The sequence below is a fragment of the Dermatophilus congolensis genome, from assembly GCF_900187045.1.
Lineage (GTDB): Bacteria > Actinomycetota > Actinomycetes > Actinomycetales > Dermatophilaceae > Dermatophilus > Dermatophilus congolensis.
In genome coordinates this window covers 1152051-1382736 of record NZ_LT906453.1, presented here as the reverse complement: position 1 = coordinate 1382736, position 230686 = coordinate 1152051, and the positions used below count along the sequence as shown (strand labels likewise).

Sequence of the window (230686 nt, the reverse complement as noted above, 5' to 3'; positions counted from 1 at the left end):
GGGTGATTTTGCTTCGGAGCATCAGGCGATTCGTGAGATCGCTGAGGAGATGGGCGCGCATGTTGCTGTCTCTACGCATGTGGCTGATGGTGGCCGTGGTGCTGAGGAGCTGGCTGAGGCTGTGCACGCTGCTGCGAACAGTGAAACCACTTTCACGCCGAGCTATGAGATGTCGGATTCGTTGGAGGACAAGCTCCACAAGGTGACGACGAAGGTGTACGGCGGCGATGGTGTGGATCTGTCTCCGGTGGCCCGTAAGGAGCTTGCTCGGTTCACGGATCTTGGTTTCGGTAATTTGCCGGTCGTTATCGCTAAGACGCATTTGTCTATCTCGCATGACCCGAAGTTGAAGGGTGCGCCGACTGGTTGGCGGTTGCCTGTGCGTGAGGTGCGTTTGGCTGCTGGCGCGGGGTATGTGTACGCGATCGCTGGTGAGATGCGTACGATGCCGGGCTTGGGTAAGCATCCTGCGGCAGAGCGTATGGATATTGATGAGAACGGTGAGATTGTCGGTTTGTTCTGACGTTCGCTGTGTTGAGTGTTTGGTGGGGCTGGTCATTGTGGATGGCCGGCCCCACCGGCCTGTGTTAATCGAGGATGTCACCGTCGACGTAGACCCAGGCGCCGTTGAGTCGTTGGAATCTGCTGTGTTCGGTGAGGGTGGTTGTGTGTCCGTCGCGGGCGCGGGCGTGGGCGCGATAGGTGACGGTTCCGGTGGTGTCGGTGGTGTTTCCGTGGTGGGTGTCGAGGATGTCGAGTGCGGTCCAGGTGTGTTCTGGGTCTAGGCGCAGGTGTTCGGGGCGGGTGTTGGGGTGCCAGGTGTCGAGGAGATATTTGCCGTTGTAGAGGGCGAATGCGCTGTAGCGGGAGCGCATGAGTGCTTCGGCGGTGCCTGCTCGGCGTAGTCCGTGGTGGAGGGCTCCGCAGCATCCGATGTAGGTGCGGCCTGACCCGCAGGGGCAGGGGGCGTTGTCGGGTAGTTGTTGTCCTTCGATGGGGGTGTGGTGTTTTCGGGGTGCGCCGAAGCTGGCACCGGTGCCGAATGCCGAACTTGCCATGGCTGTCTCCTGTCGGTGTTTCTGTTTTCGTGTCTCATCCTGCCTTGGCGCACGGTGATGCCCCGGTCACCGGTTGTGGTGATCGGGGCATCGGTGGTGTTTTTGTGGGGTTTATGTGATCGAGGATTCGATTTCGTAGATTCGTCGGAAGTCGACGTACCTTTCGTAGTGGTCGAGGATGTCGTGTCTTAGTTCGTCTGTGCTGTAGCCGAATACGTCGTAGGGTTCGTCGGAGATCCCGTTGACTTCGAGTCGTGTGGTGACGTCTTCGACGTCGAGGGCTCGCCCGTATGAGGGTGCGGCTACGGTTCGGATTGAGACGCGGTATCGGAAGGTTTCTTCTTCTCCGCATTGGGCCACGAGTGCGACGTATCTGGTGGGTTCGTCGCCTGCGTCGATGAGGCTCATGTCTTCGTCTTCGCCGGAGACGACTTCGGCTGTGGTGCCTTCGTCGCGGAATGCGGTGGCTACGTCTTCCAGGGCGGGGATGACGACCCGGTTGAGGTATTCCTCCGCTCGGCGGCGGGAGACGGTGTTGAACGCCTTGGACATCCGGGATCGCCAGGAGGGGCGTTGGCGAACCATGGTGGAGGAGCCGAGGATGGATGGCTCGACCACGCGGTGTCTGGATTCGATGCGGCGCCCTTCGTCGGCGAGTGCTTTCCATAGGCCGACCATGACGAGCAGTACCACGATGGCGAAGGGTAGGCCCATGATGATGGTGGCGTTTTGGAGGGCGGGGATTCCGCCGACCATGAGGATGCCGATGGTGAGCAGCGCGGTGACGGCGGCCCAGAAGATGCGTAGCCAGGGCTGTGCATCGGTGCGGGGTGTCACGCGGGTGGAGCTGAGGTTGGCCATGACGAGTGCTCCGGAGTCAGCGGATGTGACGTAGAAGAGCAGTCCGACGATGGTGGCGAGCCCCACGATGAAGAACGCTGCTGGGTATTGCTGCAGCAGGGCGTAGAACCCGTATTCGGGGACTTTGAGTGCTTGTTGTCCGAAGGCGCTGTCTCCGCTGCGGATTCTGTCGATGGCTGCGTTGCCGAAGATGGATACCCACATGAGGATGTAGGCGAAGGGCAGGGTGAGTGTGCCGATGACGAATTCGCGGATGGTTCGTCCGCGGGAGATGCGGGCGAGGAACATGCCGACGAAGCTGGCCCAGGCGATCCACCAGGCCCAGAAGAACAGTGTCCAGGCGTTCATCCATTCTCTGGCGTCGTTGTAGGCGAGGGTGCCCATTGCCATGCCGGGGAACATGGAGACGAAGTCGCCGATATTCATGACTAGAGAGTTGAGGAGGAAGTCTGTCTTGCCTGCTGCCAGGACGTAGAAGGCAAGGAAGAGTGCGAGGAGCACGTTGAGTTGGGACAGGATTCGGATGCCTTTGTCGACGCCGGAGGTGGCCGAGATGGTGGCTACTCCGACGGCGATGACAACGAGGACGATTTGTGCGGGCAGTCCTTGGCGGATGCCGAACATGATTTCGAGTCCGACGTTGAGTTGGACGACTCCGATTCCCAGGGTGGTGGCTACGCCGAAGATGGTGCCGACGATGGCGGCGGTGTCGACTGCGTGGCCGGGGGCGCCGGCGAGGCGTTTGCCGAACATGGGGTGTAGGGCTGATCGCACAGCTAGGGGTAGTCCTTTGCGGTGTGCGAAGTAGCCCAGTGCCATGCCCATGAGGGCGTACATTCCCCATCCGATAATTCCGTAGTGGAACAGGGTCCATACGGTGGCTTCTTTCGCTGCTTGCACGGTTTGTGGCTGGGTTGCCGGTGGTGCGAGGTATTGGGCGACGGGTTCGGCGACCGAGAAAAACATGAGGTCGGTACCGATTCCTGCTGCGAAGAGCATGGAGGCCCAGGCGAAGAAGGTGTATTCGGGTTTGGAGGTGTCGGGGCCGAGTTTGATGCGGCCGGTTTTTCCGGATGTCGCGAGGATCAACACGAATAGGAGGCTGAATGCGGCTAGTCCTACGTAGAACCAGCCGAACCATTTCCCTGTCCAGGCCACGACGGTGCCGAGGATGGCCCCGGCACGCGTCGTGTCAAGGATGGCCCAGAGTGCAATGACGAGGATCACCACGCTGGAGGCGATGAATACGGGCCATTGGACTCCGGCGTTTTTGATCTTGCTGGTGAGTGTGTTCCCCGGTGTGAGGGGAACGGTCACTGGTTTTCTCCCTGCTGTTTGGCTGCTAGTTCTGCGGCGGAGGGGAGGTCGCGGCGGGCGTCCCATCCGTTGTTGCGTGCATCGCCGTCGGGGTAGATGGGCATGTCGTGTTTGGCGAGGTAGACGGGTGCGTGTTCGGGGGGTAGTGGGGTGTTTCCGGCGATGAGGTCGGCTGCTTTTTCGGCGATCATCATGGTGGGTGCGTAGATGTTGCCGTTGGTGATGGTGGGCATGACGGATGCGTCGACGACGCGTAGGCCTTCGACTCCGTGGACTTGCATGGTGTCGGGGTTGACGACGCTCATCTCGCCTTTACCCATGGCTGCGGTACAGGAGGGGTGTAGGGCTGTTTCTGCGTCGTTTTTGACCCATTCGAGGATGGCTTCGTCGGACTGGACGTCGGGTCCGGGTGAGGTTTCGCCGGCGTCGAAGGGGCGCATGGCGGGTTGGTCGAGGATGTAGCGTGCGGCGCGGACAACTTCGACCCATTCGCGGCGGTCTTTTTCGGTGGAGAGGTAGTTGAACCGTAGTTCGGGGTGTTCGAAGGGGTTGGTGGAGCGGATTTTGAGGGTTCCCATGACGTCGGAGTTCATGGGGCCGATGTGGACTTGGTAGCCGTGGGAGCCTTTTTCGCCGGAGCCGTCGTAGCGCACGGCGATGGGGAGGAAGTGGAACATGAGGTTGGGGTATTCCACGTCGTTGTTGGTGCGGATGAAGCCGCCGCCTTCGAAGTGGTTGGAGGTGCCAACGCCTTTTCCGAGGAGCCAGGAGGCGCCGATGAAGGGGGCTTTCCAGTAGTTGAGCCAGGGGCCGATGGAGACGGGTTCGGCGCATTTGTGTTGGAGGTAAACCTCGAGGTGGTCTTGCATGTTGGCGCCGACGCCAGGGAGGTTGATGCGGGGGGTTACGCCAGCTGCGGTGAGGGTTTCGGGGTCTCCGATTCCGGCGAGTTGGAGTAGTTGTGGGGAGTTGAAGGCGCCTCCGCAGAGGATGACGTCTCCGGCGGTGACGGTTTCGTTTTTGCGTCCGCGTTTGTATTCGACTCCGGTGACGCGGTTTCCGTCGAATTTGAGCCCGGTGACCATCGAGAGGGTGTGGATGGTGAGGTTTTTGCGGTTGCGGATGGGCCAGAGGTAGGAGCGGGATGCGCTTTGGCGGTGTCCGTCGATGAGGTTGCGGTCGAAGGGTGCGAAGCCTTCTTGGCGGTATCCGTTGACGTCGTCGGTCATGGGGTAGCCGGCTTGGCGGGCTGCTTCGAAGAAGGCTTGGAAGAGTGGGGAGGAGGCGGGGCCTTTAGACATTTTTAGGGGGCCGGAGGCTCCTCGCCATGCGTTGGCTCCGTCTGCTGCGGTTTCCATGCGTTTGAAGTAGGGCAGGCAGTGGGCGTAGTCCCAGTGTTCCATGCCTTCGTTTTCGCGGGCCCAGCGGTCGTAGTCGGTGGGGTTTCCGCGTTGGAAGATCATGCCGTTGATGGAGGAGGATCCGCCGAGGACTTTGCCGCGTGCGTGGGCGATGCGGCGGCCGTTCATGTGGGGTTCTGGTTCGGAGGCGTAGGCCCAGTCGTAGAGGGGGTTGCCGCTGGGGAACATGAGTGCGGCGGGCATGTGGATCAGTGGGTCGAATTTGAAGTCTGAGCGTCCTGCTTCGAGGACGAGGACGGTGGTGGAGGGGTCGGCGCTGAGCCTGTGTGCGAGGACGGATCCTGCTGATCCGCCGCCGACGATGACGTAGTCGTAGGTTGCCATGTGTTTTTCTCCTTCGTCTTTTCTTCGTCCTCGTGTGCCCGTGTGGGCAGGGGTGTGGGGGCGCGCAGGGGTATGCGCGCCTCCTTGGGGGTGGTTCAGGCTTGGCTGTCGTTGAACCAGCCGGCGCGGGCGGGGCTGGTGTTGTGCCAGATGTGTTTGGTTTCTTGGTATTCGCCTAGGCCGTGGTGGCCGAGTTCGCGGCCGATTCCGGAGCGTTTGTAGCCGCCCCATTCGGCTTGTGCGACGTAGGGGTGGTAGTCGTTGATCCAGATGGTTCCGTGGCGTAGTCTGCGGGCGACGCGTTCTGCGCGGCCTGCGTTTTCGCTCCAGACGGCTCCGGCTAGGCCGTAGATGGTGTCGTTGGCGATGGTGAGTGCGTTGCGTTCTTTTTCTTCGTCTGTTTGGCCGGTGAAGGTTTCGACGGTGAGCACGGGGCCGAAGGATTCTTCTTGGACGCAGCGCATGGAGGTGTGGCAGTTGTCGAGGATGGTGGGTGGGTAGTAGTAGCCCTTTTCGAGATCGCCGCCGGGGCGTTGGCCGCCGACGCGGAGGGTGGCGCCTTCTTCGAGGGCGTTGGCTACGTATTTTTCGACTTTGTCGCGGTGGGCGGCGGAGATGAGGGGGCCGGTTTCGGCGTCGGGGTCGAAGGGGCCGCCCATGCGGATTTCGCTGGCGCGGCGGACGAGTTCGTCGACGACGCGGTCGTGGATGGATTCTTCGACGATGAGGCGTGCGCCGGCGGAGCAGACTTGGCCGGAGTCGAGGAATACTGCGGTGAGGGCGTTGTCGATGGCGGCGTCGATGTTGGCGTCGGCGAAGATGACGTTGGGGTTTTTGCCGCCGAGTTCGAGGGCGATGTTTTTCACGGTGTCTGCGGCGGTGCGCATGATGTTGGTGCCGGTGGCTAGCCCGCCGGTGAAGGAGACGAGGTCGACGTCTGGGGATTCGGTGAGGGCTTGGCCGACGGTTGCTCCGGGGCCCAGGACGAGGTTGGCCACGCCGGCGGGTAGTCCGGCGCGTTCGAGGGCGTCCATGAGCCAGATGCTGGTGGAGGGGGTGAGTTCGCTGGGTTTGAGAATGAAGGTGTTTCCAGCGGCCAGGGCGGGGGCTACTTTCCAGGAGGTTTGGAGCAGGGGGTAGTTCCAGGGGGTGATGAGTGCGCAGACGCCGATGGGTTCGTGGACGATGCGGCTGGAGACGTTAGGGGTGCCGGGGTTGACGATGCGGCCTGCGTTTTCTTGGGCGAGGCTGGCGAAGTGGCGGAAGACGTTGATGATGTCGGTGACGTCGATTTGGCATTCGACGAAGCGTTTTCCGGTGTCGAGGGCTTCGAGGCGGGCGACGTCGTCTGCTTCGGTGGTGAGCAGGTCGGCGACTGTGCGTAGGAGGGCGGCGCGTTCTGGTGTTGGGGTTGTGGGCCAGGGGCCGTTGTCGAATGCTTTGCGTGCGGCGCGGATTGCGTCGTGGGCGTCGGCTGTGTTGCCTTCTGCGACGGTGGTGACGTGGGTGTTGTCTGCAGGGCAGGTGATGTCTCGGGTGGCGCCGTCGTGGGCGTCACGCCATTGTCCGTCGATGTACATCTTCGTCATGCGCGCCTCCAGGGTTGTCATGTCGATACATCGCGCGGAGTCGCTGTAGGCGATTGTGCACCAGGTACTGCGGTGGATCTACGCGCCCCATTGGTGCTGCTGCGCGAGGATCATTGCGTGGACTCGTGGTGCGAGTCGTTCGTTCCACACTAGTGGCAGGTGTGGGCAGTACCACATTGGTTGTGGGTTATTTGGGGTGTTATAAGTCGCGGTGTGCGGGGTGGAGCGGGAAGGGTGTGTCTGCGGGTTGCAAGGTTTTCCAGTCTCGTTCGCGGGCGGCGTGGGCGGTGAGGACCCCGATGATGAGTGGGGCGTTTGCGAGTTGTCCGGCGATGACTGCTTCGTAGAGTGTGTCCAGGTCGACCCAGGCGGTGCGGATGTCTGCTTCTTCGCCGCATCGTTCGTAGCGTTGGTCGCTGGGCACTTCGGTGAAGTCGCGGGCGAGGTAGATGCGGATGGTTTCGGTGCTTGCCCCTGCGCTGGGTGCGAATTGGGTCAGGGTGTGCCAGGTTGCAGCTGAGATGTCTGCTTCTTCTTCGAGTTCGCGGGCTGCTGCTTCGGCGGGAGGTTCGTCGTCGTTGTCCAGTAGGCCTGCGGGTAGTTCCCATTCGTGAATGCCGACGGCGTGTCGGTATTGCTTGATGAGGAGTACTTGGTCGTTGCCGGCGCAGGTGGTGCGTAGGGCGAGGACGGCGACTGCTCCTGGGTGGGTGAGGTATTCGCGGGTGACGAGGCCACCGGCGGGGCCTAGGTCGACGCGGGCTCGGTCGAATCCGAAGACGGCTCCGTCGGCGATGGTCATGAGGCTGTCGACGTCTTTTTGTCCGTATTCGTCAAAGAGTTGGTCGGTCGAGAGGAGGGGTGCCTCGAGCGACATGTGGCTGCTCCGTTTCATGCTGGGGGTGTTTTGTTGTGTCGGCAGGGTTCACGGTAGCGGCCTGTGGGGGCGTGGTGGGGGCGAAACCCCGTGCTGTTTGGCGCTTTTAAATCTGGTGGTGTCTGTGTTTTTTGTTGCTTTGTTTAACGGTATGTGGGGTGTTGGTTGGCGGCTATTGCTTTTGCGCGGCTTCGGGCGCCACTGACCCATAGCACTGCCCCGCTGAGAGCGATCATTGTGAATACGAGGATTCCTACGACTGAAACAGCAGCGATGGTTCCGGCGGTTTTGAGGGATTCCATTGCTGCTTCTGGGAGTATGACGACTCCTTTGTTTGGGGTGCAGGTGATGTCGTAGCTGCCTGCGGGGGCTTCGAAGGCTCCGATTCCGAAGTGGCTTTTTCCGTCTCCTTTGACGTGGGATTTGCCTGGGTTGACGGGGATGGGTGAGCCGGATGAGGAGTGGACTGTGCAGGTGGTTTCGTGTTTTTCGGCGAGGATAATCTGTCGCCCGCCATGTGTTATCTCTGCATGCCCTTGGGTGATGTGGGCGCTTTTTTCGTTGACCAGTTCGTTGATGTGATCGTCGTTGATCTGTAGGAGGGCGTATCCGATTCCCAGTCCTGATGTCAGCAGTAGTAGGAGGGCGGTGAGGGTGATGGCTCGTCCTGCTCGGCGTAGTCGCTCGCCGGGTAGGGGGGTGTGCAGCTGGTGCTGTTGGGCTGGTTTTTGTGGGGTCACAGCACCGCACGCTAGCAGTGTCTTCTGTTGGGGCTTAATGCTTCTGGTCGCTGTTGTGACTGTTTTGGGGGTGTTTTGGGCGGCGGGTGGTTGGGTACCACCCGCCGCCGGGGTGTTTATTTTTCGCGGGTGTCGGCGGGTGCGGCTTGGTTTTGGTGGTTAAGTGCTGCTGCGACGAGTCCGCTGAAGAGGGGGTGTGCGCGGTTGGGTCGGGAGAGGAATTCGGGATGGGCTTGGGTGGAAATGTAGTAGGGGTGTTGGTCGGTGGGTAGTTCGACGAATTCGACGAGGTTTCCGTCGGGTGAGAGTCCGGAGAAGCGCAGTCCGGCTTCTTCGAGTTGGGCTCGGTAAGCGTTGTTTACTTCGTAGCGGTGGCGGTGGCGTTCGGTGACGTGTTGGGTTTTGTAGGTGGTGGCGGCGAGGCTATCGGCTTCGAGGGTGGCGGGGTATGCGCCTAGGCGCATAGTGCCGCCCATGTCTCCGGTGCCGTCGATGAATTGTTTTTGTTCAGCCATGGTGGCGATGACGGGTTCGCTGGTTTGGGGGTCGAATTCGCTGCTGCTGGCGTTGTCGATCCCGGCGACGTTGCGGGCGTATTCGATGACCATGGCTTGGAGGCCTAGGCAGATCCCGAGTGTGGGGATGTGGTTTTCGCGTGCCCAGCGCAGTGCGCCGAGTTTTCCTTCGATTCCTCGGATGCCGAAGCCTCCGGGGACGAGAATGGCGTCGCTTCCTTCGAGGGCTTCTTGTGCGCCTTCTGGGGTTTCGCATGTGTCGGAGGCGACCCAGCGGATTTTGACGCGGGTGTCGTTGGCGAAACCGCCGGCGCGGAGTGCTTCGGTGACGGAGAGGTAGGCGTCGGGTAGGTCGATGTATTTGCCGACGAGTGCGATTTCGACGCGGTGTGCTGGTCGGTGGACGCGTTCGAGGAGGCGGTCCCATCCGGTCCAGTCGACGTCTCGGAAGGGTAGTCCGAGGCGTCGGATCATGTAGGCGTCGAGTCCTTCGCTGTGGAGGACTTTGGGGATGTCGTAGATGGATGGGGCGTCTTTGCAGGAGATGGTGCCTTCGAGGTCGATGTCGGTGGCGGCTGCGATTTTGCGCTTCATCTCGGTGGGGATGTCGCGGTCGGCGCGCAGGACGATGGCGTCGGGTTGGATACCTGCGGCGCGTAGGGCGGCGACGGAGTGTTGGGTGGGTTTGGTTTTGAGCTCTCCGCTGGGTGCCAGGTAGGGCACGAGGGAGACGTGGAGGAAGAAGACGTTGTCGCGGCCGAGTTGTTGGCGGACTTGGCGTGCTGCTTCGAGGAAGGGTTGTGATTCGATGTCGCCGACGGTGCCGCCGATTTCAGTGATGATGATGTCTGGTGCGGGGGTGGTGTGGGCTTGTTCCCGCATACGGGCGGCAATTTCGTTGGTGATGTGCGGGATGACTTGCACGGTGTCGCCGAGGTATTCGCCGCGGCGTTCTTTGGCGATGACGCTGCTGTAGACCTGCCCGGTGGTGACGTTGGCTTGGGCGGATAGGGGGGTATCCAGGAAGCGTTCGTAGTGGCCGATGTCGAGGTCGGTTTCGGCTCCGTCCTCGGTGACGAATACCTCTCCGTGTTGGAAGGGGTTCATGGTGCCGGGGTCTACGTTGAGGTAGGGGTCGAGCTTTTGCATTGTCACTGCGAGGCCGCGGCCGCGTAGGAGTAGTCCGAGGCTGGATGCGGTGAGGCCTTTGCCGAGTGAGGAGGCGACTCCTCCGGTGACGAAGATGTGTTTTGTATTGACCACGGACTTCGAGCTTATCGCATGGTTGGGGGTGTGCTGTTTCGTTGGTGTTTGTGCTGGGGTGGGGTTGGGTGTGGTTGTAGGGGTTTTGTTTTTTCGGGTGGGGTTGTTGTGTGGGGTTGCGTTGGGTGTGTCGCATTAGGGTTGGCGTGGTTGTTTTGTTGGTTTTCTTGTTGTGGTTGAGGAGTTTTTTTATGGGTGAGTACGAGGTTCGGAAGAATTTGCTTGGGCCGGAGCCGACTTTGTTGCCGGTGGATTCTTCGGTTGAGCGTTTGGTTGCTGGTGAGGATGCGCAGGTGGTGGCGGCTACGGATCCGTTGTGTTTAGCTGCGTGGGCTGCATTGGCGGAGCAGTCGTTGGCGTGTGGTGAGTTTGTGCAGGCGTATGCGTTTGCGCGGGTGGGGTATCACCGTGGGTTGGATGCGTTGCGTCGGGCTGGGTGGCGTGGGGCTGGTCCGGTGCCGTGGTCGCATGAGCCGAATCGGGGTTTTTTGCGTTCGTTGGCGGCGTTGGCGTTGGCTGCTTCGGCTCTTGGTGAGGGGGATGAGGAGCAGCGGTGTCGTGTGTTTTTGCGTGATAGTTCGGCTGAGGCTGCGCAGGTGTTGGGTGTGTGATGTTGCTGGGGTGGGGCTAGGCGCTGTGTTGTTGGCGGATGTTTTCGGTTTGGGTTCGTAGTTCGGCGGCGTGTTGGAGGGCGGTGGGTGAGTCGGTGCCGGCCATCATTCGGGCGAGTTCACGTAGCTGATTGTCTCCGGTGACGATTTCTACTCCGGAGCTGGTGATGGCGCCGTCGTCGGATTTACGGACGACGAGGTGTCGGTCGGCGAAGGCTGCGACTTGGGCGAGGTGGGTGACGACGATGACTTGTGCGTGTTCGGCCAGGGCGGCGAGTCTGGCACCAACGTCGAGGGCGGCGCGGCCGCCGATGCCTGCGTCGACTTCGTCGAAGACGAATGTGGCGATGGCGGTGTTGTCTTCTGCTGCGCGTCGTCCGGTGACGACTTCGAGTGCGAGCATGACGCGGGAGAGTTCTCCGCCGGAGGCTGCTTTGGCGACGGATCGTGCGGGGGCTCCGGGGTTGGGTGCGAGTTTGATTTCGACGGTGTCTACGCCGTGGAGTGTGTAGGCCAGTGGGGTGGGGTGTTCTTCGCCTAGGTCGAGTCCGTGGGGGTCTGGGGTGGTGTGGATGTCGACGGTGAGGGTGGCTTTGCCCATGGAGAGGTGGGCGAGTTCGTTGGTGGCTTCGGTGCTGAGGGTAGCGGCGGTGGCGAGGCGGATTTCGTGGAGGGTGCGTGCGGCTTGGGCTGCTTGTGCGCGGGCGTGGGTGGTTTCGGTTTCTATTTCGCTCAGACGTGCTTGGGCACCTTCGAGCTCGGCTAGGCGGGCGGCTGCGTTTTTTGCCCATGTGAGCACGTCGTCGATGGTTTGGCCGTAGGTGCGGGTGAGTCGGTTGAGTTCGGCTCGGCGTTGTTGTACGTGTTCGAGTCGGGCTGGGTCGATGTCTAGGTCGGTGAGGTATGCGGATAGGTCGGTGGCGAGTTCGGCGGCGAGGTATCCGAGTTCGGCTGTTCTGTTTTCGAATTCGCGTAGGGCTGGGTCGTGGATGGCTGCGGTGGCGAGTTCGTTGCGGGCGTGGGCGAGGGTGGTTTCGATGCTGCCGGTGTCGTTGATGTCGTCTCCGGCCAGTGCTGCGTGTGCGGTGGCGGCGCTGCGTCGTAGTTCTTCTGCGTGGGTGAGTCGTTCGTCTTCTTCGCGGAGTTTTTCGTCTTCGCCGGGTTGGGGGTCTGTGTGTTCGATTTCTTCGAGCCCGGTGAGGAGCATTTGTGTTTCGAGGTGGCGGTTGCGTTCTAGTTCTCGGACGCGTTCGAGTTCTGTGTGTAGTTCGGTGAGTCGTTGGTACCAGTGGGTGTATTCGGCGTGTGCGGCGGCGAGTTTGGGGCCGCCGATGGCGTCGAGCATTTCGCGGTGTTGGTCGGTTTTTTTGAGTCGCCATTGGTCGGTTTGTCCGTGGACGGCGACGAGTTTGTGTCCGATTTCGGCGAGCATGCCCACGGGGACGGAGCGGCCGCCGGCGTGGGCGCGGGAGCGTCCTGCGTTGGTGATGGCGCGGGCGATGATGATGTCATCGTCGGCGTCACCGCCAGCGTCGCGGATGCGGTCGCGGATGGGGTGGGTGGCATCGATGTTGATGATGCCTTCGATCCAGGCTGTGGTGGCGTTGGTGCGTACGACTGCGGCGTCTCCGCGGGCTCCTAGGAGGAGGTTGAGTCCACTGACCACCATGGTTTTTCCTGCGCCGGTTTCGCCGGTGAGGACGTTGAGGCCTGGTGCGAGGTCGACTTCTGCGTCGTCGATGACTCCGAGGTCGCGGATGCGGATGCGGTCGAGCATGTGTTCACCCTAGGTTGCGGTGGTGACAGGGTTGGGTTTCAGCGTTCTTCGGTGGGTCCTGCGCCGCGCCATCCGCGTACGGGCAGGTGGAATTTGTGGACGATGCGGTCTGTGAAGGGTTCGTTGTCGAGTTTGGCGAGGCGGACGGGTTTTTCGCCTCGGCGGATGACGATGCGGGAGTTGGGGGGCAGGTCGGTTGAGCGGCAGCCGTCGCTGACGAGGATGGCTGCTCCCATGTCGTGTCCGGATAGTTCGACGGCGACGACGGAGGTGGGTGAGACGACCATGGGACGGGCGAAGAGTGCGTGGGCTGCGATGGGGACGATGAGGATGGAGTCGGCGTCGGGCCAGACGACGGGGCCTCCGCTGGAGAATGCGTAGGCGGTTGATCCGGTGGGGGTGGCGAGGATGACGCCGTCGCATCCCCAGGTGGATAGGGGGCGGTCGTCGATTTCGATGATGGTTTGGATCATGCGGGCACGGGAGGCTTTTTCGACGGTGACTTCGTTGAGTGCCCAGTCGGTGGCGATGAGTTGGTTGCCGTTCCATACCTCGATAGCGAGGGTCATACGGGGGTGGATGTGGTAGTTGCCGGTGGCGATTCGGTCGATGGTGGTGGCGAGGTTGTTGGGTTCTGCTTCGGCGAGGAATCCGACGTGGCCGTAGTTGATGCCGATGAGGGGGATGTCTGCGGTGTGTGCCCAGTGTGCTGCGCGCAGGATGGTTCCGTCGCCGCCGAGGACGAGGACGAGTTCGCAGCCGTTGGCGGGGTTGGTTTGGTCGGCGGGGGTGAGGTTGGGTTTGTCGTCGTGTCGTTGGTAGGTATCGGGTGACATGACGCACTCGATGTCGTGGGCGGCTAGTTGTGTTGCGATGACGCCCACGAGTTGGTGCATGTCCGTGCGTCGGCCGTGAGGGGCGAGCAGGATGCGTCGGGTCATGTCGGTCCTTCGCGCGGGGTCAGGTGTGGTGGGTGTTGGTGATGAGGTTGTCGATGTTGGGTTGGGGTGAGTTGTTATGGGTTCTCTCCCATAAGACTAGGTACTCGATGTTGCCGTTGGTGCCTTGAATAGGTGAGGTGGTGGTGTCGAGTGGGGTGAGGCCGGCGTTGATGCCGTGGTGGAGTACTTCGCGCAGGGCGTGTTGACGTAGGTGCGGGTCGCGGACGAGGCCTTTTTTACCGAGTCGTTCGCGGCCTACTTCGAATTGGGGTTTGACGAGGAGGATGGCTAGGCCGGTGGGGGTGAGGTGGTTGGTGATGGTGGGCAAGACGTGACGTAGTGAGATGAAGCTGAGATCGCCGACGATGATGTCGTAGGGGTCGCCGAGTTGTGTGGGGGTGAGGTGGCGGACGTTGAGTCCTTCGATGTTGTGGACGCGGGGGTCGTTGCGTAGGCAGGTGGCGAGTTGGTTATGGCCGACGTCGATGGCGGTGACGTGGGTTGCGCCGTGGGTGAGGAGGACTTGGGTGAATCCGCCGGTGCAGGCGCCAAGGTCGAGGCATCGGGTTCCGGGGATAGTGGTGGAGAGTGGTTGTTGGGTGGGGGTGGTGAAGTGGTTGAGTGCGCCGAGGAGTTTGTGTGCTGCTCGGCTGACCCAGGTGTCGGTTGTGGTGACTTTGATGTTGTCGGTTGGTGTTACGGGGTGTGAGGGGCGGCTGATGGTGGTGCCGTCGATGGTGACGGCACCGGCGTTGATGAGTTCGCGGGCATGGCCGCGTGATCGGGCGAGTTTGTGGGTGACGAGGTGGGCGTCGAGTCTCATGTGTGGGTGTCTAGTGCGTTTTCTAGTTGTTCGGCGAGGTGGTGGCCGTGTTGGAGGGTGGTGGTGAGGTCGGTGGGGTCGGAGTTGGCGAAGGTGGTGGCTGTTTCGCGGATGGTGGCGGCAGTGTGCTCGGGGGCGTTTCCGGGGGTGGGGGTGCTCATTTGGCGCGTTCGATCCAGTCGAGGGCTGGGGTGAGGTCGCTGGGGGTGATGTGTTCGCCGGCGTCGATGGCTGACCATATGGTGGCGATGAATGCACGGAGGCGTTCGTTGGCGTTGCCTGCTTCTTCTAGGTGGAGGCTGTTGTCCCAGGTGGCGGTGGCTTGGCCGCATCGGGCGCGGTGGAAGGTGGTGGCTGTGCCGGTGTTGGATGGGCCGGTTTCTGTGGTGGGGTGAGTGTATTTTTCGCTGAGTGCGCGGAGGTCGATGGCTAGGTGTGTGGGGCGTTCGGTTGTGCTGGCGAGGGCGACGTCGATGGGGTTGCTTACGCCGGTGGTGACGTAGAGGCAGTCGATGCCGGTGTTTGTTGCTCCGGCGATGTCGGTGTTGAGGCGGTCTCCGAGGGCTAGGACGTTGGACAGGGGCATGTTGAGTGCTTGGGCGGAGTATTCGTAGAGGGGGGTGTTGGGTTTGCCGACGGCGATGGGGTCGGTGTCGACGGCGTTGCGTACTGCGCCAACGAGTGATCCGTTTCCGGGGGCGAGTCCTTGTGCCAGGGGGAGGGTGGAGTCGGTGTTGGTGGCTACCCAGATGGCGCCGGCTTGGATAGCGAAGGCTGCTTGGGCGAGGTCGTGCCAGGAGACGTCGGGGCCATAGCCTTGGAGGACGGCCGCGGGGGGTTCGTGTGTTGTTGTGTTTTTTTGGGCGTTTTCGAGTTCTGGGGTGTAGACGGGGGTGAGTCCGTTTTCGAGGAGGGCTTCGGTGACCCCTGGGCCGCCGATGGCTAGGACGCGGGATCCGGGTGGCACGAGTTCGGCGACGCGGCGGGCTCCTGCTTGGGAGGAGTTGATGACGTCGTGGGGGGTGAGGTTGATGCCGAGTTCGGTGAGGTGTTCGGCGATGTGCGTCGGGGTTCGGGCAGCGTTGTTGGTGGCGTAGACGATGCGTTTTCCTGCGTCGTGGGCTGCGTTGAGTGCTGCGACGGCGTGGGGTACGGCTTGGGCTCCGCGGTAGACAACACCGTCGAGGTCAGAGATTAAACCGGTGTAGTTGTCGATGAGGGTATTCATCTGTGCTGGTCCTTCCTCGTGGTTGTTGCTGCCGTTAGTTCTCCGGGTGTGGGGTGTTTTTGGTGGGGGTGTCGTTTTCTTTGAGTGGGGCTGTGTCGCTGTTGGTGTTTTCGGTGGCGGATTCGGTGTGGCTTGGTGTTGGTTCTTGGGTGGTGGTTTCGTCTGTTTCGTCGTCGATGGTTTCGTCAGCTGCGTCGATGAAGATTGTGCCGTCGAGGTCGTCAACGCGTTCGGCTGCGTCGGTGCCTAGCTGTGCGTCTGCGTCGATTGCTGCCGCGAACCATTCGCGTGCTTCGTCGCTGCGCCCGAGTGCTTGGAGGCTGTCGGCGTAGGCGTAGAAGAGTCGCCCTGACCAAGGGTGACGTTTGGTGGGGTCTAGCTCGGGGCCGCGTAGGTGTACGAGTGCGGCTTTGAGGTCTCCCAGGTCGCGGCGGATTCCGGCCACGATGATGGCTAGTTCTATTTTTTCTGCTTGGTCGAGTTTTTGGGCTTCGGGGCTGCGGGCGATGTCGAGTGCGCGTTCGAGTCGTCCGGTGCCGCGTTCGCAGTCGACGATGTAGGGCAGGAGGTGGTTGCTGCCGGAGAGTCGTTGGGCGGTGCGGAATTCTTTGAGGGCGGTTTTCCAGTCGCCTTCTTGGTAGGCGACGAGGCCGCGGGCTTCACGGACGCTGGGGACGCGGCCGGCACGGCCGACGATGTGTTCGGCGTGGGCGCGGGCTTGTTCAGGGTTGGTTTCGAGGAGGCGTTCGATCATGACGAGGTGTTGGGCGACGCCTGCTGCGTTGTCTTTGCTGAGGGTGCGGAGTTCTCGGCGAACTGCCGGGGCGATTTCTTTGCCGGTGACGTCATCGTCGATGCGAGGCTCGGGTGCGACTTTTTGGGGTCGGTCGTATGGCCTGTTACGGCGTTCGTTATCGAATGCGCGGTTGTCTCGACGGTCTTGTCGCGGTCCTCGTTCGGGTTTTCCGTTGTGGCGGAAGTTTTCGCGGTTTTCTTCGCGGGGTTTGAAGCCGTTCTGGCGTTCGTTACGGCGGCTGGACCAGCGTGATTCAGATTGGCCGTCAGTACGGCGGTAGCTGCGTGGGTTTTCGTCCCTGTTTCGTGTGGTGTTGTTTTCGCTGGAACGGTACTTGCCGCGTGCAGCATTTCCTCGGTCCCGGGACGTATAGGAGCGGTATTCGCCGTGTTCTTGGCGATTTACTGAATTGTCGCGGTTATCGCGGTGTGCTTTTTCGCGTGGAGAGTAGTCGGAGCGGTTTTCGTTACCGCGGCTGCGGTCGCTGCGGTAGTCCTCGCGGTAGCTGTGACGTGTTTGACTGTTGCGATCAGATTGCTTTTCGTAGCGTCGACTGCTCTGTTCTTTGTCGCTTTGGTAGCGAGTGTCGTTCTCGTTGGAGTAGCTGCGTCGAGGACGGTCGTCGTAACGGTTCCGGTAGGAGCGGCGTTCGTTATCGGATGCACTGTTCTGCTTGTTGTGGCCACGGTTGTTGTGCCGAGGTTTTTTCCACCGCGATGACCCGGATGTTTCCGCCATGTTCCTGCTCCTCTGTTCATAAATTCGCAGCGTCGACGCTACCAGTGATGAGGATAGGCCTAGCTGGTTGTGGTGTTTTTGGGTATGCGGAAAGGGCCTGGAACAATGTTCCAGGCCCTTTCCTTTCACGTATATTCCGGCGGTGACCTACTCTCCCACACCGTCCCCAGTGCAGTACCATCGGCGCTGAAGGGCTTAGCTACCGGGTTCGGAATGTAACCGGGCGTTTCCCCAACGCTATAACCACCGAAAAACCAACAGAACCAATCAGAAACATATCTGTCATGATCCTGTAGGGCTGATGCCCCAAGAACCGCACAGTCGACGCGAACAAAACTCTTAAAAGTGTGTATCAAGCCATCGGCCAATTAGTACCAGTCAGCTCCACACATCACTGCGCTTCCACACCTGGCCTATCAACCCACTCGTCTAGTGGGAGCCTCACACCTCGCAAGGAGGCATCGAGATCTCATCTTGAAGCACGCTTCCCGCTTAGATGCTTTCAGCGGTTATCGCTCCCGAACGTAGCCAATCAGCCATGCCCTTGGCAGGACAACTGACACACCAGAGGTTCGTCCATCCCGGTCCTCTCGTACTAGGGACAGCCCTTCTCAAATCTCACACGCGCGCAGAGGATAGGGACCGAACTGTCTCACGACGTTCTAAACCCAGCTCGCGTACCGCTTTAATGGGCGAACAGCCCAACCCTTGGGACCAACTCCAGCCCCAGGATGCGACGAGCCGACATCGAGGTGCCAAACCATGCCGTCGATATGGACTCTTGGGCAAGATCAGCCTGTTATCCCCGGGGTACCTTTTATCCGTTGAGCGACCGCGTATCCACTAACCACGGCCGGATCACTAGTCCCGACTTTCGTCCCTGCTCGACACGTCCGTCTCACAGTCAAGCTCCCTTGTGCACTTACACTCAACACCTGATTACCAACCAGGCTGAGGGAACCTTTGGGCGCCTCCGTTACCTTTTAGGAGGCAACCGCCCCAGTTAAACTACCCACCAGGCACTGTCCCTGAACCAGATCATGGTTCGAAGTTAGACATCCAATACGACCAGAGTGGTATTTCAACAACGACTCCACACACACTAGCGTGCATGCTTCACAGTCTCCCACCTATCCTACACAAGCCGCACCGAACACCAATACCAAGCTATAGTAAAGGTCCCGGGGTCTTTCCGTCCTTCTGCGCGAAACGAGCATCTTTACTCGTATTGCAATTTCGCCGAGCTCATGGTCGAGACAGTAGAGAAGTCGTTACGCCATTCGTGCAGGTCGGAACTTACCCGACAAGGAATTTCGCTACCTTAGGATGGTTATAGTTACCACCGCCGTTTACTGGCGCTTAAGTTCTCAGCTTCACCCCGAAGGGCTAACCGGTCCCCTTAACGTTCCAGCACCGGGCAGGCGTCAGTCCGTATACATCCACTTACATGTTCGCACGGACCTGTGTTTTTAGTAAACAGTCGCTTCTCCCTGGTCTCTGCGGCCATCACCCCTAGACAGAAAAGTCTTCAGGGCTCCGGCCCCCCTTCTCCCAAAGTTACGGGGGCATTTTGCCGAATTCCTTAACCATGATTCACTCGATCGCCTCGGTATACTCTACCAAACCACCTGAGTCGGTTTAGGGTACGGGCGGCTCACACCTCGCTAGAAGTTTTTCTAGGCAGCATAGGATCACCCTACTTCCCCCAAAAGGGGTCATCATCACACCTCAGGACACACCGGGCGGATTTACCTACCCGGCACCTCACATGCTTGAACGTGGACAACCATCGCCACGCGGAGGCTACCTTCCTGCGTCACTCCATCGCTTACCTACTACCAAATCGGATCACGCACTCAACCCGCAAACAACCCCGAAGGGCCATAAACAAGCATCACACGCTTAGCATCAAAGGCCTCAGTATTGGCGGTGTTTCGCCGGTACGGGAATATCAACCCGTTATCCATCGACTACGCCTGTCGGCCTCGCCTTAGGCCCCGACTTACCCAGGGCAGATTAGCTTGACCCTGGAACCCTTGGTTATTCGGCGGACGGGTTTCTCACCCGTCATTCGCTACTCATGCCTGCATTCTCACTCGTGTAGCATCCACCACTGGATCACTCCGCAGCTTCACACGCTACACGACGCTCCCCTACCCAACTTTCGTTGCCACAGCTTCGGTGGTGTACTTGAGCCCCGCTACATTGTCGGCGCGGAATCACTTGACCAGTGAGCTATTACGCACTCTTTCAAGGATGGCTGCTTCTAAGCCAACCTCCTGGTTGTCACTGCAACTCCACATCCTTTTCCACTTAGCACACGCTTAGGGACCTTAGCTGATGATCTGGGCTGTTTCCCTCTCGACTACGAAGCTTATCCCCCGCAGTCTCACTGCCACGCTTCACTTACCGGCATTCGGAGTTTGGCTAACGTCAGTAACCTGGTAAGGCCCATTAGCTATCCAGTAGCTCTACCTCCGGCAAGAAACACGTGACGCTGCACCTAAATGCATTTCGGGGAGAACCAGCTATCACGGAGTTTGATTGGCCTTTCACCCCTACCCACAGCTCATCCCCTCAGTTTTCAACCTAAGTGGGTTCGGTCCTCCACGACGTCTTACCGTCGCTTCAACCTGGCCATGGGTAGATCACTCCGCTTCGGGTCTAGACCCCGCGACTCAAACGCCCTATTCAGACTCGCTTTCGCTACGGCTACCCCACACGGGTTAACCTCGCCACGAAGCACTAACTCGCAGGCTCATTCTTCAAAAGGCACGCTGTCACCCCACAAAGAGGCTCCAACGGATTGTAGGCACACGGTTTCAGGTACTATTTCACTCCCCTCCCGGGGTACTTTTCACCTTTCCCTCACGGTACTAGTCCGCTATCGGTCACCAGGTAATATTTAGGCTTATCGGGTGGTCCCGACAGATTCACACAGGATTTCACGGGCCCCGTGCTACTCGGGAAACGCACACGGAGTACACGCCATTTCGTCTACGGGGGTCGCACCCTCTACGCCACGCCATTCAAGACGTTTCGACTATGACACGTATTTATCACTCCGCCGCACCATGTCAGTGGTGCACGCACGATCCCACAACCCCGATCACACAACGCCTGACAGCTATCACATGCAATCGGTTTAGCCTCATCCGCTTTCGCTCGCCACTACTCACGGAATCACTGTTGTTTTCTCTTCCTGCAGGTACTGAGATGTTTCACTTCCCCGCGTTCCCTCCACACACCCTATGTGTTCAGGTGTAGGTGACTGGACATGACTCCAGCCGGGTTTCCCCATTCGGAAATCCTCGGATCACAGCCTGTTTATCGACTACCCGAGGCTTATCGCAGATTACTACGTCCTTCATCGGTTCCTGGTACCAAGGCATCCACCGTGCGCCCTTAAAAACTTGACACACAAAGAATCAGATGCTCGCGTCCACTGTGCAGTTCTCAAAACACCAGCCCACACCCGAATCCAAGTAGGAAACCTACTCGTTTTCGAGAGAGGCACATTCGTAGAGTTACCAGCCATACGGCCGATACCTCAAAACCCAACAACGCGCCAAACGTGACCTAACCGAAAACTGTTTTTGTTTCCACGCTTATACGTCTCAATAAAGAGACAGAAGCAGTACTCCAAACCAGAAACCAGATAAGCCACATAATCGATGTTCCACCCATGAGCAACACCCCAGTTCGCACACTCGACGAACATAAAGGGTGCCTCTATTAAGAGGGGCTCCTTAGAAAGGAGGTGATCCAGCCGCACCTTCCGGTACGGCTACCTTGTTACGACTTAGTCCCAATCGCCAGTCCCACCTTCGACGGCTCCCCCCACAAGGGTTAGGCCACCGGCTTCGGGTGTTACCAACTTTCGTGACTTGACGGGCGGTGTGTACAAGGCCCGGGAACGTATTCACCGCAGCGTTGCTGATCTGCGATTACTAGCGACTCCGACTTCATGGGGTCGAGTTGCAGACCCCAATCCGAACTGAGACCGGCTTTAAGTGATTCGCTCCACCTCACGGTATCGCAGCACTCTGTACCGGCCATTGTAGCATGCGTGAAGCCCAAGACATAAGGGGCATGATGATTTGACGTCATCCCCACCTTCCTCCGAGTTGACCCCGGCAGTCTCACATGAGTCCCCACCATTACGTGCTGGCAACATGCGACGAGGGTTGCGCTCGTTGCGGGACTTAACCCAACATCTCACGACACGAGCTGACGACAACCATGCACCACCTGTACACCGACCAAAAAGGGGAGTACATCTCTGCACTTTTCCGGTGTATGTCAAGCCTTGGTAAGGTTCTTCGCGTTGCATCGAATTAATCCGCATGCTCCGCCGCTTGTGCGGGCCCCCGTCAATTCCTTTGAGTTTTAGCCTTGCGGCCGTACTCCCCAGGCGGGGCGCTTAATGCGTTAGCTACGGCGCAGAATCCGTGGAATGGACCCCACACCCAGCGCCCAACGTTTACGGCATGGACTACCAGGGTATCTAATCCTGTTCGCTACCCATGCTTTCGCTTCTCAGCGTCAGTAATGGCCCAGAGACCTGCCTTCGCCATCGGTGTTCCTCCTGATATCTGCGCATTTCACCGCTACACCAGGAATTCCAGTCTCCCCTACCACACTCTAGCCTGCCCGTACCCACTGCACGTCCAGGGTTAAGCCCTGGATTTTCACAGCAGACGCGACAAACCGCCTACAAGCTCTTTACGCCCAATAATTCCGGACAACGCTCGCACCCTACGTATTACCGCGGCTGCTGGCACGTAGTTAGCCGGTGCTTCTTCTGCAGGTACCGTCACTTTCGCTTCTCCCCTGCTGAAAGAGGTTTACAACCCGAAGGCCTTCATCCCTCACGCGGCGTCGCTGCATCAGGCTTTCGCCCATTGTGCAATATTCCCCACTGCTGCCTCCCGTAGGAGTCTGGGCCGTGTCTCAGTCCCAGTGTGGCCGTTCACCCTCTCAGGCCGGCTACCCGTCGTCGCCTTGGTGAGCCGTTACCTCACCAACAAGCTGATAGGCCGCGAGCACATCCCCCACCGAAAAAACTTTCCACCAAACCTCATGCGAGGAAAGGTCATATTCAGTATTAGACCCCGTTTCCGGGGCTTATCCCAAAGTGAGGGGTAGATTACTCACGTGTTACTCACCCGTTCGCCACTAATCCACCCAGCAAGCTGGGCTTCATCGTTCGACTTGCATGTGTTAAGCACGCCGCCAGCGTTCGTCCTGAGCCAGGATCAAACTCTCCAAAAAGAAATCACACCCACGTACACGTAACTAGAAACCTAGTCACCACGAACGCGGGAAAATCCTGGCCGAAACAACACTGACAATTAATGTCACTACATTATTTATAGCGACTATTGTCCGAATTGACTTCAACCAACAAACAATTGGCATCGATTATTCATGGCACGCTGTTGAGTTCTCAAGCATCGGACGCACACGACTAAGAAACCCTAGTAGAAGAATTTCCTCATCAGAGGCGATCGACTATCCTCGACCCGCGCTACTTAAGCGCTTGAGCCGAGAAGCAATCTTACCAGGCCATTCAGCCCGGTGCAACTCCTCGTTTTCCTCGAAGTTACCTCACCCAACGAGACCGGCCACAGCTAAGAAGCCGTGTCCGTTCCTCCCTGCCGGGCGAACAAGAAGAACATTACTCATGCGGCGCTTTAACTGACAAATCTGCTGGTCAGAGTCTCTAAAGAGGAGCGCCGCATGAGTAATGCAAGAGGACGCTCCCCTCTAACTCTCGCGATACACCGCGGCCATGTTTTTCCGACCCCGTTTAAGCACCGCAACCTTGCCACCTAGGAAGTCCTCTTCTCGCAACACAGCGGCAGGATCTAGCACCTTGACGTTATTGATCGACACGCCCCCCTCTCCGATAGTGCGACGTGCTGACTTACGCGATTCAGAAAGCTTCGTCGCCACAAGAAGATCAACTACCTCTGCGCCGGCGACCACAGTCGCACTGGGCAACTCAGACGTAGCATCCACAAGAGTCTGTGCATCCAGGTCAGCCAAGGAAGCTCCACCAAAAAGCGCAGCTGACGCAGCCTCCACGTCGCTCACCGCTTTTTCCCCGTGAACCAAAAGAGTGACATCGTGCGCCAAGGCTTTCTGCGCAGCCCTACGGAAAGGCTCCTCAGCAACCGCGCGCTCCAGAGCCTCAACCTGAGCAGCATCACGGCTACCGAAAACCTTCAACAGCTTGATCACCGATGCATCCTCAACGTTCAGCCAGTACTGGTAGAACGCATAAGGACTCGTCATAGCAGGATCCAGCCAGACAGCATTACCTGCAGATTTACCGAACTTCTCACCTGAACTATCCGTCAGGATCGGGGTCACTACAGCGTGCACCTGACCGCCATCCATGCGGCTCACCAAGTCCGCTCCAGCTGTGAGATTTCCCCACTGATCACTTCCGCCCGTCTGGACCGTGCACCTGTACTCTTTATAGAGGAACCGGAAGTCCATCGCCTGAAGGATCTGGTAACTGAACTCAGTGTAGGAAATACCCTCCTGAGAGTTCAGGCGCGCAGCAACTGCATCTTTCTTCACCATGTGATTCACGCGAAAGTGCTTGCCAAAATCACGCAAAAAATCGAGAGCAGATAATCCCTCAGTCCAATCTAGGTTATTAACCATTCGGGCTGGATTGTCACCCTCAAAGTCCAAGAAAGGACGCATCTGAGCTTTTAAGCGCTCCACCCATTCAGCGGTCTGCTCTTTCGTTTTCAAAATCCGCTCGCTCGTCGGACGCGGGTCTCCAATCAAACCAGTCGAGCCACCCACCAAAGCAATCACATGGTGACCGTGCCGCTGAAAAATCCGCAACACCACCAACTGAACGAGATTACCAAAATGCAAAGACGGCGCCGTCGGATCAAAACCGCAATAGACCGTCGTAGGCGTCGAAAGCTCCTCCCGAAGCTTCTCTACATCGGTAGTCGCGTGAATCAAGCCACGCCATTCCAGCTCATCGAGCACATGCGTCACGCTCGTTCGACCTCTCTCGTCATAGTGCACCGATAACGCCCATCATCTTGCGCAGGAAACGCCATGCGACACCTCCCCACACAAGATCAGTCAACCACGCCAGGCAGGAACTTTGCCCACCCATCCCCACTGCCAGGCACTTACCTGCCGAGCTTTCAGCAACTGTTCCCTCACCCTCACAGGAGCCGTGCCACCCTTACCATCCCGTGACTCCACAGAACCAGTGACGGTCAGGACATCCCGCACTCCCCCATGCAAATGCTCCGAGATGCTCGCAAAGTCCTCATCCGAAAGCTCATCCAGCTCAATGCCCCGCTTCTCACACTCCTGCACGCAGGCCCCAGCGACCTCATGAGCCACACGGAACGGAACACCTTGCCGCACCAACCACTCCGCAATATCCGTCGCCAGCGAGAACCCCTGCGGAGCCAAATCACCCATACGGTCACCACAGAAAGTCAACGTCGAAACCATCCCCGAAAATGCTGGCAACAACATCTCTAAGGTATCTACTGCATCAAAAACTGGCTCTTTATCTTCTTGCAAGTCCCGGTTATATGCCAACGGGAGCCCCTTCAAAGTGCTCAACAAACCTGTTAAATCACCAATCAGCCTCCCCGCTTTACCTCTGGCAAGTTCAGCAACATCTGGATTCTTTTTTTGAGGCATGATGCTGGACCCTGTCGAGAAAGAGTCATCCAGCACAATGAAACCGAACTCTTTCGTAGCCCAAAGAATAATTTCTTCAGCAATACGTGAAATATCGACACCTGTCTGGGCAGAAACAAAAGAGAACTCTGCCACAAAATCACGAGAAGCTGTTCCATCAATCGAGTTCTCGACAGCACCAGAAAAACCCAAATCATAAGCAACTTGATCTGGATCCAAACCTAAAGTACTTCCAGCCAGCGCCCCTGAACCATACGGCGAAACGGCAGTCCTCTCATCCCAATCCCTCCACCTCTCCACATCACGCAAAAGCGCCCACGCATGCGCAGCAAGATGGTGCGCCAACAAAACAGGCTGCGCATGCTGCAAATGCGTACGACCAGGCATGATCACATCAAAATTCGCCTCCGCCTGATCTAGCAACGCATCGACCACATCCAAAACCAGCCCAGCAACCACCCGAGAACTATCCCGCAAATACATACGAAACAGCGTTGCCACCTGATCATTTCGCGACCGCCCCGCCCGCAAACGGCCACCCAACTCAGCCCCAACCCGCTCAATCAAGCCACGCTCTAATGCCGTATGTACATCTTCATCACCTTCTAAAGCAACAAACTCTCCTGACTCAACATCGTCAGCAAGTTGCCCAAGCCCCTCAAGCATCGCCTCGACCTCTTCATCAGACAGCAAACCTGCCCGATGCAATGCCCGCGCATGCGCCTGCGAGCCAGCCAAGTCATACCGAGCCAACCGCCAATCAAAATGCGTGGATTTCGACAAAGCTGCCAAGGCATCTGCAGGCCCACCTGAAAACCTCCCACCCCACAAGGCCAAACCTTCAACTGCATTCGCATCACTCACAACACCCACATCCTTCCCACACACCAACAAACCGTCTCGATGCCAGACGCTACCCGCCCGTAACCGATCTTCCCTCTCCCGACGCCATCGATGACAAACGCTTCAATAACGCATCACCACCAGAAGCATCAGCCGCCACAATCAACACCGTGTCATCCCCCGCCACAGTGCCGATTGCGGAACCTTCACCAGAAACCAAAGCTTTATCTATCGCCGCTGCGAGGTAATTCGCAGCTCCCGGAGGAGTACGTAAAACAACCATTGGCCCAGACGCATCCGCAGAAATCATCAATTCCGCACATAAACGACGCAGCCGAGCATTTACTTCCTCACGAGGAACCCCACCAGAACCGGCATCATCACCAGGGATCGAATAGACCAATTGAGTGCCACGCCGAACCTTCACTGCCCCCAACTCGAGCAGATCACGCGACAAAGTCGCTTGCGTAACCGAATACCCATCCGCATTCAACGCATCCGACAGCTCCGCCTGTGAACCAACATCACAGCTCTCTAAAATTTCCGCGATACGAGCCAACCGGGCGCTACGCGACTGAACTGCCCCCATCGCTCACACCCGCCCCGACAAGGTAATCCCGCAGTTTTCACATCTCAGAGGCATCCCCGACAACCAGTCACGCCGCAGCCCAGAGACATATCTAGCTACAGACGCATATCGCAGCAAAAAATACATGACCCCAATCTACATACTGATACAGGGATATACATGAGTATGTAGATTGGGTGCACTCTCACTGCCCTAAAGGATCGCCTTCACCAAAACTGAGCAACCCCACAGTTCGTGAACCAGGAGTCAAACCACGATCGGCCACAGCCTTCAAAGACTCGACTGTGTCAACCCCCGCCCGAACCATACGCCCGGACCATGCATCTAGACACCCCGAAGCCAACCCCAGTGCCAAATCAGTAACCGCAGCCGGATCAGTCCACTCAACACGCCCCGCATGCACTCCCATACCCGCAGTCATATCGGTCTGCACAACACCAGGTGCCAAATCAAAAGCACGCAAACCACGAACAAACCCGGCAACATGCAATCCACCAGTTATCCGGCTCAAAGCCGTTTTCGCCACATAATAAGCAGTCGATATATCGCTCGCGCGAGTACCAGCGCCAGAATTAATATTAATGACACGGCCACCACCGGCCATCAACATATACGGAACAGCAAAACGCGCTAATAAAAACGGTCCACGCACATCCACCTCAACTGTGCGCCACCATTGATCCGGATCTGCCTCCCACAACACCACTTCGTTGTCAATAACACCAGCGTTATTGACAAGAACATCAAGGCGACCACAGCGTTCAACAACCTCATCCACATACGCCTTCACCGCAGCCGGATCCGACACATCCAGAACCCGGACGTTCTCTCCCTCACCACTACGAGAAGACTTTTCCACCACATAACCAGCCGCAGCAAATGCTGCAGACAGGTGCGCCCCGATACCTCGAGACGCACCTGTCACAACAGCGACCGGCGCGCTACACACACCGCTCACACTCACATCAACCACGCAACTCCGCTCCAGTAGCCTTCTTAGCTGCTGCAACCGCATCATCACGCAGTGCACTAACCTGCGTCGTCTTAAGCGTTTTCTCCCGAGGGCGGAACGTCAACCGATACGCCAACGACTTCTTACCCTCACCGACCTGCTCCCCGCGGAACACATCAAACAGAGTCAACTCTTCCAACAATGGCCCAGCCCCCTCACGCAAGGCCAACTCCACCTCTGCTGCCGAAACCACCTCATCCACGACCAAGGCGACATCCGTATTCGCTACAGGCAACGTTGACAACTTCGCAGCCTGAGCGCGACAAGCAGCGAACGCATCGATCAAAACATCAACGTTAAGCTCTGCTGCGCACGTGCGTGCAGGCAAATCAACTGCCTTGCAAACACGCGGAGCCAACTCACCCGCATAACCGACACACTCACCAGAATCTGTAGAAACCTTGGCGCAACGTCCCGGATGCCACGGCGCGCACTCAGCAGCTTCAACCACCAAGTTCAGCCCCAATGCGCGACCGACTTCAAGCACAGCACCAATGACATCAGCTGCATCAAACGCACGCGCCTCAACACCAGGCGAAGCAGGAACCGCAGCTCCAGCAGCCACGAACGCCACATGATGCGGTTGCTCAGGCAGCGCCTGAGCAACCTGCGCCAAAACCTCCGCTTCAGGCTTGGCACCCACAGCAGGAACTGGCGCTGCTACCGGCTCCTCAACACCGTGCACAACACGGCCCACCTCGAAAACAGCAACATCCCGAATCCCTCGAGCCACGTTACGCGCCGCAGCATCAACCAACGTCGACAAAACCGTCGTACGCAACAACGGCTGCTCAGCGCGAAGCGGATTCACCAGACGACGCGCAACACGACGCTCATCATCCTCGCCATACTGCAACTCATCGAAACGCTCAGAAGCCACAAAGGGATACGTCAGCACCTCAACGAATCCTGCATTCGCCAAAGTGTCCGATACACGACGCACAACACGCTGAGCAACCGTTAGACCTCGACCGCCAGGAGCCGCAGGCAGAACAGACCCAATCTGCTCATACCCCCGTAAACGAGTCAACTCTTCAACAACATCGGCTCCTGTCCGCAAATCTGGACGCCACGAGGGCGCCACAATGCTCAACGTTCCATCACCATTGCCCGTGGCTGACACTCCCAGCCGCGATAATTCCTCACCAATCTGCGCCGGCGTCCACTTCAGACCCACTAGCCGCTCCGGCTCATGCATAGACATGGTGAACGGTGTGGTAATACGCGCCAGCGCAGCACGCTCCCCCACATCCGTAACACCTTCATCCGCAGTACCACCGGCATAACGAACCAACAAATCTGCCACCATCTCCGCAGCAGCCGGAGCAAGAGCAGGATCGACACCTCGCTCAAAACGCTTCGACGACTCGCTACTCAACCGATGACGCCGCGAAGAACGAGCAACACTCACCGGATCAAAACAAGCAGCTTCAATCAAAACATCTGTCGTCTTATCGGTGACCTCAACCCCCATTCCTCCCATAACACCCGCCAACACCAGCGGTTTCTCCCCTGAGTCAGTAATAACGAGATCCTCGCAATGAAGCTCCCGCTCCACCCCATCTAGCGTCGTCAACTTCTCATCAGGCCTAGCCCGACGAACCACAATCGGTCCTTCAAGGTGAGAAAGATCAAACGCATGCAACGGATTGCCAAGCAGCAACATGACGTAATTCGTCACATCAACCACAAATGAAATCGGACGCATCCCCGACTGCACCAGCCGCTGAACCATCCATTCAGGCGTAGGCGTATCAGGATTCACACCACGCACAACACGCGCAACGTAACGATCACACCCCTCATTACCACGAATAGGGCTTTCGTCTTCCAGGCGAACCTCATAACCAGATTCATTGCCCTCCGGTGCCCGCGAAGCCGCATCCACCGCAGGGTCCACCACCGGAGCACCTACCGACAAAGCAAAATCACGAGCCACCCCGCGCATCGAGAAAGCGTAACCACGATCAGGCGTGACGTTGATTTCAACAACTTTCTCGTCCAGACCGAGCAACTCAATAGCATCTGCACCAGGCACGCAACGAGCAAGCTTGTCCGGATTGTTCTTGAAGTACTCCGTCAGAACGATGATTCCCTCGTGATCTTCACCTAGACCGAGCTCATCTTCTGCACAAATCATGCCGTTACTCATATGCCCATACGTCTTACGGGCACTGATCTCGAACCCACCAGGAAGCACGGCACCAGGAAGTACAACAACAACAAGATCACCAACATCAAAGTTGTGTGCCCCGCACACAATCTCCTGATATTTTTGTTCAGAAAGACGCTGCCCGTTCTCACCAACATCTACCGTGCACCAGTTGATGACTTTGCCGTTTTTCTGAGGCTCTTCAACACGCGTCAGCACGCGGCCAACCACCAACGGCCCAGAGACTTCACCGCCAAGAATTGCCTCTTCTTCAAGGCCTACGCGCACCAATGCTGCTGCCACTTGCTCAGCAGTCATCTCATCAGGCAAGGAGTTCTTGCCCACGATGTCCCTCAACCACGAAATCGGTACCCGCATCAGATCTCCAAGCCAAACTGGGTGCTGAAACGCACGTCACCCTCAACGATGTCAAACATGTCTTTCACCCCGTGCCGCAACATCAAGGCACGCTCAATACCCAACCCAAACGCAAAACCGGTATAAACCTCCGGATCAATTCCAGCAGCCAGCAACACGTTCCGATTAACCATGCCGCAGCCACCAAGCTCGATCCAACCAGTACCTCCGCACACCCGACACGATGCCTCACCACCGGCACACGCCCAGCACTGCACATCCATCTCAGCACTCGGCTCAGTGAACGGGAAGAACGACGGCCGCAGCCTCGTCACCACCTCTGCCTGAACCAACTCAGACAAGAATCGGTCCAAGGTGCCCCGCAGGTGAGCCATCGTCAGGCCCTTATCAACCGCCAAACCTTCAATCTGGTGGAAGACAGGTGTATGCGTGGCATCCAAATCATCCGTGCGGAAAACCTTGCCCGGAACCGCCACGTATACCGGCAAATCCCGCTCGTGCAACACTCGCATCTGAACTGGCGAAGTATGCGTCCGCAGCACCAACCCACCATCGGCAGGCTCCACGAAAAAGGTGTCCTGCATCGCCCGCGCCGGATGGTCAGGCGCGAAGTTCAAAGAGTCAAAGTTGAACCACTCCGCCTCGACTTCCGGGCCATCAGCGATTTCCCATCCCATACCGACAAAAATGTCGGCAATCCGCTCTGACATCAGTGAGATCGGGTGCCGAGCACCAATACGGCGACGTTCAGGAACGACCGTTACATCGATAGTCTCCTCGGCCAGCATCTTCTCTTCATGCTCAGCCTCCAAGATCTCCTGCCGTGCAGCCAAAGCACGACCAATCTGCCCACGTGCAGCACCGACACGTTTGCCGGCTTCAGCCTTAGCACTTGGCGGCAACGCTCCAATTTCACGATTCGCCAAAGCCAACGGGCTCTTCTCACCAGCATGCGCAACACGCGCAGCTTTCAACTCATCCAGATCCCCCGCAGCCTCCACAGCAGCAAGGGCATCCGCAAGCGCAACCTCGACCGACTCGGCCGACAAAGCGCTCACCTCTACAGGGTCGTAATTCGTATTGGGTCCGGACACGTACCTGATCCTAAGGGCGAGAGCGCATGAGTGCCGCACCCATACGGACGCTTCTGCACAATCACACAGCACTACCCTTGTAAAAATGCAGCGCATCGCCACCTTCAACATCAATGGCATTCGTGCCGCACACCGCCGCGGATTCACTCGCTGGCTTCAAGAACGCAACTGCGACGTGATCGCACTCCAAGAAGTACGAGCCTCACTCGAAGTACTCCCCACCAATGCCTTCGGCCCCTACTACACCGCCTACAACCCCGGCACACTCCCCGGGCGAAACGGCGTCGCCATCCTCACAAAACAACCACCCGAAGATGTACGCACCTGGACCCTTACTCACCCCGCAACCATCTTCACCCCCAACAATGACAAAACCGATTCCTACCCAACACCACAGCAAGAGACCTCTCCCACGCCCCTAGCACGCGAACTCAAAAAATTCATACACGAAGGCCGCTGGATCGAAGTAGACCTGGCAGAAGCACCAATCACAGTCATCTCTTTATACGTACCCAAAGGAGGCCTACCAGCAGAACTGCAACGCCCCGGAAACTCTCGCGAACCTATGGACGGCGGTGCAAAACACCTCCGGAAAATGGATTTCCTCACCGGACTAGATAGACAACTCACCCGCGCACGAAGGCAAGCAAAAGCACGCGGCCGCGAACTACTCGTCATGGGAGACCTCAATATCGCCCACGAAAACTGGGATGTCACCAACTGGCGAGCAAATCGCCGTTCTGAAGGCTTCCTACCCATCGAACGAGAGTGGCTCAGCAAAATCCTCTCGCCCCGAAAATTCATTGATGTCATCCGGCACCGTCACGGGCCCACCCCCGGACCGTACAGCTGGTGGAGCTGGCGCGGACAATCTTTTGCCAAAGACGTCGGATGGCGTATCGACTACCACTTAGCCACACCAAAACTCGCCGAAACCGCCGTTAATGACACCACAGACAAAGACAGCTCTCCAGACTCCCGTATCTCCGATCACTGTCCCGTCATCATCGACTACGCCATTTAAAAGACCAGCACCATCAACCACGCGCTTGAGACGAAGCGAACATACAAATCGTGGCTGCCATTGCAAGGTTTAGCGACTCTGCCCGATGAAGAGGAATTGAGACAACCTGATCACAAGCAGCACTCATCTCTTCCGTGAGCCCCCAAGCTTCATTTCCCATCACCCACACATGAGAACGCGTCAAATCTGCCTCAGTAATAGGTGTATCGCCCTCACCGTCTGCGGCATAAGCAACCACCCCAGCCTCTTCACGAAGCCGCATCAATGTGCTCTGCACATCGACTCCCGTAACAACAGGCAGATGGAACAACGATCCCACGGTTGAGCGAACTACCTTCGGGTTGTACAAATCCACACTTGAAGAACCAACCAAAACCGCATCGGCACCCATCGCGTCCGCGCCCCGCAAAACGGTTCCTGCATTACCTGGATCACGCACCGCAGCCAGCATGACAAGCATCCGAGGACGATCAGATCCCTCCTCAAGGATCTTCTCTAATGGCACATCTACTTTCTCAACTACGGCCAAAACGCCTTGCGGGCTCTCCGTATCGGCCATCACAGCCAACACTTCAGCAGTCACATCATGAACGAAAACTCCCGCAGCCAACGCCGCATCGACAATGTCCTTATGCCGCTCGCGACCATGCGGATCAACATAAACATCAATAATTGATTGTGGACACCAAGCCACTGCCTCCCGAACTGCTTGTGGCCCCTCTGCGAGAAACCTTCCCTCTTTTTGCCGCACACTCCGGCGAAGCAATGCACGAACACGACGAACCCGCTCCGCTCTCGGATTATCGAGAATGGAACGGGTTCGTCGATTGCTATGAATACTCACGCAGCGATCGTAGCTGCGCTGAGGATCAGGCGTCCTGCTCACCCTTCGACTGAGCCGGGACGGTCGCCTTGGCGATTTCCACCAGCGCAGTAAACGCAGCAGGGTCAGAAACAGCCAATTCAGCCAGCATACGGCGGTCGACATCAACCTCAGCAGCTTTCAGCCCCTGAATGAAACGGTTGTACGTCATGCCGTTCGCACGAGCTGCAGCGTTGATGCGCTGAATCCAGAGACGACGGAAGTCACCCTTACGCGCACGACGGTCGCGGTAGCTGTAAACGAATGAGTGAGTGACCTGCTCCTTCGCCTTGCGGTACAGGCGAGAACGCTGACCGCGGTAACCGCTGGCGCGCTCGAGGGTCGTACGACGCTTCTTGTGGGCGTTAACCGCCCGCTTCACGCGTGCCACGTGATTCTCCTTGCTAATCGGATCCGCACCCGCACCTCACGGCCTTTACAGGCCGGGCACCGGAAGACTTAAAGCCTTACAGCGGAAAATATGTTCGGTGTGCGAGTGGCTTACTTGCCGAGAAGCTTCTTGACCTTCTTGGCGTCCTGCGGCGCAAGAACCTGGTCATCCTGCATACGACGAATCTGCTTGCTCGACTTGCGCTCGAGAAGGTGACGCTGGCCCGCCTGCTCGCGCATAACCTTGCCGGTACCGGTAAGGCGGAAGCGCTTCTTCGCACCACTGTGAGTCTTGTTCTTCGGCATGGGCCGATCTCCTTGTCGCTGTCGGGCCATCACACGCGAAACACGCGGATGGGCGCCGGTTGGCGCTATTACTGCCGGTAAACCGGCGATACGGACGAAGCATGAAACAACATCCGCCAAAAGGATCAGCGAGCCGATCCTGTGAAGCAGAGCTTCAGGCCTGCTCGACTGGCTCTTCAGCTGCAGTCTCAGCCGCTGCTGCCGGCGCCTGCTTCTCAGCTTTAGCCTGCGCAGCCGCTCGAGCAGACTCGTCACGCTTACGACGCTGCTCAGCCTTAGCTTCTGACTTCTTCTTCGTTGGAGCGACCACCATCACCATGTTCCGGCCATCCTGCTTTGGTTGGCTTTCCACCGTTCCTAGTTCGGCGACATCGTCAGCCAAACGCTGGAGCAGACGGAACCCCAACTCCGGGCGGGACTGCTCCCGACCACGGAACATGATCGTCACCTTGACCTTGTCACCACCAGAGAGGAATCGGACAACGTGGCCCTTCTTCGTCTCGTAGTCGTGCGCATCGATCTTCGGTCGGAGCTTGATCTCCTTGATGACCGTATTGACCTGGTTCTTGCGGGACTCACGGGCTTTCAAAGCGGCTTCGTACTTGTACTTGCCATAATCCATGAGCTTGGCCACCGGCGGATTGGCATTAGGGGCAACCTCGACCAAGTCGAGGTCAACCTCCGCAGCCAGACGCAAGGCCTCATCAATATTGACGATCCCGGCCTGCTCGCCGTTCGGTCCAACCAATCGAACCTTGGGCACTCGAATGCGGTCATTAATACGGGCTTCGCTGATGTCGCGCTCCTTTAAACTCGTGGATCCCTAACGAGGCGGTCCTCTTTGAACACCTCGCCCAGCCAGGCTGCCCACAGGGGCCATGCCTCGAGAAGCTAGCGGAGAAAACCTCCACAAACTTCTCGAACCACGGACACCAGGGACACAAAAAATGCCTCTCGCAGACATCACGAAAGGCATTACCCAGCACGAGACTCGGGTCCCCAAAAGACCCGACACACGACAAATCAATGTCGAAGACCCGTGACCCGAACGCAAAAAGCGATAAACAGGTGGAAGCAGGTAGCGCCTCACTTGATGTCTACCTACACCGCTAAACCACAACATCTTTCACAGATGAATGACTTCGCATGCGCAGGCTGACCGGTCGACTCACCACCCTATCAAGAATCCCCACAGAAAACCAGATAGCCCCACCGACCTACCACCTTCAACAGCCTTTGCCACGTGACCCCCAGCACCGCCCTGATAATCCCCTCACATCCAGCTAATACACCCCCAAACAAGCCCCGGCCACATCACCAAAAGAGCATCCTTAAACCAAGAGACCGCACCATCAACAACAGAACCCCAGACACCAAACCAAGGAGACACACATGAGCACCACACGCACCGAAACCGACCTACTCGGAAGCAAAGACGTCCCCGCCAACGCCTACTACGGCATCCACGCCACCAGAGCCATCGAAAACTTCCCCATCTCCGGACACACCATCAATGACACCCCCGCCATGATCCGCGGCATGGTCATGGTCAAAAAAGCCGCAGCAATGACCAACAAAACCCTCGGGGCACTCAAACCCGAAATCGCCGACGCAATCATCTGGGCCTGCGACCAAATGCTCGACAACAACCGCTGCATGGACCAATTCCCCATCGACGTATTCCAAGGCGGCGCCGGCACATCCCTCAACATGAACACCAACGAAGTCATCGCCAACCTCGCCCTCGAACACCTCGGCGAGCCCAAAGGAAACTACAAAATCGTCAACCCCAACGACGACGTCAACCGCAGCCAATCCACCAACGATGCATACCCCTGCGGATTCCGCCTCGCCGTCGACACCATGCTCGGCGAACTAGCAGACACACTCGGCGAGCTCAACGCCACCTTTGCCAACAAAGGCGACGAATTCACCGAAATCCTCAAAATGGGACGCACCCAACTCCAAGACGCCGTCCCCATGACCCTCGGCCAAGAATTCACCGCCTTCGCCGTCACCCTCGGAGAAGAACTCCGCCACCTCGACAATGCCCGCACCCTCCTACTCGAAATGAACCTCGGCGCCACAGCTATCGGAACCGGACTCAACACGCCCCCCGAATACGCCAATCTCGCCCTCGTCAACCTCGCTCGAGTCAGCGGCCGCCCCTGCATCCCCGCCCCCAACCTCATCGAAGCCACCAGCGACTGCGGGGCCTACGTCATGGCCCACGCAGCACTCAAACGCCTTGCCGTCAAACTCTCCAAAATCTGCAACGACCTACGCCTCCTATCCTCCGGACCCCGCGCAGGACTCAACGAAATCAACCTGCCCGAAATGCAAGCAGGTTCATCGATCATGCCCGCCAAAGTGAACCCCGTCATACCTGAAGTCGTTAACCAGGTCTGCTTCAAAGTCATGGGCAACGACCTCACCGTCTCCCTCGCCGCAGAAGCCGGACAACTCCAACTCAACGTCATGGAACCCGTCATCGCCCAAGCGCTCTTCGAGTCCATCTCACTGCTCAAAAACGCCTGCACCACCCTGCGCACCAAATGCATTCAAGGCATCACCGCCAACCCCGACGTATGCCACGAATACGTCACAAACTCCATCGGCGTGGTTACCTACCTCAACGACTACATCGGCCACACAGCCGGTGACGCCGTCGGCAAAGAAGCCGCCGCAACAGGTAGAAGCGTCCGCGAAATCGTCCTCGAACGAGAACTCATGGACGCAGACCTACTCGACCGCGTACTTTCACGCGAAAACCTCATGCGCCCCCGCGATCTGCGCGAACTCGCAGAAAACGGGACTCCCTCCGACCCACAGGCTGCTCGATGATCTGGATTCACCTTTTAATCGTCCTCACCGCAATCCTCCTCGGCGCGAGACTCGGCGGCATCGCCATCGGTTTCGTCGGCGGCCTAGGAGTACTCGCACTAGCCCTCCTAGGCGTATCCCCCGGCGACATGCCACTCGACGTGATATCCATCATCATGTCCGTCATCTGCGCCATCGCAGCAATGCAAGTAGCAGGCGGAATGGACTACCTCGTCAACCTCGCCGAAAAACTCCTCCGAAAAAACCCCAAACACCTCACCATCCTCGCCCCCGTCGTGACCTACCTCATGACCCTCATGGCTGGCACCGGACACACAGCTTTCTCGACCATGCCTGTCATCACCGAAGTAGCTAAAGAAAACGACATCCGCCCCTCACGCCCACTCTCAGTAGCCGTAGTCGCCTCCCAAATCGCCATCACCGCCTCCCCCATCTCAGCGGCAGTGGTGTTCTTTTCAAGCACCCTCGAAAAACAAGGAATCGGCTACCTACAAGTACTCGGCGTAGCCATACCATCCACATTCATCGCATGCATGCTCACGGCATTCACGATGATGCTCATCGACAAATTCAACCCCAACAGTCCCCTGCACAAAGACCCGATCTATCAAGAACGACTTGCAGCAGGCACCGTTGAATCACGCAAACACCAAAACCAAGAACTAGCCCCCAATGCCCGCACATCAGTCCTCATTTTCCTCATCGGACTTGTCGCCGTCATGGGCTACGCAACCGCGATCTCTGACAAAGTCGGCCTCATCGAAAACCCACCGATGACCCGTGACCAAGCCATCATCGCTTTTATGCTGACAATCGCTGCGGCCATCGTACTCATCAGCAAAGTCCCCGCCAGCGATGTCCTCAACGCATCAACCTTTAAATCAGGTATGAGCGCCTCCATCTGCGTGCTCGGCGTTGCATGGCTGGGAACAACTTTCGTCCACGCACACACCGCCGCAATCAAAGGAGCTGCAGGAACCCTACTCACCCAATACCCCTGGCTACTTGCAGTAGTTCTCTTCTTCGCCGCATCCCTTCTCTACTCACAAGCCGCCACAGCCAAAGCACTCATGCCCTCAGCTCTAGCCCTAGGCGTAGCCCCCGGCGCAGCACTGGCAGCATTCCCTGCCGTATCCGCTCTCTTCGTTCTACCGACTTACCCGACCCTGCTCGCAGCAGTCGAAATGGACGACACCGGAAGCACCCGCATCGGCAAAGCAGTCTTCAACCATCCATTCCTCATCCCCGGCGTACTGGCAATCACCTATGCAGTAACCATCGGATTCGCCCTCGCTCACATCATCATCTGACCAAACGCCGACATTGCAGTGGGGCGGGCAAAACCCAGATGGGTTTTGCCCGCCCCACTGCAATGTCGGCGCCTCACAACGGCCAGCACACCCCATCTACCGTTTTAAAGTTCCAACCCAATTCCGCAACACCACCTCACCTGCCAAACCCGAACTCTCGGGGTAAAACTGCGTAGCCACCAACGGGCCGTTCTCCACCGCAGCAACAAAACGACAACCATAATCCGACCACGACACCAACGGCCTCACAACCTCAAACGAGCCCGTCGGCCACAGCGACCACGAATGCGCCGCATACTCGTGCTCAAAATAAAAACGCTCCCCATCCACGCCAACAAACAGCTTCGACCCCTCAGCCGCATCAACCACACCCCACCCAACATGCGGCACAACCTCTCCTTTCACCGGCTCCACAACCTCAGGCCACTCCCCCAAACCAGCAACCTCATCCCCTAACGCATCCACCACACCTTCAAACATCACCTGCATCCCTACACCAATCCCCAGAACTGGCCGCCCACCACACAACCGAGTCTCAATCACCTGTGGTCCAAAAACCGCAGACAACTTCTCCATGCACACACGGAAATCACCAAAACCGGACACCACAAGCCCATCAGCATCCTGACACTCACCCCGATCCGAAGTCACAACTACCCGTGCCCCCACACGCTCAAGCACAGAAGCAACCGGTCGAACATCGCCAACTCCGTACTCCAGCACCGCAACAACAGGACTCATTCCTTAGCCCCCTCCTCAACACCACGCTCTCGAACCAGCTCATCCACAACTTTCTCGAACTCTCGCGCATATTTCTCACGCGGAGCAACCACCCGCACTCCAGGCAACGTCCTCACATCACCGTGCTCAGCAAACAACTCCACCCCCGGCAACGCCAACGTCTCAAACACAGCACCCACAACCTCCGCGGCGACACCACCACCATCCACCAAAACCCGGTGCAAAACAGCTGACGCATGCGCCTGACGAGACTGAGGCAAACCAGAAGAGGCAACCACATCCGCAATATCCGCCTCCAACAACCCCGCAGGCGGCACCATCCCCTCACCCGGCGTCCAAATAATCCACCTCACCTCACGACGAAAACCACGAGGATGCAGGGTCACCGCCGCTTGCTGACCCACACGAAAAATCCCGATAGCCGGCCGCATACCCATACTCACTGGACGCCCCGCCAACGCCCGTACTGGGTCGTCATACGGAAAACGAACCCGGCTAGGCCCCGCAGGAGAAAGCAACGTCCACCCCTCAACTGAAGCTACGCCAGCCTCAGCAATCCCCCTCTGCGCCCACGCCACCGCCGCCGAAGAACGCCCCGTAGACAACAAAACCCCCTGATCCGCCATCGCAATGCGCCCACCCGCGGCGCCCAGATCAGTGAGCACCTTTGGCATTAGAGATCTCCCCCACCCGCGGGTTCATCTGAACCACACGCACAACAGCAGACAACATCTCCAACGACAGCATCATGACCCCTGCAACATCACATATAAGGCCAAACGCAGCACTATTCACTAACCGGCTCTTACCGAAATCGGCTGCACAGGGACCGGAAGATGCCCCCACGAACTGCGCGGTGGTCTCAAACATCCCGATCTCCCTTACTCTCGACCGTCTCCACATTCTCGCAGGCAAAACACACAGCAACGCCACAGAAACCCTCACTACATGCAATGCCCAACAAACCCAAAGCGCACGATGCGTCAATTCACACCTGCGACACAGTTATTCCCCCCCCGACAAAACACGAAGACAGATTTCGGAGCCATCCACGAGACTCCCTGGCATCAACATTCACGAATGAACATCAAACCCAGGAAATGACAGCAATCAGTCTAAAAGGGCTCTCTGACAATCAAAGCGAGAAAAATGCAGCCACCGACCAACCTCACATCTGCTTTCTCGGACGACCGCGCTTACGCATAGGAGCAGCATCTTTCGGTGCTCGCCCCTGCTCACGCAGCGCCCGCCTGAGCACAAACTCAATATGAGCATTAACGCTGCGAAGCTCATCATTCGCCCACTTCGCCAAGGCCTCATGCACCGCCGGGTCAAGACGCAACAAAATCTGCTTACGCTCACCCCGCCGACGACCACCAGAGGGCGCGGAATCCTCACCTACCGCACCCTCCTCGACTCCTTTTTCCACAGCCATCTCAGCTGTACAACGATCCCGAATTAACTACAGGTGTCACAGACTTCTCACCACACAACACCACAAGCAAATTACTGACCATCGCAGCTTTACGTTCATCATCTAGCTCCACAATGGACTCCTCCTCCAACTTCGCAAGCGCCATCTCCACCATCCCCACAGCTCCTTCAACAATCTGCGCACGCGCAGCAACTACAGCCCCCGCTTGCTGACGCTGCAACATCGCTTGAGCGATCTCCGGCGCATACGCCAAGTGCGAAATACGAACCTCAATGATTTCAATACCAGCCAGAGAAACTCGCTCTGCTACTTCGTAAGCCAACTGTTCGGAAATTACATCTGTCGAACCACGAAGCGATGTTCCAGAACCGTCATAATCGTCATAGGGGTGACTACCCGTTACGTGACGCAACGCAGACTCGGCCTGCGTGCGTACGAACGACTCATAGTCCTCCACAGCAAATGTCGCCCGCGCGGTATCAGCAACCTGCCACACCACAATCGCCCCGACCTCAACAGGGTTGCCACCTGCATCATTGACCTTAATGAGATTCGTCTCAAAGTTATGCACTCGCACGGATATCAGCCGCTTCGAGGTCAGCGGCAATGCCATCAAAAGACCGGGAGTGCGCAACGTACCTACATAACGACCAAAAAATTGCACAACCCTCGTCTGACCCGGTGACACGATACTCAAAGACGACAGCGCCAGCGCTCCCAATGCGAACAAAAGCGGTGACAGCAGCCCTGCTAGCGCAGAGGGCTCCCCCGAATCAGCAGAAGTCACAAAAACTACAGCCATCGCAGCTCCACCGACAATAAGCGCCAAGCTGACGAAGAGAGCAACAAATCCATCAATAGACCAAGCTCTGCGCTCCGCAACATCAACGCGAGCTCCGTCATGCCCTACCGGTTTTGTAGCTATTGGAGCCCTACCTTCACTCCGAATATCTTCGAGGTGCACTTCGGTGGGCTTCTTGCTGTCGCTGCTCACGACTTCACCTGCTTTCGGTAGCGGGCGCTCTCGGCACCCGAAAAGTGATAAATAAAAGATATCACTTTTCGGGTGCCGAGAAAGGAACTACCTACACACGCTCTACGCGCTCAATGGCCCCCAACTGCGCCAAAACAAAAGACTCCTCACGCGCATACTGCTCCCACGCCTTATACCGACCACTGCGCCCCCCATGACCTGCCACCATCTCAGTCACAAGAAGAATCGGGCGATCCTGTCCATTCGTCGTCACCTCACGCAACCGGGCCACCCACTTCGCCGGCTCAGCAAACGAAACCCTCGTGTCATTCAAACTCGTCGTCGCCAACACCGCCGGATAACGCACAGGCCGCACATTTTCATAAGGGGTGTACGCCTTCATGTAGGAATACACATCCGCATCATGCAGAGGATTCCCCCACTCTTCCCACTCCGTCACCGTCAACGGCAACGACGGATCAAGAATCGTATTAAGCGCATCCACAAACGGAACCGCCGCATGCACCACAGCAAACTTCTCCGGAGCCAAATTCACCGCAGCCCCCACCGTCAAACCACCTGCAGAGCCACCTTCCAAAGCCAAACGCCCCGGGGCAACAAACCCACCCTCAACCAAAGCATCTGCACACGCCACTACATCAGAGAACGTATTCGCCTTGCTACAAAGCCGTCCCTGCTCATACCAAGAACGCCCCAACTCACCACCACCACGCACGTGAGCAACAGCCCACACCACCCCACGATCCAACAACGACAAACGCGGCACAGAAAACCACGGATCCAAACTCACTTCATACGCACCGTAGGCATACAAAACCCCCGGAGCCGTACCATCCAACGGAGTATCCGCTCGCGCAACCAACGACATCGGCACCTGCGTACCATCAGCCGCCACAGCCATCACCGAACGACTCACATAATCCGCCTGATCAAAACCACCAAGAACAGGCCTAGTCTTCAACGTCACCCGCTGACGCGACCCAAAATCCAACGAAACAACACTCGGCGGCGTAACAAGCGTTTCATAGGAGTACAACAACTCAGATGTTTCGTAATCCGGGTTAGACCACAACCCAATCGTGTGCGAAACCTCGTCCGTAGGAATCTGCCACGGATCACTCCGCCACGCTCCAGGCAACCACGACCCCTGCCCAGCCGGAGCCTCTGCACCATCGAGAACACCCAACCGGCGCACCACCCTCAACTGCGTAAATCCACCTGAGCGCACCGCCACCACCACATCACGCGCAAACGCACTCACCCCAACAACCCGCTCATCCTTGGCAGGCTCCAACCACCTCACCCAATCCTCCCGCGAAGACGACTCCACCGGAGCAAACGCCACCTCAAAGTCAGCGTTGTTCGCATTATGCGTAACAAACATGACGTCCCCCGCAGGCTCCACGTCATATTCCACACCTTCAATACGTGGAGCAACGCACCTCAAATCACCACACGGATCACCCAACTCCAGCAAATGCGTCTCACTCGTATTCTTCGACCCCGAAGAAATCACAAGAAAACGCTCATCCGACGAATCGCTAATCCCCACCCAAAAACGCTCATCTTCTTCCACAAAAACACGTACATCATTCTCAGCAGAAGACCCCACCTCATGACGCCACACCTCACACGGACGCCACGCGTCATCCACCCGCGTGTAAAACACAAACCGGTCATCACTAGACCACACCAGCCCGTACCCCACCCCACGGACCACATCATCAACCACCTGGCCATCACAAATACGACGAATCCGCAGATCAAAACGCTCATCGCCCGTCAAATCCACCAAATACGCGTACAACTCACCCGAAGAGCTCACAACCTGCGAACCAACAGTGAAAAACTCCGCATCCCCGGCCTCAACATTGCCATCAAGCAACACCTGCTCTTCAGGCAATGTCTCTACCCCTACCTCAGGGCGCTCACCATCAACATCCGGAACACGACAAGCAATTCCATATTGGCCACCCTCAACCGTCCGTGAGAAATACCACCAACCCCGATAACTCACAGGAACCGACATGTCAGTCTCCTGCGTACGCGAACGAATTTCCGAAACAATCGATTCACGCAACGGACCCAAATCAGCCATAACCGATTCTGCGTACGCATTCTCAGCCTCTACATGCTCAATAACACGAGCATCCTCCACATCGGCCAACCATGCATACGGATCAGCAACAGCATCCCCGTGCACCACACGAACACGATCGCCACGAACAGGGCAAGGGGGCATCAATGCAGACATGCCCCTAACTCTACAAACCCGCCATCACCTTCCACGACCCCTCCCCAACACCCGCATGAACACGCCCACCATCACCCGATAAGATCAACTCTGGGGGAAGAACACAGCAACAACACCCGGGGGCAACAAGCCACCGCAACTCGTCACGCCCGCCAACCACATGCGCATCACACAACAGGTTCAGCGAAGCACCACACGTGACGACTGGAAGTCTGCCCCCCACGCACCGAACACCACCACGCACGAGAGAGGCCACCGTGACCAACGGTCCAGCACGTCCCACACACGTGCTCATCACCGGCGCCACAGGACTTCTAGGCACCGCCCTACTCGAATCCTGGCTCCGCACAAGCGACGCACATATCTCAGTCCTAGTACGCGACGCCGACTTGCCCGCCGCTGAACGCCTCCTTGCCACCCTGCGAACCTCCGCCTTTGACGCTCTACGCACAGCCCGTACACCTCTACGTGAGCGCATCACCCTTCTACCAGGCAGCCTGCGCGACATCGACCCCCGTACACCTCGTTACCTACCCCTTCCAACAAACATCGACCTCGTTATCCACGCAGCCGCTGACACACACCTCGAACACCCTCTTGGCCCACTCATCGAAGCTAACGTCGCAAGCACCGAATCTCTCTATCGAGCGCTCGCAGCAACCGGGTCAACCCCGCACGTCATCCACATCTCATCCGCGTACACCCAGGCAGGACGTACAGCCCTCGCCTACGAAGGCCCCATCCGTCACGACCTGCGTTGGCGCGAAGAAATTACCCACATTGCTGGCAAACCTGATCTTGCCTGCGACCCACAAGCAGGACGTGCCTACGCTCGCCGCGAAGGCTGGGTAGACGCCTACACCTACACAAAAGCGCTCGGAGAACGCGTAGCCGAAGATCTCTGGGCAGGAGCAGGGCACCAACTCACCATCGTCCGCCCAAGCATGCTTGCCAGCGCTGCCGCACACCCCCACCCCGGGTGGTTCCGCGGCACCACCGCCCTCGAGCCACTTATCAAGGCATACATACACGGCGACATAGAAGAGAAACCAGCGCCAGCAACAGCCACCTTCGACATCGTCCCTGTCGACGCTGTCGTTGACATCATCCGAGCAGCTGCCTCTCTACCAGGACGCCCAGGAAGAGCCCGCTATCTTCACCAATCCACTAGCACAACAGCACCACTACGTTTAGACGCACTTCTCACACACCTGGACGCTGCTCTGCAAGCCCACGGTCGACCAAAAGAACACACTGAACCCTCCGACCCTGCCCCCACCACACGTCGCCAACAATTCACAGAGCAACTTAGAAAAACTGGCAACGAACTGCGCAACCGTCTTTTCGGCGCACCCAAACCAACACGGGCTGGCCTGGCCACCAAGCTTCGGCATCACGAAACCTTCGGCCCCTACCTCGATAGTTCCACTGCGTTCAACGCGGCCGTCACCAGCGTTTTACTCGCTGAATACCGCACTAACGGAGGAACAGCAGTCGATCTCCACGGATTCGACTGGCGGACCTACTTCACCACCATCCTCGTACCCGCGCTAGGACGGGCACGAGGATGGTGGAAAACCTCAACAAATACTGCACCCTGGCCTGCTCAGCCCAATACAAATATCCGGCAAGCAGTCACTCAACAAGGGCAATTGGCACGCAGCGTGGCCACTGTCTTGGATGACACAAACCCAGAAGTAAGCAGAGGCGAAGCAGCTTCTTAACTACCCAAGGCAAGAAGGCCCAAGCAAAGCCTTCAAATCACCAAACAACGCAGGAGTAGCCTCCACACGTAATGTGTCATCGAGACGCATCACCACCGAACGACCTGGCTGCGTCAAACGAACATGAACTTCCGTGCCTCCAGGATGCTCACTCAAAACAGATTTCAGCTTGTTTGCCATTTCCACAGTTGCACGCGCAAGGGGAATCGAAACCATCACCGGACCGCGAGCACCACCATCCGTTAAATCCGGAATAATCAAATCCTGCGCATAAATCGAAACTTGATCATCACGGCGATTTACCCGACCACGAACAGCACAAACAACGTCAGTTGCCAACATAGTTGACACTGTTTGATAAGTCTTCGGGAAGAAAAGGCAGTCTATCCCACCGTCGAGGTCTTCTAGTTGAACAATTGCCCACAAGTCGCCATTTTTTGTACGCTTAAGCGAAAGATTCGTGATGAGACCAGCAATTGTGACCGTTGCCCCATCACCCCTCCCGCCTTCTTCAACCAAAAGAGAAGCAATCGACGTATCAGCATGTTTTGCGAGAATATGCTCAAGCCCATATAGTGGATGATCTGAAACATACAGACCGAGCATTTCCCGCTCGAAAGACAAAAGTGTTTTTTTATCCCACTCTTTATCGGGTATAGCAGGCAGTGCGCTCATCATGCCCACTGACTCATCGGCCTCATCCCCGAAGGCACCGAACAAGGAATCCTGCCCCACTGCTTCCTTACGCTTGACATCAACTAACGCATCTACATACTGCTCATGGACAGACACAAGGCCAGAGCGAGCATTTCCCATCGAATCAAAAGCACCAGATTTAATCAGCGATTCAACCGTACGCTTATTGCAAACAACTGAGGGCACTTTTCCTAAGAAGTCACTAAAAGACGTAAACTCCCCTTTCTCTTCTCTGGACTTAATAATCCCCTCCACCACAGGCCCACCGACGTTGCGAATCGCAGATAACCCGAACCTAATATCTTCACCGACAGCAGCAAATTTCTCAACAGAAGCATTCACATCTGGAGGGAGAACTTTAATTCCCATATGTCGGCATTCATTCAAATAAAGAGCCGACTTGTCTTTATTTTCACGAACACTCGTCAACAAAGCTGCCATATACTCGGCAGGATAGTGGGCTTTCAAGTAAGCGGTCCAATAAGATACTACGCCATATGCCGCAGAGTGCGCCTTATTGAAGGCATAGTTCGAGAAAGGAACTAGAACATCCCACAAAGTCTGAATAGATTTCTTTGAAAACCCAGACTCCAACATCCCTTTCTCAAAAGCAGGGAACTCCGCATCAAGGACTTCTTTTTTCTTTTTACCCATAGCCCGACGGAGCAGATCAGCGCTACCAAGCGTGTATCCGGCAAGACGCTGAGCAATTGCCATAACCTGTTCCTGATAGATGATCAAGCCATACGTATCGCCAAGGATCGGCTCTAAAGCCTCAGCAAGCTCTGGGTGAGGATACTCAACTTCCTGCTGTTTATTTTTACGCAGGGCATAGTTAGTATGCGCGTTTGCGCCCATGGGGCCAGGGCGATAAAGAGCACCCAAAGCTGAAATATCTTCAAAGTTATCCGGACGCATTAGACGCAACAAAGACCGATATCCAGTCGAGTCAAACTGGAAAACTCCCAGCGTATCGCCACGAGTCAACAAATCATAAGTAGCCTTATCTGTTGGGTCACGCCGCAAAGCATCCAAATCAACTTCTTCGCCGCGGTTCATTTTCACGTTCTCAAGTGCATCATCAAGAATCGTAAGGTTGCGCAGCCCGAGGAAGTCCATCTTTACCAGCCCCAACGTTTCACACGTCGGGTAATCAAACTGAGTAATGATTTGACCGTCCTGCTCCCGCTTCATGATCGGGATCACGTCGATAAGGGGCTCAGAGGACATAATGACGCCAGCGGCGTGCACTCCCCATTGACGCTTAAGCCCTTCAATGCCTCTAGCTGTCTCTACAACTTCTTGCGCATTAGGGTCCGCTTCTACTACCTCACGGAAATCCTGACCTTCTGCATACCTCTTATGTTCGGGGTCATACAACCCAGACAGAGGTACACCCTTTCCCATAATGTCAGGTGGCATAGCCTTCGTAAGCTTTTCCCCTAATGCAAAGGGAAATCCCATAACGCGACCAGCATCTTTAACTGCCTGCTTGGCTTTGATCGTTCCATACGTCACGATCATTGCCACTCGTTCTGTCCCATACTTCTCGGTTACATACTTAATAACCTCAGGGCGACGGCGGTCATCGAAGTCAACATCGAAGTCAGGCATCGACTTGCGCTCAGGATTCAAAAAACGCTCGAAGATAAGCCCATGCTCATACGGGTCCAGATCCGTGATTTTCATCGCATACGCGCACATAGATCCTGCGCCAGAACCGCGCCCAGGCCCTACGCGAATCCCGTTATTCTTTGCCCACTTAATATAGTCAGCTACGACAAGAAAATATCCAGCGTAACCTTTTCCGATAATGACTTCCTCTTCATATTCTGCTTGCTTGCGCGCATACTCAGGAACACCATCTGGGAAGCGCTCTCGCAGCCCCGTTTCCACCTCTTTAATAAACCAACTAGTCTCGTCTTCACCTGGAGGACAGGGATACTTGGGCATAAAACGCCCTTCCCCCTCCGTGAAAGAAACCTCGCACCTTTCCGCAATAGCCAAAGTGTTATCACAAGCTTCTGGAAATTCACGCCACAAGTGCCTCATCTGTGCTGGAGACTTTAGATAAAATTCATCAGCATCAAACTTAAAGCGATTTGGATCCATAAGCGTAGATCCAGATTGAACGCACAAAAGAGCAGCATGCGCTTTTGCATCTTCAGCATGCGTGTAGTGCAGATCATTTGTGGCAACTAACGGCAACTTCAGTTCTCTTGCCAGTCGCAGAAGATCACGCTGAACACGTCGCTCAATGTCTAGACCATGGTCCATTAACTCACAAAAATAGTTTTCCGGACCAAAAATATCTCGAAAGTCACTAGCAGCCTGTTTTGCTTCCTCGTACTGCCCTAGACGCAACCTCGTCTGAACTTCCCCAGAAGGACAGCCGGTAGTTGCAATAATCCCCTTGCCGTACTGTTCCAGAAGATCCCGGTCCATACGCGGCTTGAAATAGTGCCCCTCGATGGAGGCAATTGAGCACATGCGAAACAAATTAAGCAAAGAATCGTTCGTAGGCGCCCACATAGTCATATGGGTGTAGGCACCTGAACCTGAAACATCGTCACGACCGCCCGGACCAAACTTCACACGTGTTTTATCAGCGCGCTTAGTTCCCGGCGTTACATATGCTTCGATCCCAATAACGGGACGCACATCATGTTTTTTTGCTTTTTTCCAAAACTCATAAGCACCGAAAATATACCCATGGTCTGTTGTAGCAACAGCAGGCATACCCATCTTTTTAGCTGCCGCAAACAGATCATCAATCTTTGCAGCACCATCAAGCATTGAATACTCGGTGTGATTGTGCAGATGCACGAAAGAATCATTATGTTTCGTCAACTTCAATTCAGTTGACGGCGCTGAACTAACGCTAGAAGTTTCTGACGGTGACTGGGGCTCAGCATCCTGCACAACAGGCGCGGCGGCGGTTTCGGGTGCGTGCATCGACATGGTGATCCCACTCTAGAACGCCTTACCCTCATGGTCGACGGACCACTGCGTGCGTCTTCGCGCATACAGGCCTTGCTGCACAGTTCCACAGCAAAATAGCTATACAACGCAGAAGGGCTGTGCCAGAAACCTCCTGACACAGCCCTACAACTAGCGCGTTAAACCTTCAAACTCATGCACCAGCTGGTTCAGTCATCACCTGAGCAACAGCCACGATCAGCTCATCGCCGACCTTGACCTCACCACTGGCAACGCCCTCCACGAGCGAGAACTCGTTGCGGTTAGAAACAACCACTGGCGAAAGCAGCGGGTGCCCCGCCTCACGGATGACAGCGGGATCGAAGGTAACTAGTTTATGACCAGCAGAGACCTTGTCTCCACGCTTCACGTGGGCCTCGAAGCCTCGACCGCCAAGAGAGGCAGTCCCTGTTCCGATGTGCACGAGAAGCTCAACACCATTCTCGAGCTGAACTCCCACAGCCTGCCCGCCCTGAGCAATGAAGCTCACTGTGCCATCAGCAGGCGCAAAGACCTCTGTGCCAGTTACTTCGATTGCCACACCAGGGCCAACAGCGCCGATAGCGAAAGCATCATCAGAAACAGAAGAGAGCGGCTTAACAACGCCCTGAAGCGGAGAAGGAATGTTCTTCCGGTCACCAACAATCACCTCGGCAACGGCTGGCTTCTCCTCCTCCGTAGCGACGACTCCATCTTCAGCAGTAGCAAGTGCCGCGCGCTGAGCTGCACGCTCTTCAGGAGTCATGTAGTCCGCGACAATGACCAAAATCATTGCTGTGAAGAAAGCGACAGCAATGGCAATGGTGTACAGAAGCACATTGTCAAACGCAGGGATAGTGAGCAGTGAGGTGAAGACGAATGCCTTCGTTTGCAAACCACCACCAAGGCCGACGACCAAACCGCCTAGACCACACCCGATGAGCATTCGAGGATAGATGCGCTTGTAACGCAAGTGAATTCCATAAAGGCTCGGCTCAGAAATACCACCTAGCAGACCCGCAGCCAAAGCCCCCGTAGCGGTCTGGCGCATCTGAACCTCTTTGTTCTTAACCGCCAAGAACAAAACACCAGCCGTTGCACCAAAGCAGGCGAAGTTCCATGCACCCATTGGACCTTGGATGAAGTCATACCCAAGGGTCTGAATGTTGAGCAGCATGATTGCATTGATAGGCCAGTGCAGACCCAACGGCACCATGAACGGGTAGGCCAAAGGAATGACAATCGCAAAAATCAGTGCGTTGAAGTCATTAATGGACTTAAGGACCTGCCCAATAGCCGCGCCTGCATAAACCCCGATAGGACCAATCAGGAACGCAGTAAGCGGGATCATAATGAGCATGGCTATGAATGGGACGAAGATCAGATGCAAGCTCGTCGGAATGATCTTCTTCAACCCCTTGTACAAGGGGCCAAGAACCGCAGCCATAAGAAGAGGTGGGAACACTGAGCTGCCGTAGTTAAAGATCGTCAACGGCAAACCAAAGACAGAGAAGATCTTCACCTCAGACCCGAACACAGTTGCGGTGCCGGCCATCTTGCCGAGGCCTTCAGAGAAGGCTGGCAACATCAACACAGCCATGATGCCGAATCCGACCCACGGATCCGCACCCAGCTTTTTAGAAGCGTTGTAGGCGATCATCAAGGGCAAGAAGGTGAAGACACCCTGCCACATCAAGTTAATGAACGGCCATCCACCGTCAAGTTGCACCCGCGGATCAGCCCAGTTGCCAATAACTTGCAAAGTCGCCATCAACGACATGAACGTGATGAACAACGAAGCACCGAGCAACGCGCCAATAATCGGCCTGAAGCTGTCAGAGAGGAACTCGAAGAAGGAGTCAATTGCTGCGGACTTCCCCCGAATTCCCCCAGCCCGAGCTGCAGCCTTGGTCGCTGCCATCTCGTCCTCGAAAGATTTCTTTCCGCTACCACCCTCAGCCATGCCTGGCAAGGCCATGATGTGGTTATAGACGCTATCGACGTGACCGCCAATAACTACCTGGTACCGATCACCGGATTGCGGCACGGCCCCCATAACCACGGGGAGTTGTTCCAAGGCAGCCGCGTCTACCTTGGAGCTGTCCACCAGCTGAAACCGCAAGCGGGTGGCACAGTGTGTGAGGCTTACGACATTGTTTGCCCCACCAACGCCAGCGAGAATCTCGCTCGCTTCATTATTTGCCATTTTGACTTCCTGATTTTTCCGGGTCAGGCCGACGTGGACTGACCATCAAGGGGATTGAGGGCTCTCACCTCAGTCGCAGTGCTAGCTTCAAGGGCTTTGTCGGCCAGCACACGACAGTCTTCAAATGAAACCGCACGTACTGCGGCTTTAATCTCCGGGATGGCAGGAATAGAGCACGAAAGCTCATCCACGCCAAGCCCAATAAGGAAAGGAACGGCTTGAGGATCAGAAGCTATTCCGCCGCAAACTCCCAGCCACTTTCCTTCAGAATGTGCAGCTTTCGCTGCTCGACCAATCAGTTGTAGAACCGCCGGATTGCACGGATCCACCTGACTGGCCAGCTTAGGGTGCCCGCGATCCATCGCAAGCGTGTAACTCGTCAAATCATTGGTGCCGACACTAAAGAAATCGACTTCTTTTGCGAATTGTGAAGCCATCACAGCCACAGAAGGAACCTCAACCATGATTCCCAACGGCACACGCGCTACACCAAGGGAAGCAGCCTCAGCATCAAAGATCGCTTTCGCGGCACGGAATTCTTCAAGAGTAGCGATCATCGGGAACATGACCTGCAAATTCGTGCCACCATCTGCGGCGCGAAGAATCGCCCTGGCCTGGGTGCGCAACACCTCCGGGCGCTCCAATCCCACACGCACTCCCCGAACACCGAGGAAGGGGTTTTCTTCACGCTCAATAGGTAGATAGGGCAATGGCTTATCCCCACCCACATCAAGCGTGCGAATCACCAACGGTTGCCCTGGATGCAGCGAACGTGAGATCTCGCGATAAATACTCGTCTGCTCATCTTCACTTGGAGCAGACGAACGCCCCAAGAAGATAAACTCACTCCGCAACAAGCCAACACCCTCGGCGCCATATTTCATCGCCGAACGTGCATCCTCAACGTTGCCAATGTTGGCTACAACCTCGATGGAGTATCCATCCGTCGTCACCGCACTCTCATGCGCGTGAGATAGGTCTGCCTCGTGCTTAGCAGCTAATGCTGCCTGACGTTCTTCAATACGCGCGATCTCGGCATCATCGGCTCCCATACGCAAGGTGCCAGCTGCACCATCGAGAATAACCCGCGTTCCATCAGGCACTTCCAACGCTGCGCGCTCAATACCAGCCACCGCAGGGATCCCCATGCTGCGGGCAATAATCGCTACGTGGCTCGAGGCTCCACCAGCGGTAGTAGCAAACCCAACAACCTTGCTGCGATCAAGGGCTGCAGTGTCAGAGGGAGTGAGATCCTCAGCAACAAGGATGGTTCCCTCCTCGAACTCCATCACCTCGCCGGCATTGCCTGTCAGCTCAGCAAGCACTCGCCGACCAACATCACGAATATCTGTCGCCCGCCCAGACAAAACCTCATCACGTAGCGCAGCCAACTGTGCCGCCTGCGCCATAAACGACTGCTGCCAAGCAAATGGTGCACTTCTACCGGCATTAATCTGTGCAACAGCGCCCGTCCGCAACTCGGGGTCAGCGATGATCTCACTATGCGCAGCGAAAATCGCTGCTTTCTCATCGTCGCTAGCAACGCGCTCGCTCAATGCCACAATCTGCTGACGCGCCCGCTCAATGGCCGCATCTAGCACTCGCAACTCTTCAGCAGGATCAGATGCATCTTCGGCAAAGTCAGCAATATCAACATGCAACTGCCGAACATGCCCAATCGCCAATCCTGTTGAGGCCGCAACACCAAGAAGCAGGTTCGGATCCCCTGACCGTGGCCCCGACCAAGAGTCGACAGAAGAGTCACTTACAGCCACAGCGGCACTAGAACCTATATCCGGGCCAATTTCGTCGCCAAGACCGCTGAGAATTGCCGCAGCCAAACGCTCCACCGTCTTCTGCGCGTTATCGCCGCGCGCAGCCACCTGCACAGCAGAACCCCGAGTCAATCCAAGCGCTAGCACACTAGTGATACTCGTCGCATTTGCAGATTTTCCTGCATAGCGCAGCTCAGACTCGCCACCAAGCTCTTTAGCCAACGTCACCAAAGTGGCAGCCGGACGCGCGTGCATACCCGTTGGATTCGGAATGATCAGCTCTTCGGAAACAACAAAATCACCCTCAAAGGCAGATTCCACCTGAGCAGAGAGCTGCGCCCCAGGCACAAGCGTGACTCGAGCGACAGCATCCTCCCCGACAGTCACCAATCCACCAACGACCTCAACACCACTGACCAACTCGCCATTGGTGATAACCACCTCGGTCAAGGTGCTAGTTGCTTTCTCAGAGACGACTGCCAAATCGAAGCGCACCAACGGTTCACCAACTCGAACAACCTGTCCAGTCTCGACCAGGGCTTCGAAACCCTCTCCATCAAGACGCACGGTCTCAAGTCCGATGTGCATCAGCACCTCGAGACCTTCACCTGTCCGAATAGTCACCGCATGCTTAGAAGGATGAAGATCAATCACCTCACCATCTACAGGCGCACACAGCTCCGAACTCATCGGATAGATGGAGAAACCATCCCCGACCATCCTCTTCGCGAAGACTGGGTCGGGGACCTCCTCCAAGGGCACAACAGCACCAGTCATCGGTGCCATCAAGACCACGCGATCTGCAGTCATTGCTCGATCACTTTCTTCAAGGTTGCTTAAGGGGACGCCGCCGTGCACCTCACACAAGCAGGTGCACGTACAACTAAACCCTGACGCTACCTCGAAGCAGTCCTCGACAGTTACCCAGGAGGCGTACGTGTGCGGAAGCTAGCAGCTCATCCTGCACGCAAAAGATCTACTGCATCGGCAAGATCCGCAGGATAAGAGCTGGTGAATTCCACGTATCGCCCAGAATCCGGATGGATAAAACCAAGTTTCATTGCATGCAGCCATTGGCGTATCAAACCTAGACGAGCTGCCAGCTTCGGATCAGCTCCATACAAGGGATCCCCCACACACGGACGCCCTGTCGCTGCAAAATGCACACGAATTTGGTGTGTACGACCAGTCTCTAGATGAACCTCAATGAGAGAAGCCTCACGAAAAGCCTCAAGCACTTCATAATGCGTCACACTCGGCTTACCAGAACGCATAACAGCAAACTTGAAATCATGCCCAGGATGCCTTCCGATCGGAGCATCGATAGTACCGACAATCGGATCCGGCAGCCCTTGCACAACAGCGTGATAAGTCTTGTCAACAGTGCGGTCACGGAAAGCCTGCTTGAGTACCGAATAGGCATGTTCACTCTTCGCAACAACCATCAAGCCGCTCGTCCCTACATCAAGACGCGACACAATGCCCTGGCGCTCAGGGGCCCCCGAAGTAGAGATCCGATAACCAGCTGCACGCAACCCACCAACAACAGTCGGACCAGACCACCCCACACTGGGATGCGCAGCCACACCTACTGGCTTATCGACCACCACGATGTCCGAATCATCATGCACGATACGCATACCCGGAACAGGCTCAGCCTTAACCTCTAAACCAGAAGGCAACTCTGGCCCCGGCAAAGACACTTCCAAAATTGCGCCCGCTGAAACCCTGTCCCCCTTCGAAACCACCACATCATCAACGAGCACATCGCCAGCTTCAATCAATTTGCTGCCCTTGGAACGCGACAAACCAAACAGCCTGGCCAACACAGCATCCACACGCTCGCCGCTAAGCCCCTCCGGGACCGGCAACCGTCTCACTTCACTCATTCGCGTTCCTGCCCACTCATCGCCTCACCAAACTTCATATCCCCCTCCTGAGGTGCCGCCACCGAAAACGCCTCCCACCCAGCCACAGCTGCCACAAAAATCATTACGGCAGCCACAGTGATTGCCGAATCCGCAACGTTAAAAACTGGAAACGACCCGACCGAGATGAAATCAACGACATGCCCATAACTAAACGAAGGTGGCCGCCACAACCGATCGAAAAGATTTCCAGTCGCACCGCCAAACACAAGCCCTAACGTCACAGCCCACCACATAGACCTCAAACGCCAGGCAGCCACGAACACTCCCAGTCCAACCACAGCCTGAAAAACCGTGAACACGGGAGTAATAGATTCGCCCACAGAAAACGCAGCACCCGGATTAAAAACCAAACGAAAACGAACCCAATCCCCAATAACGGCGACTGGCCCCTCCGCCAACGTGCGCAAAGCCACAGACTTCGACCACTGATCCAAGACAAACACGACCGAGCCAATAAGCAACACAAGAACACCTGGCATCAGCCGTGCAGCCCCATAGGCAGCACGAGAATCGATTTTTTTCCAGAGCATCACACCAAGAATGGTGCCCTAACCACCCCACCACGACTAATCATCGACGAAGACGTGCGGACGCCCCACCCGGCACACCAAGGCGGAGCGTCCTCGCTAACTTCCTTCTACAGTCAGGCGTCACCAAGACCAGCAGGCGCCATAGGAGCCTGCGACTCAAGAGCCCCCAGCTGCTTCTCCAGGTACGAACGCAGGCGCGTACGGTACTCAGACTCAAAAGAACGCAAGCCACTGATAGCAGCCTCCAAAGAAGATTTCTCCCCCTCCAAGGCCGCCAAAATTTCCTGACGACGGCGCTGCGCCTCACCGACAAGCTGATCAGCTTCACTGCGCGCCTCACCAAGCAAACGCGTATGCGTGGCCTGAGCCTCGCCCGTCAACCGATCATGCTGTTCCTGCGCGGAGGAAACCAAGTCAGCGTGCTTCTGCTGACCAGTACGCACCAAGTCATCATGCCGCTGCTGAGCTTCTCGCAACAACGTGTCACGCTTAGTAGTGGCATCAGCCAGCATGGAATCCCGCTGAACCCGGACCTCGCTCATCATCTTGTCGCGAGTAACCGTCGCCTCATTCACCAAGCGCTCGTGCTCAGCTTTACCCTGCGCAACGTACTCATCGTGCACCCGCTGAGCCAGGGCGATAACACCGGCGGCATCAGTAGAGCCGGACTCAGCCACGGGACTCGGCGCAGGCGGAGCTGCACTGGCCTGAGCAGCTGCCTCCTCACGAGCCGCGGCGATCCTCTTCTCTGCCTCACGCTCAACCGCAGCAACCTGCTCTTCGGCACGCCGCTTCACCGCAGCGATACGCTCGGCCACCTCGGCCTCGAGCTGTGCAGGGTCAATGCGACCATCGGTGGCGCCGCCGCCACCGGTCTCAGCACGCCGCCGCAAGTCCGCGTTCTCAGCGTTGAGTCGACGGAACTCCGCAACGATCTCGTCAAGGAAGTCGTCGACCTCCTGCTCGTCGTACCCACGACGGAACTGAGTGGCTGTGAAGTTTTTGTTGAGAATGTCTTCTGGCGTGAGAGCCATCAACCGTCCCCTTTGCATTGGCGGAAGCGTGTGCCCAGATGATCGGCAACCATAGCCGAGCCCCCGAACACTCGACACCACGACAAATCGCTGGACCGCTGGTCAGGCACGAACACGGACCCGACCAGACCCGATGATTCTGCACGACGAGAACTGATCTGACCAGGACGGCCGACCCGAAAACACGGAAACGATCAACGTGTAGACGAGCACATTTCAACTGAGCTGTTGAAAAAAGCCTACCAGCAAGGAAATCATGAGAATGAGTACGAGGAACGACAGATCCAACGCAACAGCCCCCAAACGCAGCGGAGGAATAGCTTTCCGCAAGGCTTTCAGAGGCGGATCCGTCACCGTGTAGACACCCTCGCAAAGCATAAGAATCACGCCCTTAGGGCGCCAATCACGTGCCAAGAGCTGAATCCAGTCAATGACCAGCCGGGCAATCAACACGAACATGTAGAGGTTCAGCAACCACGCCACAAGAGCAAAAAATCCCTGCATAACCTAAGTATCCCTAGCTCTCCCGAGGGGCATTCCCTCGCTCCAGTAACCCCACACCAACTCTTATTGGGCACCCACAACGGCCCCAACACCCACAACCACTGCACACCCACGAAAACGCCACGCACACACGTGAGGTCGGCCCTCACTTCAAAGGACCGACCTCATCAATTCAACGCATACAACACATGCACACAACCGGACCCACATAGAACCGACCGCGGCGCTTAGTGCTGATCAAACACTCCGGCATGTGCACCACTGTCCTCGACTTCAGACGTGGTCGTCACCTCCACATCAGAAGGCGACAAAAGAAACACCTTGTTCGTCACCCGCTCAATCGACCCGGCCAATCCAAACACCAAACCCGCCGCAAAATCCACCAAACGCTTAGCATCCGCGTCATCCAGATCCGACAGATTCATGATCACCGGCGTCCCATCACGGAACGCCTCTCCCACCTTCTTAGCCTCGTTATACGTACGAGGGTGAATGGTGGTAATGCGATGCACGCCCATGACCTCCACATCGTCAACTACCTCTGAAACAGGAACCCGACGCGGAAACTGCGCCACTTCAGCGTGATATTCCTCACTATCATGCACATCCTCCTGGGCAACCGCCGCAGCCGACGACACCGGCGTCGAACGACGGATAGGAGTAGGAGTATCTGCTTGCGAAGCCCCCCACTCATCCCCCTGAGCTTCCCGCTCCGACACAGCGGACGCAGCGTGATGCCCCCTAGACCGGTGATCGCGACCATCCGCTGCGCCATCTGTGGCACGACGGTATCCGTTGGCGTACTCCTCGTCATAACGGTCGACCTCATCGGTCAGACCCAGGTACACCATTGCCTTGTGCAGGGCACCTGCCATCGCTCGCTCCTCATTGAATTCCACTTCACGTTTAATGGACCGAGTCTCCGGCCAACAACCACCCCCCACTGACTTTCACATCAATCAGCGGCACACCGGGGAGCCCGATGCGTGATTTCGCCTCAAACTACCCGTACGTAGACCGGGACCCCAGGATTGCGCTACCGACACGCACATGCGTGGCCCCCGCTTGGATAGCCTCTTCAAAATCGCCGCTCATCCCCGCGGAAAGCCAAGTGGCACTGGGGTGATTACACAAGAAACGCTCACGCGCACAGAACAGTTCCGCGAATGCGGCCGCGGGTTCAACGTTTCTTGGAGCGACGCTCATCAGGCCTCGTAGTCGCAAATCCTTGTGCTGCATTACAAAGTCAGCCAACCGAGCAAGCTCAGCTGGGGGAACACCACCCCGCCCGGGATCTTCAGAGATCGCCTCAGACGAACGCAGGTCCACCTGCAGCAGCACATCAAGCCTTCGCCCCGCTCGACTCGCAGCACCAGCCAAAGCTGTCACAAGCTTAGGCCGATCCACTGACTGCACGACATCCGCGTAGCGCGCAATCGAAACTGCTTTTTTCGACTGCACCTGACCAACGAAATGCCAACGAGGCATGGATATCTCACCACACAAACGGGCAACTTCGCCAACTTTGGCCACAGCCTCCTGATCACGACTCTCCCCCACGTCAGTCACACCACACCTAACCAACGCCGCCACATCAGTCGCAGGAAAAAACTTCGTCACCACAACAAGCTGCACAGAATCAACAGAACGCCCAGAACGCACACACGCAGACTCAATCCGCCCACGCACCATCTCAAGGTTCCTGCGCAACTCACACTCACGCTCCACCAACGCGCCCTCTAACCCCTCATTCATAGCACCCGCTTTACTCACAACAGCCCCTCACACTGCCGGATCAAGCACAACAACCCCAGCAAAACGCCCAGTCACCTTATGCCTCCGATACGAGTACAAAGAACGGTCCTCCAGCGTGCACCCTGAAATCCGATTCACCTCAACCTCAGCCGCCCTTAACTCCATCTCCACCCCGGCAGCCACATCAATACCCGCACTACCCCAACGAGTCCGCGACCGCACCCCCGGACGAACCAACTCAGCTTCCCGCGCCAACTCAACAGGCACCTCATAACACTCACCACAAATCGAGGGACCAATCCAGGCCACAACCCGCTCTGCTCCCAACTCGCGCATCACAGTCACCGTACGCGTAGCCACACCAGACAACATGCCTCGACGCCCAGCATGCGCAACACCCACCACACCAGCACGCACATCAGCGAAAACAACTGGCACGCAGTCCGCCACCAAAACCCCTAACCCCAGCCCTGGACGCGTTGTCACCAACGCATCCACATCTGCAACTGGCCCCTGACCCCACGGCCCATCTACCACCGCAACATCATTTCCATGCACCTGATTCATGAACACCACCCCACCAGACCCCACCCCCATCTCACGCGCCAGGGCTACACGATTAGCCATCACTCGCGCCAAGTCATCACCAACATGCCCCCCCACGTTGAACTCACCATATGCAGGCTCCTCCTGGCCAGACTCCGGTAAATGCCCTCCCGCATCTGTGAACCCCCACGCCACTCGATGCTCCCCATCACCGAGGTGATGATCCATCGGAAGAACTCCACGCGCATACAACACAACATCACCCTCGAAATATGCGAAGAAGCGCTCCCTTAAGGGAGCGCTTCTTCGCGATCAATGAACTACATCACTTAAGGAAATCTGGAACGTCCAGATCATCACCCTCATCGAACGTAACCGTTCGTGGAGGACGCACTGCTTCACGATGCGTTTCAACAGGAGCTTCCTGCTCAGCCTCCGGCTGTGCAGGTGCAGGACGCGGACTCACCGGCTGAGGCTGAACCTGCCCCGGACGTCCAGCAGAAGCCGCGGCCGCCTGCGGCTGACTGGGCACCATAGGCCGTTCCGCCTGCGGAGCCACCTGCTGAGCAGGACGCGGCGCAGAACGCGGAGGGGCCTGCTGCCCCTGCTGCGCAGAAGAACCCTGCGACTGCTGCTCACGACGAGGCTGGGGAGTACCCCCATCAAAACCCGCCGCAATCACAGTCACCCGCACCTCGTCACCAAGAGCATCATCGATGACCGCACCGAAGATAATGTTCGCTTCGGGGTGGGCTGCCTCCTGCACCAAACGAGCAGCCTCATTGATCTCAAACAATCCAAGATCACTGCCACCCTGAATGGACAACAGCACACCATGTGCGCCATCAATGCTTGCCTCCAGCAACGGACTGGAAATAGCAAGCTCAGCAGCTTGCACTGCACGATCATCACCACGTGCTGACCCAATACCCATAAGAGCACTGCCAGCACCTTGCATAACAGACTTCACATCAGCGAAGTCAAGGTTGATCAGACCAGGCGTGGTGATGAGATCGGTGATGCCCTGCACACCGGAAAGCAACACCTGGTCTGCGCTGCGGAACGCGTCAAGCATGGAAACCGCGCGGTCACTAATAGACAGCAAACGGTCATTAGGAATAACGATGAGCGTGTCAACTTCTTCACGGAGAGCGCCGATACCCGACTCAGCCTGGTTGGCTCGACGGCGGCCTTCAAACGTGAATGGACGCGTGACCACACCAATAGTCAACGCACCCAAGCCTTTAGCGATTCGCGCGACAACGGGCGCGCCACCGGTACCGGTACCGCCACCCTCACCGGCGGTAACGAAGACCATATCGGCGCCACGAAGCGCCTCTTCGATCTCCTCGGCATGATCCTCAGCCGCTTTCTTACCGACCTCAGGGTCGGCGCCAGCGCCCAAGCCACGAGTAAGTTCACGACCGACATCCAGCTTCAAGTCGGCGTCACTCATGAGCAGCGCCTGCGCGTCAGTGTTGATCGCAATGAACTCGACACCCTTGAGGCCGACCTCGATCATCCGGTTGACCGCATTGACACCGCCCCCGCCGATACCGACGACCTTGATGACGGCCAGGTAGTTCTGTGGAGCTGCCACTGGGGGGCCTTTCGAGACGGAGATGTTAACGATGTGGCGAGTGATTTCACCTTCAGCAAAACCCTCGACTTCAAGTCAATGTTGAGGAGGTATTCCCGATCGCCTGATTCCCATACCGGTCGACTCCCCGGGGCGATCCCTCTTCTGACAACGATGCTGCCACTTCAGGAAGACCTGTCCACGACATCAACGGGTTTCAGATGCAATACATCTTGACAGACGGACCGTCTGAGTTCTCGAGCGGTCGCTCTTGACCTCCATACCATCCTACGTGAGTTATACGCCTTGTCCACGCATTCCTAACACGCCGGGATGTCTCGACCTCCAGTTGATCCGTAGGGAACTCGCGGAAGGAACGATCCTTATCACCGCGTCGTTACAGGACTCAACGGAGCCGACAAATCCAAGGTTGAGATCTTCCCCCGCCGCATCAGCGGCTCCAATACAGCAGCCTTAACGCGCCCCTCTGAAGAGTCACCCCACATCACTCGAACCCCAGAGAGTTCAAATGAACCACGCGCACTACCATCCACCTCGAAGTTCTTCACCCTGGCAACCAAACCAGCAGGCATAGAAGTTCCCACCGCAGCAGCGGTAGCAAGCGACCTAGAATCACGCGGATTAGCAATCTTGACCGGAAGAACACCAGCGGGAGGCGCAGGCACACTCTCATACCCAACTCCAGCTTTATCGATCAAACGATATGCCCCCGAAGGCAAAGCAGCAGCAGCCACCGGTGTCCGTTCGGAAACCTCCACATGCACTCCATTTGGCCAGGCACGCCGCACCCTTACAGCAGAGAACAAATGCACCTGATCCACCGCATCACGCGCCTCCACAAGATCAACCTCAACTAGAGGTTTACCCAAAAGAGACTGCGTCCGGTCCCGAATAATCGTCTCCCGATGCGCCGACGCTCCCCCAATAGTCACCTGATCCACACGAAACCAGTCACTCTGCGTCAACAGCCAATAAACACCTCCAGCCACTCCCGCCACAAGCAAAAGCCAGGCCACAAGGCGCCACACCCGCAACCGCACACGACGCGCCCGCTGCACAAAACGTTTATGCGGAGTCACCTTCGGGTTTACCGCCGCTTGCCCGGAACCTCGCGCCCCCGCGTCCTTAGCTCGTGATCGAGAACGCACCACACCACCTCACACAGAACGATCAGCTAAACACGTCAGCAATGCAGGCCCAACCGTGGTCACATCACCAGCTCCCACAGTCAAAACCACATCACCTTCCCGCACATGATCCGCCACAACTGATGCCGCATCAGACAAACACGCCACGAAGTGCACTCCTCGCTGCCCTGGCAACGCAGAAAGATGCTCTGTGATTAAACGCCCACTCACCCCAGGCATCGGCTCTTCCCGAGCCCCATAGACATCCAGAACAAACACTTCATCAGCAGGGGCCAGCCCCTGAGCAAACTGCTCAGCAAAATCTCTAGTACGCGAATACAAATGCGGCTGAAAAAGCACAACCAGCCGTCCAAAACCCACCAACTCACGCGCCGTCTGCACCAAAGCTCGAACCTTACCGGGGTTATGCGCATAGTCATCAATAACCGTGACATCCCCCGACGAGCCCTTAATTTCAAAGCGCCGCCGCACACCTCCATAACCGGCCAACCCGGCCACCCCGGCCTCAGGCGACACCCCAAGCCCCACCGTGGCGGCCACCAATGCGGCCACCGCATCCAACACGTTATGCAAACCCGGCAACGGCAGTTCGAGCGCAATCACTCCCCCACCAGGCATATACACACGCGCCCGACTCGTCATGCCCACAAACTCGACTGCATCAACACGGACATCAGCATCAGCAGACTGCCCGTACGTGACCACACGAATGCCGGCCAGACCGGCGCGCTCGGCCAGGCGCAAAGCACCATCATCATCAGCACACGTAACCAACAACCCACCCGGACGCATCGACATCACAAATTCCAGATATGCATCCTGAACCGCCTCAAACGTGCCGTAAAAATCCAGATGGTCAGGCTGCACATTCGTCACCACCGCCACGTCAGGCCGATAAGCGAGGAACGAGCCATCCGACTCATCAGCCTCCACAACAAAAACACCACCAGCGCCCAGCTCTGCATTTGACCCCGTCGCCACCAAATCACCACCAACGGCGAAAGAGGGATCCACACCAGCATCACGCAACAACGTGGCAGTCATCGCTGTAGTCGTGGTTTTCCCATTCGCACCTGCAATCGCAACGCGGCGAACATCCTTCGCCACACTCGCCAACGCCATCGAGCGATGCAACACACGCAAGCCACGCTCACGAGCCGCCAGCAGCTCAACGTTGTCATCACGAATGGCAGAGGAAACCACTACCGTTTCAACACCTTCAAGGTGAGCAACATCATGCCCGACGTGTACGTCAACACCTGCCTGACGCAAACCGTCAAGAACCGCAGAATCTTTGGCATCAGATCCGCTCACCGACAAACCCGCCGCACACAGCAGACGCGCCACCGCAGACATCCCCGCGCCACCTACAGCCAACACATGGGTACGCCCCAACTCAGCAACCGGCAAAACTTCACCCGTGACGTCAAAACGCGTCGGCCTCATCGAACAGCACCCTTCGCTCCAGCAGCAATAATCATGTCCACCAGCTGATCATCAGCCGTGCGGACCCCCACACGCGCCGACGCATCAGCCATCGAAGAGAGCCGCTCACGGTCACGCATCAAAGGAATAACTGTCCCGGTAACCCATTCACGACAGACTTGCGCATCATCAACCAGCAAAGCCCCACCAACGGCGACCACGTCATCAGCGTTGATTCTTTGCTCCCCATTCCCAATCGGCAAAGGAACGAAAATGGCAGGAAGCCCCACCGCCGTCAACTCACACACCGTATTCGCACCCGAACGGCAAACAACCAGATCCGCTGCCGCATAAGCCAGCTCGATACGATCTGCATACTCAAGAACCCGATAAGCTGGCCCATCCACACGCAGATCAGGCTCAAACCCCTTACCGCCACCAGCCAAATGCAACACCTGTACCCCCGCCTCCTGCAGATCCCGCACAGAAGCAGAGAAAGCATCATTCAACCGCTTGGCCCCCAATGACCCACCCGTCACCAAAAGCACCGGTGCATCCCCGCGCAAGCCAAAATGAGCCAAAGCCTCATTCCGCAACGCAGCACGATCCAACCGTGTAATTTCCGCCCGCATTGGCATTCCGATACACCGAGCATTTGGAAGACTCGTTGAACTGAACGTAGTCGCCACGAACTCCGTCATCCGCGAACCAGCTTTATTTGCTAGCCCTGGCCGCGCATTACCCTCGTGAACAACAATCGGTACGCCCCGGCGTTTAGCCGCCAAGTATGCAGGGGTGGACACGTAGCCACCGAACCCCACCACAACCTCAGCCTCCGCATCAAGGATTGCCCGATCTGCGGCACGAATTTCCTCCACCAGCTTCCCTGGAAATTTCAAGGCCGCGCGATTAGGTCGCCGCGGAAAAGCAACCTTGGGAACAAAAGCCAAATCATAGCCACGCGCCGGAACTAAACGCGCCTCCAACCCTTCACGCGTACCCAAAGCCGTAATTCGCACATGTGGGTCACGTCTCCGCAACGCATCCGCCGTCGCTAACAGAGGAGACACATGTCCCGCCGAGCCGCCCCCAGCTAAAAGAACCGAAGCTGGCATCTTTACTGACTCACTACCCATATTCATCGACGAGGACCTCCATGTCTGCGCGGAACAGCCGCAAGAGTACGAATAAGCACGCGAGGACGTGCCTGCAATGCCCGACGAGCGGCCGGCTCATTTCTTGCAAAAGAAATGAGAATCCCCAACGCGCCCAAAGTAGTGACCAAGGCAGAACCGCCATAACTCACTAAAGGAAGAGGAACACCAATAATCGGCAATAATCCAATTACGGAACCAATATTGATGACAGCCTGCACTAGAATCCAGCTCATAACACCAGCTGTCACCAAACGAACAAACATGTCATCGCTGTGCCGGATCAAGCGATAACAACCCAACGCCAAAGCACCAAAAAGGAGAAGGATCATTAATGTGCCAGCAATACCTAGCTCTTCCCCTACAATCGCGAAAATAAAATCATTATGCGGCTCTGGCAGCCACAACCACTTCTCCCGAGAGCCACCCAACCCAACACCCGACAAACCTCCGTCAGCCAGCGCAAACTGCCCGTGTCTCGACTGCCAGCACTGCAAAACGTTCGTGCAACTCAGCCAAGCATTAATACGTTCAGTTCGGTTACTTGAGCCAACCACCAAAGCCAGAACTCCGACAGCACCAACTCCTGCCGAAATCGCAAAAAATTTCCATGAGATACCAAGAACCCAGAGAATTCCACCTAGTACAGCAAATAGAACTAGCGCCGTGCCCAAATCACGACCAAGCAACACTAAGCCAACTACAACAAAAGCAGCCGGCATAAAAACTGGAATAACCACATGACGCCAGTCCCCCAACAGCTTTTTCTTTTTCGCCAAAACTGCAGCAGAAAACAGAATGAGGGCAACTTTGCCGATTTCAGAGGGCTGCAGCTGAACTCCAGCAATACTAACCCAGTTCCGGTTCCCGTTTACCGTATGCCCCAATGGCGTAAAGACCAGCATCTGCAAACAAACAGAAACAAAAAGAAGGGGTAACCCAATACGCTTCCAAAAGCGCACAGGCAATCGTGCCGTCACACACGCTGCCCCTACTCCCACCACAGCGAAAATACCTTGGCGGAAAAAAAGATTAAAAGGAGACTTATTGTTATTCAGCTGCGTAACAGAACTTGCTGACAAAACCATCACCAAACCGATGATGAGAAGCATGCCAGTCGCCGTGAGCAACAAGTAATACGTCGACAACGGAGATTCCAGCCGATCCCACAACGACGGCCTCTCACGCTCTCGCTCACCGATGACTCGTTCCCGGTCACGCAGCTGTTTACTCATGGCTACTCAGACTCCCCGGCACACGTATCACCAGCGAAACGTCTAACAGCCTCAGCAAAAGCATCCCCGCGAGCACCGTAATTAAGGAACATATCCATTGATGCCGCCGCAGGCGCCAACAAAACAACATCACCTTGCTGTGCTAGAGCCGAAGCTTCACGAACAATGCGATCCATAATCAGCTCCGAACCTTCCGGAGGCGCCTCGTCACCCACATCAATCACGGGAACAGAAGGCGCATAGCGTTCCAACGCATCCGCCAAAATTGCTCGGTCACGCCCCAGCAAAACCACGCCTCGCAACCGATCAGCTCTGGTCCGCACCAGCTCATCGACGTCAGCGCCTTTAAGCAGCCCACCTGCAACCCACACCACACTCGCAAAAGACCCCAAAGAGGCAGCAGCCGCATGCGGATTTGTTGCCTTACTGTCATCAATGAACGTAACTCCATCAACAACCGCAACCTCCGCAATGCGATGCTTCTCTACTTCATAGTTGCGCAGACCAGCCTGCACAACTGGAGCAGGAACACCAATCGCCCGAGTCAAGGCTGCTGCAGCTAATGCGTTAGCAACAAAATGTGGCGCTGGAGGCAGCGACCCCCGCGACAAATCAGTCAAAGTTCCGATTTCAGCTGCCGAATTAGCTCGATCCTCGACAAAAGCTCGATCAGCCAACACATCCTCGACTACCCCCAACATCGATAGCCCAGGCATCCCCAGGGTGAACCCCACAGCTCGGCATCCCTCGATAACATCCGCATCTCGAACGAGCTGCTCTGTGACAGGGTCCGACCCGTTGTAAATGCACGCGATCTGCGTGTTTTCGTAAATTCTTCCCTTATCTGCCGCATAGGCCTCCATCGACCCGTGCCAATCGACATGATCAGGTGCAACGTTCAAACAAACCGATGCAGCGGGAGAAATCGAACGCTGCCAATGCAGCTGGAAACTCGATAGCTCCACCGCTAGAACTTGATACGGATCTGGATGCAAAACCGCCTCAAGGAGAGGCGTTCCCACGTTCCCCGCCGCGACTGACCTCAATCCCGCGGCAGAGAGAATAGAAGCAGCCATTGTGACAGCCGTGGTTTTTCCATTGGTTCCAGTGATGCACAACCATGGCGCAGGGTTCTCTGCTGGCCGCATACGCCAAGCCAGCTCCACTTCTCCCCAAATCGGCACACCTGCCTGGGCAGCATGAACAAGGAGGGAATTATCCGGACGCCACCCGGGCGAGGTGACAACCAAATCAATCTCAGAGACTGTTTCCGGTGACTCAATCGCGGCCTGACCCTCCTGGCCCAACAGGGTTACAGCACCTAAGATTTGCAAAATTTTGGCTTTCTCAGCCAAAACGCTCTCCGCAGGAGCCTGCGCACCATCGACCACCGTTACACGAGCTCCTCGCTCCAGTAGCGCATCTGCGGCAGCAAATCCACTGAGCCCTAGCCCCGCAACGAGTACTCGCAGCCCAGCCCAATTCGCATCGCGGTGAGTAAGGCCCGGACGAGGGTCCAGTCCCACCACCGAAGTGGTGACAAAGTCGTCGCTTTCACACACGTGGACTGTTTTCTCGATCGATGAACCGCTCATACCTTCTGTCACGCTCACACCGTCCCTCCGGTCATCCATTCTGCGTAGAAAGCAGCCACACCCAAACCGCAGAACAAGCAAGCAATAATCCAGAACCGAATGACGATAGTTACCTCAGCCCATCCCAAAAGCTCAAAATGGTGCTGCAAAGGCGCCATGCGGAAAACACGCTTCTTACGAAGCTTGAAAGAAGCAACTTGGACAATCACTGACATAGTGATAATCACAAACAGGCCACAAAGAATGACCGACAACAACTGTGTACGTGAGGTAATGGCAAGCCCCACAACAGCACCACCAAGAGCCAGTGATCCCGTGTCACCCATAAAGATCCGAGCTGGAGAAGCGTTCCACCACAAGAAACCAACACAGGCACCCAGTAGCGCAGCAGCAACAATCGCTAGATCAAGCGGATCAGGAGTGGGGTAACACTTAGGCGATGGTGCGGGCATCCAACAGTTCTGATTGAACTGCCACAGCCCGATGAGCAGGTAAGAAGCGGCTACTGCTGCTGTAGCCCCCGTAGCTAACCCATCGAGACCATCGGTGAGGTTCACCGCATTTGTGGTTCCCGCAACCATCAAGTTCACCCATATGAGGTAAAGCACGATGCCGATCGCGGCACCGACACCCAACTCACGAAAGTCGAATTCGGTATCACGAACAAAAGATATGGCTGTCGATCCGGGAGTTATACCATTTGCATTCGGAAACATGATGACGACTGCACCAAAAACAGAGGCAACCAAAGTTTGACCTACGAGTTTTTGCCATGCTCGTAAACCAAGACTTCGCGCCTTACTGATTTTAATGTAGTCATCAAGAAAGCCAACTGTCCCCATGCCAACGACGAGAAACAAAACTGCTAACCCACTGGAAGAAACCGGATGCATCGTGACAATATGGGCAATTAAATATCCAAGAACAGTAGCCACAATAATGACCACACCACCCATCGTGGGCGTTCCGCGCTTGGTGTGGTGACTTGTAGGGCCATCATCTCGAATGAACTGGCCGTAATGCTTTTTCACTAAGAATTTGATGAACCACGGGGTGGCAAACAACGCAACCAGGAGTGCTGTCCCGGCTGCAACAATGATGAGTCTCACGCGTTTCCTCCCCCTCGCACCAAATCCTCACCAAGGCGCCACAAACCTGCGCCATGGGATGACTTGACGAGAACTAAATCTCCGTCATGGAGCATGCTCTCGAGTTTCTCAAGTGCCGCTTCCACAGTAGCGACGTGCTGAACATGCAAATTCGGCGAACCAGGCAGAATCTCGCTATTGGCACCATCAACATAAGCCTCGACGCCAGGGCTTTCACCCACCGCCACGATTTCATCAATCCCCAAACGAGCCGCCAATTGGCCGACCGCTCGATGCTCAGCTTCTTCTTCATCGCCAAGCTCGAACATTGCACCCAAAACGGCATATGTGCGGCGGCGCGTTTCACCTTGTCCCGCCATCACCGAAAGGGTTCGGATGGCCGAAGACATGGACTCAGGGTTGGCGTTGTAAGCATCATTGATCACGGTGGTGCCATCGGGCCGATCATGACGCTCCATGCGATACCGGCTTGCTGGACGAGCTGTTTCCAAGGCTGTCTTCAGTTCGCTCAAGTTCATCCCGGCCCACGTAGCAACAGCAGCAGCAGCGAGAGCATTCCAAACTTGATGGTCACCCATGAGACCTAAGTCGACGTGGATGGACTCCTCATCGATAGTCAGTGTGAAGGATGGGCACCCGTCCTCACCGACGACGATATGTGATGCGCGGATATCACTGCCTTCACTTGTGCCAAAACGAACAGTGCTGGCTTCGTCAGCTACTGACATCGTACTGACGAGCTCGTCATCGGCATTCAGAACGGCAAGCCCGCCCTTAGGCAAAGACATAGGCAGTTCAGATTTTGCGCGCGCAATTGCTTCACGCGATCCAAATTCACCAATGTGCGCGCTTCCCACATTAAGGACAACGCCCACGCTCGGGTGCGTCATGGTAGTGAGGTAGTTGACATGGCCAATACCGCGAGCTCCCATTTCGAGCACAAGGTATCGGGTTTGCGGTGTAATCCGACACACAGTCAACGGAACACCGACTTCAGAATTTAAAGAACCGACGTTGGCGACTGTGTTTGCTTGGAAGTTCAGGACATGCGCAATGAGATCTTTCGTTGTGGTTTTTCCACTTGATCCGGTGACGCCGATTACGGTGAGTTCACCTGCTGCCTCTTGTGTTTCGATGAGAAAAGAGGCCAGCGCAGCAAATGCATCCTGGACATCGTCAACCTGAACGTAGGGAAGATCCTCGATAGGCGTGGTGACTAGAGCAGCCACAGCACCGTTGTCTGCAGCAGAAGCTGCGTAGGCATGTCCGTCTGCGTGCTCACCAATTCGAGCAATGTAAAGCGAACCTTCCTCAGCAGCGCGCGAATCGGTGACTACCGACCCCTTCACGAGGATGTCAGCTGCTTCAGGAGAGCTCAGACGTCCTGAAGTGATACAAGCGATCTTGCCTAAAGTAAGTGGAATCATCGATCCTCCTGATCCGATCCCAGATGTGAGGCCCACGCTGCCGCAATGGCTTCGCGGTCATCGAAAGGAATGGTTTCCGTCCCGATTGTTTGGGTGCTTTCGTGGCCCTTGCCAAGCACTGCAAGGATGTCTTGAGGTTCGAGGTGCCTGATTGCAGCTGCGATTCCTTCTGCGCGACCTGCTTGTTCCAGCACAGTGGTTTGCGAAGCGCTATGAGCGCCCGCGGTGACGGCAGCTCGGATGATAGCTGGGTCTTCGCAACGTGGATTGTCGTCGGTGACGACAACAACATCAGCCAGAGCTGCTGCAGCGGCTCCCATAAGCGGGCGTTTTCCCGCATCGCGGTCGCCACCTGCCCCAATAACTGCGACGAGGTTGCCTCCCCGCTGGTCAGCTCGAGCGCGCAGGGCAGTGAGAGTGGCAGTAATGGCGTCGGGCGTATGTGCGAAGTCGACGTAGGCCTCTGGGGTGAGTGCATTGTCTGCACTGCCTAGTGTCGATGTGTGAAGAGGGACGATCTCCATACGTCCGGGAACACGAGGTCGGGCTCCCATGGCTCGTTCGATCTCGTTGACGGGGAGCCCTGAAGCGAGCAAGACAAGTGCGGCAAGTGCTGTGTTGATGCGGTTGTGCTCGCCAGGCAGCGCACTGTTGAGCCGAAGTCTTCCTGGGCCGGTGTGAGTACCTTCACGGACAAGTTCGAATGCGGTATCTGCTTTGTCGCCAGTGGTGACTAGGCGCCAGTCCGGGGTTGGCGTGTCTTCAGCAGTTGGTGATGTTTGGTCAGTTGTCGCGCAGGTGCTGTCGCTAAAAGACGGGGTGGCAAGTGTGATGGTGGGGATGGTCGATTGCTGGGCGAGACGACGTCCCCAAGTGTCATCGATGCAGATGACTCCCGTCGTAGCGTGTTCAGGGGTAAAGAGGGTGGCTTTGGCTTGGAAGTAGTCCTCCATGGACTCGTGGAAGTCGAGGTGATCTTGAGAGAGGTTCGTGAAAACTGCGGTGTCGAAGCGGATAGCGTCAGCGCGGTGCAGTGACAGGGCATGGCTGCTTACTTCCATCACGCAGTGACTGACTTCGTGCTCTCGCATGAGTGCCAGTACACCCTGGAGCTTGGGGGATTCAGGTGTGGTGTGTGAGCTGCGCAGGACGCTACCTGCAATGCGGGTTTCGATGGTTCCGATGAGTCCGGTGGTGCGGCCGAGCGCCCTCCATGCAGATTCGACAAGGTAGGCAGTAGTGGTTTTGCCGTTAGTCCCGGTGATGCCGACCATGCCTAGCTGAGCAGTGGGGTTGTTATAAATAGCTGCTGATACTGCACCTAGAACGGCTCGTGGATCCGGAACCACAATGAGCGTGCTGTTGCAGTTAGTACTTAGTTCGGCACCGTGGGGGTCGGTAAGGATTGCTTGAGCACCCGATTCCACTGCTTTCTGTGCGAACTGGGCACCATGCACGTTGGCTCCAGGAAGCGCAGCGTAGAGGTCTCCGGGCTGCACTTCGCGGCTGTCAAGGGTGGCTCCGGTAAGGAGTTTGTCGGTTTCGGTTATTGCACCGCGTAATTTGACGTCGACGCCGGTGCCCCGGATGAGGTCGACGATCTGCGCGATCGATGTGCCTGATACGTGTTCTGGCCGGTTCACTGTGATCACCACGTGCAGGACACTACCTGCGTCTGGCCGCGGAGGTGTTGTCCGTAGGTGATACGGCAGGTGGTTGGAGTCCAGTTTTTGTTTCGGGGGTGTTGGGCGTCACGGCTTGAGGTTTGTTATCGCCGGCGGGTGCGCTTTGTGGGGTAGGAGTCGCCTGGGAGGGGTCGAAGGTAAGTGGGAATTCAGCAATTTTGGCGCCGCTGGGAGCGATTCCGTATTTCTGAAGGGCATGTGACATGACTGAGGAGAACACTGGGCCTGAGGTGGAACCGCCGTAGATGTCTTTTTTCGGGTTGACGAGAAAAACACCCATGACGAATTGCGGATCGTCGGCGGGTGCGTAGCCGACAAATGAGGAGACGTATCCTCCTTTACCTGTGTAGCGGTTAGAGGTTCCAGTTTTTCCTGCGATGTTGAAGCCCGGGACAGCCGCTTGTAGCGCGGTTCCTTCGTTAGAAACGACGGATTGGAGCATGGAAGCAAGCTGGCTGGCGGTCTCTTTAGAGACTGCTTGAGTCTGTTGTGGCAGTGGTTGGGGGTGGTATTGACCTTCGACATCAGTGCGGCCAGCGATGAGGGAGGGGGGAATATGGACTCCCTTGTTAGCGATAGTTTGCATGATTCCGGTGACTTGCACTGGAGTAGCGGTGAAGGCTTGACCGAAAGAAATGGTGTAGCGGCTTCGTCCGTCCCAGGTGCTGGGATCCCCGAGATAGCCGGCAGATTCGCCCGGGAATCCGACAGCAGTGCGTTCGCCTAGTCCGAAACGTTGCATATATTCGGCGAGCTTTTCTCGTGGGTAGAGCTGAGCGAGTTTGACGGTGCCGATGTTGCTGGATTTAGCGAGAACACCTGCTGTGGTGAGGTGTTCGGTGGGATGGTCGTGTGAGTCACGGAATTCTTGGCCGTCGACGGTGTAGCGGTTGGGGATTTCCCACTGGGTGGTGGGAGTGGTGAGACCAAGGTCGAGAGCTGCTCCGGCAGTGATGATTTTGGTGACTGACCCGGGTTCGAAGGCGCCTTGGAAAGCCATGTTGGAGAAGTCTGAGTTGTTGCGACCGCGGTCTGCTGGGTCGAAGGAGGGTGCTTGGGTGACGGCGAGTAGTCGTCCTTGTTTATCCATGATGACGATGACTCCGGCTTCGGCACCGAGGTCTTGTACTTGTTTGGCGATGGCGTCATGGGCAAACCAGTTGAGGTCGTTATCAATGGTGGTTCGAATGACTTCGCCGGGTACGGCCGGGGTGATTTTTGAGTTGCCCATGGGTATGACGCGGTTATCGAGAGAGTATTCGCGAACGATTTTTCCTGGGCGACCGGTGAGGGCTTGGTTGTAGAGGTATTCGAGTCCACCACCGGTGTTGCCTTTGGCAGTGCCATCAGATCCAACCCATCCGACGGTGGCGGCTGCGGGCTCTCCACCGGGGTAATAACGGATGGGAACAAGTTCGTTAGTGACGCCGGGGATTTTCAGGCCTTGGACTTTGAGCCAGGTAGTGGGAACCACGGATCGGGCGATGGGGACCCATGGTTTTCGTCCGGTCATGCTGGTGGCGAGTTGTTTTTCGTCGATGCCGAGGATGGGGGCTAGGTCCGCTGCTGCACCTGCAGCACCAACTTTGGTGCTTTTTTTCGTGTTGGGATCTTTTTTGGTGTATTCGGCTACGGCAACTTGGTCGACGACGACGTCGAAGCGTTCGCTGGACTCAGCTAGGGGTGCTCCGTAGCGGTCTTGGATCGTGCCGCGTTTGGCAGGGATTGGGGTGGGGCGAGAACGGAGCCTTTGGGCTTGTTGAGCAATGGTCTCAGCGTCGATGGCTTGGAGTCGCACTAGTTGGGCAGCGAAAACAGTGAAGATAAAGAGCAGAGCAATGAACATGGCTCTGCTGCGGCGTCTGGGGTCACCAGCTGCGCGTTTTTTAGTAGCTTTTGTTGTTTCGCCTGGGCCTTGTGGAGGACGTGCTGGATTGGTGTTTTGGGGTGTATCCGGGCCCGCTGGTGAGGGCACGGTAGGTTTAATGGGGCTCGGGGGCGCGCTGGGTTTCTTTGTTTGGTTTTTTCGGTTCTGGTTGGGGTTTGCTGGGCGATGCGGGTGTTTGCGTTTGCCCTGGGGCGCGGTGGGGCGAGGGGTGCGGCGTGGCGGCTTTTTGTTGCTTGGTCCGTTACTCACGTCCTCACCTCATTGTGCGTTGGTTGGTGCGTCATTGGTCTGCGGCGCTGGGTCAGCGTCGGGGGCGTTGGCCTCAGGAAACGTGCTGGGGTTATTGCCATTGTTCTGTGCGCCGGGTGTTTGGCTGGGTTCTGCGGTATTGGGGTTGGGGTTGGGGGTGTTGTCGTTTGTGGGTGAGGAGTTCGGGGGTGGGGGTACTTGACGGTTGGGCCCTCCAGAGGGGGCGGGTGTTGGGTTACCGACGACGGATCCATCTTTGAGTTTGAGATAGGCCGGAGTCCCGCCAGTGACCATGCCGAGTTCTTTGGCGCGGGTTGCCAGTTCCGAGGGGGTGGATCGGAGAGCAACTTTTTCGATGAGTTCAGATTCTTGTGCGCGTAGTGCTTCTACTTGCTCGGTGACGTCGTGGAGTTCGTAGGCTCCTGCGACGAGGGAGAGGTTAAGAGCCAGAAGCGCACCGAGGCCCAGTGTCATGAGGATGCTGCAGAAGACGATGAAGGGAATGCGTCCGACTCGTCGTGGGGTGGGTGCCACGACACGCAGAGGCGGCCGCTGGGGTGTGGTGGGGCGTGGGGTGGCTCGGCGGACGGGCCGAGAAGTCAGTGGTTGCTGGCTCATCGGTGGCGTCCTTTCGAGCGGCGTTGAGTTGGGAAAGCTGTTTGTGCGGAAACTATTTGTGGGCGGTTTCCTTCACGGATTCGGCAGGCTGCGCGAAGGCGCGCTGAGGCGGCTCGAGAGTTTTCCGCAATGGCTTGACTGTCAGGCTCTTCAGCACCGCGAGTGAGGAGTTGGTGGGTGGGGGCGTGTTCAGGTAATTCGACGGGTAGTCCCGGGGGTGCGGAGCTGGTGGCTGCGGCAGTGAAAACTCTTTTGACCATTCTGTCTTCGAGGGAGTGGTACGAGAGCACTGCTGCTCGGCCTCGAAGTTTGAGTACGCGCAGGCTTTCTGGAAGGGCGCCAGCTAGAGAGTCGAGTTCAGCGTTGACTGCGATGCGCAGGGCTTGGAACGTACGTTTTGCTGGGTGTCCGCCAGTGCGGCTAGATGCCGCAGGGATGGCTTGGTCAATAAGTTGAGTGAGCCTGGCCGAGGTAGTGAAAAGCTGGTCGGTGCGGGCTTGGACAATGCGGCGGGCAATGCGTCCAGCGAACCGTTCTTCGCCGTATTCGCGCAGGATGCGGGTGAGTTCGTCTGCGCTGAGGGTGTTGAGCAGGTCAGCTGCAGTAGGGCCTGTTGTTTGGTCCATGCGCATGTCTAGAGGTGCATCGACACGGTAGGCAAAGCCACGGTCGTCGGCATCGAGTTGCAGGGAGGAAACTCCCAGGTCTAGGAGGATGGAATTGACGTGGGAGAAACCGGCATCGGTGATGACGTCACTGATTTTGTCGTAGGTGGCATGGAAGGGCCGGAATCGGTCACCGAAGCGAGCAAGTCTGGAGCTTGCTAGTTCGAGGGCTTCGGTGTCGCGGTCGATGCCGATGGCGATGGCGTTAGGGCAGGCCTCGAGAATGGCTTCGATGTGTCCGCCCATTCCACAGGTGCCGTCTACGTGCACGGGTGTGCCGTCGGCGGCTTCTGGACCAGTGAGGGCTGGTAGAAGAATTTCGGTGACGCGGTGGAGCATCACGGGACGGTGGAGCGATGCGGGGTCTTCGTGACGCATCGTCCCTCCTTTGTCTGTTCGAGGCGTGTCCCGCCGTGGTGACGGGGTCGGTCTGCAGCGTGTGGCTACACACACTTAGTTAACGCATATTCACTTCCGGTGCGAAATGCAACGAGCGTGTCATTAGCAAGGTTCCGCTTCGACAAACTTTGCTCACATATGTGAACTGCGCTGTGCCGTTGAGGTAATGACTGCTCGACTACACCGTGCCGGCGGATCCCCCACCGCTTCTTAGTCAGGTTGGGTGGCCTGACTCTTGATGAATCCAACTAGCTGGGTAGGCCTGCGGATTCATTCTTGTTCCGGCGCCGGGGAAGTGCGTCGGAACAAGAACTGAGCGGAGGGAAGTCGACCGGCAGGGGGCAGAGCATCCCGAGCATCGGGCGGGTGAAAAGCCACAACAGTGTGGTCAAACTCCCGCTAAACGGACATGGACAGATCCGACACCTCAGAAGAGGCCAGGAACCACCTCCTCGGCCTGAGCCGCGAAAGATTCCTCGGATGCCGCGAGATACTCCTCCCACGCTGCGCTGTCCCAGACTTCAAGGCGAGAGCCAGCACCAATGACGGTGAGCTCTTTGTCGAGTCCGGCATATTGACGCAACGCGGGTGGAATCGTGAAGCGACCTTGTTTGTCCGGTATTTCATCTGATGCACCAGACAAAAAGACCCGCATGTAATCACGCGCGGCTTTGCTGGTCATGGGAGCAGAACGCAAACCGTCGGCCACACGGACGAATTCATCCATCGGAAAGATGTAGAGGCAGTGTTCCTGTCCGCGCGTCACGACCAGCCCGGGGGCCAGACGTTCCCGGTATTTGGCGGGAAGGATCAAGCGTCCTTTTTCATCCAGACGGGGGTTGTGAGTACCGAGAAACATCTCGCAACACCCCTTCCCTCCGCGGGATCGATGCCACCTCTGATGGGGCACCTTCGTGGACCTGACGGTTTGCCGGACCTTCCCCTCCAGCGCCCTCCACTTTACTCCACTTCGCTCCTCCCGCAGCGCGAAGGGAATGTAGCCAGTTTCAATTAGTCAGTAAAGACGCACGTCAGAAAGTACATACACCCCACCTGACCCACCTCTGCCATCAACCTCTCCCCCAGGCGCAACCGCCTATCGACACCTAAGGAAAAACCACCCTCACAACACTGAACATCACCTTCAATCGGAACAAAACCGCAGCTCAGAGCAATGGATATAAATAAATATGACCCAGGTCATTTACCGGAACAAACCATGGGGTGATGAGTATGGAATGCACAGGTGGAGAGAAGTGGAGCGCATTGAGCATGTACACGAGCGACACGCCGACACCCCCGCCGAGCGCTCAAAATCCAATGATTCAACTACCTCTAACGCTTTATGTACCCCTAGCCATAGGGCACTTACATGAAGTCATCCACGCCCACATGCCCTCATTTTTGATGCCACCTCACATTTCGAAAGCACATGAGCCGTCACGGAAGGGAGGAGGAACACTCCAAAAGAAAATAAAAAGGATCTGGCCTACCTAATAGGTGGGCCAGATCCTTTTTATTTAAGTGGAGCTATGGGGATTCGAACCCCAGACCTCTTCCATGCCATGGAAGCGCGCTACCAACTGCGCCATAGCCCCATACTACATTCGTAGTATTTTCACCCCGTTCCCGCGGCGACTCTTTAATACTAGCCATACTCCGGGTTTAAACCCAAATCGGCAGCCTGGCTAGGGAGAACGTTCCACGAACGTACCCGCCACCCCCGATCAGAGTCCTCTAACTCAGCCAAAGCACAGTTCTGCAAACCACCGAGCATCCGCCACGCAACAGCTTGATCCAGCCCCACCTGCTCGGCAACCAAAGCACGCGCAGTCACCCCATGAGTTACCAAAAGCCCGACTCCCCCAGCTGATAACCGCGCATCCACTTCAGCCAACAAAGGTCGAACGCGTTCCACCACATCAAGCACCGACTCCCCAGTCGGACCACCACGCTTATCCGAGACACCAAAGGTGGCCCAGTCCGGACGAGGCTCCAGCTCCGTAACTCGCTTGCCCTGCCACATACCACTGTGAGATTCACGCAACCGCGGATCCAACTCAACACGGACGCCGAGAACCGCTGCGACCTGTTCAGCAGTCTCAGCGGCACGAGAAAGATCCGAAGAAAGAATGAACTCAGGAGAAAAGCCCGCAACAAAACCTGCTGCCTGCCTGGCTTGAGAACGCCCCTCATCAGACAAAGGAGTATCCAAATGCCCTTGAACCACCCGGTCACGATTGTGCGCAGTAACCCCATGCCGCATCACCAACAAACGACGCGTCACTGTCAATCACCCCACCTTGCTACCACGCAATCCCTGGACCTACACGTCACGACAACTGCGCAGCCGTAGGAAACTCCGGCAGCTCAAGCGCAGGACTGTCCTTCCAGAGGCGCTCCAACTGGTAAAACTCACGCTCTTCGGTGTGTTGCACATGCACAATCACCCCATCAAAGTCCATGAGCACCCAACGCCCGCCAGCAAACCCCTCCATAAGGATCGGCTTAGCACCAACTTCCCGCAGACGGTCTTGAATGTTTTCAGCGACCGCCTGCACTTGGCGCTCAGACTCAGCGGAAACGAGCACAAATGCATCAGCCAGCGCGAATCGGCCAGTCACATCCAACGCAACGATATTCTCTGCGCTCTTCTCATCAGCGGCTAAAGCAGCCACATCGACTAGTTCCTTGATCGGTGCGACAACCGTCACTGGGTCTCCTGCCCATCTAGATACAAACAATGTTTAGCGATGTATTGGACCACCCCGTCTGGCACCAAGTACCAAACCGGCTGTCCCGCCGCGACACGCTCACGGCAATCACTCGACGAAATCGCCATCGCTGGGATCTCCGCCAAGCTCAACCCTTCACTGGGCAAACCCTCTGATGTCAACTCATGCCCGGGGCGGGTCACCCCCACGAAATGAGCCAACGACCACAGCTCATCAACATCTTTCCAGGACAGAATGCGTTTCAACGCATCCGCTCCCGTGATAAAAAACAGCTCCGACTCCGGGCGTTCTTCATGCAAATCCCGCAACGTATCAATCGTGTACGTCAACCCTGGTCGATCAATATCGACGCGACTGACAGTAAAACGGGGGTTTGAAGCGGTCGCAATCACCGTCATGAGATACCTGTGCTCAGCAGGCGAAACTTTCCGCCCACTTTTCTGCCACGGGTGCCCAGTAGGAACGAACACCACCTCATCCAAACCAAAACGGTGTTGAACCTCACTTGCCGCAACGAGATGGCCATGATGGATTGGATCAAACGTTCCCCCCATCACGCCTATCCTGTGCGTCAGTGGGATCCCCCAGTCTCGGCGGATCCATGCTCCTGAGACACATGACCACGGCTAGCACTGCCATGGATATCCCGCCCCTCAATCATGGCCTGCGCCGAGTGACGGAACATCCACGTAAAAACAAGCAAAAGGATGCCTACGGCTAGAGCAATCGCACCGAAAACCCAAGCAGGCATTGGCAAATGATTCACGACGTGAGGTGTATGAGCCGCAAGACTAAAAACATGAGTGGACATGTGATCCAGCGTACCCGTGCTCACTGCCCGCACAGCACCTCTAGCAAGACACAACACACAACCACCTCACATCCCACCACGCCCACCTCACCACTAACACTGCACGAAGCTGATGATGCATAGGGTATGGGGCATGCATCCCGTGTTGTCCGTCGTTATCCCCGTCTACAACGAAGAGGAAGTCCTCCCTCTCATGGTGGAGCGGCTCCGTCCCGTACTCGACGGCCTTGGCCAGACCTACGAGGTCGTCGCGGTCGACGACGGCAGTAAGGACAAATCTGCACTGGTCATGGCCCGTTTGCGACGATCTTGGCCGCAATTTCGCATCATTCGCCTTCGCGCGAACTCCGGCCACCAGGCCGCCATCTCCGCTGGTCTAGCTCGCGCACACGGCGACTACGTCGTCACCATCGACGCAGACCTGCAAGATCCACCCGAAACCATCGCGGAAATGCTCGAGCTAGCACAACAGAAGAAACTCGACGTCGTCTACGGCATCCGCAGCGACCGCAGCACCGACACCGCCTTTAAACGCGGCACTGCCCAAGCCTTCTACGCCACCCTGCGGCACCTATCAAAAACTGACGCCCCAGCCAATGCTGGCGACTTCCGTCTCATGTCGCGCGCCACCGTCGATGCTGTCAACGCTCTTCCCGAACATCACCGCGTACTACGCCTGGTTGTACCTCAACTCGGCTTCCCATCAGGCGAGGTCTACTACAAACGTGAAGAACGCGCCGCAGGGGAATCAAAATATCCGCTCAGCAAAATGATCGCCCTGTCTGTTGACAGCCTCACTGCCGGCTCCATGGCACCACTGCGCCTAGCAACATGGTTCGGCGTACTCGGATTTGTCGGCGCTGTACTCATTTTCTTCTACGCTCTCATCTCTTCACTGACCGACCGCGCCGTAGCCGGATGGACATCTACCGTTATGGCGGTTTCAGCTGTTGGCGGTGCACAGCTGATCTGCGTCGGCATCCTTGGTGAATACGTCGGCCGCATGTACAGCATGATGCAAGGCCGCCCAACCTACTTCGTCGCCCATGACACCGACTTCATCAGCCACGAAAACATCGGAGAAAACGAACCCACCCACCACGACACCAGCGGTGACCGCGATTTCCTCACCGAACTCGCCGACCTTGACGTCCCTGCCAGCGGCGAAATTCCCATGACCCGCAATGCCGATACGCCTGCAGTAACCGCAGAAGCAACGGCACCGGAAACCCCAGCCTCACTCACCACACCTGATGCTGCCACCGCAACCGAAAACAAATCCTCTACAGAGAAGCCAGCAGCAGCGTCTGTCACCGCTTTCACCCGCGCATACGAAGAAACGGCCACCGAGCCTGCACTCGTGACCGCTTCTGGTGAAGCTGCGGAGGGCACCCACCCGGATACCCCCCGCACACAAATGATCGACGCCGAAGCCCGTCAGGCGGTACGACGCACCTCAGCAAACAAGCTCACTCCCGGAAGCGAGGAAACCGGCAAGTAACGCTCGGCAGCGACCACAGCAGAAAGCCCCGCATTGACGATGGGGTTCATCGGCTGTAGGTCGCTGCCGCTCGATGAAGAGCGGCGAAGAGCAACAGCTGGTCGAAGCAAAACCATCCACGACTTCATCCACTCCAAACGGAAGCCTGGCTGGTCCAGAACCTGAGTGAGAGTCTCGCGGGTGTATCGGCGAAGATGAGACACAGCTACGTCGTGAGAGCTCCACAGTTTCGGATCCGCTGGAACAGCTACTAGGAAAGCTCCACCCGGTTTGAGTACGCGCGCCACTTCTTTGACACAGCGATCGTCTTCTTCAAGATGCTCAAGCACATCAAAAGCAGTAACGAGATCAAGGCTGGCATCCGGTAGCGGAAGCTGCATGGCGTCAGCACGCATGACAGCTAGTCCACGTTCCTTTGCCACTTCCGCGCCTTCAGGGCCATACTCCAGCGGAGAAACCTGCCACCCCATGTCCCGCAGCACGCGTGTGTTACCCCCACCGGCTGCGCCAACATCGAGAGCGCGACCAGGGGTACGCCCCTCGAGGAGCTTCTTGAGGATGTGACGACGCTCCCGGTACCACCAGTGGTTGTCTTCGAGAGCTGCGAGCTTACGTACTTCGGAACCTTCCATACCGCCGATCCTGCCACGCATCGGGGAAGCGACGGGAATCGAACACGACCCACTCGAACACCAAAGGAGCACTCGGCCTCAATCCGCTAACCCCTCAACCTGAAGGCGCTTACAACAAGCATCGAGAAACTCCGCTCCCAGTCCGTGTTCTACTGTGGCTTTCTCACCCTCACCAGGCCGCTGAGGCATCCATGAACTTTTGGGCATACAGGCATAGCCACAGCCGACTAATTTTCGATACGCAGCTCAGTCATCTTCAAGACGCTGCCCCATACGCAAGAGAAAAGGCTTAAAACCGTTCTTTTGGAAGAGGTGAATGGTGGCAGCGTTGTCAGTGAGAGTACTCGTAGTCCAGTAAGAAATTTCACGCCGCATCAGCTCTTTCCGACACGCAGCGAGAAGATCGGATGCGATACCGCGCCCACGATAGTCAGGTAAAACTACGAGAGATTCCAGCTCACCTCGTGTTTCGCCCATATCGAAGGTCGAGTCTGGCGAGACAAAACGGATAGCGGCGTACCCAACTGCCTTATCCTCCACGTTTCCGTTCTCGTCAGGAGTCTGGTCAATCGCGATAAAAACTAAGCCGCTGGCATCGTTGATCCAGGCCAAATACTCCTGAAAACGCAGCTGCCACGCCTCATGAGGCTCAAGCACACGCCATTTCCCACCAGAAATAGTCGCGTATTCGCTGACCATCTGCTTCCACAGAGGCTTAACCTTCGCGATGTCTCGCACGTGCGCGCGGACGATCTGTTGACTCATGAGGAAACCGTATCCACATCCGCTCCGAGAAGCACATGTGGTCTTCCCCATCGCACACTTACTGTGTCCAGTCTGAACAACAACTCAGCACCAGGACGTTCAGACGAAACGAACCAGTATCGCGAACTGGTCCCACCGCTAAAGGGAGACGTCCACGCCACCAGAGTGTCGCGAAGCAAGATACCGCTCAGCTCGCGTCAGCTCAGCACCGGAATAAGGGTTCAAGTGACCACTGCGAAGCAGTGCTTTCCCACGACGATGAAGGTAAGACACGGTCACTTCAACCCCCCGAGGAAGAACACCATCATGCCGATCAAGAACTAGTTGCAAACTGAACGGTTGAAGATCCTCCCCACTAACGATCCCCGTGCCGTACAACCGCTCTCCCGTCACTACGTGAATCAATTCGATATCAGCAGCACTAAGAAGAGACGTATCAGGGGCGCTAGGACGACGGACACGGCGCTCACCCCGATGAATCACCGGAAGACGCTCAGTGCTTGTAGATGTAGCAGAAGCGTCCGCTTTAACTACAACAGGCACAGGCGGAGTCACCGGTTGCGGCAAACGCACATCGATAATCAGCATGACTCCCCCTGTACAGCATGACAGCGTGTGATTCAGAACGATCAAAGTAAAACCGTTCTAGCCATCTGACCAGGAAAGATGTGTACAACGAGGGTGTGGTTCTCTTTCTTCGAAGAAAGAGAACCACACCCTCGTTCACTCACTCATCGTGAGAAGGATCCGTCCACAACCCAGCACGACGCTCCTCATCGAACTGTGCCCGTGCAGCAGCCCGAGATGCTCTGCGCTCGTCATAAGCCTTGCGTTTCTCAGCACGGGTGGGCCGATGCATGTCCTCAAGTCGCAGGTCCGTTCCACGAGGACCAAGCAACTCAGCACCGGCAGTAATCGACGGTTGCCAATCGAACACCACAGCACTGTCTTCTGGACCGATATAGACAGTATCCCCTGCCACTGCACCTGCCTTAACCAAAGCGTCCTCCACGCCAGCTTTGGCAAGCCTGTCTGCGAGGAACCCAACAGCCTCATCATTTGCGAAGTCAGTCTGACGCACCCACCGCGTGGTTTTGTCTCCGATAACGCGGTAGACCGGGCCCGTAGATTCCATTTCACGGCGCACTTCGAAGCCAGTCTCATCCACAGCCTTCGGCCGAATGGTGATCCGACGACGAGGCTGTTCTTCTTGCTCAGAAGCAACACGAGCACGGGCTTGAGCAACATGTTTAGCAAGCGAGAAAGAAAGCTCTTTCAGCCCAGTACGTGCCACCGCCGAAATGACATGCACCTCTAGACCACGTGCTTCCAAGTCAGGTTTGACAAATTCAGCCAGCTCTTTAGCTTCCGGCACGTCAGCTTTGTTGAGCACAACGATGCGGGTGCGGTCCGAAAGAGGACGACCACCCAGCGTGGACTCGGGAACATACTCCGCTAGTTCATGCTCGATGACATCGAGGTCACTCATCGGGTCGCGGTCCGCTTCAAACGTTGCGCAGTCAATGACATGCACAAGCACATGGCATCGCTCAACATGCCGCAAAAACTCCAAACCAAGCCCTCGGCCTTCATGCGCACCCGGGATCAGCCCAGGAACATCAGCGACGGTGTAGCGGGCGCTTCCCGCAGTGACAACGCCAAGGTTCGGCACGAGCGTGGTGAACGGATAGTCCGCAATTTTTGGTTTCGCGGCGCTCATCACAGAAACCAAAGAAGATTTACCTGCCGAGGGATACCCGATCAGCGCAACATCAGCCAGAGTTTTAAGCTCGAGAACAACTTCTGCCTCTTCACCGGGTTCTCCCATCAGAGCAAAACCAGGCGCCTTACGTTTCGTGGAGGCAAGAGCTTTGTTTCCCAGACCGCCATGTCCGCCCTCAACGATGGTGAACTCAGTCCCCTCACCAACAAGGTCGGCTAAGACCTGTCCATCACGGGTAGAAATCACAGTGCCGTCTGGAACAGGAAGGATGAGGTCCTCACCGCGCGCACCATTACGCTCATCACCTTCACCCGGACGTCCGTTGCTCGCTTTGCGATGTGGACTGTGGTGATATTCAAGCAACGTGGTCAGCTGATGATCCACACGGAAAATGACATCACCGCCATGACCTCCATTGCCGCCGTCAGGGCCACCGAGGGGCTTGAACTTTTCACGGTGAACAGAAACGCATCCGTGACCACCATTACCGGCGGTGACATGAAGGACGCAGCGATCGACGAATGCAGGCATGATCCCCATCATCACATGCGCGCGAATAGGTGGTAAATCCAGCTCACACCTGTGCCGCCAGGCCGTGTTCTTTTCGAGGAGCCTCGCAGCTACAGCCACGGCTGTGAAAGATACGACCATAGTCGTACTTTTCTGAGGCCACCGACATACCGAAGAACGATGACGTTACATCCCGTCGTCAGTCAAAGTTGCCCTATGGCCGTAAAAGATTCCACCGAGCCTGGCAAACATGCACTCTTGACTCGTTTTATCGCGGGTTTTCTTGTCGTCACAGGTGTGACTGTCGGTGGGATATCTGCGACGTATGCCTTTGGCCCTATCTTTGGCCTCTACATCATGCCGCCATCGATGCAGCGCTACGGCCAGATAGCTCTCAATATTCTCGACGAAGGGGTATATGCATCAGGACCAGCATGGGAACAGATGCGCACCGAGGTAGAAGAAGCAATCAGTACAGCTAATTCATACGACGACCTTCACCCAGTACTCGCCAAGGCTGCAAAAATAGCTGGTGGGAAAAACTCCCATCTGACACCCGCACCCCATGCTCAGTCATTACCTGCGCCTGTATTCCACACCCCCACTGTTGCACCCGCCGCGGGCGCAACACCCAATCGCCCTTCCGTCACAACAGTGACGATGCCTTCCCTCGGCATGGTGGACGCAGAGTCTCAAGCACGCTACGCACGCGTTATCGCTGACGGAATCGACCAAGCCGCCCCGAGCACATGCGGATACATCGTCGATGTGCGGAACAACTCGGGAAAAAACATGTACCCCCTACTGTCAGGGATAACTGCACTCATCCCGAACGGAGTCTCCGTCATTTTCACCACTCGAGAAGATGCCCGCGTAGAAGTAACAACACACTCCGACGGCGCAGGTGTCGGAGGCACAATCATCTCTGTTGGCGATCGAACCAAACAAACACATGCACCCGTAGCAGTACTTCACGGAGAACACACATCCGCCAGCGGCGAAGCGGTAGTGACAGCCCTTCGTGGACTATCCCACGTGAGAACTTTCGGGACGCCAACAGCTGGCCACACTTCAGGAAGTGTCACGCCACGACTCTACGACGGCGCCACATTGACACTCACGAAAAACCTTTATCTCGACCGCTTCGGTAACAACCTGGCTGAGAAGCCTCTCCAGCCAGATGAGCACAACGAGAATGAATCCGCTGATGAGGCGGCACGCCGGTGGCTTGCAGCAAAGAAATGCCCTTCCAAGCGATGACGCATCAGAAGTGCCCAATAATTATTCACGCGTTATAAAAGCGAGCCAGTCAGTCATGACTGGCTCGCTTTTATAACAAACTCGGTGGGGCGTCACTCAGCAGCGACGGGCTCCACAATGCTAACGACCTTGCGGCCACGCTTGGTACCGAACTCAACCGCACCAGCGGAGAGCGCGAACAGCGTGTCGTCGCCGCCACGGCCGACGTTTACGCCAGGGTGGAAGTGCGTACCACGCTGACGGACGATGATCTCACCAGCGTTGACCAGCTGGCCACCAAAACGCTTCACACCAAGGCGCTGCGCGTTCGAGTCACGACCGTTTTTGGAGCTGGATGCACCCTTCTTGTGTGCCATGTCAAACCTCTCTTACGACGACGAAAAATCAGGCGTTGATCGCGGTGATCTTGATCTGCGTGAGGGGCTGACGGTGGCCCTGACGCTTGCGGTAACCCGTCTTGTTCTTGTACTTAACGATGGAGATCTTGGGGCCCTTCGCGGCTTTCACGATCTCAGCGGTAACAGTGGCTTTACCGAGCTTTTCGGCGCCTGCAGTCACCTTGTCACCGTCAACGAGCAACACCGGAGTGAGTTCGATGTTAGAACCGGGCTCGGCATCAATCTTGTCGACCAGGAGCTTGTCGCCAACTGCCACCTTCTCCTGGCGGCCACCGGCGCGAACAATCGCGTACACGTAAACACACTCACTTTCTGGGGTTGCTGCGCCGCTTGCTACCGGCCCGTCGCCCGAATGGCACGAGTCACGGTGGACGCACGACATATCACTTTACCGTGCGCTGGGAAGTCACCCAAACGCACGCGATCACTCAGCAGCGCTGCTTTCTCCACCGGCAGCAGCCGGAGGCCCTGCAGGCGCTCCCGCAGCACGACGCCCCGCACGGCGAGTCCGCTTCTTCGGAGCAATGACCTCTTCAGCAACGGATACCTCAACCTCAGCAGGCTCATCCGACACAGCAGATGCAACCATTGCGAGCTGAGTTAACGGCGCAGCATCCACCACTGCAGCTTCCTGCACAGTCATCAGCCCCACACCGCTAGTGTCTGCGACTCCCGATGGCGCGCTAGCAGCACGACGACCCGCACGGCGAGTCCGCTTCTTAGCAGCCTCCGGCTTAACCGCTTCCGCATCCGAAGCCACTACTTGCGCTGCTGCCTCTTCAACCTTTGCTTCGGCAGCCTCAACAGGCGAAACAACCTCCGGCTCCGTAGCAACAATGGCAGTCACCGCCTCGCCCACAGCGGTGCGGGGCGCTCCTGCAGCCCGACGACCCGCGCGGCGAGTCCGCTTCTTTACTGGCTCAGGTGCAGCGCCCTCAGCTCCATCACCCTCAGCGGCCACCTGCTCCGGAACGCTCTTGAGCGCAGCCGCTACCTTCGCCATAGCAGCAGCAGAAACGCCACGGCGCTCCTCACCAGACTCTTCTAGAACCTCTTCGACCGGCTCAATAACTTCTTCTTCGACCGGCTCAACTTCCTGCGGCTTAGGCTCAGGCGCTTCGACGTTCTTACCTTTACGACCTTTGCGCGCCTTACGCCCCTCACCATCAGGCTCACCTGAAGGCAACTTAGGTGTATTCCGAACGATGATTCCGCGCCCATGACAGTGCTCACACGTCTCAGAGAACACCTCAATCAGCCCAGCACCGACCCGCTTACGCGTCATCTGCACCAGACCAAGCGAAGTCACCTCAGCAACCTGGTGCTTAGTCCGGTCACGCCCAAGGCACTCAACCAGGCGACGAACCACCAGCTCACGGTTAGACTCCAACACCATGTCGATGAAGTCGACCACAATGATGCCGCCGATATCGCGCAAACGCAGCTGATTAACGATCTCCTCAGCCGCTTCCAAGTTGTTTTTAGTGACGGTTTCTTCCAGGTTTCCGCCTGCCCCAACAAACTTGCCCGTGTTCACATCGATGACCGTCATCGCTTCAGTGCGATCAATAATCAACGAACCGCCGCTGGGCAGCCAGACCTTACGGTCCATCGCCTTAGCCAACTGCTCATCGATGCGGTAAGTCGCGAAAAGATCTGCTTTCTCAGTCCACTGAGTCACACGATCACGCAGATCAGGAGCAACAGACTCCACATACTCACTCACCGTTGCCCACGCGTTACTTCCCGAAACAACAAGCTTCGAAAAGTCCTCGTTGAAGATGTCACGAACAACTCGGACAGTCAGCCCCGGCTCCCCGTGCAAGAGCACCGGTCCATGGCCACTCGCCGCTTTCTTCTGGATCGTTTCCCACTGACGCGCGAGACGCTTCACATCAGCGGTCAATTCCTCCTCGCTGGCGCCTTCGGCAGCAGTCCGCACGATCACGCCAGCATCCTCAGGAACAATCTTTTTCAACAGCGATTTCAATCGCGCACGCTCTGTGTCCGGCAACTTACGAGAAATCCCCGTCATAGAGCCATCCGGCACATACACAAGGAACCGTCCAGGCAACGAAACCTGACTCGTCAAACGAGCACCCTTATGACCAATCGGATCCTTGGTCACCTGCACCAGCACGTTCTGCCCCGGCGAAAGAGCATTCTCGATACGACGCTGACTACCACCCTCAAGACCAGCAGCATCCCAGTTGACTTCACCGGCATACAGCACACCATTACGGTTCTTACCGATATCAACGAATGCTGCCTCCATCGACGGCAACACATTCTGAACACGACCCAAGTAGACGTTACCCACGCTGCTTGCGCCAGAGCTACCACCAGCACTGCCATCAGCGCCAGAGAGATAGTGCTCAACTAGCACACCATCCTCAAGCACACCGATCTCAATCCGATTATCGACCTCACGGATCGCCATAACCCGTTCGACACTTTCACGACGCGCCAAAAACTGCGCCTCCGTGATGATCGTGCGGCGCCGACCAGCCTCACGCCCGTCCCGACGCCGCTGCCGCTTCGCCTCCAAGCGGGTTGAACCCTTAATCCCAGTCGCCTCATCACGGCTCTTACGCGACTCACGCACACGAGTCGTTACACCAGGAACATCATCTTGAGCCTCTACCGAAGACCCTGCACGGCGACGGCGACGGGTACGCCGACGACTAGAACGGCCTTCCTCATCCTCACCACCCTCATAGTCATCGCCGTCCGAATAAGAATCACTCGAAGAGTCATCGGTGTCCTCATCCGCCGACGAAGATTCCTCGTCAACAGACTTCACCGCATCTTCGCTGTCCTCCCCCAACGAACGGCGCCGTCCACGCCCACCTCGCCGACGTCGACGGGTGCGGCTCTCACTGGGCTCGGACTCATCAGCGCCATCCTGCCGCTCTTCAGCCTCGGCGACATCTACCTGCGCATCGCCATCAGCAGCATCTTCCTGCGGAGCTTCCAGCTCCGCATCCCCTTCATGATCACTGCGGTGACGAGCCCCACGCCCACCCCGACGCCCGCGGCGACTACGCCGCGCACCACGGGATTCCCGTTCGTCCTCGCCGTCATCACTGCTCTCACGCGGCTGCGGCTCCTCAACTTCATCAGCTGAAGACTCGGTCACCTCCACCCGCTCAGAACGCACACGACGACGCACCGTCGTCACGGCAGCCGGATCGGGAGCCTGAAAAATCAACCCAAAACTTGCACCCGCAGGTGCTGCAGCCGCCCCACCAGACACGGCCGTAACTTCATCCAACTGCGCATGTGATGTGTTTTTTTCATCGGAAGCCATCTGGCATTCCTTCCCGCAGCACGCCAACGGCGACCACGCCCATAACCTCTTCACCGCGCGCGCCAATGTTCGTCAGCGCCTATGGAACCGGTGTATCCGATCCACTAAAAGTCTGATCTCCAACCCCACTGGCTCGCGGTCACGCGTCACCTCATGGAGTAGCCGAAGCAGTTCCGGCAGCGAATGGATCGGCCACCGCTGCGGCTGCGAGCTCGAGCGGGCCTTGGGCCAAGCGCGTCGCCTTAACTGGACGCGCAACGTTCAAATCTACGGCTGCTCGCATCGCAGCAAGAACATCTTCGGGGCGTACGGCGGGCGTGGTATGCCGCACTACCATTTCCAGTATCGCACACGGAGCCGACTCCGATACCGAGCGCATCGACAACACCGCCTCGCGAGTGTCATAAGTGCGTGGACCCTTCTTCAACACCCGTGTGATCTCAGCCTTCTCCAAATTCAGATACGCAGCTACCGCCCGATCCAATTCGGCGCGCTCTTCCTGAGAAACCTCACCAAACTCCAAACGCCACAGCGAGCCCTCCATCAGCTCAGCCAACGAGCCACCAACACCCTCAACCACCTCAACTACCCCATACCCATCCGGCAAAGCAGCATCCAAAGCTTCACGAACGGCCTGCGGATCCAACCGTCGAGTCACCGAAATCTCGACATACTCAGCCTCACTCGCAGTACCTGTCGGAGCCGCATTCGTATACGAAATTTTCTGGTGCGGATGGAATCCAGCCGAATACGCCACCGGGATCGCTGCACGACGCAAAGCTCGCTCCAGCGCACGCTGGAAATCACGAGTAGAGGTAAACCGCAGCCGCCCCCGCTTCGCATAGCGAATACGTAGTTTCTGCACCGCAGGATCCGGCGCTGGCCCAGTAGGAACCCGCTGACGTCGCTTCTTCGCAGGCTGCGACACCGACTTCTCCGACGTCTTTACCGCATCAGATTCACCACCGGTCAACAACGCCTGCTCTGCAGTGGTATCGCTACTAGACATGGTCCAAAAGCCTAACCGCCCCCACGCCTAGCTCAACTCGGTGAACCCCAACACCCTGCATACCTGAGCAACCTCATAGCCCCAAAACACTCAAAAACCACGGCAACACAGCCAAAAATCCACCAAGAAAAATCACCACAGAATCCCATCGATTCCACACCGCAGGCTCAGCCCACGTACGCCGTACCCCTGGCTCCCCCAACCGTTCATACCCGCGAGCCGACATCGCCACCGTAAGCACCCCAGCCTGACGCAACGACTCAACCAACAACGCAATCGTCAACCGCCACAACTCCCCTGCCCTACCCAACACACCTCGATCAGCCGCCACACCCCGAACCCGACGCGCCCACCTCAACTCCTGCCACTCCTGCGATAACGAATCCAACCGCTGCAACGCAGCCACAGCAGAAAGCACCGCGCGCGCAGGAAAACGCAACCGCTGCCCCAAGTGATCCCCCAGCTGCGAGGCATCCACCAAACCAACAAGCACAACCCCCGGCCACGCAAAATACGCAACCCGCAACCCAGCAGTCGCAGCCACAGCTAACGACGAATCATCAGCAAGCAACCAATTCGACCAAGTCACCGAAGCCACCGCAAGAACCGGCGGAACCATCCGACGCCAGTCACAAGCAGCCCTCCCCGCGATCCCCACCGTGACAACCACAACAACCAAAAAAGCCACAGCCCCCACGGGAAAAGACCCAATACTCAACCCCCCAACGGCAACAAGAAACGAAAACCCCATAAGAGAAAGCGGCCCAGCCTGGCACTCCAAAAAACCGGCCCGATATCCACCCACGCTCCCTGACAAACCAGCATCACTCATCAGGAAACCTCAACCGTGCTATCAACTAACCCCGAACTCCCACACAGTGACCGATCATGACTAGCCACAACGACGCCCGCCCCCACCTGACGCATCACACTCATAACACCAGCAACAGCCGCCCACGTACCTCGATCTTGACCAACAGTAGGCTCATCAAAAGCAACAAAACCAGGGCCATGCAACACCGCAGAAGCAACAGCTAAACGCCGCTTTTCCCCCCCAGAAAGAGAATGCGGATTACGGCCTAACACATGCCCCAAAGACAACGCTTCAGCGACTTGCTCACCGCGCTGCTCAACACCCACCAGACCCAAAACACGAGCCGTCACCAGCAGACTATCCCAGACAGTGTCAGCCACCACCGTCTGCGAAGGGCGTTGCGGCACCCACGAAATACGCGCAGCGAGCACGCGCGAACTCCACTGTGCAGGCGAAGAAGAACCCATAAACCCTTCACCAAAAAGAGCAGACGTTGCCCGAACCGAACCCGACGTAGGCGCTGCAAGACCAGCTAAAAGCCGCAAGAAAGACGACTTACCCGCCCCACTACGTCCATGTATCCCCAAAACCTCTCCAGCTCGCACACACGCATCAGTAGAAGTAAGTACCTGCACCGGCGTGCGCCGCGTCCACGTCAACGAACGCGGCGCAGCACGGACCCACTCAACCTGCTCCGCCACCATCAACACATCACCAAAAGCAGGCCGTTCTCTCTCCAGATGCCCCGCGACAAACAGCCCTTCGGAAAGAGACAGCGGCGCCGGATCAGGCACACCCGGCACCCACAACCCCAAGCTCGACAACATCTCACGGCATGTGTCCACCTGGCTGACCGGAAAATCCGACACAAGAGAACCCTCAGCGCCCATCACCAGCACTCGATCAACAAGAGGCAGCCATGGCCCAATACGATGCTCAACCACAATTAAAGTGCTCCCCCGAGCACGCACCGACTGATCAACAGCATCACGAACCACAGCTGCCGACTCCTCGTCAAGACAGGCAGTCGGCTCATCCAGCAGCAGCACCTCCGGGCGAGGAGCAATCACCCCCGCAAGGGCAAGCCGCTGAGCCTCACCCCCAGAAAGCGCCAAAGTCGAACGTGACGTTGGATAAGGGAACCCCACCAACTCCAAAGCTTCCCGAACAGCCACATGAATATCAGAGCGAGGCATCGCGGCGTTCTCGCAGCCAAAAGCAACATCACGACCAACCGTGGCTGCCACCCGTGCATCCGCAGGATCTTGAGTAAGAAGACCAACATTGCCTCCGCGCTGCAGCGAACCACACAAAACGCCAGGATCAACCTCGCCTAAAACACCAGCGATCGCATGCAGCAACGTAGATTTTCCTGCACCAGAAGGCCCGATGAGAAGCACTCGCTCACCAGGGTCTATGTGAAGATCAACCTCATGCAGTACCGGGGTCTGTTGCCCCTCGGGTGTCCACGTCAGACCTTCTAAACGCACTGCACCGCAAGGCAAGTTTTTACCCGACACAATCAGCGCCTGCCATCCGAACCTGGCTGTTGAAGAGCATCACGCCCCGCAGGCAACGCCCGCAGCGCCCCCGTCGATGCAAGAGCACGCATGATGCTCCACCCACCGCACCCGGCAATAAATACACCCGAAACTGCAGCAGCCCCCAACGACACAAAACGCCACACCCAGGCATATTCAACCTGATAAACCCACCACTCATAACCAGCAATCTCCGCGACCGCGGCAAGAAAACCACCAAGGATCGCAACGCTTAGCCCTGCTCGACGCCACCGGAATAACGCGAATGCAGCCTCAACCCCCAGCCCTTGCAACGTGGCGGAAACCATCACCATCGCTCCCCACTCATTACCAAGCGCCATCTCCACAAAAGCAGCAATACACTCGATAAACACTGCTGCACCCGGCCGACGCACAATAAGCATTCCGACAACACACGGCAGCAGCCACACACCCAAGGTCAACGACATCAGTGGCGGAAACACCAAAGCCAACTTCACAAAGGGATAGAGCAAAACATCCCACGCCCAGAACGCCACTCCGAACGCGACGCCCAGCATCGCCAGAGTTACGAAATCAAGCCCACGCCACGCTGCTGGCCCACCACGTGCCACTGCAAAACATGCCCGCTCATCACCGCTTCGTGACGTTTCCGTTCCTACGGCCATCAGAACACCCGTTCCTCACCGCGACTGCGGTGCTACACGGGGAATAGGCGCCATTTGATAGACGCCCACGAGAAGATCCCGACTCCCTACACCGGTACTAACCGGATCAGGTTCGAGGGTCTGCGGAACACCCGCACTCTCAGCGCTTCCTGCGCTCCCCTGTCGTAGAAACGAGCATACACACGCTTCCTCCACCGCGGCCTTGGACACCTTCCTACCTGCCCATACCACGACGGGGCGGCGCGAGCTTTTCACTCACGCCGCCCCGCATCTTCAAATCAACACACTGCGCCTAATGCAAACTCAGTGCACGAATAACTCACCCAACTTTCTCCGTGAGTTTTTCAGCTCCATCCCGCAACACTGTCAAAGGCAACAACGTCGCCCCTGTAGGCCCAATCTCGATATCCGTCCCCATCGTTGGGCACACCCCACAGTCGAAACAAGGCGTCCAACGACAGTCGTCCTGCTCCACCTCTTCAAGGGCGTCCTGCCAGTCATCCCACAACCACTCCTTATCCAAACCAGAGTCGATGTGATCCCACGGAAGCACCTCTTCTTCAGTGCGTTCACGAGTGGTGTACCACGCTAAATCAATAGGCCACCCATGTTCATCGCTCATCACGCTGAACACTTCTGCAGCCTTAGTCACCCACCGTGCGTGTGAAAAATGTTCACTCCAACCATCAAACTTGCCACCATCACGCCAAACCGCCTCAATAACTTCACCCACACGACGATCACCGCGCGAAAGCAAACCCTCAATCTGGCCTGGCTTGCCATCGTGATAGCGATATCCGATAGACCTTCCGTACTTCTTGTCTGCCCGAATCGCATCACGCAACTTCACCAAACGAGCATCTGTCTCCTCTGGCGACAACTGCCCCGCCCACTGGAAAGGCGTGTGCGCCTTCGGCACAAACCCACCAATTGACACAGTGCAACGAATGTCTTTGCTGCCGCTGACCTTTCGGCCCTCCTCAATAACCCGAGAAGCCATCTTCGCGATCTGCAGTACATCCTCATCAGTTTCTGTGGGCAAACCGCACATGAAGTACAACTTCACCTGACGCCAGCCAGCGCCATACGCCGCCGAAACCGTCTGGATGAGATCGTCCTCACTCACCATCTTGTTAATCACACGACGCAAGCGCTCACTCCCTCCCTCGGGAGCAAACGTCAAACCAGATCTGCGGCCATTACGAGACAACTCATTAGCAAGATCGATATTGAACGCATCCACCCGCGTACTAGGCAACGACAAAGACGTATTCGTTCCCTCATAGCGATCCGCCAACCCCTTCGCGATCTCAGCGATCTCCGAATGATCCGCGCTCGACAACGACAAAAGGCCGACTTCCTCATACCCCGTCGCAGCCAAGCCGCTTTCCACCATCTCACCGATCCCAGTGATCGAGCGCTCCCGCACCGGACGGGTAATCATCCCGGCCTGACAAAACCGACACCCTCGCGTACAGCCACGGAAAATCTCCACGCTCATCCGCTCATGCACCGTTTCGGCAATCGGCACGATCGGCTGCTTCGGATACGGCCACTCATCCAAGTCCGTGACCGTGTGCTTCACTGCCCGTTCAGGAACGCCAGCAGCCAAAGCCTCATCCTTCAAACGGACCTGTTCAATACACCCATCGGCCCGATACGTCACCTCGTAAAAACCAGGAACGTAAACGCCCCCATCCACAGCCAAACGAGTCAACAACTCCGTCCGTCCACCAGGACGCCCCTCCTTTTTCCACGCAGTGATGATCTCGCTAGCCTTCAATACTGCTGCCTCACCATCACCAATAATCGCGGCATCAATAAACCGCGCAATTGGCTCCGGGTTAAAACTGGCATGACCACCGACAAGAACAATCGGGTCATCGACACCGCGTTCGTGCGCATGCAGCGGAATCCCAGCCAGGTCCAGCGCCTCCAGCATGTTCGTGTAGTTCAACTCCGTGGAAAAACTAATCCCAAGAACATCGAACTCACACACCGCACGGTGCGCATCCACCGTCAACAGTGGCACCCCCGAAGCACGCATACTCTCAGCCAAATCCGGCCACACTGCATACGTACGCTCAGCCAGGGCATCAGGACGCTCATTCAGCACTTCATAAAGGATCATCAGTCCCTGATTGGGCAGCCCCACCTCATAAGCATCTGGGTACATAAGAGCCCAACGAGCAGTCAACTCCTGCTGCTCCCCATCAGGTCCGGTGGCGAAACCACCGCAATCCCAATCCTTGACCTGGCTGTTCATCTCGCCACCGAGGTACTGGATGGGCTTATTGACCGCTCCGAGCAACGGCTCGAGTTGGTCGATTCTCGAGGTTCCACGCATACCACCAGGGTATGCGTGGGGTGATCTTCATCCCAATCGCGCCGCACTCAACACTATTCGCGCATCAAACGATGATAATTCAGAGTTTGAGCGCCGCATCAAGAGCTGCATTCAACGCAATCTCCCGAAAACTGCTGCCCCAACCTCGCTGCTCGTGAACCTCCGCAGCCAAACTATCCGCCGAATAGAGAATCTGCCCAAACCTCACCCCACGGAACTGCGCCATCGCAGACAAAGCTGAGCACTCCATCTCGACAACCTCGCAGCCCTCCCCTCGACGAGCAATCACCTTTCCCGGAGTCTCACGGAAAAACCCATCCGTCGTCCATGTCGCAGCCTCCACGAACTCCAACCCCAACTCCTCAATCGCCTCGCCACACGCAGCACGCACCTGCGCATCCGTTTCTACCCACCGATCAGCAGGAAGGTAGTGGTACGACGTGCCCTCATCACGCAAAGCTTTCGTCGGAAGAATCAATGCCCCCGCCTCGTGAGGCACCAATGAGCCACATGACCCCACCGCCACAAGCGTATCTACGCCAAGCATCACTGCACGCTCAGCAACCGTCACCGACGCAGCCGCACCCACCGGCATATTCACTAGCGCAAGTTGCTCACCCTGGTACTCCCCCACCCACATCGGTACGACCCCAGCGATGAGATCAAACTCAAACCCCACCTGCCATCCCTGAGCCACCGCAAACTTCTGGACCACATCCCCGAGGAACGCCAACACAATCCGCCGCGGCAAAACCGGGTCATTACCAGCCTCAGCCGCACGATGCCCATCACCAACAAAATCACGCACATCTGCGTCATATTCAAGAAGCGGGACCTTGCCCCCAAAGAACTGGGAACTCATACCGACGGCACCACCGACGAAAGAATCTGCCTTGTCTGCGCCACATCCTGCTCCATGCACTCCAACAACTCCTCCACCGAGTCAAACTTCAACGTAGGCCGCAACATCTTCACAAACTCAACATTCACACGCTCGCCGTACAAATCCAGATCTGTTCGGTCAAGCACATAGGCCTCTACACGCCGCTGCGTGCCCTCAAACGTAGGATTCGTACCCACCGAAATAGCAGTCGGCAACATACGTTCAGTCGAACCAACCGGCATCCCCGGCCGAATCAACCACCCCGCATACACCCCATCAGCAGGAACAAGACCCTCACTGTCCGTACTCAAATTAGCTGTCGGGTAACCCAGCTCACGCCCACGGTGATCCCCATGAACCACCTCACCAGAGACAACATGCGGACGCCCCAGAACCTTGGCCGCCTCCCCCACCTCACCACGAGCAAGGAAATCCCGAGTCATCGATGATGACCACCGCTGCACAGCAGCCTCTGAGCCAGCACACACCCCCACGTCATCAAGAACCACCGTTTCGAATCCAAACTCTTCACCTAGCGCACGCATCGTCTCCACATCGCCCGCATTACGGTGCCCAAACCTACTGTCACGGCCCAGAATCACCGCCCTAGCGTGAAGACCCTCCACGATCACTTGCTGCACAAACTCCCGCGGACTCAACTGCGCAAACTCCGCAGTGAAATCCAAAACCAGCACGCCACCCAAGCCACTATCAGCCATCCGATCCAACCGCTGAGAAGTGCTACACACCATCTCCGGCGCATCTTCTGGACGGAGCACAGCCAATGGGTGCTGTGCGAATGTAATCGCCACGGAAGTCAACCCCCGCGACGCAGCCTGCGAATTCAAAGCGCTCAACACCGCTCGATGCCCCCGATGCACACCGTCAAAAGTTCCTATCGTCACGGCAGTCGGGCCGAGATCGGCGGGCAGATCAGATACCTGGTTCCAGCGCAGCACGACGACTACTGTATCGCCCGCCCTCTACCCTCTGCGCAGGCTACGCAACGTCTGAGCGCGCGCACGCGCCGCAGGCAACGCAACATCACGATAAATCGCAGCACACTGCTCATCTCCACGAGACTCAGCTCGACGCAAAAGCACCTGCACATCACTAGGTGCCTTGTTCTGCGCGAACTTACATTTGGCGACCACGCGCTCAATCGGAATCTCAACTCCCACCACTGCGCGCAACATCTTTTCGATGAAATCACCTGGAGCATCATCCGTGCGCCACTGCTCAGAAGACCCAGACTCAAACCTGTCACTCAACTGAGCCACATGTTCACGTAACCACACCGAATCCTCATGCAACAGCAAAGGCCCATATGCATGCACAACAACGTAATTCCACGTAGGAACAACCCGACCTGTGTCTTCATGCGACGGCAACCCAGCAGGCGAAACATACTCGTCCGGACCCCGAACAATAACTAACGCCTGCCCCCCTGGCTCCCGCCGCCCATAATCACGCACAATCGGGTTATTTCGCGCCACATGCATACGCAGCCTGCCCCACAGCGTTCCGTCATCAACCCACTGCAAAGGCAGAAAAGTCGCCTCAGGAACCCCATCAGTCACCGTCACCACATCAGCAGTCTGCGCAGACGCTATATACCCATGCACCTGCTCATCAGACATCCGAAAATGCGCCGGAACATACATAGCCACACGCTACGCCGCCCCACACACCCACCCGTTCTCAAAATTCCTTACGGGAAAAGAACGCGGAAACGCTCCAAAACCACTGGCATGTCCTCGGCGAAATCTCGACCATGAACAGCCTGATCAACAAATTCGCGACGGCGCGTACGCTTCCACGACGACACTGCCCCATCCCCTTCGCCTTCCGCGCGCACATGCTCAGCATCCACCTCATCAAAACGAACCACCCGCACCTGCGTCGTCACCACCAGCGCACGCGGATCGCCCACCCCATCAAGCACAATCCCCATCGCTCCCACCTGCGGCAAATCAGTCCCAGCCAATTCGTAATCCCACGCTGCGGCCGCCGTTGCAGTTTTCTTACCCTGCAAAATCAACTGAACAGCCAGATCTGCCTCCTCTGCTGAGGTACCAAAAGCCCACGCAGGAGGGCGCAAACTATCACCGGCATTCGGACCAAAAACCACAGGCACAGGATTCAACATTGCCCGCAGTTTTGCCTCCTCCCAGAAGGCCTCGATCTTCTCGCCTTGAGCATCTTCCAACAAGTGCTGCCCCTCCTCGACCTGCACTACGCACCTCACCCACAACGCATACACACCCTGAACACTGCCCCTGAAATCAAGGGGCAGAGAAAACCACCTCAGGCATCACACGCGACGACGATTCATCAAGAATCGCTACTAACTTCCCATCAGGACCAAATGCAGCAACTGGACCAACCCGCCCTGGAAGTTCTGCAGGAATACGAACCCCATGCGAAAGCTGCTCAGCCATATCTTTATCCAGCTCCCTAACCGGCATAGAAGCACGCGCCGCTTCTTCCAACGACACCAACGGCAAGCCAGAAGTACCCACCTGCGGATTATCACCATTGCGAGGAGCACCCGCAGCTCGCGCCCGCTCAAGCTCCTCCATGGTAGAAGCGCGGTCAAGCGTTATTTCCCCTACTCGAGTGCGCCGCAGCACCGTCAAATGACCACCGACGCCCAGCAAAGTCCCCAAGTCACGAGCTAAAGCACGCACATACGTACCCGAGGAGACAGTCACCTCAATATCAAGGAAAATAGCTGGAACAGGGTCAGCAGGAATAGCAGATACCGGCGCCAGAGAAGAAACCTCTTCGCCTCGTTCACGCCGATGAATCGCAGCAGGATCTTGTGCCTCCTCCTGCGGGGGAACTACTTTCCCACGACTCACCTGATGAACATGGAAAGCAGAAACCCGAACCGGCCTGCCCTGAAGAACAACTTCCTCTCCAGCTCGCGCACGCGTATACGAACGCTTCCCATCAATTTTGATAGCGCTCACCGTGCTAGGCACCTGAAGAATATTCCCGGTGAGAGAAGCAACAGCTTTGCGAATATCTTCATCAGACAGCGCCTCAATAGAGCCCGCTGGCGCCACGGAAGTTGCTACCCCTTCCGCGTCATCTGTCATCGTGCCAACACCAAGGCAAACCGTAGCGGTATACGTCTTATCCGCTCCGACGATGTACGTGAGCATGCGCGTCGCTTTATTCACTCCAACGACCAGCACACCCGTTGCCATCGGATCAAGAGTGCCTGCGTGCCCCACTTTGCGAGTGCCAGCAAGGCACCGGCACAGACCGACCACCTGATGCGAAGTCCATCCAGCGGGCTTATCAACTACGAGAAGCCCATCCCCCACCGTCGGGTCGATCTCGCGTGCCACGACTCAGTCTCGCTCCTCGTCAGCGCTCTCATGCTTGTACGGGTCAGCTTCTCCTGCGAACTGAGCGCCACGAGCCGCAGCCAGCTCAGCATCACGTTTACGCGTTTCCGTCAGCAACTCCTCGATATGCGCTGCTCCCTCAGGAAGCGCATCAAGCACAAATTCCAAAGTAGGAGTTAAGCGGATACCCAACCCCTTACCGACGTAGGAGCGAATGCGCCCCTTGTTCTCAGCCAACGCCTCAGCATTCCGTTCCCGCTCTTCATCATCGCCAAGAACCGAATAAAAGACCGTAGCCTGCTGAAGATCTCCCGTTACGCGCACATCGGTGATCGTGACCATGCCGATCCGCTCATCTTTGACTCGTTCACGCAACGCCTCAGCAACAAGAACCTGAACTCGATCTGCAACCTTACGGGCGCGTGCAGGATCCGCCATAACTTCCACCTTCCGTGCATTCCCGCAGTAGAACGCTTCCCTACGGGCTCTAACCGTCTCTATCTGCTAAGCACCGCGGGTAACAACCTCAACACAGTGCAGGTGCACACAGATGACACATCCTAGATGATCCTGATACCTGCCTGCCCAGGCCGTCCGATCGCACAAATCAGAACAACACCCTAGAAAATCCCATACGTACGGCCAGTGGCCGTGCCCTCGCAAGGACACGACCACCAGTTATGAAGGTTTTTACCTATCTCATCAGGTGCGAGGGATCTCGACCATCTCGTAGGTGGTAACCAAGTCGCCAAGCTGGATGTCGTTGTGCGAACCGAGGTTGATACCGCACTCGTATCCTTCGCGGACCTCAGTGACATCATCCTTGAAGCGACGCAGACCGCTGATCTCCAGCCCCTCAACGACAACCACGCCATCGCGGGTAATGCGTGCTTTGGAGCCCCGTTTGATCGTGCCCGACTGCACCAACGAACCGGCAATGTTGCCGAACTTGGAGCTACGGAAGATCTCACGGATCTCAGCAGAGCCAGTCTCGCGCTCTTCGTACTCCGGCTTCAGCATGCCCTTCAGAGCAGCCTCCACCTCTTCGATTGCCTGGTAGATAACCGAGTAGTAGTGGATGTCAACACCTTCGCGCTCGGCATATTCAGCGTTCTGACCTTCAGCTCGAACGTTGAAGCCGATGATGATGGCGTTAGAAGCCACAGCAAGGTTGATGTTGTCCATCGTGATGGCGCCGACACCGCGGTCAATAATCCGCAAGTCAACTTCATCACCGACATCAATCTGCAGCAACGAGTCTTCAAGAGCCTCGACCGAACCCGACACGTCACCCTTCAGGATGAGGTTAAGAGTGTCGACCTTGCCTGCCGCGAGAGCCTCGTTGAGATCTTCAAGACTGATCCGCTTACGTGCCTTCGCCAGGGAGGCCTGCCTGTCTGCTGCCTCACGCTTCTCAGCGATCTGACGAGCAGTGCGGTCATCAGGAGCCACGACGAAGGTGTCACCAGCACGCGGAACGCTAGACAACCCCAAGACCTGCACCGGACGTGAAGGCAAAGCCACATCCAGGTTGTTGCCGTGCTCATCCAGCATGGCGCGTACACGACCGTAGGCAGATCCGGTGACAATCGAGTCACCGACAGCCAGCGTTCCGGACTGCACCAAGACAGTGGCAGTAGCACCACGACCACGGTCCAGGTTGGCTTCGATCGCAACACCACGCGCATCTTTGTCGGGGTTAGCGCGCAGGTCCAAAGCAGCATCCGCAGTCAGCAGAACAGCTTCGAGCAAACCGTCGATGTTCTGGTTCTGCTTCGCAGAAACATTGACGAACATCGTGTCGCCGCCGTACTCCTCAGTGATGAGGCCATACTCAGCCAGCTGAGCGCGAACCTTGTCAGGGTTGGACTCCGGCAAGTCGACCTTGTTCACCGCAACCACGATCGGCACACCAGCAGCCTTGGCGTGGTTCAACGCCTCAACCGTCTGTGGCATAACGCCATCGTTTGCAGCCACGACCAAAATCGCGATGTCGGTGACCTTGGCACCACGGGCACGCATAGCCGTAAAGGCCTGGTGACCAGGAGTGTCAATGAACGTGATCTTACGTTCTTCACCCTCGAGATCAGTCGTCACCTGGTATGCACCGATGTGCTGGGTGATGCCACCGGCCTCACCCTCGATGACATGAGCATTACGAATAGCATCCAGCAGGCGCGTCTTACCGTGGTCAACGTGACCCATGACCGTGACCACCGGAGGCCGCGGCTCTAGGAGCTCGTCATCTTCGGCTTCAGCTTCGTTCTCAAGGTCGATACCGAAGCTTTCGAAGAGCTCACGCTCTTCATCCTCAGGTGAAACGACCTGAATGTCGTAGCCAAGCTCGGCGCCAAGAAGCTGGAATGTTTCCTCATCCAGCGACTGCGTAGCTGTAGCCATCTCACCGAGGTGGAACAGCACAGTCACCAATGCCGCGGGATCTGCATTGATTTTGTCAGCGAAGTCGCTCAGAGAAGCACCACGGCGCACACGGATGACCGTGTCACCGCTACCGCGAGGAACGTGCACACCACCAATAGAGGGGGCCTGCATCTGCTCAAACTCTTGACGCTTCGCGCGCTTGCTCTTACGCCCGCGTGCTGGCTTACCGCCACGTCCGAACGCACCCTGGGTACCGCCACGACCGCGGAAGCCACCGCCTCCGCCACCGCCACCGCCGGGGCGACCGCGGAAGCCACCGCCGCCACCGCTACGGCCGCCACCGCCACGCGTGGGGCGTTCTCCTGGACGCGGCACCGCTGCAGACTGCGGCATCATTCCCGGGTTAGGACGAGGTGCTCCAGGACGGGGTGCTGGACGTGCCCCACCTTGACCGCCTTGGCCGCCCTGACCACCGCGACCTTGAGGTGCGCCTTGTGCGCCACGGTTACCGCCTGGACGAGGACCGGGACGACCGCCCTGACCTTGGCCGCCCTGACCGCGGCTACCACCGGGGCGAGGCATGCCCTGGCTGGACGAGAAGGGGTTGTTCCCAGGACGAGGCCCACCTTGGCCGCCCTGACCGCGGCTACCACCGGGGCGAGGCATGCCCTGGCTGGACGAGAAGGGGTTGTTCCCAGGACGAGGCCCACCAGGTCGCGGACCGCCGGGCTTAGGTGCACCCGAGCGTGCTCCTGGCTTGGGAGCCCCACCTGGCTTAGGAGCGCCACCTGGCTTAGGGCCTGCTCCTGGCTTGGGAGCCCCACCTGGTTTAGGAGCCGCACTTGGCTTAGGAGCCGCATCCTCAGCAGAGGCAAACTGCGGCTTCTCTGGTGCGGGCTTAGGCGTAGGCGCTGGAGCCTGCGCGGCTTCGGGTGTCTCCGCAGGAGCCGGCGCCGACTCAGGCGCGGGCGCGGCGGGCTTAGGCGCAGCGGGCTTAGGGCCAGGCGCGGCAGGCTTGGGCGCAGCAGGCTTAGGCATGTGCGCACCAGGCTTCGGCGCAGGCTTGGGAGCGCCTGGCTTCGGTGCAGGTGCAGCGGGCTTAGCCGGAGCGTCAGCAGCGCCTTCGCTCAGCTTTTCCTTTGCACCTGGGAAGGTGTCCTTGATTTTCCGTACTACAGGTGCCTCGATCGTCGACGAGGCTGAGCGAACAAACTCGCCCTGTTCCTTCAAATGGTTAAGCAGTGTCTTACTCTCGACTCCAAGCTCTTTTGCAAGCTCGTAGACCCGAACCTTGGCCATTCTCTCCTCAATCTGTGGTCCGAGCCCCGAGTCGAGGAGGCGGCCTTCGAAAGGTCCGCCCGAGACGACATGTTCTCGGACCGCGTTAGTGGGTGCTGCTCATCGCTGAGTACTCATCGGATGCTCATCAGCGTCGAACCCGCTTTCGGTCATTTCGGTGATCCATCACTGGATCTTGTGTGTTCCCGTAGCTTCCACAGCAGAAACCACGTGATCGGCTTGAACAGCCAGAAAAGCTTCTACCAGCGCGGTATCCACCGCAGACCCGGCACGCAAAGCTCTGCCTACTGCACGTCGCCGAACAGCCAACTCCCAACACCGCGGCGTGGCATGCAACCACGCACCACGGCCGGGCAGCTGGCCTGCAACATCTGGTCGAACACGCGTGGTGCCTTCCGTCTCGTCAAGAACAAGACGAAGCAGCTGCGCACGTACGTCGCGCTGCCGACACCCCACACAGGTACGTACCGGACCATCAACGGATGGACTATCCAGCCGTTGCAGTTCCTTTTTCAGGCCGCCCATGTACGCACCGCCCAGTTGCTGCGCCTCCACCAAGAGACCAGAGACATCGGAGCCCCAGGTGAAGGGAAAAACCAATTAGTTGGCCATGAACAACTCGGCATCAACCTGTACATCTTAACGCGCTGTCCCCTCTTTGACACATGCGCAGGCTGTGGCTCATGCCCACACAGGTATAAGCCACAGCCACTTTTACTCCCCGTCAGGAGAAGCCACAGACATACTCTGCGGTGTCTCCGGAGCAGTATCCGGACGAATATCAATTCGCCACCCAGTGAGCTTGGCCGCCAAACGAGCGTTCTGCCCTTCTTTACCAATAGCCAAAGACAATTGATAATCCGGCACTAATACACGAGCAGCATGTGCGCGCGGATCTACGATCTCGACCGACGTCACCCGAGAAGGCGAAAGAGCAGCAGCAACAAACTCAGCCGGATCCTCCGAGAAATCGACAATGTCGATCTTTTCTCCACCCAACTCATTCATCACCGCACGCACACGCGCACCCATCGGGCCAATACATGCGCCCTTAGCATTTACATCACGCGACTTAGACCACACAGCCATTTTGGTGCGATGACCCGCCTCACGCGCCAACGCCGCAATTTGCACCGTGCCGTCACCAATCTCCGGCACCTCCAACGCAAACAATTTCCGCACCAAGTTCGGGTGTGTCCGCGACAAACCAATCTGCGCACCTTTAGGGCCGCGCTTAACGCTCACCACATAACACTTGATCCGATCACCGTGCCGATAACGTTCGCCCGGAACCTGCTCAGCTGCAGGAAGCATTCCCTCAACCGTCCCGAAATCCACCAGAACATTTCGACCCTGGCTCTGCTGGACAACCCCCGTGATGATGTCGCCCTCGCGACCACGGAAATCGCCCAGAACCGCATCATCTTCAATGTCACGCAAACGCTGCATGATGACCTGACGAGCCGTTGAGGCCGCAACCCGACCAAAATCATCCGGCGTGTCATCAAACTCCGGCCCCGGTTCACCACGGCTGCCATCTTCCAGAATCGGAGCCTCTTCACGCGCCCACACCACCACGTGACCCGACTTGCGATTCAGCTCAATCCGCGCATTCCGATACGAACCATCCGTACGGTGATACGCCAACAACAGCGCCTGCTCGATGGCAGGAATAAGGACGTCCATCGAGACGTCCCTCTCCCGCTCCAACAAACGCAGAGCAGCAAGATCGATGTCCATCAGTTGTCCTCCTCATGGCTCGCGAAGTCGACCTCGACATTCGCGTGGGTAATGGATGCAAGCGGCACGAGTACATCGGCAACCGGCTTGGGCTTAGCACCCGGGCTCGAACGAATCGGGTCAGGAGCGATTTCCAACGCCTCCCGAGTAACACTCAACAGCCGACCAGTCGCCTCGACCACGCCAGCGGCATCAACAGAAAGACCATCAGGAACCTCCACCCCCGCAGCAGCAAACCTCACCCGCAATTTACGCCCCACATTGCGGCGAAACTGATCAAAACGCTCCAGACGTCGACCAATCCCCGGGGAAGTAACCTCCAACGTATAGGGCATCTCACCCATAACATCGACCTCATCCAACGCAGCCGCGAAATCCCGCGTCACCTCCGCCACCGCGTCCATATCCACACTCTCCACCCGCGAAGTGGCGTCATCAGCTTCAAGACCACTGATATCCGTGTCAACCACCACAGCCAACACACGACGGCGACCAGCAGGCGTCAATGTCACCGCCTCGACCGTTAAGCCATGCGGTTGCGCACACCGACTAGCAAGCTCAGTCAATGTAGCGATCCGATCGGTGTCAGTCATTACGCACCCCACGCCTATCCGATTGTGGTGATCCTATTGTGGTCAGAAAAAACGCCGCCGTAACCGCTGAAAAACGCGAAAACCCAGCCTCACAACCAAGCCAACGCCCCAACCTCAGCCAGCACAACAACGCCAATGCCCGGACCACTGTACCGGGCATCAGGGACGCGACCTATCTAGATGCCATGATCGTGCACGTGTCTGACCAAGCAATCCACTCGCACAACACCGCTCCTACCCGCCGAAACTTCCTCCGCGCCACAGCAACCGCCGCACTCACACTTACCGGAACGTTCGCCCTCAGCAGCTGCGGCCTGCGCTGGGAAGCCGACGCTGGCGACCTACCCTTCCTCCCCCACGAAAGACACCCCACCACCGAACTACTCACCACCGAACTACAACACGTCACCACCGCATACCACGCCTGCATAACCGCCGGAGCCACCCCCCTCGTCACTCTCCACGAAAAACAACTCCACGCACTACGCGCCAGACTCACCAGCCTGCACGCCACACCCCAAACACCCCCACCACCACCCCATCCCTCCACCAACCCCACCCCCCAAGACCGCGCCGCAGCAGCCCAAGCCCAACTCAACGGCCTTAACCACACCCCCAACAACACCACCGCCTGGTCAACCGCCACCCCACCAGACCTCCTCCTCATCGGGTCCATCCACACCGCCCGCGGCACCTTCGCCCGCCTCCTACACAACAAATCCGAAACCACCCACCCCACAGACGGGTTCACCCAACTACCCACCAACACCGCACAAACGATCTATCAACACGCACACGCCACCCGCTACACCCTCGAAATCGCCGCAGCCCGCACCACCGACAAAACCCGAACCACCGCAAATGCCGCACTCACCACCATCAACCAACTCATCCACGACCTCACCCACACCGCCAACATCACTCCCACCCACGCACCCCCCCTGGGATACCCCCACAGCCAACCCACCACCCCAGCACAACTCAGCCACACCGCCACCACCGCACTACACACCCTCACAGACACGCTCATAGCCGCTTTACCCACCGCAGCCAAAACCAGCACCACCTGCTACAACGCCACCCGACGACGCGCCACTGCCCTCGAAACCCACGCCACCGAATGGGGCTCACAAGCCCGCCCCCTACCCGGAATCGCCTAAAAACGCCCCCTAGCCCGCAACACCTCCACGACATCATCCAAAGAACGCGGCAACGGATCCACCTCCAAACCCAACCGCGACACCAACTCCAAAACCCACGGAACACGCACCCTAGACCCCTGCCCCAAAACCTCGGCAACCGGGCCACAACACACCTGGCCACCGGAAACAACCGCCCCAACATCCGCCCACGCCAACGCCCAATCAACATCATGCGTAGCCACCACCACAGTCGTCCCCGCCGACTCCAAACGCTCCAACGCCACCACAAACTCATCCACCTCAGCCGAATCCAACCCCGCAGTCGGCTCATCAAGTAACAAAAAACGCGGCCGCATCGCGACCGCACCAGCAATCGCCACCCGCTTACGCTGACCAAACGACAACGCATGCGTAGGCCGGTGTGCCAAGTCAGCAATATCCAACAACGACAACGCCTCCTGCACCCTCTCCCTCGCCTGCGCCACCCCCAACCCCAAATTCACCGGTCCAAAACTCACATCCCGATACACATCCGCAGAAAACAACTGATCATCCGGATCCTGCAACACCAACTGCACCATCTGCCGATGCCGGCGCAACCCCTCCCTACTTGGCCGCAAAGCCACCCCATCAACCAACACCTGACCCGACGAAGGCCGCAACGCCCCCGACAACAACCTCAGCAACGTTGTCTTCCCACACCCATTTGCCCCCAACAACGCCACCCGACAACCCACCGGCACCACAAAATCAACCCCCGACAACACCCCCAACTCGCCATACCCAAACGACACTGACCGCGCAGCAAGCCCCACAGAACTATCCATCACCCAAACACTCCCTCAACCCCCAAACCCAGCAACACAACCCCCACAACAACCACAACCGAAACCACCACAAACCTCCACGACCGCACCCGCAACGGCTCCAACGTCACCAACTCATCAACAAACCCCCGACCAGCCAACCCCGACTCCAACCGCACCGACCTCGACCACGCACGCACCATCACAGACCCCATCAACCCCGCCGCCGACCTCGCCGCAGCCCTACGCGACACATAAACTAACCTCGCCACCTGCGCAGAAGTCACCGCCTCCACCGACTCCACAAACACAAAAACAAGCCGGTACATCAACCCCGCCACATCCACCAACGCAGCAGGAACCCCCAACCGCTGCAACGACGCCAACACATCAACCATCGGCGTAGTAGCCCCCAACACAAACACCGCACACGTCCCAGCAACCCCACGCACCAACGCCACCCACGCCGAAGCTACAGACTCAGCCGTGACCGACACCACCAAATCACCCCCCACACTCACCGCCACCGTCAAAGCCCCCACAACCACAAACCCCACAGGAACCCGCAAAGCCCGCACCAACAACCCCACCGGAACCCGCGCAGGCCCAGCCAACGCCGCCACCGACACCACCGCAGCCACCACACCCACCTGCCACGGCAAAGCCAGCACACACCCCAACAAACCCAACGACAACACCGATTTATCCCGCACACAACGCCGCCGCCAAGGACTACCCCAGGCAGCGGCGTCAACAGCAAACCCGTAACCGCTCACTCCTTCTCTACCTCTACACCTGCTACCACCGACCCCCTCCGCCGCGCACGCTCACGCAACACCCCGAAGCAATACCCAAACAACACACCACCAGCCGCAGCCTGCACCGCAAACAAGCCAGACTCCACCTCACCAGACTTCGGTTCAAAAATCGGCTCAAACCACGGTTGCACACCACTGTCAGCAATCATCTGCGTCACCACAGAATCCGTGCCAGCAAACGATTCCTCACCACCACCAGAACGCCCCGACCCCACCACAAAACAACACACCAACAAAGCAACCAACACCCCACCCAACACCCAACTACTCACCAATGAGCGCTTCATCGCACAACCTCCACAGACCCCTGAACATCAGAAACCTTCGAAGCCACGCCCAACCCCCGCAACTCCGGCAAAGCCACCCGACCCAACCACCGGAACACCAAAACACCAACCACACCCTCAGCCAAAGCCAACGGCACCTGCGTCAGCGCAAAAACCCCCAAAAACTTCACCGCAGAACCCATCACACCCGAAACAGCATCTGGGTATGCCAACGCCAACTGCACGCTCGTAACGCAATACGTAGACAAATCCGCCAACGCCAACGCAGCGAAAACACCAACTTCGCGCCCCACAAACCGAAACACCGACCACGCCGCAGAACCCACCCACGGCCCCACCACACCCATCGAAAACACATTGGCCCCCAACGTTGTCAAACCACCGTGAGCCAACAGCAAGGCCTGAAACAACAACACCACCGTTGATAAAAACGCCATCACCGGCGGCCTAAACAACACCGCACCCAACCCAGTTCCCGTCGGATGACCAGAACTACCTGACAAACTCGGCAACTTAATCGCAGACAAAACAAACGTAAACGCCCCCGCAGCGCCCAACAACACACGATTCTCAGGACGCTCACGCGTCTCAATCAACACCGCCCGCGCCCCATGCACAACAAACGGAGCCGACACAACCCCCCCACGCCACACAGTGGCCAACAGGTAAAAACCCCTCAGCGATATGCATTGCTACCGACCTCCCGAGAACCAACGACCTCTCGAAACGAAACGGAACGAATCTTTGCTTAAACCCCACCCGCACAACACGCGAATACAAGCAAGCAACGACACGAGTAGCCCCGGATCACAACGGTCTACTCACAACTCCCGCTCTGACCTACCAAGCATGTCACCGCGCCCTCCAGCAAACACACAGCAGAACAATCTGTCGCATCACATCTGGGTCTGTTAGAAACGTGCCTATGGCACAGATCACCCTCGGCGGTAACCCCATCAACTCCATTGGCTCCCTGCCCACCAACGGCACCCAAGCCCCAGCGTTCACCCTCACCGCAGCCGACCTGTCTGACATCAACCTCGACACATTCAAAGGTCGCCGCATCGTCCTGAACATCTTCCCCAGCATCGACACCGACGTCTGCGCCGCATCGGTGCGCCAGTTCAACGAAAAAGCAGCCTCACTCGACAACACCACAGTCCTAGCCATCTCCATGGACCTACCCTTCGCCCTGAAACGCTTCTGCGGCGCTGAAGGCATCGACAACGTCACCTCCGCCTCAGCCTTCCGTTCCACCTTCGGCCAGGACTACGGAGTCACCCTCACCGACGGCCCCCTCGCAGGACTGCTCTCCCGGGCCATCGTCGTCATCGACACCGACGGCACCATCATCCACACCGAACAGGTCCCCGAAATCGGCCAAGAGCCCAACTACGAAGCAACCCTTAAAGCTCTCGCCTGACCTAAAAACACCAACAGCCAGTGGGGGTGGGGGAAGCACACACATGCTTCCCCCACCCCCACTGGCACATCCACCCGCCTCAGCATCGCGCCCGCAGCGCCACCTCACCTACCGTGTAGGCATGCCAAACTGCCTCGCCGACGCACTCTCCCCATATCTACGCCAGCACGCCGACAACCCCGTTGACTGGTGGCCGTGGTGCCCCGAAGCATTCGAAGAGGCACGCAAACGCGACCTTCCCATCCTGCTATCCGTCGGATATGCCTCCTGCCACTGGTGCCACGTCATGGCCCACGAATCGTTCGAAGACCCCCAAATCGCAGGAGTAATGAACACTGCCTTCATCAACATCAAAGTCGACCGCGAAGAACTCCCCGGCGTCGACTCCGTCTACATGACAGCAACCCAAGCACTCACCGGCCGCGGAGGCTGGCCAATGACCGTTGTCATGACCGCCGACGGCGAACCGTTCTACGCCGGAACTTACTTCCCCAAACAGCAATTCCTCACCCTGCTCACCCAACTCGCTGAAGCTTGGGCAGGTAGCCGCGAAGAAGTCAACGCCAGCGCCTCACGCATCACCACCGCCCTGCGCGAATACCAAGGCACAACCCCCACCACTTCGGGAATCGACGCACCTACCCTCCACGAACAACTCGCTGCCGCCGAAGAAGCCATCGCAGACGAAATCGACTGGGAAAAAGGCGGCTTTACAGGAGCACCGAAATTCCCGCCATCGATGATCCTCGACTGGCTACTACGCCATCACGACCGCACCGGCACACCCCGTGCCCTCCACGCCATCGAAGTCACCACCGAAGCCATGGCACGCGGCGGCATATTCGACCAACTCGCTGGAGGATTCTCCCGCTACTCCGTTGACGAAGACTGGGCCGTACCTCACTTCGAAAAAATGCTGTACGACAATGCCCAACTCCTGAGCATCTACGCCCGCCTAGCAGAAAAAACACACTCACCACTTGCCACCCGCATCACCACCGCCACCGCCGAGTTCATGCTCAATGAGCTACGCAACGCCCAAGGTGCCTTCGTCTCCTCTCTCGATGCCGACACCACCTTGCCCGGAGGAGGCACCTTCGAAGGGTTCACATACATCTGGACGCCCGCCGCCCTTAAAGCCGTACTCGATGATGATGGCCCTCGCGCCGCGGAACTCCTTTCCGTCACCGAAAAAGGCACTTTCGAAAACGGAACCTCCACCCTCCAACTCCACAACGACCCTGACGACACCACCTGGTGGGAACAAACCCGGCAACGCCTCCTTGACGCCCGCCGGCTACGACCACAACCGGCCCGCGACGACAAAGTTATTGCCTCCTGGAATGGCCTAGCCATCACTGGACTAGTTGATGCAGCACGCTCCCTGCAACGTCCCGACCTCATCACCGCCGCCGAACGCGCCGCAGAAGCCATACTCACCACACATGTCGAAGGACTAGACCACCCTGTGCGGGTAAGTCTCGACGGCAACCGTAGCGATGCACCCGCGACCAGCGACGACCTGGGCAACCTCGCAACCGGACTGCTGCATCTGTATTCAGCAACACAAGAACAGAGATGGGCCGACGCCGCACGCCTCCTGCTCGACGAAGCAATCGCCCACTACAGCGACGGACACGGAGGTTTTGTTGATATCCCTGACCACTGCCCCCAGCTCGTCATCACCCCCCAGACCAGTGGTGACAACGCCGAACCTTGCGGACAGTCAGCACTGGCCGGAGCTTTAGTGACGTACGGAACGCAATTCAACGAACCCACCTACCGAGAAGCCGGAATTGCGGCAGTCGCAGCAGGACTCAACCTCGCTGAAACCCAACCCAGATTCGCTGGCCACTACCTCGCCGTAGCTGAAGAAATCCATCGCGATCACAGCAACGCCTAGCCACAAGCCTTCACACAATGGTGAGTGGCGGTAACCAAAAGTGCATTGGTTACCGCCACTCACCATTTCACTACCAATAAATCTCGGTATACCTAAACCGCATGCACTTCCCCCCACCGCGCATCCTCAAAAAGAGTTCAAAAATATTCATCCATATGATGAATTAATCAAATAAAACGCACCTAAAACCCCGCCAAGGTATACAAATTACGCCTCGAAATGAGCGAAAAACAACACTCAAGCAATAAAATGTCGAAAATCACATTTACACCGCTCCTTGCCAGCTACCCCCTTCACCACCTCGAGAGATACCCAGCCAAGAGGACTAGCCTGGCCACGCTTTCCATGCACCCATAAAGCAACACAACCGGAGCACTCAACCATGGACGACGACACGACCAGCCTCCCGAACCCAGGCACGCGCTGGACCCGTCACGGCATTGACCCCACTGAACCACTACGGGAACAAGGACTCTGGTCCTCGTTCCAAGTTATTAACCACCGCATCCTCATCCGCACCGTTGCCGGAGGAGCCAACTACGTAGCGCGCGCCGTCGATCGCGCCAACTTCCCTGGAACTCTTGGCACTATCGCCGGAAATGACTCAGTCCTACTCATCTGCACCGACCACTCCACAGCCAAGCAGCTCATCAGCCCACTCGGCGACCTACTAGGCCCCCAAATCAACATGAGCACCCTCTGAAACAGCAGGAATATAAATACCTGCTAGCGATCCATCCGACCCCAGGAGAAGCCAAATGAACTGAAAACCACATCTATACGCGTGTATATTTTCATATGTATACAGGGGCGCGGTAATAGATTTATACGCTAATTACCTATTCAAATCCCCATAAAACCCACTATGTTTACGAAGTCACCCCACTTCGCACCCCACGAAGGAGTGGTCCCCGTGTCCACACACACAGCCGACACCAACAACACAGCACCCACCAACATTAAACCAGACACAATCTCCGTCACCGCCCTGACCGCACTCGTCATCGGCTCGATGATCGGCGGCGGGATCTTCTCCCTCCCCTCCCAAATGGCCAGCGCAGCCGCCCCCGGCCCCCTCATCATCGGCTGGATCATCACCGGCTTCGGCATGCTCATGCTCGCCATGGTCTTCCAACGCCTAGCCATCTCCCGCCCAGAGATCGACGCAGGCGTCTACGGATACGCAAAAGCCGGATTCGGTAACTACACCGGCTTCTCATCAGCCTGGGGCTACTGGCTCTCCGCATGGATGGGCAACGTCGGCTACATGGTCCTACTCATGGCAGCCCTTGGTGTCTTCTTCCCCGGATTCGGCGACGGCAACACCCGCCAAGCCATCACAGTAGCCTCCATCCTCGTCTGGGTCTACCACTTCCTCCTCCTACGAGGAATGCGCGAAGCCGCCTTCATCAACCTCGTCGTAACCATTGCGAAAATCCTGCCCCTGCTCGTCTTCATCATCATCGCAGTCATCTCATTCGACGCAGGCATCTTCTCCGCAGACTTCTGGGGAACCGCCGACACCAACCTCGGCTCCACCCTCGACCAAGTCAAAAGCATGATGCTCGTCACCGTATGGGTCTTCATCGGCGTCGAAGGCGCATCAATCTTCTCCGAACGCGCACGCACCCGCTCCGACGTCGGCAAAGCCACCATCATCGGCTTCGTCTCCGTCCTAGCACTACTGCTATTCGTCAACATCCTCAGCTACGGCATCGTCCCCCGCACCGAACTAGCCAACCTCGCCAACCCATCCCTGGGCAGAGTACTCACCGCAGCAGTCGGCCCCTGGGGCGCTAAAATCATCGCCTTCGGACTAGCCATCTCCCTCATCGGAGCCCTCCTGTCCTGGTCCCTCATGTGCGCCGAAATCCTCCGCGCCCCCGCCCTAGACAACACCTTCCCCGCCTGGTTCGGCAAAGCAAACAACAACGGCACCCCCGCCGGCGCCATGTGGCTCACCAGCATCTGCGTCCAGCTCATGCTCATCTGGACCCTGTTCAACTCATCCACCTACACCCAACTCGCCCTCCTAGCCTCAGCACTCATCCTCCTGCCCTACCTCTTCTCCGCAACATTCCAACTACTCGAAGCTTTCCGCGCCAAAGAAAACCGCTCTACCGCAGCCATCCTGGTCGGCCTCCTAGGAACCATCTACGCCTTCTGGCTCCTCTACGCAGCCGGCCTTACCTACCTGCTCTACGTAGGCCTCTTCTACCTCATCGGCACCCCGTTCTACGTCGTCGCACGTAAAAAATCCGGCCTCAAAGTATTCGACAAGATCGACACCATCGTCTTCCTCTTCTTCCTCATCACCTCCATATACGCGATCTGGGGCCTAAGCACCGGCCACCTATCACTCTAAAACCCCACCCACACCAGCCACACCCGTGACACGCACGAAAGGAAACGTCATGGCCGAAACCACCAAAGGCGTCTGGTCAGAAGCTGGAAAACTACGCAGAGTCATGGTTTGCCCACCCGGACGCGCCCATGAACACCTCACCCCCACCAACTGTCACGGCCTACTCTTCGACGACGTCCTCAACGTCTCTCAAGCACAAAAACACCACGCACAATTCGTCTCACTCATGGAAGAACGAGACATCAAAGTCCTGAACTTCACCGAACTACTCGCCGACGTTCTCAACACACCCGAACACCGCGCCTGGATCCTCGACCGACGCGTCACCCACCGCACCATGGGCTACGGAGTCTCCGAAGACCTGCGCGCCTGGATGGACGAACTACCCGCCAGCGAACTCGCCGACTACCTCGTCGGCGGCCTGGTCTCCGACGAAGTCCCCCAAGACCTCTTCGGCAGCGGCATCAAGCCATACCACGTCAACACCAACGAACCAGAACTACTCATCGCCCCCCTACCCAACTCAATCTTCACCCGAGACAACTCCGCCTGGATCTACCAAGGCGTCTCCATCAACTCCATGTTCTGGGGCGCCCGCAGCTGGGAAAGCACCCTGGTCAAAGCCATCTACCAATTCCACCCCGAATTCAACTACGACTTCCCCATCTGGTTCGACGCATCCGAAGGCAACCAAGGACACTCCTTCATCGAAGGAGGAGACATCATGCCCATCGGAAACGGCATCGTCCTGGTCGGCATGGGCGAACGCTCCACCTACCAAGCAGTCTCCCGCCTAGCAAAAGGCCTTTTCGAAGGCGGCGGCGCCGAACGCGTCATCGCAGCACGCATGCCCCGCGACCGCGCCACCATGCACCTAGACACCATCTTCACCTTCTGCTCCCGCGAAGTCGTCAACGTCTACGAACCCGTCGTCGAACAACTCACCGCCTTCTCCCTGCGCCCCAGCGACACCGCACGAGGAGGCATCGAAGTCACCCACGACGAAGGCAACTGGATCGACGTCGTCAGCGACGCCCTCGGCACAAAGCTCCACCCCATCTCCTCCTCCGCAGGCCGACTCGGCTCCGAACGCGAACAGTGGGACGACGGAAACAACGTCGTCGCCCTCGACGACGGCGTCGTCGTGGCCTACGACCGCAACCACTCCATCAACGACAACCTCCGCAAAGCCGGCATCGAAGTCCTCGAAATCCCCGGCTACGAACTCGGACGCGGACGCGGCGGCGGCCACTGCATGACCTGCCCCATCGACCGCGACCCCATCAACTACTAACCACGACTTACCACTACACACCCCAAAACCACCGAAAGGACCCCCCATGGCAAAGCACGCCCTCCACGGACGCCACTTCCTCAAAGAACTCGACTTCAGCCGCGACGAATGGCTCTCCCTACTCACCCTCGCCGCAGAACTCAAAGCAGCCAAAAAAGAAAACCGCGAACAGCACTACCTCGCCAACAAAAACATCGCCCTCATCTTCGAAAAAACCTCCACCCGCACCCGCTGCTCCTTCGAAGTAGCCGCCCACGATCAAGGCGCAAACGTCACCTACCTCGACCCCAGCGGTTCCCAAATGGGCCACAAAGAATCCGTCGCCGACACCGCACGCGTCCTTGGCCGCTACTACGACGGCATCGAATTCCGCGGCAAGAAACAAGAACACGTCGAACAACTCGCAGAACTCTCTGGAGTCCCCGTCTGGAACGGCCTCACCGACGAATGGCACCCCACCCAGATGCTCGCAGACCAACTCACCATGCACGAACACTGCGGCAAAGACTACAAAGACATCACCTTCGCCTACGTCGGTGACACCCGCAACAACGTTGCCAACTCCCTCCTCATCGCCGGTGCCCTCATGGGCATGGACGTCCGCATGGTTGGCCCCAAAGAACTCGCCACAGAAGAGTCCGTCCGCGAAGAAGCAGAACGCCTCGCCAAAGAAACCGGAGCCACCGTCACTATCACCGACGACCCCACCAAGGGCGTCGAAGGATGCGACTTCATCTACACCGACGTATGGGTCTCCATGGGCGAACCCAAAGAGGTTTGGGACTCACGCATCGCCCAACTCAAGCCCTACCAAGTCAACAAAGAACTCATGGCCGCCACCGGCAACCCCAACGTCAAATTCCTCCACTGCCTCCCCGCCTTTCACGACCGCAACACCACCGTCGGCGAAGACATCTACCAAAAGACCGGCATGGAATCCCTCGAAGTCACCCACGACGTCTTCGAATCAGACGCCTCCGTCGTCTTCGACCAAGCAGAAAACCGCATGCACACCATCAAGGCAGTCATGGTCGCCACACTCGGAGAAGGAGAGGGACTCTAATGCGCATCGTCGCCGCCCTCGGAGGCAACGCCCTCATGCGACGAGGACAATCCCCCGACGCCAAACCCCAAATCGAAAACGTCAAACACGCCGCAGCCGTACTAGCCACCCTCGCAGCTGAACACGAACTCGTCCTCACCCACGGCAACGGCCCCCAAATCGGTGTCCTCGCCCTCGAATCCATCCACGACGAGCGCCTCAACGACCCCTACCCCTTCGACACCCTCGGCGCCGAAACCCAAGGAATGATCGGGTACTGGATCCTCCAAGCACTCCAAAACGAACTACCAAACCACAAAATCTCCGCACTCATCACCCAGACCGAAGTCTGCGCCGACGACCCGGCCTTCAACAACCCAACCAAATTCGTCGGCGAAATGTACACCCAAGAAGAAGCCGAAAAACTCGCCACCACCTACGGCTGGACCGTCAAACCCGACGGCAACGGCTACCGCCGCGTCGTCCCTTCCCCCCAGCCCACCCGGTGCGTCGAAATCGACACCATCCGCGCCCTTATCGACGCCGGAACCACCGTGGTGTGCGCAGGCGGCGGCGGCATCCCCGTCATCCGCGACGAGAACAACAAACTCACCGGAATCGAAGCAGTCATCGACAAAGACGCCACCGGACGCATGCTCGCCGAACACGTCAACGCCGACGCATTCCTCGTCCTCACCGACGTCCCCGCCGTAATGACCGACTTCAACACCCCACAACAAAAAGAAATCCACCGCTGCACCCCCCAAGACCTACGCAGCCTCAACATGCCTGCCGGCTCCATGGGACCTAAAGTCGACGCAGTCACCGCATTCGTCGAAAACACCGGAAAAATGGCCGCCATCGGACGTCTCGAAGACGCCGTAGCGATCATGGCCGGCACCGCCGGAACCATCATCACCCCCACCGGCGAATACCCCAATAACTAAACAACCAAATCTAGGGCAGGTCACGCACACCACACGTGACCTGCCCTACCAAAACCCCTCCTACCCACCACCAAAGAAAGGCGCTACCAGATGGACATGGCCGCCCGAACCAAAGCGGCACGCCACCGACTCATCGCCCGCATCATCAGCGCCACCCATATCCACTCACAACGAGAACTCAGCAAATCCCTCGAAGCCCACGGCGTCATCGTCACCCAAGCCACCCTCTCGCGCGACCTCAAAGAAATGCGCGCCACCAAAATGCGCGCCGCCGGAGGGGCCCAGGTCTACGTCATCCCCGAAGCAGGCGCACCCGGACAAATGCGACTCGAAGACGGAAGCGGACTCACCTCACGCTTCACCCAACGACTCTGCAAACTCACCGCAGACCTCGTTGTCTCCATCGCCTACGCCCACACCGACGTCGTCCTGCAAACACCACCCGGCGCCGCACAACTACTCGCCTCAGCCATCGACGACGCAATGCTCCCAGGCGTCCTGGGCACAGTCGCCGGAGACGACACCATCCTCATCCCCGCCATCGACGAAGAATCAGCCGCCCGCATCGCACACCAATTCGTTCACCTCTCATCCGCCGAAGCTCCCAACAACGGACGCATAAACCACTAACCCCTTCACCCCTCACACAACCGCAAATCCCCCTCGACCTCATTACGCAACTTCACCCGCGACTCTTTACCTGCCCTCCACCCCGTCATTCCCTCATAAAAACCACGAATCCGATCCATATCCGCAGCCACATCCCCCGTTAGCTCAAACGTTGGGCCCAAACCACCTACTCGACGCCGCATATCCACAAAACCACACGTCACCGGAACACCAGCAGAACGTGCAATCCGGTAAAACCCACTCTTCCAAAACTCCGTCGCAGAACGCGTCCCCTCCGGAGCAATCACCACGCACACGTTCGGGTCAGACAACATCGCCGTGATCTCCTCAACCACACCGATAGGCCGCTTCCGGTCGATTGGGATACCCCCCAACTTGCGAAACAACCAATCAAACGGCCCCACAAAAAACTTTTTCTCCACAATCGCCCGAACGTTATATCCCGTCGCCCAGGTAAACCCCAACAACAAAACCGGATCCATATAGCTGGTATGCGGAGCCACAATCACAAACGGACGATGCTTCCCCGGATCCTCATCAACCAAGCGAACCCTCGCCGCCGCAAGAATCGCCCGGCCGAACAACACACGAACACGTAAAAACATGACGACACCCTAGGCGAAACACACCACGCCCAATCCCGCCCCTGCACCGCAACCACCCCCTCAGGTGCCACCGTGGAAGACAAACACCCATCACACTCCGCGAGCACAGGCACAACGAAGGGAATCTGAAATGAACACGCCCATCGCACACACCGACGGCAGCCCCATCTGGATGGACCTAGGAACCCACGACATCGACGCAGCCACCGCCTTTTACCACGCCATCTTTGGATGGAAATTCAGCAACACCGGTGACGACTTTGGCCAATACCGCATGATCCGCTCCAACAACGCAGCTATCGGCGGAGCCATGTCCACTCTTATCGGCCCAGAAGGCCCCCTGACCGAACCGCACTCCCCCACCGCATGGGGTATCTACCTCGCCACCACCGACATCGAAACCACCCTTAGCCGTGCAGAACAAGCAGGCGCCAGCATCGTCTTCCCCGCCATGCCAGTAGGCGAACTCGGATCCATGGGGCTCATCAACGACCCAACAGGCGCCACCATCGGACTATGGGAACCAGGTAACTTCAACGGAATCGAAGCAACCGCCGCACCAAATGTGCCTGTATGGTTCGAACTCGTCACCAACGAATTCGACACAGCCCTGAACTTTTACTCCACTGCCCTGGGCTGGACCCCACATTGGATGACCAGCGCTACAAGCAACGACAACATGCCCACATACACTCCCACTCCCCCAGAAAACCCCTCCATACGCTACGTAATTAACCACACTCCAGCAGGACCCATCGCAGGCATGTGCGAAGCCCCATGGCTCACCACCCCCATGTCTTCCTACTGGCGCATGTACGTCGGCGTCACCGACACCGACGCAACCATCACAGCCATCACCGAACAAGGCGGCACCCTACTCGATGGCCCCATCAACTCACCCTTCGGGCGCGTAGCCACAGTCACCGACCCTCAAGGCGCCGCTTTCCAGATCTGCTCTGTCCCGCCCAAAAAATAAACATCCACATACAGAGTGCTCATTCTGAACAACACACAGCTATAAAACTGGGAGTAGTGACTCACCCACCAGGTAGCTCACTACTCCCAGGTGCTCTGAGAAAAACGTTGCCGCCACCGCTCCTCCACCCGCTGCCACAACGAAGAATGCAACGAAGTACCACCATCGGTGTGCCCCCGCCACCGCAGCAGAACAACATCCGAAGACACACGCTCAGCCGCTAACAGCTCCAAATCAGTCTCTGCAGGCGCCAACCCAGCCACAGCTTCAGCTCTGGTAAGCACAGCCCCCGAAGGCTCCACCTTCACCCACTGTGGATGTAACAAACGCTCCAGCATGCGGCTACTAGCCCGCACATCATCTTCCAAAAGCGCCCGTTCTAGATCGACCACCACATCGATTTCATCCTGCTCTACATCACCAAACAGCGTTCCTTGACCACACGCAGCGAAAGCAGGCGCAACACCCACTGAAGCCCCACCCAAACCGGGTCCAGGATCAGGCTCAGCACCTTTCGAATAAGCAACTGCAGCGCCATTAGCCAAACGATCCGCAGCCTCGTTCAACTCATGCCCGGCATGACCTTTCACCCATTTAAACTCGACATCCCGCTGGATACCGCCGTTGAGCTCGGCGTCAATCGCTTGCATCAAATCAAGATTGAGAACCGGTTGGCCGTTGCCTTTCTTCCACCCTTTGCGTTTCCATCCCGGCATCCATTTCGTGATCGAGTTGATGACGTACTGCGAATCGCAATAAATCGTCAACGGCCCCGCTTCACGCGTCGCACGCAACAAATCGAGAACAGCCATGAGCTCACCCATGTTGTTCGTGCCATGCGGCCATCCCCCCGCAGCCCACCGATTGTCATCGATGTACCAACCCCAACCTGCTGGGCCTGGGTTTCCAAGCGCAGAACCGTCAGCGGCTGCGATGAGTCGATCTGTCACGTGTTTGTTCCTTTTTATCCAAAGCTGTGCCTCACCTGGCGGCACAGCACAAAATACGAGTGCCATACCGCCAGGTATTCAACGTCAACCGCTGATCTCAGACTTCACCTGCTGAACCAGCTCAGCAAGCGGTACCTCTCGTCGCTCACCCGTGCGGCGATCTTTAATCTCAGCGACAGGAACATCTGCTGCAAGACCCTTACCAAGTACCACAATCGTGGGCACACCGATCAGCTCAGCATCCTTGAACTTCACGCCAGGGCTCACCTTAGGCCGGTCGTCATACAAGACATCGATGCCAGCAGCAGAGAGGTCATCAACCACTTTCTGTGCGGTCTGGAAAATCGCTTCACCCTTACCCGTGGCAACAACATGCACATCCATGGGAGAAACATTGCGTGGCCACACCAAACCCGCGTCATCAACGTTTGCCTCAGCCAAAGCAGCTACTGCTCGGGAAACCCCGACCCCGTAGGACCCCATCGTCACAGTCACAAGCTTGCCGTTCTCGTCGAGAACCTTAAGGCCAAGCGCCTCAGCATATTTGCGCCCAAGCTGGAAGACATGCCCCATCTCAATACCCCGAGCAGCGCGCAGCAGACCAGCACCATCGGGGCTCGGGTCCCCATCACGGATTTCACCAGCCTGGATGACACCATCCACATCGAAATCACGACCAAGCACAAGGTCGATCACATGCGCACCAGCCACATTGGCACCTGTTGCCCAGGCGCTGCCCTGCGCAACAGAAGGGTCTACGCAGTAACGGATGTACTGAGGGTCCTCGGGATCCAAGCCCGAGTTGGGTCCCAAAGCAGTCGGGCCGATGTACCCCTTGACCAAAGCAGGCCACGTGGCGAAATCCGCGTCGGTGAATGCCTCCACCTCAGCTGGAACAACCTGCGCTTCAAGACGCTTAGCGTCAACTTGGCGGTCACCAGGCAGACCAATAACAAGCGGGCGGCGAGTGCCGTCGGGGTACACAAGCATGACGACAACGTTCTTCAATGTGTCAGCAGTGCTCCACGCACGCCCATGATGCTCAGGAACAACCTCATCCAAAACATCAACGAGAGACTCAATAGTTGAGGCATCCGGAGTGTCAATCTGCCGTGCGGGCCCGGTGGCAGCCACAACATCAGCAGCAACTGCAGCGGCGCGAGGCACCTCAACTGCCTCTACGTTGGCTGCGTAACCGCTCTCGTCACACGTCACGAACGTGTCTTCGCCATTCTCAGAAACTGCGAGAAACTCTTCACTTGCAGAGCCACCCATCGCCCCAGAAGTCGCCTTCACGACGACGAACTCAAGTCCCAGCGCCTCGAAGATGCGAATGTATGCCTCACGATGGCGCTGATATGCGGCTTCGAGACCAGCATCGTCAATATCAAACGAGTAAGAGTCCTTCATGAAGAACTCACGTCCACGCAACAAACCACCGCGCGGACGCGCTTCATCACGGTACTTGTTCTGGAATTGGTAGAGAGTGGCCGGAAGATCCTTGTACGAGTTGTACATGTCCTTAACGGCCAGAGTGAACATTTCCTCATGAGTAGGACCAAGGAGCATATCGGCCCCCTTGCGATCCTTCACGCGGAAAAGATTTTCCCCGTATTCACTCCACCGATTTGTTGCCTCATAGGGCTCACGCGGCAACAAGGCAGGGAACAGCAGCTCCTGCCCACCAATCGCATTCATCTCGGTGCGTACGATCTGCTCAACTTTGCGAAGCACCCGTAGTCCCAGTGGCATCCACGAGTACACACCTGGCGCAGAGCGACGAACATACCCAGCGCGGACGAGTTTGCGATGCCCTGGCAACTCGGCGTCAGATGGGTCATCGCGGAGAGTCCGCAGGAAAAGATTTGACATGCGCGTAACGCTCACGTGGGCCTCACTGGCAAAGAAGAGAACTGTGGTTGATAACTAGCTTAAGTGCTCGCCAGCCCAGAGCAGCGCACAGTTACGGTCAACCAGGAGCTGCGCACAAAGAGCTCCACGCCCTCTCACCCCAAGATTCACAGCAAAACGGTGGCAAATTCGCCCACTTCCTCGAATCCCACGCGTCGATACGCAGCAACAGCTGGCTCGTTGTAGTCATTGACGTACAACGTCACAACAGGTGCGACATGAGCACGGGCATACTCAACACACGCCGCGAGCGCCGGAACAGCTACCCCCTGGCCACGCCGGGTAGGCGTTACCCAGACCCCTTGAAGCTGACATGCCCCTAAACCCACCGAGCCGAACTCTGCTTTGAAAATGACCTGACCATCTTCGACTGCGGCAAGGGTGTGGCCACGCCTAATGAGGGCCAGATTAGCGCTGCGGTAAGAAAGACTTCCCGCGTAATCGTTGTAGGGGGCATATCCAATCTCTTCAATGAACATGGCCTCAGCAGCTGGAACGATGATGTCGAGTTCGTCAGGATGGGCGACTCTCACATGTTTATCCGCAGCGACGGTAAGAGCTTTTTCGGGGCCAATTGCCATCAGACGCTGATGAAGTCGCTCTTCAATCGGTGGTCTCCAAAAAGCCTGGATTTGTGACCATAAAGCTGTGACGACATCTGCAGGACCAAAGATGGAGGAAAAGCGCTGTTGATGTCTACGCAAGCGCCCCCCGAAGGCTATTGCACCCTCGATGGACCCTGCGCTCGGAACGATGTTGGCTGACATCCAGCAGACTGCTTCGATTCGTCCCTTTGGTACATACACCAGAGCGTGTCCCTCGCCACGGGAAAGGTCGAGCTCTTGTAGCCGAGCAGCGAGATAGACATTCTCAACAGGATGTTTTGCTAGCAGTTCCAGGGCCTCGTCGATGTCACCGCGCCCAAGGCTTCGAACAGTGCGCGAGGTCCATAACATAGGCGTCATTATCCATGGCGGAGAGCGTTTTTCGCGGCCGAAAAGTTACTGCTAGCCGTGAATAATTTTCATGACAAGAGTGACAGACAAGAGAGCAATAACAACAAGGAACACACCCCGCACGAAGCTCGAACCTCGAGCCACAGCTGTGCGAGCACCGACGTATCCGCCCGCCATGTTGGCCGCAGCCATGGCTAGTCCCAGAGACCACATAACGGCGCCTTGAGGAACAAAAACAACAAGTGCAGCAATGTTTGTGGATGCGTTAGCGATCTTCGCGTGAGCGCTGGCTCCCAGAAAGCTTTGTCCGGCGAAGGAAACAAGAGCGATAACGAAAAAAGATCCCGTCCCTGGGCCGAGCACTCCGTCATAGAAACCAACTGCGATGCCGATGCAGGCGAGAGTGACGATGTGACTGGTGCCGCCGCGCGGTGCAGGATCGCTTGTTCCAACATGAGGACGCATCGCTGTGTACGCCCCGACCACGGCGAGTGCGACCACGATGATGGGATCAAATGCGCTGCGGGGGATGGCTGCTGCTACTGCCGCGCCAGCGGCGGATCCTGCGAAAGCCGTGGGTGCGAGCCAGGCAGCGGCGCTTCGATCGAGGCCTATGCGGCGTATGTATGTCGTGGCGCTGGCAAGCGTGCCGAATACCGAGGCAATTTTGTTCGTCGCAAGGATCTGTGCAGTTGCTGCGTGCGGGAGCAGGATCGACAACATAGGCAGTTGAATGAGCCCACCGCCGCCAACGACAGCATCTACCCACCCGGCAGCAAAGGAAGCAACCAGTAGCAGTATGAGTGGCGCAGCTCCCAGAGAACCAAGGTCGTTGAAAAGGTGGGGAGCGTCGGCGAGCACGCACTGATGCTATCGCCGACGCTCCATCACCATCGGTAAACGCCTGTGTTCTGCTACACGTCAGGAAACAGATACGACTGGGGTGCCCTCGGTTCCTTCGCCCATCTCTGCGGCTATCCGGTTCGCTTCTTCGACGAGAGTTTCTACGATTTGGTCTTCGGGCACAGTCCGGATCACTTGTCCCCGCACAAAGATTTGGCCTTTGCCGTTGCCAGATGCCACTCCAAGGTCGGCTTCGCGTGCCTCACCGGGACCGTTAACAACACATCCCATGACGGCGACCCGCAGTGGCACGGTCATTCCTTCAAGAGCGTCGCTGACTGAGTTCGCCAACTCGTAGACATTCACTTGGGCGCGGCCACAAGAGGGGCAGGAAACGATCTCGAGTTTGCGGGGTTTCAATCCCAGGCTTTGCAGGATTTGGGTGCCGACTTTGACTTCTTCTACCGGTGGAGCAGATAGGGAGACGCGGATGGTGTCACCGATGCCTTGGGCTAGAAGGTGCCCAAAAGCGACCGAAGATTTGATGGTGCCTTGGAAGGCTGGGCCTGCTTCGGTGACGCCAAGGTGCAGTGGCCAGTTACCGCGTTCGGCGAGCATTTCATAGGCGCGGATCATAGTGATGACGTCGTGGTGTTTCACAGAGATTTTGAAGTCGTGGAAGTCATGCTCTTCGAAGAGTGCCGCTTCCATGACGGCTGATTCGACGAGTGCCTCAGCGGTTGGTGCGCCGTACTTGGCGTAGAGGCGTTTATCGAGAGAGCCAGCGTTGACACCAATGCGGATGGATGTGCCGTATTCCTTCGCTGCCTGGGCGATCTCTTTTACTTTGTCGTCGAACTTCTTGATGTTGCCTGGGTTAACGCGTACTGCGCCGCAACCAGCTTTAATCGCGGCGAAGACATATTTGGGTTGGAAGTGGATGTCCGCGATCACCGGGATGTTTGACTTGGCTGCGATAATGGGGAGCGCCTCGGCATCTTTGTCTGTTGGGCAGGCGACACGGACGATGTCACACCCAGCTGCGGTGAGTTCGGCAATTTGTTGCAAGGTTGCGCCGATGTCGTGGGTTTTTGTGGTCGTCATTGTTTGCACGCTGACAGGGGCGTCGCCGCCGACTTCCACGGTCCCGACCCCGATCTTGCGGGAGTTCCGACGCGGGTTAAGCAATGCGGCAGATGGCTCCGGCGTGTGAGAAGCAGGTGAGGGGATTCCGAGATTGACGCTCATAGGCGTCAGTATGTCGTACCGCCTGCGCCACGGCATCAACGGTTCGTGTTCTTGCACCGTTGCGCAGCCGCTATTGCTGTTGTTCTCACCTATGTCTTTAGACAAGAACGAACACTGTCAGTGCGGACATGGGCAGTGTTTGTTTCTCCTGTTGTGTGGTTTTCGTCATGAGAGGTCAGTGGTGGAGGCTCGGGAAAGATCGACAAGAAGGGCAGCGTTTACTGTGTCGACGGCTTTCCTGAGTTTGCGTATGTCTACCCCTTCGGCCTGTGGTGCATGAGGGGGTTCTGTTTTGGTGGCAGCAGTGTGTGCTTCTAAACGGGATGCGGCGAGGGCGATTTCACTAGTGAGTTCTTCCCCCAGCACTCCTCCTGGGCGATTGGTGAGTTTTGACAGCTCGACTGCGTAGGGTTCGTTACGCATGATTTCTGCGCTGTCTTCGGTGATGAGCATGGTGGATGCTGACTGAAGGACGGCTAGCCCTTGGTTGAAGTCGCCTTCTCCGATGTGTTCCACGGCGCGGCGGAGGAATTCACGTTCAGGTAGCGCCGCCTGGGTGACGAGAAGCCCGATTTTGAGCCCGAGGACTCGTTCATGGGTACGTTCGTTAAGAGTTGGGTATCGAGGTTCGACGGCGCCGCCTTCTGCAGTTTGGCTCATTGTGTCGAGCATGTCTCGTGCGGCTTCTGGGCCAGTGTGGTTGGTGGTGCGCAGTGGGACTGCCTTAATGAATGAGGCAGCGAGCAGGGCGATAATGGTTAGCGGTATGCCCGCGGTGAAGACGTCATGGAGAGCATCTGATAGGCCGTAGCGAACGGCTTCGGCGATGATTGGGGGCAGTTTAGCCAAGGCTGTTGGGTCGAGAACTGCTCCAGCGTTGAGGTGTCCTCCTGGCAGGTTGGACTGTCCAGCGGGCATGCGGGCAGCGATCGCTGGGCCCATGTGGCTTGTCAGGACTGTGCCAAATACGGCTACTCCTACTGTCCCGCCGGTGCTGCGGAAGAACTGTGTGGTGGCGGTAGCCACTCCGAGGTCTCGTCGCTGCACGACGTTTTGCACGATGAGGGTGAACATCTGCATGCATGCGCCCAGGCCAATACCGATAACTACGGTGAACAGGGCCAGCTGCAGGTGTGAGGACTGTGGTGAGAGCAGAGTGAGTAGCCAGATACCGATTGCCATCAGGAGGATGCCGGCCAGTGTGATGGCTTTGTATTTGCCGGTTCGTGTGACAACTCCACCGATGACGATGGAGGTAACCACCATTGCGGCACTCATGGGAACCAGCACAGCTCCGGACTGACCTGCGCTCATGCCCAGAACGCCCTGGGCGAAGACAGGCACGTAGATGAGGATGCCGAACATGAGCATGGAGACGGTCAGGTTGGCTATGTTCGAAAGAGTAAAAATGGAGCTGGTAAATAGGCGCAAAGGGATGACTGGCTCTTTAGCTTTGCTTTCTACGGCAATGAACACCGCGATGCTGATCGCTCCGAGGATGTATAGGCCGATTATTTGGGCTGATTGCCATGGCCAGGTTGTTCCGCCGAGGCTGGTGGCAGCGAGCAGGGCAACCAGGCCGATGGTAAGTGTTCCGATTCCGGCGTAGTCGATGGTGGCGTCGATGCGTTGTTGGTCAGGTTCGAAGAAACGCCAGACGAACCAGAACGCGATAAGGCCAACAGGTAGGGAGATGTAGAAAAGCCATCGCCATCCGGCGTGGTCGGTGATATACCCACCGGCAAGGGGACCTGCGATGGAAGTGAATCCGAAGATCGCTCCCATGATGCCTTGATATTTACCGCGGTAGCGGGGCGGGATGATGTCACCAATGATCGTTTGCGACAGGGGCATGAGTGCCCCCATGCCCAGGCCCTGCAAGGCACGGGCGAAGACGAGGAACCAGAAGTTTGTTGCGGCCCCGGATAATGCCGAGCCAAGCATGAATGTTCCTAGACCAGCGAGGAAGAAGCGTCGGCGGCCGTAGATGTCGGAGAGTTTCCCGACGATTGGAACAGATACGGCGGTGACCAGCATGGCGGTAGTAGCGAGCCAGCTGTAGTGCTCCATCCCGCCCAGTTCAGCGACGATACGTGGGATTGCTGGCCCGACGATTGTTTGGCTGATCGAGGAGACGAGCATGCCCAGCAGGAGGCCGATAAAGACTTTTCGTCCTGCGGGGTCAAGACGAAATTCATCCGGGGCTGGGGTGGGGCTGTTGGGCATGTGGAGACCTCCTGGGTGGGTGCGCGTTTCCTCAGGCGTCTTCGGCGAGGTGTTGGCGAGGTGTTTAGTGCGGCCTATGGGTGGACCATGGGGAGCAGTAATACGCGATTTCTCTGCTTTCTTAACTCACAAAAAGCATAAGTGCACTCCTGCAAAATTTCACTACTGCTACGTACACTACAACCATGCACACCACAAACAACCAACTCCCTCACAGCAACCAACCCACCCCCCAACCACCCCATCGACCCGCTCCCCCACCCACCGAAGGTCTACGCGAACGCAAGAAACGCCAAACCCGCGCACGCATCCACCGCAGCGCCGTCGAACTCACCGACCAACACGGCCTCGACACACTCACCATCGAAGCCATCGCAGCCCGAGCCGACGTATCCCCTCGAACCGTCTTCAACTACTACCGCTCCAAAGAAGCCGCAATCCTCGGAATCGACTCAGACATTCCCGAACAAGTCACCGCCGCTCTCGAACAGCAACCCCCAAACATCTGCCCCCTCACAGCACTACGCAACGCCCTACGCTCCCTCATCACCGCACCACGCATCGATGAAGAATTCACTGCCACGCGACGCCGCGTCCTGACCGACCACCCCGAACTAGCCACCACAAGCATGAGCTTGGTCATCGAGACCGAAAAATCCCTCACCAAAGCCCTACTCACACGCCTGACACACAACAACACAGACACCAACAACGCCCACCTGCACATGCAAGCAGCGTTACTAGCCACCGCCGCAGTAGGCGCCACCCGAGCCACCTGGGTAACCCGCGCGCACCACGACCTCGACCCACAAAGCACCCTCGAAACATTCGAACGCGCCTTCGACGCACTCCAGACCGGTCTCCCCCCCACCCCCACAGCAACTACAACCGCACCGGCGCCACCACGTCCGCATACACCAGCAACACACCCATCCCGATAAACAACAACGTCACCACATATGCCAACGGCATAGCCCGAGCAACATCGACATAGCCAGGATCAGGGCGCCGCCGCACCCGCGCCACCACCTTCGTGAAGCCTTCCCACACAGCTCCCACCATGTGCCCACCATCTAGCGGCAACAACGGAATCATGTTGAAAACAAACAACGCGATGTTCAAGCTCGCCACCAACATCCACATCGCCGCCCACATAGCCCCCGGGTCCGACAGCCACGCCACCCGCCCATCAGCTACCTCACCGGCAATACGCCCAACGCCCACCACACTCATTGGGCTATTAGCATCCCGATCAGCACCGGCAAAAGCTGCCTGCCACACACCAAACAACTTGGCTGGCAATACCGCAACTACCTTTACCGTCTGCACCACTCCGTCGGCCAGGAACCCGGGGACCGCCGTAATCGGCTGCGGAACAAATGCGCTGACAGGCGTGCTCGTCATCCCCATGTAGCCAGCCTTCTCAGTCAGCGGCGCCCCGTGAGCATCAACAATCACCCGCCCCTGCTCATCAACTCGCGGCATCTGCACCGCAATCGGGGTCACTTTGAGCCTCACCTGCTGACCACCACGCTCAACCACCACATCCACCGTGCGCCCGGCAGCAGGACGCACAGCGGTAGCCACATCCATAGTCCCCCTCACCTGGCGGCCATCAATCGATACAAACTGGTCACCAGGACGAAGCCCTGCTGCTGCCGCAGGTGAAGGCGTATCTGCCGCGGTGCACGGCTTCGTCACATCTTGGGCTCCTGCCCCCACCACCGGTCGCACACACTGAGCCACAGAAACAACCTTGGCCCCTACTGACTCAGCAATACCGTGTGTCGTAAACACTCCTGCCATCACCACCCCAGCAATGACCAGATTCATCATCGGGCCACCAAACATGATGGTCAGCTTTTTGGGAACCGACAGCTTATAGAAGACCCTGTCCTCTTCACCGGGACGAATTTCAGCCAACGACGCTTCACGAGCCTGCGCAACCATACCTGACCATGGCCACACACGCCCACTACGAGTGCGACCTGACTGCTCATCAGCAGCCGAAGCGTTCTGACTACGCTCAGAAACACTCAGATCCTCCGCACCATCACGAACGCGCGCCTGCTCTGCCCGCGAAGGTGGGTACATGCCGATCATCCGCACATACCCACCTAGCGGTATGGCTTTAACCCCATACGTGGTCTCTCCCCACTGGCGCGACCACAAAGTTGACCCAAACCCAATCATGTACTCACGGCACGCAACACCGAACTTCTTCGCCGGCGCCAGGTGTCCAATCTCGTGCAACGCAATCGACACTGCAATCGCAAAAGCCATGAACAGCACACCAAAAACGAACATCATGGCCGTCGACTCCTTCTTCCAGCGAATTCCTGCACGAAAAAGCTTCTACGACTGATCGACCGTGAAGCTCACACCCTGTACCGATTGTGCAACGATCACCTAGCGATAACTGATCCCGCCACGTCACGCGCCCACGCATCAGCGGCCAGCACCCCAGCTACATCATCAGCGTTGCCTGACTGCTCTGCCCGCTGCACCGCCTCATGCCACCGGTTCACCACCAGCTCCACCGTGTCCACAATCTCCAAGAAACCGATACGGCGATCATGGAAAGCATCAACACACACCTCATTGGCAGCGTTATACACAGCGGGATACGTTCCCCCCATTTCCCCAACACGGCGAGCCAACGCCACTGCAGGGAATGCTTCTTCATCCAGCGGGAAGAACTCCCACGCACTCGCTTTAGACCAGTCACATGGCGCTACCGCTGCTGGAACACGATCTGGCCATGCCATTCCCAAAGCAATCGGCAACCGCATATCCGGCGGCGATGCCTGAGCAATCGTAGATCCATCAACAAACTCAACCATCGAATGCACCACTGACTGAGGATGCACAGTCACTTCGATAGACGAAAAAGGAATATCGAAGAGCAGATGGGCTTCAATAACTTCCAAACCCTTATTGACAAGCGTGGCCGAATTAGTAGTTACCACTGGCCCCATATTCCATGTTGGGTGAGCCAAAGCCTCCTCCGGCGTGACATTAACAAGCTCTGCACGGCGCCGTCCGCGGAAAGGTCCACCGCTTGCTGTCACCACAAGCTTGGCAACCTCACTACTCTTTCCAGAACGCAACGCCTGCGCCAGAGCCGAATGCTCTGAATCTACTGGCACGATCTGCCCTGGCCTGGCCGCCGCCTTAACAAGATCGCCCCCCACAATCAGTGACTCTTTATTGGCTAACGCCAAGGTATTTCCAGCCTGGAGCGCAGCAAGAGTCGGAAGCAAACCAATCGATCCCGTAATGCCATTGACCACCACATCCACAGACTGACCAGCAACCTCTGCCACCGAATCACCCCCCACTAGCACCTCGGGGATCCGCTGCACACCAGCTGCTCGCAGCGCTGCATGCACTTCTTCTACTGAGCCCTGCGCAACCGCAAGCACATCAACATCAAGCTGGGCAACCTGCTCGGCAAGCACCCCCAGTTGCCCACCACCAGCAGCCAAACCCGTCACGCGAAATCGATCTGGATTACGTAGGGCTACATCTACTGCCTGCGTACCGATCGACCCAGTGGATCCCAGCAGAGTTACTGTTCGTTGCGTTGTCACCGACACATCGTTTCATGCACACCTAGGCGGTAAACAAGCTTGGTTATCTCCCATCCCCCTTCTTGACGCGTAGGCTACTCGAAACCCTTTTCTATCTTTTACCTGCGTTCAAAGGACCCCACATGGCAAACAAAGACGGGCTCTCCCTCGGCTACCGCCTCTGGTGGAACATCCGCAGAGTGGCAATGAGCATATTCGGCCCTGCCCAACTTGGCGATAACGACCCGTTGCACCGTTTGAAAGCGGAACGTGAAACCAAAATTGCCCAGTACCACGCCCAACAGAACTAGCAAGATAATCACCGCTCCGGTCTCTTGCATTGCACAAGGCGCATCGACCGGTAAGGGCTTTTCAACGTAGCTAGGCGCCCAGAACTCAAAGAGTCTGGGCGCCTAGCTACGTTGAAAAATAACTACCGAGCTCGGCTCGTGCGAGCCGCTGAGCTATGTATCACAGCGGCTCGCACAGAACAGAATTAGCCAGCCACGATGACGTAGAGGGTCCGAGGACCGTGCACGCCTTCAACACGAGACAACTCGATGTCACTCGTAGCGCTACCGCCACTAATCCAGGTCACTGGGTTGCCCGCACGCAATGAGGGGGCAACCAAAGCCGTGGCTTCAGGAATATCGCTGACGATTTGGTCGGTAGTCACTACACACACGTGAATGTCAGGAAGCAAGGTGAGGGCACGACGTCCCTGGTCTTCAGCGTGGTCAAGCATGATCGTTCCCGACTCAGCGCCTGCAGCACGAGCCGCCGTGACAACAGCATGCGTGGAGTTCAGCTCAGCGCGAGTTCGAGCCCCAGCAGTAGGACCATCGGTGCTTACTGGCACACCGAACTTCTCCACTGCAGCGCGCCACGAAGCGTCAATGCCTTCTGGTAGTACGACACTTTTTGCTTCAGTGATCCGCAAAGCTTCAGCAATGGCAGCGGGGATCTCTTTACGTGCGCACCGAGCGACCGTAGCTCTGTAGTCCTCGACACGCTCAACGAATCGATCAACCACGTCGTCTACCTGTGGGTTGGCCTGCCCATACTCCCAATCCACCGGAGTATCTTCAGCCGGAGACATATCAGCGGGCACATCGGTCAGCCCCTGGCGGATACGCGCCAGGATCTCATCACGAGCGCTCATTCCTGGCGTGTGCGGCGCGCCCGCGGTGAGGTCAGGGCGTTGCAAATCCGTGCTCATCAGTTTTCCCCCTTGCGCTCGCCATTCGTGCCAGCTGTGTCATCGTCACCGTGCTCACGGTTCCACCAACTACGGAACGATTCCGCCGGAGGCACCGGCACGTTCCTTGCTCCTGTCCAGCGAGAGAGCGGTCCAGGAATAGCGCCGATGTGATCGGTGAACTTGCCGAGGCTGCGCCCACCAAAACCACTCATGTTGGTAGCGGTCTTCCAGCGGCGGGAGTCTGACATCATCCAGGCTGCAGAAGCCATGAGAGCAGGCTCGGTGTGGGCGATGAAGGGGCGGGCAAGCCGCTTCTTCTTAAACTTGGCGTTCGCTTCTGCCTTTTTGGCGCTAACAACCTTGTTGCGCATGTAGACGAGCAGCTCCGGAATCGGGATGCGCACAGGGCACACGTCGAAGCACGCGCCGCACAGGGTGGAGGCAAAAGGTAGAGAGCGATCGACCTTGGAAGATGTTCCGCGCAACTGCGGGGTGAGGATCGAGCCGATTGGCCCTGGGTACACCGAGCCGTAGGCGTGACCACCGACTTTTTCATAGACAGGGCACACGTTGAGGCAGGAGGTGCAGCGAATGCAGCGCAGTGCCTCACGACCGTGTTTGTCCTGGAGAACGTTGGTGCGGCCGTTGTCGATAAGAACCACGTGCATGGCTTTGGGGCCGTCTTCGCCACCCTTATCGCCGCCCGGTCCCGTCCAAAGGGTGGTGTAAGGGTTCATGCGCTCGCCCGTAGACGAACGCGGCAGCAACTGAAGGAAAACCTCAAGGTCTTCAACCGTCGGGACAACTTTTTCAATGCCGACAACACTGATGAGCGTCTCCGGCAGGGTTAGGCACATACGGCCGTTACCTTCGGATTCGACAACTGCCAGAGTTCCAGTTTCGGCAACTGCGAAGTTAGCTCCGGAGATACCTACCTTGGCGCGCAGGAACTTTTCGCGCAGGTGTTGGCGAGAAGCCTCTGCAAGGTGGGCTGGCTCGGAGTCCAAACCTTCGGGAGCAGGGCGGCCATAGGTACCCATCTCGTCGAGGAAGATCTCGCGTACTTCACTGCGGTTGCGGTGAATAGCCGGCACGAGGAAGTGGCTTGGCCTGTCATGCCCCAGCTGCACGATGAGCTCAGCGAGGTCAGTCTCCCAGGCTGCGATGCCCGCGTCTTCAAGGGCCTCGTTCATCTCGATTTCCTGGGTGGCCATGGATTTAACCTTGACGACCTCAGGGTAAGTAACGTCACCGTTGTTTGCCTCGGTGCCTTCACCCTCGCTGACTGCGTATTGGGAGAGTGCATCTTTAACGAGGCCGACGATGATTTCGTTCGCTTCGGCTGCGTCACGCGCCCAGTGAACAGTTGTTCCTGCTGCAGTAAGTGACTCTTCTAGCTGGACCAAGTATTGGTCCAGGTGCCGCAGGGTGCGGTTCTTAATTGATTCACCAGCGCGACGAAGCTGTTCCCAGTTGTCTAGCTCTGCTACGACACGACCACGTTTGCCTCGGATCATGGTCATAGCGGTGTGCAGGTTGCCTCGCTGCACTGGCTTGCCTAGCTGCACCTTGGCTGCTGAGGGGAAGGCGTCCGAGTTGATCAACTCTCCGGGCGGCGGCGAAGGAGTCAACCGGCCCTCGGCGTCGCGCGGCAGTGCTGGCATACCGATGAACGTGGTGCTCATTTGCGCACTCCTTCCCGTGAGGCCCGGGAAGATCCGGGGGTGAACTGTGCCTCTTCAGTGGAGGCAAGAATTTCGGCGAGGTGGACCGGACGGATACCGGCGTTGTTGCGCCCGAGCACGCCGGAGATGTTCAAGAGGCAGAGGTTGTCTCCTGCGACGAGGTACTCCGCTCCGGTATCTGCGACGTGACGAGCCTTATCTGCGGCCATCGCAACAGACACATCCGGGTTCTTCATCGAGAACGTGCCACCGAATCCGCAGCAGCGGTCTGCGTCTTCGAGTTCCAGCACGGTAATACCGGACACGGCCTGGAGAAGACGCATCGGGCGATCTCCAACTTTGGCCATGCGGACAGAGTGACAAGTCGGGTGATAGGTGACCTTGTGCGGGAAGTAAGCGCCAACATCCACCGTTCCTAGAACATCAATGAGGAACTCAGAGATGTCATATGTACGGGAGGCGATGTCAGCTGCTTCGCGACGCAACCCGCTGTCACCAGCGTGTTCAGCGAGCATCGTGTGCTGGTCGCGCACAGAGCCTACGCAGGAACCAGACGGGGCCACGATGTAGTCGTAGTCGCTGAAGGTGTTAACGAAGTTACGAACGAGCGGAATAGTCTCGTCGAAGTAGCCCGAGTTTGTGAAGGCCTGTCCGCAGCATGTTTGCTTCTGCGGGAAGGTCACTTTCACGCCCAGGCGCTCCAGCAAAGTGGTTACTGCTTTGGGGGTGTTAGGGAACATCGCGTCGTTGGCACAGGTTGCGAACAGCGCGACGGTGAGTCCCTCACCTGGCCGGGTGCCGGCCGGTGAGGAGGGTGCGGCTGTGGTCATGTTCTCGTTCTCCAGGTGGTGTCGGGTGGGTTGATTCCCCGGGGTGCACGGGGAAGCTGTTTGTTACGGAAGCAGCCACGCAAGGACGGGGGTGGACATGAGGCCCGAAACGACGCACATGAACACCAGCAGAATGAGGCTCCAGCTAATAACTCGGCGCAGGATGACAGATTCAGAGCCAGCTAGCCCGATCGCAGAAGCGGCGATGGCCAAAGACTGCGGAGAAATCATCTTGCCGACAACGCCACCTGCGGCACCGGTGCCGACCAGAAGACCCTTGTAGCCGATTTGGTCTCCAACGCTGGCCTGTAGCGGGGAGAAGAGCAGGTTGGCTGAAGTGTCAGAGCCGGTGACGTAGGTACCGATCCAGCCCAGGATCGGAGCCAAGAAGGGATACACAGCGCCTGCACCAGCAACCCAGAGGCCAAGAGCGTATGTCTGACCGGAGTCACCCATGACGTAGGCAAGAGCAACAACAGCGCCGATGGTGAGCATCGTGAAACGCAGCTTGACAACGTTGCGCCAAAGCTCAGCGAAGATCTCTTTGAACGAAACCTTGTAGATGATTCCAACGAGGATTGCGACCAGGGCAAGCAGGGTGCCGGGGCCAGAAAGCCAAGCGATGGTGTAGGTGGCGTGGCCAGAGGGCTTACCGGAAACGCTCATGAGCTCCTGCAGGCCAGGCCATGAAATCTTGAGGTTGGTGGCGACTAGGGCGTTGTGAACAGCCGGGATGGCTGCGATGGAGAACACAACGATGACAAGGATGTATGGCACAAGCGCCATGAAGATACGCCCGCCGGTAAGAGTTTCGTTGTCGTCAGTAACGCGCGCAGGTGCTTGTTCTTCCAAGCTCGGATCCATCGGAGCCCCCACACGGGCAAGAGCTTCTTCGCCACCGCGGGGTTTCCAGAAGCGCAGGAAGGCAATGGCTGCAGCAACGGTGATGACGGCCGCGAAGATCTCTGTGAGGTTGTAGAGCGGTGTAGCGGAGACGACCCATTTTGTGGCGCCGAAGATCACACCGATGAGGATGGCGAACGGCCAGCATTGAGTGACACCCTTTTTACCGTCCATGACGAACAGGAGGAGGAAGGGAACAAGGAGACCGAGAAGTGCACATACGCGACCGGTGATAATGGCGACCTCAGTGACGCCTACACCGCTTACCTGGGCGGCGGTAAGGATGGGAAGCCCGACAGCACCGAAAGCAACTGGAACGGTGTTGGCGAGCAAGGCCACAACCGCTGCGCGTAGTTTCGAGAACCCGATAGCGATGAGCATGACTGTGGCGATGGCTACCGGCGCACCGAAACCTGCGAGCGCTTCGAGAAGGCCACCGAAGCAGAAGGCGATGAGCATACCCAGCACGCGGGGGTCGTCACTGATCAGGAAGAAGGTACGGCGCAGGTCGTCGAACCTTCCGGAGATGACGGTCACCTGGTACATCCAGATGGCACACAGCAGGATCCATACGATGGGGAATTGGCCGTAAATGAAGCCGTGCGCACTGGTCGACAGGGCCATGCCCACGGGCATGGAGAAGACCGTAACCGCGATGACCAGGGCCACTGCCCATGAGGTAATACCAGCGATATGTGCCTTCCATCGCAGACCGCCCAGAGTGATGAGCATCACCATGATCGGGATGGCGGCCACAAGCGCCGAGAGCCACTGCGATGGGAGGGGACTGGGATTGGGCGTGAATGCCGCAAGGGCTGGAAGCATGAGAACTCCGTTGTCCATGGGGGCGCCGCGGAGGGCTACCCGTAGTTGGGCCGGGTGATGGGCGCCACTGCTTTGGTCCGACCATTAAAGGACATTGCGGTCGGTCATGCATCATGGCGTGGGTACTAAATCGCTCAAGTGTCGTGCGTCACGCCACCGTCGAGCGAGAATGATCGTGAACGATTCCCACCGCTGGCTCAAATTCTGGAGGATTTGCATGGCACACAAGGCCCAGGATGGGGCTGCTGACACGTCTGGCCCTTCCTGGCACCCCGTCACCAAAAAGAAGGCTTACGAGCAGGTCATCGCCCAGGTTGAGGAACAAATCGTGGCTCGGCGGCTACGGGTAGGGGACCGCCTTCCTGCAGAACGTGAGCTTGCGACAATGTTGGGTGTCTCCAGAGCTGGCGTGCGAGAGGCAATGCGCACGCTAGAAGCGCAAGGTGTGGTCTCTGCCGACGTAGGAACAGACGGGGGGACGTTCGTTACGACCATGTCGAGCGAGGCAATCACGCGCATCCTTCGCTTACACGTGCATCTTTCCCACTTCTCAGTGCCAGAAGTTTTAGAGGCTCGTATCCCTTTAGAACGTAGAAGCGCCAGGCTAGCGGCGTCACAGGCCTCTGAAGAAGATCTCGCGAAAATGCGTGAGGTTCTTGATGAAATGGCTGATCCCGCAACACCTCGCGACAGGTTTAACGAGCTGGACACGCAATTCCATGTGCTTGTGGCTGCTGCAGGTCATAACAGGCTTGTCACTGAATTGACTACAGCTATTCGGGAGACGATGACAGGCCCAATAATGCACAGTTTTGATGATGAGGAAGACTGGCATGCTCGCTCAGCTAGCTTGTGTGCGGGCCACGAAGCCATCTTCGCTGCAATTGAAAAAGGCGATGCTCTTCAAGCAGCTGAAGCTGTTGAAAGTCATATTCGTCTTGCCTACGAACAACTGCACTATCACTCGAACTAGCTGAGTAGTCACTTCACTTTCAACTGGTAGCAGCAGCGAGTTGCCCGCATGCGCCGTCGATGTCGCTTCCACGTGTGTCTCGGATGGTTGTTGGCACCCCATGTGCCCGCAGTCGCTCAACAAACTGCTGCATCACACCAGGGCGGGAAGCTGTCCACTTTGATCCAGGGGTGGGGTTGAGTGGAATGGGGTTGACGTGCACCCAGCCTTTACCTCGACGGGTGAGCTCCTCCCCCAGCAGATCAGCGCGCCACGCTTGATCGTTCATGTCCCTGATGAGTGCGTATTCGATCGAAACTCGACGGCCCGTTGCATCGAAGTAGGCCCGGGCAGCATCAAGTGCTTCAGCGACCTTGTACCGATTGTTGATCGGGACAAGTTCATCCCGCAGTTCGTCGTCGGGTGCATGCAGGCTCAGCGCTAGCGTGACTGGTAATCCCTCAGCGGCAAGTCTGTTAATTCCGGGCACGAGACCCACACTGCTCATCGTGATGCCGCGTGCACTCATCCCAAATCCTTCGGGGGCCGGGGCGATCAACCTGCGAATCGCCGCCACGGCGCGTTTGTAGTTCACAAGCGCCTCGCCCATCCCCATGAAAACAACATTGCTTACCCGCAATGGCGCTGTGGCTATTTCATGAGCATCTGCCAGAGGGTAGGCCTCATCATCGTCGGGGTTAGCGAATGCCTCTGCTCCCGCGGATCCCGATTCGCCGCCTCCTGGACCTGCGAAACGCCCTGAACGCAGCAGCACTGCTCCCATCCGCACCTGCTCAACAATCTCAGCAGTCGAGAGGTTGCGAGTGAAACCTTCTTGTCCGGTAGCGCAGAACGGACAATTCATTCCACAACCGGCCTGACTTGAAATACACATAGTCACGCGGCGCGGATAACGCATCAGCACACTTTCGACGAGCGCTCCGTCATGAAGACGCCACACAGACTTGACTGTGCGCCCGTTGTCAGCAACCAAATCACGCACGTTCTCTAACAGCGAAGGAAAGGCTGTTTCTGTGATCTTTGACCGGGATCCTTGAGGAAGGTCAGTCATTGATTCAGGGTCTGTCGTGAAATGTGAAAAATAGTGGGTGGACAGCTGCTTAGCCCGGAAACCGGGGTATCCAGCTTCCTTCATCAGGGCCACCCGTCCTGCCATATCAAGATCAGCGAGATGAGTGCGCGGCAAGGGGTTACCCGGCGCCGATAATGTAATCTGCCCAGGACCAGGGCGCCTGCGCGCCAACACTGGCCGCGCCTGCGCACCGCTACTCCGCCCTTGAAGCGGCTCACTACTAGTCACATTCTCACTGTTCATCACGGCTATTCTCGCAGGAAGCCGCAACCCTCGACAACGCGGCCCCCTCGAGACCTACCCCAAGTGACCGCCTAAGCTCACAGATAACTCAACGATTGCTTCCACATCTGGGGATTACCCTTCCCCGAAGACATTGTTCACCCCAGAACGGGCGATCAACACATGAACGCCCACAACAGCTCGAAGTGAAGGTACAGCGATGACGGAAAGCTTGTGGCGCCGCCTCGCAGGACGCATGCGGCGCTCACGCCCCAAGGCAACTAACGCGGGAACATCCGCCAAACGACGCAAACCACGCACGCCAACAATCGCGCCTTTCGTTCTTAAAGGCGAGTACGAAAAATATCCCCACCCTCTGGCCAACAGCCGTCCAACGCCGGCAGAACATGCGTGGCTACCTCTGTACGGCACAGCCAACCGCGCACCTGCCCTCTCCCCCTCAGGAAAGGCCACCCCAGATGACAAAACCGTGCTGTCATCACTGCGACTACAGCTGGCCGACATCGAAGATGTTCCCTCGCTCAGCAACCTGACCCACGTTCGCGCTTACGCCCCCGGGCTTGTTGAGCTCCTTACTGTTAGTACGCCGGAGGCTGTCATCGCTCCACCGGCAACCGACCTAGCACATCTAGGTTCTCCTGAAGAACTCGTCGAAGTAGCTCGCCACAATCTCGTGCACACTTTGGCCGATATCGGAGAAGAAATCGAAGTGCGCCACTTCGAAACCACCGAAGGACTCACCTTCACTGGCCTTCTAGGCGATTCCTTGTCAGTGGCCAGCCTGGCCATCGAACTGCCCCGTGTTTCACGCCTTCTCCACCCAGGAAGTGACCTCAGCAAAGGTGTCTTTGTGGCTGTGCCAAATGCCCATCACCTCGCGCTGCGCATAGTCGATAACGTCAGTTCCCTCATGTCGGTGGGCCCAATGAGTGTCTTCGCTCGCAACGGCTACAAAGACTCAGGAGCTACCAGTCCCCACGTCTATTGGGCACACGGTGAGCATCTGGAAACACTCACTCCGCTGACAACACACGAACGGGGGCAAATCGCCATTCGTGTACCGCCCGCACTGTCAGAGCTTCTCGACCGCTGAGTGAAGGAGCGCCTTTCCTCTCACGCTGGCAGCAAAGCAGCCATAACTATCCATGCCACCGGGGCGCACACCAACAAAGAATCCATGCGATCCATGAGTCCACCGTGCCCCGGTAAAACTTTTCCGAAGTCCTTAATGCCTAGATCGCGCTTGAGCATCGACTCGGTCAAGTCACCCAGTGTGGCGCACATAGCTAGCAGACCCCCGAAGAGCACGCCCTGCCACCAGGCTGCTCCCAGCGGCAATGCAAACATCACTGCTCCAGCAAAAGCACACATTGCTACCGATCCAGCGAAACCTTCCCAGGATTTGTGAGGGCTCACCGATGGTGACATCGAGGTCTTCCCAAAGCGCACACCGGCTATAAAACCACCAATATCACTGCAAACAGTGACAAGGACAAACGCGATTACACGCCAATGCCCTTCAGGGGCTGTCAACATTAATGCCGTAAATGAGGCAAGAAACGGCACATAACCCAGCACAAAAACACCGCTGCCGATATCGCGTATCCCTGTACGCAGGTGACGACCGATCAGCGTTCGCCAGACGATTACCGCACCAGCTTCTACACCAAAAATCACCAACAGCGCCGCTGGACCTCCTAGGTACGCAGCCAACGGCATCACGGATGCCCCCACCACCACTGGAACTAATGGCACCTCATGTCCACCAGCCACGAACCCGTTCCTTAACTCCAGCACTGCAAACACGATCGCTGGAGTTAAGAGCAGCAGCCATCCCCAGGGCGCCACAAACAAGGATGCAAGAGCAAGAACCCCCAACGCCACCCCCACGCCGACAGCGACCGGAAGATTCCGGCCCCCCTTCGACTTTTTCTCAGGTGGCGATGAGGGCTCCACAACAGGTGCATTCACCCGATCAAACCTCGAGTAGCTCTGCCTCTTTACCCTTCAGGAGGGTGTCAACCTTCTCAACGAACTTTTTCGTCAACGCTTCGAGATCTTTTTCATAGCGGGCGCCTTCATCTTCACCAACCTCGCCATCTTTAACAGCTTTGTCGATGGCGTCTTTAGCGTGACGACGCACAGAACGCACAGAAACCTTCGCGTCTTCACCTTTACGGTTCGCGAGCTTGATGTATTCCTTGCGGCGCTCTTGAGTCAGCGCAGGCATGATCCCTCGGATAACAACGCCATCATTGCTCGGGTTAAGCCCCAGATCCGAGTCGCGCAAAGCTTTCTCCACGGCTCCTAGCGAACTACGGTCATAAGGAGTCACAAGCACGGTGCGTGCATCTGGAATCTGCACAGAGGCAAGCTGCTGCAAAGGTGTCGGAGCACCGTAGTAGTCGACCATGATCTTGTTAAACAGACCTGCGGAAAGACGACCGGTACGAATGTTGGAGAACTCCTCCCGGGCGACCTCCAAAGCCTTCTCCATCTTTTCCTCGGCTTCGAGCATCGTGTCATCCAACATGTGCGGCCCCTTCTGCGTTATCGACTGACTAGACTGCTCGCCCCCGGCGATATCGGAGAACACCTAAGCAGCTCAGCATTCCTGCATCAGACTCTACCCGCCTCCATCAAGCGCTGTAGACCTCGGTACCGATCCCATCGCCACGCAGCGCCCGAGTAATGGCTTGCTCCTCCTGCATGCCGAAGACAACCATCGGCATTTTGTTCTCACGACACAAGGCAAAAGCGGCCGCATCAACAACTTTGAGACCCTGGCTGATCGCGTCACTGTAGCTAACGCGATCCAGCTTGACTGCCGTTGCGTCTGTTCTTGGGTCACCGGTGTAAACGCCGTCTACGCCATTCTTGCTCATGAGAACTGCGTCGGCATGGCACTCAAGCGCACGCTGAGCGGAGACCGTATCTGTGGAGAAGAAAGGCATTCCTGCGCCCGCGCCGAAAATAACGACACGCCCCTTCTCCATGTGTCGAATAGCTTTGCGGGGTATGTAGGGCTCCGCGACCTGTCCCATCGTGATGGCGGTCTGCACTCGAGTAGGGATCCCTTCTTTCTCTAGGTAATCCTGCAAAGCTAGGCAGTTCATCACGGTGCCAAGCATGCCCATGTAGTCAGCACGGGTACGGTCCATACCCTTCTGCTGCAGTTCTGCGCCACGGAAGAAGTTACCGCCGCCCACGACGACCGCTACTTCAACACCTTCCCGCACAGCTACAGCGATCTGCGCGGCAATTCCACGAACAACATCTGGATCTACGCCTACAGCCCCACCACCGAAAGCTTCCCCAGACAGCTTCAGCAGAACACGTTTGTATGCACGAGCACTCACGAAAAATCTCCCCACATCGGCGAACCAATTCAAACCATGTTGCCACGCATGGCGAACCACAAGCGACTTATACAAAGAAGTCACTCACACAAAAGAAGTGACCCACCAATAAAGGCAGATCACTTCTTAAAAAGATTTCCCGTTGCTGCCTATTTAAAGAAACAAAGGGAAAGGGAACCTACTCGGCAGAAAATGCTTATTTATGCCAAGTAGGCCTACCCCACGACTACGAGATCAGGAACCGACGCGGAAGCGAGCAAAGCCGATAGCTGTTGCTCCAGCTTCCTCCAGCACCTTGGCAACTGTCTTCTTCTGGTCCTTAGCGTACTTCTGGTCAAGAAGGACGTTCTCAGCGAAGTATCCCTTGACGCGGCCCTCGATGATCTTCGGCAGAGCCTGCTCGGGCTTGCCTTCCTCGCGAGCCGTTTCTTCAGCGATACGACGCTCGTTAGCGACCGTCTCTTCGTCAATCTCGTCTTCAGTCAAGACAGACGGAGAGAACGCGGCAATGTGCATCGCGACATCGCGACCAACCTGCTCATCACCACCAGAGAAGGCGAAGAGAACACCGACCTGCGGAGGAAGGTCAGGGTTCGTCTTGTGCAGGTAAGAAACGACGTGCTCACCCTCAATGCGGGCAACACGACGTACTTCCATCTTCTCGCCAATCGCAGCAGCGTTGTCCTCGATCAGCTTCTTAACCGGCTGGCCTTCGACGTCAACCTCCATGAGGGACTCAACGTCGGCGGCGCCACTGGTGGCAGCAGCCTGCAGGATCTGGTCAGCCATAGCGATGAACTTCTCGCCCTTGGCAACGAAGTCCGTCTCGGTGTTGACCTCGACAAGGGTCCCAACGTTCCCTTCAACCTTGGCAGCAACCAAGCCGTTGGAGGCCGAGCGGCCTTCGCGCTTCGTGATGCCCTTCAGGCCCTTGACGCGAAGCAGCTCAACAGCCTTGCCCTTGTCACCTTCAGCCTCATCCAGAGCCTTCTTGACGTCGAGCATGCCCGCGCCGGTCTTTTCGCGGATTTCTTTGATGTCGGCGGTGGTGTAGTTAGCCATCTACCAATCACTCTCTCTCGTACCGGTGGTCGCGACTATCGTCGCGACCACCGTCGTCAAAGTTGTTACGTCCAACAATGGCCATTACGAGCCACAACGGCAGCGTTCACATGCTCAAGAACACGCCATGAACGGTCGAAACTGGCTCAGGCCTGGGCTTCCTCAGCCGTGTCCTGGTCTTCACTCTTTGCCTCGGCAGGTGCTTCAGCCTGCTCACCAGCCAGCAGCTCTCGCTCCCACTCAGCCATCGGCTCGGCCTGCTCACCAGCAGCTGCACCACCAGAGTTACGGGCCATGAGCCCCTCGGCCACAGCGTCAGCAACGACACGGGTCAGCAACGTCACGGAACGGATAGCGTCGTCGTTACCCGGAATGGCGTAGTCAACCTCATCGGGGTCACAGTTGGTGTCCAGGATCGCGACGATCGGGATGTTGAGTTTGCGCGCCTCGGTAACGGCAAGGTGTTCCTTCTTGGTGTCCACGATCCACACGGCAGAGGGGACCTTGGACATGTCACGGATACCGCCGAGCGTGCGCTCCAGCTTGTCCTTCTCGCGACGCAGAACGAGCAGCTCTTTCTTGGTGTGACCCGAGCCTGCAACATCGTCGTAGTCAATGGCCTCAAGTTCTTTGAGGCGGTCCAGACGCTTGGAGACGGTGCTGAAGTTGGTCAGCATGCCACCGAGCCAGCGGTGGTTCACGTAGGGCATACCCACGCGAGTTGCCTGCTCTTCAATGCCTTCCTGCGCCTGCTTCTTCGTGCCGACGAACAAGATGTGACCGCCGTGAGCAACGGTCTGCTTGATGAACTCGTAAGCATCGTTGATGTAGGTCAACGACTGCTGCAAGTCGATGATGTAGATGCCGTTGCGCTCAGTCATGATGAAGCGCTTCATCTTCGGGTTCCAACGGCGGGTCTGGTGTCCGAAGTGGACGCCGCTCTCAAGGAGCTGACGCATGGTGACGACGGCCATGCCGAAGCCTCCTGATACTCGTTTTGGTTGACGACTTATCCGCGGAATTACGGCTAAGTCCCTGGTGTCGCGAGAACCGCCACCGAGAAAACCCGGACCGAAGGCGAAACCCCACCATTCCTTCTCTGGCACACAAACACCGGAAGTCACTGGCGAATAACGACACGCGATTTCCTGCAGCTCACACGCCACAGGTTTGAACATCATAACGCCAGCAGCCACTGCCCCGCGACGCCAGCACGCTCTCGCGCGATAACTTCAGTCCCCAACCTGCCTTCCCATCCACAAACAGCAACTTTCCCCACTCATACATTCACTCCACCAACCACGATCACCTACGTGAGCCTCGACCCCATCACCATTGCCCTCATCGCTCTCACCATTGCCACCGGCCCCGCAGGATGGGGAACCCTTCTCGTTGGCACCGGCGTACGTGTAGTTGGCACTGCCATTGCACGCACAGTAGCCACCCAGGTCGTGAAGTCAGTTGCCACAGGAGCCGCTCGAGGCACTCTCACACGCTTAGCTGGATCCGGTGTAGCCAAAGAACTTGAAGGTGTTGCTGCACGCGCACTAGGCAAACAGGTAACCGCAACAACAAGTCAAGCAGCCGCCGTTGGGCAAGGCGCAGCACGCGCAGGCACATCCGCACGAGCAGGAACAGCTGCTTCCGGACGACATGCAAAGAAAAACATGGAAAACATGCTTGCGCTGCTTCCCGCTCCCTACCGCATTCCTCTACGTGGATCTACCCATGTTTTACGTGGCTTCGATAAACCCGCACAAAATTGGCTTCCCGGGCATCGAGGCGTAGACCTCGCTGCAAACGCAGGCGCCCCTGTTCTAGCAGCGAGCAACGGAAAAATTTTTTATGCAGGCAAAGTCGCCACAAAATCAACCGTGTCAATCATGCACGCACGAGGCATCCGAACCACCTATGAACCTGTAATCCCCACAGTTAAAACTGGGGACGTCGTCAAAGCAGGTCAAGTCATCGGACGCATTGCTCCATTTGCCGCTCACTGCGCACCCAAATCATGCCTGCACTGGGGAGCGATCAAAAACGCTGAATACATCGACCCCCTCACCCTCATCGGCGAAGTTCGCCTCCTGCCGTTACGTTGAACAGTTCGCTCTCACGCCCGCGGATGAGCCTGCTCGAAAACAGCCCGCAGACGAGCAGTGGACACATGCGTATAAATCTGAGTAGTGGCCGGCGAAGCATGACCAAGAAGCTCCTGCACATCACGCAAATCAGCTCCATGATCAAGAAGATGCGTAGCTGCACTGTGCCGCAAAGCATGGGGCGAAATATCAGGAACCTCAGCCCGGGCCGCCGCCGCATGCACTGCATCACGTATTTGCCGCACTCCCCAGCGACCTCCACGTGCACCCAAAAATAAGGCTGATCCACTTTCCTTACTCACCAAGTGCGAGCGCATAGAAAGCCACAGACGCAACGCCTGTGCTGCAGGCTCACCAAAAATAACTTTGCGCTGTTTGTTTCCTTTACCAATAACCACAGCAGTACGTGACTCAAGGTCAACATCGTCAATATCAAGTCCAGACAATTCCTGAACTCGAACACCAGTGGCATAAAGCATTTCAAGCGCAGCAGCATCTCGAGAACGGAGCGTTTTAGCCCGCACGGCTCCCGGCTCATCTGTGTCATCAGACTCAGTCGTCAGGAGCCTGATGGCCTGACGTTCTTTGAGAACCTTGGGCAGGTGCTGTGATCGGCGTGGGCTACGGATCCGTAGAGTCGGGTCAATCTGCACTACACCTGCATCACGAGCCCACCGGAAGAAGGTACGCAGTACCGTAATTCGGCGCGCGAGAGTAGCTCGTGATTTTCCTTGTTCAGCTGCTTGAGCTAACCAACTTCGCACGTCATCAACATCGATATCTTGAACTGACTTATGCCCTCGTTGCGCTGCATGGCGCATCGCGGAACGAAGATCGGTGTCATATGCGCGCAGCGTGTGTGGGGATCGTTCTTTGCCTCGATGGTGCTTAAGAAAGCTGAGAAAATCCGCCACGATCTCCTGCGTTCGAGTCTCGAGGCTCTCTTCAACTGTGCCGCGACTACTTGAGTCGCTAGTCGGTTCAGTCACCACTTCACGATGCACAGCGGGTCCACCCAGCGCAAGAAAGCTAGGCGGACCCGCTAGATATTCACGATTTTTCGAGCTATCCGATACTTCGACCACCTGTCGAGCGGCGCCAATGACCGTTGCTGTTTATGGCGAATCCTTCCAGTTCAAGTCGTCCCAAACTCGTAAGAACCTCGCGCGTGCCCATACCGACAATGGTGGCGATCTTGCCCACGCTTCGCGGGCGTGCCGACAGCGCATCGTGTACTGCTGCATCCGATGCATCCAGTGAGTCAATGACCGTAGAAGGAGCTAGCTTTTCTGCTGCAGTCTGCTCCCCCACCGGACTCATCAGTTCGATCACCTCATCCATATCGGTGACGAGAGTGGCCATGCCATCACGAATCATTACGTGACATCCCGCCGAGGCCATCGAAGTCACCGGCCCAGGAAACGCCATGACGACACGCCCCAAGGAAGCAGCAGTACCTACGGTGTTTCGCGACCCAGACCGTAGCCCTGCTTCGACAACTACTGTGCCTGCTGAGATAGCCGCGATAAGGCGATTACGTTGCAGGAAGCGACTTCTTAATGCAGCGCTACCTGGAGCGACCTCGCTAAGAATGAGTCCGGTCTGCGCGATCTCAGCCAGCATCTGTGCATTAGCTGCCGGATACTGCTTGTCGATACCGCAGGCCAACACCGCAACCGTTGTTCCGTGTGCTGCAAGGGCGCCGTGATGTGCTGCAGCGTCGATTCCGTATGCTGCACCGCTGACCACAGTACGACCGCGCTCAGCCAGGGACCAGGCCAGATCGCCCGCCTGATTTATCCCGTAATCCGTAGAGTTGCGTGCGCCCACAATAGCCACAGATCCGCTGCATGCCTCAGCTGCTTGTCGGGGTCCTCGTGCCCACAAAGCAACGGGAGGCACTTCCAAGTCAGCAAGACCGCTTGGCCACTCATCATCACTAGGAACGATGAGACGTGCACCGTACCTGCGCGCAATATCGAAATCCCTGAGAACGTTCAGGTCAGCGAGCCGAGGAGTGAATTGTTGAACTACTTCCTCATGACGCGTAACCACAGCAGCAAGGGCCTGGACGGGGCCGAGCAGCTGAATCAAAGCATGCGCCCATACGTTCCCCGGTTCTGCCAAACGAGTCCATGCAGCTCGCGCCATACGGTCCAGTCCAGCTTCGGGTGAGTCAGCTTCCGTGAAATCCGTAACTGTGTCGACGCCAAGAACTCGAGCTGCAATACCTTCAGCATCCAAGGGTGCTTGCACTCTCTCTAGAGAGGCTCGTTTAGAACTTTTCATGCAGCTGCCCCCAGACGCGAACGTAGACCGAGTGCTAATCCGACGTCTTCACGGGTTGGGCGATCTTTTTCGCTCAGATCAGCCACAGTCCAAGCCAAACGCAGAACGCGGTCATACCCCCGTAATGTGAGTGTTCCCCGGTCAAGTGCACGGTCAATGTCACTGGTAGCAGCGGCAGGTAGCTGAAACTCTCCGTCACGAAGACGTGGCCCCGGCACATGCGCGTTAAGGCTCCACGGTTGGTTTGCCCATCGATGGTTTTGTCTTTCTCGTGCTTTCTTCACTCGCTGGGCAATCACCGCTGAACTCTCTGCCCGTGGCGCTCGTAGCGCTGCTCTCGAGACGCGTTGCACCTGAAGCTGCACATCAACACGATCCAACAGCGGGCCCGCCAGACGACCTAAATAGTCTCGTTGTGCCTTCGAAGAACAACGACATTGAGCACCTTTACCGAAGGCATTCCCGCACGGGCATGGGTTAGCAGCAAGGACGAGCTGGAAGCGTGCTGGGAACCTCGCTGAACCACGAGCTCGGGCAACAACAATCTCGCCAGATTCCAAGGGCTGTCTAAGTGCTTGCAACACTGAGGGCTTGATTTCAGGCGCTTCATCAAGAAAAAGAACCCCATTGTGCGCCAATGAAATTAGCCCTGGACGGACGGCGCCTGCATTGCCACCACCTCCGATGAGAGCAGTCGCCGAGGCTCCATGGTGAGGAGCTACAAAAGGTGCTCGTTTGACCAAACCAGCATTATCAAGCTTGGCCAACACACTGTGCACAACCGTTGACTCCAATGCCTGCACATCGCTCAGAGGTGGCAACAAACCGGCAAGACACTCTGCGAGCAAAGTTTTTCCTGCTCCGGGAGGACCAACAAGAGCCATATGGTGCCCGCCTGCCGCAGCAACTTCTAGAGCAAAACGAGCTTCTTCCTGGCCAGCAACATCAGACATATTTCTGCACACAGACACAGAGGCACTGCTGACCTCAGCTTGCACAGGTGAAAATCCAGCTTGGGCACATGCATCATTGCCTGTACGCCCAACGAGATGGAATTTCACCGCCTCAGCAAGACTGCTCACCGCGAATACACGCGCTCCACTAACCAGAGCAGCTTCAGCAGCGTTCGCTGGCGGAACAAGCACCGTAGTGCACCCCTGCGCGACAGCTTCCAGCACGAGAGGAAGCACCCCCGATATGGGTTTCAACGACCCATCAAGACCAAGTTCTCCGATGTGAAGAACTCGATCAATGGTTTCGGGGGGTAGCGCCTCCTGCGAAGCCAATACAGCCATGGCAATTGCCAAATCAAAACCAGCCCCGGTTTTGGGTAGTGACGCGGGGGAAAGGTTCACAACTACTCGACAATCCAAGCGAGGAAACCCCGAATGGATAACGGCAGCCTTGACCCGTTCAGTAGCTTGACGGCAGGCAGCATCCGGCATGCCACTGACTAAAAAAGTTGGTAACCCTGGCGAAACATCCGCCTCGACCTGGATCAAAGCCCCGGAAAGCCCCAACAGCGTCCCTGAACACGTTCTTCCCAGGCCAGTCATGACACACCAACCAGGTGTTCGATACGTGCAGGACCTGAATCATTCATCCAAATCGCAACGACATCGATACGCACCGAGCGAATAAAACGACGAGCGCCTCGACCACTCGGATGCTCTGCAAACCAGGCCGACGCTAAACGCCTGAGCCGAGCGAGCTTTTCTGCGTTTACGGCCTCAATCGGCGATCCAAACCGCGTACTTCGCCGTGTCTTTACTTCAACGATGACAAGCGTTTTGCCATCGAGCGCAACGACATCAACCTCGCCAGCACTGCATCTCCAGTTACGCGCCAGAATTTCCATGCCTGCAGACACCAGGCGCTGGGCCGCGAGCTCTTCACCGTAGGCCCCCAATGCCCGCCGACTGCGGGCAGCGATTGATCCCATCTGGATCACCTCCACCTGACAGCCTCACGACTCAGGCAGTGGTTCCGCTGACCTCAGATGTGCCTTGGGGACAGGTGAACAGGTTGGGGACAGACACCCCCGTGAAACGAGTTCAGGCGCCGAAATCTTCGTCTGCGATTTCGAGGTCATTCTTTGCAAGTTCCTCGATGTTCACATCTTTAAACGTCACTACACGGACGTTTTTGACGAACCGTGCCGGGCGGTAAACATCCCACACCCATGCATCGCTCATCGAGACATCGAAATAAACCTCGCCGCCATCGCTACGTACTTTCACATCCACCGAGTTACACAGGTAAAAACGACGCTCGGTTTCCACGACGTGGGAAAACAGCCCGACAACGTCCCTGTATTCACGGTAGAGCTGCAGCTCCATGTCGGTCTCGTACTTCTCGAGATCCTCGGCGCTCATGCGCACTCACCTTTCTTCACGTGTGATCCGGCGACTGTGCGCCCCGCTGTGGGAGTGTGCCACACCCAGCAACGCTGGTCTGCCCTTCAGGCACGACTGCCCCATCTGATCCCACCACACCTGTGGGACATGTGCCCAGGTTCCACGAACGCCTGTGCTGCTCAGAGACACCCATACGACCCAACGCAGCACGATGCGCCGCACTGGCATACCCCTTGTTCACATCCCAGCCATACACAGGATGCTTGGCGGAACGCTCAACCATGATGCCGTCACGCTCTACCTTGGCCAACACACTTGCAGCGGCCACTGAAGAGCACGTCCGATCCCCTTTCACCACCGTCACAACCGGGGGCACAGACCTACATACGCTGGCATCCTCAACATCTGTAGGAAGCGCAGCAAAAAGACCCACGGTAGAAGGATCGGTCAACCAGTCGTGCTTGCCGTCCAGAATCACCACATCCGGAATCACGCCACAAGCAGTAAGTGCTCGCCGACCAGCTAGCCGCAACGCAGCCATGATCCCGTGCTCATCTATCTCTTCTGGCTCTGCATGCCCTACTGCCCATGCGCAAGCCCAACGGTGAATAGGTTCGACAAGACGTTCACGAACCGTTGGAGAGATGAGCTTGGAATCACGCAAACCAACCGGGGCGCTGCGTGTATTGGCATCTACGACACACACACCAACGCTGACCGGACCAGCCAAAGCGCCGCGACCGACCTCATCCATTCCAGCAACGAGCGCAGCACCCTGCCTCATCTGCGATCGTTCGAGACGCAACGTAGGAGCTGGCGAAGTCAGCCTTGTCACCGTACGGCGGAAGCATGCGGGGTGCTTCCGGTACCCAGCGGAGCGCTATGCGAACCCTTCTCTTCCTTCACCGCAGACGACCTTTTTGACGGATTTTGTGATGCGTTAGGCACTTTCGAAAAAACTTGCGGATAATCGCTCAACCACGTCGCACGGTTCAGCGGCCAGATCACAGCAAATGCCCGGCCCACAACATTAGCGATCGGGACGGACCCTTCCGTCCCATTACTCGAAGGCTTGTCATGGAATCGCGAGTCACTCGAATGGTCACGATTGTCACCCATCACCCACAATTTTCCAGGCGGAACAGTGATGTTAAAAGTGACACTACTGGGCGGCGTACCAGGGAAAACATACGGTTCGTCGATCGGTTGACCATTAACAGTCAGCTTTCCATCCGCTGTGCAGCACTCCACGTGATCGCCAGGAAGCCCCACGACACGCTTAATCAAGTGGTTCCCTTCATCCTCAGGAAGAACCCCCACCCAACTGAGCACCTTGGCCACCCCGGAACGTGGACGCGGCATCGACGGCGGCAACCAGCCACCTGGATCCTCGAACACCACGATGTCGCCACGCTTGATATCGAAAAGGTCTGGCGTCAGCTTCGAGACCACCACACGATCATCCTCAATCAAGGTGTTACGCATGGATCCGGAAGGGATATAGAAAGACTGCAGCAGCCATGTCTTCACGATGAACGAGATGATCAAGGCAAAAACGACAATGATCACTAGTTCACGCACAAACGCCCACATTGACCCCAGCACACTCGTGCTGTTGCCTCCGCCAGGAGATGACGAGCGGTTTGGCCTACGCCGAAAACCGCGGTTATCCCCTCGCGCGCCGGTCTCGCCACCATGTTCTGGCGAATTGTGCGTATTACTCATCGTCGTTGTGTCCCCGATCTGCGCCCATCGACGCAATTGGCCTGCTGGAACCGTACCCCGTATATCTGTGGGCAGCCCACGAAGCCGCAGATAAACACCTGCATTGATATCTCTAGCAGTAAACGAAGATCCCGCCCAAAGGGTTCACGGCCGGGCATGCAATGGGGCCGCGAGCGAAACCTCGCCCGCGGCCCCCTCACCTAAAACCTGTCAGCGCGTGATCAACGCTTCTCGCGGATCTTAGCTGCCTTACCGTGCAGGTTACGCAGGTAGTACAGCTTGGCGCGACGCACGATACCGCGGGAGACAACCTCGATCTTCTCCACGATAGGAGTGTGGACCGGGAAAGTACGCTCCACACCAACACCGAAGCTGACCTTACGAACGGTGTAGGTCTCGCGAACACCGGCACCGTGGCGACGGATCACAACGCCCTGGAACACCTGGACACGAGTGCGGTTACCTTCAACAACCTTCACGTGAACCTTGACTGTGTCACCGGCGCGGAACTCAGGGATGTCATCACGAAGGCTAGCGGCATCAACTACATCGAGCTTCTGCATCAAATTCTCCTCGCTGCACCGCAGGCTGCAACAGTTCTCACAAGGCCACAAAGACCTCAATAAACAGATTGGTGGGAGCATCCCAGCCTCATGGGGATCCGCAGTCACAATGTGACCCGCACCCCACTCCCCCTGCGGCAGGGGCTTTGAGACGCTCTACAGGAGACAAGTTTGCCAGACGAGCCGACTCCTCGGAAAATCACGGAGCTACTCGAGCAAGGTTTCGCCAATATAACCACCCTTTTTGCACCCAGGCGGGATAACAAAAACAGCAGAACCAATCGGCGTAGTCCACGTATTCAACAAATCTGCCTCATCCAAACGGCGCTGGATAGGAACGAACTGCGCATCCACATCTGCGGCGTAGGCAACAAAAATGAGCCCAGCATCCGTGCCAATTCCAGAAGCATCCTTCTGCCCTGCCAGCACTGGGACCTCATAGCTATAGCCACGACGCACAATTTTGTGACGTGGATCATCGCTGCGAGCCCGGCGCATATGCGCGAACTGCGAGATAACAGGAAACCCACTCTCGGTAACAGCCGCGAAATCTGGCTCATCCTGCTCATGCTTGCCCGTCAAAGGCGCACCATTATCGATACGACGACCAATACTGTGCTCCCGGGCCGCAGGATCAACCTCATCCCACGTATCCAAATCCATGCGGATGCGACGAACAACAACGCCCGTCCCACCCGCAAACGGACCTGTTGGGATCCACACCTGACGCGCAAACTCAGGTGTTCCCGCAGAAGCGTTCACCGTGCCATCGACCTGGCCAAACAAGTTACGCATCGTCGTACCAGGTGCCAGCGTGTCACGCGCATGCCGAAACCCCGGTTGATTCCACTTCACTGTCGCGAAACTCCGTGTGTCTTTCAGGAGCATGCGCGTAGCGTGCGAAAGAGCCGTCGGATCATCAGACCCAATCGTGAGAAAAAGATCCCCACCGCTCCACTCAGGTTCAAGCCGATCCACCTTGAACTTCGGCAAAGGACGCAACCAACCAGGCCCCTGCCCTCCAGCGCGGCGCACAAACTCAGGACCAAACCCAAACGTCACTGACAACCGCGAAGGAAAGGCAGCTAATTCCGGCTCGCTGTCAGCTAACGCACCTCGCCCTGCCATAAGACGAGCCGCATCATCAGTCAGGATGCGCATGAGACGGCGCAACCCTTCCTTATCAATGTCGTCATCGAGTTCAAGCGCCACAAAATTGGCGTGAGCCTGTGCCGGAGTATCCACCCCCGGCTGATGCTCGCCATAAAACGCAATCGTGTCCCCTCCATGCGGGGTATCAGTAGCAGGGATGGCCTGGTCTGGGCGATTATCTGCCCGCTGGCCCCCTGCCTCAGCTCGGGCAAGCCCGGCAAGCCCAAAAGCTGTCGCCGCCCCCCACCCGGCGATCGCTCCCGTTGAGAGGAACGAACGCCGGGAAGGAGTCACACCAAACTCTTCGTCCGTCACGAATGCGCCGCCGAGGAAGCAGCTTTCCCAGATCCGTGCATGTGGTCATGGCCCTCATGCTTGCCATCGCCATGGTCATGACCGCTGTGGTCATGATCGCCATGGTCGTGGTCGGTCGGGGATGCCGTACCGTGGTCATAGTTCTCATTCGCGCCGCTGAAATCCTTCACTGGCGCAGTAACTTTGAAAGAACCGCCATCGCTGGTCATTGCAGTGAACTCGACCTGCTCACCTGCCTTCAACGCCCCCTTCAACCCCATCAACATGATGTGGTCACCACCGGGTTTGAGCTCATGCTGACCATGCGCAGGAATCTTAAAACCGCCCTTGACCTCACTCATCACCATGGCGCCCGAAGCGTCCTTCTTCGTCTCATGCATTTGCACTGACCCAGCTGCAGGGCTGCTCACCGCAGTGATGGTGATGTCCTTATCGCTGTTGTTGGCAAGCGTTCCAAAAAGAGCCGAATTTCCCGAAGCTGCCGCTTTCACCCACGGATCGTGCGCATTGATGGGGCTGGACTCGTTCGCCTGCGTCGTTTGCGCAGCACCGTGATTGGAGCTATGGTCCCCACCACCTCCACACGCCGTAAGAAGCACCGCAGCAGCCAGGACCGCGATGGTAGTAGTTCCACGGCGAGAAATTTTGCGCGAACGAGACAAAGAAAAAGTAGTCATGAACTATGCCTTTCTGGCTGGTCAAAGAGGCTTACCTCTTGACCGGGGACCTCAGCCCCCGAGGGAATGTGCAGTGATTTGCATACCGAGAGGCCATATACGAAGCCTCTCTCTTCACACACAGATCGGCGGACCACGACGAACAAGGCACGCAGCCAAGTACTCCCGCAACATCACAGCTTTGACCGCGGCGCTACCCACAGCCACTCTCACAGCCGCTGGCATCAACACTGGGCACGCAACGCACAGCACCGGACGCAACGCGTCAAGAACAGTGCCGCCCAACTCCAGCAAACGAATCAACAACTCTTCACCGCTACGGACCAACACCACACATACCGCAGCAGCAAACACATGCCCAGCCACCATCAACGGCGACAAGGACATAACGCCCCAAACATCCCCCGAGCTAGAGACAACAGCACCATGATGCAGCTGCCCCCGTAACGCAGCAGCATCAGAACCACTACGCGTCAAAGCGCACAAAGCATGAAGATCTGCGGCCTTCATCCACGCTGACGCTGCATAACCCTTCCCAGCAGCAGTACCAGCCTCCTGAGCAGCGCCTACTAACGCACCCAACTCAAAAAACAGGTGAAAAGCGAATTGGCCCACCAACACCGGAACAGCAACACTCCACCACGCACGCCACCGCCCCACAAGCGGCATAGCAATGAGGAAACCGCACAGCCATGTCACCACCACCACGAGCACAGGCGGCACGCCACCCCCAGCAAATGCGTGCATAAACAGCGCCATAAACGTGGTCGACGAAGCCACACCACACGCTCGCAGCGCACGCGCAGGGACAGGCCAGGTCATAAGCGCATTCTGTCAGGTGTGCGCTACACCTCACCAGCGCATCACTTCAGCTTGCATGTGAGGCAGGTCACTACAGAATCACCGCGCCACGAACCTACTCATCAACAAATGATTAGACCAAGCGGACATTATGCTGATTTTCGTGAAAGACCCCACCACTCCCATCACTGTCGCCGTCGTCAACGACTACCCCATCGTTGTCGCGGGCGTAGCCCACTTACTCGCCAGTGACCCGCGCATCACAGTGGTCGAACACGCCGCCAACACCACTCCCCGCTCCCGGGTCGACATTGCCCTCTTCGACACCTTCGCAGCCGGAGACCACCTCGAAAACGACGTCATTCCCCTTCTCGAAGCCCCCTACATCGGCAAAGTCATCATTTACTCCTGGGACCCACAAGATGCCCACGCCCGCCAAGCCATGGCCCTAGGCGCCGCAGGTTTCCTCGACAAACGCATAAGCGCTGAACAGCTCGCCGACGCACTCATCAGCATCCACACCGGCAAACACACCCACATCCAAGCACCCGACCACACAACACCTGGCGTCAAGAAATGGCCAGGTCAAACAGCTGGCCTTTCTCCCCGGGAAGCAGAAGTAGTCGCCCTGATCACCCAAGGGTTCACCAACGACCAAATCGCCCAATCCTGCTACCTATCCATTAACTCAGTGAAGTCCTACATCCGATCCGCATACCGAAAAATGGGTGTAGAACGTCGTTCACAAGCCGTGTTGTGGGGAATCCAAAACGGCATGCAGCCTCAGACCATACGGACCAGCATCTAAAACCACATCATTTGCTACACAAAAAGACTCACCCCCTAAGGAGGTAGAAAGACACCAACTATCTCGCCAGGATCGAGATATGAGCGACCTCTACGCCATCGACAAAACCGCCCGCCAGCTTGCCTCCCCAAACGGCGGATTCCCCGCCCAAGAACAGCAACACCCTGGACACACCAAAGCAATGAACCCCCTGCCCGACCACGGCGAAAAAACCTGGGTCGGCCACGGAAGACTCACTGGACTCAAAGCCTTCATCACTGGCGGCGACTCAGGCATCGGCCGAGCCGTAGCAATCGCATTCGCCCGCGAAGGCGCCGACATAGCCATCAACTACCTCCCCAGCGAAGAAGAAGACGCCCAAGACGTCCGCACCTGGGTCGAGCGCGAAAACCGCACCTGCGCCCTCCTACCGGGAGACCTCCAAGACGAAACCACCGCACGCCGCATCGTCGAAGACGCAGCAACACAACTCAACGGCCTCGACATCATCGTCAACAACGCCGGATTCCAATGGGCACGTCGCGAAGAAGGACTACCTTCGGTCACTACCGACGAACTCGATCAAGTCATGAAAACCAACCTCTACGCCCTGTTCTGGATCTGCCAGCAAGCCCTCCCCCACCTCAGCCGCGGCGCAAGCATCATCAACGTCAGCTCAATCCAGGCATACGACCCATCCGTATCCCTCATCGACTACGCAGCAACCAAAGCCGCCATTAACAATTTCACCGCCAACCTCGCTGCCGAACTCGGCCCCCGCGGAATCCGTGTCAACGCCGTCGCCCCCGGGCCCATCTGGACACCACTACAACCAGCCACCAAAGGCGGCGACTCCATGCCAACCTTCGGCACAGACACCCCTCTAGGGCGAGGCGGACAACCCGTAGAGTGTGCCGGCGCTTTCGTCTTCCTGGCCAGCCCCGCCGAAGCGTCCTACGTCACTGGCACCGTCATCGGAGTAACCGGCGGAAAACCCATCTTCTAAACCCAAAACAAGCGTGTGACCGACCCTCTTCAGCATTCGCCACACGCTTGTTCCCTACTTCTTACGACTCCACTCTCCTGCCCTGCGCCCCGGACGATACCCACAAGCCCGCATAAAAGCAGAGACCCTCTGGACATCTTCCACCTGACCAGGCAAACGCACAGGCAAACGCCGACCATCACCACCAGTAGCCACCTGCAAAAGAGCCCTGCCTATCCCGCGCCGAACCAAGTCAGGAACCACTGCCAACACCTCAATTTCCCGCGCGACAGCCACACCCGCCTCATCACACACACGCCGATGGCGCACCATCCCCACCAAACGCCCACCAAGGCGACACACATGCGTCACTGCCCCACCCTGACCATCAACCAAAGAATCCGCCATTGAAGGCGCAACCGCTTTGACCAAAGTAAACAACTCACCCGCATCCCCCGGAACAGCAACACTAATTGCTGCCTCCAAACCACCAGCAACTACCTCCGGCACCGCAGAAGCCGGCAACAAATCCGGGCGACGCAACCACGTACGCATCAAACGCTGCTCATGCCGCCACTGCGCAATACGGCCATGGTCACCAGAAAGCAACACATCAGGAACAGACATGCCACGCCACGTCGCCGGCTTCGTATACACCGGATACTCAAGCAACCCATCCTCATGCGACTCCTCCACCAAAGACTCAGCATTACCTACCACACCAGGCAACAGCCGCACCACTGCCTCTGTCATCGTCAGCACTGCCACCTCACCACCATTGAGGACATAATCCCCCAACGACACAATGTCCACCCGACCATCAAAGGCACCCCGCGCATACTCATACACACGCTCATCGATGCCCTCATAACGCCCACACGCAAAGACCAAATGATCCTCGCTGGCCAACTCATGCGCCAAGGCCTGCGAAAAAGGAACACCACCAGGACCAGGAACGATCAACCGAGGATGCTTACCCTCCCCATCAGTTGAGGCCGCCTCAGCAAGAATCCGATCCAAAGCCTGACCCCACACATCCGGCTTCATCACCATCCCAGCGCCACCTCCATAAGGAGTGTCATCAACGGTGTGATGCCGATCAGTAGTCACCTCCCGTAAATCATGGGCCCGCAGATCTACCAACCCCTCACGCCGTGCCTTACCAATCAACGACAAATCAAGCGGCGCCAAGTACTCCGGAAAAATCGTCACGACATCAATACGCACAACTACTCCCCATCCTGCTCACGCCCCAGCTCCAACAACCCCACAGGCGGATCAATCACCACACGACCACCCGCCAAATCCACCTCAGGCACAAGCTCATCAACAAACGGAACCAACGCTTGCCCACCGTCAGCCAACGAGACCTCTAACAAATCCTGCGCCGGACGCGTATAGAGCGCACTGACCACCCCAACCTGCTCACCGCTAACAGTCTCTACTGACAGCCCCAGCAAATCTGCCTCATAAAAACCATCCTCTACACCTTCATCCACCTCATCTTCGTCTTCTGCCCCGGCATCAACGAACAGCCGCACATCACGCAACAACTCCACCGCGCTACGGTCAGCCGCCTCCTCAAAACCCAGCAGCCAAATCCCCTTGTGCACTCGCGCGCTACGTACCGTCAATGGCCCGGCATCTACCGGCTCCGTCACAAACTTCGCCCCAGGAACAAAACGTTCTTCCGGTGAGTCAGTAAACAACTGCACCGTCGCTTCACCCCGCAAACCATGCGGCTTACCAATCCGCGCCACCCGAACCTGCATACCTGCCCGCCTCCCTCAACAACAACCCTTGCACTACGACGACGGCGCCCCCGCAAACGCGGGAGCGCCGTCAATCAAACGTCTACAACTTAGGACTCGCGGTCCGTATCAACAATGTCGACACGAACCTGACGGCCACCAGCCAAAGCGGTGACTACCGTACGCAGCGCATTCGCCGTACGACCAGAACGGCCGATCACGCGACCCAAATCCTCGGGATGAACGCGAACCTCGAGCACGTCACCACGACGATTAGGGCGCTTACGAACCACGACGTCCTCGTCGTTCTCGACGATGCCCTTGACCAGGTGTTCGAGGGCTTCCTCAAGCACGATCAGGCCTCGTCCTTCTCTGCTTCTTCAGCCGGAGCCTCATCCTGAGCAGACTCCGCAGCCGCAGCGGCTTCCTTCTCAGCACGCAGCTCAGACTTCTTCTTCGGAGGGTTCTTCGCGAACTTCTCGTCAGCCTGGTCAGCAGCAGCAAGAGCAGCTTCGTAAAGCTCCTTCTTCGAGGGCTTCGGCTCAGCCGTCTTGTAGGTGCCCTCAGCACCTTCCTCGCCCTTGAACTTCTGCCAGTCACCAGTGACCTTCAACAAGGCCTCAACCTGCTCCGTCGGCTTAGCGCCAACACCCAGCCAGTACTGCGCGCGCTCAGAGTCGATCTCAATCACAGAAGGCTGCTTCGTGGGGTGGTAAACACCGATCTCTTCGATCGCGCGACCATCGCGCTTAGTGCGCGAGTCCATCACTACAACGCGGTAGAACGGGGTGCGGATCTTACCCATACGCTTCAAACGGATCTTGACTGCCACGAGGGTGTCACTTCCTTAACTCTCTCGTGAGGCACGGCGAGACCGGACCAGAACAAATCCGGGGTATCGCGCCTCGGGTGTAGGCGCCCGAAATCCCGGCGCAGTCGATCCGAACATCACACTAAAGCGCGACACGGAGAGCGGCCTGGACCGGGCGGGTACAGCCCACCATTCTGCCAGACAAAAGACCCAACCAACACATCGCCAAACCACGACATGCCAAAACCCCATTCAAACAGGGCGAACCCCCCTAACCGCAGCATGCGCCTCAGAACGCGCACGCAAAGCCAAGGCCACCACACGATGCCGCCCCACCGGCGCAACATCACCAGCAACAGTCAACTCAGCACCCACATCAGCACCCGCCAACCTCATCGCCACCTCAACACGACGCACCTGCCCCTCATCGGTAGGACGCGGCAACTCAATCACCGCCCCCCGAACACCCCTCAACAACGCACCTAAACCCTCATCACCCAACGCCTCAACCACCCCTGCAGCAATAAAAGGCACCTCTAACTGCACCGCCAACTCAACCCCCGCATCCCCCCACTGCGGACCAACCACAACCACCGGAGAAGGCACTGACCCCACCGAAAACGGCACCGCAGGCCACTCTTCAACCGTCATCCCATACGTCTCATGATCCCGCCACGCATGCACACCACGCTCATCCCCCAACCACAAATATGCAGGCCAAAAACCCCTCCGCCGAAACCCCACCGACCGCAACAAACCAGCCGAACGCACATTCCCCGGCTGCACAGACGCCTCCACCCGATGCAAACCCATCCCCAAAGGTTCCGCCTCAAACACCACATCAACAACCAACCGAAACCCCTCAGCAAACAAACCCCTACCCTGATACGGGTCATAAGCGTTGTACCCCACCGCAGCACTCATCGCACGACCGCGCACCACCCCCGTCACATTCACCACCCCGACAATGTCATGCCCTGCATCAGCAATCGGCTCCACCGCATGAATCACAAACGTCCGGTGGGCACTCGTCTGAAACCGCAAATGCGTCTCCAAGTCACGCGGATCCACCGGATTCCACACCCGAATCCGATCCGCAGACAACGCCAAAGCACGCCCATACGGCTCAAGATCATCCGCACACACCGGAGCCACCCACACCCGCTCACCCCAAGCAGTCAACGGCTCCCTCACCACACCAGAAACCCTCCGAACCGGCGGCGAAACCCACCCCGGACGATTCGCCGAATGCCCCGACATCACCACACCACCCCACCCAAAACAGTGCAATGCGGCCTCACCAACACCCGCACATCCTCACGCGGATCATCCAGATAAACAACAAGATCCGCCGGCGCACCCTCCTCAATACCCGGATAGCCCAACCACGACCTCGCAGCCCACGACGCCGCACCAACCGCACCAACATTGCCCAGCCGCGTCTTGGCCAACTCAACGACCTCTAACGCCAACAAACCATGCGGCACCCGACCACCAGCATCCGTACCCGCATAAATCGCCACTCCCGCCTCATGCGCAGCGCTCACCGTCTCATAACGACGCCCATAAAGATCCAACATATGCGCTGCATACGAAGGAAACTTCGCCCGACCAGCCCTAGCAAAATCAGGAAAATTCGCAATATTCACCAACGTCGGCACAATCGCGACACCAGCCCGAGCAAACGCCTCAATCGTGTCAGCAACAAGCCCCGTCGCATGCTCAACACAATCAACCCCTGCCGTCACACAATCACGCAACGACTGCTCAGCAAAACAATGCGCCGTCACCCGCGCACCCTCCGCATGAGCCACCTCCACAGCCTCACCAAGCACCTCTACAGGCCAACATGGCGACAAATCACCCCGCTGACGATCAATCCAATCCCCCACCAACTTCACCCACCCATCACCACGACGCGCCTCACCACGAACACACTCCACCAACAACTCCGGCTCCACCTCATGCGCATAATTGCGGATATACCGCTTCGTCCGCGCAATATGACGCCCCGCCCGAACAATCCGAGGCAGATCACCACGCTCATCCAACCACCGCGTATCCGCAGGACTACCCGCATCCCGAATGAGCAGCACCCCCGCATCACGCTCAGCCAACGCATGCTCTAACGCACGCCCCCGCTCAACCGCCCCCTGCGACTCCAACCCCACATGACAATGCGCATCCACCAAGCCAGGCAATACATGCCCTGAAATACGCTCCACCTCCACCCCCACAGGCCGCGTAAACGTAATCCGCCCACCAACCACCCACACCTCATCACGCACATCATCTGCCGAAACATTAATACGCCCCGTCAGATGAAGAACTCGCCCCTGACACTCCTGCCCCACACCACGCATGCTCATACAACGAAACTACCGCTCCCCAACACAACTCACCCCCTCAACGACGCGCAGCCTCATACCGGCGCAACGCCTCAACACGCTCCTGCGCATGATCCACCACCGGCAACGGATAGCCACAGGCATACCCATCCGGCGCTTTCCACGGCATATGCACAGCCCCACCCGACACATGCGCCAACTCAGGAACCCACTGACGCACATACGAACCATCCGGATCAAACTTCTCCCCCTGCCTCACCGGATTAAACACCCGAAAATACGGCGCCGCATCAGTGCCAGTACCCGCAACCCACTGCCAACCATGATTATTTGAAGCAACATCCCCATCACGCAGATGCTCCAAGAAAAAACGCGCACCATAGGGCCACCACACGTGCAAATCCTTCGTCAAGAACGACGCAGTGATCATCCGAACCCGATTGTGCATCCACCCTGTCGCACGCAACTGCCGCATCCCCGCATCCACAATCGGATACCCCGTAACCCCCTCCTTCCACGCCTCAAACAACTCCGCCGTCACCGCGTCTTTCTGCGGATCCGCGTACTCCATCCCAGCCAACCCATCCCCCAGGTCATGCCACGCCGAATCTGGGTTATGCCACAACACATCCGCATAAAACTCACGCCACGCAAGCTCCTTCACAAACGTCCTCGCACCCTCGCTACCGGCAGCCGCACAATCAGCCACATCAGCCAGCAACGTCCGCGGATGCACCAAACCAAACTTCAACGGCTCAGACATGCCCGACGTGCCATCAACACCCGGCCTATCCCGCTCATCCCCATACTCAGCAATCCCCTCCTGCAAAAACTCCCGCCACCGCTGCAACCACCCATCCGGATGAGCAACCCCCGCAGGCCCATCCCCATCACCCAACAGCCCCTCATACTCATCCGACTCCAACCGATGCCCTAGATCAAGCCCTCGCGGCACCGGAAAAGGGCGATCCCAACCACAATCCAGCCACGCCGAATGAAAACTCGAAAACACCTTGTACGGCGTGCCGTCCTTCTTGCGAACCCTGCCTGGCGAAACCGCATACGGAGTGCCCGTCGCAACCATCGGTACCTCACCCAACGCCTCCAAAACCCGCTTACCACGGACCCTCCCATACGGCGTGGACTCCCCACTCACATGCACACTGCTCGCACCAGCCTCCCGCACCACCTCAGGCACCACCTGCGCGGCATCCCCCACACGCACGCACAACCTGCCCTCATACGATTCCTGCACCGAAACTAACGCTTCCCTCAGCGCAGCCAACCGAGCAGCACCACACCCTTCGAACAAATGCGCTTCTAAAACAAATAACGGCACAACCACACCACCAGCAGCAGCCTCAGCAGCCGCCCCCAAAGCAGGCAAATCCTCGATCCGCAAATCCCGGCGCAACCACAAAACCGACACAGCCATCCCCGAACCCCACTTTCTGAAAAATACCGTCAGTTCACCCTAAAACGCTCTACCCCACCTAGACAGGCCCCGCGTACAGACACCCCGACGGAAACACGCAGTCCTTCCCCCCGCGAGGTCTACGCTCGAAAACACACCAGGACCCCCACCGCAAGAGAGAACCCCATGGGCGAATTGCGCCGATTCATCGACGCTGCACTCCTTAACCCAGTACCTGACACCCACCCCACCCCCACCACATACACCCGCAGACGCCTCACCGCGGCCCTCACCCTGGCACTAGGCACCAGCATTCTGGCCATCAGCCTACGTATCCCACCCGGTGATCCAAGCTTCCACTGGGCAACCCTCGCACTAGCCCTCACCTGGATCGCTGGCGCAGCCATCTCCGGCCCCATCTACGCCGGACACGCCTGGACACGCAAAAAAACCATTGGCAGCCCCATCACCCAATCCCTCGCCCTAGCCGCCATACTCATCGCGCTCTTCCTCACTGGTGCGCTAGCCATCGCACACATCCCCGCCCTTCGAGACCCCGTCGACAACCTGCTCAACCACGCCAGCGGCAACAATCTGCTCATCGTTGCCTTCCTCACCCTCATCAACGGCATCGGCGAAGAACTCTACTTCCGAGGCGCCCTCTACGACGCCCTACCCCGAAGCCACGCCGTCGCCATCAGCACCATCATCTACATACTCGTCACCGCAACCTCCGGCATCCCTCTACTCATCCTTGCCGCACTACTACTAGGCACCATCACCGGACTTCAACGCCGCGTCACCGGAGGAGTCCTGGGCCCAATCATCGTGCACTGCTGCTGGTCCGGATCCATGCTCTTCCTCCTCCCCCCACTACTGCAGACCCTGAGGTGAACCACATGACCAACACGACCCAACCACTCCACGTACTTGTCACCGGCGCATCCGGCTACATCGGCGGTGAACTCGTACCAAAACTCTTAGCTCACAAACACCACGTTCACGTGCTCACCCGCAATGCCTCATCCCTAGATGATCGCCCCTGGAAAAACGACATCACCATCATTGAAGGCGACGCAGCAAACCCCCACGATCTCGACCGCGCTCTGACCGACACAGACGTCGCCTACTACCTGTTGCACTCCATGAACTCCTCCAAAGACTTCCGTTCCCAAGAAGTCAAAATGGCAACTACATTCGCCGACGCTGCAGAACGTGCCCACCTGAAACGAATCGTCTACCTCGGCGGAATCCACCCCGACCATGAACGCCTCAGCGAACACATGGCCTCCCGCGCTGAAGTCGGCCAGATCTTCCTAGACTCCCCCATCCCTGCAGCCTGTCTGCAAGCCGCTGTTGTCCTCGGAGCAGGATCAGTCTCCTACCAGATGCTTAAACACCTCACTGAACGACTCCCGCTCATGCTCGTGCCCAACTGGCTACGCAACCAAGTCCAACCCATCGCCATCAAAGATGCACTGCACTACCTCGCCGGTGCTGCCACGCTTCCCTCCGATGTAAACCGCACCTTCGACATTGCCTGCGACGAGATCCTCACATACGAAAACATGATGAAGCGGTACGCAGCCGTAGCAGGACTGACTCCACGCATCATGCTCCCCATCCCCCTGCTCACACCTGACATCGCAAGCTGGTGGGTAGGCCTTGTCACCCCCATCGACGCAGGAATAGCTCGCCCCCTTATGGGAAGCCTCGTCCACGACGTCATCGCTAAAGAAAATGACATACGTGACTACCTCGGCACACCACCCGGCGGAGTCACCAGCTATGACGACGCCATTCGCGCAGCCATGTCCGACCAGAAAAAACACTGACAACGCCACAGACGCCGCTCTTCTGGGAAAAGCAGCGCCTGCGCGAAAGTTGTCACCCGATCACTTCAAAAAGTCACCGAAGTTCTTCGGAAGTTTGTTTGGGTCAAAGTTCTTCATCAACTCTTCGGCACTTGGCTGCTTTTTAGCGCCTCCCAAAGCCCCGAAGGCCCCACCAGGAACTCCCGTTGTCGCCTCAGCGTCCGCACCGCAACCAAAAGCCGCATCGATAGCAGCCTGACGGGCAGCTTCACGCTTAGCTTTGAGCTCAGCCTCTTGCTGAGCACGTTTAGCAGGGTTACCAGACTTGCCTTTGACAGCCTTGCCCTTCTTCTTACCTTTACCGCCACCTACGACCCCCGGCATACCAGGCATCCCGGGCATACCAGGCATGCCGCCACCATTGCGCAGCTGGCGCATCATCTTTTGTGCCTGACCGAAACGCTCCAGGAGCCCATTCACTTCCGATACATGCACACCCGAACCTCGAGCAATACGTGCACGCCGTGAACCGTTAATAGCCTTCGGGTGGCTGCGCTCATAGGGAGTCATAGAGCGAACCATCGCCTCAACACGATCGAACTCTCGCTCATCCAGCGCATCTAGCTGATCACGCATCTGATTCATACCGGGCATCATTTTGAGCAAGCTCTTAAGCGAGCCCATCTTGCGGATACCCGCCATCTGCTCCAAGAAATCATCGAAGGTGAAGTCCTCAGCTTCGATGAATTTACGAGCCATGCTGGATTGCTGACGTTCATTAAACGCCTTCTGCGCCTGCTCAATGAGAGTAAGCACATCTCCCATATCGAGGATCCGGCTGGCCATACGGTCCGGATGAAAAACCTCAAAGTCCGTCATGTTTTCGCCTGTCGAGGCAAACATGATGGGACGACCTGTTAGGAAACGAATCGACAGCGCTGCACCACCACGCGCGTCACCGTCCATTTTGGTGAGCACAACACCGGTGTAGTCCACCCCAGAAAGGAAAGCTTGGGCAGTCTCCACAGCTGCCTGGCCAATCATGGCGTCAACGACGAACAACGTCTCATCTGGCTGGATAGCATCGCGAATATCACGAGCCTGAGCCATCAACTCAGTATCAATAGCGAGACGTCCTGCAGTGTCAACAATGACTACGTCGCGCTGCTGATGCTTAGCTTCCTCAACGCCACGGCGCGCAACCTCCACAGGGTCGCCATACCCTCGCGTACCAGAGCCGTACTCCACCGCAGCGTCATAGCCAGCAACGTTCCCGCGCTCCGGAGCGAAAACAGGCACACCCGCTCGCTCACCCACAATTTCCAGCTGCGTCACCGCATTCGGGCGCTGCAAGTCAGCAGCAACAAGCATCGGCGTATGCCCCTGCTCTTTAAGCCAGTGCGCCAGCTTGCCCGCCAAAGTAGTTTTACCTGCACCCTGCAAACCAGCCAGCATGATGACCGTTGGTGGGTTTTTAGCGAGCTGAAGCCCTCGGGCCTGAGCCCCGAGAATTTCAATCAGCTCATCATGGACGATCTGCACAACCTGCTGGCCCGGGTTAAGGGCTTGATTAACCTCGGCCGCGAGCGCGCGCTCACGGACGTTGCTGGTGAAGGCACGCACCACGGGAAGTGCTACGTCGGCGTCGAGAAGGGCGATACGGATGTCGCGGATCGTCGAGTTGACGTCCTTCTCGGACACACGGCCGCGCCCGCGCAGATTCGTGAACGTTGCGGTCAGTCGATCCGAGAGAGAGTTGAACACCGCCCCAGGCTACTCGACCGGCGGGGGCGGCACCCACATGGGTGCGGTCAAGATGTGGCGACTTGGCGGTATTGATGACGCTTGGCATCAAGGATCGCGAATGCTCCCGATACGAAGCAGGCTAGGGCCGAGACCATCTCTGCCCACGGTGTGACCCCACCATGAACATCGCTGAGAAAGAATCCCGCCACCGCGATGCACAGGACAGGGTTTGTGAAGAAAAGGCTTCCCCACATGGCAAGTGCTGCCGCTGATGGCGGACGTCGCACTGGGCGGGTCCCATAGTCGAGGGGGGCGAAAAATCGGGTAGATAGGGCGATGAATACAGTCACCGGAAGGACGACGGTAAATACCCACCATCGGTAGTTGTCTATCCAGAAGTTGGAAGCAACGATGTGCTGCGGAACGGCAGTATGAGCTGCCCAGAAAGTAATAAGAGCCCCTAAGAGCAGGATAACTGCGGTTATAGCGGCGCAGGCTCGGCTGACAGTGCAGTTGCGGTAGAGAAGTGCAGCCATTGCGGCGGCGGCTGCAACAAGGGCAATGCCGCACAGCCACGCCGCGGGAGCAATATGCACGGTTACGGGATAGACGATAAAGAAGTCAAAGTCCGATCCTGTGCGATCTCCGCAGATTTTTTCGGTGAGGTCAGTGCCTATGCAGGCAGACCATCTTTTGCTGGCCGCGGCAGCCATGAGAAGTCCAGCGGCGATGAGCAGTCCAGCAGCGAGGAAGATCCTCTGCGGGGGTGGGTCTGGTGTCATCGACGGTTTTTCGGTGACGCGTTGATCCATCCGCTGGCCGACTCCGTGCTGGCTCATTCATCCATCATCACTGACTGATTGTTCGGTGTGGGACTGCTTTTCTGGCACAGGTGAGATTCAGTAGAGGTGGCGTTTATTGTGCTGACCCGGGGTTTTAAGACTGTTGTGTTTGTGTTTTTGGGGACTCAAGGACTCGGTATGCGTCGAGGAAAAGTGTTTTCAGTGACATCTGTAAGAGATATTCCGCATCGTTAAATGGCAAAAAAGAAGCCCCGGCCGATTGCCCGATCGGCCGGGGCTGTCACCCTTTTTATCCCCTCACGTGTTCCACGTTAGAGGCTCATCCTGTGATTCCGCTGTGCTTCTCCGGTGCATTCCCCGCATTATTGAGTTGCGTTGCTAGGAAGGGGAGTTAGCCTTACGGGCGGGGTCTGGGCCGAGGATGGAATCGACGAAGGAAGTCGGATCAAAGGGCGCAAGATCATCGGCGCCTTCACCAATTCCGACAAGCTTGACAGGAACTTTGAGTTTGCGCTGAACGGCTACGACGATGCCGCCTTTAGCTGTCCCGTCAAGTTTAGTGAGAACGATTCCAGTAATATTCACCGCTTCGGCAAAGACCTCAGCCTGAGCAAGCCCATTTTGACCAGTGGTGGCATCGAGTACGAGCAGTACTTCATCGAGAGGACTCTGCTTTTCGATGACACGTTTAATTTTACCTAGCTCATCCATGAGATTGGTTTTGTTATGCAGGCGCCCCGCTGTATCCACGATGACGACGTCGCTACCAGCCTCGGCACCAGCTTTCACCGCCTCGAAGGCAACGGCAGCCGGATCGGCTCCTTCTTTGTCACTTCGAACAGTGGGTACCCCAACCCGCTGACCCCATGTTGTGAGTTGGTCGGCAGCAGCAGCGCGGAAAGTATCTGCGGCACCGAGAGTGACTTTGCGGTTCTCCGCCACCATGACACGAGCAAGCTTGCCGACGGTGGTGGTTTTACCTGTCCCGTTCACACCTACGACAAGAATGACCGCCGGGCGACCATCGACTTGCCTACTAGAAATACGTCGATCCATGGTGGGATCAACCACGCGCAAGAGTTCTTCATGAAGCCAAGCACGGATAGTTGCCTCATCTTGTGCGCCCTCAGCAGCGACGCGTTCCCGTAGCGCAGTCACAATGCTGGAGGCAGCCTCGGGGCCAAGGTCAGCAGCAATGAGGATGTCTTCCATGTCTTGCCATGTTTCCTCGTCGAGGCGCCCCCCAGCGATGAGGGTAAGGAGGCCACGACCAAGGGCCGAGTTAGACCGAGATAAGCGAACACGTAACTGCTGTATTCGTCCCCGCGCATTCGCGGGTTGTTCAAGTTCGACAGGTTCTGAATCTTGTTGCTGTGGTGGCTCCGGTGCAGTGCTGGCTGAGGGGAGCTCGGTTTGGCGGCGCCGTCCTGGCCCGAGGAGCGTGACTAACGTCCCCACGCCAATGACGATCACCCCGATGACGGCGAGGAGAATTCCTCCGAAATCGTTGAGTATCTGATCCACAGGACCAGTCAACCAGGCGAGCATCGCCTGGTGGGCCTTTACTCGGCGCGGCGCAGTCCGGTCGGAGTTTCTTCGTGCTCTGTTGCTGTCTGAGCATTAGTGCCGACGGCACGGATATTGCCGTTCCACCGCTGGCGGGCGTCAATGACGTTTCCGAGTTCGGAGCTATTGGGTAGCGGTGCCGCACCCTGCTCGCCGGGTTTAGTCACGCTGCTCGCGCAGCTTTCGGTGTTCACTTCACTATTGGCGCTGGCCTCGACAGAGGACTTCACGGCGATTTCAGTTTTTTCAACGCACGCAAGCTGGGCTGCACAGACAGCTGGCTTACGCGCCTTACTCGCGGCGAATATCCGTCGCCCACGACCACTGTCACCTTCTCGCTCATCAGCGGTGCGCACCGGTGCAGTTATACGTCGTGCGGCATTGTGTGCCTGAGTGCGAACGTGCACCTTGGAGGGTGTCCTGCCGCTATTAGATGCCCATCGAAGGGCAATCACCATGATTGAAGTGCCTATTGCTGCCACCGCCAGAAGCCAGATTACGAGCGCCACCATGACTACATCATCGACGGCTGAGGCGAATTCGCGATATGTAGTGTGTCGACATTCGGTTACGATCGGGCACATCTTTGGCAAAAATTGGGACACCGGACCTCCACTACAGCTGTGGCGTTCGCAGGCTTTTCCGGTACTCAGATAGTCGCTAGGCATCAACTAACTCTGCCGGTTTAAAGCGGAAAAAGGTTAGCTCACAGGCCTACTGCGTGCTCATTGCTCGTGTTATTTAAGCAATGAGTACGCCCAACACCTACGTATCCAGCACCTTGATTCCACGCTGCTGTGAGCGAAGTTTCCCCGGCGAGCGGCCGGCAGATTTTTCTTTGTAGTTGTCTCACTTGTCGGCACGTTTCTTATCGCAGCGCGCCTCGACGGCGAGCTACTCACGCACTGGCACGATCTTTCTCTGGTGATTCCTGCTGGTTCCGCAGTCGTTGCGAGACCACTCGGGTTACTCCATCTCCACGCATCGTCACGCCGTACAACGCGTCAGCTTTTTCCATAGTGCGTTTCTGATGCGTGATGACAATGAGCTGACTGGACTCGCGTAGCTCTTCAAAGAGCATGAGCAACCGTCCCAAGTTCACATCATCCAAAGCAGCTTCAACTTCATCCATGATGTAGAACGGACTCGGCCGGGCTTTGAAGATAGAGACAAGCAACGCCATCGCAGTTAGGGATCGTTCACCGCCGCTGAGCAGCGACAGTCGTTTTACTTTCTTTCCGGGCGGGCGAGCTTCCACCTCGATACCGGTAGTAAGCGGGCTGTCCGGTTCGGTGAGGATTAGTCGCCCTTCTCCCCCTGGGAATAGTCGAGAGAAAACACCGGCAAATTCGCGCGCGGTGTCTTCATAAGCCTCCATAAAGGCACGCTGCACTCGATCATCAACGTCAGCGATGATCGATAGGAGATCTCGCTTACCGGCACGCAGGTCTTCGATCTGTCCGTTGAGGAAAGCATGCCGTTCTTCCAAAGCCGCATACTCTTCAAGGGCCAGCGGGTTGACTTTGCCTAGTTTGGCGAGCTTCTTTTCGCGGTCTTTGACGATCGCTTCTTGTTCTTCACGGACGTAAGGTCGCGGTTCGGTGGAGATCTGGGCGCTTTTGCGGCGGCGGGTTTTCCTCGGTGCCGGTGTATGTCCTGGGTCTTCAGCAGCAGTCGAAGCATTTTCAGGTGCTTCGGTAGGCGTAGCGGAAGCCACTTCCAATGGTGGGACGAGCTTATCGGGGCCGTATTCATCGAGGAGAATGTCTTCTCCAATACCGAACTCTTCGGTCACTTTGGTGAGGAGATTCTCGATGCGCATGCGCAGTTCAGCTCGCGCCATTTCGTCACGGTGTGCCGTGTCAGTAAGGGTGCGTAGCTCTTCGGCAAGTTGGTCAGTGCGGCCTCGCGCAGCGGCCAGATGTTCTTCGACTTGTTGGCGTTCGGTGGCAATGCCATCACGGCGGCTAGTCCCTATCTCCAACGATGTGGTGATTCGGGCAACGCTGTGCTCAGCGGCTTCGCGCAGCAGGGCAGTGGCTTGGATCTTGCCCTGCAGAATAGTGCGGCGTCGAGCTGCCTCAGTTCGTGCGTTTTCCTCGGCACGGGCTGCAGCTTCGAGCCGGTCCGCTCGGCCTTGACTTGCGCGCAGGCGCTCTTCAGCGGTTCGTAGGTTAAGCAGGCATGAGGTTTCTGCTGCCCGGGCTGTTGATGCGGCAGCTTCAAGGCGAGCCAATTGTTTTGTTGAGGGTTCCTCCGCCTCAGGGGCGGCTAGAGCTGCTTCGTGACGGGCGCGGATTTCTTCGAGGGCGGCCTGGTCTGCTGCGAGCGCGGATGCTGCTTTTTCGGCGGCGGTGGTGAGTTGTTGCACCTGGGTGGTAGCAGCTCGCAGGGTTGCTTGCAGTGCGGCGAGCTTGGCTGTTTTTGCTGCTTTCTCTGCGTCTGTTTTGCGTAGTTCCTCGGTGAGCTGTTTGAGGCGATCTGTGAGAGTTTCAGCCAGGTGCGAGGCGTCAGCTACTACTGTGGCGGCTTGCTCTACGCGAATAGATGCTTCTTCTTGGTGTCGGTGGGCTTCATCACGAGCGGCAGCGATTTCGATACGGCTTGAACCGGGCTCGCCAGCAGCCTGGACAAGGCCGGGTTCGAATATGTCGCCAGCGCGAGTAACCACACGTAGGTGTGGTGTCGAGGGTGCGTGGGAACGCAGGTATTCGACGGCCTCGGTCACGGTTTCGACGCAGACTGTTTTTGCCAACAGGGCAGCAACCACACTGTGTACATCTGGTTTCGCAGTGAGTAGGTCGATGGCTCGCTGTCCGGGGCAGTTGGATTCTGGTGTAGCGCTTGGTAGCAGTTCGCCATCGGCTACCACTATCGCTGCTCCGGCATCGCCTACCGCGCGCAGGTGTGTCAGTCCCTCGATGGCTTGTTCAATCGTCGGGTATGTGACGGCTTCTCCTGCAGCGCCAAGGGCTGCTGCGATGGCAGTTTCCCACCCGTTGTTCACGGTGATCATGGACGCCAAGGTTCCCCATGATGGTGGGGCGTCGTGAGCCAGCAAAGCTTGCGAATCGCTCATGCTGCGCAGCCCCATTTCGAATGCTTCACAGCGGGCGTGAGCACGATCTCGTTCACTGATTGCTTGGCGGTGGTGCTGTTCGGCTTCGCTGAGTGCTTGGAGTGCGGCTGCGTGTTCTTCGCGGACACGAGCCAGCTGGCGTTCGATGTCGGATTCGTTTTCTTCTGCTGAGAGTTGCTTGTGGAGAGCGTGGTGTTCTTGCTCGGCCTCGTCGGCTTTTTTCGTTGCTGTTTCGATCTGTGCCTGGGATGCGGCCCACTGTGATTCGAGGGTTTCCACGCGAGATTGTTTGGCAGCTACCTGTCCAGCCAGTTTCGCTAGTCCTTCTCGCCTGTCAGCAAGGGCTTTAGTGACGGCTGCGATGCGGTCTCTTTCTTCGGCGTGGGCTTGCTCGGCAGAACTGCGTTCTGTTCGGATGGTTTCTAGGTCATTGCGCGCTTGTTCGACTTCTTCGGTCAGAGTTTGTTCGAATTCGCGTGCTTTTTGTGCGTCGGCACGTAGTGCTTCTGGGTCTTTGCCCGTGTGGTTGTGCGTGGCACGTTCCATCTGTTGTAGAGAGTTCAACCGTTCTGTTGCCAACCGACCGTAGGTGGCGAACCTGTCACGCAGTACCTGCAGTTGATGCGTTTGTTCGTTGAGTGTTTCTGCCTCGCGGGCAACTTCTCCTGCCCGCGCTGTTGCTGCCGCGACTGCTTCTTTGGCATGTGCGAGTTGGGCTTGGACTTCGATGGCGCGTGCTTGTAGCGCTGTGTGGTCGGCTTGTTCCTGGGTCAAGGTGGCTTGTTTCTGCACCAAGTCCTCTGCATATAGGCGCAGTCGGGCGTCTCTGACTTCTGCCTGCCATAGGGCGGCTTTTCTGGCTGTCTCTGCCTGGCGTCCTAGCGGGCCAAGACGGCGGCGCACTTCACCTGCGAGGTCGACGACGCGGCTGAGGTTGACCTCCATCGTCTCCAGTTTTCGGAGTGCTTTTTCCTTGCGGCGTCGGTGTTTGAGCACCCCTGCTGCTTCTTCGATGAGTCCGCGGCGTTGTTCCGGCGTGGATCGCAGAACGTCATCGAGGCGTCCTTGGCCGACGATGACGTGCATTTCTTTACCGATGCCTGAGTCAGACAGGAGTTCTTGAATGTCGAGCAGGCGGCAGGCTGTGCCGTTGATCGAGTACTCCGAGCTACCGGCCCGGAACATTGTTCGAGAGATTGTCACCTCGGAGTAGTCGATGGGTAATGCGCCGTCGGAGTTGTCGATGGTCATCGTCACTTGGGCTCGCCCTAGCGGTGCGCGACCTGAGGTGCCAGCAAAGATGACGTCTTCCATTTTTCCGCCGCGCAGCGATTTGGCGCCTTGCTCCCCCATCACCCAGGCGAGGGCATCCACCACGTTCGATTTACCTGACCCGTTGGGTCCCACCACTGCGGTGATTCCCGGCTCTAGCGTGAACGATGTCGCCGAGGCGAAAGACTTGAATCCACGCAGGGTGAGATTGGCGACGTACACCCGGGCAGTTCCTCTCGTTGGCAAGGCTTTCGACGTGGAGAGCCTATCCACAACCCTTTCTGGGGTGGACGGGCCGACACATCCGGTATGCAGTGATTCCACGACTTAGGAGGTCGGGAACGTACGCTGGCCATGCCAAGCAACACATTCAGCCGTCTATACGTGGCACCGACCTGAAGGAGTTCCATGAACCGGCGTTTCACGCTCCGCGCAGCGGCAACGATCCTCGTTCTGCCTCTTGCGCTCAGTGCTTGCGGCAACGGCGGCAGCTCGTCCGACATCGGAAACACAGGCCAGAACAACTCATCCGCGCAATCACAGGGCGCAGGAGGTCCGTTCAATTCTCAACCAGGTGCTTCCGTCGATAAGGACACCTTCGTCGAGAAGATTAACAAAGGCATGCTCGCAGCAGGGACTTACAAGATCTCCACCAAAACCACCATGCCCGGCTCAGAAATGGCCCTGAACGGCTACGTCGATGGGCGCGAACAAGGCAAACCCAAGTTCAAAGGCACCGTCTCCACCGGCGGGCAAACCATGAACATGATCATGGCCAACCAAAACGTTTACGTACAGCTAGCTGGCCTAACCGGAGACAAGTACATCAAAACCCCCTTGGAAGACCTTCTTCACTCCAACGGCGGAAACCTCTCCGACATGCTCGACCTGAGCAAGCAACTCCAAGCACAAAAAGCTGCGATCCAGTCCGTCACCTACGTCGGCCAATCAAATGACAGCGGCACCCAGATCTTCCAATACAAAGTGAAGCTCGACCCTCACGCAGCAGCGAGCCTGGCCACCGGCGCACCCCATGCACACCCAACGGCAGGGGCCGAGAAGCACCAGCATGACTACTTCTTGGACGCCAACGGACTGCTTCACAAGATGAACATCGACATCGCGGGGGCAAAGAGCGAAACCACCTTCAGTGAGTACGGAAAGTCCGTCACAATCACTGCCCCACCCACAAGCGAAGTCACCACGATGCCTGCCCTTGGTGGCATCAAGAAACCTCAAAGCCCGGCAGCACAAGAAAAATAACTACTGCGCCTGATGTAGGTGTGGGCGGCACCCCAATTGGGGTGCCGCCCACACCTACATCAGGGCTTAGCGCACCTCACAGTTCACGAAACCGTCCCACATCTTGGCGAACACTGCCCCACTGCGTCACCACTGCCTCCGCCCTGCCAGGGCGCCTGTGCTGGCTCGGCTGCGTTGCCAAACGCGCACCTAACTCCTCGATCGCCTCCCGGTTTCCTTGAGCGACCACTTCAACACGTCCGTCACACAGATTGCGAGCAAAACCATCAAGCCCAAGTTCCAGTGCCTGTGATTTTGTCCACCATCGAAACCCGACACCTTGCACATGCCCTGAAACAAAAAACGTCGCTTTTTCCACGCTCACCAGCTGTTCATCTCCTCCGGGAAGTCTTGGGCAACCTGGTATTCGGCCGCAGCCAAACGGTAGCCGACCGCGCCTGAGCTGCCCCACACGGCCAGCTATTTCTCAGTGAAAGTTCTTGTGGCGCGGCTACTCTGATCCCCGGCCTGCCAAGAGCAGCCGCATATTAGCCACGCATCTCATGAGGTGAGCACGCTGAAAAACTTGAATTTGACCGCCGCAGCAGTACTCCTTTCCCCTCGAGTGCGTCGTAGCAGCAGTATGGCTGCGCTCCTTGCAACAGTACTGCTGGCCTCAGCGTGTTCCAGCCCAGCCTCTCAACAGCAACAGCAACGACCCGCTGCGCCATCGAACACAGCAGCAGCCGTACCTCCTGGCTCGACACCAAGCAGCTCGGGTACTTCTTCGAGCACACCAACTGCTTCGGGAACTACACCGGGCAGCACCCCACCAAAGCCCTCCAGCTCTCAAGTGACCCCACGCCCAGCTGTGCCGGTCAGAAAAACCAAACGTCACACCTATAAAGTCATTACCCGCGGGAAAGTCCTCACAAACACGAAGCAATTCGCTGCCGAAGCCGCGAAAATCTACGCCGATCCACGAGGCTGGAAAAAAGCAAGCCACCGGTTTGTCCGTGTACCTGCGAGCGCCCCAGCAGATTTCACCCTCGTCCTGGCCTCCCCGCAGAGCGTTGCTTCCTTCTCTCCCTCGTGCAAAAAGCAGTTCAGCTGCCGAGTAGGCAAGTACGTGGTCATTAACGACCTCAATTGGCGCAAGAAAACTCCTGCTTTTAAGGGGTCGTTGGACACCTACCATCACATGGTTCTCAACCATGAGACCGGTCACTGGTTGGGGCTGAAGCACCGTTACTGCGCCAAGAACGGCGATAAGGCTTCTCTCATGCAACAGCAGTCAAAAAGCCTTCAAGGCTGCGTTGCTAATGGGTGGCCCACAGATGCTGAGGTGGCATCCGTCCGATAGTTCTCAGCGCTACACATGGCCATAGGTATCCAGGCCGAGGCCCAGAGCCCCAGGCCGTACATTGCATGTGCTCGCACAGTGCGCAGTCGTGTCGTCGCCGGGTCCGGAAGTGTGGAGGCGGCCAGGCCCATGCCCCACGCAGGTTGCATGAGCAGCCAGGGTGCTGCGCATGTTGCAAGACCCGCCGTCATGGCTGGCACCAGGGTGGGCTTGTCGAGCCAGCCTGGTCGCACGGCGACGAAGGCGAGGGCAAACCCGACTCCGATGGCGTAGTGAGCCACGAGGCCGATCTCATGCTCGCGCTCGACTGGTTCAGCAGTCATGATCGATTCGTGGGCAAATGCTCCGCGTCGCATGTGGCCGATCCATCGACCAACGAGGTCGAGGTTGAGTGGCGGGGTGCCAGTCGTGCGTTGGATGATCTGCGCACCGACGTCCATCACGGCCGTGGCACCGACGCCGACACATGCGGCGTGACCAAGATGCTTGAGTTTCATGAGCCCTCCTCGTGTTTTTCTGCCACGATCACCGGAACCAGCCATTCCGGCAAGGATCGTTGCCGAAACTGGGAAGGGATCAATAGGCTCTAACCGTGGAGTCTCTCCCGTCGATCACCGCCACTTTGGAGCTCATCCCTACCAAGCTGCGTCACTTCCGGGAACATCAGAACGTCTCGTTGACCAGACTTTCTGCACTGACAGGAATCTCGACAAGCACGCTTTCGCGACTGGAACACGGCCAACGCAAACCCAGCCTGGAACTGCTGCTACCGATTTCCGCCGCACTTTGCGTCTCTCTCGACGAACTCATCGCCCCGCCGCGCATCGTCGATCCACGCGTCCGCAGCACACCAGAACGGACAGCGGGGCGAACCTTTATCCGTCTTACCCACCACCCCCATAACCCGCAGGCTTACAAGGTGACCATTCCAGCCCTCCACGAGCCGCGCACCCTGCGCAGCCACGACGGCTATGAATGGATGTACGTGCTCAGTGGCCGACTCCGCCTTCTTCTAGGAGACAAGGACTTCGTCCTCAAACCAGGTGAAGCCGCCGAGTTCGACACTGCCGTCCCTCACTGGTTCGGCGCAGTTGGCAAGCACCCAGTCGAGCTGCTGACGATGTTCAGCAGCCAGGGAGAACGGCTTCATCTACGTACGTCGCTCGGCAATAGCCCCTCGTCCTAGGGCAGGCGCTGACAACTCGGGCAGAACGTCGAGCTGCGATTAGTGAACTGGATCCGTCGCATCAGGGTCCCGCATCGTCGGCACGGTTTACCCTCGCGGCCATAGGCATCCAAGGAACGTGAGAAATATCCACTCTGGCCGTTGACATTCACATACAGCGAATCAAAACTCGTCCCGCCTTGGGCCAGAGCATCACGCATGACATCTTGAGCGTGGCCAAGAAGAGCAACAAGATCGGACTGCTGTAAAGACGACGAACGGCGCTGGCCATGAATACCTGCGCGCCACAACGACTCATCTGCATAAATATTGCCGATACCTGAAACGACCCCTTGATCGAGCAGTCGCCGTTTCACTTCACTATTCGAGCTACGGATCCGTGCACTTACCTGCTCTGCATCAAAGATTGGTTCAAGCGGATCGGGAGCAATATGGGCTACCGGAACAGGCACGCCGAAAGGATGCCCCTGGCTGGGAGCACCCAACTCGGCCAGCGCCAACCCACCAAAGGTGCGTTGATCCACAAACCGCAGCACCTTTCCCTCAGAGGAGATGGGTTCGGCAGAATTCTTCACTGGGCCATCAGATAGCCAAAACTGCGCATGGGTATGTTTGGGGGCCTCAAGGTGACAATCTTGAACAAGCATCTGCCCACTCATCCCCAAGTGGACGATCAAAGCCATAAGAGCAGACCCTTGCGCTGCCACCTCATGCGCTGGTTCAAGTACCAGCCACAAATACTTACCCCGTCGGTCCACTGCTCGTACGCGCGCCCCCGTAATCTGCGCACTCAAATGTTCTGGGCCCAGCACATGGCGGCGTGCCACCCTGGTGCCGCGTAAGGACACACGCGCAAAGGCCTTGCCGACTACATGATCAGCAAGGCCTCTACGCACAACTTCAACTTCGGGGAGTTCAGGCACGCTGCCCTGCCTAGCCCTTCTTATTCACCTGTTCAACGGAGTCAACTACCGCCTCAGCTACCTCTGCCTCAGTAGCGGAAACAACAGCTTCGGCTTTTTCTTGACGTTCCTTCAGCATCGTCCACGCAAATTCAGCGGCTTGTTGCTCTGCTTGTTTTTTGCTGCGGCCAACCCCGGTCCCGAGCACTTCTTCACCCACCACAACGGAGGCGGTGAAAACTTTCTCGTGGTCAGGTCCTTCTTCACTGACTCGGTACTCCGGAGTGCCGATAGACATCACGCTGGACAGCTCTTGGAGTGAAGTTTTCCAGTCCAAAGCAGCACCAAGCTGAGCTGACTTTTCAAGCAGCGGGTCAAGGATGTGGTGAACGAATACGCGTGCACCCTCCAGGCCTCTTTCCAAGTACACCGTGCCAATAAGCGCTTCCATCGTGTCGGCGAGGATGGAGGCCTTATTCCGCCCTCCTGTGCTTTCCTCACCTCGACCAAGAAGAAGGTAATCGCCAACGCCAAGCTCACGAGCCACCTTCGCTAAGGCCCGCATATTCACCACAGCGGCGCGCAACTTAGCCAACTGGCCTTCTGCCAAATCAGGATGATCGGCATAAAGCGACTCAGTTACAACCAGACCAAGCACCGAGTCTCCAAGGAATTCCAGGCGCTCGTTATTAGGAAGACCACCGTTCTCGTAGGCATACGAACGGTGTGTCAACGCGTGATCGACGATGCCGCTGTCAACGGTGCCACCGATGATCGCAACGATCTTCTCAGTGAGCTCGCCAACCGGTCGCCGCTGATGTGTCGTCTTGTGTTTTGACGCCATCGCGACCTACGGCCTCAGTCCTGGAGCTCGGAGCGCTCCGCGGCCGAATAATGACGGCCGTTGTAAACGCCACACGACGGGCAAGCCACATGCGGGCGCTTGGGCTGTGTACACGTGGGGCACGAAGCCAACGTGGACACAGTTGTCTTCCACTGCGCACGACGCGAACGGGTATTGGAGCGCGACATCTTCCGCTTGGGGACAGCCACGTCAGTTCCTCTTCTCTGGATCGGTGTCACCATCGCTGGTCTGAGCAACCTCCTGACGGAGATGAGCCAGCGCAGCCCAACGAGGATCGGTCTGGTCGTGTGAGTGCTGAGGATCCTCCGCCAGGTGGTCTCCGCATGTTGAACACAGACCAGGACAGTCCTCATCACACACCGGCTGGAACGGCAGCGACAACACCACCGCATCCACGATGACGGGTTCAAGATCGATCAAGTCGCCCTCGATAACCCGCTGGTCCTCGTCTTCATCACCGACCTTTTCATGACGAGCGGCACGATCGGCGTAGGCGAACAATTCTTGAAAGCTCACATCGACTGACTCGTCAATGTCGTCCAAGCACCGCACGCAAGCACCGGTAGCACGCGCCCGCATTTCTCCACTCACGAGGATTCCCTCGATCACAGACTCCAGCCGGAAATCCACATGCATAGGAGTTCCTTCTTCAACCCCCAGCACATCAGTGCCAATACGTGAGGGGGCAACTGCATCGAAGGCATCTTCCACCATCGACCCAGCCCTGCGATTCAAGCACCGGGTATCAATCACCAAAGGCCCGTGCGGATCAAGCTCGGTCATGGAATTACTCACTCCCAACAGAGGCTTCACAGCCTGCAGCTTCGGTCGGTTCAGCATGGCCCGTTAGCTCGAGATTCCTGGTGCGAAACCGCATCAACAAGGCGATTAGGGACAATACGCGGACCGAATATCAATTTTAGCTCAGCAGAACCACGCCCCCCAAAACGCTTCAACTCTTCACTGCCCCAATTAACAAGGGAAAACGAAGCCAAGCAGCACCTACCGCCATCATCCACCCCCGAACTACGAATTCAAACGCTCCATCAACGCTGCCTGCACCCGTGGCGGCACCAACCCCGTGACATCACCCCCATACCCAGCCACCTCCTTCATCAGCGAACTAGACACCTCAACGAACTCCGGGCTGCCGGGCACAAACAACGTCTCCACCCCACTCAAACGCCTATTCATCACCGCCATCGGCAACTCGTAGGCATAGTCAGTCTCTCCCCGCAGTCCCTTCACAATCGCAGAAACCCCCAGCTCACTACACACATCCACCAAAAGCCTGCCCGCGTAAGAACGCACTTGTACCCGACCGGCAAGACCCCGCTCCTGAATCTCCGCTTCAACCAAAGCCACCCGCTCATCCGGAGAAAACAGCCCCTGCTTGGCCGGGTTATGCAACACCACCACAAAGACCTCATCAAACAAAGCAGCTGCTCGCGCAACCACGTCAAGATGCCCGCACGTAACCGGATCATACGAACCAGGGCACGCAGCACGACGAATCAGATGCTCACTCATGCGCCGACCGTAACAGGCTGCACAACACAGGCGGGGTTCGAATGTCTGACCCCTGATCCTCAGACACTCGAACCCCGCCCGAAGAAACCAGTGCCGATAAACACCGGTTCCCTTTTCCCCTGCACTCCCCGGCAGGGGAAAACCTGTCAAGCACGGCCGGCTACGCGAAGGAAGCCGACCACGCACTCACTCTGAAGCCAAAGCCACAGACGCACTGACCTTTGCCGCACGAATCGCAGGCAGGACCGAAGCCAACCAGCCAGCAGCCAACGCCACCGCGACCACCAACAGCAATCGTGCCCAGGGGATATCGACGGTGACACCACCTAGATCATTCAACAAAGCGTACGAGCCAGCGATGCCGTAGCTGATGCCCAGCAACAACCCAAGAGCTGTACCGACACCTGTCAACACCAACGCCTCCAGCCCGAACATCGCGCGCAGGCCAGACTTCAGCAAACCTAGAGCCCGAAGAAGACCCGACTCACGCGTCCGCTCGAACACGGACAAACCTAGAGTATTGCCAATACCAACCAAAGCAATAACTACGGCCATCGCCAGCAGTCCGACAACAACAAGCAACACGATGTTGATGATCTTCTGGAAAGCCTCGCGCGCCGCAGCCGCCCCCTGAATGCGGACACCTGGGACACCGCTCAAGTACTCAGCGGCTTTCCGCTCGCCAGTGGAAGCCTCAACACCGTCGGCATACCGCACCCACACCTGGTTCAAAGCCTTGGGGTCCAGGCGCTGGACACTGTTAAACGTGGTGTAGAAAGACTCCAACTTGCCCGAAGAAACCACAGCGGTAAGAGACAGCGTCCCGCCGCCTTCAGTGGCGACAGTCACAGGCGAACCATCAGCAATTCCCGCATCACTGGGAAGCAAAATCTTCCCGTCAGCTAGTCCAGTGAAAGCATCAGCGCGACGGCTGACCTTGGCAGCCTCAGCAGAAACTCCCACCAAACTTGAATCCGAGATAGTGACACTTCCCGATTTGACTGTGACGGACGTCGAATTAGCCAGACCGCTGCGCTCCACCTCAGGTGTAGCCGCTAGCTTGTCTGCATGAGACTGCCCCAGTGGGGCTTCGGCCGAAATCTGAGAATCGACTGGAAAAGTGCGATCCAGTGACGCATTGATCGACGTCGTGCCCGTCGCAGCACCCACCAGCATCATCGTCACCAACGTGACCCCAACCAACAGCGCACTAGCTGTGGCGGCAGCACGCCCCGGGTTACGTCGAGCGTTAGCCACTGCCAATCGGCCTGCCACTCCCCCGCTTCGCAACGGAGCACCAACCACAGACGCAGCCGCAGGAACCACCAGCGGCGTCAACAACATGACACCCAGGAAGCTACTCACTCCACCGGCCACACCAATAGCGATCCCACTACCACGCGCGCCCATCACCAAGCACACAGCCCCAACGAAGAACAGCGCCGTCCCAATCACGATGCGCAACCGCGCAACCCGACCCTCAACCTGCGCGGAAACAGGCCGCAAAGCAGCAATCGGAGCAACCCGTGTTGCAGCACGCGCTGGAGCCAAACTCGCAAGCACCGTCACCACAACACCCACAGACATCGGCACCAGCACCGCTGCAACGCTGGGAACCAGCCCATTTATCCCCTTCGCAAACGACACGACAATCGCAGCGACGGCCACACCCAATAGCAAACCAATAACAGAGCCGATCACCCCAACAAGGAATGCCTCAAAAAGAACTGCCCGGCGCACCTGAGCACGGTCTGCACCGATGCAACGCATCAACGCCAGCGCACGCGTACGCTGCGCAATCAAAATCGAGAACGTGTTAGAGATCACCAACGCAGAGACGAAAACCGCGATAACAACAAAACCCAGCAGCATAGTGGTGACCACCTTGATGCCCGAGTCAAGAAACCTTTGACGTTCAGCAACCTCTTCAGCGCCCGTGCGCACCGTCAAACCAGCGGCGGCAGGAAGCCCCGCCACAAGCTTTTTCGTTTTTTCGTCTTCCATACCCACATCAGGCAGATTCACCTGCACCTGGAGAAAACCAGTCCTGCCCGTCAGCTCCCAAATATCGTCATTCAGAGCAAACGCCAACGGGGCAACACCATCAGGACCACTCTTATCTGGCGAGACCACGCCTACTACGCGCAACGGAGTAGTTCCCCCATTGCCATCTTTGGCGGCCTCTCCCGAAAGAAAATCGACGCTCTGCCCTATCTGAATCTGCCGCTGGGCAGCGACATCAGAGGAAACAGCAATCTCTCCACGAGCTGTTGGCAACCGCCCCGAATCCAACTTCGTGCGCTCATCCAACACAGGCAATGATTTCAGCCGCAGCGGCTGGCCACCGGTGTGAGTTCTGTGAAAAGTCAATCCTCCTGCGATGGCAGTCACCTTGGCTTGAGGTAACGCAGACTTCACCTGCGAAGGCAACGCAACCGGAATAGGCCCTTCCCCACTATCTGGGACAGAAACCACCGCGGCTGCCCCACCCACCGATGCCGCAGCCCGATCCCGCAACGTTGCCTGCACCGAATTACTGACAAGCAACGTAGTTGCCATGAACGCAACACCCAACGCGATAGCAACAAGCACACTCGCCAAACGCCTACCCTGGCCAATCACACTGGCCAAGGCCATCTTCATCGACGTTTTCATGATCACGCACCCAACTCACGCAGAGCCGACAGCACCTGGTCGCTAGAGGGCGTCTGCAAATCACCAGCAATCCGCCCGTCAGCCAGAATCAACACCCGATCTGCATACGTCGCAGCATTCGGATCGTGAGTCACCATCACGATGCTCTGCCCCAAATCCCGGACGCTGTGCCGCAAAAACTCCAGCAACTCGTGACCAGTCACTGAGTCCAAAGCCCCCGTGGGCTCATCCGCGAAAATCACCTTCGGGCGCATCACCAATGCCCGAGCCACCGCCACTCGCTGCTGCTGCCCACCGGAGAGCTGCGTGGGCCGGTGCGACAGTCGCTCTCCCAAACCAAGCACCGAGACAACATGGTCAAACCACTGCATGTCAACCTTTCGGCTGGCCAACTCCAGCGGCAGCAAAATGTTGTCCTTCGCCGACAAGGTCGGCAGCAAGTTAAACGACTGGAACACAAACCCAAGCTGATCCCGGCGCAGCCTCGTCAGTTCTTTGTCATTCAACGTGGTCAGATCAGTGTTCCCCACCCAGACATGTCCGCCTGAAACATCTTCCAAACCAGCAGCACAATGCATCAACGTCGACTTACCCGACCCAGAAGGCCCCATGATCGCCGTGAACTGCCCCTGCCCAAAAGAAACATCCACGTGATCCAACGCCACCACACGGGTCTCCCCCTCGCCGTAGACCTTCGAGAGATCCTCAACCTTGAGCGCAGGCTGCGGAAACTTCTCCGCAGGATCCATCTCCAACGCAACGGACACCGGTGATGCGGTCATGATCTTGCTCCTGATCTGTACATCCGCTCCTTATCCAGGCAAGCGGAAGCGCCCCGACTCCGGGGCGCCGTAGTTATCGGTAGATGATGAAAACCACAGTACGAAGCACGACCTGTCCCCCGAATCGGGCTACGGTCTGGTTTTCACATACCCCGCCAGGAGCACACCAACCCCATCCACGTACGACCCAAGTCGTACCTGAACGTCAACGATCAAACATCACCGCTGCGCGGCCGAACCAAACCCGTGTCGTAAGCCAACACCACCATCTGCACCCGGTCACGCAACCCTAGCTTCGACAAAATTCGACCGATATGGGTCTTCACCGTCGCCTCAGCCATGAACAAGTTCGCCGAAATCTCGGCATTATTCATGCCCTGCCCCACCGCCACCAGTACTTCACGTTCCCTATCAGTCAACGGAGCCAACACGCGCTCCCTATCAACACTTCTCTCCGAATCTGCGTTACCCATCCCCGGCAAGAAACGCTCCAACAAACGCCGCGTCGCACTCGGAGCCACCACCGCATCACCAGCGAACACCGCACGAATAGCCGCCAACAACTCCGCAGGGCCAGCGTCCTTCAGCAAAAAGCCGCTCGCACCCGCGTGCAAAGCCGCATGCACATACTCATCCAAATCAAACGTCGTCAACACCAACACCTTTGTGGCAGAACCTGACTCCACAATGCGCCGCGTTGCCCCCACCCCATCCAGCACCGGCATCCGGATATCCATCAAAACAACATCCACCCCCGCCCCAGGATCAGCTACCGCAGCCACCGCGGCAGCACCATCACCCACCTCACCAACGACCACCATGTCCGGCTGGGCATCCAAAACCATCCGAAACCCCGCACGCACCAACGCCTGATCATCAGCCAACAACAACCGAATCGGCTCACTCACGAATGACCTCCACCATCAGAACCAATACCAGGCGCTATACCCAACACCGACGACGAATGCTCCGACTCCACAGACGGCACACTCGCAACAACCTCAAACCCGCCACCAAAGCGCGGCCGCGCCGAAAAAGTACCACCCACCGAGGCAATCCGCTCCCGCATCCCAATTAACCCATGCCCCTGCCCATCATCATGCGAAACACCCCCACCCGTATCCCGCACAGCCACCGACACTTTCCCCGGCGTATACGCCAACTCCACCGCAACCGTCACCCCAGCACCACCATGCTTCAACGCGTTCGTCAACGATTCTTGAACCACCCGATACAACGCCATCTGCGCAGCCACATCGAGAGTCTCCACCGGCGCCGGCCCCCCCACCACCGTGAACGTCGCCGGAGTTCCTGCCGCATCCACATGCGCCACCAAATCACCAATACGATCCAACCCACCCTGCGGCGCATACTCCACCTCATCCCCCGCACGCCGCAACACCCCCACCAAACGCCGCGTCTCACTCAACGCCCCCCGCGCCGTATCACCAATCGTTCCCAAAGCCCGCTCAGCCACCTGACCGGCCGTCGCCGGATCACCATGGGCCAACGCATACGCCGCACCATCCGCCTGCACAACAATCACCGACAACGAATGCGCCACCACATCATGCATATCCCGAGCAATACGGTTGCGCTCCTCCTGTACCGCCAACCGCGAAACCGAATCCCGCTCACGCTCCAGCGAAGCAGCCCGCTCCCGCAAAGACTCCACCAACTCATACCGCTGCCGACGCAACGCCCCCGGCACAAACGAAGAAACCACCAACCCCATCATGAAAACCGCTGTCATCACGTAATTAGCAAGCGCCGCCAACCACGAGGCCCCGTACGAACCCTTTTGCCAGTCATACACACCCAGCAAGCAGCCAACCAACGCCGCCCCCAGCCACCACCACCGCAACTGCTTCTTGCCATACGCCGCCACCGCGAACAGCATGATCAACGCAGAAATATTCCCCGGATACGCAGTATCCAGAATGAAAAGCTGCACAACACACCCAAGGAAAACGCACATCATCGCCCTATCCGGACGAGTCCGCCGCCACAGCAACGGCACCACTGCCCCACCCAAAGCCCACACAAAAGAAAAACCAGGCGGCAGCCACCCCTGATTGAACTTTTCTTCTTCCGCCATGGCCACCAGCACCAGCAAACCCACCGGAAACGCCCACAACGCATCAGCCACCATCGGATGACTACGCCACCACGCACACACACGACGCCACCACGCATACGCACGAAGCACCGAACGCACCAACGGAAGATCTCGCACAACACCACCGTAGGGCCCAACACGACCCCTGTCGTCACACCAGGGTCGCATCCTCCTCAGCCGCTACCAGCTGCACAAACCACAACTGCGTCTCCCCATACGTACGACCATCAAAACACTCCAACCCCAGCGGCCACACCGGCTCAGCCGTACGACTCGACCGCTCCACCACCACCACCGCGTCCGGATCCAATACGCCAGGCACAGCCAAACGGCCACAAATCGCCTCAATCACCTCATTAGCCACCTCATACGGCGGATCTATAAACACCACCCGAAACGCCCCCTGCTCCACCTGCGGCACATACGACACCGCAGAACCAGTAACCACAGACACCACATCCGCCACACCCAAATCACGCGCATTACCCCCCGCAACAGCCGCCACCGACCTCGCCGACTCCACCAACACCGCCTGCGCAGCCCCACGCGACAACGCCTCAAAGGCCAACGCCCCCGACCCGGCATACAAATCCAAAACCCGCGCCCCAGCCAACACATCAAAATGATCCAACCGACTGAACAACGCCTCCCGCACCCGATCCGTCGTCGGCCGTGTCCGATCCCCCTTCGGAGTATCCAAACGACGCCCCCTAAACCGGCCAGCCACAATACGCGTCACACCACTCACCCCTTCTGCAAAAAATCAACCGACTCCGCCGCCACGTGATCGTCCAGAATACGGTCAAGATCAACAAACCCCGTCAACTCCGCATCCTGCGCCAACGCACTGGCAGCATCCTGGCGCGCCATCGCAATAATCTCCTCATCCTCGCGCCCAGCCAACCGAAGAAACTGCAACTGCGACCCTCCACCTGACTGACGCTTACCCAACACATCACCCTCACGACGCGACAAAAGATCCAACCGCGACAACTCAAACCCATCAGTCGTGCCCGCAACCGCCTCCAACCTCTCCCGCCCACCCGGCGTCGGCTCAGACGTCACCAACAAACACAACCCAGGCAAACCCCCACGCCCCACCCGCCCACGCAGCTGATGCAACTGCGAAACCCCAAACCGATCCGCATCCACAATCACCATCACCGTCGCATTCGGCACATCCACCCCCACCTCAACCACCGTCGTCGCCACCAACACATCAACCCTGCCCTCAGCGAAATCCCGCATGACGCGCTCTTTCTCATCACTAGGAAGACGGCCATGCAACACAGCCATACGCGCCCCCGCCAACGCAGAAATCCCCTGCAACTCAGCAAACACCTCCACCACACCCCGCATCGAAGGACGCTGACCACCCCCCGCATCCACAACATCACCACCAGGAGTGCCCGCACCATCCCACACCGCAGCAAAACCCTCCTCCACCGCACCACCTGCACCCACCTCATCCCCAATCCGAGGACACACCACATACACCTGCCGCCCAGCACGCACCTCTTCAGCCCCCCGCTCCCACGCCCGGGCATACCACCGCGGATTATCAACCACCGCTGTCTGAACAGCAGCACGCCCACCCGGCAACTCCGACAACACCGACAACTCCATATCCCCAAACACCGTCATCGCCACCGTCCGCGGAATCGGCGTCGCCGTCATCGTCAACATATGCGGAACCTGCGTCCCCTTGGCACGCAACGCATCACGCTGCTCCACACCAAAACGGTGCTGCTCATCCACCACTACCAATCCCAAATCCGCAAACACCACCCCCTCCTGCAACAACGCATGCGTCCCCACCACAATCCCCGCCTCACCAGAAGCCACCTGCAACAACGAACGTCGACGCTGCCCTGCAGAATCACTGCCAGTCAACAACGCCACCCGAGTGCCCTCAACAGCACCACCCAACAAACCCCCCTGACCCAACGGCCCCAACAACGCAGAAATCGACCGATAGTGCTGCTGCGCCAACACCTCCGTCGGTGCCAACAACGCCGCCTGACCACCGGCATCCACAACCGCCAACATCGCCCGCAACGCCACCACCGTCTTGCCCGACCCCACATCCCCCTGCAACAACCTGTTCATCGGCCGACTACACGCCAGATCAGCCTCAATCTCCTCACCCACCCGCCGCTGCCCCTGCGTCAACGCAAAAGGCATCTGCGCATCAAAAGCCGCAAGCAACCCACCCGCACACACCGAACGCGCCATCGCAGGCGAAGCCGCCTGCTCAGCCCTACGCCTGCCCAACTCAACCTGCATCGCAAACGCCTCGTCATACTTCAACCGACGCACACACGCAGCAAAATCTTCCGGTCCCTCAGGCAAATGCACCCCCCGCCACGCCTGCGCATACCCCCGCAACCCCCGCGACAACCGCAACGACTCCGGCAACGGATCAGGCAAATCCACCGACGCAAGCACCTGCTCCACCGCACGCGAAACCACCCAACTCGGCATCCCCTTCACCTGCCGATACACAGGCACCTGCTCCCGCTCCAACAACGACCCCACACCCGAAACACCCGCAAACTCCTGCTCCGCACCACCAGAGCCACCGTCCTCACCCACCGAATCAGGCAAAAACTCATACGTCGGATGCGCTAACTGCCAACGCCCCTTATACGTGCTCACCTTCCCTGCAAACAGCCCACGACGCCCCACCCGCAACTCCCGCACATGCGGAAACGCCGAAAAAAACGTCAACCCCATCTCCCAAGGGCCTGTACTAACCGTCGCGGACAAAATTGTCATCGGACGCCGCCCCCTCCTGGGAGCCGCCTTACGCGTCGATGCCGAGGTCACCACCCCGACAAACACCACATAGTCATCCGGATGCAAGTCCCCCAAGTCGCCATTACGGCTAACAAACTTTCGCGGGCGAAAACGCAACAAATCGCCAGCGGTATCTATCCCCCGCGCCTGCGACAACGCCTTCGCATACTTCTCGGGCAAAATGCCCCGCAAGGAACTCCACCAATCACTCATGCGCATCCCCTTCCCATACACACCATCCCTCACTCCACACCAAACTCAAGAACCGGCTCCACACCACAAACACGCAGCACACTCACCTCCACCTCAGGGAACTGCTCCCCCACCCACCCAGTAACCTCCTCAGCCAGCTGCTCCTGCCCTGCCCCGGCCAACACAGCCACCGACTCAGGATCACGCCCCTGAGACTGCACAGCCAACAACAACCTCGCCACCACCGTCTGCGCCACACTCACCACATCTCCAACTGAAACCACCTCTGCCCCAACCACACCAAAGAAATCACCACGGCTCATCTCACACCCCACCTCAGCAAACCCCCAACAACTCCACCGCACCGACCCCACCGCGATATCCCGCACCCCACGAGCCAAACGCGCTGCCTCCTGCACCGGCTCCGCACCCCCATCAAAAAGCGACACCGCTGTCAACACAGCCACCACTGACTCGCACCTGGCCACCACCACGTGCAAGCGCAAATCCCTCGCCTCCTGCGCGAATTTCTCTACAACCTCCCACCAACGGGCATCAGCCACCATCAGCAAAACAACATCACCATCAGCCCTGATGACAGCTTTCTTTAACTGCGAGAAAGCCACACGGGGCTCAACCCATGCTGGGGTCGGCTCTATCGCAATCACACCCCAACGAGACAGCTCATCAGCTGCTCCTTCTCCGGCACCCACGGCAATAAGCGTTAAGCCACTGCTCCTTACGTACTCAGGCCCAGCCGGAACATCTACCGATTCCACCTGCTCACCTGCCGGAAGTGCCTCCACCTGCACATCCCGTGGCAATCCCGCCTGATAAGCAGCCTCAATCACCGCCCCCGGATCAACGGTGTGTACATGCACCGTCACCAACTCTTGCACCCCATCAACTTCAGAGGTACCTGCAACGACAACGCTCTGCCCCAGCTGCTCCAACACCTGAGCCAGCGCATGCACTTTCAGCGCGCACACCTGACGGAGTCGATAAACCACCTCGTATTCCAGGCGGTCCACCGATGCTGCTGAACACGCAGCCTCCGAAAGAGCTGTCCGCTGTTCCTTACTGACGGTTTTTTCCGCGGACTCTCGCTGATGCACCACTTCACTCAACGCACGCAATAGCACGAGCATCCCTGCCCCGCCGGCATCGACCACTGCCGCCCGTGCCAACACTTCTAACTGCTCGGTTGTATCTGCTAAGGCATCTTCAGCAGCCACCACCGCAGCGTCTACGACTTCAACGAGCTCTTTACCTGCAGATGCTGCTCTCATCGCCGCAGCCGAGGCTGCATCCGCCACCGACAGGATCGTTCCCTGCACCGGGTGTGGAACACCTTCACGAGCTTTGTTTGCGGCCGTGCGCAGCGCCTGGGCCAACTGGCTAGCTCGCACACACCCTCTCCCTTCTGTGAGAGGGATCTGCGCTATTTCTTCAGCCATTCCCACCATCAACTGACTGAGAATTACTCCCGAATTACCTCTTGCGGCCATTAATGCTTCACGCGCAGCGTTTTCGAGAATCATTCCCAAATTGCCGGATGAATTTTCATCACCCCCAACCTTGAGCGCACTCGAAAGCGTCAAAAACAAATTCGAACCCGTATCTCCATCAGGAACAGGAAAAACATTCAGAGCGTTAAGCTCCTCCACCGCGGCCTCCAGTCGCACCAATGCAGTGGCCCCCCAGCGCATAAAAGCCAGTTCATCAAGTGTTTCTAATGGCACAGCAACGCACTTCACCGCACTGACCTCCCGCGACCGTGGAATCACCGACACCCATCCTCACACGCGCCACCCCAAGAACCGCTCTCACGCTCACCGGCACTGTGAAACACAAAACATTCGACACTCATTTGGGCCCCCCGCCGCTATTCGTTAGCATTGATCTGCTCGACCGCCAGTCGCGTTTTGCATCAAGGTTCAAACGGACAAACGTGTAAAACACGTAAATGTCTCGGCCATGAATTACCGATCACGTCACGCCTACACGTTCAGTGTCAGATCCGTCACGGCAAAACCGAACCCGCAAACACTAGACGGTCTTCACGAATCCATATACATCGATTAATCAGGAGTGTCCCGTGGCTGCCAACTGCGAGATCTGCGGCAAGACCCCGAAGTTCGGGAAGAGCGTCTCTCACTCGCACCGGCGCACCAACCGCGCCTGGATCCCCAACATCCAGCGTGTACGCGCCCTGGTCGGCCCTAGCGGCAAGACCTCCAAACGCCTCAACGTATGCACCTCATGCATCAAAGCTGGCAAAGTTACCCGCTGACCTCTCCAGCACCCCACAAGGCCGCCACCCCACACCCGGGTGACGGCCTTTTTGAACACTCACATGAACTATCGAGCGAAATGATCCCACGTCACAACATCAGAACACTGACCATCAACAGTGACGCGGCCACGCGCCAAAGGGGAAATAGGTAACACCTCACCCACCACGCGCCACCCTGGCGGCACCACTGCCCCATCAGAAAACGTCGCCAGCAGCGAATGCTCCTCACCTCCACCAAGCACACACTCCACCGCCCGCTGCTGCCCCACAACCGGAACAAGACGCTCAACAAACGGCTCCAGCAACTCCCCGGACAAAGCCACCTCCACACCACTAGCCGAAGCAACCCTGCCAGCATCAATCACCAAACCATCGGAAACATCAATCATCGATGTCGCTCCCACACGCGCAGCAACCGGGCCCTGCTCCAACGGAGGCTTGGGGCAAACATGCATCTGAACACATTCGGAGGTGCGCTCAGAAACAACACCACCACGCCCCTGTCGCCCCAGCACATCCAACCCAGCACCTGAACACCCCAAAGACCCAGCCACCGCCACTACATCTCCCGCACGAGCACCACTGCGCAACACAGGAGAACGCCCCTGCGCATCACCAAATGCCGTCACCGACAAGGTGACCACGCCCGCCGGAGCCGACGACAAATCCCCACCCACAACCACCGCCCCAGCAGCAGCCGCCGCATCAGCCAATCCACGTGCTGACTCCACTGCCCACCCCACAGTCGTAGCCGGATCCGCAACCAAAGTCACAAGCAGCGCCCGCGTCACCCCACCCATCGCCGCGATATCAGCTAAATTCTGCGCCGCACACTTTGCCCCAACCTCATACGGCGAACTCCACTCATCCAACCAGTCACACCCACGCACCATCGTGTCCGTCGTCACCAACGCCCCACCATCACTTGTCCGCACCCACGCCGTGTCATCACCCACCCCCAGCGACACAAAAGACCGATCAACCCCGCCTGCCTCATACACAGGAAACACAAGACCCAACAACTCAGCCTCAGAAACAGAACTCAGAGGCTGCGAGAATAAAGACGAATCAGCCACAAAAACTCCTAGCACAACACCCAAAAACCCGAACCTACACCTGCCCAAAGGAGGACGATGCCAACACCTCGCCTCCCCAAACGCGCCCTGCCCATTCTCGCCCTCGCCGGTGGGCTGCTCAGCATCGCCCTCGGCTCCACCGCCGCCCTACTCATATCCATTACCCAACACACCCCCATCGACGTCGCCGCCGCACCCCGCGCACACGAAAAGCTCTGTACCACCGTCACCCAAAACTGGCCCCACGACATATCCGGCCACCCACGCATCCCCACCACCTCAGACCCGCAAGGATCCGCAGCCTGGGGAAAACCCGCAATCATCGCCCGATGCGGCATCACCTCACCGGGGCCAACCACAGACGAATGCATCGACGTCAACGGCGTGGACTGGATCATTCGACACCTCGACGATGGCATGCAGTTCATCAGCTACGGTAGGTCCCCCGCCGTCGAAGTACTCGTACCCAAAAAATACGCCCCTGAACCACTCGTCCTGTCAGCCTTCGCCCCATCAGTGCAGAAAATCCCCCAAACCAAAGGCAAATGCATGTAAGCGCGATCAATGCTCGATAAGCCCCTGACGCCGAGCAGCCGCAACCGCAGCCGTACGACTCTTGACCCCAAGCTTGTCGTAAATATGCGCTAAGTGCGTCTTCACCGTCGCCTTAGACAAAAACAAAGCCGCCGCAATCGCATCATTGCCCGCCCCCTCAGCCACCAACCCCAAAACCTCTCTCTCCCGCACCGACAGCTGAGCAGTAGGCTTAGCCATCCGCGCCACCAACCTGCGCTGCACCGTTGGCCCCAACGTGACTTCACCAGCAGCCGCCGCCCGAATCGCTGCCGTCAGCTCCTCTGTCGGTGAGTCCTTCAACAAATACCCCGTCGCCCCTGCCTCAATCGCAGCAAGAATCTCCCCATCGGTGTCATACGTCGTAAGAACCAAAACTGGCGGCGCACCCCCAGCAACCAACTGCGCCGTGGCCTGCGCGCCATTCATCCGCCCCTGCCCAAACCGCAAATCCACCAACAACACATCAGCGACCCCACCACCACGCACCCACGCACCCACGCAACCAACTCCTCAGCTGTCGCAAAATCCGCCACCACACGCATATCCGGCTGCGAATCCACCAACACACGCAACCCCGCCCGCACAATCGGGTGATCATCAGTCAGCACTACCTGAACGCAGCGAGCCTGCGCATCCACACGTGCCTCACTCACCGCGCCGCTCACTTTCTGCCCCCGCAACAGGAATCCTCACCACCACAGCCGTGCCCCCATCTGGACTGCTCTCAACATCCGAGGTGCCATGCAACTCACGCACCCGCGAAGCAATTCCACACAACCCAAACCCTCCCGCGCTACGCGGCGGATCAGCCGGATCAAAACCACGACCATCATCAACTACATCCAGCGCAACCTGCTCATCCTCATACGAAAGCGTCACAACCACACACGAGGCCTGCGCATGCTGACGCACATTAGCTAACGCCGACTGCGCAATACGCAACAATGCAGACTCCACCGCCAACGGCAACTCAACCGCCACCCCATCGACCGCAAAACGCCCCTGCAATGGTGGCGGCAACGCCTCAACCTGTCGCCGCAACGCCGCAACCAGCCCACCGGCATCCAAATCACCCGGAGCAAGACCACGAACAAAACGACGCGCCTCCTCCAAGCTTGACCGCGCAGTCTGCGCTGCCCGCTCCACGAACTCTCCACCAGCAACCGACGAATCCGCCGACTGGGCAGCACGCAACAACAAATCAATCGACACGAACCCCTGCGCCAACGTGTCATGAATCTCACGCGCCAACCGCTCCCGCTCCGCAGCAACTGCCCGCTCGCGCTCCGCATGCGCCAAATGCTCACGCGCAACAGCAAGCTCTTGCACCATGCGTGCCCGCACCTCCCCCTCTCGAGCCAACGCCTCCAACCCCACCACAACCCCAATCGCCAACGCTGCCCCAAGAACCGGCCCCACAACACCCCCCAACGAGCCAGGCCCAACCGTGCCTTCACACACCTGCAGCGCAATCGTCAAACCTGCCGTCACCACGACCGCCCCACCACCAACAAACGGCCCAAGAACATGCATCTGCACCAACATCAGCGCAAAAGAAAGCCACAGCGCAGCAGGTGTCACCAGCGTGAACAGCACCCACGAAACCACCAGGGCCACCACCCAAGCGATCTCCCAAAAATCCCCACCACGACGATCCAGACGAGAGACATCCACGCTGCGAAACCGCAAACGCCCACCGGCGTACACACCCAAAACCAGCAACGCCGCACCCACCAGCAGCCACACCTGAGCGCCACGCCTCACACCAATCGAAAACCCCACCACCGTGAGCGCCACGACCAGCAAATCCAACCCAACCAGTAACTCCCGCGCTACTGGCGGGAAAGAGCGGTGATGCACCCCTTCACCATAACCGGCACCTTTTCGCAAAAAACCGAACCGACATCAGCCAAAAGGATGACCCAACTCCACTCCCCCGGCCGATGTGTCGAACATCACCAATAGCCGAACCTGAATACATACCCGCTGCAACTCGCACGGACCCTATCCCCCATCAGGAGCCCATCATGCCTTTGCTCGTCCCAGCCATCGTCCTCATCACGGGCGCCCTGATCGCCTACACCATCGGTGTCTGGGCAGAACGCCGCGCCGGAGTCCTGCGCCCTTGGCACGCCGCCATGTTTGCACTCGGGCTCACCTTCGACGCCTCAGGAACATTCCTCATGGGGCGCATCGCAGCCTCCGGCGCAACACTGGCCACCACCGGCGCTGCCAGCGTCCTTACTCAACTTATGCAGGTCACCGGTGCAGCTGCCCTCGTCCTCATGGCCATCCATCTTCTATGGGCTGTCGTCGTCTTGATTCGCCGCGATCACAGGGCGCAAGTGACTTTCCACCGATTCAGCGTGGGCGTCTGGGCTGTATGGCTTGTGCCTTACTTCACTGGCATGGCAGCCGCGATGATGAAGAACTAACCACCTCCACCCGAATGAACCGCTCGTGCCGCGTCCACCTCATCAACACAGTGGATCGGCACGAGCGGTTCATTGGTGTTTCAGCGCAAACCAGCTCGACGTTCCAGCGCGAGCTCAATCAAATCTGTGATCAGGTCGGAGTACTCCAACCCCGTCGCCGCCCACATGCTCGGGAACATTGAGAACGGCGTGAAACCTGGCAACGTATTGATCTCGTTAATGATGAGTTCACCATCAGGTGTGAAGAAGAAATCGCACCGCGCTAGCCCTTCACACTCCACCGCATCAAACGCATGCACAGCCAGCTCACGCAACCGCGCGGTGACATCTTCCGGCAGCTTTGCCGGGCATGAAAGCGTCACATCCGACTCAGACAAGTACTTAGCCTCAAAGTCATAGAAATCATGGTCAGCAACGACGATTTCACCAGGCATGCTTGCCCGGCTGGGCTCTAATCCATGGCCGGACAAGACACCACATTCAATTTCCCGACCCACGATGCCTTGTTCAACAACCACCTTCGGATCATGCTCGCGCGCAGCCTCAATGGCCTCCCGCAATCCTTCAGGGGCATCAACCTTCGTAATCCCGAAACTGCTACCAGCCCGCGCAGGCTTGACAAACATAGGGAATTTCAACCCTTGCAGCGATTCAAGCGCCGCCTGGGCATCGATACGCCACGCCTTATCTGTGATGACGCGATAGGGCCCCACAGGTAGCCCCGCCGCTTCAAAAGCGACCTTCATCCAATGCTTGTCCATCATCATGGCACTGGCCAGCACACCGCAGCCCACGTACCGCATCTCGGCAAGCTCAAACAATCCCTGGATTGTGCCGTCCTCACCAAAAGGACCATGCAGCAGCGGCAGAACCACATCAATATCGCCAAGGGACTGCAGACCGCCACCCTTGCGGTCTGCCACCTCAATAACCGTGCTCGAATGAGCCTCCAGCGAGAAACTGACATAGGAATCTGCGTCAGTAACCTCAGGCAGCTCCTGCCCACCCAACTTCAATGCTTCAGGGTCGTCAGGCATACGCACCCACCGACCATCGCGAGTAATCCCAATCGGCACTACATCAAACCGGTCGCGGTCGATCGCCCCAAGAACACCACCAGCGGTGACACACGAAATCGAATGCTCACTGGAACGGCCACCAAAAACGATGGCAACACGAATACGTCCATCGCGACCAGATCCGGTACGCGAGGAAAGAGGACGGGGGGGCGAGGGAAAAGTGCCATCGGTGCTCATCAGCCGCACTTTACCTACGAGGACGTCCCCCTGCCCGACCCACGAGACAAACACCCCAGCACATCTGATTCACGAGCGACGTAGCTGTTCTGGCTTCTCGGTTTTACGCACCCGCGACATAAGAACATCACCCATCAACTGCGGACGCTGACCATCATGAACAACCGCCACCACGGCCTCCGTAATCGGCATCTCCACCCCAAGTTGGGCACCCAGATGCAAAATCGACAGGCTCGATGCCACACCCTCAGCAGTCTGTCCTGTTTTCTCCACCACTTCATCAAGACTCATCCCCTGCCCCAGCCCCACACCAACACGGTGGTTACGGGACAACGGCGACATACAGGTAGCAATAAGGTCCCCCACCCCAGCTAGTCCTGAGAACGTGGCCGCCTCAGCCCCCAGCGCCATCCCCAATCGCACAGTCTCGGCCAAGCCACGCGTCACGATGGTGGCTTTTGTGTTGTCTCCTAGCCCCATGCCCTCTGCTACACCAACAGCTACCGCGATGACGTTCTTCGTGGCACCGCCTAGTTCCACCCCCACAATGTCCTCATCGGTGTAGGGTCGAAAAAACGGGGTTGCACATGCATCTGCCACCATTTCTGCAGTCGCTGCGCTGACAGAAGCAACCACGCTCGCCGATGGCTGACGCGCCGCTATCTCTCCAGCCAAGTTTGGCCCTGAAACGACAGCAATCCGCTCAGCTTCAAAACCGCCTACCTGTGAAATCACCTGACTCATTCGCAGGCCTGTGCCTCGTTCGATGCCTTTCATCAGCGACACCAACACAGCATCAGAGGGAACCAGATTGCTCCATTGGGTCATCGTTGTCCGCATTTTCTGCGACGGCAACGCCACGACCACAATCTCTGCCCCATCCAGCGCCTCAGCTGGATCAGTGGTCGCCACGATGGAAGGAGCAAGCTTGATGCCAGGCAGATAGTCCGAGTTTTCGTGTGCGGTGTTGATTCGCTCAACCTGCTCAGCCCTGCGCCCCCATAGACGCACCTGAGCTCCCGTATCCGCAACGATTGTGGCAAACGCGGTGCCCCAGCTACCCGACCCGAGAACGGCTACCGTGTCCACGACGTGCTCCTTCTACCCTGATTCCGCTGTACCTGACGCATGAGAAACAGCGGCTGGCCTCAGAACACCGGAGAACCCCACCGCTGGAGGAAAACACAGCCACCGCCCGGTACACCATAGTTGGCCGCAGCTGCTCTTCGGCTCCGAAAGACCTCAACCACGGCCTCCACAGACAGCCGCCCAAACATGGGGGTGCCCTTGTTCTGCCCATACGGGAAGAACAAGGGCACCCCCATAAGCCTGATCCATACACGTCCACCAGAGCACCTGCAGGCTCTGGAAGGGAGGGGACGCTTCAAGGCCTTACTCAGGCGTTTTTGCCGGCCTTCCGCTTTGCCTTGTTCGCGCGGATGGTGGCCTCGGCGCGAGAACGCACCTCGGCGGCCGTGCCAGCAGCGGCACGGGCTGCAGCCGGGCCTGACTTCGGCAAGGTCTCCGGTTCGGCGACATACATCTTGAAAGCGGTGCCGGGCCGGAACTTCGGCACAGCAGTGGATTCGATACGCACGGATTCACCCGTACGCGGGTTGCGGCCAGTACGAGCAGCGCGGTCCACTCGCTCGAACGTGCCGAAGCCGGTGATTCCCACCTTGCCGCCCGCCGCAACCTCTCGGATAATTACGTCGAAGACAGCCTCGATGGCATCTGCTGCCGCCTTCTTCCCTCCGATTCGATGCTCAAGGGCATCAACCAGATCAGCCTTGTTCACTCTTGTTCTCTCCCTCCAGAGAAGACCGGTTCGATCCCTCGAACCGAGGGCGTAGCCACACAAATGCCGCAGCGGTAGTCCCGCCATGGCATGCATGTCACGTCCTAGCTCCTACATCTGCTGACGCAGGCTGTGTCATTCGGTGTGTTTCACCGGTCCCGCATATCTGCCGGACCCGGCTCCCTATCGGCACGAGTTGGCCTGACAGACAGAGGATTCAAGGAACGGCTGTATACAAGGGGGAACGGAAACAAGCACGTCGCAGGCTTTTTCGGCCGCTACGCCTCAACACGAACGTTGCTTTTTATGCTGCGCAACGCTTTTGGTTTGCCCATCGTGTTACGGAGTGGGCGCCTCCCAGGTGCGCGCGAGCTGCACGAGTCGGGTTATACGGCTAGCGATCTCCTCACGTCCTTCACCTGGCTGGGTCGCGAGACCGAGTGCGAGCGCGGTCATGGGCGCGCCGGGACGAGAGGGACCGTGTGCCACGTCACTGATAAGACCCAGAGCAGGTTGAGCGATGTCGTTCAGAAGGTCTGGATCGACGTTGAGCTCATGGCATACGGCTTCGAGCCATAGGTGCATGATGCGCATTTTTTCTGCTTCGGATGCGGGGGGTTTACCGGCTTTATCTCCCGAGCAGTTGCGACCATCGTGATCGGCCACGGTCGTCCTCCGTTGTTGACCTGCTGGTGGTCTTTACTTCTCTACCTTTACACAGGGCGTGTCGCCGAGGACAACAAGGGTTTCCTGACAGCGGGATAGGCCAGGTCCGGGGCGGGAAAGCAGTCTGCTTGAGTCTTACGTAGACACAAGGATTGGATGCTTTGCTCGTTCTTGTGGGGTGTGTTGTGTGGTGCATGTAACAGTCATTCGCGCTGTGAAGTAGGTGGTAGGCCATGCAGGTTTGCTTGGGAATATCCCGATCGCGAGCGGTGAATTTTCAGGGTATTTGCGGATCTGAACCGGTCTGCGGGGGTTGGGATTCGGCGACGATGACCCTAAGTTCCATGAAGGCTCAAATTATGGAGGCCTTGCGTCTCATGCGGTGAGACGGCAAGATGCATACATGGAATCTTCGAGCGGTGTGGGAGTTCTCGATAAAGCAGCCATCGTGTTGAGCGCTCTAGAAGGTGGACCTGCGACTCTGGCGCAACTAGTGGCAACAACGAAATTGGCGCGCCCAACGGCGCACCGAATTGCGGTTGCGCTAGAGCATCACCGTCTGGTGGCGCGGGACATGCAAGGACGTTTCATTCTGGGGCCGCGTTTGGCGGAGTTGGCTTCTGCTGCGGGAGAAGATCGACTGCTAGCTGCTGCGGGAGCAGTACTGGCCGCATTACGTGACCACACTCACGAAAGCGCCCAGCTATTCCGACGACAAGGTGACATGCGAATCTGCGTAGCAGCAGCAGATCGGCCTATGGGGCTAAGGGATTCGATTCCGGTTGGGGCAACGCTAAGCATGCAGGCTGGCTCTGCCGCGCAAGTTCTCCTGGCCTGGGAAGAGCCCGATCGACTGCACCGAGGTTTACAGGGAGCAGCTTTTACGGCAACCACTCTCTCGGGTGTGCGCCGCCGTGGTTGGGCTCAGAGCGTTGGGGAAAGGGAGGCGGGAGTTGCCTCTATTTCTGCGCCAGTGCGTAACCCTTCTGGCCGAGTTATTGCGGCAGTGTCTATTTCCGGGCCGATCGAGCGGCTATCTCGCCAGCCAGGGCGTCTCCACGCCGCTACAGTGGTGGCTGGTGCCAACAAACTTACCGAGGTTCTTCAACGGGCTCACAACGCCCAGATGCACGCAGCTGAGAATGCGCAGCGAAGCGAAAACTGATTCCTGCAGGGTGACGGCCCCCACTGATCACGGTTGTTGAATGCGCCGAGCTTGTGGGTGCCGCCCCGGCGGGCTTAGGTTGGGATCGGTTCATAGCTGGAGGGGAGCTGTGGCCCCCAGTCAAGTTTCAGGAAGGCATGGCCTGAGATGCACCATGTGTGCCCTCAGGTCTTTTTTATGCCCGCTTTAAGGGCGAAGGGAAAGGAAAGAGGACGATGGGGTCCGTCGATTTTCAGACGCTGGCCAGCGATATCTTGCGCCTGGTCGGCGGCGGGGAAAACCTCGTAAGTTATACGCACTGCGCCACGCGGCTGCGTTTGAATTTGTCCGACGAGTCGAAAGCTGACACGGCGGCAATTAAAGAGCTAGATGGCGTTATTGCTGTCCGGCATCCGAATGGTCAGTACCAGATCGTCATCGGCAATGAAGTGCCTGAGCTGTTTGCGCAGTTCGCGGCACTGGTGGGAGATGACGCGGCCGCCGTCGCTGTTGACGAGCGCCGTGGCGGTCCTCTAGCCCGGTTTATTGCGTTGTTCAGTGCTGTGATGCAGCCGATTGTGTGGGCGTTGACTGGTCTTGGCATGGTCAAGGCAGTTTTGTCTGCGCTGAGCATGTTCGAAATTATCAAGACTGAAAGCCCTACCTACGCAATTCTTTCGGCAGGTGCCGATGGGATGTTTTACTTCCTGCCTGTCTTTTTGGCGCTTGCGGCATCGAAGTGGCTCAAGACAGACATGGTTACCTCTGTTGCTATTGCGGTTGCTTTGCTTCACCCGAGCATTGCTTCGCTGGCAGAGGCAGGAACATCCGTGTCCTTCTTTGGGCTGCCTGTCGTGATGTTGACATACGCGAACTCTTTCGTCCCGATTTTCTTGGCCATGTGGCTGCAGTCCTACATGGAGCGAGGGCTAAATAAGGTCCTGCCGGATGCAGTGCGTGACGTGGTTCGCCCCATGATTGTCATCACAGTCATGGTGCCGTTGGTTCTTATCACCATGGGCCCGGCAACGGTGCATGCTTCGAACCTGCTGACTGACCTCATCACCGGATTCTTTGGCGATATGCCGTGGCTAGCTGGGCTCATTTTGGGTGGCTTGTGGGAGCTGTTCGTCATCTTCGGGCTGCACTGGGGCTTCATCCTGCACATCACTAATGAGCTCGCTTCTGGTAGTGGACACACACTGGTTACTGGCCCGCTGGTGGCATCTGTGGTTGCCCAGTCTGCTGCGACGTTGGCCGTCGTATTCCGTAGCCGAAGCAACAAGCGGCGTGGTGTGGCCGTCCCGGCTGCGCTTTCTGGTCTGTTCGCAGGTGTGACTGAGCCTGCCGTTTACGGTGTGAACTTGCCGCTGCGCAGGCCGTTCTACTTTGGTCTGCTTGGTGGAGCGATCGGTGGCGCTATTGCCGCTAGTGGCGGTAGCGGGTCGAGTTCATTTGCTGTTCCTTCGCTGCTGGGGCTGACAGAATTCACTGAAGTTGGCGATTTCACACTTGAACTCGCCGGTACGGCGGTAGCTGCGGTTATTGCGTTTGTCCTTACTTTGGTCTTCGCTCCGCGGGAACGACGCGATGAGAAGTCTTCGGATCAGTCATTTGAAACAACGCCTATCCGTCTACCCGGCGCAGGGCCTGTTACCGGCTCTAACCCGATTGTGAGCAAGGTGGTGACTTCGAGCGAAGACACCTCAACTTCGGCTATCCCGATGACTGCATCTTCTGCGATTCCGCTAGCGATGGCCGCAGCTGACGAAGGAGCCGTGGAGATCCGCTGCCCTGTTCGGGGTCGCGCGATTCCGCTTTCTGAGGTGACTGATCCAGTTGTGGCAGCTGGTCTTCTCGGTAAGGGTGTGGCGATCGCTCCAGAAGAGGGTCGCGTGTGCGCGCCGGTCAGTGGCGAACTCGTGACTGGGGCTGACAGCGACCACGCGTATGGAATCCGCACCGCAGAAGGCGTGGAGGTGCTCGTGCACGTGGGCATCAACACCGTCGAGCTGCGCGGAGAGCACTTCTACCGTGTTGTTGCTCCAAGCGGGTACGTAGAGGCCGGAGACATTCTTGTGGATGTTGATTTCCCCTCTGTAGAGGCCGCTGGCTACGACAACACGATCATGATGACGATCATGAACACCAACGAGCTGGGTGAAGTGGTTCCGGCCTCACCTGGCCCCAAAGCTGCTGGTGACTTGGTAATGGTCGTGAAACAGAAGTAGCAGTGATGCTGGTGTGACGTACCTAAGCTGGCAGCACAACGGCCATCTTGGAAGAGCCTCAAAGCGCATGCAGAGATTCTTTCGAGATGGCCGTTGTTGTATCCGTCTGCTTGGTCTTTGTGGCCTTGGCTGTGGTGGGGCGGGGTTGTCTTGTTCGTCGGACGAGGGTGGGCAGTAGTGGCCCAACTGGCAAAAGGTTGGTGTGGCCTTGCTTACGCTGGCCTCAATACGCACAGATCGGAGAGCTATGTTCAGCAAGGTTCTTGTGGCCAATCGCGGTGAGATCGCGGTTCGCGCATTTCGTGCAGCTACCGAGTTGGGAATCAAGACGGTGGCTGTTTTTCCATACGAGGACCGTGGGTCCGAGCATCGCATGAAGGCTGATGAGGCCTACATGATCGGCGAGGAAGGGCACCCCGTTCGGGCGTACCTGGATGCCAGTGAGATTGTGCGCGTGGCTATCGAGTCCGGCGCTGAGGCGGTGTATCCCGGGTATGGGTTCTTGTCAGAAAACCCGGAGCTGGCGCGCCAGTGTGCGCAGGCAGGTCTGACTTTTGTGGGCCCATCCGCGCAGGTGTTGGACATGACGGGCAACAAAGCCACTGCCATTGAGAACGCGAAGCGGGCAGGGCTGCCTACTTTGCGTAGCACTGAGCCGACCACAGACGTTGATGTGCTGTTGAAGCAGGCCGAAGAGATTGGTTTTCCGATCTTTGTGAAGGCGGTTGCCGGTGGTGGTGGCCGTGGCATGCGTCGTGTCGATTCTGCTGGGTCACTGCGCGAGGCCATTGTGGCGGCCATGCGGGAAGCAGAGTCGGCATTCGGTGACGCGACTGTGTTCCTCGAGGAAGCGGTGATTGATCCCAAGCACATCGAGGTGCAGATTCTGGCGGATGCATCAGGGAACGTGGTGCATCTGTTTGAGCGGGACTGCTCGGTGCAGCGACGCCACCAGAAGGTTGTTGAGATCGCGCCGGCTCCGAACCTGGATCCGAAGGTTCGTGAGGCTATGTGCCAGGATGCGGTGGCGTTCGCTAAGCAGATTGGTTATGTGAACGCTGGCACGGTGGAGTTTTTGGTGGGAGCGGATGGCCGCTATGTGTTCATCGAGATGAATCCGCGGATTCAGGTGGAGCACACGATCACCGAAGAAATCACTGATGTGGATTTGGTGTCGAGTCAGTTGCGAATCGCAGCGGGTGAGACGCTCGAGGACTTGGGGCTGCGTCAGGAAGAGATCCGGGCTCACGGCGCTGCGGTTCAGTGCCGTATTACGACGGAGGATCCGCGTAATGGGTTCCGCCCGGATGTTGGTCGCATCACTACGTATCGCTCTGCAGGTGGTTCTGGGGTGCGCCTGGATGGTGGCACCGCTTTTGTGGGGGCTGAGATTAGTCCTCATTTCGACTCGATGCTTGTGAAGTTGACGTGTCGCGGTCGTGATTTCTCAGCTGCTGTGCATCGGGCGCGGCGCGCGCTAATGGAGTTTCGGGTACGTGGTGTAGCGACGAATATCCCGTTTCTTCAGGCGCTTCTCGATGAGCCAGCTTTCCAGCGGGGCGAGATTTCGACGTCGTATATCGATGCGCACCCTGAATTGTTGTCTTCTCGGGTGTCAGCTGACCGTGGGACACGGTTGTTGACCTACTTGGCTGAGATGACGGTTAATCAGCCGTTTGGGCCGAACACGTCGACTTTTTCGCCGCGAAGTAAGTTGCCTGCGCTGGCGGTGAATGACCCGTTGCCTCGCGGGAGTCGTGATGAGCTGCGCGAGTTGGGGCCGGAGAAGTTTGCAGCGGCGTTGCGTGCGCGCCCGGATGTGCCTGTAACCGATACGACAATGCGTGATGCGCATCAGAGTTTGCTTGCTACGCGTGTTCGTACGCGCGATTTGTTGCATGTGGCGAACCATGTTGCGCGTACAACACCGCAGTTGTTGTCGGTGGAGTGCTGGGGTGGAGCGACCTACGACGTAGCGTTGCGGTTCCTTGTTGAGGATCCGTGGGAGCGGTTGGCCAAGTTGCGTGAGGCCATGCCGAATATGAACCTGCAGATGTTGCTTCGTGGTCGCAACACGGTTGGGTACACGCCGTATCCGACGCGGGTTACTGATGTGTTCGTGGAGCAGGCTGCGGCTACAGGTATCGATATTTTCCGTATTTTCGATGCTCTTAATGACGTGGATCAGATGCGCCCTGCTATTGAGGCAGTCCGAGGCACAGGGACGTCGGTGGCCGAGGTGGCGCTGTGCTACACCGGAAATCTTTTGGATCCGCGAGAGCGTGTTTACACGCTTGATTACTACTTGAAGCTTGCTGCGCGGATCGTCTCGGCAGGTGCGCATGTGCTGGCCATTAAAGACATGGCTGGTTTGCTGCGCGCGCCAGCGGCCGAGAAGCTTGTGAAGGCGCTTCGGAAGAATTTTGATCTTCCGGTGCACCTGCACACCCATGACACGGCAGGTGGCCAGATTGGCACGTTGTTGGCTGCGATTAATGCTGGGGTAGATGCGGTTGATGCTGCTTCTGCCTCGATGGCTGGTACTACAAGCCAACCGTCGATGTCTGCGTTGGTTGCTTCCACCGATGGCACAGATCGTCCCACGGGGCTTTCTCTTGATGCGGTGAATGACCTCGAGCCGTATTGGGAGGCTGTCCGGGAGCTGTATAAGCCGTTCGAGTCAGGATTGCCCGGGCCTACTGGCCGGGTGTACCGGCATGAGATTCCCGGTGGGCAGCTTTCTAACTTGCGGCAGCAGGCTATTGCTCTCGGGCTGGGGCACCGGTTTGAAGAGGTGGAGGACATGTATGCCTCTGCTGACCGGATGCTGGGTCACATTGTGAAGGTGACTCCTTCATCGAAGGTGGTGGGAGATCTGGCTTTGGCGCTAGTTGGGCGCGATGCTAATCCGGCCGAGTTTGAAGAAAATCCGGGCAAGTTTGATATTCCGGATTCGGTGATCGGGTTCTTGTCTGGGGAGCTTGGTAATCCGCCTGCGGGATGGCCAGAGCCTTTCCGTTCTAAGGCTTTGGCAGGGCGCAGCTTCACGCCTGGGGAGGAAACTCTGTCGGCTGAGGATGAGCAGGCCCTTGTTGATGATCCTAAGAACACATTGAACAGGCTTTTGTTCCCCGGCCCAACGAAGGAGTTCCAGGCTCGGCGGGATCGTTATAGCGATCTGTCAGTGTTGTCGACTCGCGAGTTTTGGCATGGCTTGGCGGTGGGTCGTGAGCACGAGGTTGAGATGGAGCCGGGTAAGACTCTGTTGATGACGGTGGAGTCGATCGGTGAGGCTGATGAGCGTGGCTATCGGACATTGATGGCCACGGTGAATGGGCAGATCCGGCCGGTGCGTGTGCGTGATGAAAACGTCAAGGTTGATGTGAAGGTTGCTGAGAAAGCTGATCCTTCTTTGGCTAACCATGTCTCGGCGCCGTTTGCTGGTGTGGTGACGACGTCGGTGGCCGAGGGTGACCGTGTTGAAGCTGGACAGAACGTTGCCACGATTGAGGCAATGAAGATGGAGGCAGGTATCGCTGCTTCGGTCGCCGGGACGGTTGAGCGTCTGGCGATTGGGCAGACGCAAGCGGTGGAGGGTGGGGATCTTCTGCTTGTGATTAAGGAGGACTAAGCAGTTGCCTTAGCTGGTTGGGGGGTTCGCGTATTCGAGTTCCTCAACCAGCTAGGGTGTTTTTGCGGTGACCAGTGGCCGATGAGGTTGTGCCTAAGGATGCGTGTCGTGGCATAAAAAAATAACCCCCGCTCGTGTGAGTGAGGGTTATTTTTTATTTGTAGCCCCGACCGGGTTCGAACCGGCGTTACCGCCTTGAGAGGGCAGCGTGCTAGGCCGCTACACTACGGGGCCATTCGCTTTGCACTGCTGTGCTTGGCGACTTCATGAAGTTTACCTGACTAGGTCGGATGTCCATAATCCGCTGATTGAAGCCTTAGGCTTGAATCAGAAGAACTCTTCTTACTGAAGAACTCTGCGCTGGGGTACCAGGACTCGAACCTAGACTAACTGAACCAGAATCAGTCGTGCTGCCAATTACACCATACCCCAAGGGGTATCAGCCTTCCTGATGGGAGACCCCCTGCTCTAACAAGTAGAGTAGGAACATCCGCTCGGAAGCCCGATCCGAGAAGAAACATTAGCCGGGAATAACGCTGGTCACCAAATCGACCTGTCGACACAGTCACTCAGACTGGCGCCTTAGCTTTGTGTACGGTTTCCGTATGACCGCACCTGACCCAGCCATCCCGGGAGATTTCGTCCGCGACATGATCCATCGCGACCTCGAGAACGCGACATTTAATGGACGGGTACAGACACGGTTCCCCCCTGAACCTAACGGCTACCTCCACATCGGCCACGCCAAAGCCATCACAGTCAACTTCGGTATCGCAGCCGACTTCAACGGCACCTGCAACCTGCGCCTCGACGACACCAACCCCGACACCGAAGAAACCGAATATGTCGAATCCATCATCGAAGACGTGCGCTGGCTCGGATTCGACATCCCCATGCCCCTCAAACACGCTTCGGACTATTTCGGCCAACTCTACGAATGGGCAGAACTACTCGTCACCAAAGGCCTTGCCTACGTAGATGACCAAGACATCGAGACCATCTCCGCCCAGCGAGGCGGCTTCGGCAAACCCGGTATCGAAAGCCCCTTCCGCAACCGTTCCCCAGAAGAAAACCTCGACCTCCTCCGCCGCATGAAAGCTGGCGAATTCCCCGAAAACGCCCGTGTGCTGCGCGCCAAAATCGACATGCAATCTCCGGACATGAGCCTGCGTGACCCGGTCATGTATCGCATTCGAAACGTCGCGCACCACCGCACCGGCACCCAGTGGCATATTTACCCCACCTACGACTGGGCTCACGGACAATCCGATGCCATCGAAGGAGTAACCAACTCCCTGTGCAGCCTGGAGTTTGAAACACACCGCCCCCTATACAACTGGTACCTCTCCCAGTTGCCCATCCCCTACGAGGCGCCCCGGCAGACCGAATTCGCCCGCCTGGAACTGACTCACACCGTCACCAGCAAGCGAAAACTCCGCCAGCTCATCACCGACGGCACCGTCGATGGCTGGGATGACCCACGACTGCCTACCCTGCGTGGCCTACGCCGTCGCGGATACCCAGCCGAAGCGATCCGAGAATTCTGCCAATACATCGGCATCACCAAGGCCAACAGCCGCCACGACATCGAACTGCTTGAGTCGTTCGTACGCAAGCACTTAAACGTCACCAGTCAACGCCGCATGGCGGTCCTGCGCCCCATCAAGGTGGTACTCACCAACTGGCCAACAGACGCTGAAGGCAACCCCGAAGTCGAATACTTCGACGTCGTCAACAACCCAGAAAACCCTGAAGACGGCACCAGGAAAGTCGCTTTCTCGGGTGAGCTCTACATCGAATCCGACGACTTTGCCGAAGTGCCCCCGCCGAAGTTTTTCCGCCTCTCCCCCGGGCGCGAGGTGCGGCTACGCGGCGCATACTTCATCACCGCAACCGAGGTCATCAAAGATGACGATGGCAACGTGATCCAGGTCAACGCGACCTACGACCCAGCCAGCAAGGGTGGCAACTCTCCCGATGGTCGAAAAGTAAAGTCCACGATGCACTGGGTTTCGGCCGCACACGGCACCCCCATCACCGTTGCTCTCTACGAACGCCTTTTCAGCGCCGCAGCCCCCGGCGCCGAAACCGGTGAAGTCATGGATGACCTCAACCCCGCTTCCCGGGAAATCGTCAACGCCATCGCCGAAAGCAGCCTGGCTGATACCCCCGCGGGCGAGGTTGTCCAATTCGAGCGGCTTGGGTACTTCGCACATGACCCACGCGAACCCTTGCTCTTCCACCGCACGGTCGGCCTCAAAGACGAATGGGCCAACATTCAAAAACGCAACGCTTCCAAGAAGAAATAAGAAAATCCCGCCGCGCTCTGGTGAGCGCGGCGGGATTTCACCATGTGAGGTGACTACATCATTTTCACTGGTGAATTAGGTCAATGCCACGAACGTCAACCGAACCGCCCTTGACGTTCTTCAAACCACCCGTGATATCCACTGCGGTGACTTTCTGGCCCTTCACCCAGTCAGGCAACTTCAACCGCACAGTTTTCACTGTGTACTCGCCGTTGACCCTATCGGTCTTCTTGTCCATCAATGCGTAGTGCGTTGCTGGCACATCAGTTTCATAGACCTTGCCGTTATCCAAACGCACTGTCACGTGGATGGCCGTACCTTTTTCCTTATCGGTGCGGCTGCCGGTAGGCATCAAGTGGATAGCTGCATCCGTGACTCCGGTAGCACCGTTCTTTGAGCCCTCCGCAGGAATCGTGAAGCGAGCACCACCCGCGGGAGTCAACTTCACTCGCGTAATGCGCGAGTGGTTGAACAGAACACCCTCATGAATCGATGGGCATGCATCCTTGCCTCGACCAACATCAGGCACGACGTTCGGGTAGTTGCGGCACGTCAAAGCCGTGCCGTTACCAAGCGGCTTAGCAGAGCCATGGGTGCCAGCAAGGTAGGAGTACCGCTGGCCATTCGAAACCATCAACCACTCAGCAGGCTTGCCTGCAAACGTGGCCGGCGGCTGGTCACCTGGCTTGAGCGGGAACTGGTTTGTCTTACCCCGCAACGTGGCATCCAGCCACGCCAGAGAGGCCTCCACCATCATCTTTTCGTGAGCCTTAGCGCCCGGCAGGCTAGGCGATTTATCTTTACGGTCATCGAGCTTACGGCTGCTGAACTCACGGTTGATGTAGTTGTGACCAAAGCCAGGAACCACCGCAGAGATAGCTGCCGTGTTCCGCTTCTGACCGATGTGCTCAGTCATCCACAGCGGCGCCATCAACTCAACGTCGCCATCTTCTGCCCCATGCAGGGAGAAGAAGGGTATGCTGGGGTCAGCTGGCGGCGAGAACTCAAAGTCGTCCCGGCCATCAGAAGGAGCCGCGCCGTAGGTCATCACCGAGCGCAGCGGAGCAACAGACTTAGCCCATGCTTTCTGTGCTGCCGGAACCATTGCACCCGAACGGGAGTGGGCAACCAACGAGGCGTGCGAAGCATCAATGCTGCCCTTCAGGCCCTGACCGAAGATGGAGTTCTTGCCAGCATCCGCAGCAAGCACCTCATCACGGGAGCGTTCCATCACGCGCAGCCATGCTTGTTGCTGGTCGTACTTGTTATCGTTCCTGGAGATGTACACAGGGCTCAAGTCCGGGATCACCACGGCATAGCCCTTTTCAGCCAGCGCCTGCGCCCAGTACGTCATCCCCCGGTCATAGCGCATTTCCGTGGTGCCCTTAGCACAAGGGAACGCGAACTTCTTGTCCGAACATGTTGGGCTACGCAGGTGCCCCATCAGCACCAAGGGAGCCTTCTTCGCGTTAGACGGAGCAACGAAGATGCCCCGCACAGGAGTAATAAATTCCTTCTTGTTCTTTGCCGGGCCAACTTCCAGGTTGCCTAGGTCAAAGTCACGGATAGTGACATTGCCGACCTTCTTAACACTCAGCTGCGCAGGCTTGCGGTTGGGGTCCGTGTGCGGACCATCACCGGTACCTTCATCCCAATCGCCCTGATTGTCCCCTTTAGATCCTTTATCCCCCTTGGATCCTTTGTTTCCGTCGGTTTTCCCCTTGGAGCCGTGGTTTCCGTCGGTCTTGTCTCCATCGGCGACAATGCTGGTCGCAGGAGTGATGGCAGAGGCCGGAATGGCGGTAAACGCTCCACCGGCTATAACTGTGATCGCTGTCAGCGTGAAAGCTGCCGAACGCGCTATGGACTTCATGCCTACAGCATGCGCCGTGGTCACGCGTTGGGTCGAGTTCACTTCAGCGGCAAGAAAAATCTCCGCAGAACGGAACCTGAATGCCCGCATAAACCCCATTGAACAGCAAATTCACCAACATCTACACACGGGCAGCACGCATCAACCTACCCGCTAGATAGGCCCTATTCCTCAGAATTCAACGAGCATGCATCAGGAGAGAACCGCATCCCGTCATACATCCAGAAAACCCGACACAGCGTTCGCCAATAGAGAAAAACAGATGTTCTCAACATATGAGAACTTATCCGAGCAAAGTCGCTACCTCACGCAACGACCCAACCACTCGTACCCCCTCATCACGAACTAGGCGCCCCCATTCCGCATGACGCGGAGCAGGCTTATCCGGGCGCTGCAACCACGCAACCCGCATCCCCGCTCCACGCCCACCAACAACATCCGAACCAAACGTGTCACCAACACACACCGTGTCGACACACGCAACGCCCATCAACCGACACGCCTCATCAAAAACACGCCGATCAGGCTTACCCACACCCAAAGTGTCCGTCGTAACAACACAGCCACGACCAGCCAACCCCGACACTTCCAGCTTCACAGCTGTCTGCTCAGCACCAGAATTCGTCACAAAGCACACCGGCACACCAGCAGCCTCAACAGAGGCAAAAAACTCCTCCACATCATCAAAAACTGTCTGAGACTGCTTAAACGCCAACCGGTACGCAGCCTCGAACTCCTCAAACCCCGAAGTGCCCAGACCAACCTCAGCGCATGCACGTAGATACCTCGACTCCCGCATCAGCGAGAACTCAAGCTCCCCACGCGTATAGGCATCGAAATAGCCCTCAGGATCCTCGTAAAACACATCCGACACCGCTTGCCACACCGGCGGAGCCTGCCCAGGCCAGGCAGCCCCCGCCCCACGACAACACGCCTGACGCATCGCCTGCTGCGTATCCAGCAACGTGTCATCAATGTCGAGAATCAGGGCCCGAACCGGAGCAGACCAATCCACACTGCCGCGCGTCACAACGACGCCCGCAACAACCGCATCCGATTCAGCGCAGACTCTTTACCCAAAATCTCAATCGACTCGAACAGCGGCGGTGACACTTTCTGACCAGAAACAGCCACCCGCACCGGACCAAAAGCGAACTTCGGTTTAATGCCCATTGCCTCAACCACAGCAGAACGCAGTGCCGTCTCAACCCGATCGTGCGTGAACTCCTCATCACAGATCGCCTCAAGAGCAGCAATCGCGGCATCAAGAACCTCCGGAGCGGACTCTTTCAGCTGTGCCCTCGCGTCCTCAGCTACCTCAAGGTCCTCATCAGCGATATAGAACGGACGCACCTGCTGCGCAGCACCCGTCAAATGCACCAAACGCGGCTGAATCAGCTTCGTCACCCCCTCCAACACCTCAAGATCACGCGGCGTCGGCTGCTGACCAATAATCCCCTCAGCCTGCAAGAACGGCAGCAAACGCCCCGTTAACTCAGGCACAGGAAGCGAACGAATATACACACCGTTCAGCCAGTCCAACTTCGTCAAATCGAAAATGGGGCCTACCGGGCTGATCTGCGAAAACTCAAAACGCTCCGTGAAATCCTGGAACGAAAAAACCTCAACCTCATTACCCTCAGCATCACGCGCCGGCGGGTAAGCCAACAGCGCAAGGAAGTTAACCAACGCCTCAGGCAAATATCCCTGCTCTTTAAACCAAGTCAGCCGCGCAGCAGGGTTCTTCCGCTTCGAGATCTTCGACTTATCCGTATTACGCAACAACGGCATGTGCGCAAACGCCGGCGCCTGCAACCCCAACCAGCGGTACAACAACAAATGCTTCGGCGTAGAACTAATCCACTCCTCACCACGCACCACATGCGTGATCCCCATCTCGTGATCATCAACCACCACGGCCATGTGATAGGTGGGGAACCCATCAGCCTTCAAAATGACCTGATCATCCGGACGAGGTGCCTTAACCTCACCACGAATCACATCATCAAAAACCAGCGGAACATCATCAGGAATAAGCATCCGCACGACCGGAGTCTCTGTGAACCCCGGCAACTGCGCACGCTCCTCACGAGTCTTCCCGTAACACAGCCGGTCATATCCCGTGTTCGCCTGCTTCGTTTTGGCCTGCTCATCACGCATCTGCTTCAAACGCTCAGAGCTACACCAGCAGTAATAAGCATGCCCCTGCTCGATCAACCGATCAACATACGGCCGATACGTATCAAGACGCTCCGACTGACGGTACGGCGCATACTGACCGCCCTTGTCTGGCCCTTCACTCCACGTGAACCCCAACCAGTCCAACGTGTCATAAATCTGCTGCTCAGAATCCTCTCGATACCGCGAGCGATCCGTATCCTCGATCCGCAGCACAAAGTCACCACCGTGCTTACGCGCGTGCGCCAGATTAAACAACGCCATGTAGGCGGTACCCACGTGCGGGTCACCCGTCGGGCTCGGAGCCACACGCAGACGAGGAACAACCGGAAGGATTTCAGAGTTCGAAGAATCGTTCGTCATGATGCCCTCAAGTCTAAGCGAGCACACCAAGGCCAGGCAGCGCCGCCCATAGCCAAGAAACCACCCTCATCCCCACAACAGTGGGGCAGGACGCCCACAACAGACACCCCGCCCCACCGCCTCGATCACAAACCGACCGCAGCGCGCATGTCCTCCTTCAACAGCGCCAATCGCTGCGCAGCCTCACCCCGCGGCACCTGCTCACCACTCACCGGTACCACAACCTCCAAGTAACACTTCAACTTCGGCTCAGTGCCTGAAGGACGAGCAATCACCCGGTCGTTATCGGCAGTGATAAACAACATGCCATCAGTAGGAGCCAACCCCTCATACCCGTCAGCCAAATCCGCGACCTGCTTCACTTCAGACCCAGCCAACGCACTGGGCGGCGTCGCGCGCAACCGAGCCATCGCATCTGCAATCAACGCCGTATCCGCTACCCGGAACGACAACTGCGCCGTCGCGTGCAACCCATGAGCACGGGCAAGATCATCCAAAGCATCAGAGAGGCTCCGACCCTGCTTAGCCAACGCTGAGACAAGCGAAGCAACCCGCACCGCCGCCGTTACGCCATCCTTATCCCGAACCCCCATCGGATCAGTGCAGTACCCAATAGCCTCCTCATACCCAAAACGAAGCCCCTCAGTACGCGCAATCCACTTAAAGCCAGTCAACGTGGCCTGATGCTGCAACCCATGCGCCTGCGCGATGCGAGAAAGCAGCCGACCCGAGACAATCGAGTTCGCCAAAGTGTCACCCACCCGCGAAGAATCTGCCGCTGCCTGCTCCCCCAGCAACGCACCAATCTCATCACCAGTGAGCTGACGCCACCCATCAGGACCACAGGTACCCACAGAACAACGATCGGCATCCGGATCCAGCGCAATCACCACATCCGCCTCTACCTGCCGAGCCAGCCCCAACGCCAAATCAAGAGCACCAGGCTCCTCTGGGTTTGGGAACGCAACCGTCGGGAAATCTGGATCCGGCTCAGCCTGCTCAGGAACAACATGAACGTCGGTGAACCCTGCCCGGCGCAACACCTCCACCGCAGTCGCACCACCAACACCATGCATAGGCGTCAACACAATCCGAATCGGTGCAGGATCACTCACCGCCAACGAGGCAGCCCGATTCACGTACTCCTCCCACAACGCTGGCTCAACGTGCTGCACGCGCGCTTCATCACGCGGAACTTCATCAGCGAAAGGAGCAGCTGCGATGCACTCGGCAATCCCCTTATCAGCAGGCGGAACGATCTGTACTCCCTCCGCGGCGCCACGAGCAGCACGCCCACCCAAATACACCTTGTACCCGTTGTCCTCCCGCGGGTTATGGGATGCAGTAACCATCACACCCGCATCAGCCCCCAAACGGCGAACCGCGAACGCCGTCACCGGCGTAGGAAGCTTCTCCGGAAGCACAAGAGCAGTACCCCCAGCTGCAGAAACCACCTGCGCTGCATCGCGAAGGAACTGCGAAGAACCATGACGGGCATCACAACCCAAAACGACAGTCGGGGCTTGCCCCAGCTCTTTGGTCAAATAGGCAACCAGCCCAGCTGTGGCCCGAATCACCACCGCACGGCTCATGCGGCTCTCCCCCGCACCTACCGCTGCCCGAAGTCCAGCTGTACCGAACATCAACGGGCCAGAAAAACGCGACACCAAATCAGCCGCAGCTTCCTCATCCCCAGCCTGCGCAGCGTCAGCGAGCGCAAGGATCGTGGCCCGGTCAGACTCATCAGGATCGTGGGCAGCCCACGTACGTGCATGTTCAATCAGTTCAGGTGTTACCTCGGGGCGCATCATGCTTCTCCTTGCTCGTGATGCCACGTCAGCCGTGGATGCGCGCCGAAAGCACGGCTATGGGCGGTTCAGGGCACGGCGCGCGCAACCCTGAACCGCCCGATTTTCAGCCTCCGATGCCGTCAAGGACAGCGCGGCTACCCGACAAGCCCAGACGCGTGGCCCCGGCCTCAATCATTGCCAGTGCAGCTTCAGCCGTACGGATACCGCCAGAGGCCTTGACACCCAAACGTCCACCCACAGTCTTGGCCATCAAAGCGACTGCTTCGACAGAGGCACCACCCGCAGGGTGGAAACCAGTGGACGTCTTAACAAAGTCGGCGCCCGCACGCTCGGCTGCGGTGCAGCACGCCACGATCTCATCATCGCTCAGCGCAGCAGACTCGATGATGACCTTCAAGAGAACCGGGCGATCACCCTCGGTGGGGCATGCCTGCCGAACCGCGCGGATGTCAGCCTCAACCTCATCGAAGCGCCCAGTCTTGACCAGGGAGAGATTGACAACCATGTCGACCTCATCAGCACCGTCAGCGACACTGCGAGCAGCTTCTGCCGCCTTGACTTCACTGGCGTGAGCTCCCGAAGGGAAACCACATACCGTGGCCACAGCCACGCCTTGGGGTACCTGAACGGGAAGCATGTTCGGCGACACGCACACAGAGAACGTGCCTAGGTCAGCGGCTTCAGCAACAAGCTCGGCGACCTGCTCGGGGGTTGCTTCGGGTTTGAGGAGGGTGTGGTCGATCATGCGGGCCACATCGGATCGGGTGGGCATGCGCTCTCCTAATCAGGGGGGGGTATATGGGTGAACGTACGGGCAAAAGTGGCTTTACTCCACCGTTTCCAGAACGATGTCGCGATCAGCCAAAGAAGCGGCACGTGCCTGAGCCTCGTCGCCATCTTCGATGTCATATCCGCCTTGCAAGGACTCCAGGGCACGGGCGAAACGCTCCGGAGTGTCCGTGTGCAGTGTCAGGAGCTTGTCTCCCTTGCGGACGCGAGCGCCGGGCTCGACGTGGATTTCGATACCGGCACCCATCTGCACCGGCTCGTCTTTACGGCTGCGGCCTGCGCCCAAGCGCCAGCTGGCAACACCAACGGAAAGAGCATCCAGGCGGGTGAGCACGCCGTCACTCTCGGCCAAAACATCTTCAGTGCAGGTGGCGCGTGGCATGGGTGCATCGGGGTCGCCGCCTTGAGCGGTGATCATTCGGCGCCACGTGTCCATGGCACGACCGTCAGCCAGGGCAGCACGCAGTTCGTCTTGTCCGACGTTGACATCAGCCAGAGAGAGCATGCGCTCTGCCAGTGCAACGGTCAGGTCCACCACGTCGGCAGGGCCGCCACCAGCGAGGACCTCCACGGACTCCTCAACCTCGAGCGTGTTACCGATTTTGCGTCCGAGCGGGCGGGACATGTCCGTCAACAAAGCCACCGTGCGCACACCCGCATCGGTGCCAAGGTCAACCATGGTGCGGGCAAGCTCGCGGGCGTCTTCAAGTTTCTTCATGAATGCACCGGAGCCGACTTTCACGTCAAGCACGAGAGCGCCGGTTCCTTCAGCGATCTTCTTGCTCATGATCGAGCTGGCAATCAGCGGAATGGCTTCCACAGTGCTCGTGATGTCCCGCAGGGCGTAGAGCTTCTTGTCCGCAGGTGCCAAACCAGATCCTGCGGCGCAAATCACTGCGCCGACGTCTTCGAGGATCTCCATCATGCGTTCGTTGGAGATAGCAGCTTGCCAGCCGGGGATAGTTTCGAGCTTGTCCAGGGTGCCTCCAGTGTGACCAAGCCCACGCCCAGACAACTGCGGAACGGCCACACCAAAAGTGGCAACCAGCGGCGCCAAGGGAAGCGTGATCTTGTCACCCACACCACCGGTGGAGTGTTTGTCCGTGGTGCCCCGCGACAGCGACGCGAAACTCATGCGCTCGCCAGAGTCGATCATCGCCTGAGTCCAACGAGCGATTTCACGGCGGTTCATGCCGTTGAGGAAAATAGCCATCGCCAAGGCAGACATCTGCTCATCAGCGACAACGCCGCGCGTGTAGGCGTCAATGACCCACGCAATCTGGGTATCGCTCAGCTCGCCACCGTCACGCTTGGTACGGATGACATCTACTGCATCCAGGGGTTCAACCATCACTTCACTCCATGTGCCTCGAGTGCTTCTTCGGACCCGTCGCGAATGGTGCCGGTGTCTGGATGGCTGCCGCTCGGGCGGTGCCGGGCACTGGTGTCCCGTCCGCGATTGCCACCCATCCTGTGAACCTCCATGCACTTTTGTCAACAAGCTTGATTACAAAAGTTCGGTACGGCACTCTTGCAGCACACCCTCACTCATAACCACGACGAAAACAGTGAACATCACGACTTCGGCAACGGTGATGAGCCACACGAAGCCGTCGACGGAGACGGCCAGGAAGATGCACGACGATGACCACTTCACCCCCTTGCAGTCGCCCCACTGCCGACCAACTCTTGGAGGCTGCGCGCACGGCCGCATCGCGCGCATACGCGCCGTACAGCTCCTTCCCCGTCGGCGCAGCCCTCCTGACCGGCGGCGGGCGCGTAGTCACCTGCTGCAACGTGGAAAACGCCGCCTACCCCCTTGGCCTATGTGCTGAGCGTGGCGCGGTATCCACCATGGTGGCTGCAGACGAAACCGACCGCACAATCGCAGCCGTCGCCATCGTCGGCTTGCGTGGCGCTCCCTGTTACCCCTGCGGCGGCTGCCGCCAGGTACTCCGCGAATTCGGCTGTATCGACGTAATCGTCGAAAGCGAAGACGGCACACCCATCTCGATTCCCTTCGAGACCCTCCTGCCACACAGCTTCGGTCCCGAATCGCTCAACCCCACGCCCACTCACGAAAACAAGGACAACTAATGGAGCGCTTCCAAGGCCTTATCGGCATTGCCCTGATCTTCGCGCTCGCCATCGGCATCTCGCGCAATCGCCGCCACATCAAATGGCGCACCCTGGCCGTAGGCCTAGCCATGCAGGTCGCCTTCGCATTCCTCGTTCTCAAATGGGAACCCGGATTCAAAGCACTCTCCTGGGTAGCTGGCGGGCTTACCTCCCTAATCAACTTCACCGATAAAGGAACACAATTCGTCTTCGGCGGGCTGCTGCCTACCAACAACAACGGGTTCGTCTTCGCCCTGAACGTACTGCCCGTCATCGTGTTCTTCGGAGCACTGATCGGCGCACTCTACTACCTGCGCGTCATCCAGCTATTCGTCGACATCGTCGGTACCGGGCTACAAAAGCTCCTAGGCATTTCGAAAATCGAAGGCGTGTGGGCCTCAACAGTGATTTTCCTCGGCCAAACCGAGGCCCCACTCATGATTGCGCCGTACATCCGCAAACTCACCAAAGCTGAATTGTTCACCTGTATGACCGGTGGTTTCGCAGCTGTTGCTGGCTCCACCTTGATCGGGTACTCCCTACTCGGCGCACCTCTGCCCTACCCTGCTGGCAGCAAGCGTGATGAACGCACCTGGCTCGCTCATCATGGCTAAAGCCCTCATGCCCGAAATGGAAGAACCAGAAGCTGACGCCAACGTCCGCAACGTTCGCGACACCGAATCCCGCAACGTCATCGACGCCCTCGGAAACGGTGCCCTCAACGGTGGCCGCATCGCCGTGTGCGTCGCCTGCCTGCTCATCGCATTCATTGCCCTCATCGCTTTGGTCTCGGCAATCATCGGCGGCATTGGCGGCTGGTTCGGCCACCCCGAATGGACACTCGAAGGCCTCTTCGGTGTCGTCCTCTCCCCCGTCGCATGGGTCATCGGCGCACCATGGGAAGAAGCAGGACTGGTCGGCAACTTCATCGGTCAAAAGACCGTTCTCAACGAGTTCGTTGGCTACACCGCCTTCAGCCAGCAGGTTGCTACCTTGTCACCCAAGGCAGTGCTGATCTCCAGCTTCGCCTTGGCTGGCTTCGCGAACTTCTCCTCGATCGCTATCCAAATCGGTGCTTTTGGAAGCTTGGTCCCCGAGCGTCGCGGCGAAGTCGCCAAACTCGGCCCCCTGGCCCTGCTTGCCGGTATGTGCACCAACCTGCTCAACGCCGCCATTGTCGGCGTCGTCATGAGCTGACAGCCCTGATCGCTTGATAGGCGTCCCGTCGATACCTTCACGGTCTCGGCGGGACGCTGTGCTTAGCACAGGAGAATTGCTTTATGACACCGCGTGATTCGCAGGCCCTCGAAGTTGTGAAGCTGTACTACCGCTACGAGCTATCGCAAAACGAAATCGCCACGCGCCTGGGTATCTCCCGCCCAACAGTGAGCAAACTCATTCAACACGCCAAAGACCGCGGTTTCGTCACCGTAGAAATCCACGACCCCCGTGAAAGCGGCGCAGAGCTCGCCGACGAATTACGCACACGGTTTGGCCTACAAGAAGTGCGACTCGTCCACGACCACCCCATCGACCCTGAATTAACACGCGAGCTAGGGCGCCTCGGGGCAAGCATGCTCCAAGACATTGTGACCGACGGCGACCTCGTTGGAATCGCCTGGGGACGCAGCATGCACTCAATCGCACTAGCGCTAGAACCCCAACCTCGCCGCGGTGTGCAATTCATCCAGCTCAAAGGTGGAATCTCCCTCACACCACGCTCCACCAACGACCTCGAAACCATGACCATGTTCACGCATGCCTTCAACGCATACGCATGGCCACTGCCTCTTCCAGTCATATTCGACTCCCCCGAAGTGAAACACCTAGTCGAACAAGACCGTCACATTCGCAGACTGCTCAACCTGGGCCTAGAAGCAACCGTGGCCGTTTTCACCGTCGGAGCGGTATCCCAAGAATCCGTCCTTCTCAAAATTGGTCAACTCACCGAAAACGAAGAAAAAGCAATCCTCGACCATGCCGTCGGCGACATCTGCTCCCGATTCTTCGATTCAACCGGTTCACCATTCCTCAGCAGCGTCGATGAGCGCACCATCGCCATCCCCCTGGAGAAGCTGCGCGAGAAAGACACACGCCTGATCGTCGCCGGTGGGATCAGAAAGGCAGAAGCACTCGCAGTAGCGCTACGCGCTGGCTACGCCACACATCTGGCCACTGACATCGACACTGCCCGGCTCATCATCGACAACGACTGCTAAATTCGTGCATACGTGTGTGGGGCGGGATCTGGTCAGATCCCGCCCCACACACGTATGCACGAATTTACGAAGCAGGCACCTGAGCTGCAGCGCTCTTGTCACGTGCTACCAATACTCGGTCGCACAAGAAGTAGATAACCATGCCGCTCAACGCCACCAGCGCAAGCACCCAGGTGATCGTCGAATAGACCCGACCATCGTGGGAACGAGACAGCGACAAAGCACCGAACCACGTCGGAGCGATGTCTTGCAGTTTGGCCGTGTACGCGATACCCAACGGGATTGCGATGTTGATTGTGAGGTTATAGAACCCGATCGCGATACCGGATTTAGCAGCAGGAATTTTCTGCAAAGAGGTGTTCACCAGCGGCGCGTACATCAACGCAAAACCGGAAGCGAACAGCACGATCGACACCACCAAAACAGGCAAGCTGATCTCTATCAGCACAGCCCCCAGAACGAGCGAGGAAAAAATCATTCCCAGCGCAGTGAAAATGGTCACGCGCGAGCTGAGGAATCGACCGATTTGCCCGGAGAGAATACCGACAAGAACCGCGCACACATACCCTGGGACCATGAGCAGCGATGCTTGATCTTGCCCCAAACCGTGCAAAGACTTCGCGGCGAAAGGCAGCAAGAAGATGTAGCCCAGCTGTGCCGTGTAAATAATAAACACGAGCACCAAAGCGGTCACGTACCAGCCATTGGTGAAGAACTCCGGACGCACCAAAGCGCGTTCATGACTGCGCACATGCCACGCGAACAATGGCAGCGAAACAATCACTGGGATCAGCCATACAGGCGCATATTCCTGCATGTACATGATGAGGCTGGCTGCGAACACCGCGACAATGAGCAGACCAAAAAGATCCAGGTTGCCCTCGAAGGCCTCATCCTCAGGAACCATCTTGTGAATGGCTGGGATCGTCAAAACGAGAATGAGCGGGATGAGGAACATGGCAGTCCATGACACGTTCGCAGAAATGAAACCGCTCGTCAGTGCACCAACGAGCAGCCCCGCCTGGAACGCAGCAGTGGAGTAGCCCAGGTATTTCTTCTGGTCTGTTTCCGACAGGTACTTCGTGACGTAAATGACGTAGAGAGTTTCCGCAGCAGCCAATCCGCACGTCTGGATGAGGCGACCGGCAAGCACCAGTGGCCACGAGTTCGAAAACACGAAGCCAATCACAGAGCCCACAGCGATCAGACCAATACCGGTGACCATGAGCTTACGGATGCTGATCGAGTCGGCTAGAGCGGCGTAGACCACCGCACCGATACCGATGATCACTCCGGCAAGAGAGGCCTGCAAGCTGGCGGTTTTGGCGCTAATCCCCAACGCCGCAGCCATAGGCCCAGTCATCGTCTTAAAGCCGTTATCGATGACAAGGGAGAAAACAAAAACAAATAGGAGCACCGGCACAGCGCGCCGAGGATCCAGCGCAGTGCGGGCGTGTTCTTTCATAGTGTTCATGCGTTTGCCAGGGGTAGGGCGAGCTCCATCATGCGGGTGAAAGCAGTCTGGCGCTCTTCGGGTGTGGTTTTGCCGCCAGTGACAAGGTTGTCCGAGACGGTGAAGACGCCCAAGGCGTCGACGCCAGCGCGGGCTGCGATGGCGTAAAGGCCTGCACTTTCCATTTCGACGCCCAGGACACCCATGCGGGCCCACCGTTCGTTGACGGTGTTGTCGTCGTTGTAGAAAACATCGCTGGAAAGAACGTTTCCGACGTGAACCGGCACACCGTTGGCTTCGGCCTGCTTGGTGATGGCGCTGAGCAGGCGCCATGAACCGGTAGGAGCCAGGGTGCCCGGCAAACCGTAGTGTTCGAGAATCCGGGAGTCAGTGGAAGCGGCCTGGGCAATGATGATGTCGTAAAGGTCGATCTCCTTCTGCATGGAGCCACAGGAGCCAATGCGAATCAGCTTTTTCGCTCCGAAAACGTTGACTAGTTCCCAGGAGTAGATGCTGATCGAAGGAATCCCCATGCCTGTTCCCATCACGGAAACGGGGGTGCCGTTGAAGGTGCCGGTGAAGCCAAGCATGTTACGGACATCGTTGAACTGAACAACGTCTTCGAGGTAGTTCTCGGCGACGAATTTAGCGCGTAGCGGGTCACCGGGAAGCAACACGGTTTCTGCGATTTCGACGCCCTTGGGGTTGATGTGGGGGGTGCTCTTGGAGGACACGCGACTTCTCTCCTTCAACGGTGGAGGCTGTGGATGCCATGACGATACTCGCGGGGCGAACATTCGTAACTCTGTGGTGGCACATTCGTTCGATGTGTCACCATTTGCTGCGCTGCAGCTAGTTAGTCGCGGCGAACAAATGGGTTAGAGAAAGCCCCGATCCCTTCGATCTCGATCTCGACACGCTGCCCGGCCCGTACCGAACCAACTCCCGCAGGAGTACCGGTAAGGATCACGTCTCCGGGCAAAAGGGTGAAGGCAGCAGAAACGTACTCGATTAACGCCGCTACATCGAAGACCATGTCGCTCGTGGCGCCATCTTGAGCAAGCTCACCATCAACCCGGCTACGTATAGCCAGCGCCGAAGGGTCAAGGTCCGTTTCGATCCACGGACCAAGCGGGCAGAAGGTATCAAGTCCCTTGGCACGGGCCCATTGCAGGTCAGTCTTTTGCAAATCACGAGCAGTGACGTCATTGGCGCAGGTGTAACCAAAAATGACATCCATAGCCCTGGACGCTGGGACGTCTTTACACATCGTGCCGATCACCACAGCCAGTTCAGCTTCAAAACTGACTTCCTCAACAAAAGGAGGAATCACAACCGGGTCATCCGGGCCAGCCACGGCAGTATTCGGGATGAAGAAAAGCCCAGGCTGAGCAGGTGCCTCGTTCCCTAGTTCCGCGGCGTGGTCAGCGTAGTTACGGCCCACGCCAATAACTTTGCTGCGTGGTAGCACCGGCGCCACCAGGCGAACCTGGTCCAATTCGAAACGCTGCCCGGTACCAGTGACTTGTGTGTACAGAGGGTCACCGGCGACCGCAGCAATCCACTCTTCACCCGGATCTCCCTGGATAACGCCATAACTGGGCGCCTCATCTTCGTGCACAAACCGAACGATCCGCATGCGTTCCCCTTCTTATGCAATAGGTGTCTGCCTGGATGCAGCCACCTGGTCAGCTCTTGGCGAAGCCTAGTTGCCTAAGAAGGCAGGGTCGTCCCGGCTCAGGCTGGCTCACAGCATGTCCGTGGCTGCCTCTGGGCACGCGGGGGAAAAATCACCACGAGTGGGCGTGCATGCGCGAGCTGGATACCCTGACCTGGTGTCCGCCCTGACCAACACTGTTTTGCCGCCCGATACGTGGAGACGCGCAGCTCAAGAACATCACGAGCGCGTCGATGCACGTACCCGCGCCCACCTTGAGCGACGTTCTCACGGCCAAAAACATGCTGTCGAAGATTTCATCTGGGTGTACTACCGACACACTCCCGGTCAGCTTCGCCAGTGGCATCCTGGCCCCGACATCACATTGATCGACGCTGCCGAGCATGCCCGCATGCGCTACTACGTGACCCAAGAACGTGACGGCCACACCTTCACGCACGTGGATGTGCCTGCTTTTCTGGCTAATCGGGGAAAATTTGTGCGCTACGTGCGTGATCTTCTCGTCGCCACTGCGGCCCGTACCCCCAGCTATGCCTGCTTCGGACTACACGAATGGGCAATGGTTTATCAAGACGCTGACCAGAGGAGACATCCTGCCCCCTTGCGTTTGGGCGCGGAAGGCACAAACGAGGTAGTCGAATCGCTGCCGGTGAATTGCACCCATTACGACGCGTTCCGGTTCTTCACGCCACAAGCGCAGCCTCTGAACCGGGAGCATCCAACACGAGAAACCCAGATCAACCATGAACAGCCTGGTTGTCTTCACGCAGGCATGGATCTATATCGATATGCCGCGGCGCTACTACCTGCCGTGCCCAGCGAACTAGTTATCGACATGTTCGACCATGCCATGCGTGCCCGATACCTAGACATGGCGGCCAGCCCCTACGACCTGAGCGATCTGGACATCACGCCCATACGTATCGAGACGACATCGGGACGTGCCGAGTACGTGGCCCAGCAGCGCACACTCGCCAGCGCCGCCACCGAACTACGCACCCGGCTTATCCAGGCATGCGAAGCACTACTACACAAGTGATTTCACGCCAGGTTCTCAGTGCGCATCGGTGGATTCTCCAGATCCATACATCAGCCATGTCAGCAACGGAATAGCCAAAAACCACAGCCATGACTCTGAGAGCAAAAACATGACCAGCGTCATCGCTACCGTCCCAGCAAGCAGCTGAGATGCCCGCTGCGGCGCAACTTTCCATCGACCTTTCGTGTAATCACTTTCACTGCGTACAGCGTCTTTTACACCAGTCGCTTCATCCATCCGTGGCCGTCCTCGATCCGTCCATATTGAACGTCGAGAAGCGTACTGCGAATCTTCGAAGCCACTACCGGAGCGCCGTGCGACATTGATCCTCCCTCCCAGAGAACATCCCCGATGGGAGTAATAACCGCAGCAGTTCCACAGGCAAAAGCCTCCGTAATTTCGCCGGACGCAACGCCGTCTTTCCACTCCTGCACCGGAACTCGGCGTTCCTGGACGTTTAAGCCCATCTCAGCACCAAGAGTCAACACCGAACGTCGTGTCACTCCCTCCAGAATTGACCCCGTCAACTCCGGTGTCACCAAACGCCCATCGCGATAAACAAAGAAAATGTTCATGCCGCCGAGCTCATCGACAAAAGTTTGGGTCTCTGAGTCCAGAAAAACTACCTGCTCAGCACCGTGAGAAATGCCCTCCAGCTGCCCAGCCAACGAAGAGGCATAGTTACCGCCACATTTGGCTGCCCCTGTTCCACCTCGCCCAGCCCGTGAATATGTCGTCGAAATCCACAACGTCACCGGAGAAACCCCACCGGAAAAATACGCCCCTGCAGGTGAAGCAATCAGCGCGTAGGTGACCTCCCGTGCCGGGCGCACTCCAAGAAAGGCCTCACTAGCGAACACAAAAGGCCGCAAATACAAAGAAGACTCTCCCACCCCGAAAGGCGGAACCCAAGCGTTATCGACCTGCACCAGTGCAGTGATGGACTCGAGGAAATCCCGCGTTGGCAACTCAGGCAGAGCCAACCTGCGGCAACTAGAAGCCATACGTTCAGCGTTAGCCTCTGGGCGGAAACTCCACACCGACCCGTCTTCATGGCGATAGGCCTTGAGCCCCTCGAACACAGCCTGCCCATAGTGCAGAATCCCCGCAGCCGGGTCGATACTGAACGACACATAGGGGCCCACACGTCCCTCATGCCACCCCCGCTGCTCAGACCACGTGGCCGTAACCATGTGATCGGTGAAGTAAGCACCGAATTTAGGTGCAGACAGGATCTGGGCACGTTGTTCTGGCGTCGCTGGGTGCGGATTGTGTTCTACAGCGAAATCGAGTGCAGCAGTCATGGTCTCTTTCCTTGGTTGTGGTTGTTGTGTCGTTGCGTGTTCCCCCATCACATGTGCAAGGACGCATTGGCCAGCTTCGTCACAGAAGCAGCACAATGCGCCCTGAGTTGATTGCGCGTTATCTCAGCTCAGCCCAGATCAACCTCTGGGTACAGCGGGAACGGAGCAAGTAGCTCATCGGCTTGTGCGTGAACACGAGCGGCAACAGACTCCTGCATGACGTACTGCGCTTTGCTCGGGGCTCCCTTGCTCGTCGTGCCCGGCTTCGTGGCTTTCAGCGCAGTGTCGACCATCTCAGCGATGGTGTCCATCTCCGCCACACCCAGACCGCGGGAGGTCAATGCTGGTGTGCCGAAACGAATTCCCGTGGTGAACCAGGCACCGTTAGGGTCGTTCGGAATCGAGTTACGGTTTGTGACAATGCCGGATTCCAGCAGTGCCCCCTCGGCCTGCCGGCCAGTGATGCCGTAGCTACCCACATCCAGCAGAACGATGTGGTTTTCGGTGCCGTCAGAAACTAGCTTGGCGCCCCGCTTCTTCAGCCCCTCAGCCAAAGCAACAGCGTTGTCAACAATGTTGCGCGCGTACGTCTGGAACTCTGGCTTACGCGCTTCTGCCAAGGCCACCGCTTTACCCGCCATCATGTTCGACAGCGGCCCACCCAACACCATCGGGCAGCCCTTGTCGACAGCATCCTTGAACTCATCCGTGCACAGCACCAGCCCACCGCGAGGACCGCGCAATGACTTGTGCGTCGTGGTGGTGACGACATCGGCGTAAGCCACCGGGTCATATTCACCGGTAGCGACCTTGCCAGCGACCAAGCCAGCAAAGTGCGCCATATCTACCATCAGCACGGCACCGACAGAGTCGGCGATTTCTTTCATCTTGGCCATGTTGATCAGCCGTGGATATGCCGAATACCCCGCCACGAGGATCAGCGGTTTGAACTCTTTGACCTGCTGGGCAACCTGCGCATAGTCGAGCACGCCGGTCTGCGGGTCTGTGGAGTAGCAGTGCTGATCAAACATTTTTCCGGAAATGTTTGGGCGATACCCGTGAGTCAGGTGCCCACCAGCATCCAGAGCAAGACCCATGAGGCGCTGGTTACCCAATTCAGCACGCAGCGAAGCCCACTGAGCGTCATTAAGGTCATAGACCGATTTCACCCCAGCCTTGTCCAACGCCGGTGATTGAACTCGATGAGCCAGGATCGCCCAATAAGCGACAAGGTTGGCGTCGATACCCGAGTGGGGCTGCACGTAGGCGTGCTGGGCGCCGAACAGTTCCCGTGCGTGTTCGGCTGCGACACTCTCGACCGTGTCAATGTTCTGGCATCCGGCATAGAAGCGGTGCCCAATCGTGCCCTCGGCGTACTTGTCAGAAAGCCAGTTACCTAATGCCAACAGGGAAGCTGTGGAAGCATAGTTCTCACTGGCGATAAGTTTCAAAGAACTGCGCTGATCACGAAGCTCTGATCGGATGGCCTGCGCGATACGCGGCTCCACCCCTTCAATGACGCTGATTGCGTTACGGAACGCAGTGGACTGGGCAGTGAGATCTGTATCGCTCACGGGCTGCTCCTCGTTGGATGTTCAGGGGCGGACAATCCTGAGCTTATCGAGGACAACTTCACCGCAAACAGCAAGTAGCCACTAGATCCATAAGTGAAATCGATAACGTATCCCACACAACGCTATGGGAATTGGCTTCATCGTTCTTTGAGCGCCCAGGCAGCTCACGCACGAGCGCTGATACGACGCTGGGGGCGCCCCTGGTGCGGCGCCCCCACTGCTCCACCTGCCACGTCAGCGCGCAGCAGATCAGTCGCTGTACTCATCGCGTGCAGCTATCCACGGAAACATCGGACGCATCTGGGTCCCCATCGTCTCCACCTCGTGGCTTTCTGCTGCGGCGCGCAACTCAGTGAGTTCGCCGGCACCTGCCTGCTGGTCCTGAATAAACCGCTCAGCAAAGGCACCACTACGAACGTCCTCGAGAACATCTTTCATCAACGATTTCGTATTCGCGTCCACCACGCGCGGACCAGAAACGTAATCGCCGTATTCGCTGGTGTCCGAGACCGATCGGCGCTGTGCAGCCAGCCCCTGCTCAACCATCACATCAACAACCGTCTTCAGCTCGTGCAGGCACTCCAGGTACGCCATCTGCGGCTGGTATCCGGCCTCAACCAAAGTTTCAAAACCAGCTTTCACCAGGTGCGAAAGTCCTCCACCACGAACGGCCTGGGCAGCGAACAGGTGCGTCTCGGCCTCTTCTGCGAATGTGGTTTTCATGCCACCTGCACGCAGTCCACCCATAGCCATGGCGTAGGAAGCCACCAGCTCCCAGGCCTGCCCGGTGGCGTCCTGCTCAACTGCTAGGAGCACCGGCACGCCACGGCCATCCTCGTACTCGCGGCGAACAAGATCTCCTGACCCTTTAGCAGAGACCAGGAACACGTCCACGTCTGCGGGGGCTTGGATGTAGCCGTACCGAATAGCAAACCCGTGTGCAAAGCCGAGCGCGTTACCTGCTTGCAGGTGCGGAGCGATTTCTTGCAGGAAAAGTGCTTGCTGCTCATGATCAGGGACCATCAGCACGATGACATCGGCTTCTTGTGCTGCCTGCGCCACCGGCACCACGCGAAGTCCTTCTTCTTGCGCCTTCTCAATTGAGGCCGACCCTTCCCGCAAACCAACGCGGACATCGACACCAGAGTCGCGCAGGTTGAGGCTGTGAGCCTGACCTTGCTCGCCGTAACCGATGACGGCGACCTTGCGGCCCTGGATGATTGTCAGGTCGGCGTCGTCGTCGTAAAGCAGTTCGGCCATGTCTGGCTCCTCACATCGTTTTCAATAGCTCTCAGTCCCGAGCAACGCCGGGAGGGTATGGGGAAAGTGTTGCAGGACACGGCCCGTCGTGGGCGCCGCAAACAGTCAGTTCCTACCGGAACGGTCTGTAATCGCTTTGGATCCTCGCCCAATCGCAACCATCCCGGACTGCACGAGTTCTTTCACACCGTAGGGTTCAAGCAGCGCCAGCAAAGCATCCAACTTCGTTAGACGGCCAGTGGCTTCGATCGTGACCGAGTCCGAAGCGACATCAACAATGCGAGCGCGGAACAGCTCAGCAATTTGCACCACATCAGCACGGCAGGTGCTGTCGACACGAACTTTTACGAGCAAGATGCGCCGGGTGACTGTGTTGTCAAGATCGAGCTCAATCACTTTCAGTACTTCGACAAGTTTATTGAGCTGCTTGGTGATCTGTTCTAGCGGAAGGTCTTCCACATCGACCACCACGGTCATCCGTGAGACCTTTGGATCTTCTGTTGGGCCAACAGCAAGGGAATCGATATTGAAGCCGCGGCGGGAAAATAACCCAGCCACCCGAGCAAGAACACCCGGGTGGTTTTGGACCAGCACGGACAAGATGTGGCGTTTCATGGGGTGGCCTTCTTCCATTCCGGGCTCAGGCGAGACGGTCCCACACGGGTGAAGATTCACGGACGTAGCGCAGTTCCTCGTCCGTGATCTCGGCTGGGACCATAGGCCACTGCATGGCTTGGTGTGCGACGACAAAATCAATAACGGCGGGGCGGTCATTGATAGCCATGGCTGCGGCGATGGTGGCATCTACCTCACTGGGGTGTTCACATCTAAAGCCAGCGCAGCCATATGCCTCGGCGAGTTTGACGAAGTCAGGTACGCGCACTGCGCCAGCTTCGGATGCAGCGTGTTGGCCATAGATCAGGCCCTGCCGTGTGCTCAGCATGCCCAGCGAGGAGTTGTTGAGGATGGCGACTTTGATGGGGATATTGTTGACCAGGCAGGTGGCGAGTTCTTGGTTAGTCATTTGGAAACAGCCGTCGCCGTCGATGGCCCACACTGTGCGATCTGGTTCGGCAACTTTGGCGCCCATCGCAGCAGGGACTGCATATCCCATCGTGCCTAGTCCCCCGGAGTTCAACCATGAGGCTGGGCGTTCATAGGTGATGAACTGTGCGGCCCACATTTGATGCTGACCAACACCAGAGACATATGTGGCTTCGGGGCCAACGAGGGTAGAGAGCCGCTCGAGTATGAATTGTGCTGCTAGCTGCCCCTCGGTGGCGCTGTAGCCGAGGGGGTATTGCTGCGCGATCTGGTGGATTTCCTCACGCCAGGGGATGTAATCACCCAGTGCACCCTCGTGTCCTAGTGCGCTTAATAGTTCGATGGTGACGGCTTTTGCATCACCAACGATGGGGACATCTGCGGCTCGGTTTTTGCCGATCTCTGCTGCATCGATGTCGGCATGGATCACTGTGGCGGCAGGGGCGAAAGTGGATGGTTTTCCGGTGACGCAGTCGTCGAACCGGGCACCGATAGCAATAAGAAGATCACATTTTTGCAGGGCCATGACTGCTGCGGCGCAGCCGTGCATTCCTGGCATGCCTAGGTGGAGAGGGTGGGAGTCGGGGACAACGCCGCGCCCCATGAGGGTAGTGACGCAGGGGATGCGGGTTAGGTCAATGAGTCGGCGCAGGTGGTGCCCGGCACCAGCTCGGATGGCTCCGCCGCCGAAGTAGAAAACAGGGCGTTGTGCCGAGCCAATAAGTTTGGCTGCTTCTCGGATCTGTCGTTGGTGAGGTTTGGTGCCTGGTTTATAACCCGGGAGGTCAATTTTGGGTGGCCAGGAGAATTCGGTGTGTGCCCTCTGGGCATCTTTGGTGATGTCGATAAGGACCGGGCCTGGCCTGCCGGTGGAAGCGATATGGAACGCGGATGCGATGACTGCGGGGATGTCATCGGGGTTAGTGACGAGGAAGTTGTGTTTTGTGATCGGCATGGTGATACCGCGAATATCTGCTTCTTGGAAAGCATCTGTTCCGATAGCTGAGCTGGCGACTTGGCCAGTGATTGCTACCAGGGGGACGGAGTCCATGTGGGCGTCAGCGATTGCGGTGACCAGGTTGGTTGCTCCAGGTCCAGAGGTAGCCATGCATACGCCGACCTTGCCGGTGACGCAGGCGTAGCCTTGTGCTGCGTGGCCAGCTGCTTGTTCGTGACGGACCAGGATGTGCCGCAGGCTGGCCGAGCTGAGTAGGGGTTCGTAGGCGGGCCAGATCGCATCGCCAGGCATCCCGAAGATGACGTCCGCGCCCACTGCTTCAAGGGACTTGACGAGACTTTCAGCGCCAGTGACTGCGTGGACCTCACTGGTGGTGTTACGCAGTTCGGCGTTCTTCGCCGTCTTCGGCGGCGAAGGGCGAGGTGCTCGTGAATTTGCCACGGGGATGCCCACTTTCCTGGAGTGTGATTCACAACCTTCGTATGGGCACCGCAGGCTGTCAAAGTTCGGACAGATACGTCTCATCTGCCATGTCACTTATCGACCCACACCACACAACAAAATATGTGATAGATGTCACATTCTTTCCTGTGGATCCGTG

Annotated in this window: 205 protein-coding genes, 3 tRNA genes, 3 rRNA genes and 1 riboswitch (1 of these 212 running past the window's edge); of the genes, 43 read left to right on the top strand and 168 right to left on the bottom strand. The window is 57.7% G+C overall.

What is annotated here, in order from left to right; all coding sequences use genetic code 11:
• Positions 1-523 carry the 3' end of a formate--tetrahydrofolate ligase gene (locus CKV89_RS05905; protein WP_197697037.1) on the top strand. It extends 1184 nt beyond the left edge of the window, so the window shows 523 of its 1707 coding nt (coding positions 1185-1707); its start codon lies beyond the left edge, outside the window; it ends in the stop codon at positions 521-523.
• A gap of 64 nt (positions 524-587) precedes the next feature.
• On the opposite strand, the gene CKV89_RS05900 is transcribed toward CKV89_RS05905, so the two are convergent.
• The 7 genes from CKV89_RS05900 to CKV89_RS05870 form a co-directional block, all read right to left on the bottom strand.
• Positions 588-1058: a YchJ family protein gene (locus tag CKV89_RS05900; RefSeq protein ID WP_154657721.1), complete on the bottom strand. Its 471-nt coding sequence runs from the start codon at positions 1056-1058 to the stop codon at positions 588-590.
• A gap of 111 nt (positions 1059-1169) precedes the next feature.
• A complete protein-coding gene (gene betT / locus CKV89_RS05895) occupies positions 1170-3236 on the bottom strand; it encodes a choline BCCT transporter BetT (RefSeq protein WP_028327995.1) in 2067 nt (688 codons plus the stop codon).
• Entirely contained in the window at positions 3233-4981 is a 1749-nt protein-coding gene (gene betA, locus CKV89_RS05890; protein WP_028327996.1) for a choline dehydrogenase, read from the bottom strand. Before betA ends, betT begins: the two co-directional genes overlap by 4 nt.
• A gap of 95 nt (positions 4982-5076) precedes the next feature.
• Positions 5077-6570 (bottom strand): aldehyde dehydrogenase family protein, encoded by a 1494-nt coding sequence (locus CKV89_RS05885; RefSeq protein ID WP_028327997.1) that lies wholly within the window; start codon positions 6568-6570, stop codon positions 5077-5079.
• A 199-nt stretch (positions 6571-6769) separates the two neighbouring features.
• Entirely contained in the window at positions 6770-7447 is a 678-nt protein-coding gene (locus CKV89_RS05880) for an NUDIX domain-containing protein (RefSeq protein ID WP_051277772.1), read from the bottom strand.
• 143 nt (positions 7448-7590) lie between these two features.
• On the bottom strand, positions 7591-8187 hold the full coding sequence (locus tag CKV89_RS05875; RefSeq protein WP_028327999.1) for a hypothetical protein: 597 nt from the start codon (positions 8185-8187) through the stop codon (positions 7591-7593).
• A 116-nt stretch (positions 8188-8303) separates the two neighbouring features.
• Positions 8304-9965 (bottom strand): CTP synthase, encoded by a 1662-nt coding sequence (locus CKV89_RS05870; protein WP_051277773.1) that lies wholly within the window; start codon positions 9963-9965, stop codon positions 8304-8306.
• Between CKV89_RS05870 and CKV89_RS11815 the strand changes: the two genes are divergently transcribed.
• Both CKV89_RS11815 and CKV89_RS05865 read left to right on the top strand, forming a co-directional pair.
• Entirely contained in the window at positions 9958-10104 is a 147-nt protein-coding gene (locus CKV89_RS11815; protein ID WP_154657722.1) for a hypothetical protein, read from the top strand. The two genes, CKV89_RS05870 and CKV89_RS11815, sit on opposite strands and share 8 nt — an antisense overlap.
• A 52-nt stretch (positions 10105-10156) precedes the next feature.
• The gene (locus tag CKV89_RS05865; protein WP_028328001.1) at positions 10157-10576 is read left to right on the top strand and encodes a DUF3151 domain-containing protein; all 420 of its coding nucleotides are present in this window, start codon (positions 10157-10159) and stop codon (positions 10574-10576) included.
• A 16-nt stretch (positions 10577-10592) separates the two neighbouring features.
• On the opposite strand, the gene recN is transcribed toward CKV89_RS05865, so the two are convergent.
• The 15 genes from recN to pheS form a co-directional block, all read right to left on the bottom strand.
• On the bottom strand, positions 10593-12353 hold the full coding sequence (recN, locus tag CKV89_RS05860) for a DNA repair protein RecN (RefSeq protein ID WP_028328002.1): 1761 nt from the start codon (positions 12351-12353) through the stop codon (positions 10593-10595).
• Positions 12354-12391: 38 nt separating this feature from the next.
• Positions 12392-13294, bottom strand: coding sequence for an NAD kinase (locus CKV89_RS05855; RefSeq protein WP_028328003.1), 903 nt, complete (start codon positions 13292-13294; stop codon positions 12392-12394).
• A 19-nt stretch (positions 13295-13313) separates the two neighbouring features.
• A complete protein-coding gene (locus CKV89_RS05850) occupies positions 13314-14117 on the bottom strand; it encodes a TlyA family RNA methyltransferase (RefSeq protein ID WP_028328004.1) in 804 nt (267 codons plus the stop codon).
• The gene (locus CKV89_RS11810; RefSeq protein ID WP_154657723.1) at positions 14114-14278 is read right to left on the bottom strand and encodes a hypothetical protein; all 165 of its coding nucleotides are present in this window, start codon (positions 14276-14278) and stop codon (positions 14114-14116) included. The genes CKV89_RS05850 and CKV89_RS11810 overlap by 4 nt, the downstream gene beginning before the upstream one ends.
• On the bottom strand, positions 14275-15345 hold the full coding sequence (locus CKV89_RS05845) for an HAD-IIA family hydrolase (RefSeq protein ID WP_028328005.1): 1071 nt from the start codon (positions 15343-15345) through the stop codon (positions 14275-14277). Before CKV89_RS05845 ends, CKV89_RS11810 begins: the two co-directional genes overlap by 4 nt.
• A 34-nt stretch (positions 15346-15379) precedes the next feature.
• Positions 15380-16879 carry a hypothetical protein gene (locus CKV89_RS05840; RefSeq protein WP_084441450.1) on the bottom strand — a complete coding sequence of 500 codons (1500 nt, stop codon included), beginning with the start codon at positions 16877-16879 and terminating at the stop codon, positions 15380-15382.
• Between the two features lie 134 nt (positions 16880-17013).
• Positions 17014-17130 (bottom strand): 5S ribosomal RNA (gene rrf, locus CKV89_RS05835).
• A gap of 97 nt (positions 17131-17227) precedes the next feature.
• Positions 17228-20298 (bottom strand): 23S ribosomal RNA (locus CKV89_RS05830).
• Between the two features lie 334 nt (positions 20299-20632).
• Positions 20633-22153: ribosomal RNA gene (locus tag CKV89_RS05825) — 16S ribosomal RNA — on the bottom strand.
• The 16S, 23S and 5S rRNA genes sit together here, the layout of an rRNA operon.
• A 495-nt stretch (positions 22154-22648) precedes the next feature.
• Positions 22649-23908: a tyrosine--tRNA ligase gene (tyrS, locus tag CKV89_RS05820; RefSeq protein ID WP_028326897.1), complete on the bottom strand. Its 1260-nt coding sequence runs from the start codon at positions 23906-23908 to the stop codon at positions 22649-22651.
• A 90-nt stretch (positions 23909-23998) separates the two neighbouring features.
• On the bottom strand, positions 23999-25441 hold the full coding sequence (gene argH / locus CKV89_RS05815) for an argininosuccinate lyase (RefSeq protein WP_028326898.1): 1443 nt from the start codon (positions 25439-25441) through the stop codon (positions 23999-24001).
• 49 nt (positions 25442-25490) lie between these two features.
• Positions 25491-26009 carry an arginine repressor gene (locus tag CKV89_RS05810; RefSeq protein WP_084440947.1) on the bottom strand — a complete coding sequence of 173 codons (519 nt, stop codon included), beginning with the start codon at positions 26007-26009 and terminating at the stop codon, positions 25491-25493.
• A 184-nt stretch (positions 26010-26193) separates the two neighbouring features.
• Complete coding sequence (locus tag CKV89_RS05805; RefSeq protein ID WP_231935340.1) at positions 26194-26934, bottom strand: SDR family oxidoreductase; 741 nt, start codon at positions 26932-26934, stop codon at positions 26194-26196.
• A 40-nt stretch (positions 26935-26974) separates the two neighbouring features.
• Entirely contained in the window at positions 26975-29551 is a 2577-nt protein-coding gene (gene pheT, locus CKV89_RS05800) for a phenylalanine--tRNA ligase subunit beta (protein ID WP_028326901.1), read from the bottom strand.
• Positions 29551-30645, bottom strand: a complete 1095-nt coding sequence (gene pheS / locus CKV89_RS05795; RefSeq protein ID WP_028326902.1) for a phenylalanine--tRNA ligase subunit alpha — start codon at positions 30643-30645, stop codon at positions 29551-29553. The genes pheT and pheS overlap by 1 nt, the downstream gene beginning before the upstream one ends.
• A gap of 85 nt (positions 30646-30730) precedes the next feature.
• Between pheS and CKV89_RS05790 the strand changes: the two genes are divergently transcribed.
• Entirely contained in the window at positions 30731-31669 is a 939-nt protein-coding gene (locus CKV89_RS05790) for an exodeoxyribonuclease III (RefSeq protein ID WP_028326903.1), read from the top strand.
• 13 nt (positions 31670-31682) lie between these two features.
• Here CKV89_RS05790 and CKV89_RS05785 read toward each other — a convergent pair whose 3' ends face one another.
• The 4 genes from CKV89_RS05785 to infC form a co-directional block, all read right to left on the bottom strand.
• Positions 31683-32420: a TrmH family RNA methyltransferase gene (locus tag CKV89_RS05785; RefSeq protein ID WP_341746766.1), complete on the bottom strand. Its 738-nt coding sequence runs from the start codon at positions 32418-32420 to the stop codon at positions 31683-31685.
• Positions 32421-32538: 118 nt separating this feature from the next.
• Positions 32539-32922 (bottom strand): 50S ribosomal protein L20, encoded by a 384-nt coding sequence (gene rplT, locus CKV89_RS05780; protein ID WP_028326905.1) that lies wholly within the window; start codon positions 32920-32922, stop codon positions 32539-32541.
• A 110-nt stretch (positions 32923-33032) separates the two neighbouring features.
• A complete protein-coding gene (gene rpmI / locus CKV89_RS05775) occupies positions 33033-33227 on the bottom strand; it encodes a 50S ribosomal protein L35 (RefSeq protein ID WP_028326906.1) in 195 nt (64 codons plus the stop codon).
• A gap of 154 nt (positions 33228-33381) precedes the next feature.
• Entirely contained in the window at positions 33382-33990 is a 609-nt protein-coding gene (infC, locus tag CKV89_RS05770; RefSeq protein ID WP_034400870.1) for a translation initiation factor IF-3, read from the bottom strand.
• A gap of 629 nt (positions 33991-34619) precedes the next feature.
• Here infC and aspA point away from each other — a divergent pair.
• Positions 34620-36071, top strand: a complete 1452-nt coding sequence (gene aspA / locus CKV89_RS05765) for an aspartate ammonia-lyase (RefSeq protein ID WP_034400871.1) — start codon at positions 34620-34622, stop codon at positions 36069-36071.
• Complete coding sequence (locus CKV89_RS05760) at positions 36068-37381, top strand: anaerobic C4-dicarboxylate transporter (RefSeq protein WP_028326908.1); 1314 nt, start codon at positions 36068-36070, stop codon at positions 37379-37381. Before aspA ends, CKV89_RS05760 begins: the two co-directional genes overlap by 4 nt.
• Before the next feature lie 96 nt (positions 37382-37477).
• Here CKV89_RS05760 and hisH read toward each other — a convergent pair whose 3' ends face one another.
• The 6 genes from hisH to CKV89_RS05730 form a co-directional block, all read right to left on the bottom strand.
• Positions 37478-38122, bottom strand: a complete 645-nt coding sequence (hisH, locus tag CKV89_RS05755; protein ID WP_084440949.1) for an imidazole glycerol phosphate synthase subunit HisH — start codon at positions 38120-38122, stop codon at positions 37478-37480.
• On the bottom strand, positions 38119-38796 hold the full coding sequence (locus CKV89_RS05750) for a hypothetical protein (RefSeq protein WP_084440950.1): 678 nt from the start codon (positions 38794-38796) through the stop codon (positions 38119-38121). The genes hisH and CKV89_RS05750 overlap by 4 nt, the downstream gene beginning before the upstream one ends.
• A complete protein-coding gene (locus CKV89_RS05745) occupies positions 38777-38992 on the bottom strand; it encodes a hypothetical protein (RefSeq protein WP_028326910.1) in 216 nt (71 codons plus the stop codon). The genes CKV89_RS05750 and CKV89_RS05745 overlap by 20 nt, the downstream gene beginning before the upstream one ends.
• A gap of 298 nt (positions 38993-39290) precedes the next feature.
• On the bottom strand, positions 39291-39557 hold the full coding sequence (locus CKV89_RS05740) for a hypothetical protein (protein ID WP_034400875.1): 267 nt from the start codon (positions 39555-39557) through the stop codon (positions 39291-39293).
• Position 39558: 1 nt separating this feature from the next.
• Positions 39559-40551, bottom strand: a complete 993-nt coding sequence (locus CKV89_RS05735; protein ID WP_231935338.1) for an SPFH domain-containing protein — start codon at positions 40549-40551, stop codon at positions 39559-39561.
• 91 nt (positions 40552-40642) lie between these two features.
• A complete protein-coding gene (locus tag CKV89_RS05730) occupies positions 40643-42805 on the bottom strand; it encodes a S9 family peptidase (RefSeq protein WP_051277423.1) in 2163 nt (720 codons plus the stop codon).
• A 257-nt stretch (positions 42806-43062) separates the two neighbouring features.
• Here CKV89_RS05730 and CKV89_RS05725 point away from each other — a divergent pair, with 257 nt between their 5' ends.
• A complete protein-coding gene (locus tag CKV89_RS05725; protein ID WP_028326915.1) occupies positions 43063-44529 on the top strand; it encodes an SDR family oxidoreductase in 1467 nt (488 codons plus the stop codon).
• On the opposite strand, the gene dnaE is transcribed toward CKV89_RS05725, so the two are convergent.
• From dnaE to CKV89_RS11805, 28 genes are all read right to left on the bottom strand, one after another.
• Positions 44530-48021 (bottom strand): DNA polymerase III subunit alpha, encoded by a 3492-nt coding sequence (gene dnaE, locus CKV89_RS05720; protein WP_231935484.1) that lies wholly within the window; start codon positions 48019-48021, stop codon positions 44530-44532.
• Between the two features lie 337 nt (positions 48022-48358).
• Positions 48359-50389, bottom strand: coding sequence for a glucose PTS transporter subunit IIA (locus tag CKV89_RS05715; protein WP_028326917.1), 2031 nt, complete (start codon positions 50387-50389; stop codon positions 48359-48361).
• A gap of 23 nt (positions 50390-50412) precedes the next feature.
• The gene (gene ptsP / locus CKV89_RS05710; RefSeq protein WP_028326918.1) at positions 50413-52974 is read right to left on the bottom strand and encodes a phosphoenolpyruvate--protein phosphotransferase; all 2562 of its coding nucleotides are present in this window, start codon (positions 52972-52974) and stop codon (positions 50413-50415) included.
• 146 nt (positions 52975-53120) lie between these two features.
• Positions 53121-54053 carry an RluA family pseudouridine synthase gene (locus CKV89_RS05705; RefSeq protein ID WP_028326919.1) on the bottom strand — a complete coding sequence of 311 codons (933 nt, stop codon included), beginning with the start codon at positions 54051-54053 and terminating at the stop codon, positions 53121-53123.
• The gene (gene lspA / locus CKV89_RS05700; protein WP_095068494.1) at positions 54050-54625 is read right to left on the bottom strand and encodes a signal peptidase II; all 576 of its coding nucleotides are present in this window, start codon (positions 54623-54625) and stop codon (positions 54050-54052) included. The genes CKV89_RS05705 and lspA overlap by 4 nt, the downstream gene beginning before the upstream one ends.
• Before the next feature lie 113 nt (positions 54626-54738).
• Positions 54739-55659 (bottom strand): DivIVA domain-containing protein, encoded by a 921-nt coding sequence (locus CKV89_RS05695; RefSeq protein WP_028326920.1) that lies wholly within the window; start codon positions 55657-55659, stop codon positions 54739-54741.
• Between the two features lie 216 nt (positions 55660-55875).
• On the bottom strand, positions 55876-56163 hold the full coding sequence (locus tag CKV89_RS05690) for a YggT family protein (protein ID WP_028326921.1): 288 nt from the start codon (positions 56161-56163) through the stop codon (positions 55876-55878).
• Between the two features lie 227 nt (positions 56164-56390).
• A complete protein-coding gene (locus CKV89_RS05685; protein WP_028326922.1) occupies positions 56391-57038 on the bottom strand; it encodes a cell division protein SepF in 648 nt (215 codons plus the stop codon).
• A gap of 127 nt (positions 57039-57165) precedes the next feature.
• Entirely contained in the window at positions 57166-57936 is a 771-nt protein-coding gene (locus tag CKV89_RS05680; protein WP_231935336.1) for a YggS family pyridoxal phosphate-dependent enzyme, read from the bottom strand.
• 9 nt (positions 57937-57945) lie between these two features.
• Positions 57946-58692, bottom strand: coding sequence for a polyphenol oxidase family protein (locus CKV89_RS05675; protein WP_084440953.1), 747 nt, complete (start codon positions 58690-58692; stop codon positions 57946-57948).
• A 97-nt stretch (positions 58693-58789) separates the two neighbouring features.
• Entirely contained in the window at positions 58790-60064 is a 1275-nt protein-coding gene (gene ftsZ / locus CKV89_RS05670) for a cell division protein FtsZ (protein WP_028326924.1), read from the bottom strand.
• A 365-nt stretch (positions 60065-60429) separates the two neighbouring features.
• Positions 60430-61212 carry a cell division protein FtsQ/DivIB gene (locus tag CKV89_RS05665; RefSeq protein ID WP_157728087.1) on the bottom strand — a complete coding sequence of 261 codons (783 nt, stop codon included), beginning with the start codon at positions 61210-61212 and terminating at the stop codon, positions 60430-60432.
• Positions 61213-61221: 9 nt separating this feature from the next.
• The gene (murC, locus tag CKV89_RS05660; protein WP_028326925.1) at positions 61222-62658 is read right to left on the bottom strand and encodes a UDP-N-acetylmuramate--L-alanine ligase; all 1437 of its coding nucleotides are present in this window, start codon (positions 62656-62658) and stop codon (positions 61222-61224) included.
• Positions 62655-63779, bottom strand: a complete 1125-nt coding sequence (murG, locus tag CKV89_RS05655; RefSeq protein WP_084440955.1) for an undecaprenyldiphospho-muramoylpentapeptide beta-N-acetylglucosaminyltransferase — start codon at positions 63777-63779, stop codon at positions 62655-62657. Before murG ends, murC begins: the two co-directional genes overlap by 4 nt.
• Entirely contained in the window at positions 63776-64903 is a 1128-nt protein-coding gene (ftsW, locus tag CKV89_RS05650; protein WP_231935327.1) for a putative lipid II flippase FtsW, read from the bottom strand. The genes murG and ftsW overlap by 4 nt, the downstream gene beginning before the upstream one ends.
• Positions 64904-65028: 125 nt before the next feature.
• A complete protein-coding gene (gene murD / locus CKV89_RS05645; RefSeq protein ID WP_084441006.1) occupies positions 65029-66621 on the bottom strand; it encodes a UDP-N-acetylmuramoyl-L-alanine--D-glutamate ligase in 1593 nt (530 codons plus the stop codon).
• 14 nt (positions 66622-66635) lie between these two features.
• Positions 66636-67730, bottom strand: a complete 1095-nt coding sequence (gene mraY / locus CKV89_RS05640) for a phospho-N-acetylmuramoyl-pentapeptide-transferase (protein WP_028326928.1) — start codon at positions 67728-67730, stop codon at positions 66636-66638.
• Complete coding sequence (locus CKV89_RS05635; protein WP_028326929.1) at positions 67727-69157, bottom strand: UDP-N-acetylmuramoyl-tripeptide--D-alanyl-D-alanine ligase; 1431 nt, start codon at positions 69155-69157, stop codon at positions 67727-67729. The genes mraY and CKV89_RS05635 overlap by 4 nt, the downstream gene beginning before the upstream one ends.
• Positions 69154-70812, bottom strand: a complete 1659-nt coding sequence (locus CKV89_RS05630; RefSeq protein ID WP_084440956.1) for a UDP-N-acetylmuramoyl-L-alanyl-D-glutamate--2,6-diaminopimelate ligase — start codon at positions 70810-70812, stop codon at positions 69154-69156. Before CKV89_RS05630 ends, CKV89_RS05635 begins: the two co-directional genes overlap by 4 nt.
• 10 nt (positions 70813-70822) lie before the next feature.
• On the bottom strand, positions 70823-72817 hold the full coding sequence (locus tag CKV89_RS05625) for a peptidoglycan D,D-transpeptidase FtsI family protein (protein ID WP_154657609.1): 1995 nt from the start codon (positions 72815-72817) through the stop codon (positions 70823-70825).
• Positions 72818-72988: 171 nt separating this feature from the next.
• On the bottom strand, positions 72989-73597 hold the full coding sequence (locus tag CKV89_RS05620) for a hypothetical protein (RefSeq protein ID WP_051277432.1): 609 nt from the start codon (positions 73595-73597) through the stop codon (positions 72989-72991).
• Positions 73594-74640 carry a 16S rRNA (cytosine(1402)-N(4))-methyltransferase RsmH gene (rsmH, locus tag CKV89_RS05615; protein WP_051277434.1) on the bottom strand — a complete coding sequence of 349 codons (1047 nt, stop codon included), beginning with the start codon at positions 74638-74640 and terminating at the stop codon, positions 73594-73596. Before rsmH ends, CKV89_RS05620 begins: the two co-directional genes overlap by 4 nt.
• 448 nt (positions 74641-75088) lie before the next feature.
• Complete coding sequence (gene mraZ / locus CKV89_RS05610; RefSeq protein WP_028326931.1) at positions 75089-75520, bottom strand: division/cell wall cluster transcriptional repressor MraZ; 432 nt, start codon at positions 75518-75520, stop codon at positions 75089-75091.
• A gap of 666 nt (positions 75521-76186) precedes the next feature.
• A tRNA-Ala gene (locus CKV89_RS05605) sits at positions 76187-76259 on the bottom strand.
• A 50-nt stretch (positions 76260-76309) separates the two neighbouring features.
• On the bottom strand, positions 76310-76948 hold the full coding sequence (locus tag CKV89_RS05600; protein ID WP_231935483.1) for a histidine phosphatase family protein: 639 nt from the start codon (positions 76946-76948) through the stop codon (positions 76310-76312).
• Positions 76949-76994: 46 nt separating this feature from the next.
• Complete coding sequence (gene rsfS, locus CKV89_RS05595; protein ID WP_051277436.1) at positions 76995-77375, bottom strand: ribosome silencing factor; 381 nt, start codon at positions 77373-77375, stop codon at positions 76995-76997.
• Entirely contained in the window at positions 77372-77950 is a 579-nt protein-coding gene (gene nadD, locus CKV89_RS05590; protein ID WP_084440958.1) for a nicotinate-nucleotide adenylyltransferase, read from the bottom strand. Before nadD ends, rsfS begins: the two co-directional genes overlap by 4 nt.
• A 17-nt stretch (positions 77951-77967) precedes the next feature.
• On the bottom strand, positions 77968-78147 hold the full coding sequence (locus CKV89_RS11805; RefSeq protein ID WP_154657610.1) for a hypothetical protein: 180 nt from the start codon (positions 78145-78147) through the stop codon (positions 77968-77970).
• A gap of 193 nt (positions 78148-78340) precedes the next feature.
• On the opposite strand from CKV89_RS11805, the gene CKV89_RS05585 reads away from it, so the two are divergent.
• Positions 78341-79708, top strand: a complete 1368-nt coding sequence (locus tag CKV89_RS05585) for a glycosyltransferase (protein WP_028326935.1) — start codon at positions 78341-78343, stop codon at positions 79706-79708.
• On the opposite strand, the gene CKV89_RS05580 is transcribed toward CKV89_RS05585, so the two are convergent.
• From CKV89_RS05580 to obgE, 4 genes are all read right to left on the bottom strand, one after another.
• Positions 79645-80340, bottom strand: a complete 696-nt coding sequence (locus CKV89_RS05580; RefSeq protein ID WP_084440959.1) for a class I SAM-dependent methyltransferase — start codon at positions 80338-80340, stop codon at positions 79645-79647. The two genes, CKV89_RS05585 and CKV89_RS05580, sit on opposite strands and share 64 nt — an antisense overlap.
• Before the next feature lie 246 nt (positions 80341-80586).
• On the bottom strand, positions 80587-81105 hold the full coding sequence (locus CKV89_RS05575) for a GNAT family N-acetyltransferase (protein ID WP_028326936.1): 519 nt from the start codon (positions 81103-81105) through the stop codon (positions 80587-80589).
• Positions 81106-81243: 138 nt separating this feature from the next.
• Positions 81244-81693, bottom strand: coding sequence for a hypothetical protein (locus tag CKV89_RS11800; protein ID WP_154657611.1), 450 nt, complete (start codon positions 81691-81693; stop codon positions 81244-81246).
• Between the two features lie 139 nt (positions 81694-81832).
• Positions 81833-83359, bottom strand: a complete 1527-nt coding sequence (gene obgE / locus CKV89_RS05570; protein ID WP_028326937.1) for a GTPase ObgE — start codon at positions 83357-83359, stop codon at positions 81833-81835.
• Between the two features lie 237 nt (positions 83360-83596).
• Here obgE and CKV89_RS05565 point away from each other — a divergent pair, with 237 nt between their 5' ends.
• Positions 83597-84598 carry a S41 family peptidase gene (locus CKV89_RS05565; protein ID WP_157728086.1) on the top strand — a complete coding sequence of 334 codons (1002 nt, stop codon included), beginning with the start codon at positions 83597-83599 and terminating at the stop codon, positions 84596-84598.
• Positions 84599-84690: 92 nt separating this feature from the next.
• Here CKV89_RS05565 and rpmA read toward each other — a convergent pair whose 3' ends face one another.
• The 18 genes from rpmA to CKV89_RS05475 all read right to left on the bottom strand — a co-directional run bounded on the left by rpmA (position 84691) and on the right by CKV89_RS05475 (position 104920).
• Positions 84691-84954: a 50S ribosomal protein L27 gene (rpmA, locus tag CKV89_RS05560; RefSeq protein WP_028326939.1), complete on the bottom strand. Its 264-nt coding sequence runs from the start codon at positions 84952-84954 to the stop codon at positions 84691-84693.
• A 28-nt stretch (positions 84955-84982) separates the two neighbouring features.
• On the bottom strand, positions 84983-85291 hold the full coding sequence (rplU, locus tag CKV89_RS05555; RefSeq protein ID WP_028326940.1) for a 50S ribosomal protein L21: 309 nt from the start codon (positions 85289-85291) through the stop codon (positions 84983-84985).
• A gap of 129 nt (positions 85292-85420) precedes the next feature.
• On the bottom strand, positions 85421-88306 hold the full coding sequence (locus tag CKV89_RS05550) for an Rne/Rng family ribonuclease (protein WP_084440960.1): 2886 nt from the start codon (positions 88304-88306) through the stop codon (positions 85421-85423).
• A gap of 151 nt (positions 88307-88457) precedes the next feature.
• Positions 88458-89171 carry a TIGR03936 family radical SAM-associated protein gene (locus CKV89_RS05545; RefSeq protein ID WP_028326941.1) on the bottom strand — a complete coding sequence of 238 codons (714 nt, stop codon included), beginning with the start codon at positions 89169-89171 and terminating at the stop codon, positions 88458-88460.
• Between the two features lie 217 nt (positions 89172-89388).
• Entirely contained in the window at positions 89389-90147 is a 759-nt protein-coding gene (locus tag CKV89_RS05540) for an energy-coupling factor transporter transmembrane component T family protein (protein ID WP_051277445.1), read from the bottom strand.
• Positions 90147-91529 carry an ATP-binding cassette domain-containing protein gene (locus tag CKV89_RS05535; RefSeq protein ID WP_154657612.1) on the bottom strand — a complete coding sequence of 461 codons (1383 nt, stop codon included), beginning with the start codon at positions 91527-91529 and terminating at the stop codon, positions 90147-90149. Before CKV89_RS05535 ends, CKV89_RS05540 begins: the two co-directional genes overlap by 1 nt.
• 122 nt (positions 91530-91651) lie before the next feature.
• Positions 91652-92317 (bottom strand): ECF transporter S component, encoded by a 666-nt coding sequence (locus tag CKV89_RS05530; protein WP_051277447.1) that lies wholly within the window; start codon positions 92315-92317, stop codon positions 91652-91654.
• A 66-nt stretch (positions 92318-92383) separates the two neighbouring features.
• Positions 92384-92488: riboswitch (TPP riboswitch) on the bottom strand.
• A 148-nt stretch (positions 92489-92636) separates the two neighbouring features.
• Complete coding sequence (locus CKV89_RS05525; protein WP_028326945.1) at positions 92637-94664, bottom strand: TIGR03960 family B12-binding radical SAM protein; 2028 nt, start codon at positions 94662-94664, stop codon at positions 92637-92639.
• A 79-nt stretch (positions 94665-94743) separates the two neighbouring features.
• A complete protein-coding gene (locus CKV89_RS05520; protein WP_028326946.1) occupies positions 94744-95526 on the bottom strand; it encodes a nucleoside phosphorylase in 783 nt (260 codons plus the stop codon).
• Entirely contained in the window at positions 95523-96506 is a 984-nt protein-coding gene (locus CKV89_RS05515) for a bifunctional riboflavin kinase/FAD synthetase (RefSeq protein ID WP_028326947.1), read from the bottom strand. Before CKV89_RS05515 ends, CKV89_RS05520 begins: the two co-directional genes overlap by 4 nt.
• A gap of 24 nt (positions 96507-96530) precedes the next feature.
• Positions 96531-97211, bottom strand: a complete 681-nt coding sequence (locus CKV89_RS05510; RefSeq protein WP_051277449.1) for an FMN-binding negative transcriptional regulator — start codon at positions 97209-97211, stop codon at positions 96531-96533.
• Between the two features lie 47 nt (positions 97212-97258).
• Complete coding sequence (locus CKV89_RS05505; protein ID WP_051277451.1) at positions 97259-97783, bottom strand: ASCH domain-containing protein; 525 nt, start codon at positions 97781-97783, stop codon at positions 97259-97261.
• Positions 97784-97832: 49 nt separating this feature from the next.
• A complete protein-coding gene (truB, locus tag CKV89_RS05500) occupies positions 97833-98906 on the bottom strand; it encodes a tRNA pseudouridine(55) synthase TruB (RefSeq protein WP_028326949.1) in 1074 nt (357 codons plus the stop codon).
• Between the two features lie 3 nt (positions 98907-98909).
• Entirely contained in the window at positions 98910-99344 is a 435-nt protein-coding gene (gene rbfA, locus CKV89_RS05495; protein ID WP_028326950.1) for a 30S ribosome-binding factor RbfA, read from the bottom strand.
• 264 nt (positions 99345-99608) lie between these two features.
• Positions 99609-102587 (bottom strand): translation initiation factor IF-2, encoded by a 2979-nt coding sequence (gene infB, locus CKV89_RS05490; RefSeq protein WP_095068489.1) that lies wholly within the window; start codon positions 102585-102587, stop codon positions 99609-99611.
• Between the two features lie 165 nt (positions 102588-102752).
• Positions 102753-103112 carry a YlxR family protein gene (locus CKV89_RS05485; RefSeq protein WP_084441009.1) on the bottom strand — a complete coding sequence of 120 codons (360 nt, stop codon included), beginning with the start codon at positions 103110-103112 and terminating at the stop codon, positions 102753-102755.
• A gap of 189 nt (positions 103113-103301) precedes the next feature.
• Entirely contained in the window at positions 103302-104327 is a 1026-nt protein-coding gene (gene nusA, locus CKV89_RS05480) for a transcription termination factor NusA (RefSeq protein WP_028326954.1), read from the bottom strand.
• Positions 104327-104920, bottom strand: a complete 594-nt coding sequence (locus tag CKV89_RS05475) for a ribosome maturation factor RimP (protein ID WP_051277453.1) — start codon at positions 104918-104920, stop codon at positions 104327-104329. Before CKV89_RS05475 ends, nusA begins: the two co-directional genes overlap by 1 nt.
• A 197-nt stretch (positions 104921-105117) precedes the next feature.
• Between CKV89_RS05475 and CKV89_RS05470 the strand changes: the two genes are divergently transcribed.
• Positions 105118-106080 carry a hypothetical protein gene (locus CKV89_RS05470; protein ID WP_154657613.1) on the top strand — a complete coding sequence of 321 codons (963 nt, stop codon included), beginning with the start codon at positions 105118-105120 and terminating at the stop codon, positions 106078-106080.
• Here CKV89_RS05470 and CKV89_RS05465 read toward each other — a convergent pair.
• From CKV89_RS05465 to CKV89_RS05450, 4 genes are read right to left on the bottom strand one after another with little or no spacing between them, the layout of a single operon-like run.
• Entirely contained in the window at positions 106077-106889 is an 813-nt protein-coding gene (locus CKV89_RS05465) for an energy-coupling factor ABC transporter ATP-binding protein (protein ID WP_028326956.1), read from the bottom strand. The two genes, CKV89_RS05470 and CKV89_RS05465, sit on opposite strands and share 4 nt — an antisense overlap.
• Positions 106889-107644 carry a cobalt ECF transporter T component CbiQ gene (gene cbiQ, locus CKV89_RS05460; RefSeq protein WP_028326957.1) on the bottom strand — a complete coding sequence of 252 codons (756 nt, stop codon included), beginning with the start codon at positions 107642-107644 and terminating at the stop codon, positions 106889-106891. The genes CKV89_RS05465 and cbiQ overlap by 1 nt, the downstream gene beginning before the upstream one ends.
• Positions 107641-107973 carry an energy-coupling factor ABC transporter substrate-binding protein gene (locus CKV89_RS05455; RefSeq protein ID WP_028326958.1) on the bottom strand — a complete coding sequence of 111 codons (333 nt, stop codon included), beginning with the start codon at positions 107971-107973 and terminating at the stop codon, positions 107641-107643. The genes cbiQ and CKV89_RS05455 overlap by 4 nt, the downstream gene beginning before the upstream one ends.
• Positions 107970-108608: an energy-coupling factor ABC transporter permease gene (locus CKV89_RS05450; protein ID WP_324603345.1), complete on the bottom strand. Its 639-nt coding sequence runs from the start codon at positions 108606-108608 to the stop codon at positions 107970-107972. Before CKV89_RS05450 ends, CKV89_RS05455 begins: the two co-directional genes overlap by 4 nt.
• A 290-nt stretch (positions 108609-108898) precedes the next feature.
• Between CKV89_RS05450 and tpx the strand changes: the two genes are divergently transcribed.
• The 8 genes from tpx (at position 108899) to argR (ending at position 117577) form a co-directional block, all read left to right on the top strand.
• A complete protein-coding gene (gene tpx, locus CKV89_RS05445) occupies positions 108899-109396 on the top strand; it encodes a thiol peroxidase (RefSeq protein WP_028326960.1) in 498 nt (165 codons plus the stop codon).
• A gap of 121 nt (positions 109397-109517) precedes the next feature.
• Complete coding sequence (locus CKV89_RS05440) at positions 109518-111299, top strand: thioredoxin domain-containing protein (protein WP_157728085.1); 1782 nt, start codon at positions 109518-109520, stop codon at positions 111297-111299.
• 382 nt (positions 111300-111681) lie between these two features.
• Positions 111682-112002 carry an arginine repressor gene (locus CKV89_RS05435; protein ID WP_051277457.1) on the top strand — a complete coding sequence of 107 codons (321 nt, stop codon included), beginning with the start codon at positions 111682-111684 and terminating at the stop codon, positions 112000-112002.
• Positions 112003-112212: 210 nt separating this feature from the next.
• A complete protein-coding gene (gene arcD / locus CKV89_RS05430; RefSeq protein ID WP_197697070.1) occupies positions 112213-113664 on the top strand; it encodes an arginine-ornithine antiporter in 1452 nt (483 codons plus the stop codon).
• Between the two features lie 49 nt (positions 113665-113713).
• Positions 113714-114958 (top strand): arginine deiminase, encoded by a 1245-nt coding sequence (locus CKV89_RS05425; protein ID WP_028326963.1) that lies wholly within the window; start codon positions 113714-113716, stop codon positions 114956-114958.
• Positions 114959-115004: 46 nt separating this feature from the next.
• Positions 115005-116021 carry an ornithine carbamoyltransferase gene (gene argF, locus CKV89_RS05420; protein ID WP_028326964.1) on the top strand — a complete coding sequence of 339 codons (1017 nt, stop codon included), beginning with the start codon at positions 115005-115007 and terminating at the stop codon, positions 116019-116021.
• Positions 116021-116947, top strand: a complete 927-nt coding sequence (gene arcC / locus CKV89_RS05415) for a carbamate kinase (protein WP_028326965.1) — start codon at positions 116021-116023, stop codon at positions 116945-116947. The genes argF and arcC overlap by 1 nt, the downstream gene beginning before the upstream one ends.
• A gap of 96 nt (positions 116948-117043) precedes the next feature.
• Entirely contained in the window at positions 117044-117577 is a 534-nt protein-coding gene (gene argR / locus CKV89_RS05410) for an arginine repressor (protein WP_231935462.1), read from the top strand.
• Between the two features lie 5 nt (positions 117578-117582).
• Here argR and CKV89_RS05405 read toward each other — a convergent pair whose 3' ends face one another.
• Positions 117583-118182, bottom strand: coding sequence for a 1-acyl-sn-glycerol-3-phosphate acyltransferase (locus CKV89_RS05405; protein ID WP_028326966.1), 600 nt, complete (start codon positions 118180-118182; stop codon positions 117583-117585).
• Between the two features lie 130 nt (positions 118183-118312).
• On the opposite strand from CKV89_RS05405, the gene CKV89_RS05400 reads away from it, so the two are divergent.
• A complete protein-coding gene (locus CKV89_RS05400; protein WP_028326967.1) occupies positions 118313-119158 on the top strand; it encodes a VOC family protein in 846 nt (281 codons plus the stop codon).
• Positions 119159-119238: 80 nt separating this feature from the next.
• Here the strand turns inward: CKV89_RS05400 and CKV89_RS05395 are convergent, their stop codons facing one another.
• From CKV89_RS05395 to CKV89_RS05370, 6 genes are all read right to left on the bottom strand, one after another.
• On the bottom strand, positions 119239-120108 hold the full coding sequence (locus CKV89_RS05395) for a ribonuclease HI family protein (RefSeq protein ID WP_028326968.1): 870 nt from the start codon (positions 120106-120108) through the stop codon (positions 119239-119241).
• A gap of 84 nt (positions 120109-120192) precedes the next feature.
• Positions 120193-121980: a proline--tRNA ligase gene (locus tag CKV89_RS05390; RefSeq protein ID WP_034401011.1), complete on the bottom strand. Its 1788-nt coding sequence runs from the start codon at positions 121978-121980 to the stop codon at positions 120193-120195.
• Between the two features lie 146 nt (positions 121981-122126).
• Positions 122127-122786: a GNAT family N-acetyltransferase gene (locus tag CKV89_RS05385; RefSeq protein ID WP_231935461.1), complete on the bottom strand. Its 660-nt coding sequence runs from the start codon at positions 122784-122786 to the stop codon at positions 122127-122129.
• Positions 122787-123026: 240 nt separating this feature from the next.
• Positions 123027-123836 carry a TSUP family transporter gene (locus CKV89_RS05380; protein ID WP_051277461.1) on the bottom strand — a complete coding sequence of 270 codons (810 nt, stop codon included), beginning with the start codon at positions 123834-123836 and terminating at the stop codon, positions 123027-123029.
• A 60-nt stretch (positions 123837-123896) separates the two neighbouring features.
• Entirely contained in the window at positions 123897-125066 is a 1170-nt protein-coding gene (ispG, locus tag CKV89_RS05375; protein WP_028326972.1) for a flavodoxin-dependent (E)-4-hydroxy-3-methylbut-2-enyl-diphosphate synthase, read from the bottom strand.
• Between the two features lie 165 nt (positions 125067-125231).
• Complete coding sequence (locus CKV89_RS05370; RefSeq protein ID WP_034400889.1) at positions 125232-127292, bottom strand: DHA2 family efflux MFS transporter permease subunit; 2061 nt, start codon at positions 127290-127292, stop codon at positions 125232-125234.
• A gap of 185 nt (positions 127293-127477) precedes the next feature.
• Here CKV89_RS05370 and CKV89_RS05365 point away from each other — a divergent pair, with 185 nt between their 5' ends.
• Positions 127478-128233 carry a TetR/AcrR family transcriptional regulator gene (locus CKV89_RS05365; RefSeq protein ID WP_051277463.1) on the top strand — a complete coding sequence of 252 codons (756 nt, stop codon included), beginning with the start codon at positions 127478-127480 and terminating at the stop codon, positions 128231-128233.
• On the opposite strand, the gene CKV89_RS05360 is transcribed toward CKV89_RS05365, so the two are convergent.
• Both CKV89_RS05360 and dxr read right to left on the bottom strand, forming a co-directional pair.
• A complete protein-coding gene (locus CKV89_RS05360) occupies positions 128175-129602 on the bottom strand; it encodes a M50 family metallopeptidase (protein WP_034400891.1) in 1428 nt (475 codons plus the stop codon). The two genes, CKV89_RS05365 and CKV89_RS05360, sit on opposite strands and share 59 nt — an antisense overlap.
• A 95-nt stretch (positions 129603-129697) precedes the next feature.
• Complete coding sequence (dxr, locus tag CKV89_RS05355) at positions 129698-130885, bottom strand: 1-deoxy-D-xylulose-5-phosphate reductoisomerase (RefSeq protein ID WP_407919582.1); 1188 nt, start codon at positions 130883-130885, stop codon at positions 129698-129700.
• 122 nt (positions 130886-131007) lie between these two features.
• Between dxr and CKV89_RS12030 the strand changes: the two genes are divergently transcribed.
• On the top strand, positions 131008-131175 hold the full coding sequence (locus CKV89_RS12030) for a hypothetical protein (protein ID WP_169714599.1): 168 nt from the start codon (positions 131008-131010) through the stop codon (positions 131173-131175).
• Positions 131176-131360: 185 nt separating this feature from the next.
• Here CKV89_RS12030 and CKV89_RS05350 read toward each other — a convergent pair whose 3' ends face one another.
• The 4 genes from CKV89_RS05350 to CKV89_RS05335 all read right to left on the bottom strand — a co-directional run bounded on the left by CKV89_RS05350 (position 131361) and on the right by CKV89_RS05335 (position 136308).
• Positions 131361-132083, bottom strand: a complete 723-nt coding sequence (locus CKV89_RS05350; protein ID WP_231935460.1) for a LutC/YkgG family protein — start codon at positions 132081-132083, stop codon at positions 131361-131363.
• Entirely contained in the window at positions 132083-133750 is a 1668-nt protein-coding gene (locus CKV89_RS05345; RefSeq protein WP_051277466.1) for a lactate utilization protein B, read from the bottom strand. The genes CKV89_RS05350 and CKV89_RS05345 overlap by 1 nt, the downstream gene beginning before the upstream one ends.
• A complete protein-coding gene (locus CKV89_RS05340; RefSeq protein ID WP_051277467.1) occupies positions 133747-134580 on the bottom strand; it encodes a (Fe-S)-binding protein in 834 nt (277 codons plus the stop codon). Before CKV89_RS05340 ends, CKV89_RS05345 begins: the two co-directional genes overlap by 4 nt.
• Positions 134581-134643: 63 nt before the next feature.
• Complete coding sequence (locus tag CKV89_RS05335; protein ID WP_028326978.1) at positions 134644-136308, bottom strand: L-lactate permease; 1665 nt, start codon at positions 136306-136308, stop codon at positions 134644-134646.
• Positions 136309-136477: 169 nt separating this feature from the next.
• On the opposite strand from CKV89_RS05335, the gene CKV89_RS05330 reads away from it, so the two are divergent.
• The gene (locus tag CKV89_RS05330) at positions 136478-137281 is read left to right on the top strand and encodes a FadR/GntR family transcriptional regulator (protein ID WP_231935459.1); all 804 of its coding nucleotides are present in this window, start codon (positions 136478-136480) and stop codon (positions 137279-137281) included.
• A gap of 19 nt (positions 137282-137300) precedes the next feature.
• On the opposite strand, the gene rlmN is transcribed toward CKV89_RS05330, so the two are convergent.
• Complete coding sequence (gene rlmN / locus CKV89_RS05325; RefSeq protein WP_084441010.1) at positions 137301-138596, bottom strand: 23S rRNA (adenine(2503)-C(2))-methyltransferase RlmN; 1296 nt, start codon at positions 138594-138596, stop codon at positions 137301-137303.
• Positions 138597-138795: 199 nt separating this feature from the next.
• Between rlmN and CKV89_RS05320 the strand changes: the two genes are divergently transcribed.
• Positions 138796-139689 carry a hypothetical protein gene (locus CKV89_RS05320; protein ID WP_028326981.1) on the top strand — a complete coding sequence of 298 codons (894 nt, stop codon included), beginning with the start codon at positions 138796-138798 and terminating at the stop codon, positions 139687-139689.
• Between the two features lie 20 nt (positions 139690-139709).
• Here the strand turns inward: CKV89_RS05320 and CKV89_RS05315 are convergent, their stop codons facing one another.
• The 5 genes from CKV89_RS05315 to rpsB form a co-directional block, all read right to left on the bottom strand.
• The gene (locus CKV89_RS05315; protein WP_095068487.1) at positions 139710-140567 is read right to left on the bottom strand and encodes a phosphatidate cytidylyltransferase; all 858 of its coding nucleotides are present in this window, start codon (positions 140565-140567) and stop codon (positions 139710-139712) included.
• A 4-nt stretch (positions 140568-140571) separates the two neighbouring features.
• Positions 140572-141129 carry a ribosome recycling factor gene (gene frr / locus CKV89_RS05310; protein ID WP_028326983.1) on the bottom strand — a complete coding sequence of 186 codons (558 nt, stop codon included), beginning with the start codon at positions 141127-141129 and terminating at the stop codon, positions 140572-140574.
• A gap of 106 nt (positions 141130-141235) precedes the next feature.
• A complete protein-coding gene (gene pyrH / locus CKV89_RS05305; protein ID WP_154657614.1) occupies positions 141236-141955 on the bottom strand; it encodes a UMP kinase in 720 nt (239 codons plus the stop codon).
• Positions 141956-142189: 234 nt separating this feature from the next.
• Complete coding sequence (gene tsf, locus CKV89_RS05300) at positions 142190-143017, bottom strand: translation elongation factor Ts (protein ID WP_028326985.1); 828 nt, start codon at positions 143015-143017, stop codon at positions 142190-142192.
• Positions 143018-143163: 146 nt separating this feature from the next.
• Positions 143164-143991: a 30S ribosomal protein S2 gene (gene rpsB / locus CKV89_RS05295; protein WP_028326986.1), complete on the bottom strand. Its 828-nt coding sequence runs from the start codon at positions 143989-143991 to the stop codon at positions 143164-143166.
• 339 nt (positions 143992-144330) lie between these two features.
• Here rpsB and CKV89_RS05290 point away from each other — a divergent pair, with 339 nt between their 5' ends.
• Positions 144331-145116, top strand: a complete 786-nt coding sequence (locus tag CKV89_RS05290; RefSeq protein ID WP_051277469.1) for a M23 family metallopeptidase — start codon at positions 144331-144333, stop codon at positions 145114-145116.
• A gap of 11 nt (positions 145117-145127) precedes the next feature.
• Here the strand turns inward: CKV89_RS05290 and CKV89_RS05285 are convergent, their stop codons facing one another.
• The 11 genes from CKV89_RS05285 to CKV89_RS11795 form a co-directional block, all read right to left on the bottom strand.
• On the bottom strand, positions 145128-146105 hold the full coding sequence (locus tag CKV89_RS05285; RefSeq protein ID WP_267879266.1) for a tyrosine recombinase XerC: 978 nt from the start codon (positions 146103-146105) through the stop codon (positions 145128-145130).
• 76 nt (positions 146106-146181) lie between these two features.
• Positions 146182-147405: a DNA-processing protein DprA gene (gene dprA / locus CKV89_RS05280; protein WP_197697069.1), complete on the bottom strand. Its 1224-nt coding sequence runs from the start codon at positions 147403-147405 to the stop codon at positions 146182-146184.
• Positions 147402-148961 carry a YifB family Mg chelatase-like AAA ATPase gene (locus CKV89_RS05275; protein WP_084440966.1) on the bottom strand — a complete coding sequence of 520 codons (1560 nt, stop codon included), beginning with the start codon at positions 148959-148961 and terminating at the stop codon, positions 147402-147404. The genes dprA and CKV89_RS05275 overlap by 4 nt, the downstream gene beginning before the upstream one ends.
• Positions 148958-149347: a YraN family protein gene (locus tag CKV89_RS05270; RefSeq protein ID WP_034401025.1), complete on the bottom strand. Its 390-nt coding sequence runs from the start codon at positions 149345-149347 to the stop codon at positions 148958-148960. The genes CKV89_RS05275 and CKV89_RS05270 overlap by 4 nt, the downstream gene beginning before the upstream one ends.
• A gap of 112 nt (positions 149348-149459) precedes the next feature.
• Positions 149460-149780, bottom strand: coding sequence for a DUF2469 domain-containing protein (locus CKV89_RS05265; RefSeq protein ID WP_028326990.1), 321 nt, complete (start codon positions 149778-149780; stop codon positions 149460-149462).
• A 16-nt stretch (positions 149781-149796) separates the two neighbouring features.
• The gene (locus tag CKV89_RS05260; protein ID WP_084440967.1) at positions 149797-150546 is read right to left on the bottom strand and encodes a ribonuclease HII; all 750 of its coding nucleotides are present in this window, start codon (positions 150544-150546) and stop codon (positions 149797-149799) included.
• Between the two features lie 47 nt (positions 150547-150593).
• On the bottom strand, positions 150594-151487 hold the full coding sequence (lepB, locus tag CKV89_RS05255) for a signal peptidase I (protein WP_084441011.1): 894 nt from the start codon (positions 151485-151487) through the stop codon (positions 150594-150596).
• Positions 151488-151708: 221 nt separating this feature from the next.
• A complete protein-coding gene (rplS, locus tag CKV89_RS05250) occupies positions 151709-152050 on the bottom strand; it encodes a 50S ribosomal protein L19 (RefSeq protein WP_028326991.1) in 342 nt (113 codons plus the stop codon).
• A 207-nt stretch (positions 152051-152257) separates the two neighbouring features.
• A complete protein-coding gene (locus CKV89_RS05245) occupies positions 152258-153517 on the bottom strand; it encodes a Dyp-type peroxidase (protein WP_028326992.1) in 1260 nt (419 codons plus the stop codon).
• Positions 153514-154194, bottom strand: coding sequence for a copper chaperone PCu(A)C (locus CKV89_RS05240; protein ID WP_084440968.1), 681 nt, complete (start codon positions 154192-154194; stop codon positions 153514-153516). The genes CKV89_RS05245 and CKV89_RS05240 overlap by 4 nt, the downstream gene beginning before the upstream one ends.
• 114 nt (positions 154195-154308) lie before the next feature.
• The gene (locus CKV89_RS11795; protein ID WP_154657616.1) at positions 154309-155016 is read right to left on the bottom strand and encodes a hypothetical protein; all 708 of its coding nucleotides are present in this window, start codon (positions 155014-155016) and stop codon (positions 154309-154311) included.
• Between the two features lie 142 nt (positions 155017-155158).
• Between CKV89_RS11795 and CKV89_RS05230 the strand changes: the two genes are divergently transcribed.
• Together CKV89_RS05230 and CKV89_RS05225 are read left to right on the top strand one after the other, a co-directional pair.
• Positions 155159-155803 carry a response regulator transcription factor gene (locus CKV89_RS05230; protein WP_028326994.1) on the top strand — a complete coding sequence of 215 codons (645 nt, stop codon included), beginning with the start codon at positions 155159-155161 and terminating at the stop codon, positions 155801-155803.
• Positions 155804-155882: 79 nt separating this feature from the next.
• Positions 155883-156788 carry an SDR family oxidoreductase gene (locus tag CKV89_RS05225; RefSeq protein ID WP_028326995.1) on the top strand — a complete coding sequence of 302 codons (906 nt, stop codon included), beginning with the start codon at positions 155883-155885 and terminating at the stop codon, positions 156786-156788.
• Between the two features lie 54 nt (positions 156789-156842).
• Here the strand turns inward: CKV89_RS05225 and trmD are convergent, their stop codons facing one another.
• The 7 genes from trmD to CKV89_RS05190 form a co-directional block, all read right to left on the bottom strand.
• Complete coding sequence (gene trmD / locus CKV89_RS05220; RefSeq protein ID WP_084440969.1) at positions 156843-157994, bottom strand: tRNA (guanosine(37)-N1)-methyltransferase TrmD; 1152 nt, start codon at positions 157992-157994, stop codon at positions 156843-156845.
• Positions 157995-157996: 2 nt separating this feature from the next.
• Entirely contained in the window at positions 157997-158539 is a 543-nt protein-coding gene (gene rimM / locus CKV89_RS05215) for a ribosome maturation factor RimM (RefSeq protein WP_028326997.1), read from the bottom strand.
• An 89-nt stretch (positions 158540-158628) separates the two neighbouring features.
• On the bottom strand, positions 158629-158871 hold the full coding sequence (locus tag CKV89_RS05210; RefSeq protein WP_028326998.1) for an RNA-binding protein: 243 nt from the start codon (positions 158869-158871) through the stop codon (positions 158629-158631).
• A 2-nt stretch (positions 158872-158873) separates the two neighbouring features.
• On the bottom strand, positions 158874-159350 hold the full coding sequence (rpsP, locus tag CKV89_RS05205) for a 30S ribosomal protein S16 (protein ID WP_028326999.1): 477 nt from the start codon (positions 159348-159350) through the stop codon (positions 158874-158876).
• Positions 159351-159581: 231 nt separating this feature from the next.
• Positions 159582-160589: a GNAT family N-acetyltransferase gene (locus tag CKV89_RS05200; protein WP_084441012.1), complete on the bottom strand. Its 1008-nt coding sequence runs from the start codon at positions 160587-160589 to the stop codon at positions 159582-159584.
• On the bottom strand, positions 160589-161698 hold the full coding sequence (locus CKV89_RS05195) for an amidohydrolase family protein (protein WP_231935458.1): 1110 nt from the start codon (positions 161696-161698) through the stop codon (positions 160589-160591). The genes CKV89_RS05200 and CKV89_RS05195 overlap by 1 nt, the downstream gene beginning before the upstream one ends.
• Positions 161699-161735: 37 nt before the next feature.
• Positions 161736-163112, bottom strand: a complete 1377-nt coding sequence (locus CKV89_RS05190) for a cryptochrome/photolyase family protein (RefSeq protein WP_028327001.1) — start codon at positions 163110-163112, stop codon at positions 161736-161738.
• Positions 163113-163277: 165 nt separating this feature from the next.
• On the opposite strand from CKV89_RS05190, the gene CKV89_RS05185 reads away from it, so the two are divergent.
• Together CKV89_RS05185 and CKV89_RS05180 are read left to right on the top strand one after the other, a co-directional pair.
• The gene (locus CKV89_RS05185) at positions 163278-163985 is read left to right on the top strand and encodes a CPBP family intramembrane glutamic endopeptidase (protein WP_028327002.1); all 708 of its coding nucleotides are present in this window, start codon (positions 163278-163280) and stop codon (positions 163983-163985) included.
• Between the two features lie 5 nt (positions 163986-163990).
• The gene (locus CKV89_RS05180; RefSeq protein WP_028327003.1) at positions 163991-164926 is read left to right on the top strand and encodes an NAD(P)H-binding protein; all 936 of its coding nucleotides are present in this window, start codon (positions 163991-163993) and stop codon (positions 164924-164926) included.
• A gap of 60 nt (positions 164927-164986) precedes the next feature.
• Here the strand turns inward: CKV89_RS05180 and ffh are convergent, their stop codons facing one another.
• The 5 genes from ffh to smc all read right to left on the bottom strand — a co-directional run bounded on the left by ffh (position 164987) and on the right by smc (position 173593).
• Positions 164987-166669 carry a signal recognition particle protein gene (gene ffh / locus CKV89_RS05175; protein WP_028327004.1) on the bottom strand — a complete coding sequence of 561 codons (1683 nt, stop codon included), beginning with the start codon at positions 166667-166669 and terminating at the stop codon, positions 164987-164989.
• 47 nt (positions 166670-166716) lie between these two features.
• Positions 166717-167490: a hypothetical protein gene (locus tag CKV89_RS05170; RefSeq protein ID WP_028327005.1), complete on the bottom strand. Its 774-nt coding sequence runs from the start codon at positions 167488-167490 to the stop codon at positions 166717-166719.
• Between the two features lie 342 nt (positions 167491-167832).
• Positions 167833-169002 carry a signal recognition particle-docking protein FtsY gene (ftsY, locus tag CKV89_RS05165; RefSeq protein ID WP_084440970.1) on the bottom strand — a complete coding sequence of 390 codons (1170 nt, stop codon included), beginning with the start codon at positions 169000-169002 and terminating at the stop codon, positions 167833-167835.
• Positions 169003-169016: 14 nt separating this feature from the next.
• The gene (locus tag CKV89_RS11790; RefSeq protein WP_154657617.1) at positions 169017-169376 is read right to left on the bottom strand and encodes a hypothetical protein; all 360 of its coding nucleotides are present in this window, start codon (positions 169374-169376) and stop codon (positions 169017-169019) included.
• 542 nt (positions 169377-169918) lie between these two features.
• A complete protein-coding gene (gene smc / locus CKV89_RS05155) occupies positions 169919-173593 on the bottom strand; it encodes a chromosome segregation protein SMC (protein WP_028327007.1) in 3675 nt (1224 codons plus the stop codon).
• Between the two features lie 186 nt (positions 173594-173779).
• Between smc and CKV89_RS05150 the strand changes: the two genes are divergently transcribed.
• Positions 173780-174634: a hypothetical protein gene (locus CKV89_RS05150; RefSeq protein ID WP_028327008.1), complete on the top strand. Its 855-nt coding sequence runs from the start codon at positions 173780-173782 to the stop codon at positions 174632-174634.
• 76 nt (positions 174635-174710) lie between these two features.
• On the opposite strand, the gene CKV89_RS05145 is transcribed toward CKV89_RS05150, so the two are convergent.
• Positions 174711-174998, bottom strand: a complete 288-nt coding sequence (locus tag CKV89_RS05145) for an acylphosphatase (RefSeq protein WP_407919581.1) — start codon at positions 174996-174998, stop codon at positions 174711-174713.
• Between the two features lie 201 nt (positions 174999-175199).
• Here CKV89_RS05145 and CKV89_RS05140 point away from each other — a divergent pair, with 201 nt between their 5' ends.
• Positions 175200-175976, top strand: coding sequence for a DUF3152 domain-containing protein (locus CKV89_RS05140; RefSeq protein ID WP_154657618.1), 777 nt, complete (start codon positions 175200-175202; stop codon positions 175974-175976).
• Here the strand turns inward: CKV89_RS05140 and CKV89_RS05135 are convergent.
• Entirely contained in the window at positions 175919-176473 is a 555-nt protein-coding gene (locus CKV89_RS05135) for a DUF2938 domain-containing protein (RefSeq protein ID WP_084440972.1), read from the bottom strand. The genes CKV89_RS05140 and CKV89_RS05135 overlap by 58 nt on opposite strands.
• Positions 176474-176568: 95 nt before the next feature.
• Here CKV89_RS05135 and CKV89_RS05130 point away from each other — a divergent pair, with 95 nt between their 5' ends.
• On the top strand, positions 176569-177162 hold the full coding sequence (locus CKV89_RS05130; protein ID WP_028327010.1) for a helix-turn-helix domain-containing protein: 594 nt from the start codon (positions 176569-176571) through the stop codon (positions 177160-177162).
• On the opposite strand, the gene mutM is transcribed toward CKV89_RS05130, so the two are convergent.
• The 12 genes from mutM to CKV89_RS05070 form a co-directional block, all read right to left on the bottom strand.
• On the bottom strand, positions 177159-178085 hold the full coding sequence (mutM, locus tag CKV89_RS05125; RefSeq protein ID WP_028327011.1) for a bifunctional DNA-formamidopyrimidine glycosylase/DNA-(apurinic or apyrimidinic site) lyase: 927 nt from the start codon (positions 178083-178085) through the stop codon (positions 177159-177161). The two genes, CKV89_RS05130 and mutM, sit on opposite strands and share 4 nt — an antisense overlap.
• Before the next feature lie 10 nt (positions 178086-178095).
• Positions 178096-178908 carry a ribonuclease III gene (rnc, locus tag CKV89_RS05120; protein ID WP_028327012.1) on the bottom strand — a complete coding sequence of 271 codons (813 nt, stop codon included), beginning with the start codon at positions 178906-178908 and terminating at the stop codon, positions 178096-178098.
• Positions 178909-178922: 14 nt separating this feature from the next.
• Positions 178923-179117, bottom strand: coding sequence for a 50S ribosomal protein L32 (gene rpmF, locus CKV89_RS05115; RefSeq protein WP_084440973.1), 195 nt, complete (start codon positions 179115-179117; stop codon positions 178923-178925).
• Between the two features lies 1 nt (position 179118).
• On the bottom strand, positions 179119-179712 hold the full coding sequence (locus CKV89_RS05110) for a YceD family protein (protein ID WP_028327013.1): 594 nt from the start codon (positions 179710-179712) through the stop codon (positions 179119-179121).
• Between the two features lie 243 nt (positions 179713-179955).
• Positions 179956-180459 (bottom strand): pantetheine-phosphate adenylyltransferase, encoded by a 504-nt coding sequence (gene coaD, locus CKV89_RS05105; RefSeq protein WP_028327014.1) that lies wholly within the window; start codon positions 180457-180459, stop codon positions 179956-179958.
• A gap of 186 nt (positions 180460-180645) precedes the next feature.
• Complete coding sequence (locus tag CKV89_RS05100) at positions 180646-183114, bottom strand: ABC transporter permease (RefSeq protein WP_034400906.1); 2469 nt, start codon at positions 183112-183114, stop codon at positions 180646-180648.
• A gap of 2 nt (positions 183115-183116) precedes the next feature.
• Positions 183117-183896: an ABC transporter ATP-binding protein gene (locus tag CKV89_RS05095; RefSeq protein WP_084440974.1), complete on the bottom strand. Its 780-nt coding sequence runs from the start codon at positions 183894-183896 to the stop codon at positions 183117-183119.
• 212 nt (positions 183897-184108) lie between these two features.
• A complete protein-coding gene (locus tag CKV89_RS05090) occupies positions 184109-184804 on the bottom strand; it encodes a response regulator (RefSeq protein WP_034400908.1) in 696 nt (231 codons plus the stop codon).
• The gene (locus tag CKV89_RS05085) at positions 184801-186132 is read right to left on the bottom strand and encodes a sensor histidine kinase (protein ID WP_161626191.1); all 1332 of its coding nucleotides are present in this window, start codon (positions 186130-186132) and stop codon (positions 184801-184803) included. Before CKV89_RS05085 ends, CKV89_RS05090 begins: the two co-directional genes overlap by 4 nt.
• Before the next feature lie 34 nt (positions 186133-186166).
• Positions 186167-186754: a 16S rRNA (guanine(966)-N(2))-methyltransferase RsmD gene (gene rsmD, locus CKV89_RS05080; RefSeq protein ID WP_028327021.1), complete on the bottom strand. Its 588-nt coding sequence runs from the start codon at positions 186752-186754 to the stop codon at positions 186167-186169.
• 5 nt (positions 186755-186759) lie between these two features.
• Positions 186760-189027 carry an ATP-dependent DNA helicase RecG gene (locus tag CKV89_RS05075; protein WP_051277512.1) on the bottom strand — a complete coding sequence of 756 codons (2268 nt, stop codon included), beginning with the start codon at positions 189025-189027 and terminating at the stop codon, positions 186760-186762.
• Between the two features lie 29 nt (positions 189028-189056).
• Entirely contained in the window at positions 189057-190793 is a 1737-nt protein-coding gene (locus CKV89_RS05070; protein WP_154657619.1) for a DAK2 domain-containing protein, read from the bottom strand.
• A 311-nt stretch (positions 190794-191104) separates the two neighbouring features.
• Between CKV89_RS05070 and rpmB the strand changes: the two genes are divergently transcribed.
• Positions 191105-191299, top strand: a complete 195-nt coding sequence (rpmB, locus tag CKV89_RS05065) for a 50S ribosomal protein L28 (protein ID WP_028327025.1) — start codon at positions 191105-191107, stop codon at positions 191297-191299.
• A 68-nt stretch (positions 191300-191367) separates the two neighbouring features.
• Here rpmB and thiL read toward each other — a convergent pair whose 3' ends face one another.
• Positions 191368-192378, bottom strand: coding sequence for a thiamine-phosphate kinase (gene thiL, locus CKV89_RS05060; protein ID WP_084440976.1), 1011 nt, complete (start codon positions 192376-192378; stop codon positions 191368-191370).
• Positions 192379-192435: 57 nt separating this feature from the next.
• Between thiL and CKV89_RS05055 the strand changes: the two genes are divergently transcribed.
• Positions 192436-192933, top strand: coding sequence for a DUF3515 family protein (locus tag CKV89_RS05055; protein ID WP_028327027.1), 498 nt, complete (start codon positions 192436-192438; stop codon positions 192931-192933).
• A 6-nt stretch (positions 192934-192939) separates the two neighbouring features.
• Here CKV89_RS05055 and CKV89_RS05050 read toward each other — a convergent pair whose 3' ends face one another.
• From CKV89_RS05050 to CKV89_RS05045, 3 genes are read right to left on the bottom strand one after another with little or no spacing between them, the layout of a single operon-like run.
• The gene (locus CKV89_RS05050) at positions 192940-193452 is read right to left on the bottom strand and encodes a LuxR C-terminal-related transcriptional regulator (protein ID WP_456236320.1); all 513 of its coding nucleotides are present in this window, start codon (positions 193450-193452) and stop codon (positions 192940-192942) included.
• Positions 193377-193607 (bottom strand): response regulator, encoded by a 231-nt coding sequence (locus tag CKV89_RS12745; protein ID WP_324603346.1) that lies wholly within the window; start codon positions 193605-193607, stop codon positions 193377-193379. The genes CKV89_RS05050 and CKV89_RS12745 overlap by 76 nt, the downstream gene beginning before the upstream one ends.
• Positions 193600-194814 carry a sensor histidine kinase gene (locus CKV89_RS05045; protein WP_034400911.1) on the bottom strand — a complete coding sequence of 405 codons (1215 nt, stop codon included), beginning with the start codon at positions 194812-194814 and terminating at the stop codon, positions 193600-193602. Before CKV89_RS05045 ends, CKV89_RS12745 begins: the two co-directional genes overlap by 8 nt.
• 167 nt (positions 194815-194981) lie before the next feature.
• Here CKV89_RS05045 and CKV89_RS05040 point away from each other — a divergent pair, with 167 nt between their 5' ends.
• Entirely contained in the window at positions 194982-195389 is a 408-nt protein-coding gene (locus CKV89_RS05040) for an HsmA family protein (protein ID WP_028327028.1), read from the top strand.
• An 80-nt stretch (positions 195390-195469) separates the two neighbouring features.
• On the opposite strand, the gene CKV89_RS05035 is transcribed toward CKV89_RS05040, so the two are convergent.
• The 4 genes from CKV89_RS05035 to CKV89_RS05020 form a co-directional block, all read right to left on the bottom strand.
• Positions 195470-196645 (bottom strand): D-alanine--D-alanine ligase family protein, encoded by a 1176-nt coding sequence (locus CKV89_RS05035; RefSeq protein WP_084441014.1) that lies wholly within the window; start codon positions 196643-196645, stop codon positions 195470-195472.
• 69 nt (positions 196646-196714) lie between these two features.
• Positions 196715-197734 carry an NAD(P)H-dependent glycerol-3-phosphate dehydrogenase gene (locus CKV89_RS05030; RefSeq protein WP_028327030.1) on the bottom strand — a complete coding sequence of 340 codons (1020 nt, stop codon included), beginning with the start codon at positions 197732-197734 and terminating at the stop codon, positions 196715-196717.
• Positions 197735-198041: 307 nt separating this feature from the next.
• Positions 198042-198539: an HU family DNA-binding protein gene (locus tag CKV89_RS05025; protein WP_231935457.1), complete on the bottom strand. Its 498-nt coding sequence runs from the start codon at positions 198537-198539 to the stop codon at positions 198042-198044.
• Positions 198540-198782: 243 nt separating this feature from the next.
• Positions 198783-199109, bottom strand: coding sequence for a DUF6457 domain-containing protein (locus CKV89_RS05020; protein WP_095068483.1), 327 nt, complete (start codon positions 199107-199109; stop codon positions 198783-198785).
• 403 nt (positions 199110-199512) lie between these two features.
• On the opposite strand from CKV89_RS05020, the gene CKV89_RS05015 reads away from it, so the two are divergent.
• From CKV89_RS05015 to CKV89_RS05005, 3 genes are all read left to right on the top strand, one after another.
• A complete protein-coding gene (locus CKV89_RS05015) occupies positions 199513-200274 on the top strand; it encodes an IclR family transcriptional regulator (protein ID WP_084441015.1) in 762 nt (253 codons plus the stop codon).
• 215 nt (positions 200275-200489) lie between these two features.
• A complete protein-coding gene (locus CKV89_RS05010; protein ID WP_034400914.1) occupies positions 200490-202484 on the top strand; it encodes a glucose PTS transporter subunit IIA in 1995 nt (664 codons plus the stop codon).
• Positions 202485-202731: 247 nt separating this feature from the next.
• The gene (locus CKV89_RS05005) at positions 202732-206115 is read left to right on the top strand and encodes a pyruvate carboxylase (protein WP_028327033.1); all 3384 of its coding nucleotides are present in this window, start codon (positions 202732-202734) and stop codon (positions 206113-206115) included.
• 161 nt (positions 206116-206276) lie between these two features.
• Here the strand turns inward: CKV89_RS05005 and CKV89_RS05000 are convergent.
• Together CKV89_RS05000 and CKV89_RS04995 are read right to left on the bottom strand one after the other, a co-directional pair.
• Positions 206277-206349 (bottom strand) — tRNA-Glu (locus tag CKV89_RS05000).
• Positions 206350-206475: 126 nt separating this feature from the next.
• Positions 206476-206547: transfer RNA gene (locus CKV89_RS04995), tRNA-Gln, on the bottom strand.
• Positions 206548-206720: 173 nt separating this feature from the next.
• Between CKV89_RS04995 and CKV89_RS04990 the strand changes: the two genes are divergently transcribed.
• The gene (locus CKV89_RS04990) at positions 206721-208424 is read left to right on the top strand and encodes a glutamine--tRNA ligase/YqeY domain fusion protein (protein WP_028327034.1); all 1704 of its coding nucleotides are present in this window, start codon (positions 206721-206723) and stop codon (positions 208422-208424) included.
• A gap of 64 nt (positions 208425-208488) precedes the next feature.
• Here CKV89_RS04990 and CKV89_RS04985 read toward each other — a convergent pair whose 3' ends face one another.
• The 7 genes from CKV89_RS04985 to CKV89_RS11785 all read right to left on the bottom strand — a co-directional run bounded on the left by CKV89_RS04985 (position 208489) and on the right by CKV89_RS11785 (position 217095).
• Positions 208489-210387, bottom strand: coding sequence for an alpha/beta hydrolase (locus tag CKV89_RS04985; protein ID WP_154657620.1), 1899 nt, complete (start codon positions 210385-210387; stop codon positions 208489-208491).
• Between the two features lie 193 nt (positions 210388-210580).
• Positions 210581-211327: an HAD family hydrolase gene (locus CKV89_RS04980; protein WP_084440977.1), complete on the bottom strand. Its 747-nt coding sequence runs from the start codon at positions 211325-211327 to the stop codon at positions 210581-210583.
• A complete protein-coding gene (gltX, locus tag CKV89_RS04975) occupies positions 211324-212838 on the bottom strand; it encodes a glutamate--tRNA ligase (protein ID WP_028327037.1) in 1515 nt (504 codons plus the stop codon). The genes CKV89_RS04980 and gltX overlap by 4 nt, the downstream gene beginning before the upstream one ends.
• 125 nt (positions 212839-212963) lie before the next feature.
• Entirely contained in the window at positions 212964-214646 is a 1683-nt protein-coding gene (locus CKV89_RS04970) for a phospho-sugar mutase (protein ID WP_034401055.1), read from the bottom strand.
• Between the two features lie 106 nt (positions 214647-214752).
• Positions 214753-215421 carry a deoxyribose-phosphate aldolase gene (gene deoC, locus CKV89_RS04965; protein ID WP_028327039.1) on the bottom strand — a complete coding sequence of 223 codons (669 nt, stop codon included), beginning with the start codon at positions 215419-215421 and terminating at the stop codon, positions 214753-214755.
• A 54-nt stretch (positions 215422-215475) separates the two neighbouring features.
• A complete protein-coding gene (locus CKV89_RS04960; protein WP_028327040.1) occupies positions 215476-216789 on the bottom strand; it encodes a thymidine phosphorylase in 1314 nt (437 codons plus the stop codon).
• 156 nt (positions 216790-216945) lie between these two features.
• Positions 216946-217095: a hypothetical protein gene (locus tag CKV89_RS11785; RefSeq protein WP_154657621.1), complete on the bottom strand. Its 150-nt coding sequence runs from the start codon at positions 217093-217095 to the stop codon at positions 216946-216948.
• Between CKV89_RS11785 and CKV89_RS04955 the strand changes: the two genes are divergently transcribed.
• From CKV89_RS04955 to CKV89_RS04945, 4 genes are all read left to right on the top strand, one after another.
• Positions 217083-217535 (top strand): cytidine deaminase, encoded by a 453-nt coding sequence (locus CKV89_RS04955; protein WP_028327041.1) that lies wholly within the window; start codon positions 217083-217085, stop codon positions 217533-217535. The genes CKV89_RS11785 and CKV89_RS04955 overlap by 13 nt on opposite strands.
• Positions 217535-218170 (top strand): Na+ dependent nucleoside transporter N-terminal domain-containing protein, encoded by a 636-nt coding sequence (locus CKV89_RS12255; RefSeq protein WP_231935456.1) that lies wholly within the window; start codon positions 217535-217537, stop codon positions 218168-218170. The genes CKV89_RS04955 and CKV89_RS12255 overlap by 1 nt, the downstream gene beginning before the upstream one ends.
• On the top strand, positions 218139-218753 hold the full coding sequence (locus CKV89_RS12250; protein ID WP_231935481.1) for a nucleoside transporter C-terminal domain-containing protein: 615 nt from the start codon (positions 218139-218141) through the stop codon (positions 218751-218753). The genes CKV89_RS12255 and CKV89_RS12250 overlap by 32 nt, the downstream gene beginning before the upstream one ends.
• A gap of 83 nt (positions 218754-218836) precedes the next feature.
• On the top strand, positions 218837-219775 hold the full coding sequence (locus tag CKV89_RS04945; protein WP_028327042.1) for a sugar-binding transcriptional regulator: 939 nt from the start codon (positions 218837-218839) through the stop codon (positions 219773-219775).
• A gap of 64 nt (positions 219776-219839) precedes the next feature.
• On the opposite strand, the gene CKV89_RS04940 is transcribed toward CKV89_RS04945, so the two are convergent.
• The 3 genes from CKV89_RS04940 to CKV89_RS04930 all read right to left on the bottom strand — a co-directional run bounded on the left by CKV89_RS04940 (position 219840) and on the right by CKV89_RS04930 (position 222867).
• On the bottom strand, positions 219840-221249 hold the full coding sequence (locus CKV89_RS04940; RefSeq protein WP_028327043.1) for an MFS transporter: 1410 nt from the start codon (positions 221247-221249) through the stop codon (positions 219840-219842).
• The gene (gene deoD, locus CKV89_RS04935; protein WP_231935455.1) at positions 221246-221962 is read right to left on the bottom strand and encodes a purine-nucleoside phosphorylase; all 717 of its coding nucleotides are present in this window, start codon (positions 221960-221962) and stop codon (positions 221246-221248) included. The genes CKV89_RS04940 and deoD overlap by 4 nt, the downstream gene beginning before the upstream one ends.
• A gap of 122 nt (positions 221963-222084) precedes the next feature.
• The gene (locus CKV89_RS04930) at positions 222085-222867 is read right to left on the bottom strand and encodes a fumarylacetoacetate hydrolase family protein (protein ID WP_028327045.1); all 783 of its coding nucleotides are present in this window, start codon (positions 222865-222867) and stop codon (positions 222085-222087) included.
• Between the two features lie 196 nt (positions 222868-223063).
• On the opposite strand from CKV89_RS04930, the gene CKV89_RS04925 reads away from it, so the two are divergent.
• Positions 223064-223945 (top strand): 3-methyladenine DNA glycosylase, encoded by an 882-nt coding sequence (locus CKV89_RS04925; protein WP_231935454.1) that lies wholly within the window; start codon positions 223064-223066, stop codon positions 223943-223945.
• A gap of 15 nt (positions 223946-223960) precedes the next feature.
• Here CKV89_RS04925 and CKV89_RS11780 read toward each other — a convergent pair whose 3' ends face one another.
• The 6 genes from CKV89_RS11780 to CKV89_RS04900 all read right to left on the bottom strand — a co-directional run bounded on the left by CKV89_RS11780 (position 223961) and on the right by CKV89_RS04900 (position 230526).
• Positions 223961-224182 (bottom strand): hypothetical protein, encoded by a 222-nt coding sequence (locus tag CKV89_RS11780; RefSeq protein ID WP_154657622.1) that lies wholly within the window; start codon positions 224180-224182, stop codon positions 223961-223963.
• A complete protein-coding gene (locus CKV89_RS04920) occupies positions 224161-225249 on the bottom strand; it encodes a branched-chain amino acid aminotransferase (protein WP_028327047.1) in 1089 nt (362 codons plus the stop codon). The genes CKV89_RS11780 and CKV89_RS04920 overlap by 22 nt, the downstream gene beginning before the upstream one ends.
• Positions 225250-225377: 128 nt before the next feature.
• Positions 225378-226823: a glycine hydroxymethyltransferase gene (locus CKV89_RS04915; protein ID WP_028327048.1), complete on the bottom strand. Its 1446-nt coding sequence runs from the start codon at positions 226821-226823 to the stop codon at positions 225378-225380.
• Between the two features lie 249 nt (positions 226824-227072).
• A complete protein-coding gene (gene ilvC / locus CKV89_RS04910) occupies positions 227073-228083 on the bottom strand; it encodes a ketol-acid reductoisomerase (RefSeq protein ID WP_028327049.1) in 1011 nt (336 codons plus the stop codon).
• A 105-nt stretch (positions 228084-228188) separates the two neighbouring features.
• On the bottom strand, positions 228189-228698 hold the full coding sequence (gene ilvN, locus CKV89_RS04905) for an acetolactate synthase small subunit (protein ID WP_028327050.1): 510 nt from the start codon (positions 228696-228698) through the stop codon (positions 228189-228191).
• A 25-nt stretch (positions 228699-228723) separates the two neighbouring features.
• The gene (locus tag CKV89_RS04900) at positions 228724-230526 is read right to left on the bottom strand and encodes an acetolactate synthase large subunit (protein ID WP_028327051.1); all 1803 of its coding nucleotides are present in this window, start codon (positions 230524-230526) and stop codon (positions 228724-228726) included.
• Positions 230527-230686 lie beyond the last annotated feature (160 nt).

Bases quoted from the DNA above. Each gene is read 5' to 3' on its own strand.
- CKV89_RS11780 (WP_154657622.1), bottom strand. From the start codon at position 224,182: ATGGATGAAGCGACTGGTGTAAAAGACGCTGTACGCAGTGAAAGTGAT.
- CKV89_RS05585 (WP_028326935.1), top strand. From the start codon at position 78,341: ATGCATCCCGTGTTGTCCGTCGTTATCCCCGTCTACAACGAAGAGGAA.
- CKV89_RS05510 (WP_051277449.1), bottom strand. From the start codon at position 97,211: ATGTATGTTCCGGCGCATTTTCGGATGTCTGATGAGCAGGTGCATGGG.
- CKV89_RS05330 (WP_231935459.1), top strand. From the start codon at position 136,478: ATGATCGTGAACGATTCCCACCGCTGGCTCAAATTCTGGAGGATTTGC.
- CKV89_RS05405 (WP_028326966.1), bottom strand. From the start codon at position 118,182: ATGTTTTTACGTGTTCGTGTGTTGTTCGGCCGGGCGATTCTTGCGGCG.
- CKV89_RS05025 (WP_231935457.1), bottom strand. From the start codon at position 198,539: ATGCATGCCATGGCGGGACTACCGCTGCGGCATTTGTGTGGCTACGCC.
- CKV89_RS12250 (WP_231935481.1), top strand. From the start codon at position 218,139: ATGAACGCACCTGGCTCGCTCATCATGGCTAAAGCCCTCATGCCCGAA.
- CKV89_RS05425 (WP_028326963.1), top strand. From the start codon at position 113,714: ATGGCCGAAACCACCAAAGGCGTCTGGTCAGAAGCTGGAAAACTACGC.
- CKV89_RS12030 (WP_169714599.1), top strand. From the start codon at position 131,008: ATGGCAAACAAAGACGGGCTCTCCCTCGGCTACCGCCTCTGGTGGAAC.
- argR (WP_231935462.1), top strand. From the start codon at position 117,044: ATGGCCGCCCGAACCAAAGCGGCACGCCACCGACTCATCGCCCGCATC.
- CKV89_RS05880 (WP_051277772.1), bottom strand. From the start codon at position 7,447: ATGTCGCTCGAGGCACCCCTCCTCTCGACCGACCAACTCTTTGACGAA.
- ftsY (WP_084440970.1), bottom strand. From the start codon at position 169,002: ATGCTCGCCTGGTTGACTGGTCCTGTGGATCAGATACTCAACGATTTC.
- CKV89_RS05520 (WP_028326946.1), bottom strand. From the start codon at position 95,526: ATGAGTTCCCAGTTCTTTGGGGGCAAGGTCCCGCTTCTTGAATATGAC.
- CKV89_RS11795 (WP_154657616.1), bottom strand. From the start codon at position 155,016: ATGACCTGGCCTGTCCCTGCGCGTGCGCTGCGAGCGTGTGGTGTGGCT.
- rsmH (WP_051277434.1), bottom strand. From the start codon at position 74,640: ATGCGTCACGAAGACCCCGCATCGCTCCACCGTCCCGTGATGCTCCAC.
- CKV89_RS05260 (WP_084440967.1), bottom strand. From the start codon at position 150,546: ATGAGGCAGGGTGCTGCGCTCGTTGCTGGAATGGATGAGGTCGGTCGC.
- CKV89_RS04920 (WP_028327047.1), bottom strand. From the start codon at position 225,249: ATGACTGCTGCACTCGATTTCGCTGTAGAACACAATCCGCACCCAGCG.
- ptsP (WP_028326918.1), bottom strand. From the start codon at position 52,974: ATGACTGCAGATCGCGTGGTCTTGATGGCACCGATGACTGGTGCTGTT.
- CKV89_RS05200 (WP_084441012.1), bottom strand. From the start codon at position 160,589: ATGTCGGGGCATTCGGCGAATCGTCCGGGGTGGGTTTCGCCGCCGGTT.
- CKV89_RS05110 (WP_028327013.1), bottom strand. From the start codon at position 179,712: ATGACCGAGCTTGATCCGCACGGGCCTTTGGTGATTGATACCCGGTGC.
- CKV89_RS05190 (WP_028327001.1), bottom strand. From the start codon at position 163,112: ATGGCTGTGTCGGTTTTGTGGTTGCGCCGGGATTTGCGGATCGAGGAT.
- rnc (WP_028327012.1), bottom strand. From the start codon at position 178,908: ATGGCGTCAAAACACAAGACGACACATCAGCGGCGACCGGTTGGCGAG.
- CKV89_RS12255 (WP_231935456.1), top strand. From the start codon at position 217,535: ATGGAGCGCTTCCAAGGCCTTATCGGCATTGCCCTGATCTTCGCGCTC.
- CKV89_RS05435 (WP_051277457.1), top strand. From the start codon at position 111,682: ATGGACGACGACACGACCAGCCTCCCGAACCCAGGCACGCGCTGGACC.
- ilvC (WP_028327049.1), bottom strand. From the start codon at position 228,083: ATGGCCGAACTGCTTTACGACGACGACGCCGACCTGACAATCATCCAG.
- CKV89_RS05240 (WP_084440968.1), bottom strand. From the start codon at position 154,194: ATGACTACTTTTTCTTTGTCTCGTTCGCGCAAAATTTCTCGCCGTGGA.
- CKV89_RS05385 (WP_231935461.1), bottom strand. From the start codon at position 122,786: ATGTCAGCCAACATCGTTCCGAGCGCAGGGTCCATCGAGGGTGCAATA.
- CKV89_RS05390 (WP_034401011.1), bottom strand. From the start codon at position 121,980: ATGTCAAATCTTTTCCTGCGGACTCTCCGCGATGACCCATCTGACGCC.
- rbfA (WP_028326950.1), bottom strand. From the start codon at position 99,344: ATGGCGGATCCTGCACGCGCCCGTAAGGTTGCAGATCGAGTTCAGGTT.
- CKV89_RS05195 (WP_231935458.1), bottom strand. From the start codon at position 161,698: ATGAGCATGCGTGGTGTGGGGCAGGAGTGTCAGGGGCGAGTTCTTCAT.
- CKV89_RS05475 (WP_051277453.1), bottom strand. From the start codon at position 104,920: ATGACTGACACCGATCGGATCGCTACATTGACTGAGCTTGCTAGTCGG.
- murD (WP_084441006.1), bottom strand. From the start codon at position 66,621: ATGAGCGGTTCATCGATCGAGAAAACAGTCCACGTGTGTGAAAGCGAC.
- CKV89_RS05365 (WP_051277463.1), top strand. From the start codon at position 127,478: ATGCACACCACAAACAACCAACTCCCTCACAGCAACCAACCCACCCCC.
- CKV89_RS04985 (WP_154657620.1), bottom strand. From the start codon at position 210,387: ATGCGGGCATTCAGGTTCCGTTCTGCGGAGATTTTTCTTGCCGCTGAA.
- CKV89_RS05010 (WP_034400914.1), top strand. From the start codon at position 200,490: ATGGGGTCCGTCGATTTTCAGACGCTGGCCAGCGATATCTTGCGCCTG.
- CKV89_RS11800 (WP_154657611.1), bottom strand. From the start codon at position 81,693: ATGCTGATTATCGATGTGCGTTTGCCGCAACCGGTGACTCCGCCTGTG.
- murC (WP_028326925.1), bottom strand. From the start codon at position 62,658: ATGAGGCCGACGCGTTTTGACGTCACGGGTGAAGTTTTGCCGGTTGCT.
- rlmN (WP_084441010.1), bottom strand. From the start codon at position 138,596: ATGAACAGTGAGAATGTGACTAGTAGTGAGCCGCTTCAAGGGCGGAGT.
- CKV89_RS05575 (WP_028326936.1), bottom strand. From the start codon at position 81,105: ATGAGTCAACAGATCGTCCGCGCGCACGTGCGAGACATCGCGAAGGTT.
- CKV89_RS05225 (WP_028326995.1), top strand. From the start codon at position 155,883: ATGAGCGACCTCTACGCCATCGACAAAACCGCCCGCCAGCTTGCCTCC.
- CKV89_RS05810 (WP_084440947.1), bottom strand. From the start codon at position 26,009: ATGGGGGCAGTTCAGTCGCGTAGCGCCCGGTTGGCTCGTATCGCGGAA.
- ispG (WP_028326972.1), bottom strand. From the start codon at position 125,066: ATGAGCGTCAATCTCGGAATCCCCTCACCTGCTTCTCACACGCCGGAG.
- pheT (WP_028326901.1), bottom strand. From the start codon at position 29,551: ATGCGGGTACCGATTTCGTGGTTGAGGGACATCGTGGGCAAGAACTCC.
- CKV89_RS04940 (WP_028327043.1), bottom strand. From the start codon at position 221,249: ATGAACACTATGAAAGAACACGCCCGCACTGCGCTGGATCCTCGGCGC.
- recN (WP_028328002.1), bottom strand. From the start codon at position 12,353: ATGCTCGACCGCATCCGCATCCGCGACCTCGGAGTCATCGACGACGCA.
- CKV89_RS05265 (WP_028326990.1), bottom strand. From the start codon at position 149,780: ATGAGCGCCGAGGATCTCGAGAAGTACGAGACCGACATGGAGCTGCAG.
- CKV89_RS05675 (WP_084440953.1), bottom strand. From the start codon at position 58,692: ATGGATCATCACCTCGGTGATGGGGAGCATCGAGTGGCGTGGGGGTTC.
- CKV89_RS05455 (WP_028326958.1), bottom strand. From the start codon at position 107,973: ATGAAGCGCTCATTGGTGAGTAGTTGGGTGTTGGGTGGGGTGTTGGTT.
- CKV89_RS05790 (WP_028326903.1), top strand. From the start codon at position 30,731: ATGCAGCGCATCGCCACCTTCAACATCAATGGCATTCGTGCCGCACAC.
- tpx (WP_028326960.1), top strand. From the start codon at position 108,899: ATGGCACAGATCACCCTCGGCGGTAACCCCATCAACTCCATTGGCTCC.
- rimM (WP_028326997.1), bottom strand. From the start codon at position 158,539: ATGCAGGTTCGGGTGGCGCGGATTGGTAAGCCGCATGGTTTGCGGGGT.
- CKV89_RS05705 (WP_028326919.1), bottom strand. From the start codon at position 54,053: ATGAGTGAAGTGAGACGGTTGCCGGTCCCGGAGGGGCTTAGCGGCGAG.
- rpmA (WP_028326939.1), bottom strand. From the start codon at position 84,954: ATGGCACACAAGAAGGGTGCATCCAGCTCCAAAAACGGTCGTGACTCG.
- CKV89_RS05850 (WP_028328004.1), bottom strand. From the start codon at position 14,117: ATGAGACTCGACGCCCACCTCGTCACCCACAAACTCGCCCGATCACGC.
- aspA (WP_034400871.1), top strand. From the start codon at position 34,620: ATGAGCACCACACGCACCGAAACCGACCTACTCGGAAGCAAAGACGTC.
- CKV89_RS05885 (WP_028327997.1), bottom strand. From the start codon at position 6,570: ATGACGAAGATGTACATCGACGGACAATGGCGTGACGCCCACGACGGC.
- betA (WP_028327996.1), bottom strand. From the start codon at position 4,981: ATGGCAACCTACGACTACGTCATCGTCGGCGGCGGATCAGCAGGATCC.
- gltX (WP_028327037.1), bottom strand. From the start codon at position 212,838: ATGACGAACGATTCTTCGAACTCTGAAATCCTTCCGGTTGTTCCTCGT.
- CKV89_RS04930 (WP_028327045.1), bottom strand. From the start codon at position 222,867: ATGCGGATCGTTCGGTTTGTGCACGAAGATGAGGCGCCCAGTTATGGC.
- CKV89_RS05400 (WP_028326967.1), top strand. From the start codon at position 118,313: ATGAACACGCCCATCGCACACACCGACGGCAGCCCCATCTGGATGGAC.
- CKV89_RS05135 (WP_084440972.1), bottom strand. From the start codon at position 176,473: ATGAAACTCAAGCATCTTGGTCACGCCGCATGTGTCGGCGTCGGTGCC.
- CKV89_RS05715 (WP_028326917.1), bottom strand. From the start codon at position 50,389: ATGGCAAATAATGAAGCGAGCGAGATTCTCGCTGGCGTTGGTGGGGCA.
- CKV89_RS05035 (WP_084441014.1), bottom strand. From the start codon at position 196,645: ATGAGCACCGATGGCACTTTTCCCTCGCCCCCCCGTCCTCTTTCCTCG.
- CKV89_RS05170 (WP_028327005.1), bottom strand. From the start codon at position 167,490: ATGAGCCAGCACGGAGTCGGCCAGCGGATGGATCAACGCGTCACCGAA.
- CKV89_RS05345 (WP_051277466.1), bottom strand. From the start codon at position 133,750: ATGAGCACCACGTTCATCGGTATGCCAGCACTGCCGCGCGACGCCGAG.
- CKV89_RS05530 (WP_051277447.1), bottom strand. From the start codon at position 92,317: ATGGCCGTAGGAACGGAAACGTCACGAAGCGGTGATGAGCGGGCATGT.
- CKV89_RS05340 (WP_051277467.1), bottom strand. From the start codon at position 134,580: ATGACCACAGCCGCACCCTCCTCACCGGCCGGCACCCGGCCAGGTGAG.
- ftsW (WP_231935327.1), bottom strand. From the start codon at position 64,903: ATGCTTCTCATCATCGGTTTGGTGATGGTTTTGTCAGCAAGTTCTGTT.
- CKV89_RS05150 (WP_028327008.1), top strand. From the start codon at position 173,780: ATGAACCGGCGTTTCACGCTCCGCGCAGCGGCAACGATCCTCGTTCTG.
- tsf (WP_028326985.1), bottom strand. From the start codon at position 143,017: ATGGCTAACTACACCACCGCCGACATCAAAGAAATCCGCGAAAAGACC.
- dnaE (WP_231935484.1), bottom strand. From the start codon at position 48,021: ATGCTTGATGGTGCTGCAAAGATTGATGATCTGTTTGCGGCAGCTAAA.
- CKV89_RS04990 (WP_028327034.1), top strand. From the start codon at position 206,721: ATGACCGCACCTGACCCAGCCATCCCGGGAGATTTCGTCCGCGACATG.
- CKV89_RS04955 (WP_028327041.1), top strand. From the start codon at position 217,083: ATGACCACTTCACCCCCTTGCAGTCGCCCCACTGCCGACCAACTCTTG.
- CKV89_RS05015 (WP_084441015.1), top strand. From the start codon at position 199,513: ATGGAATCTTCGAGCGGTGTGGGAGTTCTCGATAAAGCAGCCATCGTG.
- CKV89_RS05695 (WP_028326920.1), bottom strand. From the start codon at position 55,659: ATGGCTCTCACGCCAGAAGACATTCTCAACAAAAACTTCACAGCCACT.
- CKV89_RS05845 (WP_028328005.1), bottom strand. From the start codon at position 15,345: ATGAATACCCTCATCGACAACTACACCGGTTTAATCTCTGACCTCGAC.
- arcC (WP_028326965.1), top strand. From the start codon at position 116,021: ATGCGCATCGTCGCCGCCCTCGGAGGCAACGCCCTCATGCGACGAGGA.
- CKV89_RS05740 (WP_034400875.1), bottom strand. From the start codon at position 39,557: ATGGCTGTGGAAAAAGGAGTCGAGGAGGGTGCGGTAGGTGAGGATTCC.
- CKV89_RS05550 (WP_084440960.1), bottom strand. From the start codon at position 88,306: ATGGCTTCCGATGAAAAAAACACATCACATGCGCAGTTGGATGAAGTT.
- hisH (WP_084440949.1), bottom strand. From the start codon at position 38,122: ATGAGTCCTGTTGTTGCGGTGCTGGAGTACGGAGTTGGCGATGTTCGA.
- CKV89_RS05005 (WP_028327033.1), top strand. From the start codon at position 202,732: ATGTTCAGCAAGGTTCTTGTGGCCAATCGCGGTGAGATCGCGGTTCGC.
- CKV89_RS05440 (WP_157728085.1), top strand. From the start codon at position 109,518: ATGCCAAACTGCCTCGCCGACGCACTCTCCCCATATCTACGCCAGCAC.
- CKV89_RS05865 (WP_028328001.1), top strand. From the start codon at position 10,157: ATGGGTGAGTACGAGGTTCGGAAGAATTTGCTTGGGCCGGAGCCGACT.
- CKV89_RS05270 (WP_034401025.1), bottom strand. From the start codon at position 149,347: ATGGGATCAATCGCTGCCCGCAGTCGGCGGGCATTGGGGGCCTACGGT.
- CKV89_RS05075 (WP_051277512.1), bottom strand. From the start codon at position 189,027: ATGAGTGATTGGTGGAGTTCCTTGCGGGGCATTTTGCCCGAGAAGTAT.
- CKV89_RS05745 (WP_028326910.1), bottom strand. From the start codon at position 38,992: ATGTTTGAGACCACCGCGCAGTTCGTGGGGGCATCTTCCGGTCCCTGT.
- coaD (WP_028327014.1), bottom strand. From the start codon at position 180,459: ATGAGTGAGCATCTGATTCGTCGTGCTGCGTGCCCTGGTTCGTATGAT.
- CKV89_RS05690 (WP_028326921.1), bottom strand. From the start codon at position 56,163: ATGCAGGGATTTTTTGCTCTTGTGGCGTGGTTGCTGAACCTCTACATG.
- obgE (WP_028326937.1), bottom strand. From the start codon at position 83,359: ATGCCTGCATTCGTCGATCGCTGCGTCCTTCATGTCACCGCCGGTAAT.
- rpsB (WP_028326986.1), bottom strand. From the start codon at position 143,991: ATGGCCGTCGTCACCATGCGTCAGCTCCTTGAGAGCGGCGTCCACTTC.
- CKV89_RS05185 (WP_028327002.1), top strand. From the start codon at position 163,278: ATGGGCGAATTGCGCCGATTCATCGACGCTGCACTCCTTAACCCAGTA.
- CKV89_RS05580 (WP_084440959.1), bottom strand. From the start codon at position 80,340: ATGGAAGGTTCCGAAGTACGTAAGCTCGCAGCTCTCGAAGACAACCAC.
- CKV89_RS05360 (WP_034400891.1), bottom strand. From the start codon at position 129,602: ATGATGTTCGTTTTTGGTGTGCTGTTCATGGCTTTTGCGATTGCAGTG.
- CKV89_RS04970 (WP_034401055.1), bottom strand. From the start codon at position 214,646: ATGCGCCCCGAGGTAACACCTGAACTGATTGAACATGCACGTACGTGG.
- nusA (WP_028326954.1), bottom strand. From the start codon at position 104,327: ATGGACATCGATCTTGCTGCTCTGCGTTTGTTGGAGCGGGAGAGGGAC.
- mraZ (WP_028326931.1), bottom strand. From the start codon at position 75,520: ATGTTTCTCGGTACTCACAACCCCCGTCTGGATGAAAAAGGACGCTTG.
- CKV89_RS05620 (WP_051277432.1), bottom strand. From the start codon at position 73,597: ATGAGCCAGCAACCACTGACTTCTCGGCCCGTCCGCCGAGCCACCCCA.
- CKV89_RS04960 (WP_028327040.1), bottom strand. From the start codon at position 216,789: ATGGTTGAACCCCTGGATGCAGTAGATGTCATCCGTACCAAGCGTGAC.
- argF (WP_028326964.1), top strand. From the start codon at position 115,005: ATGGCAAAGCACGCCCTCCACGGACGCCACTTCCTCAAAGAACTCGAC.
- CKV89_RS05760 (WP_028326908.1), top strand. From the start codon at position 36,068: ATGATCTGGATTCACCTTTTAATCGTCCTCACCGCAATCCTCCTCGGC.
- frr (WP_028326983.1), bottom strand. From the start codon at position 141,129: ATGTTGGATGACACGATGCTCGAAGCCGAGGAAAAGATGGAGAAGGCT.
- CKV89_RS05465 (WP_028326956.1), bottom strand. From the start codon at position 106,889: ATGGATAGTTCTGTGGGGCTTGCTGCGCGGTCAGTGTCGTTTGGGTAT.
- CKV89_RS05350 (WP_231935460.1), bottom strand. From the start codon at position 132,083: ATGAGCACGGATTTGCAACGCCCTGACCTCACCGCGGGCGCGCCGCAC.
- CKV89_RS05040 (WP_028327028.1), top strand. From the start codon at position 194,982: ATGCCTTTGCTCGTCCCAGCCATCGTCCTCATCACGGGCGCCCTGATC.
- CKV89_RS05275 (WP_084440966.1), bottom strand. From the start codon at position 148,961: ATGACTGGCCTGGGAAGAACGTGTTCAGGGACGCTGTTGGGGCTTTCC.
- nadD (WP_084440958.1), bottom strand. From the start codon at position 77,950: ATGGGGGGAACGTTTGATCCAATCCATCATGGCCATCTCGTTGCGGCA.
- CKV89_RS05900 (WP_154657721.1), bottom strand. From the start codon at position 1,058: ATGGCAAGTTCGGCATTCGGCACCGGTGCCAGCTTCGGCGCACCCCGA.
- CKV89_RS11810 (WP_154657723.1), bottom strand. From the start codon at position 14,278: ATGAGCACCCCCACCCCCGGAAACGCCCCCGAGCACACTGCCGCCACC.
- ilvN (WP_028327050.1), bottom strand. From the start codon at position 228,698: ATGAAACGCCACATCTTGTCCGTGCTGGTCCAAAACCACCCGGGTGTT.
- lepB (WP_084441011.1), bottom strand. From the start codon at position 151,487: ATGAGTAATACGCACAATTCGCCAGAACATGGTGGCGAGACCGGCGCG.
- dprA (WP_197697069.1), bottom strand. From the start codon at position 147,405: ATGAAAAGTTCTAAACGAGCCTCTCTAGAGAGAGTGCAAGCACCCTTG.
- CKV89_RS05730 (WP_051277423.1), bottom strand. From the start codon at position 42,805: ATGTCTGCATTGATGCCCCCTTGCCCTGTTCGTGGCGATCGTGTTCGT.
- CKV89_RS05320 (WP_028326981.1), top strand. From the start codon at position 138,796: ATGACGGAAAGCTTGTGGCGCCGCCTCGCAGGACGCATGCGGCGCTCA.
- CKV89_RS05840 (WP_084441450.1), bottom strand. From the start codon at position 16,879: ATGGCGGAAACATCCGGGTCATCGCGGTGGAAAAAACCTCGGCACAAC.
- CKV89_RS05525 (WP_028326945.1), bottom strand. From the start codon at position 94,664: ATGCGTGGAACCTCGAGAATCGACCAACTCGAGCCGTTGCTCGGAGCG.
- rpmI (WP_028326906.1), bottom strand. From the start codon at position 33,227: ATGCCGAAGAACAAGACTCACAGTGGTGCGAAGAAGCGCTTCCGCCTT.
- CKV89_RS05485 (WP_084441009.1), bottom strand. From the start codon at position 103,112: ATGGGCGGCCTGAAAAAGGAACTGCAACGGCTGGATAGTCCATCCGTT.
- CKV89_RS05635 (WP_028326929.1), bottom strand. From the start codon at position 69,157: ATGATTCCACTTACTTTAGGCAAGATCGCTTGTATCACTTCAGGACGT.
- CKV89_RS05855 (WP_028328003.1), bottom strand. From the start codon at position 13,294: ATGACCCGACGCATCCTGCTCGCCCCTCACGGCCGACGCACGGACATG.
- CKV89_RS04945 (WP_028327042.1), top strand. From the start codon at position 218,837: ATGACACCGCGTGATTCGCAGGCCCTCGAAGTTGTGAAGCTGTACTAC.
- CKV89_RS05750 (WP_084440950.1), bottom strand. From the start codon at position 38,796: ATGCCAAAGGTGCTCACTGATCTGGGCGCCGCGGGTGGGCGCATTGCG.
- CKV89_RS05540 (WP_051277445.1), bottom strand. From the start codon at position 90,147: ATGAGTGATGCTGGTTTGTCAGGGAGCGTGGGTGGATATCGGGCCGGT.
- CKV89_RS05055 (WP_028327027.1), top strand. From the start codon at position 192,436: ATGCCAACACCTCGCCTCCCCAAACGCGCCCTGCCCATTCTCGCCCTC.
- infB (WP_095068489.1), bottom strand. From the start codon at position 102,587: ATGGCCAAGGTTCGGGTCTACGAGCTTGCAAAAGAGCTTGGAGTCGAG.
- CKV89_RS05100 (WP_034400906.1), bottom strand. From the start codon at position 183,114: ATGAAAACGTCGATGAAGATGGCCTTGGCCAGTGTGATTGGCCAGGGT.
- lspA (WP_095068494.1), bottom strand. From the start codon at position 54,625: ATGCTCTGGAAAAAAATCGATTCTCGTGCTGCCTATGGGGCTGCACGG.
- murG (WP_084440955.1), bottom strand. From the start codon at position 63,779: ATGAATATGGGTAGTGAGTCAGTAAAGATGCCAGCTTCGGTTCTTTTA.
- CKV89_RS05370 (WP_034400889.1), bottom strand. From the start codon at position 127,292: ATGCCCAACAGCCCCACCCCAGCCCCGGATGAATTTCGTCTTGACCCC.
- rplS (WP_028326991.1), bottom strand. From the start codon at position 152,050: ATGCAGAAGCTCGATGTAGTTGATGCCGCTAGCCTTCGTGATGACATC.
- CKV89_RS11805 (WP_154657610.1), bottom strand. From the start codon at position 78,147: ATGCCTGCTTGGGTTTTCGGTGCGATTGCTCTAGCCGTAGGCATCCTT.
- CKV89_RS05180 (WP_028327003.1), top strand. From the start codon at position 163,991: ATGACCAACACGACCCAACCACTCCACGTACTTGTCACCGGCGCATCC.
- deoC (WP_028327039.1), bottom strand. From the start codon at position 215,421: ATGCCCACCCGATCCGATGTGGCCCGCATGATCGACCACACCCTCCTC.
- CKV89_RS05685 (WP_028326922.1), bottom strand. From the start codon at position 57,038: ATGGCAGGTGCCCTGCACAAGGCAATGGTGTACCTGGGTCTGACCGAT.
- CKV89_RS05335 (WP_028326978.1), bottom strand. From the start codon at position 136,308: ATGCTTCCAGCCCTTGCGGCATTCACGCCCAATCCCAGTCCCCTCCCA.
- CKV89_RS05095 (WP_084440974.1), bottom strand. From the start codon at position 183,896: ATGACCGCATCACCGGTGTCCGTTGCGTTGGAGATGGATCCTGCGGAG.